Source organism: Pseudoalteromonas sp. ECSMB14103 (genome assembly GCF_000813065.1).
GTDB classification, from domain to species: domain Bacteria; phylum Pseudomonadota; class Gammaproteobacteria; order Enterobacterales; family Alteromonadaceae; genus Pseudoalteromonas; species Pseudoalteromonas marina.
In genome coordinates, this window is record NZ_JWGY01000008.1 from 1 (window position 1) to 201,396 (window position 201,396).

The 201,396-nt window shown below is 39.7% G+C and carries 183 protein-coding genes, 2 tRNA genes and 1 pseudogene; 108 read left to right on the plus strand and 78 right to left on the minus strand.

All coding sequences use genetic code 11. The features are described 5' to 3' along the window. Positions 1-475: 475 nt before the first annotated feature. Positions 476-1,942, plus strand: coding sequence for a bifunctional ADP-dependent NAD(P)H-hydrate dehydratase/NAD(P)H-hydrate epimerase (locus RF53_RS13080; RefSeq protein WP_039037942.1), 1,467 nt, complete (start codon positions 476-478; stop codon positions 1,940-1,942). 11 nt (positions 1,943-1,953) lie between these two features. Here the strand turns inward: RF53_RS13080 and RF53_RS13085 are convergent, their stop codons facing one another. Both RF53_RS13085 and RF53_RS19530 read right to left on the minus strand, forming a co-directional pair. Beyond that, complete coding sequence (locus RF53_RS13085; protein ID WP_039037943.1) at positions 1,954-2,460, minus strand: hypothetical protein; 507 nt, start codon at positions 2,458-2,460, stop codon at positions 1,954-1,956. Positions 2,461-2,547: 87 nt separating this feature from the next. Further along, positions 2,548-2,703 carry a hypothetical protein gene (locus RF53_RS19530; protein WP_200888053.1) on the minus strand — a complete coding sequence of 52 codons (156 nt, stop codon included), beginning with the start codon at positions 2,701-2,703 and terminating at the stop codon, positions 2,548-2,550. An 843-nt stretch (positions 2,704-3,546) separates the two neighbouring features. Between RF53_RS19530 and RF53_RS13095 the strand changes: the two genes are divergently transcribed. From RF53_RS13095 to RF53_RS13120, 6 genes are all read left to right on the plus strand, one after another. After that, positions 3,547-4,452, plus strand: a complete 906-nt coding sequence (locus RF53_RS13095) for an ABC transporter ATP-binding protein (RefSeq protein ID WP_039037945.1) — start codon at positions 3,547-3,549, stop codon at positions 4,450-4,452. Next, on the plus strand, positions 4,452-5,984 hold the full coding sequence (locus RF53_RS13100) for an ABC-2 transporter permease (RefSeq protein ID WP_039037946.1): 1,533 nt from the start codon (positions 4,452-4,454) through the stop codon (positions 5,982-5,984). The genes RF53_RS13095 and RF53_RS13100 overlap by 1 nt, the downstream gene beginning before the upstream one ends. Before the next feature lie 389 nt (positions 5,985-6,373). Then, positions 6,374-7,666, plus strand: coding sequence for a site-specific integrase (locus RF53_RS13105; protein WP_039037947.1), 1,293 nt, complete (start codon positions 6,374-6,376; stop codon positions 7,664-7,666). Between the two features lie 141 nt (positions 7,667-7,807). Further along, positions 7,808-8,806 carry a bacteriophage abortive infection AbiH family protein gene (locus RF53_RS13110; protein ID WP_039037948.1) on the plus strand — a complete coding sequence of 333 codons (999 nt, stop codon included), beginning with the start codon at positions 7,808-7,810 and terminating at the stop codon, positions 8,804-8,806. 131 nt (positions 8,807-8,937) lie between these two features. Next, on the plus strand, positions 8,938-9,501 hold the full coding sequence (locus RF53_RS13115; protein WP_039037949.1) for a recombinase family protein: 564 nt from the start codon (positions 8,938-8,940) through the stop codon (positions 9,499-9,501). 11 nt (positions 9,502-9,512) lie between these two features. After that, a complete protein-coding gene (locus tag RF53_RS13120; RefSeq protein ID WP_235420630.1) occupies positions 9,513-10,463 on the plus strand; it encodes a hypothetical protein in 951 nt (316 codons plus the stop codon). Between the two features lie 451 nt (positions 10,464-10,914). Here the strand turns inward: RF53_RS13120 and groL are convergent, their stop codons facing one another. The 3 genes from groL to RF53_RS13135 all read right to left on the minus strand — a co-directional run bounded on the left by groL (position 10,915) and on the right by RF53_RS13135 (position 13,488). Next, on the minus strand, positions 10,915-12,564 hold the full coding sequence (gene groL, locus RF53_RS13125; protein WP_006791253.1) for a chaperonin GroEL: 1,650 nt from the start codon (positions 12,562-12,564) through the stop codon (positions 10,915-10,917). A gap of 49 nt (positions 12,565-12,613) precedes the next feature. Further along, a complete protein-coding gene (locus tag RF53_RS13130; RefSeq protein WP_006791252.1) occupies positions 12,614-12,901 on the minus strand; it encodes a co-chaperone GroES in 288 nt (95 codons plus the stop codon). 110 nt (positions 12,902-13,011) lie between these two features. Continuing rightward, positions 13,012-13,488 (minus strand): FxsA family protein, encoded by a 477-nt coding sequence (locus RF53_RS13135; protein ID WP_039037951.1) that lies wholly within the window; start codon positions 13,486-13,488, stop codon positions 13,012-13,014. 170 nt (positions 13,489-13,658) lie between these two features. Here RF53_RS13135 and cutA point away from each other — a divergent pair, with 170 nt between their 5' ends. From cutA to RF53_RS13210, 15 genes are all read left to right on the plus strand, one after another. Beyond that, positions 13,659-13,979 (plus strand): divalent-cation tolerance protein CutA, encoded by a 321-nt coding sequence (gene cutA, locus RF53_RS13140; RefSeq protein ID WP_006791250.1) that lies wholly within the window; start codon positions 13,659-13,661, stop codon positions 13,977-13,979. Next, entirely contained in the window at positions 13,979-15,769 is a 1,791-nt protein-coding gene (locus RF53_RS13145; protein WP_039037952.1) for a protein-disulfide reductase DsbD, read from the plus strand. Before cutA ends, RF53_RS13145 begins: the two co-directional genes overlap by 1 nt. Before the next feature lie 229 nt (positions 15,770-15,998). Next, complete coding sequence (gene aroQ / locus RF53_RS13150) at positions 15,999-16,451, plus strand: type II 3-dehydroquinate dehydratase (RefSeq protein ID WP_006791248.1); 453 nt, start codon at positions 15,999-16,001, stop codon at positions 16,449-16,451. A 43-nt stretch (positions 16,452-16,494) separates the two neighbouring features. Beyond that, positions 16,495-16,962 (plus strand): acetyl-CoA carboxylase biotin carboxyl carrier protein, encoded by a 468-nt coding sequence (gene accB / locus RF53_RS13155; protein WP_006791247.1) that lies wholly within the window; start codon positions 16,495-16,497, stop codon positions 16,960-16,962. Positions 16,963-16,988: 26 nt separating this feature from the next. Further along, entirely contained in the window at positions 16,989-18,329 is a 1,341-nt protein-coding gene (gene accC, locus RF53_RS13160; RefSeq protein ID WP_006791246.1) for an acetyl-CoA carboxylase biotin carboxylase subunit, read from the plus strand. Positions 18,330-18,454: 125 nt separating this feature from the next. Further along, positions 18,455-18,922 (plus strand): tRNA (adenosine(37)-N6)-threonylcarbamoyltransferase complex ATPase subunit type 1 TsaE, encoded by a 468-nt coding sequence (tsaE, locus tag RF53_RS13165; RefSeq protein WP_006791245.1) that lies wholly within the window; start codon positions 18,455-18,457, stop codon positions 18,920-18,922. Positions 18,923-18,997: 75 nt separating this feature from the next. Then, complete coding sequence (locus tag RF53_RS13170) at positions 18,998-20,293, plus strand: N-acetylmuramoyl-L-alanine amidase (RefSeq protein ID WP_008128378.1); 1,296 nt, start codon at positions 18,998-19,000, stop codon at positions 20,291-20,293. A gap of 36 nt (positions 20,294-20,329) precedes the next feature. Then, the gene (mutL, locus tag RF53_RS13175; protein WP_039037953.1) at positions 20,330-22,162 is read left to right on the plus strand and encodes a DNA mismatch repair endonuclease MutL; all 1,833 of its coding nucleotides are present in this window, start codon (positions 20,330-20,332) and stop codon (positions 22,160-22,162) included. 10 nt (positions 22,163-22,172) lie between these two features. Beyond that, positions 22,173-23,090 (plus strand): tRNA (adenosine(37)-N6)-dimethylallyltransferase MiaA, encoded by a 918-nt coding sequence (gene miaA / locus RF53_RS13180; protein ID WP_039038038.1) that lies wholly within the window; start codon positions 22,173-22,175, stop codon positions 23,088-23,090. 81 nt (positions 23,091-23,171) lie between these two features. Beyond that, on the plus strand, positions 23,172-23,435 hold the full coding sequence (gene hfq, locus RF53_RS13185; RefSeq protein WP_006791241.1) for an RNA chaperone Hfq: 264 nt from the start codon (positions 23,172-23,174) through the stop codon (positions 23,433-23,435). A 15-nt stretch (positions 23,436-23,450) separates the two neighbouring features. Beyond that, a complete protein-coding gene (gene hflX / locus RF53_RS13190) occupies positions 23,451-24,740 on the plus strand; it encodes a ribosome rescue GTPase HflX (RefSeq protein ID WP_039037954.1) in 1,290 nt (429 codons plus the stop codon). Positions 24,741-24,840: 100 nt separating this feature from the next. Next, positions 24,841-26,001, plus strand: a complete 1,161-nt coding sequence (hflK, locus tag RF53_RS13195; RefSeq protein WP_039037955.1) for an FtsH protease activity modulator HflK — start codon at positions 24,841-24,843, stop codon at positions 25,999-26,001. 14 nt (positions 26,002-26,015) lie between these two features. After that, on the plus strand, positions 26,016-26,894 hold the full coding sequence (hflC, locus tag RF53_RS13200) for a protease modulator HflC (RefSeq protein WP_006791238.1): 879 nt from the start codon (positions 26,016-26,018) through the stop codon (positions 26,892-26,894). 210 nt (positions 26,895-27,104) lie between these two features. Then, positions 27,105-28,418: an adenylosuccinate synthase gene (locus RF53_RS13205; RefSeq protein WP_008128387.1), complete on the plus strand. Its 1,314-nt coding sequence runs from the start codon at positions 27,105-27,107 to the stop codon at positions 28,416-28,418. Between the two features lie 111 nt (positions 28,419-28,529). Continuing rightward, positions 28,530-29,168 carry a tetratricopeptide repeat protein gene (locus RF53_RS13210; protein ID WP_039037956.1) on the plus strand — a complete coding sequence of 213 codons (639 nt, stop codon included), beginning with the start codon at positions 28,530-28,532 and terminating at the stop codon, positions 29,166-29,168. Between the two features lie 100 nt (positions 29,169-29,268). On the opposite strand, the gene RF53_RS13215 is transcribed toward RF53_RS13210, so the two are convergent. Next, complete coding sequence (locus RF53_RS13215) at positions 29,269-31,110, minus strand: cation:proton antiporter (protein WP_006791234.1); 1,842 nt, start codon at positions 31,108-31,110, stop codon at positions 29,269-29,271. An 832-nt stretch (positions 31,111-31,942) separates the two neighbouring features. Here RF53_RS13215 and proB point away from each other — a divergent pair. Next, entirely contained in the window at positions 31,943-33,049 is a 1,107-nt protein-coding gene (gene proB, locus RF53_RS13220; protein WP_006791232.1) for a glutamate 5-kinase, read from the plus strand. Beyond that, positions 33,046-34,293, plus strand: a complete 1,248-nt coding sequence (locus RF53_RS13225; protein WP_039037957.1) for a glutamate-5-semialdehyde dehydrogenase — start codon at positions 33,046-33,048, stop codon at positions 34,291-34,293. Before proB ends, RF53_RS13225 begins: the two co-directional genes overlap by 4 nt. Before the next feature lie 58 nt (positions 34,294-34,351). Here RF53_RS13225 and RF53_RS13230 read toward each other — a convergent pair whose 3' ends face one another. The 4 genes from RF53_RS13230 to RF53_RS13245 form a co-directional block, all read right to left on the minus strand. Continuing rightward, complete coding sequence (locus RF53_RS13230; RefSeq protein WP_039037958.1) at positions 34,352-36,559, minus strand: two-component system response regulator; 2,208 nt, start codon at positions 36,557-36,559, stop codon at positions 34,352-34,354. A 46-nt stretch (positions 36,560-36,605) separates the two neighbouring features. Then, on the minus strand, positions 36,606-39,470 hold the full coding sequence (locus tag RF53_RS13235; protein ID WP_039037959.1) for an ATP-binding protein: 2,865 nt from the start codon (positions 39,468-39,470) through the stop codon (positions 36,606-36,608). Next, a complete protein-coding gene (locus tag RF53_RS13240) occupies positions 39,470-40,732 on the minus strand; it encodes an ABC transporter substrate-binding protein (RefSeq protein WP_039037960.1) in 1,263 nt (420 codons plus the stop codon). The genes RF53_RS13235 and RF53_RS13240 overlap by 1 nt, the downstream gene beginning before the upstream one ends. Before the next feature lie 151 nt (positions 40,733-40,883). Further along, positions 40,884-40,959: transfer RNA gene (locus RF53_RS13245), tRNA-Ala, on the minus strand. Positions 40,960-41,125: 166 nt separating this feature from the next. Here RF53_RS13245 and RF53_RS13250 point away from each other — a divergent pair. Beyond that, the gene (locus RF53_RS13250) at positions 41,126-41,521 is read left to right on the plus strand and encodes a hypothetical protein (RefSeq protein WP_039037961.1); all 396 of its coding nucleotides are present in this window, start codon (positions 41,126-41,128) and stop codon (positions 41,519-41,521) included. 2 nt (positions 41,522-41,523) lie between these two features. Then, complete coding sequence (locus RF53_RS13255; RefSeq protein ID WP_008128252.1) at positions 41,524-42,024, plus strand: prolyl-tRNA synthetase associated domain-containing protein; 501 nt, start codon at positions 41,524-41,526, stop codon at positions 42,022-42,024. Here RF53_RS13255 and RF53_RS13260 read toward each other — a convergent pair. Next, entirely contained in the window at positions 41,991-43,139 is a 1,149-nt protein-coding gene (locus RF53_RS13260; protein WP_039037962.1) for an MFS transporter, read from the minus strand. The two genes, RF53_RS13255 and RF53_RS13260, sit on opposite strands and share 34 nt — an antisense overlap. A 196-nt stretch (positions 43,140-43,335) precedes the next feature. Here RF53_RS13260 and RF53_RS13265 point away from each other — a divergent pair, with 196 nt between their 5' ends. From RF53_RS13265 to RF53_RS13280, 4 genes are all read left to right on the plus strand, one after another. Next, positions 43,336-43,875 carry a DUF2058 domain-containing protein gene (locus RF53_RS13265; protein ID WP_006791224.1) on the plus strand — a complete coding sequence of 180 codons (540 nt, stop codon included), beginning with the start codon at positions 43,336-43,338 and terminating at the stop codon, positions 43,873-43,875. 180 nt (positions 43,876-44,055) lie between these two features. Further along, positions 44,056-44,379, plus strand: coding sequence for a c-type cytochrome (locus tag RF53_RS13270; protein ID WP_008128263.1), 324 nt, complete (start codon positions 44,056-44,058; stop codon positions 44,377-44,379). Between the two features lie 141 nt (positions 44,380-44,520). Continuing rightward, complete coding sequence (locus RF53_RS13275; RefSeq protein WP_039037963.1) at positions 44,521-45,288, plus strand: class II aldolase/adducin family protein; 768 nt, start codon at positions 44,521-44,523, stop codon at positions 45,286-45,288. A gap of 26 nt (positions 45,289-45,314) precedes the next feature. Next, on the plus strand, positions 45,315-46,490 hold the full coding sequence (locus tag RF53_RS13280; RefSeq protein ID WP_010556678.1) for a mandelate racemase/muconate lactonizing enzyme family protein: 1,176 nt from the start codon (positions 45,315-45,317) through the stop codon (positions 46,488-46,490). Positions 46,491-46,562: 72 nt separating this feature from the next. Here the strand turns inward: RF53_RS13280 and RF53_RS13285 are convergent, their stop codons facing one another. The 8 genes from RF53_RS13285 to zapB all read right to left on the minus strand — a co-directional run bounded on the left by RF53_RS13285 (position 46,563) and on the right by zapB (position 52,286). After that, a complete protein-coding gene (locus RF53_RS13285; RefSeq protein WP_039037964.1) occupies positions 46,563-46,931 on the minus strand; it encodes a hypothetical protein in 369 nt (122 codons plus the stop codon). Positions 46,932-46,982: 51 nt separating this feature from the next. Beyond that, positions 46,983-47,822: an amidohydrolase family protein gene (locus RF53_RS13290; RefSeq protein ID WP_039037965.1), complete on the minus strand. Its 840-nt coding sequence runs from the start codon at positions 47,820-47,822 to the stop codon at positions 46,983-46,985. Continuing rightward, positions 47,819-48,547 carry an SDR family NAD(P)-dependent oxidoreductase gene (locus tag RF53_RS13295; RefSeq protein WP_039037966.1) on the minus strand — a complete coding sequence of 243 codons (729 nt, stop codon included), beginning with the start codon at positions 48,545-48,547 and terminating at the stop codon, positions 47,819-47,821. Before RF53_RS13295 ends, RF53_RS13290 begins: the two co-directional genes overlap by 4 nt. A 20-nt stretch (positions 48,548-48,567) precedes the next feature. After that, entirely contained in the window at positions 48,568-49,056 is a 489-nt protein-coding gene (locus RF53_RS13300) for an FKBP-type peptidyl-prolyl cis-trans isomerase (protein WP_039037967.1), read from the minus strand. 66 nt (positions 49,057-49,122) lie between these two features. Then, positions 49,123-50,610, minus strand: a complete 1,488-nt coding sequence (locus tag RF53_RS13305) for a LysM peptidoglycan-binding domain-containing protein (RefSeq protein ID WP_039037968.1) — start codon at positions 50,608-50,610, stop codon at positions 49,123-49,125. A gap of 55 nt (positions 50,611-50,665) precedes the next feature. Further along, positions 50,666-51,688, minus strand: a complete 1,023-nt coding sequence (locus RF53_RS13310; RefSeq protein ID WP_039037969.1) for an MBL fold metallo-hydrolase — start codon at positions 51,686-51,688, stop codon at positions 50,666-50,668. A gap of 62 nt (positions 51,689-51,750) precedes the next feature. After that, on the minus strand, positions 51,751-52,056 hold the full coding sequence (locus RF53_RS13315; RefSeq protein WP_006791214.1) for a cell division protein ZapA: 306 nt from the start codon (positions 52,054-52,056) through the stop codon (positions 51,751-51,753). Continuing rightward, positions 52,056-52,286 carry a cell division protein ZapB gene (gene zapB / locus RF53_RS13320; RefSeq protein WP_006791213.1) on the minus strand — a complete coding sequence of 77 codons (231 nt, stop codon included), beginning with the start codon at positions 52,284-52,286 and terminating at the stop codon, positions 52,056-52,058. The genes RF53_RS13315 and zapB overlap by 1 nt, the downstream gene beginning before the upstream one ends. 448 nt (positions 52,287-52,734) lie before the next feature. Here zapB and RF53_RS13325 point away from each other — a divergent pair, with 448 nt between their 5' ends. Next, positions 52,735-53,574: a 23S rRNA (adenine(2030)-N(6))-methyltransferase RlmJ gene (locus RF53_RS13325; RefSeq protein WP_039037970.1), complete on the plus strand. Its 840-nt coding sequence runs from the start codon at positions 52,735-52,737 to the stop codon at positions 53,572-53,574. Between the two features lie 94 nt (positions 53,575-53,668). Here RF53_RS13325 and RF53_RS13330 read toward each other — a convergent pair whose 3' ends face one another. Beyond that, positions 53,669-54,235 carry a PhnA domain-containing protein gene (locus RF53_RS13330; RefSeq protein WP_006791211.1) on the minus strand — a complete coding sequence of 189 codons (567 nt, stop codon included), beginning with the start codon at positions 54,233-54,235 and terminating at the stop codon, positions 53,669-53,671. A gap of 74 nt (positions 54,236-54,309) precedes the next feature. Continuing rightward, entirely contained in the window at positions 54,310-55,059 is a 750-nt protein-coding gene (locus RF53_RS13335; protein WP_006791210.1) for a substrate-binding periplasmic protein, read from the minus strand. A gap of 153 nt (positions 55,060-55,212) precedes the next feature. On the opposite strand from RF53_RS13335, the gene RF53_RS13340 reads away from it, so the two are divergent. From RF53_RS13340 to RF53_RS13370, 7 genes are all read left to right on the plus strand, one after another. Continuing rightward, a complete protein-coding gene (locus RF53_RS13340; RefSeq protein WP_006791209.1) occupies positions 55,213-56,478 on the plus strand; it encodes an EAL and HDOD domain-containing protein in 1,266 nt (421 codons plus the stop codon). A 2-nt stretch (positions 56,479-56,480) separates the two neighbouring features. Continuing rightward, complete coding sequence (locus tag RF53_RS13345; RefSeq protein ID WP_006791208.1) at positions 56,481-57,098, plus strand: paraquat-inducible protein A; 618 nt, start codon at positions 56,481-56,483, stop codon at positions 57,096-57,098. 59 nt (positions 57,099-57,157) lie between these two features. Next, a complete protein-coding gene (locus RF53_RS13350; RefSeq protein WP_039037971.1) occupies positions 57,158-57,532 on the plus strand; it encodes a hypothetical protein in 375 nt (124 codons plus the stop codon). Between the two features lie 149 nt (positions 57,533-57,681). Further along, positions 57,682-59,049 (plus strand): TolC family protein, encoded by a 1,368-nt coding sequence (locus RF53_RS13355; RefSeq protein WP_039037972.1) that lies wholly within the window; start codon positions 57,682-57,684, stop codon positions 59,047-59,049. Beyond that, complete coding sequence (locus tag RF53_RS13360) at positions 59,039-60,538, plus strand: efflux RND transporter periplasmic adaptor subunit (RefSeq protein WP_039037973.1); 1,500 nt, start codon at positions 59,039-59,041, stop codon at positions 60,536-60,538. Before RF53_RS13355 ends, RF53_RS13360 begins: the two co-directional genes overlap by 11 nt. Next, positions 60,535-63,654, plus strand: a complete 3,120-nt coding sequence (locus RF53_RS13365; RefSeq protein ID WP_039037974.1) for an efflux RND transporter permease subunit — start codon at positions 60,535-60,537, stop codon at positions 63,652-63,654. Before RF53_RS13360 ends, RF53_RS13365 begins: the two co-directional genes overlap by 4 nt. A 178-nt stretch (positions 63,655-63,832) precedes the next feature. Continuing rightward, positions 63,833-64,288 (plus strand): hypothetical protein, encoded by a 456-nt coding sequence (locus tag RF53_RS13370; protein WP_039037975.1) that lies wholly within the window; start codon positions 63,833-63,835, stop codon positions 64,286-64,288. Between the two features lie 70 nt (positions 64,289-64,358). On the opposite strand, the gene RF53_RS13375 is transcribed toward RF53_RS13370, so the two are convergent. From RF53_RS13375 to RF53_RS13385, 3 genes are all read right to left on the minus strand, one after another. Then, a complete protein-coding gene (locus RF53_RS13375; protein WP_039037976.1) occupies positions 64,359-65,846 on the minus strand; it encodes a Ppx/GppA phosphatase family protein in 1,488 nt (495 codons plus the stop codon). Further along, positions 65,839-67,926 carry a polyphosphate kinase 1 gene (gene ppk1, locus RF53_RS13380; protein WP_039037977.1) on the minus strand — a complete coding sequence of 696 codons (2,088 nt, stop codon included), beginning with the start codon at positions 67,924-67,926 and terminating at the stop codon, positions 65,839-65,841. The genes RF53_RS13375 and ppk1 overlap by 8 nt, the downstream gene beginning before the upstream one ends. 95 nt (positions 67,927-68,021) lie before the next feature. Beyond that, positions 68,022-68,528: a glycine cleavage system protein R gene (locus RF53_RS13385; RefSeq protein WP_006791200.1), complete on the minus strand. Its 507-nt coding sequence runs from the start codon at positions 68,526-68,528 to the stop codon at positions 68,022-68,024. A 365-nt stretch (positions 68,529-68,893) separates the two neighbouring features. On the opposite strand from RF53_RS13385, the gene RF53_RS13390 reads away from it, so the two are divergent. The 7 genes from RF53_RS13390 (at position 68,894) to RF53_RS13420 (ending at position 77,537) form a co-directional block, all read left to right on the plus strand. Continuing rightward, positions 68,894-71,128, plus strand: coding sequence for an ABC transporter permease subunit (locus RF53_RS13390; RefSeq protein ID WP_039037978.1), 2,235 nt, complete (start codon positions 68,894-68,896; stop codon positions 71,126-71,128). Positions 71,129-71,143: 15 nt separating this feature from the next. Next, positions 71,144-72,793, plus strand: a complete 1,650-nt coding sequence (pstA, locus tag RF53_RS13395) for a phosphate ABC transporter permease PstA (protein WP_039037979.1) — start codon at positions 71,144-71,146, stop codon at positions 72,791-72,793. Between the two features lie 27 nt (positions 72,794-72,820). Further along, a complete protein-coding gene (pstB, locus tag RF53_RS13400; protein WP_006791197.1) occupies positions 72,821-73,648 on the plus strand; it encodes a phosphate ABC transporter ATP-binding protein PstB in 828 nt (275 codons plus the stop codon). 46 nt (positions 73,649-73,694) lie between these two features. Continuing rightward, positions 73,695-74,396: a phosphate signaling complex protein PhoU gene (phoU, locus tag RF53_RS13405; protein ID WP_006791196.1), complete on the plus strand. Its 702-nt coding sequence runs from the start codon at positions 73,695-73,697 to the stop codon at positions 74,394-74,396. Positions 74,397-74,539: 143 nt separating this feature from the next. Beyond that, on the plus strand, positions 74,540-75,217 hold the full coding sequence (locus tag RF53_RS13410; RefSeq protein WP_006791195.1) for a TIGR00153 family protein: 678 nt from the start codon (positions 74,540-74,542) through the stop codon (positions 75,215-75,217). Between the two features lie 39 nt (positions 75,218-75,256). Then, entirely contained in the window at positions 75,257-76,525 is a 1,269-nt protein-coding gene (locus RF53_RS13415) for an inorganic phosphate transporter (protein WP_008130472.1), read from the plus strand. Positions 76,526-76,607: 82 nt separating this feature from the next. Next, positions 76,608-77,537, plus strand: a complete 930-nt coding sequence (locus RF53_RS13420; RefSeq protein WP_006791193.1) for a hydrogen peroxide-inducible genes activator — start codon at positions 76,608-76,610, stop codon at positions 77,535-77,537. A gap of 30 nt (positions 77,538-77,567) precedes the next feature. Here the strand turns inward: RF53_RS13420 and RF53_RS13425 are convergent, their stop codons facing one another. Both RF53_RS13425 and RF53_RS13430 read right to left on the minus strand, forming a co-directional pair. Continuing rightward, a complete protein-coding gene (locus RF53_RS13425) occupies positions 77,568-77,780 on the minus strand; it encodes a hypothetical protein (protein ID WP_008130474.1) in 213 nt (70 codons plus the stop codon). Between the two features lie 194 nt (positions 77,781-77,974). After that, complete coding sequence (locus RF53_RS13430) at positions 77,975-80,491, minus strand: EAL domain-containing protein (protein ID WP_039037980.1); 2,517 nt, start codon at positions 80,489-80,491, stop codon at positions 77,975-77,977. Between the two features lie 193 nt (positions 80,492-80,684). On the opposite strand from RF53_RS13430, the gene queA reads away from it, so the two are divergent. The 7 genes from queA (at position 80,685) to RF53_RS13465 (ending at position 88,970) form a co-directional block, all read left to right on the plus strand. Further along, complete coding sequence (gene queA / locus RF53_RS13435) at positions 80,685-81,716, plus strand: tRNA preQ1(34) S-adenosylmethionine ribosyltransferase-isomerase QueA (RefSeq protein WP_039037981.1); 1,032 nt, start codon at positions 80,685-80,687, stop codon at positions 81,714-81,716. A gap of 184 nt (positions 81,717-81,900) precedes the next feature. Beyond that, the gene (gene tgt / locus RF53_RS13440) at positions 81,901-83,028 is read left to right on the plus strand and encodes a tRNA guanosine(34) transglycosylase Tgt (protein WP_006791189.1); all 1,128 of its coding nucleotides are present in this window, start codon (positions 81,901-81,903) and stop codon (positions 83,026-83,028) included. Between the two features lie 25 nt (positions 83,029-83,053). After that, positions 83,054-83,389, plus strand: a complete 336-nt coding sequence (yajC, locus tag RF53_RS13445) for a preprotein translocase subunit YajC (protein ID WP_006791188.1) — start codon at positions 83,054-83,056, stop codon at positions 83,387-83,389. Positions 83,390-83,408: 19 nt separating this feature from the next. Next, positions 83,409-85,268 (plus strand): protein translocase subunit SecD, encoded by a 1,860-nt coding sequence (gene secD, locus RF53_RS13450; protein WP_006791187.1) that lies wholly within the window; start codon positions 83,409-83,411, stop codon positions 85,266-85,268. Positions 85,269-85,277: 9 nt separating this feature from the next. Further along, positions 85,278-86,231, plus strand: coding sequence for a protein translocase subunit SecF (secF, locus tag RF53_RS13455; protein WP_006791186.1), 954 nt, complete (start codon positions 85,278-85,280; stop codon positions 86,229-86,231). Positions 86,232-86,359: 128 nt separating this feature from the next. Next, positions 86,360-88,129 (plus strand): bifunctional diguanylate cyclase/phosphodiesterase, encoded by a 1,770-nt coding sequence (locus tag RF53_RS13460; protein ID WP_082014443.1) that lies wholly within the window; start codon positions 86,360-86,362, stop codon positions 88,127-88,129. A gap of 31 nt (positions 88,130-88,160) precedes the next feature. Then, positions 88,161-88,970 carry a substrate-binding periplasmic protein gene (locus RF53_RS13465; RefSeq protein ID WP_039037983.1) on the plus strand — a complete coding sequence of 270 codons (810 nt, stop codon included), beginning with the start codon at positions 88,161-88,163 and terminating at the stop codon, positions 88,968-88,970. A 62-nt stretch (positions 88,971-89,032) separates the two neighbouring features. Here the strand turns inward: RF53_RS13465 and suhB are convergent, their stop codons facing one another. Continuing rightward, positions 89,033-89,836, minus strand: a complete 804-nt coding sequence (gene suhB, locus RF53_RS13470; RefSeq protein WP_006791183.1) for an inositol-1-monophosphatase — start codon at positions 89,834-89,836, stop codon at positions 89,033-89,035. Positions 89,837-90,084: 248 nt separating this feature from the next. Here suhB and RF53_RS13475 point away from each other — a divergent pair, with 248 nt between their 5' ends. After that, on the plus strand, positions 90,085-90,501 hold the full coding sequence (locus RF53_RS13475; RefSeq protein WP_039037984.1) for a VOC family protein: 417 nt from the start codon (positions 90,085-90,087) through the stop codon (positions 90,499-90,501). 55 nt (positions 90,502-90,556) lie between these two features. On the opposite strand, the gene RF53_RS13480 is transcribed toward RF53_RS13475, so the two are convergent. Then, a complete protein-coding gene (locus RF53_RS13480; protein ID WP_006791181.1) occupies positions 90,557-91,213 on the minus strand; it encodes a LiaF domain-containing protein in 657 nt (218 codons plus the stop codon). 320 nt (positions 91,214-91,533) lie between these two features. Between RF53_RS13480 and RF53_RS13485 the strand changes: the two genes are divergently transcribed. From RF53_RS13485 to RF53_RS13500, 4 genes are all read left to right on the plus strand, one after another. Next, on the plus strand, positions 91,534-92,097 hold the full coding sequence (locus tag RF53_RS13485) for a BON domain-containing protein (protein ID WP_039037985.1): 564 nt from the start codon (positions 91,534-91,536) through the stop codon (positions 92,095-92,097). 63 nt (positions 92,098-92,160) lie between these two features. Beyond that, positions 92,161-92,319 carry a YqaE/Pmp3 family membrane protein gene (locus RF53_RS19270; RefSeq protein ID WP_006791179.1) on the plus strand — a complete coding sequence of 53 codons (159 nt, stop codon included), beginning with the start codon at positions 92,161-92,163 and terminating at the stop codon, positions 92,317-92,319. 285 nt (positions 92,320-92,604) lie between these two features. Next, positions 92,605-92,681: transfer RNA gene (locus tag RF53_RS13495), tRNA-Ile, on the plus strand. A gap of 273 nt (positions 92,682-92,954) precedes the next feature. Further along, complete coding sequence (locus RF53_RS13500; RefSeq protein ID WP_235420631.1) at positions 92,955-93,449, plus strand: outer membrane beta-barrel protein; 495 nt, start codon at positions 92,955-92,957, stop codon at positions 93,447-93,449. Between the two features lie 64 nt (positions 93,450-93,513). On the opposite strand, the gene RF53_RS13505 is transcribed toward RF53_RS13500, so the two are convergent. Then, positions 93,514-94,329 carry a DUF4437 domain-containing protein gene (locus RF53_RS13505; RefSeq protein WP_039037987.1) on the minus strand — a complete coding sequence of 272 codons (816 nt, stop codon included), beginning with the start codon at positions 94,327-94,329 and terminating at the stop codon, positions 93,514-93,516. A 137-nt stretch (positions 94,330-94,466) separates the two neighbouring features. On the opposite strand from RF53_RS13505, the gene RF53_RS13510 reads away from it, so the two are divergent. Next, a complete protein-coding gene (locus RF53_RS13510) occupies positions 94,467-95,432 on the plus strand; it encodes a LysR family transcriptional regulator (RefSeq protein ID WP_039037988.1) in 966 nt (321 codons plus the stop codon). 6 nt (positions 95,433-95,438) lie between these two features. Here the strand turns inward: RF53_RS13510 and RF53_RS13515 are convergent, their stop codons facing one another. Next, positions 95,439-95,768 carry a 5-carboxymethyl-2-hydroxymuconate Delta-isomerase gene (locus tag RF53_RS13515; protein WP_006791175.1) on the minus strand — a complete coding sequence of 110 codons (330 nt, stop codon included), beginning with the start codon at positions 95,766-95,768 and terminating at the stop codon, positions 95,439-95,441. A 206-nt stretch (positions 95,769-95,974) separates the two neighbouring features. Between RF53_RS13515 and RF53_RS13520 the strand changes: the two genes are divergently transcribed. The 6 genes from RF53_RS13520 (at position 95,975) to RF53_RS13545 (ending at position 100,986) form a co-directional block, all read left to right on the plus strand. Further along, positions 95,975-96,457, plus strand: a complete 483-nt coding sequence (locus RF53_RS13520) for a CreA family protein (RefSeq protein ID WP_006791174.1) — start codon at positions 95,975-95,977, stop codon at positions 96,455-96,457. Between the two features lie 18 nt (positions 96,458-96,475). After that, positions 96,476-97,249: a hypothetical protein gene (locus tag RF53_RS13525; protein WP_039037989.1), complete on the plus strand. Its 774-nt coding sequence runs from the start codon at positions 96,476-96,478 to the stop codon at positions 97,247-97,249. 11 nt (positions 97,250-97,260) lie between these two features. After that, positions 97,261-97,887 (plus strand): LysE family translocator, encoded by a 627-nt coding sequence (locus RF53_RS13530; protein ID WP_008128734.1) that lies wholly within the window; start codon positions 97,261-97,263, stop codon positions 97,885-97,887. A 35-nt stretch (positions 97,888-97,922) separates the two neighbouring features. Beyond that, a complete protein-coding gene (locus RF53_RS13535; RefSeq protein ID WP_008128736.1) occupies positions 97,923-98,414 on the plus strand; it encodes a gamma-glutamylcyclotransferase family protein in 492 nt (163 codons plus the stop codon). Between the two features lie 13 nt (positions 98,415-98,427). Continuing rightward, the gene (locus RF53_RS13540) at positions 98,428-99,969 is read left to right on the plus strand and encodes a serine hydrolase (protein WP_039037990.1); all 1,542 of its coding nucleotides are present in this window, start codon (positions 98,428-98,430) and stop codon (positions 99,967-99,969) included. A 99-nt stretch (positions 99,970-100,068) separates the two neighbouring features. After that, positions 100,069-100,986 (plus strand): histone deacetylase family protein, encoded by a 918-nt coding sequence (locus RF53_RS13545; protein WP_039037991.1) that lies wholly within the window; start codon positions 100,069-100,071, stop codon positions 100,984-100,986. A 15-nt stretch (positions 100,987-101,001) separates the two neighbouring features. Here RF53_RS13545 and RF53_RS13550 read toward each other — a convergent pair whose 3' ends face one another. The 14 genes from RF53_RS13550 to rsmD all read right to left on the minus strand — a co-directional run bounded on the left by RF53_RS13550 (position 101,002) and on the right by rsmD (position 116,712). Continuing rightward, on the minus strand, positions 101,002-101,295 hold the full coding sequence (locus RF53_RS13550) for a DUF4144 family protein (RefSeq protein WP_039037992.1): 294 nt from the start codon (positions 101,293-101,295) through the stop codon (positions 101,002-101,004). Between the two features lie 2 nt (positions 101,296-101,297). Beyond that, positions 101,298-102,107 (minus strand): DUF2797 domain-containing protein, encoded by an 810-nt coding sequence (locus RF53_RS13555; RefSeq protein ID WP_006791167.1) that lies wholly within the window; start codon positions 102,105-102,107, stop codon positions 101,298-101,300. A 23-nt stretch (positions 102,108-102,130) separates the two neighbouring features. Next, positions 102,131-104,671: an EAL domain-containing protein gene (locus RF53_RS13560; RefSeq protein ID WP_006791166.1), complete on the minus strand. Its 2,541-nt coding sequence runs from the start codon at positions 104,669-104,671 to the stop codon at positions 102,131-102,133. Between the two features lie 109 nt (positions 104,672-104,780). After that, complete coding sequence (purD, locus tag RF53_RS13565; protein WP_039037993.1) at positions 104,781-106,064, minus strand: phosphoribosylamine--glycine ligase; 1,284 nt, start codon at positions 106,062-106,064, stop codon at positions 104,781-104,783. A gap of 16 nt (positions 106,065-106,080) precedes the next feature. Then, entirely contained in the window at positions 106,081-106,902 is an 822-nt protein-coding gene (locus RF53_RS13570; RefSeq protein WP_039037994.1) for a class I SAM-dependent methyltransferase, read from the minus strand. Positions 106,903-107,003: 101 nt separating this feature from the next. Beyond that, positions 107,004-108,590, minus strand: a complete 1,587-nt coding sequence (gene purH / locus RF53_RS13575; protein ID WP_039037995.1) for a bifunctional phosphoribosylaminoimidazolecarboxamide formyltransferase/IMP cyclohydrolase — start codon at positions 108,588-108,590, stop codon at positions 107,004-107,006. Between the two features lie 191 nt (positions 108,591-108,781). Further along, positions 108,782-109,072, minus strand: coding sequence for a DNA-binding transcriptional regulator Fis (gene fis, locus RF53_RS13580; protein WP_002957804.1), 291 nt, complete (start codon positions 109,070-109,072; stop codon positions 108,782-108,784). A gap of 19 nt (positions 109,073-109,091) precedes the next feature. Then, positions 109,092-110,063 (minus strand): tRNA dihydrouridine synthase DusB, encoded by a 972-nt coding sequence (gene dusB / locus RF53_RS13585; protein WP_010556644.1) that lies wholly within the window; start codon positions 110,061-110,063, stop codon positions 109,092-109,094. A gap of 266 nt (positions 110,064-110,329) precedes the next feature. After that, positions 110,330-111,226, minus strand: coding sequence for a 50S ribosomal protein L11 methyltransferase (prmA, locus tag RF53_RS13590; protein WP_039037996.1), 897 nt, complete (start codon positions 111,224-111,226; stop codon positions 110,330-110,332). 66 nt (positions 111,227-111,292) lie between these two features. Continuing rightward, the gene (rpoD, locus tag RF53_RS13595; protein WP_006794813.1) at positions 111,293-113,137 is read right to left on the minus strand and encodes an RNA polymerase sigma factor RpoD; all 1,845 of its coding nucleotides are present in this window, start codon (positions 113,135-113,137) and stop codon (positions 111,293-111,295) included. A gap of 124 nt (positions 113,138-113,261) precedes the next feature. Then, complete coding sequence (gene dnaG, locus RF53_RS13600) at positions 113,262-115,013, minus strand: DNA primase (RefSeq protein ID WP_008128763.1); 1,752 nt, start codon at positions 115,011-115,013, stop codon at positions 113,262-113,264. Positions 115,014-115,279: 266 nt separating this feature from the next. Continuing rightward, a complete protein-coding gene (locus RF53_RS13605; RefSeq protein WP_008128764.1) occupies positions 115,280-115,726 on the minus strand; it encodes a GatB/YqeY domain-containing protein in 447 nt (148 codons plus the stop codon). A 19-nt stretch (positions 115,727-115,745) separates the two neighbouring features. Beyond that, positions 115,746-115,961 carry a 30S ribosomal protein S21 gene (gene rpsU, locus RF53_RS13610; protein ID WP_002957797.1) on the minus strand — a complete coding sequence of 72 codons (216 nt, stop codon included), beginning with the start codon at positions 115,959-115,961 and terminating at the stop codon, positions 115,746-115,748. Positions 115,962-116,106: 145 nt separating this feature from the next. Further along, complete coding sequence (gene rsmD / locus RF53_RS13615; RefSeq protein ID WP_039037997.1) at positions 116,107-116,712, minus strand: 16S rRNA (guanine(966)-N(2))-methyltransferase RsmD; 606 nt, start codon at positions 116,710-116,712, stop codon at positions 116,107-116,109. A gap of 116 nt (positions 116,713-116,828) precedes the next feature. Between rsmD and ftsY the strand changes: the two genes are divergently transcribed. The 5 genes from ftsY (at position 116,829) to RF53_RS13655 (ending at position 122,837) form a co-directional block, all read left to right on the plus strand. Next, the gene (gene ftsY / locus RF53_RS19275; RefSeq protein ID WP_442960101.1) at positions 116,829-118,970 is read left to right on the plus strand and encodes a signal recognition particle-docking protein FtsY; all 2,142 of its coding nucleotides are present in this window, start codon (positions 116,829-116,831) and stop codon (positions 118,968-118,970) included. Between the two features lie 85 nt (positions 118,971-119,055). Next, the gene (ftsE, locus tag RF53_RS13635) at positions 119,056-119,733 is read left to right on the plus strand and encodes a cell division ATP-binding protein FtsE (RefSeq protein WP_006794808.1); all 678 of its coding nucleotides are present in this window, start codon (positions 119,056-119,058) and stop codon (positions 119,731-119,733) included. Then, positions 119,730-120,716: a permease-like cell division protein FtsX gene (gene ftsX / locus RF53_RS13640; RefSeq protein WP_039037998.1), complete on the plus strand. Its 987-nt coding sequence runs from the start codon at positions 119,730-119,732 to the stop codon at positions 120,714-120,716. Before ftsE ends, ftsX begins: the two co-directional genes overlap by 4 nt. Before the next feature lie 441 nt (positions 120,717-121,157). Continuing rightward, positions 121,158-122,021 (plus strand): RNA polymerase sigma factor RpoH, encoded by an 864-nt coding sequence (rpoH, locus tag RF53_RS13645; RefSeq protein WP_008128777.1) that lies wholly within the window; start codon positions 121,158-121,160, stop codon positions 122,019-122,021. 399 nt (positions 122,022-122,420) lie between these two features. After that, positions 122,421-122,837, plus strand: a complete 417-nt coding sequence (locus RF53_RS13655; RefSeq protein WP_039038000.1) for a hypothetical protein — start codon at positions 122,421-122,423, stop codon at positions 122,835-122,837. 5 nt (positions 122,838-122,842) lie between these two features. Here RF53_RS13655 and RF53_RS13660 read toward each other — a convergent pair whose 3' ends face one another. From RF53_RS13660 to gpmM, 4 genes are all read right to left on the minus strand, one after another. Next, the gene (locus tag RF53_RS13660) at positions 122,843-123,592 is read right to left on the minus strand and encodes a divergent polysaccharide deacetylase family protein (RefSeq protein ID WP_052242901.1); all 750 of its coding nucleotides are present in this window, start codon (positions 123,590-123,592) and stop codon (positions 122,843-122,845) included. Positions 123,593-123,672: 80 nt separating this feature from the next. Next, positions 123,673-124,920: a S41 family peptidase gene (locus tag RF53_RS13665; protein ID WP_039038001.1), complete on the minus strand. Its 1,248-nt coding sequence runs from the start codon at positions 124,918-124,920 to the stop codon at positions 123,673-123,675. A gap of 34 nt (positions 124,921-124,954) precedes the next feature. Next, entirely contained in the window at positions 124,955-126,094 is a 1,140-nt protein-coding gene (locus RF53_RS13670) for a murein hydrolase activator EnvC family protein (protein WP_039038002.1), read from the minus strand. 3 nt (positions 126,095-126,097) lie between these two features. Next, positions 126,098-127,642: a 2,3-bisphosphoglycerate-independent phosphoglycerate mutase gene (gene gpmM / locus RF53_RS13675; RefSeq protein WP_006794824.1), complete on the minus strand. Its 1,545-nt coding sequence runs from the start codon at positions 127,640-127,642 to the stop codon at positions 126,098-126,100. A gap of 271 nt (positions 127,643-127,913) precedes the next feature. Here gpmM and RF53_RS13680 point away from each other — a divergent pair, with 271 nt between their 5' ends. The 4 genes from RF53_RS13680 to gpsA are packed head-to-tail and all read left to right on the plus strand — an operon-like array spanning position 127,914 to position 130,169. Then, the gene (locus tag RF53_RS13680) at positions 127,914-128,345 is read left to right on the plus strand and encodes a rhodanese-like domain-containing protein (RefSeq protein WP_006794823.1); all 432 of its coding nucleotides are present in this window, start codon (positions 127,914-127,916) and stop codon (positions 128,343-128,345) included. 32 nt (positions 128,346-128,377) lie between these two features. Continuing rightward, the gene (gene grxC / locus RF53_RS13685) at positions 128,378-128,635 is read left to right on the plus strand and encodes a glutaredoxin 3 (RefSeq protein ID WP_006794822.1); all 258 of its coding nucleotides are present in this window, start codon (positions 128,378-128,380) and stop codon (positions 128,633-128,635) included. A gap of 34 nt (positions 128,636-128,669) precedes the next feature. Continuing rightward, entirely contained in the window at positions 128,670-129,158 is a 489-nt protein-coding gene (gene secB / locus RF53_RS13690; protein ID WP_006794821.1) for a protein-export chaperone SecB, read from the plus strand. 3 nt (positions 129,159-129,161) lie between these two features. Continuing rightward, positions 129,162-130,169: an NAD(P)H-dependent glycerol-3-phosphate dehydrogenase gene (gene gpsA / locus RF53_RS13695; protein WP_039038003.1), complete on the plus strand. Its 1,008-nt coding sequence runs from the start codon at positions 129,162-129,164 to the stop codon at positions 130,167-130,169. Between the two features lie 74 nt (positions 130,170-130,243). Here the strand turns inward: gpsA and trmL are convergent, their stop codons facing one another. Then, the gene (trmL, locus tag RF53_RS13700; protein ID WP_008128796.1) at positions 130,244-130,708 is read right to left on the minus strand and encodes a tRNA (uridine(34)/cytosine(34)/5-carboxymethylaminomethyluridine(34)-2'-O)-methyltransferase TrmL; all 465 of its coding nucleotides are present in this window, start codon (positions 130,706-130,708) and stop codon (positions 130,244-130,246) included. Between the two features lie 156 nt (positions 130,709-130,864). Between trmL and RF53_RS13705 the strand changes: the two genes are divergently transcribed. Then, positions 130,865-131,731, plus strand: coding sequence for a cation diffusion facilitator family transporter (locus RF53_RS13705; protein WP_082014446.1), 867 nt, complete (start codon positions 130,865-130,867; stop codon positions 131,729-131,731). Here RF53_RS13705 and RF53_RS13710 read toward each other — a convergent pair. From RF53_RS13710 to RF53_RS13720, 3 genes are read right to left on the minus strand one after another with little or no spacing between them, the layout of a single operon-like run. Next, complete coding sequence (locus tag RF53_RS13710; protein WP_039038004.1) at positions 131,691-132,638, minus strand: alpha/beta fold hydrolase; 948 nt, start codon at positions 132,636-132,638, stop codon at positions 131,691-131,693. The genes RF53_RS13705 and RF53_RS13710 overlap by 41 nt on opposite strands. 3 nt (positions 132,639-132,641) lie before the next feature. After that, the gene (locus RF53_RS13715) at positions 132,642-134,057 is read right to left on the minus strand and encodes an ATP-binding protein (RefSeq protein ID WP_039038005.1); all 1,416 of its coding nucleotides are present in this window, start codon (positions 134,055-134,057) and stop codon (positions 132,642-132,644) included. Then, positions 134,035-134,724, minus strand: coding sequence for a response regulator (locus RF53_RS13720; protein ID WP_039038006.1), 690 nt, complete (start codon positions 134,722-134,724; stop codon positions 134,035-134,037). The genes RF53_RS13715 and RF53_RS13720 overlap by 23 nt, the downstream gene beginning before the upstream one ends. Before the next feature lie 183 nt (positions 134,725-134,907). Between RF53_RS13720 and RF53_RS13725 the strand changes: the two genes are divergently transcribed. After that, positions 134,908-135,399, plus strand: coding sequence for a Spy/CpxP family protein refolding chaperone (locus RF53_RS13725; RefSeq protein WP_039038007.1), 492 nt, complete (start codon positions 134,908-134,910; stop codon positions 135,397-135,399). 81 nt (positions 135,400-135,480) lie between these two features. Here RF53_RS13725 and yacG read toward each other — a convergent pair whose 3' ends face one another. The 8 genes from yacG to nadC form a co-directional block, all read right to left on the minus strand. Then, positions 135,481-135,711 (minus strand): DNA gyrase inhibitor YacG, encoded by a 231-nt coding sequence (gene yacG / locus RF53_RS13730; RefSeq protein ID WP_006794561.1) that lies wholly within the window; start codon positions 135,709-135,711, stop codon positions 135,481-135,483. Positions 135,712-135,778: 67 nt separating this feature from the next. Beyond that, on the minus strand, positions 135,779-137,455 hold the full coding sequence (gene pilB / locus RF53_RS13735; RefSeq protein WP_008131082.1) for a type IV-A pilus assembly ATPase PilB: 1,677 nt from the start codon (positions 137,453-137,455) through the stop codon (positions 135,779-135,781). 132 nt (positions 137,456-137,587) lie between these two features. Continuing rightward, a complete protein-coding gene (gene coaE, locus RF53_RS13740) occupies positions 137,588-138,220 on the minus strand; it encodes a dephospho-CoA kinase (protein ID WP_039038008.1) in 633 nt (210 codons plus the stop codon). 17 nt (positions 138,221-138,237) lie between these two features. Then, positions 138,238-139,131 carry a prepilin peptidase gene (locus RF53_RS13745; protein ID WP_039038009.1) on the minus strand — a complete coding sequence of 298 codons (894 nt, stop codon included), beginning with the start codon at positions 139,129-139,131 and terminating at the stop codon, positions 138,238-138,240. A gap of 144 nt (positions 139,132-139,275) precedes the next feature. Next, the gene (locus tag RF53_RS13750; RefSeq protein WP_039038010.1) at positions 139,276-140,505 is read right to left on the minus strand and encodes a type II secretion system F family protein; all 1,230 of its coding nucleotides are present in this window, start codon (positions 140,503-140,505) and stop codon (positions 139,276-139,278) included. Positions 140,506-140,593: 88 nt separating this feature from the next. Beyond that, positions 140,594-141,937 (minus strand): O-antigen ligase family protein, encoded by a 1,344-nt coding sequence (locus tag RF53_RS13755; protein ID WP_039038011.1) that lies wholly within the window; start codon positions 141,935-141,937, stop codon positions 140,594-140,596. Between the two features lie 60 nt (positions 141,938-141,997). Beyond that, positions 141,998-142,420, minus strand: a complete 423-nt coding sequence (locus RF53_RS13760) for a pilin (RefSeq protein WP_039038012.1) — start codon at positions 142,418-142,420, stop codon at positions 141,998-142,000. A gap of 526 nt (positions 142,421-142,946) precedes the next feature. Continuing rightward, positions 142,947-143,792, minus strand: a complete 846-nt coding sequence (gene nadC / locus RF53_RS13765) for a carboxylating nicotinate-nucleotide diphosphorylase (protein WP_039038013.1) — start codon at positions 143,790-143,792, stop codon at positions 142,947-142,949. Positions 143,793-144,008: 216 nt separating this feature from the next. Here nadC and ampD point away from each other — a divergent pair, with 216 nt between their 5' ends. The 11 genes from ampD to RF53_RS13820 all read left to right on the plus strand — a co-directional run bounded on the left by ampD (position 144,009) and on the right by RF53_RS13820 (position 159,375). After that, positions 144,009-144,563 (plus strand): 1,6-anhydro-N-acetylmuramyl-L-alanine amidase AmpD, encoded by a 555-nt coding sequence (ampD, locus tag RF53_RS13770; RefSeq protein WP_039038014.1) that lies wholly within the window; start codon positions 144,009-144,011, stop codon positions 144,561-144,563. A 13-nt stretch (positions 144,564-144,576) separates the two neighbouring features. After that, the gene (gene ampE / locus RF53_RS13775) at positions 144,577-145,428 is read left to right on the plus strand and encodes a beta-lactamase regulator AmpE (protein WP_008131099.1); all 852 of its coding nucleotides are present in this window, start codon (positions 144,577-144,579) and stop codon (positions 145,426-145,428) included. A 392-nt stretch (positions 145,429-145,820) separates the two neighbouring features. After that, complete coding sequence (gene pdhR / locus RF53_RS13780) at positions 145,821-146,570, plus strand: pyruvate dehydrogenase complex transcriptional repressor PdhR (RefSeq protein ID WP_006794551.1); 750 nt, start codon at positions 145,821-145,823, stop codon at positions 146,568-146,570. A 90-nt stretch (positions 146,571-146,660) separates the two neighbouring features. Continuing rightward, complete coding sequence (gene aceE / locus RF53_RS13785) at positions 146,661-149,327, plus strand: pyruvate dehydrogenase (acetyl-transferring), homodimeric type (RefSeq protein WP_039038015.1); 2,667 nt, start codon at positions 146,661-146,663, stop codon at positions 149,325-149,327. Positions 149,328-149,337: 10 nt separating this feature from the next. Continuing rightward, positions 149,338-151,242, plus strand: coding sequence for a pyruvate dehydrogenase complex dihydrolipoyllysine-residue acetyltransferase (gene aceF, locus RF53_RS13790; RefSeq protein ID WP_039038016.1), 1,905 nt, complete (start codon positions 149,338-149,340; stop codon positions 151,240-151,242). A 334-nt stretch (positions 151,243-151,576) separates the two neighbouring features. Beyond that, on the plus strand, positions 151,577-153,004 hold the full coding sequence (lpdA, locus tag RF53_RS13795) for a dihydrolipoyl dehydrogenase (protein ID WP_039038017.1): 1,428 nt from the start codon (positions 151,577-151,579) through the stop codon (positions 153,002-153,004). Positions 153,005-153,252: 248 nt separating this feature from the next. Further along, positions 153,253-153,945 (plus strand): tRNA-uridine aminocarboxypropyltransferase, encoded by a 693-nt coding sequence (locus RF53_RS13800; protein WP_008131110.1) that lies wholly within the window; start codon positions 153,253-153,255, stop codon positions 153,943-153,945. 798 nt (positions 153,946-154,743) lie between these two features. Next, on the plus strand, positions 154,744-155,748 hold the full coding sequence (locus RF53_RS13805) for a Fe(3+) ABC transporter substrate-binding protein (RefSeq protein ID WP_039038018.1): 1,005 nt from the start codon (positions 154,744-154,746) through the stop codon (positions 155,746-155,748). Continuing rightward, the gene (locus RF53_RS13810) at positions 155,748-157,379 is read left to right on the plus strand and encodes an ABC transporter permease (protein WP_039038019.1); all 1,632 of its coding nucleotides are present in this window, start codon (positions 155,748-155,750) and stop codon (positions 157,377-157,379) included. Before RF53_RS13805 ends, RF53_RS13810 begins: the two co-directional genes overlap by 1 nt. Further along, on the plus strand, positions 157,380-158,429 hold the full coding sequence (locus tag RF53_RS13815; protein ID WP_039038020.1) for an ABC transporter ATP-binding protein: 1,050 nt from the start codon (positions 157,380-157,382) through the stop codon (positions 158,427-158,429). A gap of 46 nt (positions 158,430-158,475) precedes the next feature. Beyond that, positions 158,476-159,375 (plus strand): Dyp-type peroxidase, encoded by a 900-nt coding sequence (locus RF53_RS13820; protein ID WP_039038021.1) that lies wholly within the window; start codon positions 158,476-158,478, stop codon positions 159,373-159,375. Here RF53_RS13820 and argR read toward each other — a convergent pair. Then, positions 159,372-159,839 carry a transcriptional regulator ArgR gene (gene argR, locus RF53_RS13825; protein ID WP_006794541.1) on the minus strand — a complete coding sequence of 156 codons (468 nt, stop codon included), beginning with the start codon at positions 159,837-159,839 and terminating at the stop codon, positions 159,372-159,374. The genes RF53_RS13820 and argR overlap by 4 nt on opposite strands. Before the next feature lie 224 nt (positions 159,840-160,063). Between argR and mdh the strand changes: the two genes are divergently transcribed. Then, on the plus strand, positions 160,064-160,996 hold the full coding sequence (gene mdh, locus RF53_RS13830; protein ID WP_006794540.1) for a malate dehydrogenase: 933 nt from the start codon (positions 160,064-160,066) through the stop codon (positions 160,994-160,996). A 95-nt stretch (positions 160,997-161,091) separates the two neighbouring features. On the opposite strand, the gene ispB is transcribed toward mdh, so the two are convergent. Next, a complete protein-coding gene (gene ispB, locus RF53_RS13835; RefSeq protein ID WP_039038022.1) occupies positions 161,092-162,063 on the minus strand; it encodes an octaprenyl diphosphate synthase in 972 nt (323 codons plus the stop codon). A 422-nt stretch (positions 162,064-162,485) separates the two neighbouring features. Between ispB and rplU the strand changes: the two genes are divergently transcribed. The 5 genes from rplU to RF53_RS13860 all read left to right on the plus strand — a co-directional run bounded on the left by rplU (position 162,486) and on the right by RF53_RS13860 (position 165,381). Then, on the plus strand, positions 162,486-162,797 hold the full coding sequence (rplU, locus tag RF53_RS13840) for a 50S ribosomal protein L21 (RefSeq protein ID WP_006794538.1): 312 nt from the start codon (positions 162,486-162,488) through the stop codon (positions 162,795-162,797). A 16-nt stretch (positions 162,798-162,813) separates the two neighbouring features. After that, positions 162,814-163,071, plus strand: a complete 258-nt coding sequence (gene rpmA, locus RF53_RS13845) for a 50S ribosomal protein L27 (RefSeq protein ID WP_002957747.1) — start codon at positions 162,814-162,816, stop codon at positions 163,069-163,071. A 141-nt stretch (positions 163,072-163,212) separates the two neighbouring features. Further along, positions 163,213-164,364: an Obg family GTPase CgtA gene (gene cgtA / locus RF53_RS13850; RefSeq protein WP_006794537.1), complete on the plus strand. Its 1,152-nt coding sequence runs from the start codon at positions 163,213-163,215 to the stop codon at positions 164,362-164,364. 71 nt (positions 164,365-164,435) lie between these two features. After that, positions 164,436-164,927: a type 3 dihydrofolate reductase gene (gene folA, locus RF53_RS13855; protein ID WP_006794536.1), complete on the plus strand. Its 492-nt coding sequence runs from the start codon at positions 164,436-164,438 to the stop codon at positions 164,925-164,927. Between the two features lie 79 nt (positions 164,928-165,006). After that, positions 165,007-165,381 carry a DUF3718 domain-containing protein gene (locus RF53_RS13860; RefSeq protein WP_006794535.1) on the plus strand — a complete coding sequence of 125 codons (375 nt, stop codon included), beginning with the start codon at positions 165,007-165,009 and terminating at the stop codon, positions 165,379-165,381. A gap of 157 nt (positions 165,382-165,538) precedes the next feature. On the opposite strand, the gene RF53_RS13865 is transcribed toward RF53_RS13860, so the two are convergent. From RF53_RS13865 to coaBC, 3 genes are all read right to left on the minus strand, one after another. Then, the gene (locus RF53_RS13865; RefSeq protein WP_039038023.1) at positions 165,539-168,313 is read right to left on the minus strand and encodes a S9 family peptidase; all 2,775 of its coding nucleotides are present in this window, start codon (positions 168,311-168,313) and stop codon (positions 165,539-165,541) included. A gap of 162 nt (positions 168,314-168,475) precedes the next feature. After that, entirely contained in the window at positions 168,476-169,063 is a 588-nt protein-coding gene (slmA, locus tag RF53_RS13870; protein ID WP_006794533.1) for a nucleoid occlusion factor SlmA, read from the minus strand. 100 nt (positions 169,064-169,163) lie between these two features. Next, the gene (coaBC, locus tag RF53_RS13875) at positions 169,164-170,357 is read right to left on the minus strand and encodes a bifunctional phosphopantothenoylcysteine decarboxylase/phosphopantothenate--cysteine ligase CoaBC (RefSeq protein WP_010556610.1); all 1,194 of its coding nucleotides are present in this window, start codon (positions 170,355-170,357) and stop codon (positions 169,164-169,166) included. A gap of 143 nt (positions 170,358-170,500) precedes the next feature. Here coaBC and radC point away from each other — a divergent pair, with 143 nt between their 5' ends. The 3 genes from radC (at position 170,501) to rpmG (ending at position 171,849) form a co-directional block, all read left to right on the plus strand. Next, positions 170,501-171,175, plus strand: a complete 675-nt coding sequence (gene radC, locus RF53_RS13880) for a RadC family protein (RefSeq protein ID WP_039038024.1) — start codon at positions 170,501-170,503, stop codon at positions 171,173-171,175. 270 nt (positions 171,176-171,445) lie between these two features. Continuing rightward, on the plus strand, positions 171,446-171,682 hold the full coding sequence (rpmB, locus tag RF53_RS13885) for a 50S ribosomal protein L28 (RefSeq protein WP_006793236.1): 237 nt from the start codon (positions 171,446-171,448) through the stop codon (positions 171,680-171,682). Positions 171,683-171,693: 11 nt separating this feature from the next. Continuing rightward, complete coding sequence (rpmG, locus tag RF53_RS13890) at positions 171,694-171,849, plus strand: 50S ribosomal protein L33 (RefSeq protein WP_004587947.1); 156 nt, start codon at positions 171,694-171,696, stop codon at positions 171,847-171,849. 321 nt (positions 171,850-172,170) lie between these two features. Here rpmG and RF53_RS13895 read toward each other — a convergent pair whose 3' ends face one another. Beyond that, positions 172,171-174,306 (minus strand): S8 family peptidase, encoded by a 2,136-nt coding sequence (locus RF53_RS13895; RefSeq protein ID WP_039038025.1) that lies wholly within the window; start codon positions 174,304-174,306, stop codon positions 172,171-172,173. Between the two features lie 331 nt (positions 174,307-174,637). Here RF53_RS13895 and RF53_RS13900 point away from each other — a divergent pair, with 331 nt between their 5' ends. Together RF53_RS13900 and RF53_RS13905 are read left to right on the plus strand one after the other, a co-directional pair. Beyond that, positions 174,638-175,822: an NAD(P)/FAD-dependent oxidoreductase gene (locus RF53_RS13900; RefSeq protein ID WP_006793234.1), complete on the plus strand. Its 1,185-nt coding sequence runs from the start codon at positions 174,638-174,640 to the stop codon at positions 175,820-175,822. A gap of 73 nt (positions 175,823-175,895) precedes the next feature. Continuing rightward, on the plus strand, positions 175,896-176,801 hold the full coding sequence (locus RF53_RS13905) for a tetratricopeptide repeat protein (RefSeq protein WP_039038026.1): 906 nt from the start codon (positions 175,896-175,898) through the stop codon (positions 176,799-176,801). 85 nt (positions 176,802-176,886) lie between these two features. On the opposite strand, the gene RF53_RS13910 is transcribed toward RF53_RS13905, so the two are convergent. Then, entirely contained in the window at positions 176,887-177,813 is a 927-nt protein-coding gene (locus RF53_RS13910; protein ID WP_039038027.1) for a manganese-dependent inorganic pyrophosphatase, read from the minus strand. Between the two features lie 118 nt (positions 177,814-177,931). On the opposite strand from RF53_RS13910, the gene RF53_RS13915 reads away from it, so the two are divergent. Together RF53_RS13915 and mutM are read left to right on the plus strand one after the other, a co-directional pair. Beyond that, positions 177,932-178,447 (plus strand): hypothetical protein, encoded by a 516-nt coding sequence (locus RF53_RS13915; RefSeq protein ID WP_033019392.1) that lies wholly within the window; start codon positions 177,932-177,934, stop codon positions 178,445-178,447. Continuing rightward, complete coding sequence (gene mutM, locus RF53_RS13920; protein ID WP_006793230.1) at positions 178,447-179,256, plus strand: bifunctional DNA-formamidopyrimidine glycosylase/DNA-(apurinic or apyrimidinic site) lyase; 810 nt, start codon at positions 178,447-178,449, stop codon at positions 179,254-179,256. The genes RF53_RS13915 and mutM overlap by 1 nt, the downstream gene beginning before the upstream one ends. Positions 179,257-179,336: 80 nt before the next feature. Here the strand turns inward: mutM and RF53_RS13925 are convergent, their stop codons facing one another. The 7 genes from RF53_RS13925 to lptD form a co-directional block, all read right to left on the minus strand. Further along, positions 179,337-181,352: a methyl-accepting chemotaxis protein gene (locus RF53_RS13925; protein ID WP_010556604.1), complete on the minus strand. Its 2,016-nt coding sequence runs from the start codon at positions 181,350-181,352 to the stop codon at positions 179,337-179,339. Between the two features lie 155 nt (positions 181,353-181,507). Continuing rightward, positions 181,508-182,308 (minus strand): symmetrical bis(5'-nucleosyl)-tetraphosphatase, encoded by an 801-nt coding sequence (locus tag RF53_RS13930; RefSeq protein ID WP_039038028.1) that lies wholly within the window; start codon positions 182,306-182,308, stop codon positions 181,508-181,510. A 12-nt stretch (positions 182,309-182,320) separates the two neighbouring features. Next, entirely contained in the window at positions 182,321-182,710 is a 390-nt protein-coding gene (gene apaG, locus RF53_RS13935; RefSeq protein WP_006793227.1) for a Co2+/Mg2+ efflux protein ApaG, read from the minus strand. Next, entirely contained in the window at positions 182,694-183,500 is an 807-nt protein-coding gene (gene rsmA / locus RF53_RS13940; protein WP_006793226.1) for a 16S rRNA (adenine(1518)-N(6)/adenine(1519)-N(6))-dimethyltransferase RsmA, read from the minus strand. The genes apaG and rsmA overlap by 17 nt, the downstream gene beginning before the upstream one ends. Further along, complete coding sequence (pdxA, locus tag RF53_RS13945; protein ID WP_008131824.1) at positions 183,497-184,489, minus strand: 4-hydroxythreonine-4-phosphate dehydrogenase PdxA; 993 nt, start codon at positions 184,487-184,489, stop codon at positions 183,497-183,499. The genes rsmA and pdxA overlap by 4 nt, the downstream gene beginning before the upstream one ends. Before the next feature lie 2 nt (positions 184,490-184,491). Next, the gene (gene surA, locus RF53_RS13950; RefSeq protein WP_008131826.1) at positions 184,492-185,787 is read right to left on the minus strand and encodes a peptidylprolyl isomerase SurA; all 1,296 of its coding nucleotides are present in this window, start codon (positions 185,785-185,787) and stop codon (positions 184,492-184,494) included. 39 nt (positions 185,788-185,826) lie between these two features. Next, positions 185,827-188,073, minus strand: a complete 2,247-nt coding sequence (gene lptD, locus RF53_RS13955; protein WP_039038029.1) for an LPS assembly protein LptD — start codon at positions 188,071-188,073, stop codon at positions 185,827-185,829. A gap of 112 nt (positions 188,074-188,185) precedes the next feature. On the opposite strand from lptD, the gene RF53_RS13960 reads away from it, so the two are divergent. Genes RF53_RS13960 through djlA form a run of 3 tightly spaced genes read left to right on the plus strand, consistent with a single transcriptional unit; the run spans position 188,186 to position 190,728 of the window. After that, entirely contained in the window at positions 188,186-189,187 is a 1,002-nt protein-coding gene (locus RF53_RS13960) for an aminoglycoside phosphotransferase family protein (RefSeq protein ID WP_039038030.1), read from the plus strand. Next, positions 189,184-189,837, plus strand: coding sequence for an N-acetylmuramate alpha-1-phosphate uridylyltransferase MurU (gene murU / locus RF53_RS13965; RefSeq protein ID WP_008131831.1), 654 nt, complete (start codon positions 189,184-189,186; stop codon positions 189,835-189,837). Before RF53_RS13960 ends, murU begins: the two co-directional genes overlap by 4 nt. A 33-nt stretch (positions 189,838-189,870) precedes the next feature. Then, positions 189,871-190,728, plus strand: a complete 858-nt coding sequence (gene djlA / locus RF53_RS13970) for a co-chaperone DjlA (RefSeq protein ID WP_008131833.1) — start codon at positions 189,871-189,873, stop codon at positions 190,726-190,728. Here the strand turns inward: djlA and RF53_RS13975 are convergent. Both RF53_RS13975 and rluA read right to left on the minus strand, forming a co-directional pair. Next, positions 190,711-191,616 (minus strand): DUF3530 family protein, encoded by a 906-nt coding sequence (locus RF53_RS13975; protein ID WP_235420632.1) that lies wholly within the window; start codon positions 191,614-191,616, stop codon positions 190,711-190,713. The genes djlA and RF53_RS13975 overlap by 18 nt on opposite strands. Positions 191,617-191,735: 119 nt before the next feature. Next, complete coding sequence (rluA, locus tag RF53_RS13980) at positions 191,736-192,389, minus strand: bifunctional tRNA pseudouridine(32) synthase/23S rRNA pseudouridine(746) synthase RluA (protein WP_039038032.1); 654 nt, start codon at positions 192,387-192,389, stop codon at positions 191,736-191,738. Positions 192,390-192,536: 147 nt separating this feature from the next. On the opposite strand from rluA, the gene RF53_RS19135 reads away from it, so the two are divergent. Beyond that, positions 192,537-193,352 (plus strand): DUF2971 domain-containing protein, encoded by an 816-nt coding sequence (locus RF53_RS19135; RefSeq protein WP_052242902.1) that lies wholly within the window; start codon positions 192,537-192,539, stop codon positions 193,350-193,352. Between the two features lie 98 nt (positions 193,353-193,450). On the opposite strand, the gene rapA is transcribed toward RF53_RS19135, so the two are convergent. Further along, entirely contained in the window at positions 193,451-196,345 is a 2,895-nt protein-coding gene (gene rapA, locus RF53_RS13990; RefSeq protein ID WP_039038033.1) for an RNA polymerase-associated protein RapA, read from the minus strand. A 307-nt stretch (positions 196,346-196,652) separates the two neighbouring features. Between rapA and RF53_RS13995 the strand changes: the two genes are divergently transcribed. The 5 genes from RF53_RS13995 to RF53_RS14010 all read left to right on the plus strand — a co-directional run bounded on the left by RF53_RS13995 (position 196,653) and on the right by RF53_RS14010 (position 200,857). Next, positions 196,653-198,017 carry a PhoH family protein gene (locus RF53_RS13995; protein WP_039038034.1) on the plus strand — a complete coding sequence of 455 codons (1,365 nt, stop codon included), beginning with the start codon at positions 196,653-196,655 and terminating at the stop codon, positions 198,015-198,017. After that, on the plus strand, positions 198,017-199,399 hold the full coding sequence (locus tag RF53_RS14000; RefSeq protein WP_039038035.1) for a PhoH family protein: 1,383 nt from the start codon (positions 198,017-198,019) through the stop codon (positions 199,397-199,399). The genes RF53_RS13995 and RF53_RS14000 overlap by 1 nt, the downstream gene beginning before the upstream one ends. Positions 199,400-199,593: 194 nt before the next feature. Then, positions 199,594-199,881 (plus strand): hypothetical protein, encoded by a 288-nt coding sequence (locus RF53_RS14005; RefSeq protein WP_235420633.1) that lies wholly within the window; start codon positions 199,594-199,596, stop codon positions 199,879-199,881. A gap of 277 nt (positions 199,882-200,158) precedes the next feature. Continuing rightward, positions 200,159-200,299 carry a hypothetical protein gene (locus RF53_RS19475; protein ID WP_158649126.1) on the plus strand — a complete coding sequence of 47 codons (141 nt, stop codon included), beginning with the start codon at positions 200,159-200,161 and terminating at the stop codon, positions 200,297-200,299. A gap of 147 nt (positions 200,300-200,446) precedes the next feature. Further along, positions 200,447-200,857, plus strand: coding sequence for a hypothetical protein (locus tag RF53_RS14010; RefSeq protein ID WP_039038036.1), 411 nt, complete (start codon positions 200,447-200,449; stop codon positions 200,855-200,857). 412 nt (positions 200,858-201,269) lie between these two features. Here the strand turns inward: RF53_RS14010 and RF53_RS19395 are convergent. Then, a pseudogene (locus tag RF53_RS19395) lies at positions 201,270-201,396 on the minus strand (IS3 family transposase); the annotation flags it as partial.

Consider the following 201,396-nt stretch of genomic DNA (forward strand, 5'->3'; position numbering starts at 1 on the left):
CAACTATCGTAGAGTAATAATTAACGTTTAAGTTAATTAATACTAAAAAAACCCGAGCTTAGTTTCGGGTTTTTTAATGCCTGCAATTTACGTCACGTGAAGGTGGCGCTCTTACCTTAGGCGTAGGTGCTTTGTAGCAACGCTCAACGAGTAATAGTTAGCGTTTAAGTTAATTAATACTAAAAAAACCCGAGCTTAGTCTCGGGTTTTTTAATGCCTGCAATTTGCCTCACGTGAAGGTGGCGCATTTACCTCAGGCGTAGGTGCTTTGTAGCAACGTTCAATGAGTAATATTTAGCGTTTAAGTTTTTAATACCTGAACAAAAGTGATTAGTTTTCAGTTATCTGACCCGGATAAAAATGTGATCTTTAGTACGTTTGAATAAACGAACTTACCTCGATTAAAAGCTCACAAAACTAGCCGCTCGATATGTGTATTTGATAAGGTAGGGTGTCACTTATTAGAGGGGTCTTCATGCTAAATAAACTAATATTTACTGCAAAAGAAGTTAGGGATAACGAGGCACTAGCTGCTAAAAATAGCCATTGTGAGTTATTTACCCTCATGCAGCGCGCTGGGCACGCTGCATTCAACGCTTGGCAAGACTTTAATGCTGAGCATACGTTAGTTGTTGTAGGACATGGTAATAACGCTGGGGACGCTTATATTACCGCGACCCTAATTAAGCAAGCGGGTAAGCGAGTAACTTTGTGTGCCGTTAATCCTAAAAAAGCATTAACAGGAGATGCTGCAAAAGCGTTTAAGTTATGGCGTGATGAAGGCGGTGAAGTTAATGCTTATACGAGTGAGTTATTAAACCGAAGTGATTTAATTATAGATGCAATGCTAGGTACAGGGATCACAAGCTCGGTTCGCGATAATTTTGCTAAAATTATTAATGAAATTAACGCCAGTAATAAACCTGTATTGAGTATAGATGTACCCTCAGGTATCAGCGCTGATACTGGCCAACCTTTAGGTATTGCTATACAAGCAAGTAAAACAATAACCTTTGTTGGTATTAAGCAGGGGCTAACAACGGCTATAGGTAAACAACATTGCGGGGAGTTAATATTTGACGATCTAAATATTGGACCTGCATTTTTTGAGCTCGCTACTTCAAGCGGCACACTTATAAATATTAAGAGCTTTAAAAAGCTTGGTGCGCGTAACCTAAATAGCCATAAAGGAACTCATGGTAAACTCCTCTGTGTAGGTGGTAATGAGGGGACGGCTGGCGCAATTAGATTATCCAGCGAGGCCGCACTTAGAGCAGGTGCGGGTATGGTAAAAGTGTATACACATTCAAGTTCTGTAGTGCCTGTAAGTATTGGTAGGCCAGAATTAATGGTAACCAGTACTAATCTAAAAGAAGCGCTTGAGTGGGCTAGCTGCGTAGTAATAGGGCCAGGGCTTGGGCAGGACGAATGGGCACAACAAACGTTTGATGAAGTAATGCAATTTTGCCAAAATAATAAAATGCCATTAGTCATAGATGCCGATGCGCTAAATTTATTAGCCAAGCAAGCCTCATCGTACACAGTAAAGCAATGTGTACTTACACCGCACCCAGGAGAAGCATCCAGGCTATTAAGTGTAACGACTCAGGAAATTGAATCTAATAGATTTGAAAATGCCCGACTGTGTGCAAAGCGCTATAATGCGACTTGCGTATTAAAAGGTGCAGGCTCCTTAATTGATAATGCAGAGAACACGTGGGTGTGTGAAGACGGCAATCCGGCACTGGCCGTGGGTGGTAGTGGCGATGTACTCACTGGTATTATTGGTGCCTTACTGGCTCAAGGTTTAAATATTGATGAAGCAGCGCGATATGGCGTAACACTGCACGCTAAAGCCGGTGATATCGCCAGTGAGGGAGAGGGGCAGCGAGGTATGCTACCCTCCGATTTATTTAGCATAGTGAGACAGCTGTTAAACTGACTTTTATTAGATTAGTGTTTAGTCACTTTGCTTAAAAGCTTGGTCAGAATGAGCTCTTTTTCCGCCTGAAGGAGTTTATCTTCAGTCGCTGCTTTTTCAATATTGGCAATCATTTCCAAGCGTGTAATTTTTTCATAGGCGAGCTCATTTTCATTCAGCTCACTAACCAATACAGGTTTTACTACCCCAAAGTTAGGGTCATCAACTTTGTTAAAATCAAACTCTGCATCTAAATACTCACCGTAAGGTACGTTGTAAATAACAGCAATCCAGAGTTTTTTTTGATTTACATCGTGAGAGCCTAACCAGTGTGTTTTCGGAACTAATATATCAGCCGAATAGTAAATATCATCATAGAAAAAATCGCCATCGATTCTAAAGTAAGCGAGTGACTCACCTTTACTGTCGGCCAGTTCAATTTCGGCCGTAAGTAATTCTTTTTCACTACCAACTAACTCAACAAAATCCTCTTTTCTTAGCCCTATGTAAGGGTTCTTAAATTTTTTACGTTGCTGCATTTAGTAATTAACTTCATAAATTATTTAATAATAAATGTACAGCGTTTCGCAAGCACTTGTCTATTGTTAGCTAATAAACGTAATCATTTATTCCATTTCTTCATCCGGCGGGTCGCCTGAGTCTTCCTTAAGTTTACGCTGCTCTTGCTTCGCCTTTTGAACATTTTCGTAGGTAGGTGGCGGAATAGGCATCAGGGAAATAAGCGGAAAAAAAGCTAAAAATAAATATGCCCCTGTCGACATACTTTTACCCCAAGTAATCATTTTTAACAAAAGGCAAACTATTAAAAGCAGCAATGCAGATATTAGGGTTACAAGCACTGCGATGAAAGTAATTCCATTACTGTTAAGTATGTCCATGGTGTGGTTTTTTAATTTATACGTTATTACTATTTGAGGGTAAATTGAACAATAACAATAAAAAAAGTACTAAAAAGTAAAAACCCAGCTGAGGCTGGGTTTTATATAAGCGAGGTGCTTAAACGGTGATGATTACATCATGCCGCCCATATAGAGTTTATCCACATGTTTTTATTAAATTCGTTACATGGGAAAATAAGTGATACCCCACTTTATACCCTACCACCTCGAAACCATGGTTAACCGTCTGAATTGTAGAAATTTTACTAGTTTATTTAGTGTGAATAACGTTTTATTCGGTTCCTAAGCAGTTCTAGCTAAGAAGTATATTCTTCTAAATAAATAGTCCGCTAATCTCATATTGCTGCCGGTCAAAAAGTTGTCTTGTGATGACCATTCAGTGCGCTTTAGTTTGTTTCACCGTATTCATTATTCCTAAAAAATGGACATTTAAAACGGCAACAACATGGCTTACTACATCGCCTTTACTCTTTTTCTTAAGATAATCAGTTTGGGCGGTTTAGTTAACTTCGGACTTAATTGATTGCTATGAGAAATGAATTTTATTTTGTTCATAACTTATTCTTATTTCACCAATAGTTAGTTAAATTCACCATTTATTTTTATTACTTAAGTTGTTGAATTTTTAATTCATTGAATTTAAAGGAGTTATTGATGGCGTTATTTTTGCTCAGTAATTGAATCTTGATTTATAAGGGAAGTACAATGTTATTGGATATTCAATCACTTAACCATCAATATCAGAGTGGCAAAAAAACTAAGTTTGCAATCAAATCACTGTCGCTGCAAGTTGAGCCGGGAATTTTGGGCTTGTTAGGTCCAAATGGTGCAGGAAAATCTAGCCTGATGCGAATTCTTGCAACGATTACCAAACCAACCCAAGGAAACATCTTCTGGCAAGGGCAAGACATTATTAAGTCACCTCAAGTATTGAGGAACGAATTGGGCTACTTGCCACAGTATTTTGGCGTCTATGATCAGTTATCTGGTATCGAGTTTTTGCAGTACATTGCTAGCTTAAAAGGATTAGATAAATCAACCGCAGATCACATAATTGAAGATTTACTTCATAAACTCAACCTAACGCATGCTGCGCATATGTCACTAAAGGGATATTCTGGCGGTATGAAACAGCGTATTGGTATTGCGCAGGCTCTACTTAATGATCCCAAGTTACTGATTATTGATGAACCAACCGTTGGCCTAGATCCACACGAACGTGCTAATTTTCGTCAGTTATTAACCGAGTTGGCAGGTGAACGTTGTATTTTATTCTCTACGCATATAGTGGCAGATGTTGAATCAATTGCCGATCGCATTGTGATTATGCACTCAGGCCATTTAATTCAATCAGAATCACCAAGTAAACTTCAAGATAAAGTCGCCAATAAATGCTGGCAACTAACGGTCAATTTCAGTGAACTTAAACATATCCAGCATGAATTCATTGTAAGCCATAGCGTGCGGAAAGAATCTAAGGTTGAACTAAATATTGTTGCTGACTTCTGCCCTGATGCAAGAGCCATTTCAAGACCACCGACTCTAGAAGATGCTTACCTTTATTTTACCAGCAACCGACAAGTTCAAACTGCCTATGCGAGGGCAAGTTAATGACTCAAGTATGGCAATGCATCACTGCTGATTTTAAACAACGAACCCGCCAGCAAAGCTTTGTAGTAACACTGCTGGCGATGTCGGTATTAACATTACTTTTTTTCCCTTCCCCTGATGCCCATTATCAAACGCTAGTGATTAATGGTTATCGTGGCATCTACAATAGCGCTTGGCTTGGTGTATGCCTAGCGATGTTGAACGTTTTATTTTTACCGATTATCTGTTTTTATCTGGTCAAAAATGCGCTTGAATTAGACCGACAATCAATGACGGGAGAGCTCATCGCAGCCACTCCTATTAGTAAACTGACTTTTTTATTAGCCAAATGGTGCGCGAGTGTACTTATTTTGGTTTCTATTGTGCTGGTTATGCTACTGAGTAGTATTTTGATTCAGATTTATTATGGTGAAAGTTATCAAATAAATCTTTGGGCGTTGATATGGCCTCAGGTAGTTTTTGTCTTGCCAATACTATTAACAATTGCCGCTATCGCGATAATGTTTGAGTCAATTGAATGGCTTAAAGGCGGGTTAGGCAACGTCGTTTATTTTTTCTTATGGATTGGCTCCATTGTTCAAACCATTGAAAGCGTGTCTGGGATTGGAGCATTACTCGATCATTTAGATGCAGAAGTTGCCGAACGTTTTCCATTACAGCAAGGTGATACAAATATAGGGGTAAGTATCACTAATGCAGCAGATGAGATAAACACTTTCGTTTGGCAAGGAATAGAGCCGACAATAGCCAGCCTATGGGGTGCCCTGCCTTTACTTTTTATTTGTCTTAGTTGTTTAGCATTAGCGTTTATATTTTTTGACCGTTTTAGCAAAAATTCAACACCTGAAAATAAGCAATCTTCATGGTTGAATTTCACCTTAAAAGCTAGAGTGACTGACCTACTTGATATTTTCTTTGTTGCTTTAACCAAGCATTTTTCTTTTACTCGCTTATTACGATTAGAGTTAAAATTAATACTCAAAGGTCATTCAGTGTATTGGTTTATCGGTTTGCTGGTGTTAAATATTTTTCAATTGTTTATCAGTCAAGATTTGCTTGTTAGCCTTGTTTTACCTATTTCGTGGTTATGGTGTGTTTTGGTGATCTCTCAACTAGGGCAATTAGAAAAACAAGCGAATACTGTAGAGTTAGTTACTTACAGTAAACAATCATCTATTTTACAAAGCTTGGCCTGCTATTGTGCCGCTTCGATATTATTAGTCTTAGCAAGCATGGGCAGCGTTATCCGCTTTACTGGAAGTGCTGAGTGGTTGTTACTCGTCCAATTGATTATCGCCATTTCATTTACCGTATCGCTAGCCTATTTCTGTGGCGCGTTTACTGGAACAAAACGGATGTTTGAAGTGCTTTATCCTGCACTTTGGTACATAGGACCAATTCAAACAGCATTATATGTCGATTTTTTTGGTGTTAATAGCCAAGCAAGTTGGCAGGCCGGAGTTCCTTATTATTTTGTAGCTATTTCAATAAGCTTACTCATGTTAACGGTTAGTGCCAAAAGCACACGTTAATCTATGTATATAGTAGGGTTCGTTGTAGATCTCTTGCTTGTATTTGATACGTTGAATTGTTTGATAAGCCAATAACAGTCCTTTATAGGAAAGTTGCTAACGGCAGTGATGAGTTGTGAAGCAGGTAATAGGTTTGACTGGAAGATAGCTTTCGCTTTGTTCACTATTAATACATATCAAAACTGTTATTAGATATTCATAAATAGCTAATAAAAAAGCCCAAATATTGCTATTCGGGCTTTCAAAAATTTTAGTAGATTAAGCGGTAATAGAAAAATCTGTTACATCATGCCTTCCAAATCTGCCTTAAGCCTCTGTATGTACTGTAAATAAAGGGCTGTGGTATTATTTGTCTCTACATTGGTCTCCACTATTGGGTATATTCAACAATGGCAGAAGCTAGTAATAACACATACCTTAAAAAACGTAAGAATCGTGATGTCTGGATGTTTCAAATAAGAATACCTAAGGAAGTTAGGCACTTATATGACGGTAAAGAGATTTACGTAAAGTCACTTCAAACGAGCTGTATTAAGACTGCTAGGTTACGTAGAGACAGTTTGTTAGGGCAGTTAGCTGTTCAAAAGGAACAAGCTATTGATGGTGGGCGTAGTACCTTTATGAGCTTCTATAATAACTTGGAGCAAGCAAAGCGCGATGCTAGGGGTGATAGGTATGAACCATATTATCAGCTTGAAGACTCTATTTTGGTTGGAACAGAAGAACACCCAGAGATACGACAAGAAGCAGCTAAAGCAGTTAAGACTGGGACAATACCTGTAAAGTATACCTATTCCATGAGAGAAGCTCTTAATGATTGGTTGCGTAAAAACAAACATAGAAACCAAGATACTATAGTCAAAATGAAGTCTACCGCTAGTCGTTTCTTGAGGCACCTAAACGTACACGATATGCCGCTAATGGGTATTGAAAGAAAGCAGGTGATTAGTTTTATAGACGAACTCATTCAGGAGGTAGCAGTAAGTACAGTTAAGGGTCATTTGAGTAGATTGAAAAGTATCTACGAGCATGCGTGGAGAATTGCAGAAATTGATAAACGCGAGAACCCTTTCGACTCTCACATACTTACTCATTATGAAGCAGACAAGACTATTGAAAAGAAGCAGCTATTCAGTCGTGAGGAAATTTGCGAAATAATTAGCTGGGCTGACTCTGAAAATGAAGGTATCAAAGCTCTCGTTTATTTAGGTTTATTCACTGGGTGTCGTATATCTGAAATTTGTGCTGTAACTAAAGATGATGTGTATATCGAGGGTGAGCTAATGGCGTTATATATAAGAAAGGGTAAGACAGCATCAGCGACTAGAACTGTTCCACTTCCTAAGAGGGTTCATGGCATCGTAAAGAGGCGTTTGGAGGCTTCTGAAGTAGGTCAAAGCATCATTGGAATGGATGGTAAACAAGCCTCAAGAGTCTTTAGTAACTATAAATCAGCTAATGTGACGAAGGATAAAAGTCGAACATTTCATTCATTTAGGGTGCACATGAGTACGGCTTATCAAAGAGCTGGTATAGACGAAAGTAGTGCGGCTTTTGCTGTAGGTCATAAAGGTGGTAAGACAATGACTTATGGCTATTACTCTAAAGGTGAAGAATTGAGAAAGCTTTGTGAAAACGCTGAAAGAGCGGCTGTAGTTATAGAAAGGGACTGGCTGTATTAATGCTCACATACAAGTAAATAATGAAATGTTTTGTTTGTGCATGAGTTAAGTTTAACAAAGTAGTGAACAATAGCTGAACAATTTATTAATTTTCTTTAATATAAGATAAAACAGCAAATTATATGGGACTAATAGAAGATTATGAATACTGTTTATCTAACAGGGAACGGTTTTGACATTAATTTAGGGTTGCATACGCGGTACTCAGATTTTTACGACTATTACCTAACAAAGCCCACAGAAAATAAAGTACTGGTAAAATTTAAAAACCATTTAACAGATGAGATGAATAGCACTGACAAGTGGTCGGACTTAGAACTCTCGCTGGGAGAATACTTACAGCAAGTATCTTCCGTTGATGAGTTTGACGTACTTATAGATAATATCTTAGATGACCTTGCTGAGTATTTGAAAAGCGTACAACAAAATTTTAAAAGTACCCAAGAGAAAAACTTAAACAACCTTAGAGGCAACCTCCTCAAACATTTGTTTATGCCAGAGAGATTTATGGGCTCTAGAGATAGAGCTAAACTCCAGAATTTTTATGAAACCCTCTCATCAAGTACTAATGCTTTTAATCTAATTAACTTTAATTATACAAATAGTTTTGAAACGATTCTAGGGTTGGAAGATGAATCAAACGAGCACTGGAACATACAGCAAAAGATGATCATTAGAAATAAAGATTACGTGTTAAATTCTATGTTCCATGTCCACGGGTCAGTAAACACTGATATGGTATTGGGAGTTAATGACAGCTCTCAGATCCATAATGAAATCTTCCAAGATGATGCAGATATTACAAACCAATTTATAAAACCTGATTGCAACCTAGTTTTAAGGCATGGGGTCGAGCTAGCTTGCGAAAAATTAATAGAAGAAGCTGACGTGATTTGTATATTTGGATCATCTCTAGGTGTAACAGATGAAGTTTGGTGGGAACTTATTGCGAATCAGGTACGAGAAAAAGATATTAGGCTAGTAATATTTGAGTATAACCCAGCTATTAGAAAGCTTAATGCGGCTCGCGGAGAAAGAAGAAGAAACGAACTCATTGAGAGGATATTTGGTCGCAACGCCCCTGAGAGCATCAAAGATAAAGTCTATGTGACGTTCAATTCAAATATATTTAGCTTTTAAGACTTTGTACTCTTTTAAGTATACCTAAACAGGTATGGTCATAACGTGATCAAACAGTACCTGTTAGGGTTTACTTTAAATTAAGACCACATTATTATTTTCTGCCTCTTAGAATTAAACGAGTACAGGATTTGGCACACATAGCTTATATGAGAGTCTCTTCTACAGACCAAAACACGGAACGACAACTTGCTGACGTAGAGATCAGTTTTACAAAAAAGTTTGTTGATAAATGTAGTGGCGGCTCTGCTCAACGACCAGCCTTAAATGAGCTAAAGGAATATATCAGGGAAGGTGACACTGTACATATCCATAGCATTGATAGACTTGCACGTAACCTCTTAGACTTGAAGCAAATTGTTACTGATTGGAATGGTAGAGGGGTCAAAGTGAAGTTTCATAAGGAAGGCCTCTGCTTTAAAGCTGGTGGCTCTGACCCAATGTCTGAGTTAATGCTGAGTATGTTGGGGGCAGTTGCTCAATTCGAGTTATCTATGATTCAAGAGAGAAGGCAGGAAGGCATCGAAAAAGCCAAGGCTGCTGGAAAATACCGTGGCCGTCCTACCAATAAGACTAACCACCAGCAAATCAGGCTATTACGCTCTCAGGGTATATCTTTGCGTAAAATAGCTAAAGAGGTTGGTGTTTCCCTTTCCACAGTGCAAAGAGCTCTAGAAGCGATAGAGAAGCCTTAATGAACCAATACATGTCTGATAGTAGTTTTATAGACATTAACCCAAGAGAAGTGATTTTAGACCCTGCAATGCAAGGGCGAGACACTAATTTAATTAGAGATAAGAATACAAGACGCGCTCAAGAGCTTAAGCAAGAGAGCCAATCAAAAGAAATCTTAGACGACCTTCACAATGGAGTAGGAATAAAGCAAGCAATAACTGTGTTTGAGGTTTCTGGAAAGAAGCTTGTTATAGATGGTTTTCATCGTATTAGTGCACCCTTAGAGTACATGGACAAAGCTAAATGTGATGATTTTAGGGTAAAAGCTAGGCTAGTTAGAAACAGAACATACACAGATGCTTTCCTTGCGGCTCAAGAAGTTAACCAAGGGCATGGTGTAGGGGTTACTAAGGACGAAGTCAATCAGTCTAAGTTTAGATCATTAGTAATAGCTGGAAAATATGATTACAGTGTTAGTGAGCTTACAAAGCTTATTGGCTGCAGTCGAGGACAAGCAAACCATGTAATGAGAGCCCTTAGAGCTTGTGCAGAAACTATTCAAGGTAAGCTGGAAGATTATAGCTCTCTTGATAGTTTTACCCGCCAGCTACAAAAAAACCTCGAGAATAGATATACAGAGGCAGCTAAAAGCTCCACTTGGGATGCAAGAGGGTTTCCAAAGATTAGAAGGCTCTCTGATATTGTCTCAGGAAAAAGCTACACCCCTAAGGATATGGATAATGAAGAATACAGACATTATCTAATAGAAGAGGCATATACCAAGATAGATAGCCTAATAGAATCTGTAGGTGAAGATAACTTTAGGGAAGCCCTACGTAAAACTGCTAGAGGCTCTACCCTTGGAATTTCCATTACCAGAAGGGATAAATGGCTTGAGCAAGCAGGAACGTTAGAGAGTGAAGAAGCGCCAGATAATTGGGATGGCGTATCAATACCTGAAAGCTCATATGACGCCTTTTAGATGTCGTTGAATAGCCATCAAAGGAAGACCGCACATAGTCTTTATAAGGAAATAGAGCCTAGTGTACACATGTGTACAGTGTGGTTTCCTTGGTGTACACAACAGGTTTAAAGAATATTTGAAGAGGTGACCATTATCCTATTTCTAGAGTATTAAAAAGCCAAAAAATAGATAAGCATCAACACGCTTTTTTTTAGCGTAGTGAGTCGATGCAATCGCAAAGGTGCTTTAGCATCCCCAGCACTCCCCCCTATGGCTTAATATATGTAGTGAGCTAACCTAAATAATTTAAAAGAGGGTCTGAAGAAGTAGTTTTATTTGCTAATTAGAAAAGGAAAGCAGGGCAAGTGTATACCTTAATATACAAAAGGGTTTATCCATGTCTCTACATATGTCTCTACGTAGAGTGGATAAACCCTTATAAATCAATGGTTAATATGGGTTGTGATGATTACATCATGCCGCCCATGCCACCCATTCCGCCCATGCCACCCATATCAGGGGCACCAGCAGCTTCTTCTTTAGGGATTTCAGCAACCATTGCTTCAGTTGTGATCATTAGACCCGCAATCGAACCTGCAAATTGTAGTGCAGAGCGCGTTACCTTAGTTGGATCTAGGATACCCATTTCAATCATGTCATTGTATTCGCCAGTTGCTGCGTTGTAACCGTAGTTACCTTCGCCGCCTTTAACTGCGTTAATAACAACAGATGCTTCGTCACCCGCGTTAGTTACGATTTGACGAAGAGGTGCTTCCATCGCACGAAGGGCAACTTTAACACCGTGGTTTTGATCTTCGTTATCGCCAAGTAGTTCAACTAGCTTGCTAGCTGCACGTACTAGAGCAACACCGCCACCCGGTACTACGCCTTCTTCAACCGCTGCACGAGTTGCATGTAATGCATCTTCAACACGGTCTTTTTTCTCTTTCATTTCAATTTCAGTTGCTGCGCCTACTTTAATTACTGCAACACCGCCGGCAAGTTTAGCCATACGCTCTTGTAGTTTTTCTTTATCGTAGTCTGATGTTGCTTCTTCAATTTGTGCTTTAATTTGAGAAACACGACCGGTAATGCCTTCTTCTTCGCCAGCACCATCGATGATAGTTGTATCGTCTTTAGTGATAACAACGCGCTTAGCTGTACCTAGGTCTTCAACTGTTGCTTTTTCAAGCTCAAGGCCAATTTCTTCAGAAATAACAGTACCGCCAGTTAATACGGCGATATCTTGTAACATCGCTTTACGACGGTCGCCAAAACCAGGAGCTTTAACCGCTGATACCTTAACAATGCCGCGCATGTTGTTAACTACAAGCGTTGCAAGTGCTTCGCCTTCAAGATCTTCAGCAATGATTAATAGTGGCTTGCTTGCTTTAGCAACGGCTTCTAATGTAGGTAGTAGCTCACGAATGTTAGATACTTTTTTATCTACAAGTAGAATAAATGGGTTATCTAATTCAACTGCGCCTTTTTCAGCGTTGTTAATGAAGTAAGGAGATAGGTAACCACGGTCAAACTGCATGCCTTCTACAACATCTAGTTCGTTCTCTAGTGATTGACCTTCTTCAACAGTAATAACACCTGTATTACGGCCTACTTTTTCCATTGCTTCTGCAATGATGTCGCCAATTTCTTTATCAGAGTTAGCTGAAATAGTACCTACTTGAGCAATAGCTTTAGTATCAGCACAAGGAACAGAAAGCGCCTTAAGCTCTGCAACAGCAGCAATGATTGCTTTGTCAATACCGCGCTTAAGGTCCATTGGGTTCATGCCTGCAGCAACTGCTTTAAGGCCTTCATTAACAATAGATTGTGCAAGTACTGTAGCGGTAGTTGTACCATCGCCTGCTGCATCATTTGCTTTAGATGCAACTTCTTTAACCATTTGCGCGCCCATATTTTCAAACTTGTCTTCAAGTTCGATTTCTTTTGCTACAGATACACCATCTTTAGTGATCACTGGAGAGCCAAACGATTTGTCTAGTACAACGTTACGGCCTTTAGGGCCTAATGTAACTTTAACTGCGTTTGCTAGGATGTTTACGCCAGTTAGCATTTTAGCGCGTGCGTCACCTGCAAAAAGTACTTCTTTAGCTGCCATGTTTTAAATTCCTCTAAATTCTTAAATGTTTGTTAAACGAAAAGTAGGCTTAGCCTACAATGCCTAAAATGTTGTCTTCACGCATGATCAGGTACTCTTGACCTTCGATCTTTTCAGTTTTCTCAACATATGAGCCAAATAACACAGTGTCACCGGCTTTTACTTCTAAAGCTCTAACGTCACCGTTATCTAAAATACGACCATTACCTACGGCTACTACTTCTCCGCGAGTTGATTTTTCAGCTGCAGAGCCAGTTAATACAATACCGCCAGCAGATTTTGTTTCTTCTTCTAGACGTTTAACGATTACGCGATCTTGTAAAGGACGAATGTTCATGTTTTTTAGTTCTCCTAACAGTTTCTGAACAGTACAGAAAAAAGCTTTTCTAATTAGCATTTATTAATGGGGGTAGAGTAAAAAATTCCAAGAGAAAAAATGATAAATTTTTAATCTTTTCGTTCAAACTCACCATCAATGGTTGTTGGTTGTTCGGTTTGTTGCTGGTCACGCATTGAGTGCGGTTGTTGCGCGCATGGGGAAGGACCTTGTTGCATGCCCGCACTCATTCTCACGGTTGCCTGACTTGCAAGGCCTGCAGCTAATTTATTACGAATTGCAGGGGTTAATAAAAGTAAACCAAAAACGTCAGTCATGATGCCTGGCGTTAACAATAGTACACCGGCAATAATTACGCATATTCCCGTGAATAATTCTTTAGCAGGCATCTGGCCTTGCGCCATTTGCGTTTGCGCATTTTGAAGTGCGCCCATACCTTGTTGTTTCACCATCTTAGCGCCTAAAATTGCGGTAATAACCACTAGTGCAATAGTCGCTACACCCCCTATTACATCGCTTACTTGAATTAACAAGGCGATTTCGATAATAGGAATGATAATAAACAACACAAATAAAAATCTAAACATAATGCTCTCTAAATAAGGTACTCGTAAGAGTTGATGAAATATAAGTGAGGGTTAATAGGTCTCTTTTCAAGGTTAATGCGTAGGTGGTGTCATTTAACTGGATTTCTACACATTGGCTTACCTATCAGATACTATGAAGCTAGACATCGTTCAACAAGTAAAGGTTCATAATGAATACACAATTTAAATTAATTTTTACTACCTGTAAAAACGAGGCTGAAGCACGCATGCTTGGTAAAGCTTTGGTAGAAAAAAAGCTGGCCGCGTGTGTCAATATTTTACCAGCAATGTCTTCTATTTATATGTGGGAGGGTGAGGTAAAAGAAATGACAGAAGTTAAAATGCTAGTTAAAACCAAAACAGAGAAAATGAACGATGTGTTTTTAACGATAAAAGCGATGCATAGCTACGAAGTACCTGAGATACAAGTTATTGACATAACAACCGGGAACTTGGCTTATTTTAACTGGATGGATGAGGTATTACATTAATGCGCTTTTTGTTTTTGCTATTAGTGACATTATTAATAGCCCCTGCAAAGGCTACATCAAATAATGTGCTTAATGATTTATTAGCGCCCACGCAGCAAACCTTTTTACCCGTAACACAAGCGTTTGAGTTTGACTTTGATCAGCAAGGTCGCACCTTGTTTATAGGGTGGGATATTGCGCCAGGTTACTATTTGTATAAGCAAAAAATAGAGATACTCGCTAAAGATGCCAGCATTGATGTAGGAAGCTTAGGTGATGGCGAGATTATCGAAGATGAATTTTTTGGTAAAACAGAGGTGTTTTTTCAAAACGTTAGTATCATCAGTAAGCTGAGTGACGTAAATGAAGGCGCCGTAGTCAAAGTGCGTTATCAAGGCTGTGCAGAGGCTGGGCTCTGTTACCCGCCTGAAGTTATCACAATTCCATTGAGTGTGATTGCAGGCGAGCAATCGCAAAATGCAACACCGTCTAATGCTGCAAGCGCATTAACCGAATCAACATCGCAATCGGATGCTGCTATCACTAAAAAAGATCTTTCTTTTACTGAGCAACTGGCAAGTCAAAGTTTAGCTATTAACTTATTAGTATTTTTTGCAGTGGGTGTGGGGCTTGCTTTTACACCATGTGTGTTCCCGATGTTTCCTATTTTGTCGAGCTTAATTGCTGGGCAACAAAATTTATCAACTAAAAAAGCCTTTGCACTTTCGTTCGTATACATACAAGGCATGGCGATAACTTATGCGGCATTAGGGCTAGTTGTTGCAGCATTAGGTGGACAAGTACAAGGGTATTTACAGCACCCCTATGTACTTATTAGCTTTAGCTTATTATTTGTATTACTGGCTATGTCGATGTTTGGTTGGTACGAAATAAAACTCCCTAGCAGTGTGATGAATAAACTCACGCAGGTAAGTAATAATCAAAAAGGTGGCAACTATGTTGGTGTATTTTTGATGGGGGTATTATCCGGTTTAATTGCATCACCTTGTACTACGGCGCCGCTATCAGCCGCTTTATTATACGTTGCGCAAAGTGGTGATTACTTAGTGGGCGGGCTAACGTTGTATGTATTAAGTTTAGGCATGGGGTTGCCTTTATTATTGCTTGGTACATCGGGTGGTAAATTGCTACCTAAAGCAGGCGGTTGGATGGAGCAAGTTAAAACCTTATTTGGCTTTGTAATGTTGGTCGTTCCACTAATATTGTTAGAACGTTTGATCAGCGCCAACATTATATTACTTATGGCAGGTATATTGGCGTTAGCTGCTGCTTTGTACTTACACCATTGGCAAAGTAATCAGCAGCAAAGTAAATTAAAAACAGCTTTATGGTTTGCAGCCATGTTATTGGTATTTACTGGATTTAGTTTAGCTAAAGACTATTTTTGGCCTGTACAAGTCCAAGTAAATGCACAAAAAAACGAGTTTAAACACGTTGCCAATTTAGCCGAACTAAAAGTCGCGGTCGATGATGCCAATAAACAAGGTCGACTCGTTATGGTCGATTTATACGCCGATTGGTGTGTTGCGTGTAAAGAGTTTGAACATTACACCTTTCCTGATGAAAATGTGCAAAAGGAGTTTAGCCATTATCAGTTAATTCAAATCGATTTAACTGAAAGTGATAGTAAAACTATTGAGCTAATGGAAGAGTATGACGTGTTCGGGTTACCGAGTATTTTGTTTTTTAATACTCAAGGGCAAGAGCTAAGCACGTTGCGAGTGACAGGCTTTTTAAATGCTGAGGATTTTGCTAAACACCTTGCTACAGTGCGTGCCAGCGCACAATAATAGTGCAATAAAGCCACTTAAGTTTACTAAGTGGCTTTGTTATTTATACCTTTCAAAATGTACCTTAAATAGTGATTGGACCAGTATTTTGCTGTTATTTACGTCGAAATCACTATAATACCCAGCTAACGTGAGAAAATGTTGCAATTTAGCTTTTTTATGCTTAGTTTAAAGTTAAAAAATAGCTAGCAATGGCTTAACTCATTACTTAGAGGGTATATCGCGTATTATGGCTGCAAAATTAAAGATTTTAGTTGTTAATGGTCCAAATTTAAACATGCTAGGAAAGCGCGAGCCAGAAAAATACGGTACGCAAACACTTAGCGAGATTATGAGCGAACTAACAAATACCGCTAATAGTCTGAATGTTGAACTTACGCACTTTCAAAGTAATGGTGAGCAAGCGCTCATAGAACGAATTCATAATGCTTGGCAAGCGGTTGATTGTATCATTATTAACCCCGCAGCATTTACGCATACAAGCGTTGCATTACGTGATGCATTGTTAAGTGTTGATATTCCGTTTTATGAGGTGCACTTGAGCAATGTGCACGCACGTGAAGCTTTTCGCCATCATTCTTATTTTTCAGATGTGGCACAAGGCGTTATATGTGGATTAGGTGCAATGGGTTACCACGCAGCATTAAATGCAGCGGTTAACCGGTCGCAAAACGCAATTTAATTTAAAAATTAACACACTAACAAACTAACAGGCGGGTCGTGTAATGGATATTCGCAAGATAAAAAAACTTATCGAATTAGTAGAAGAATCGGGCATTGCGGAACTAGAAATCACTGAAGGTGAAGAGTCGGTACGCATAAACCGTAACAACATGAGTGCGGGTCCAGCTTACCCACAATTTGCACCACAACAATATGCACCAGCTCCTGCACAGCAAGCGTCAGCCCCTGCTGCCCCTGTAGCAGTTGAAGCAGAAGCTGCGCCTGCTGCACCAACGGGTCATCAAGTTAAATCACCTATGGTTGGTTCATTTTACTCAGCATCTTCTCCAGAGGCACCTGCTTACGTAGAAGTAGGCTCTAAAGTTAATGTAGGCGATACACTGTGTATCATTGAAGCCATGAAAATGATGAACCAAATTGAAGCTGATAAAGCGGGTACTGTACGCGCAATTTTAGCTGAAAATGGCGAGCCAATTGAATTTGACCAACCTCTATTCATCATTGACTAATAGCATAACGTAAAAGGCCAACTCTAATGTTAGATAAAGTAGTCATAGCAAACCGAGGTGAAATAGCACTTCGTATATTGCGCGCCTGCAAAGAGCTTGGGATCAAAACGGTTGCTGTTCATTCAACGGCGGATCGCGATCTTAAGCATGTATTGCTTGCAGATGAAACCATCTGTATTGGTAAGCCATCAGCAACAGATAGTTATTTAGATATACCGCGCATTATTGCTGCGGCTGAAATAACTGATGCGGTAGCGATTCACCCAGGTTATGGTTTTCTTGCAGAAAACGCAGATTTTGCAGACCAAGTTGAGCAAAGTGGTTTTGTATTTATTGGACCAAAAGGCGACACAATTCGTCTAATGGGCGATAAAGTTTCTGCTATTGCCGCAATGCGTAAAGCTGGCGTTCCATGTGTACCGGGTTCTGATGGTCCTGTAACAGACGATAACGAACGCAACATGCAAATTGCTAAGCGCATTGGTTATCCGGTTATTATTAAAGCCGCTGGCGGCGGCGGTGGTCGTGGTATGCGTGTAGTACGCAATGAATCTGAATTAGTAAATTCAATTTCACTAACGCAGCAAGAAGCTAAACAGTTTTTTGGTAATGGTATGGTTTACATGGAGAAATACCTTGAAAACCCACGTCATATCGAAGTACAAGTATTAGCCGACGGACAAGGTAATGCAGTTCACTTAGGTGAACGCGATTGTTCAATGCAGCGCCGTCATCAAAAGGTAGTTGAAGAGGCTCCTGCTCCAGGCATAACAGCTGAAACACGTAAGTTTATTGGTGAGCGTTGTACACGTGCGTGTATTGAAATTGGTTACCGTGGCGCGGGTACGTTTGAGTTTTTATACGAAAACGGCGAGTTTTACTTCATTGAAATGAATACCCGTATTCAGGTTGAGCATCCAGTAACAGAAATGGTTACGGGTATTGACTTAATCAAAGAACAGCTAAAAATAGCAGCGGGTCAGCCATTATCGTTCACGCAAGACGACGTCGTTATTCGTGGCCATGCGATTGAGTGTAGAATTAATGCTGAAGACCCTGAAACGTTTATCCCGTCACCGGGTAAAATTACACGTTTTCACCCCGCTGGTGGGTTAGGTATTCGTTGGGACAGCCATATTTATGCTGACTACACTGTACCACCTCACTACGATTCAATGGTTGGCAAGCTAATTACTTACGGTGAAAACCGTGATGTGGCTATTGCCCGTGCACGTAATGCACTAAACGAATTAGTAATTGATGGAATTAAAACTAATACTCCTTTGCATAAGCGTATTCTTGCAGATGAGAATTTCCAAAATGGTGGAACTAATATCCACTACCTTGAGAAAAAGTTAGGGTTGTAATCTTCCTAAATTAAAAAACCGGCTTAGGCCGGTTTTTTTATGCCTGAAACTTCAATTTATCGCCATAAATAAATAATCTGGTATGATTAGCTAATATGCGCTTTTAAGTTAATTTTGAGGTAATAATGACCCGTAGTTTTGAATCTCACTTAAATGATGAACTTGCAACTGTTGCAATGGGTAAGCAAGTAGCAGCAGTTATTGAGCAAGGTGCTGTGATTTATTTACATGGTGATTTAGGCGCTGGTAAAACAACGTTTACACGTGGTGTAGTGCAAGGCTTTGGTCATACAGGTAAAGTTAAGAGTCCAACGTATACGCTGGTCGAACCCTATGAGCTTGACCGTGCAAACGTGTATCACTTTGACTTGTATCGCTTAGGTGATCCAGAAGAACTTGAATTTATGGGTATACGCGATTATTTTTCACCGCAGGCTATTTGTGTTGTTGAGTGGCCAGAAAAGGGCGGAGAGTTTATCCCTGTACCCGATTTAGATATAACGCTAAGCTATGTAGGTGACGAGCGTAAAATTGTGTTCAAAAGTACCAGTGAACGTGGTGCAGCAATTGTCGATAAACTAAAAAACAAATAATAAAATAGTGAAGGCAGTAATTATCAAATGAATCGAGGCGCAATTAAACTCTCAGTTTCTCTTATGATTTTCATCATGAGCTTTTCTTTGTGGGCACAAAACACGATAAATAGTGTGCGTGTGTGGCCATCTCCAGATAGTACACGCGTTGTATTTGATTTAGACGATAAACCCGATTTTAGTTATTTTATGCTAAAAAACCCAAGCCGCTTAGTAGTTGACCTAGAAAACACCAAAGAGCTTAAAGTACTACCCGGTGTGCCACCTAAGCATCAAATTGTTAGCAAATTACGTTACTCAAAGCCCAAAAATAAGCAAAGCGTTCGTTTAGTATTTGAGCTAAGCGCACCCGTAAAACCAGTGCTATTTGCGCTTGCGCCTACTGGGCCATACAAAAACAGGCTTGTGGTCGATTTATATAATAAAAGCGAACCAGAACCAGTGGCTTCACCTGCACAAAAAGCGGCAAAAAAACGTCAACTTAGCCAAGAACGCGATATTGTAATTGCTATCGATGCGGGGCATGGCGGAGAGGACCCTGGCTCAATAGGGCCATCAGGCACGTATGAAAAAACGGTCACGTTGCAAATAGCTAAGCGCCTTGAGCGAATGATAGACGCTGAGCGAGGCATGATTTCGCGTATGGTACGAAGTGGTGATTACTTTGTAAAACTTAATACGAGAACAAACAGAGCACGAGAAAAAAAAGCCGACTTTTTTGTGTCTATTCACGCTGATGCATTTACAAGCCCTGGTCCCAATGGTGCATCGGTATGGGTATTGTCATTGCGAAGAGCTAATTCTGAAATAGGTAAATGGATAGAAGATAAAGAAAAGCATTCCGAGTTGCTCGGTGGTGCAGCCGATGTAATGAAAGATGCGGCTAACGAAAAATACTTAGCGCAGGCATTACTTGATATGTCGATGGATCATTCAATGAAAACCGGCTTAAACGTTGCTGAAGAAGTGGTTAAAGAGCTACGAAAAGTTGCAAAGCTTCATAAAAAAGACCCGCAACATGCTAGCCTTGCGGTTCTTAAGTCGCCAGATATTCCCTCTATTTTGGTCGAAACGGGGTTTATATCTAACCCGCGAGAAGAAAAATTATTGAAAAGTGCAAATCATCAAGAGCGTTTAGCCAAGGCTATGTTCACCTCAATTAAAAATTACTATTTGAAAAACCCACCAGATGATTCGTTGTTTGCAAAATTAAAGTCGCAATACCCTACAAAACATAAAGTACGTCCGGGTGAATCTTTAAGTATGTTGGCAAGCCGTTATGGGGTCAGCATAAGTAAAATAAAAAAAGTAAATAAACTAAATTCAAACACGCTTTTTATTGGTCAAGAGCTCGACATACCACAAAGTTAATTACATAAATCTGCACGCAGTTTGCTAGGAAATATCATGAATATTGAAATACTACCTGCCCGTTTAGCCAACCAGATTGCCGCAGGTGAAGTGGTTGAGCGTCCAGCATCGGTAGTAAAAGAGCTTGTTGAAAATAGCCTTGATGCTGGCGCTACTCGTATTCAAATAGAGATAGAGCGTGGTGGCCATAAGCTTATTCGTATTCGTGATAATGGCTCGGGTATAGGTAAAGAAGAGCTCACACTTGCGCTTTCTCGCCATGCGACAAGTAAGTTAAAGTCGCTTGATGATTTAGAAAATATTTGTTCACTAGGTTTTAGGGGCGAGGCATTAGCTTCAATTAGCTCAGTATCGCGATTAACCCTCAGCTCCAAACCAAAGACTCAAGACGCTGCTTGGCAAGCATTTGCAGAAGGCCGTGATATGGCTGTGCAAGTTAAGCCGGTTGCTCACCCTGATGGCACCACCATTGAGGTTAAAGATCTATTTTTTAATACCCCTGCACGGCGCAAATTTTTACGTACCGAAAAAACAGAGTTTACCCATATTGATGAGCTCATTAAGCGTATAGCGCTTAGCCGGTTTGATGTATCGATTACGCTGACTCATAACGAAAAAGTAGTTAGGCAATACCGCGCCAAAACAGATCCCGCTCACGCCATAACTCGCGTTGCACAAGTTGCAGGTAAGGCGTTTGCAGAGCAAGGACTTCATATTCAATCAGGGGAAGCAGGGCTTCAACTACATGGCTGGGTTTTACCGGTAGGCTCTGTAAATACAACGCAGTACACGTATGTAAATAATCGTATGATGCGCGATAAGCTCATTTTACACGCTATTCGTCAGGCATTTGAAGAAGTTAGTGGGGTACAAGAGCTACCAGGGTTTGTAATTTATATTGATATTGACCCACGCCAAGTTGATGTAAATGTACACCCAGCAAAGCATGAAGTACGTTTTCATCAAGGTCGCTTAGTACATGACTTTATTTTACAAGCGATCAAGCAAGTTGTTGTGCCATTGCAAGGTGAGTTTAACAATGAAGCGGTAACGACAGCTGATGATCATTTACCTGCATTTACTCATGCCATGCATCCGTCGACATCTAAAAATGAGACTAGCGGTGGTTACGATTATCCTAAATCTCAGTTACAACCAAATTACTCAGGTAGTTCAAGTTCAACTGGTGCAAAAAGTAGTGGTGGTGAATACAGAGCATCATCAAGTGCAAACCATCAAGACGTGAATGCGTTTTATCAGGGAGTGAGTGAACAACATGCTGCTCACTTTGATGTCGTGGCGCAAACCACTCAGCAAGATTCATCAGTACCGGAACAAAGTGCTGTGAGTATGGTGTCTATTATTAGTTTGCATGATGGAAACTGTGTCTTTAGTTCGCAGCAGCAGCTATTTTGCTCACATTTTAAATACGCCATAGTTGATGATTGGCATGAGCAAATTAAAGAGCAAGGTAGCCTTGAAGGTAAAGCATTGTTATTACCTGTCAGGGTTAATTTATCAAAAGAAGACTGTTTGCTAATCGAAGGGCAGCAATCGTGGTTCACGCTGCTTGGCTTTGAATTGGTGATAGAGAAGCAGTTTGTTATGGTTAAAAAGCTGCCTTCATGTTTGTATTTACTTGATGTAAGTAATGCTGTTAATGAGTTACTAAGCGCGTGTAAAAAGCAGTTTGAGAACATAGAGGATTGGTTAAAATGGCAGGCCGAATGTATACCGCCGCGCTTTTATGCTAGCAACGTATTTATAACTCAACAAATGCGCTTACAAAATAATCCGCAAACTATTGAACGCTTGCGTGAAAAAGCAGTTAAAATAGAGCTAAGTCAGTATTTAGCGCAATTAAATTAGGGTGTTCGTGTTGAGTCAATTACCAGTTATATTTTTAATGGGTCCCACTGCTGCAGGTAAAACAGCATTGGCTATTTCTTTGTGCGAGCATTTAAATACAGAGATAATCAGCGTCGATTCAGCATTAGTGTATAAAGGTATGGACATTGGCACTGCAAAACCTGATTCAGAAGAATTGGCTCGCGCTCCACATCATCTTATTGATCTGCTTGACCCGAGTGAAACGTATTCTGTTGCAGATTTTAGACGTGATGCAATAAAAAAAATTGATGAATTTCATCAACAAGGTAAAGTACCTGTATTAGTTGGAGGTACAATGCTGTACTTCAAGGCACTTATTGACGGTTTATCGCCTCTGCCTGAGGCAGACCCAGCTATAAGGGCTCAACTTGAAGCAGAGGCTAGTGAGTTTGGCTGGCCACACTTGTACCAAGAACTCGTAAAAATAGATCCACAAGCGGCACAAAAAATGAGTGAAAACGACTCGCAAAGAATTAACCGTGCGCTGGAGGTATATCGATTAACCGGTAAAACAATGACTGAACTGCAAAAGCAAAAGCAGCCACCTTTACCGTATACTTTTCATCAATTTGCCATCGCGCCGCAAGAGCGAAGTGAATTACATCAACGAATTGAAGAAAGGTTTAAAATAATGATAGAACAGGGGTTTGAAAATGAAGTTTCGGCCTTATATCTACGTAAAGATTTACATCACAATATGCCTTCTATTCGTTGTGTGGGCTATAGACAGATGTGGGATTACCTTGCGGGTGAAGTAAGTCATGATGAAATGGTATTTCGAGGTATCGCAGCAACCCGGCAATTGGCTAAACGTCAATTAACTTGGTTGAGAAGTTGGCCTGATGTTACTTGGTTAACAACCGGCGATGAAGAAAACTTGCATCATGTAGTAAGTTCGCTAAGCTAGTAGTAGTTGGATATGATTTAGCTTTATTAAATGAGTTCAGCCACTTAATTATAATAACACCTAGAACGAAGGAAGAATAACATGGCAAAAGGCCAATCGTTACAAGACCCATTTTTGAATGCACTACGTCGTGAGCGCATTCCAGTATCAATCTTTTTGGTTAATGGCATAAAATTACAAGGTAAAATCCAGTCATTTGATCAATTTGTTATTTTACTTGAAAACACGGTAAACCAAATGGTTTACAAACACGCAATTTCAACAGTTGTACCTGCTCGCGCAGTCAACTTCCAAGGTGTTCAAGGGAGCGATGACACTGAAGAACCAGAAGCTGGAAACTTTTAATTAGGAGCGTAATGCTTGTTTGACCGCTATGAATCCGGCGAACAGGCAATTTTAGTTCATATCGACTTACCTAAAGAAGGGGATCGTGAAGATCTTCATGAATTAGAGATGTTGGTATCTTCTGCTGGTGTTAGTAGTTTGGCGGTTGTGCAAGGCAGCCGTCAAGCACCACATCCGAAACTATTCGTCGGTACCGGTAAAGCAGAAGAAATAGCTGAGATTGTCAAAATCCACAATGCAGATGTCGTTATTTTTAATCATCAACTAAGACCGTCACAAGAACGCAACTTAGAGCGCGTTTGTCAGTGCCGTGTGCTTGATAGAACGACCCTTATTCTTGATATTTTTGCCCAACGTGCACGTACCCATGAGGGTAAATTGCAGGTTGAATTGGCACAACTACGTCATATGTCTACTCGGCTTATCCGAGGTTGGACTCACCTTGAGCGTCAAAAGGGTGGTATTGGTCTACGTGGACCTGGTGAAACTCAATTAGAGACCGATAGGCGTTTACTGCGCGTACGTATTCAAAGTATTCGTGCACGACTACAAAAAGTGGCTGTCCAGCGTGAGCAGGGTAGACGCGCGCGTAACCGTAATGAAATTCCAACGGTGTCGTTAGTTGGTTACACTAATGCGGGTAAATCTACATTATTTAATCGTATTACAGATTCTGAGGTTTATGCTGCCGATCAGCTTTTTGCGACGCTTGACCCAACACTGCGTAAACTGGAGTTGGGTGATGTTGGTCAAGTAATTTTAGCCGATACCGTGGGTTTTATCCGTCATTTGCCTCACGATTTAGTGGCTGCATTTAAAGCAACATTGACCGAAACACGTGAAGCCGATTTGCAGTTACACGTAATAGATGCTGCTGATTCGCGGATTAAAGAAAATATTGAACAAGTGCAATCTGTGCTTAAAGAAATTGAAGCCGATGACGTTCCACAGCTATTAATTTATAATAAAATTGATGCGCTTGATACTGTTGCTCCGCGTATTGATCGAGATAGTGAAGGTCAACCTATAAGAGTATGGTTGTCTGCACAAACGGGTGAAGGGTGTGAATTACTAAGCGAAGCCATTAGCGAGTTACTTGCTAAAAAAATGTTTAGTGAAACGCTTTTATTAACCCCTTTATACGGGCGTTTAAGAGCTTCACTTTTTAGCTTAAATGCGGTGCATGAAGAGCGATTTGATGAACAAGGCAATTGGCTACTAGATGTAAGAATGCCAATGGTTGAATGGAATCGCTTAATTAAAGAATTTGGTCCTGAAATTGTTGGTTTTATCAACCAAGATTAAAAATTGACGTTTAAATGTCGGTTTTTGTATGAGAAACGCAGTAGATTTGATAGATTTAACACAATTTCCTAATTTATTTAGATAACAATGGAGTATAGCTATGGCCTGGAATGAACCGGGTAATAATGGCAATGACAAAGATCCGTGGAACAATAAAGGCGGACGTGATCAAGGCCCACCTGATTTAGACGAGGTGTTCCGTAAGTTTAGTAACAAGTTCGGCGGCTTATTTGGCGGTAAAAAATCCGGCAATGGAAGCGGTGGCGGACTTGGCGGAGCCGGTATTTCATTTATCCTCATTATCGCTGCCATTGTGTGGGCGTTAAGTGGTATTTATACGGTTAAAGAAGCCGAACGTGGTGTTGTTTTGCAGTTTGGTAAATATGACCGAATTGCTGAACCAGGCCTGCGTTGGAAAATGACGTTTATTGAAACGGTTATCCCAGTTGATATCGAAGCAGTTCGTTCACTGTCGGCGTCTGGTTTTATGCTTACTGAAGATGAAAACGTGGTAAGTGTTGAGTTTCAGGTGCAATACCGTGTTATTGACCCATATCTTTACAAGTTTAGCGTAACGAATGCTGACAGCAGTTTAGAAGAAGCGCTAGACAGTGCACTGCGTTATGTTGTGGGTCACGCAAAAATGGACCAGGTTCTAACGAACGGTCGTGAAGAAGTGCGTCAAAACACATGGGATGAGCTTAACAAAGTAATTGAACCATACAATCTTGGTTTAATCGTTACTGACGTTAACTTTAAAGACTCTCGCCCACCTACTGAAGTTAAAGATGCGTTTGATGATGCGATTGCAGCACAAGAAGATGAAGAGCGTTTCATTCGTGAAGCAGAAGCGTATGCGCGTGAAATTGAACCGCGTGCACGTGGTCAAGTAACACGTATGACGCAAGAAGCTGAAGGTTACCAAGAGCGTATTACACTGGAAGCGCAAGGTGAGGTTGCTCGTTTTGAAAAGCTATTACCTGAGTATTTAGCGGCTAAAGAAGTAACGCGTGAACGCTTATACATTGATGCAATGGAAGAAGTGTTAGGCAGCAGTTCTAAGGTGTTGGTTGATGTGAAGGGTGGTAATAACATGATGTACTTACCTCTTGATAAAATCATGGAAAAGCAAGGCAGTGCAACACGTGTTGCGTTACCAAGCTCAAGTGACATTCAAGACTTAAGAAACAAAGTAAGTACATCACGTAACAGCACCGTTAATAGCAGCAACGACCGCTTTAACAACGATCGCTTTAACTAGGGGAGATAAGCATAATGAAAAATTTTAGTTTAGTAATACTACTAGTTGCCATTGTGATGTCTTTCTCATCGGTATTTGTTGTACCTGAAGGGCAAAAAGCAATTGTGCTATTGTTCAGTAAAGTACAAAAAGATGACGATGATCAAGCGGTTGTTTATGGCCCAGGTTTGCATTTGAAAGTCCCATTTTTTAGCCAAGTACGTCGTATTGATGCACGTATTCAAACGCTAGATGGAACGCCAGATCGTTTTGTGACAAGTGAGAAGAAAGACTTAATTGTTGATTCGTTTGTTAAATGGCGTGTTAACGACTTTAGTGCTTTTTACTTACGTGCACGTGGCGACAAGCAGTATGCTGAAACGTTACTTGAGCAAAAGGTTAATAACGGACTTCGTACTAACTTTGGTACACGCACAATTCGTGAAATTGTATCGGGTGAGCGTAGTGAGCTTATGGAAGAAGCATTAGTTCAAGCATCTGAAAGTGCCCGCGAGTTAGGTATTGAAGTGCTAGACGTACGTGTTAAGCAAATTAATTTGCCTCAAGAAGTAAGTAGTTCGATTTATCAACGTATGCGTGCTGAGCGTACTGCCGTTGCTAAAGAGCACCGCTCTGAAGGTCAGGAGAAAGCGGAGACTATTCGTGCTAGCGTTGACCGTCGAGTGACAGTTATGCTTGCAGACGCTGAACGTAACTCACGCTCAGTGCGTGGTCAAGGTGATGCAGATGCTGCCGCTATTTATGCAAATGCATATAATAAAGATCCAGAGTTTTTCAGCTTTGTACGTTCTTTAGAAGCGTATAAGAAAACATTTAAAGGTAAGCAAGACGTGATGGTGCTTTCACCAGACAGTGACTTCTTCCAATATATGAAAGGCGCTAAAGCGCAGTAGACTATATTTATACTTTTAAATTTAAAGCCCCGCACTTGCGGGGCTTTTTGTTGAATACAATCTACAACTTTAAACCACTGTTATATATGTGGTTATTTACTCATATTTTAATTTAATAATTCTTCGCAGAAAAAATAAGCTGAACAGGGGTGATCTTTACTTGGGTTTTCTGGTAAAATCTCGTCCTAATTTTCTCTAAGTGAATTTACAATGGGTAAAAACGTTGTTGTATTAGGCACCCAATGGGGTGACGAAGGTAAGGGTAAGGTAGTTGACCTCCTTACGGACAAAGCATCTTTAGTAGTTCGTTATCAAGGTGGCCACAATGCAGGTCATACTTTAGTTATCGAAGGTAAAAAGACGGTTCTACACCTTATTCCATCGGGTGTATTACGTGACAATGTTAAATGTGTGATTGGTAATGGTGTTGTTTTATCACCAGAAGCGCTAATGAAAGAAATTGGCATGCTTGAAGAGCGTGGCGTACCAGTTCGCGAACGTCTTTTAATAAGTGAAGCATGTCCGCTAATTTTGCCTTTCCATGTTGCATTAGATGTAGCCCGCGAAACAGCTCGTGGCGACAAGCCAATTGGCACAACTGGCCGTGGCATTGGTCCTGCGTACGAAGATAAAGTAGCACGTCGCGGTTTACGCGTAGGTGACTTATTTAATCCTGAATTATTTGCAGCTAAACTAAAAGAAGTTCTTGAGTACCATAACTTCACATTAGTTAATTACTACAAAGTAGACGCTGTAGATTTCCAAAAAACGTTTGATGATGCAATGGCTGTTGCAGATATCTTAAAAGCAATGGTTGTAGATGTAACTGAGCTTTTAGACCAAACACGTTTAGCAGGTGAGCACATTTTATTTGAAGGTGCGCAAGGTACATTACTTGATATCGATCACGGTACTTATCCTTATGTAACTTCGTCAAACACGACCGCTGGTGGCGTTGCAACTGGTGCTGGTTTTGGTCCACTAAACCTTGACTACGTGTTAGGTATTATCAAAGCGTACACAACACGTGTTGGTTCAGGCCCTTTCCCTACAGAGCTTTACGATGGCCTTGATAAGCAAGACCCAGTTGGTAAGCACTTAGGTGACAAAGGTCATGAGTTTGGTGCTACTACAGGTCGTCTTCGTCGTACTGGTTGGTTAGATGCAGTGGCAATGCGCCGTGCAGTTCAAATCAACAGTATTTCAGGTTTTTGTTTAACTAAGCTTGATGTTTTAGATGGCTTAGAAACATTGAAAATCTGTACTGGCTACCAGCTTGAAGATGGCACTGTTACAAACGTAACACCATTAGCTGCTGAAGGTTACGAGAAAGTAACACCGGTATATGAAGAGATGCCGGGTTGGTCTGAAAATACTGTGGGTGTAACTTCACTTGAAGGCTTACCAAAAGCTGCAATTGATTACATCAAGCGTATTGAAGAAATCACTGGTGTTCCAATTGATATTATTTCTACAGGTCCAGACCGTGTAGAAACAATGGTACTTCGCAATCCATTTGCTTAATTACCATAAATATAAAAAAAGCTGCTAAATGCAGCTTTTTTTGTGTCTAAAATTCACCTTGGAACGATCTTTGTATATTATTTAGTAAGATAATTTTTGTACGTGGTGAACATGCGCCTATTTTTAAAAAGTTCGTTATTAGCTGTGCCCTTAGTGTCAGTGTCTTTATTTATATCTTCCAATACGTTAGCAGATGAATCACCTGCTGCAGTACCGCTATACACTGAATCAGAGCTTATCGCGTTAATAAATAAAAATGTGCATTTGCAGCGTGTAAAGGCAGATGATTGCCAGCTAGTTCAAGATATTGAAGCGCGAGCCAATAAAATGGCATTGCCATCCTATCAATTTTTATATGGCGATATGCTTGCTTATAATGTGTGTGTTGAACGAAATGTAGAGCTAGGCGTGTATTACATGAGAAAGTCTGCTGAGCAAGGCTTAGCGGCAGCGCTTGAGCAGTTAGGTCGCTATTACGATACCGGAAGGCTAGTTCAGCAAGATAAAGCTATGGCTATTAAGTATTTACGTGAAGCATCTGCACAAGGTAACTTAAAAGCGCAGTTACGTTTAGTGAAGTTGTTTAATGATGGGTACGGTAGCCCACGGGATTTTGAAGATGCATATCGTTGGTTGTTTAATGCAATGGTAGCAGATAAAGCAACGCATAAAAAAATTGAAAGCGCCCTAACTAAGCTTGCGCAAAAAATGCCTGCTAGTGTAGTAGAGCGCGCTCGGTTACCTATGTAATGCTAATCAAGAATAAACTTTAATTAAGCGAGTTGCTGTAAATTTAGCGAAAAGCCCTAATAAAATTAGGGCTTTTTTGTGAGCATTATTTTAGTTAACTTTATTCTTTGTCTTTAGGTTGAGGGTCTTTTAATAACGACATTTTTGGGGGGTGCAGTGCAACAATACGCTCACCTTCTTGAGGCGGTTTGTCCATATTAAGTGTGAATGGTGTTACTTTAGCTGGTGTATCGTCATCGTTGTCTTTATCTCCTTTAAGAATAAATAAAGGGATAGCCTCAGGGTTCATTTCTAAGTATTGCTCCCAGCTAAACTCATCTGAAATACGTGTAGCACTTACTTTTCCGCCTTTAGCAATGACACTGCTTAAGCGAGCGTACGAACCTTCATCCCCAAATAATATTTGACGCGATAAAAATGTCGCACTGTCTTTGTTGGCTTTAGCGTGTGTTGTTGATGAGCGTAGCGAAAACACGTTTTTTTCATTGAGTAAATGTGAAAAATACTGCACACCTAATGCATTGTGATGCCTGTTTGGTGAAAGCGCTAAAACACTTCGGATAGTTGTAAGCGGTAAGTATCGTTCAGCATGCTCTGATTGCGGATTACCATAATAGCAAGGTAAGCCATCCATACGTGCCATTTTACAGTTTTCCCATGCCGGATCTGACAGGTGAACAGGTATATTTTGCTCTTTTAAGCCCCGACCAATAGCACGTGACACATGGTTAGCCCCAATAATTAAAATAGTATTAGGTGACGGTTGGCGCACACCTAACAACTTAGCCACAGGGATTGCTGTTAAGCTTTGTAGTACAACAGTTATAATAATAACTGTAAAAATAAGTGGAACCATTTTTTCTGCATCAGCCACACCCGCTTCCATCATACTAAGTGCAAACACCGAACCAACAGCGGCTGCTACAATTCCCCTTGGCGCAATCCAAGCGAGTACTAAGCGAGATTTAATTGGTAAGTCGGTACCAAAGGTAGAGATAGCAATACATAAAGGGCGTGCTACGAATAACACAATCGCTAAAAATATAAATACATCACTGTCTAACATCATTAAGTCGGAAAGCTGCAAACGGGCTGCGAGTAAGATGAAAAGCGTTGATATAAGAATCATCGACAAGTCTTCTTTAAATTCTAAAACAGAGTCTATTTCTAGGTCATCTTGATTCGCAAGCCAAATACCAAATACCGTTACTGCCAGTAAGCCTGACTCATGGCTTAAGTAGTTTGATACAGAAAAACTAATTAATACCAGCGCTAAAATACCAAACTTATGTAATTCAAATGGCAACCATTCTCGGCGCATTAATTGAGTTGTAACCCAGCCTGCTGCTACCCCTATTGTTAGACCAACTCCAACAGTTTTAACTAAAGCAACAATAGTATGGCTTAGTACCTCGCCTTGGCCTACTAACATTACTGCTTCAAATACCAGTACAGCAAACAATGCCCCGATAGGGTCAATAACAATCCCTTCCCAGCGTAGAATGCGGTCTATGTCTTGTGTGGGGCGCATGGAGTTTAGTAAAGGTGCTATTACTGTTGGGCCTGTTACCACAAGCACTGCGCCGAGCACAGCAGCAACGCGCCAATTGAGTTCAAGTAACCAATAGGCACTTAAACTAATTACAACACAGGTTGCAATCATACCAATGGAGCAGAGGTTTCTGACTACTTTACCAATCCCCTTTAACTCCCTAAAGTGAAGGGTAAGGGCGCCTTCAAATAAAATAACAGCCACACTTAATGATACGACAGGAAAGAGTAAGTCGCCTAATAGTGCATCAGGGTCTAAAACACCACTAAATGGCCCAAGTAACAGGCCAGTGAGCAATAAAAAAAGAATAGCGGGTACTCTAAATGCCCACGCTACCCATTGGGCAAGCACTGAACAGAGTGCGATACCGGCTATGTAAATTGCTGACATAGATTAAGAATTCCTTATTATGATTTTATTTAAAGTATAACGATATTAGTTGTTATTAAAGGGGTATACACGGGAAAATCAACTATTACTATTTAATTTTAGCCGCTAACAAAATATTAGTACGTATTAATTATGCTTAGCGTTGCTAAATATTTTATAAATTACCAATAACACCTTCTATCTTGATGATTTGAAAGTAAAAAAGTTTGTTATTAAACGCTTTTTAATGTGGTCGTTTGAATTTTAGCCTTGATCTTACGACCTTATTTAGCGTATTATACTTCGAGTTCGAATAATTAGGTATCTAATTAAATTATCTAGGAAATAAATTCATCGTTAATGTTACGGTCATATTTGCTAGGTATAATCGTTATTTAGAAGCTGGTTCAGTATTTGAACGCCTAAAATATAATTTATTTGATTACTTGATACGGTTTATCTCAAGCATTTAAAGTTTGAGTTGAATTGATATCTTTCAATGTTTAACCCCCATCGTGGCGGTTAAATCTCGGTCCTTTAGTCTTCACCCTATCTGTTGGTGTACCAGACTTTAGAGGCTCTATGTATGTTGTTAATAAAAAAGTCACCAAGGCTTTTTACAGCGATGCATAAACAACACTTTTTAAACTTTCTTATAGGCATTACTTTCACTGCAAGGTATCTGCTTCTTTATATCTGAGCTTAAATTTAAAGCCTTGTTTTTAGATTTTGGCTTTCTTGTGTGCGTTTAAAAGTGTTGCTAAAAAACACAAATTCGAAGCTACATATATTGGTAGCTATTTAGTTTAGCTCATTAAAACTGAGCACAGATAAAATGGAAAGTAGAAGACTTATGCAAAAGTTAAATTGGCGACGCATTGTATTAAAAGTGGGTAGTGCACTCATTGCACCGGATCAAGACGGTTGTCGTTCTCGTTATATTCTTACTATCGCACAGTTTATTGTTCGTTGTCGTGCTCGCGGCATTGAGGTTATTTTAGTTTCATCAGGTTCTGTTGCAGCAGGTTCGCATCTATTTCCATCAGATCAGCCTCGTTCAGTTGTATTAAAAAAAGCAATGGCCGCTGCTGGTCAAACTGAAATGATTGCTATGTGGGACCGCTTTTTTGACTTTCCATCTGCTCAGCTTTTGCTCACTCATGGTGACTTGCGCGACCGAGAGCGTTATCAAAGTATTCGTGAAACCGTATTCACATTATTAGAGCATGGCGTTTTACCTATTATTAACGAAAATGATGCGGTGACTACCGATGACCTTAAAGTAGGTGACAACGATAATTTATCAGCAATGGTTGCAGCAGCCGCTGATGCGGACGCTTTACTCATTTTTTCAGACGTAGATGGTTTATACGATAAAAACCCAAATCTTCATGACGATGCTGTTTTATTACCTGAAATAAAATCAATTGATGATTCTATTTACGCCATGGCAGGATGTGCTACCAGTGCGGTGGGTACCGGCGGTATGAAAACTAAAATAGAAGCGGCAGAAAAAGCAACATCACACGGAATTGCAACATATATAATTAATGGTTTTAAAGAAGAGACATTTAATCGTTTATTAGAGGGTGACAACCCTGGAACAATATTTTTACCATACGAAAAACCAATGCAAGATTCTGTGCATTGGATGACACACACTGCGAATGAGCAAGGTGAAGTTGTGGTAGATGGAACATTTGATGAATCAATCGAAGGTGAAACAGGCATAATTCGCGGCGATGAAATTGTTGAAGTACATGGTGAGTTTGCAATTGGCGACACCATACTCGTTAGAAGTGAAGATGGTACGCGTTTAGCTAAAGCGACCGCAAATTACAGTAGTTGTTTGCTGAATTTCATTGCAGACAACGAACAAAGTGAATTTAGTGAAAAAATGCAGGATTCTATTGGACCTGTTATTTCAGAAAAAGATATCGCATTATTGGAGAAGTCATGAGTTTAATTACGGATATTTCGCGTCAGGCAGCTAAAGCTGCAAATACACTTGCTTTACTCGACACCGAGACAAAAAACCAAGTGTTAATAGAAATGGCTGCGGCATTAAGAGAGCAAAAAGCATTTATAATTCAAGAAAACGAAAGTGATTTAAGCGCTGCGCGCGACAACAATTTGCCTGCGGCAATGGTTGATCGTCTAACTCTGAACGATGAGCGCATAGAATCGATGGCTGAAGGGATAGAAGTTATAGTAAGCCTGGATGATCCAGTGGGTCAGCTTCGTGAAATCACCGAACGACCTAATGGTATTAAAATTCGTAAAATGCGCGTACCACTTGGTGTTGTTTGTATGATTTATGAAGCACGCCCTAATGTGACCGCAGACGCTGGTGCTTTGTGTTTTAAATCGGGTAATGGCGTTATTTTACGCGGTGGTAAAGAGGCGCTCAAAAGCTCACAAGCGATTGCCAGTGTAATGCACAGTGTACTTGAAAAGCACAACTTACCCGTTTCATTAATCTCGGTTATTCCAGATCCCGATCGTGCACTTCTTATGGAGTTGATGCAGCAACGTGATAGCATCGATTTAATCATTCCTCGCGGCGGTGAAGGGTTGATTAACTTTGTTACCGAGAACAGTACCATTCCTGTTATTCAGCATTACAAAGGCGTATGTCATTTGTATGTCGATAAAGACGCAGACCTAGAGGTTGCGATTAATTTATTACTTAATGGTAAAACACAACGAACGGGTGTATGTAATGCACTTGAAGGTTTGGTTGTACATGAAGATATCGCAGATGAGTTCCTAAATTTATGTGCGGTAGTACTTCGTCAAGAAGGTGTAAAGATCAATGCTGATAGCTTTGCTGCCAAATACTTTGATAATGCAACTGTTTTAGCTGATGATGAGTTTGGTGAAGAATACCTAGACTTAGAAATCGCGATACGCGTAGTACCTACATTTTCAGCCGCTGTTGAGCATATTGCTCAATTTGGCTCAAATCACACAGAAGTGATTTGTACTAAAAACCAAGCCGCAGCTGAGTTATTTCAACGTAGTGTAGATGCGTCAGTTGTGATGGTGAATGCATCGTCTCGTTTTTCTGATGGTTCACAGTTAGGATTGGGTGCAGAGATTGGCATTGCTACATCTAAGCTTCATGCGTATGGCCCTATGGGGCTTGAATCACTCACAACAGAAAAATATTTAGTGAATGGCGAAGGCCAAGTTCGCGAATAAATTTTATATTAATTTTACAAAAGCCGAGCATAGCTCGGCTTTTTATTTTTGATAAAAATCACTTTAATTTAGCTAGCCAATCGTTTACTGGCTCAGGTTTATGCAAGTGATAACCCTGTAGTATCACCTCCGGGTATTCCTGTAGTAAATCGAAGTGTGATTGGTTTTCGACACCCTCTGCAACAACGTCTAATTCAAATAAACGTCCCAAACTCACAATCATATCAATTATTAACTTATCATTTTTATTTGTTGGCGCTTCAAGCACAAAAGAACGGTCTATTTTAAGCTCTTGAATTGGTAATTGCTTTAAATATGTGAGGCTTGAATAGCCAGTGCCAAAATCATCAATTGATACTTTTACACCCAACTTTTTGAGGTTATGCACAGCTTCAATAGCAGAGTCCATATTATTTAGTAGCGTACCTTCAATAATCTCTATAGTGAGTTGCGACGCAATAACATTATTAATTGTTAGCTGTTCAACTAAAAAGGCTAAAAAGCGTGGCTCATGGAAATGTCGACCACTTATGTTTATTGATAAACTTAAGTGAGGGTGTGTTTGATTAATCTTAGCTAATGTTTTTAAGGCATTTTCACATACCCAGCAATCTAAGTCATAAATAACGTCAGACTCTTCAGCAATAGAAATAAACTCACTGGGGCTAATAAAGCCTTTTGTCGTGTGTTGCCAACGAAGTAAAACCTCAGCTCCTTTTAAAATTTGATCACTATCATATTGAGACTGTAAATGAAGCGATAACTCGTTATAAGCGATTGCTTTGCGTAGGTCTTGCTCAATTTCGAAACGTCTTTTTGCTTGTTCACCAAATGAGGTGTCAAAAAATGTAACTCGGTTACCCCCTTTCTCTTTTGCTTTATAGCAGGCAGCTTCACAGTTTCTGATAGTCTCAATAGCGCTTTCCCATTGCCCATGTTGCGGGAATATATACATACCAATACTTACTGTTAGGCTAACCTCTTGCAAATCAACAAAAAAAGGTAGTCTTACGGATGTAAGAATTTCTTGTGCTTTTTTCTCTGCAATAATTTGAGCTCTTGCTCTGCCAATGCCTTTATCTAGGACAGACAACGTTGCAAAGGCATCGCTTCCCAAGCGAGCAATAATATCATTATTATCAGTATTTGTATGGATACGCTTAGTTAGTTCTTTTAGGACATGGTCACCGGCTAGCAGGCCCATTCCATCATTAAACGAGTGAAACCCATCTACATCGATAATAAAAATATAGGAAAAATTTTTGTCAGTGGAACAGCTTTGTAATTGCTGCTCTAACTGCTTTAAGAAGCTGTTACGGTTAGGTAGGGCGGTTAATTCGTCATGCCAAGTTAAGTAATCTATTCGCTCCTGGGTCACTTTTAGGCTTGATATATCGCTAAATACACCGATGTAGTGATCGTTAGTATCGTGTTCATTTTTTACAAGGCTCAACGTTAGCAATTCAGGGTATAACTCACCACTTTTGCGTCGGGTAACTAACTCACCACTCCAGTAGCCGGCTTCACTTGCGTGTTGCCATACTTGTTCAAAGTTTATATTTGGCTGGTTATTTTGTTTGATATCGTGAATATGCATATTTAACGAATTAGCTTCATCGTAACCCGTGATGCGGCAAAATGAAGGATTAACCGCGATTATTTTGCCTGTACTGTTAGTTATCACAACTCCGTCAGCTGTACTCGTTAGTGCGTGAAAAAAGAGTTGATGTTTAGATGATAACTGCTTTAATTCTTTTTCTCTAACATCCAACTCCATTGCTAAAGATTCTATTTCAAGCAGCTTGTCATGTAGGTCAAAGTTTTTCTCTATTAATCGGTCTAGCATACCTTGTGCTGTTATATGTGTACGAATGCGAGCTCTGACCAAGGCTAATTTATAAGGCTTGTGAATATAATCTATGGCGCCCATAGCAAAGCCTTTTTCTTCAGACTCTTCTTCTGTAAGCGCCGTAACAAAGATGATGGGAATGCCTTTTGTTTTGGGTTTCCCTTTTAGTATAGTGCACACTTCATAACCATTCATTCCTGGCATCATTATGTCGAGTAAAATTAAATCTGGACGGGTAGACTCAATAAACGTTAGAGCTTGCTCTCCACTTGTCGATATTCGAACATCGTAGTCGGTTGAAAGCCCTTCTACCAAAATATGTAAGTTACTTGGTTCGTCATCAACAATTAGAATTAAAGGCTTTTGTCGCTGCGCTTTTTGTTCACTTTTATTTATGGTGTAATGAGTTAAATGCACTGTTAATCCTTTTTACATAGTATTTAAATTCTGAATCACTCAATCATTAATGCTTTGTGTCTGCTTTATATGTTTCAATAATCGAAATTACAGACGGATAGTCGAAACTATTAATCGCCTCTATTAATTTAGATAAGCCGTGTTCAGTATCATAGCTATTCGCTTCTAAATGCCTTTTTAGGTCGTTTGGGATAGGACGAGACGCTAATGCTAGTGAGTGAATCTCATTTATCACTACCAGCTCATCTTCGAGATTGTGTCGTTTCGGCTCTATATTTTCCAAATTGAGTGTCGCTAATAATTCTTTGATAGAAAAAAGCGTTGCTGCCAAATTTTCTTTTAATAAATCTATATTAAGCGAACTTTCCTCAAGTAGTGCTTTTTCAGTCTCTAATGCACACTTTTGCAGCTTCTCTAGCCCTAATGTACCCGCTAACCCCTTCAGTGTATGCACCGTTCGCTTTAAAGTAGCAACATCATTATTGTTTATTAATAAATCAGCCTTCGCTGAAAAGTTATTATTATCATTTATGAATCGAGTAAGCAATGTCATGAGTAAGGTTTCATTGTTATCAACGTTTTGCTTTGCTTTTACTAAATTTATTGTTTGCAAATTATCTCTACTTTTTAGGTGTTTATCTAAGCTTTCGTAAAGCGCGTCAAATACAATGGGTTTAACCAAAAAGTCATCCATACCTGCATCAGCGGCTGCTTTTTTATCTCTGGACTCTACAGCAGCACTTAAAGCAATAATAGGCATATTGTTACCTTTAGCTCTTAGTTGTTTTGTTGCTTCAAGGCCGTCCATATGGGGCATTTGTATATCCATAAATACAATATCAAAATGTTGAGCTGATACTTTATCTATAGCGTCTCGTCCATCGTTTGCAATTGTTGTATTAAGGTCAAATTTACCTAGCATTGCAGAGGTTATTTCTTGGTTAAGTTTGTTATCGTCCACAACAAGTGCTTTAAAATCAGTTAGTTTTGGCAGGTCTACCTTTGCAGGTAAAGGGTTATTTTTGCTAGCAGTGTTATTAATTAATTGCTGTTCTGCAATGGTGAATGGAAGAGTAAATAAAAACTCACTTCCTTTGCCAAGTTCGCTTTTTACTTGTATGTCACCACCTAATAATTTGGTTAGCTGTTTGCTAATAGTTAGGCCAAGCCCTGTGCCTCCGTACTTTCTTGTTGTACTTGAGTCGCCTTGAGCAAATGATTCAAACACCCTATCAGATTGGGCTTGCGTCATACCAATTCCGGTATCACTAATGCTAAAGCGCAACTGTACTTTGTTTTCTTTTTGAAAAATGACTTCTATGGTTAATGACACCTCACCCTTATCGGTAAACTTAATGGCATTACCAATGCAATTATTAATTATTTGATTTAGCTGTATAGGATCGCCCAACAGAGTCAGGTGTCTGTCGGCATGCACAACACAATTTAGAGCTAGTCCTTTTTGTTGTGCATTAATCGAAAATAAATCTTCAACGTTAGATACGATCGTATCGAGTGTAAAAGGAATTTTCTCAAGTTTGAGGTTATCAGAATCGAGTTTTGAAAAGTCTAAAATATTGTTTAAAACTTGCAGCAGGCTCTGCGCACTAGAAAATGCTTTTTTAGCATATTGTTCCTGCTTTACTGGCATATTGCTTGTTTGTAGCAGCTGAAGCATACCCAATATGCCGTTCATTGGTGTGCGAAGTTCATGGCTCATATTTGCCACAAAGTCGATTTTTGTTTTATTAGCCTTGTTTGTTTCCTCTATTGCTTGAGTAAGCTCTGTATTCATAGCTTCCATTTTTACATTTAAAGCGCGTGTTTCATCAAGTAATTGCTTCGTTTCCTCACTTTTTAAATAAAGTGTATTAGCCGCTTTTAACACAGATGCAATTTCGCTCAGCTTTGCATGCTTATTTTTTAGTGTAATTGGCTTACCTTCATTCATACTATTAAGTAACAAGGTAAGCTGTGATAGGGGTTTAATAACAAAAGCAACAATAAAATAACAAAGCAGCGAAATAATAATCAGAATTAGAAAGGTAAATAGGCTGCTTTGCTTGGTTTTTTTCGTTAATTCACTATTAAATTGCGACTTAACCAAATTTAATTTTTTTTCTTCAGCGCTTTTAATTTTATTAGTTAGGTATAAAAGTTCGTTTTCGATCCCTGTCAGCACTACATTTACAGAGTAGGTGTAACTACGTGTTAGCAGTATTAGTTGGTTATGTGTTTTTTTAAGATTAATTGTTTTATCAAGCAAGGAGTCATTAATAGCTGACATACGGTTAATTTTTGTGTGCAAAAACGCTAGGTTTTGCTTCACATTTTGGGCTTCATCAAAATTAGGTTTGTAAAGGTAGCTGACAGCTGCATGCTTAAGGTTACTAATGGTTAGTAAAATATCATTGTATAGAATTTTTTTATCATTGTTTGATACTGACTCAAGTGCCATTACCTTTTTTTGCAGCTCTTCAATGGGCAGCTTAAATCCAGATGAGTATATTTGCTCGCGCTTTTGTCTGTTAATAACTACTTTTTCAAATGTTGTTTCATAGTTTTTTAGGTGCTCGCTGAGGCGAGTAAGCATATTTTTATATTCAGGGGTTTTGTCTAGCGTGTTTAATGTTAATTGCCCTAAATGAATATTTGCTTGGTCTAAATATGTTTTAAACTTTGCAATATTATTTTTATTAGCGTCATCAATAAATGCAACGGCATGGCTTTGTAAGGCCATTACATCTCTTTCTAGTTTTACTACAGCCTCACTTTGGCTAATTGCATTGTTTTGAATGTTTTGTAAGCTGGTTAACGATTTTTGTAAGTGATTAAATAAATAGCTTTGTATAAAAAGCAGTCCAGCTAGTACCGCTAAGGTCGCAATTATTTTTGATTTAATAGAACGCATTATCGACTTATTAACTCATACCACTTTTGTAAACTGTAGTCGTAGGTTGGCATGACGGTATTCCATACTGCAACATTACTGAAGCGTTTAGTGTAACTTCCACCATTTCTTTGTTCGCCTTTTCTAACCGCAATATTACCATTTGTTTCTAATAAATCAGTGTTTGCGATTTTGCCGTCATACCAATAGTCCCATTCATTCTGTGAAAGTAATGGTTTAGAACGCTGCGGATTGCTTATGTAATAACCTTGGCGAGCAATAAACGCACCTGGCCAGCCAGATAACCACCAATTCATATAATCGTAAGAAGCATCTTTTACACTATCATGCGTTTGTGACGACAAACACATTACACCATGCCAGCCTCTGTAACCTTCTTTAGGAGCAGCAAAACGCACATTTATGCCTTGGCCATTTAGCGCAGATACCGCAGGTGAAAACATGCTTTCAATATGAACACGCTCATCTTTCATATACTGAACAGATTCAGGTACTGAGTTCCAATAACCGCTAAAGTGGCCTTGGCGCTTATAGTCGAGCAATACTTTAAATAAGTTATCTAACTCAATACGAGTCATTGCCCCTATATTGTTAATTTTCACAAGCCCTTTAGCTTTAGCAGCAAGCGCTAAGTCAAATAAACCAATAGTAGGCGCATTTACAATACCTACTTTTCCTCTGTGTTGCTCATCCAGTAACCATCCCCAACTTTCAGTTTCATAGGCAATTCCGGGTTTAATAAATTTAGTGTTATAACCAAAGGAGTCTACATTGTGCACGTAGGGTAAAAAGCTTATTAAGTCGCTTTCTTGCTCACTGAGTGTGCCATCGGGTTGTACGTTTAATATTTTAAAGGGAGCGTCACCTGCACCAATATTGGCATCTTCTGATAACTTTCCTGTTTTTGTAAGGCTATTTATTTCGTTAAAATAAGTAAGGCGTTTTTTTTCTATGGGTTGTATTGAGCCTGCATTCCACAACACATTAATACTGTTTGACCACTGCTCGTATAAATCAAATGAGCTGGGGTCCATTGAGGCTCTTTGCAAAACAGCGGCACTACCAGCGGGCGTAAATTCAATATTAATGCCTAAATCACTCATGGCTTGCTTACGAATTGCGTCCTGTAAGGTTACATGTGTGCCAAGCACTCTTATTGTGACCTTGTTACGAGCAAAAACATAAGGAACATGCGTTATAGCGCCTGCAGTTAAGCCTATAGCTGCAAGCTTTTTAAGTGTTGAGCGTTTTGGAGAGTCCATGATTTACCTAAGGCATTAATAGATATACAAGTATGTATAGCTAATAATTGATAAAGACTCAAGATAATAGAGATAAATGAAAAACAAAATAAAATGAATGAATTAGGGTGTTTTTGAAGTAAAAAATATATTTGAGAAAGGAGTAGGAAAGTGGTGGAGCTAAGCAGGATCGAACTGCTGACCTCCTGCGTGCAAGGCAGGCGCTCTCCCAGCTGAGCTATAGCCCCACATTCCTAGTTTATGCATAACATAAACGCTTGGCTGCTGAGTTCCAAGCGGGACGAACTTTAAGTTTTTTTATAAATTTGGTCAAGTATTTTTTCGCTAATTTTCACAGTTTAGATGAATTTTTGATAGACTCGGCTTAATTACTCATTAAAACGACAGAAAATAATGAAAAAAAGCGTTTTGGTACTGATGGTTTTACTTTCGGGTTGTGCATCAAATGAAGAGCCGCCTTTTGAAATAAACAACAAACAGTTTTTTGAAAAACAAGATGAGCAAGGAAATAATGTATTTGCTTATGTTGTATCAGTTAAAGCTAAGCACCGTGAGAACTTTAATCTCGATCGTGGACGTAATAACAGACCTTCTCGTAGTGAAGTTAAGGAATATATTGAGCAAGAACACTTTGAAGAGTCGAGTGTGTTAAAACTAAAACTAGAAGACCGGGCCGTTGAATTATTAAAGCAAGAGCTTACAACGCGTGAATACTGCGCTAATAATCATGAAATAACAGACGTTCTGTGGCGAGATCTAAGCGTGCAATTAAGAGGGCGTTGTTTGTAACTATGTTAGCGGACAAAACAAAATTAGAGGCGTGTTTAGCGCATTTAAATATTAATTACGATGTTATCGAACACCCACCTTTACATACTAGCTTAGCAGCGGATGAATTACTGCTTGAACGCCCAGGTACCCGTTTAAAAAATTTATTTTTGCGTGATAACGAAGGTAAACGTCACTTTTTAGTGATTACAGCTCACAATAAGCAGTTGGACCTAAAAGCGCTCTCTAAACAGCAAGGTTTGTCGCGTTTAGGGTTCGCTTCAAGCGAACGTTTAGCAACCTATTTAAAAGTTGCACCAGGGTGTGTATCAATGCTTGCGCTACTAAACGATAAACAAAATGCGGTAACAGTATGGTTAGATCAAGATATTTGGTTTGGTGAGTTATTTCACTGCCACCCCTTTGAAAATACGCTGACATGGATTTTGAGTAAATCAGACCTAGAAACCTTTTTTAAGCATACGGGTCATCAACCGCGCGTCATGTTTTTACCGTCAAGGTAAGCCCAGGTAATAAGAAAAAAGCCGCACAAACAAACAACAAGTAAGGTAAACATAAATGCTGTTTGTCCGTACTGTTGATAAACTAAACCCGGTAATAGCGAGCCACTCGCCCCACCACTGTAATAAAACGAGACATACCCTCCGTTTGTCACGCTTGGTGGTGCTTTACTTATTTGATTGACCAGTGGAGCTGCGGTTGAATGAATAATAAACATAGCCGCACAAAATAGCGTGAATGCAGTTAAAAATACGCTTAGCTGGTGGCTTATTAGCGCAACAATACTAAGGCTATAAAAAATGAAAGTCGCCGCTAATACGTGCCAAGCTGAAGGTGCTTTTTTTAGTAACCAAGGCGTCGCAATAGATGCCAAAGCACCAATTAAATAGCCGCTATAAACTAATCCGATATCACGAGTGTTGGTAATTAAAAATGTTTTTTGCAGTATAAAAGGCAAATAATTAAGTAAAGCAGCAAAACAAAAAAACATACAAAACACAGCGCTGTAAACTTTTAAAACAGGACCTTTCTTAAGTTGTTTGATGTAATCTAGAGGTGATTTTTGAGCGTGAGTAGCAATGTTGTTGAATTTATGGGGCTTAATTAGCATAGCTAAAAAAACAAGCATAAAAGCAATTAAGTAATAAAAGCTTTGCCAATGCCATAAGTCACTAAACAGTGCAGCAAGTACTCTTCCAAAGTAACCACCTGCAATACTGCTGCCTATATAAAGTGTCATATTTTTTTGAAGTGTATCAGCGCTAAAGCTTATCCCTATGAAACTGGTCATGGCGGTTAATGCTGCGGGAAGAGTAAGGCCTTGTAAAAACCTTACTAACAGTAAGAGCTCAAAACTAGGCACCCATATAAATAGCAAGCAGCTAAAGCTCAGTACTATCATTGCAATACGAAGTATTTTTAAAGGATTCTGTTTAGCTAAAAACAAGCCGTATACTAATGGTGCAATAGCGAGTGGCAGCATGGTTGCCGTCATAAGGCTACCAGCAACGGCAGGCGATACATTAAATTCACTCGCAAATAAGTTCAGTAACGGTTGAGGTGCATAAAGCACAAAAAATATAACAATGGAGCAAGCAAGTAGATGAATTAAGCGCATTATTTGGCTTATGAGTTAGCTAGTTGGCTACTTTATTGTATTGAAAGTTACCTCTAATTGATAATTAAAAGTACGATTATTGTTTTATATCATGCTTAGTATGAAGGAGTTTGTTAGATTAATACCAATAGCACTGTTATTTAAACGCGTTGATGATTAAAATGAGCGTAATATTAGTTTTTACTGGAACAATGCCATGGGTTCATTACAAGACCAATTGCTTCAAGCAGGGTTAACAACATCGCATAAAGCTAAAGTTGCTAAATCAGAAAAACGTAAGCAACAAAAAAAACAAAAAAAGGGGGCGACAAGTAACCCTAGTGATCTGCAAAAGCATATCCAACAAACTAAACTTGAGCAGCAGAAAAAAGCAGAAGAGCTTAACCAAGTTCGCCAAGTTAGCCTTAAACAGCGTGAGCAAGAAGCGCGCGTTAAACAAATTTTAGAGCACAACAACCAAGATGCTATTCGTGGTGAGCGAACCTTTAATTTTACTTACGACAAAAAAGTTAAAAGTATTGAAGTGAATGAAAACACTCAAAAAGCATTGTCGGGTGGTCGTTTAGCAATCTGTGTCCTAGAAGGGCAGTTTTATGTATTAGAAGACGAACCCGCTCGCAAGGTGGCTGAAGTTGACGAAAAATACATTGTTTTTCATGTTGAAGCTGAAAATAAACCAAAAGATGAAGACGATCCGTACGCAGATTTTGAAGTGCCAGACGATTTAGTATGGTAACAATCAGTTAAGCGTCTGCTCATATTTATTTGCTAAACTAATTATGAGCATAAAACGAGCTAGCAGTGTAGGATTAAGTTGATCGTCTAGCATCGTTTCTAACGTATGCTTTTTATTTGATTGTTGACTACAATCAATTGAACAGTTTTTTCTAACCGTCAAAAAAGAAGAGTAAATACAATGAGCAAGATGAAAACACTAATACTAGGCGCGGGCATTAGTTTAGCCGCAAGTTTCTCGTTTAATGCAGCTGCTGCCGATGGCGCCGCTCTTTACACTGCAAAAAATTGTCAAACCTGCCATGGTGCAGATGGTAAAGCACCAATTATGGGTATGTACCCTAAACTTAATGGCCAAAACAAAGATTATTTAGTTGCGCAAATGAAAGACATTAAGTCGGGTGCGCGTAATAATGGTATGTCTATGGCGATGAAAGCAATGGTTGCTACAGTAACAGACGAAGAGTTTGAAGCTATTGCAGACTACTTATCTAAAGTAAAATAACTCAAAGCAGTTATTCACCCTTTAAAAAACAGCCGCACACGTGTGGCTGTTTTTGTTTGTTGATTGCTATAAAAGACAGAGTGTTTTAGACTTCTAAACATCTATTCGCACTTGTTATGTGTGTATTTTAAAAGGCTTACTATGTTTGATTTACCCCAACTCGATTTAAAAAATAAAGTATCTGCTCAAGAGTGGCAACTTCGTGTCGACCTTGCTGCCTGTTACCGGCTAGTGGATCATTTTCGCTGGGGAGATTTAATTTATACGCATTTATCAGCGCGTTTACCGGGCACTGACTATTATCTTGTTAATGCTTTTGGATTAACATTTGACGAAGTAACCGCGTCAAACTTGGTTAAGGTAGACTTAAACGGGAATATAATCGACGACACTCCCTTTAGCATTAATCCTGCTGGTTTTACTATTCATAGTGCAATACACGAAGTAAGAGAAGATGCGCATTGTGTTATTCACCTGCACACCAAAGAAACCATTGCTGTGGCTACGCAAAAACAGGGCTTATTACCACTGAGCCAGTATTCTATGTTTTCATTGCCATCGCTTTCATATCACGGTTACGAAGGCCTTGCAGTTAATGATGATGAGCGCAAAGTCCTTCAGGATGATCTAGGCTCAACTAATCACATGTTATTAGTTAACCATGGTGGGTTAACTGTAGGCCCTACTGTAGGCGATGCGTTTATGCGTTTTTACGACTTACAGCGCGCCTGCGAAATACAATTAGCGCTGCAAGCTAGTTCGCAAGAAGTAATTCCCGTGCCTCAACCAATTATCGACAATATTTATAATCAAGCCAATGTGGTTCATAGCGGTAGCACCGGAGGCCAGCTTGCTTGGCCTGCTATGCTACGTAAAGCGTATCGGCTTGATCCCAGTTTTGCAAAATAACCTTAACAGGTTAATAAGGAATTTTTATGAAGGTAAATCGCGTAGAAGTATTTGATATTCATTGTCCAGAGCGCCCAGCATGGACACCTGTATTCGTTCGCATTCATACTGATGAAGGCATTAGTGGTGTTGGTGAGGCGGGTCTTGCTTATGATTTAGGTCATAGCGCAGCTGCCGCCATGATCAAAGAAATGGCAGATGCTTTTTTAATTGGGCACGACCCCTTTCAGACCGAAAAGCTATGGTCTCGCATGTTACGAGAAAGCTTTTGGGGTTTAGGTGGTGGACCCGTTGTGTACGCTGCAATGAGTGCTATTGATACTGCGCTTTGGGATATTAAAGGTAAGGCGCTTGGGTTACCGGTATATCAATTACTTGGTGGTAAGGTTAACGACAAGCTTCGTACTTATGCATCGCAACTGCAGTTTGACTGGGATAGCGAATTTAAAGCGCTAGTTCAGCCACAAGAATACGCAGAGGCAGCATTAAAAGCCATAGCTGAGGGTTACGATGCGGTTAAGGTAGATCCAATTCAATATGATAAAGACGGTAATACCTATTACGACCGAACTAATATTATTTCACGCCCAGAAATGAAGTTATACCGCGCGCGTATGCAAGCTATTCGTGAAGCCGTGGGTGATGAAGTGGATATTATTTTTGAATGCCATAGTTTACCGGGTGCTACATCTGCAATTCAAATTGGTGAAATAGCCGAAGAGTTTGATTGTATGTACTTTGAAGAGCCTGTGAACTACTTAAATCACTCATTGCATGCCAAAGTAGCAGATAAAGTTAATGTGCCAATTGCAGGTGGTGAGCGCTTGTATAACCGCTGGGGGGTTCGTCCTTATTTAGAAGATCAGAGTATTGACGTACTTCAGCCCGATATCGGTTTATGTGGTGGTTTTACTGAAACTAAAAAGGTATGCGATTACGCTGATATTTTTGATGTACGCATTCAGGCGCACGTATGTGGTGGGCCAGTTGCAACGGCTGCATCACTGCATTTAGAAACAGCTATTCCTAACTTTTTAATTCATGAGCACCACACGTACGCAATTAAAAAGTGGAACCGCGAGTTGTGTTTACAAGACCCACAACCTAAAAATGGTTTCTTTGAAGTATCTGAAGAGCCAGGTTTGGGTATTGAGCTAAACGATGAGATTGTAATGCGGTCGCAACGTGTAGAAATAAAATAATAACTAAGCTTGTTATTATAACAGCCGGTAAGTGACTATTCACTTACCGGCTTTTTATTAGCAGAATTAAGGTCATTCGTTAATTACGCACTCAACACCTTTGAGCTCTTGAGTTGCTTTGCTATCTACGTGACGTATAAAGCATTGTTTGTTTTTTATCATCAGCTCAAATTGGTCGGGTGGATTAAGCTGATGACTTTTTATTATGTTATTTTCGTTTAAATTACTCAGCGTAACCACACTGTTTATTGTAAATACATCGTCATCTAACGTTATATTTTGCATATTCATAAGGGTATTGATTACTTTGTTAACCGCGCTTTGATTAGGCGCTAAAAGTAATGCATGTTGTAATTTTGGAGTGGGTTCAGCGTGTTGCGATATACAGCCACTTAATAAAGCGCACAAAGCTAAGCTCGAAATGAATAATGTGTTTTTCATAAAACCTACGCCATTTTAAGCATAATAGAAATTAAATATAACGACTTTTACTTACACTTGGTAGTAATGCTTTGCATTTGCGTAGCTGAGCTTAAGCCAAAGGCTATGGCTATTACATAGCGCATAATGCTGATGCCATAGGGCATTGTAATGCGTGTTTATTTGGCATACCGGAAAGTTACTAGCAAACATAATACGCTGCTCGCCAAAATGTTGTAAAAGCCACTTAAAGCAGGCTTTTTGTTGTGCTTGTGTCAGGTCTAATAACTCAAAGCCAGAAAACTTGATGGCAATATTGCTATATTGGGCAAGTAGTTCAACGCCTTTTTGCCAAGAGATCAAATCATCAGGCAACCCTGTATGGTTAAGAATAATTTGTAGGTGAGGTAATTGTTTTGCACAGTGAGCAATATGATTGGCCACACTAATATTGTGTAACTCAAATTGTGCTTCAAAATGCAATTTGTTTGCTGCTAATAAATCAAGATTATGAATACAGCTAGGGCTTTTTAGCCTTACTGCGTCATCTCCTTCGGTTATATCTCTAATGCCACATAAGCTTGAATGAGCAAGCGCATTTAGTGCATTACTAAATTGCTCAGCAGGCGCATCTATTTGGTTAAAGCTAATAGCTTTAAATGGCATTTCACTTAAATGCTTGCTTAGCCAATTTAGCTCCTTAATTGGGGTTGAGTTATCAAAGCCTGCTTCTATGTGAACAAGGCCTTTTAATTTAAAGTCGGTACTGTTGGCAAGTTGTTGTGCGCTAATAGGCCGTTTTATTTTTTCTAAATTGGGCCACGCAGGAGGATTGCTTCCTTGTAGCCAAGTGTATTGACCATCAAGTAAATTAAAAAAATGAACATGCGGGTCAATTATATTTGTACTCATTGGGCTGTATAGCCGCCATCAATACTTTGTAAGCTGCCAGTAATAAAGCTTGCATCGTCACTTGCTAAAAAACCCACAAGAGCGGCTACTTCATCGGCTTGACCTAATCGGTTTAGAGGTTGAAGACTGGCTTCTTCTGCCACTATATCGGCTTTGTTTGCACCGCTTTTATCGCAGTAAGCGTCTATTGCGTTATGAAATAAAGGGGTTTCAATTGTGCCTGGACACACTGCATTAGCACGAATATTAAAGCGTGCATAATCAAGTGCCGTAGTTTTTGCCATTGAGGCGAGGGCATGTTTAGTGAGGTTGTAGGCAAATGAATTTTGCTTGGCAATTAATGCTTGGTCGGATGCTATTAATATAATAGAACCCGCATTATTTGCCTTCATCGTTGGGAGTACGCTTTGTACTGCCGCATAGGCGCCTTTTACATTAAGCGCAAATAGCGCATCGAGCGTTTGCTCATCAGTGCTTTCTATATTTGCGCTTAAGTGTTTTCCTGCATTAGAAACCAGTACGTCAATACGTTGAGATTGTTCATGTATCGCGCTTATCGAGCGGCGGACAGCCTCTACATCACTTACATCGCAATGATGAAAAACACCTACATTGCTTGGTGTGATATCAAGGTTATGTACCTCATAGCCACTGGTTAGTAAGCGTTTTACTACCGCTAGGCCAATCCCTTTTGTACCACCTGTTACAATTGCAACTTTTGACATACTTGTTCCTTTTTCGCTAATTAGTGAGCGTGGCCACAACCGCCTTCAGCGTGAACATGGCCATGCGAAATCTCTTCGCTGGTTGCTTCGCGTACCGATACAACTTCAACATCAAATGTCAGAGTTTTACCTGCAAATGGGTGGTTCAGGTCGCAATCGGCATTAAAACGACCAACTTTAACAATAGTCACTTGATGACGGCCTTGGTTAGATTGAACCATTGCGGTCATACCTGGTTTCCATACTTTAACATCGCCTTGTAAATGCTTTAGTGGAATGCGTTGAATTAAGTCATCAACTCGCTCACCATAAGATTCACTTGGTTCAAGTGTTACACTAAATTTATCGCCGGCACTTTTATCTTCAAGGGCTTTTTCTAAACCTGGAAGCATGCCTTCGCTACCATGGATGTAGCTAAGTGGTGCATCATTTACACTACTTTCAATTTGCTCACCTGCTTCACTGAGTGTGTAGTGAAACTCTACTGCCGAATTTTTACTAATTTGCATGCTGATCTCTTTCAATAATAACTATGTTAGGGCGTGATTTTACGCGAAATAGATTGGTTTATAAACTTAACGTGGTTGATTTAGTGTTTTTTGCAGATCAAGCAGTAGGTCTTTTTTGATTGGCTTGGCTTTAGGTTTTTCAGCTTGAGGAATAAAAAGTACTAGCTGACTGCCGGGCTTTAAAATACTTGAGGCTGATAATTTATTCCACTTAGCTAAATCGCTATGTGGTACGTCGTAAAGTTGGCTAATGCTCCACAGGCTATCACCGGTTTTTACGGTGTAGTCTATTTCTATTGTTGGGATGGCAATATCTTCTTGAGGTTCTAGATAAGGGCTTATTTTGTAATCTATGGTTAAAGAGCTTGGTAAGGTTTTGGGTTGCCCAACCAATAACTTTTCGCCTATACCAATAAAGTTATTGGCTTTGTTATTAAGCTGTTTAAGCGCTTTGACCGACATACTATAACGCTTTGCAATGCCATAAAGTGTATCGTTTTGCTTTACTATGTATTCACCAGCAAAGTTAGATTTAAAAAACTGACTTTTTAAAAGTGCCTCTTGGCCTATTGGCAGTAGTAAGGTATGTGGTCCGTTTGGCGAACTTTGATTTTTTAAATACCCTTGGTTAATTGCATGTAACTGCTTTGACCCAATTCCAGACAGCTTAGCAATAACTGAAAAATCGAATTGCTGACCTATATTCATTTGTGTGGTGAGTGGCTTATAGGCAAGTTTGGGTTGCTTCATGCCTTTTTGTGGATGCTTAACTAAATAACTTAAAGCGAGTAATTTTGGTACGTAATCAGCAGTTTCTTTTGGCAAGCTGAGCGACCAAAAGTCAGTGCTTTTTCCTCGTTTAGTATTTTTCTCTATGGCCCGTTTTACGCGTCCTTCACCGCTATTGTAGGCGGCTAATGCATGTAGCCAGTTACCATTAAAACGTTTATGTAAATAACTCAGATAATCCAGCGCAGCATCGGTTGAAGCAAGTACATCTTGGCGTCCGTCGTACCATTGATCTGACTTTATACCAAAGTGATACGCGGTTGCACCGACAAGTTGCCATACGCCAACAGCTTGCTGCGATGAGGCAGCGGTAGGTCTAAAGTCACTTTCCACAAAAGGCAGTAACGCTATTTCCATAGGGAGGTTTCTTTGCTCGATCTTTTTTACAATGTGGTATAAATAGGGTGCTGCACGCTTACTTACCGTTGTTAGGTATTTAGGCTGTTTTAGATACCACTTAATGCGTTTTTTTAAAGCCCGATTTTGATAAACCGTAAAGTGTAAGTTGTTAGCAATGTGCACCCATAAATCAGTCGTTTTTGGTGGGCGCTTTTTTACGACTCTATTTTTAACCTTTAGTGGCGTGCTTTGTTCTTCAATAAGAAGTGCTTGTTGCTTTTGGGGTATCGGTTCATCTACGTTTTGGTGATTAGCGTAATCAGGCTCAAAATGAGTAAATATTTGAGGTGCCTCTGCCTGCTTTTGCTCAGTTGATTCACAACCAAACAAAAAAAGTACTAAAAAGCATAATATCAAACTGCGCATAGTGATCACTTGAATAAATTCCTTTTATTATTTTAACACAATCCGTTGTGTTGGGTTATTGTGAGCTTTTAGCGCGATTGAGTCCTGCTTGTAAAAAAAACTGGCTCGACTTTTGGTTTAGCGTGTCTTGTTGATAAGGAGCGAGCACATTTTGTGGAAAAGATTCTATGAGTGCTTCAGTTGTTAGGTTTTTATTACTTTTGACGTGTTCAGTCAGGGCATTTAAAAATGCCAGTGGTTGCTTTAGTTGTTGTTTATTTAGAGTATCACCATGGCCTGGTATAATGAGTGATAGCTTTTCATTACTTATGTATTGTTTAAGCAACGTTTGCCAGCTTTTAAGTTCACCGTGGCCTGGGTAAGGCAGCCAATCAACAATATCACCACCAATTAACGTGCTCCCATTGTTTGTAGTAATGGTTAAATCACCCGTAGTATGCGCTTTGTGTGGTGTGATATTTATCTCAAAGTTCCCTAAATTAAGCGTTTTACTTACTGCTAATTCTATTTTTGGTGGATTAAGCTTATATTCGCGCCAGCGAAAAAGTCGTGCTTTAGCCAGTTCTAGCTTTTCTCGCCATGCTGTTTGTTCTTCTTTGGGAATTGAAGCTAAACGCTGATAACTCAGTTCAATGCTTTTTTCATAGCTGTCGAGTTTATTGATGTAGGCTTTTTGATAGGTTTTAAAATCAGCGCTCACTTGCTGGTGGGTAATGAGTTTAGCGTTTGGATAGTAGTGTTGAACCACCGCCATTCCTAGTAAGTGATCGTCGTGATAATGAGTTGCAACTAAATAACAAAGAGGCGTTTTAAGACGTTTTTTTAGTTCAACGACAAGTTGTTCAACACCGGCAAAATTCCCGCTGGTATCAACAAGTAGGGCGCATTCAGCGCCTTCAATTAAAACTTGGTTTGAGTCGTAAAAGCGTAAATCGTCCTGTTGTTTTAAAAATTGGATATTGTTATTAATAGTTTGCCAGCTAATAGCTGCATTTGAATTGGCTGTGGCAAAAAGTAAACCCATCATCAGGAGTGTATATTTTAACGATGAGTGAATAGTGAGTAAGGAGTACTTCATTTGCGATCTCTTGCAGGCCATTTATTACCCTAATGATAAACAAAAAGCGCAGGTTGCGCTTTTTATTTTTTTTGTTCGGGGTCACTTGCCAAATGTTGGCTGAGTTTATCAACAAGTTGGTCTTGGTGTTGCTGCTCAACAGTTGCTTGTGTTTTTGCTTCAAGCAAATCGTGGCTTAAATTAAGTGCTGCCATAAGCAATGCTTTTTGATCGTTTCGAACGGTTGAACGCTGTTTCATTTGTTCAACTAAGTCGTTTAGATTTTTAGCTGCTGCTATCAATGCCTCTTCTTGTCCTTGCGGACAAGCAAATTGCTGCTCTTTACCTAGCAACTCAACAGTGACCCGCTGGTTTTGCAGCTCAGACATTAGCTAGCCTGTTGTGCGCTTTGTAATTTATCAAGCAAGCCAGTTAATGTTGTGCTGGCATCTTTTTGCTTTTCTTCGTTTTCAAGCGCTTCTAGTTGTAAAAGCTCATTATCATCAGCAAGTTTGCTGTTTTGTTCTTTTAAGCTAGCAACGTCAGTTTGTAATTGATTATTGCGTTCAATAAGTGAATCGATCAGTTGTTCGAGTTGTTGAAGAGTATTGTTGTCCATAAGGCGCTCATATAACTGTAATTAATGTCTTGCAAATGTAAAGCAAAGTACATTAATTTACTAGCATTTACGCGAGTTTTAGCTGATTTTTCTTCTTTGTTAAGGGATAATTCATACAACGTGCTTTTTTGTTCATATATGGTTCATTTAAACACCCTTTATCCAAGAGGTTGTTGAATTTTGCGGATTAAAGTTTGTTCAAACTAGGGGGTATTTAATCGTGGCGCGAGGTTTGTAACTCAGTGGACTCGGTAACTGCTCCCGCGTTATTCTACCGGCTTAAATTCATGTAAGTATAACCGCACTATGTAGGCTCTACTTTGCCTAAATATCAAACAGGCCGCTTAAACTTTAACCTCGAACGGTTAACAGACCCTAGTGCAAGTTGCTAAAGCCCAGTGCTTATGGTTCACTTGCGATATTAAATTGCGTATGGCGAAAATAAATAATGCTTAGTTACAGACACTCATTTCATGCGGGTAATCCGGCCGATGTTCTAAAACATCTTGTATTGGCTGAGGTGCTTAAATATCAAACAGTTAAGGATAAGCCGCTAGATTACATTGATACGCACTCTGGCGCAGGCTTTTTTGAACTCGCAGCAGCTGATGCTCAAAAAACGCAAGAATACCAAGACGGTATTGAAAAGTTGTGGGCGCACACAAGTGAGCATGAGGCACTTAACGAATACATTGACCTAATTAAATCGTTCAATAATACGAGTGACCTCGATTTTTATCCGGGTTCACCAAAAATTGCTGAACATTATTTACGTCGTCAAGATAAAGGTTGGTTTTTTGAATTGCACCCAAGAGACTTAGTCTTGCTAGAAAGTAATATGCAGGGTAAGCGCTCTATTCGAGTGCGCGGTGAAGACGGGTTCACTGGTTTGGTAGGGCTACTGCCACCTGCGTCTCGAAGAGCGTGCGTATTAATCGACCCACCATACGAAATTAAAGATGATTATGAACGCGTTGTAAAAACATTAATTAAAGCACATCAACGATTTGCAACGGGTACTTATATGATTTGGTATCCGGTTGTTGATCGGGAGCGCATTAACAATATGGAGCAGGGTTTAATTGATTCCGGTATGCGAAATATTCAGTTATTTGAGCTGGGAACCGAGGCCGATACTGACGTTCATGGCATGACTGCATCAGGTATGATAGTGATTAATCCGCCATGGAAGCTTAAACAAACTATGGATAATGTATTGCCTGAGCTAGTGTCATTGTTAAGTGAACCTACTGGCTTTTATAGGTGTGAGCAACTGGTTGATGAATAACCACTACTTACAAAAATGCCCAGCACTGCTGGGCATTTTTGTTCTAACTTATTACTCACAGTTAAAAGCGAAGATAGTGTGAGTTATTGACTGCCTACTTTTTAACAAACTTAGTTAAAATGACAATGCGCTGGCCATCAACACGCCCTTCAATGTGCTCAGGGTTACTGGTTAAACCAATGTTGCGCACCGCAGTACCACGTTTTGCTGTAAGGCTACTGCCTTTTACATCTAAATCTTTTATGAGTGTCACGGTATCGCCAGCTTGAAGAACCACGCCATTACTATCGACATGCTTAACATCGTCATCTTCAGCAAGTGCTTTATTAGCCCAAGCCAGAGTCTCTTCTTCTAGATATACCATGTCTAGCGCATCTTGTGCCCAACCGTTATCTGGCGCTAAGCGCGATAGCATTCTATAGGCAACAACTTGAACCGCAGGTGTTTGGCTCCACATGCTGTCATTTAAACAATGCCAATGCGTCGGCGTTACATCTAGGGTGTTTTCAATTTGTTCTTTGCATGTTTTGCAAGTGTAAATGCATTTGTCTGAATGTGTTTCGGTTACAGGTGGAACTTCATAAACAGATAAGTCATTGGTAGCTGTACACAATTCACACTGGTTGCTGCTGCGTTCAATTAAGGCTTTTTCAATACTCATAGGACTACTTTTTTGGTCGGGTTAATATTTTTGCATAGTATAACTCAGCGCACTGGGTGTGTGTTATAAATCCCTTAGTTTTGTATGGGTATTTCTTTCATGTATTTTTCAGCTATGTTGTTTATATAACCAATGCTGTGGAGGTTTTTTATTACTTTATTAATGATAGGCATTAAGTGCTTATGTTTGCTAAGCAGGCGAATTCTCAAAAAACCATGAGAATATTGAGCACCAAAACCAATGTTGATATTAAGTTTTTGTGACCAATATAAGGTTGGCAACTCACCTATTATGGCAACATCTACTCTTTTTCGTACTAGCGCCTCTATGAGTTCTTTTTCCGAAGGAAAATCAACGCGTTTAAATGTATCTGCATTGTGATAATAATAACCCAATACTGTGCCTACATTTTTACCCTTCATATTGGACACATGTTGCCATTTTTTTGTGTTTTCGGGCAGCGTTACAAGCATTTCCGTTACTGTAATTAATGGGTCAGAAAATACATATTGGGTGTTGGTTCTTTCACTTTGAGGTAGCCAATCAAGCGAGATCACATCAAAGTCAATAATCCCTTCATTAAGGTATTTAGTGATTCGCTTTGCTGGTAGCGATTCATGAGAAGCAGAGATATTAGCGTCAATCAATACTTTTTCAATGATTTCTGGTAACACTCCCGGGCGTTGAGGATTGTTGGTGTAGAAAGGGTAATGACTTCCAGATGAGCTAATGTTGTACTTTAGGGTATTGTTGCTTTGTGCTGCAATATTAGGAAGCGAGCTCAATGCTAAACATAATATCAATAACCACTTTAAAATAAGCAAACCCGCTCCTGTACTACGAACTTTTTTATTAGTTTTATTTACTTTGCAAAATTTTGCAACGATTAAGATGCATTTACTATACTTTTAATCTTTAACATAGATTAGACTCAAAAGATTAGCTTTAATTTTGCACAAACTTATAGGTGAATTCTATTGAACGTGTCTGACACTCCGTCGTTAACGCCTACGTTGACACAATATGTTGCTAGGCAACCAATATTTGATGCAGACAAAGCAGTGTTTGCTTATGAGTTGCTTTACCGAAACTCAGCAAATAATGCGTTTCCTGCAGGTACTAGCGATGAGCATGCGACCAGCCGTTTGTTTTTTAATACCTTAATGCTAGTCGGTGCAGAAAAGCTTACAGCTCACCAACTTGCTTTTGTAAATCTTTCTACAGACGCCTTGCTGGATGAATTCCCTAAACTATTAAACCCTGAACATACTGTAATAGAAATTGTGGAGCGTACGGTAAATATTGCAGCGGTTGCTAGTCGTATTAAAGCGCTGAAAGGTCAGGGTTATGTATTTGCACTGGACGATTATGACGGCGATGAAAAATGGGAGCCGTTACTCGCCCTTGTTAGTTATATAAAAATTGAGGCTGAAGAGCCTATTATTAAAACTAATATGCGGGTTAAAAAGCTGAAACGAAGTTACCCTCATTGCAAAATAATAGTAGAGCGAATAGAAACTTACGATCAGTTTATAAACTTACGTGATGCAGGTTGTGATTGTTTTCAGGGATTCTTTTTTGCCCGCCCAGAAATGCTAACTTACAGTGGGGTCGATCCTTCAAAAGTTACCGTTTTCGAACTCCTTAAAGCAATAGCAAAAGAATCGTTATGCTTTGAAGAAATTCATCAGCGTGTAGCTAAAGATGTAGGAATAACGGCGCGAATTTTACGTTTGGCAAATGCACGTTCTAATAATAGTAATTTAGTTATTACGTCCATATCGCAAGCTGTTGTTTATTTAGGTGAGGACGTAATTCGCCAATTTGTGCGTGTATTAGCTGTTAGCGATTTAGGAATAGATAAACCAACAGAGTTGACTAAATTTGCTCTTGTACGCGCTCGGTTAATAGAGCTTATATTAGCTGAAACAAACAAAAATTTATCTCAGCAAGGTTACTTAGTGGGTTTGTTTTCGATGCTTGATGCGATATTAGATATTGAGCTAGCAACTATTGTAAAAGAGTTTACGCTAGATAAAAGCATAACAGATGCTTTGCTACTGCAAACCGGTTTGCTGGGTGATTGCTTATTACTGGCAAAAGCGATTGAAACTAAAAACTGGGCAGTGGTTGAAACACAACTTAAGTTGGTTAACCCAGAGATGGAAATAGAAAAAATATACAGCTTTATATTAGAGTCAATGCTTTATAGTGATGATGTAATAGAAGTTATGAGCGAATAAGTATGCGTAATTTTTTATCTGTTGTAAGTGTAGTTATTGCTTTATGTTTGTTATTTCCGGGTATTACAAAACCCGTGCTAACAATTGAAGGGAATATTGATAAATCAAAACTTGCTCAAGCGGGGATTGAAATGTTAGCTGAAGAGGGCGATGGCCGAACGCGCAGCATGCTAATGATGTTTTCAAACATGTTGGGCCTGGATAAGTTAGACGGTGAGATTAGCGCTTATAGCAAAACGCAAAGTATTTACGGCACTATCACAGACCTAGCAAATAATAATAATTTACTTGTGGCTGCCTTGGTTGGTCTTTTTTCAGTTGTGGTGCCAAGCTTAAAGCTATTATTACAGCTACTATATTGCTGCTTACCAGTGAATAGACTTAAGCAAGTATGTGGCAATATTGTTTGTGCACTCAGCAAATGGAGTATGGTTGATGTATTTGTAATAGCATTAATTGTTACGTATTTAGCGGGCAATGCACACGGTAAAAGTGGTGAATTGCTTGTTATGAATGCACAATTTGGTGAAGGGTTTTGGTATTTTAGTGGCTATTGTATATTTACAGTAATTGCCAGTTATTTAATTAAACCCCAAACCAAACTACAAAACACGCCCTAAATTATTTGTAGTCGTTTATAAGTTACTTTAAAATCCCCTTTTTTGATTGAGGTACTATTTTGCAACGCTTGTACACTATTTTACTTACGCTTACTTTACTGCTCACGTTTGTGGGTCAGTCGTTTGCGTCTGTATCAAGTGAATGTGAAATGCCTCATCAGTCTAACGTTCACGTTAACATGCATTTAGACAAAAGTAGTGCAGAGAATAACAGCGCTCACCATTCCATGATGCAAATGGATTGCTGCGATGAGGAAGCGACTGCTCAAAATGAATGCAGTTGTCCCGTTAATGGCTGTACGGCTAACTCAATGCTCAATGTTGATATTCTAATGATTATTGCAGTTATGAGTACTGAAAAAGTTAATACATGCGAATCGCGTGCTCAAACAACCTCTCCCAAATCACTTTACCGACCTCCAATGTTTGCTTAAATAGCAGGATAGGTGTGTCTAAATTTTATGGAACCTCAAGCTGATTTTTATCTTTTGAAAACGTGATTAGTTTTCGTATTAGGTGCGGCTGATATAAACACCTTTCTTGCCAATTTAAATTTTTTATTAATTTTTAAATGGAGCAAGTGATGAATTACGCTTTGAAAATAAATGCAGTGCTATGTTGTTTGACTTTGTTCAGCAGTGCGGCGAATACCCAAGAAGAAAAAACGACTGGCGCAATAGATAAGTATAGCTCTGTACGTACGCTAAACTTATCTCACGCCCTTACCTATGCACTTGCAAATGATCCGTGGTTATCGGCAAGCCGCCACCAAGAGCAAGCCATTATGGCGCAAAGTATTATGGCGGGTACTTTACCCGATCCAACACTAACGCTTGGTCTTATGAACTTACCAACAAATGGTTATGCGTTTGACCAAGAAGGGATGACTCAATTTAAAGTGAGTCTAAGCCAAAAATTTAGCCGCGGTGATAGTCTATCACTGAAACAAAAGTCGCTTTTTCAGTTATCTAAGCAATATCCATGGCAGCGAGCTGATAGGTTGGCTCAAGTAAAAGCGATGGTTACCGAGTTTTGGTTAAATGCTTATAGGGCTCAACATAGTATTAATTTGATTGAGAAAGACAAAGAGTTATTTACTCAGCTTATTCAAATAACTGAAGCCAGCTACGCAAGTACGCAGGGTAAAACACGCCAGCAAGATATTATTCGTGCTCAGTTAGAGCTTACCCGCTTAGAAGATAAGCTACTCATACTTGAACAGCAACTTCACAGTGCTAAAAATCGGCTAGCGCAATGGTTACCCATAACAATGTTAGTAAAATCTTTAGACGATAAATTTATACCTCCTGTGGCGCTTACTGATTTTAATACCCTTGAATTTAGTCAACTTATGCAATTACTTATGGCTCATCCAGCTATTGTTGCTATAGAGCAAAGTGTGTTGGCAAAGCAAACACAAGTGAGCTTAGCGAAACAAAGTTATAAGCCACAGATAGGGGTTAATGTGGGGTATGGCTATCGAGCAGACACCCCAATGGGCCAATCAAGAGCCGATTTACTTTCTGTGGGAGTTAGCATTGATCTCCCTTTATTTACGGATAACAGGCAAGACCAACACGTTAAATCGGCTATATCTATTACGGAAGCGACTAAAACACAAAAAAGGGTCGCTTTGCAAAAGCTCAAAGGTATGTATTTTAAAGAATATAGTCAGCTATCCCAGTTACAAAAACGAAATACGCTATATCAAAATATTTTATTAGTACAAATGGCTGAGCAATCACAAGCAACCTTGAATGCTTATACGCGTGATGACGGTGACTTTTCTGATGTTATGCAAGCACGTATTAGTGAGTTAAATGCCAAAATTGACGCGCTTAACATCCAAGTTGATCAACACATTATTATTGCACGCTTAAATTATTATATGAGTAGCTTAGACTCCCAAGTTATGGACGAACTACGCGAGGAGCAGCCTGATGAACACTAATTTGAAACTATTCATTGCCGCTATTGTAGGGGCTGGTTTATGGGCTGGTTTTACGCAAATTATAGTTGATGAAAAACCGGCAACTACCGATAAACAACCCTTATATTGGGTGGCGCCCATGGACAGCAATTATAGACGTGACGCTCCAGGCCTCTCTCCTATGGGAATGGATTTAGTGCCCGTTTACGACGAAGTTGGTAATAGTGAAAGTGAAAAAGGAGCGATTACTATTTCGCCAGTGGTGATTAATAATTTAGGAGTTAAAACCACTAAGGTGCAGTTAAAAACACTGCAAAGTAACATCAATACAGTGGGTTATGTGCAATATAACCAAGATAAAATTACTCATATTCACCCTCGTGTAGAAGGGTGGCTTGAGGATTTATATGTAAAAGCGCAAGGCGATAAGGTAAACGCCGGCGAACCTTTGTATACCTTATATTCACCGCAGCTAGTTAATGCACAAGAAGAGTTTTTATTGGCAGTAAATAGAAATAACAATGTACTAATTCGTGCTGCAAAGGCACGTTTAGAGTCGTTAAATGTATCTGCTGAATTTATTGAGCGCTTACAAAAAAATAAGCAAATAATGCAAAATATTACCTTTTATGCGCGTCAAAGTGGGATTGTTGATGAGCTGAATGTGCGAGAAGGTTTTTATGTAAAGCCGGGTACATCTATGATGAGTATTGCTCAACTTGATGAAGTATGGGTGGAGGCGGAAATATTTGAACGTCAATCGTCGCTTATTAGTGTTGGCCTAGCGGTAACCATGACCCTTGATTATTTTAAGGGAAAAATATGGCAAGGACAGGTCGATTATATTTATCCGGCGCTGGATGCTCAAAATAGAACACTCCGGGTTAGGCTCCGATTTACAAATAAAGACCTTAAGCTAAAAGCGAATATGTTTGCTCAGGTGACTATTCATACAAAAGCGAGTGAACCTCAGCTTGTAGTACCAAAAGAAGCTGTAATTCGTACGCAACATCAAAACCGCGTAGTTATAGCATTAGGCGAAGGGCGCTTTAAATCTGTTGAAGTGCAAGTAGGACAAACAAGCGTTGATGAAACGATTATTTTATCAGGTGTGGTGGTAAACGATAGCGTGGTTACCTCTGCACAATTTTTAATAGATTCTGAGTCGAGTAAGCTTTCAGACTTTAAGCGAATGGAGATGCCAGCTGCTGATAGTAGTAACGATGACAACTCTCAAAGTGCAACCGTAAATGGCGTTATAAATACAATTGATGCAGCAAATCGAGTTGTAAATATTAGTCGTGAAGCTATTCCAAAGTGGAACCGAGGTCCAGCAACAATGAATTTTGTTCTGGCACCGCATATAGAGGTTAACTCTCTTATTAAAGGTCAAACCATTGATTTCACGTTTAGTATTATTAATGATGATTTTGTGATCACCGCTTTAAATAATATAGACGCAATAGATCACTCCTCAATGCAACATACGATGGGCGAGGAAGTAAAATGATTACTGCTGTTATTCGCTGGTCCGTTCATAACCGGTTATTGGTATTGTTGCTTACATTAATTTTAGTGGGCGGTGGTGTGTTTGCCGTTAAAAATACGCCAGTAGATGCTTTGCCCGATTTATCTGATGTGCAAGTTATAGTAAAAACATCGTATCCAGGGCAAGCACCACAAGTGGTTCAAGACCAAGTTACTTATGTGCTTACTACTGCTATGTTATCGGTGCCAGGGGCAAAAACCGTAAGAGGCTTTTCATTTTTTGGCGACTCGTATGTTTATATTATTTTTGATGACAGCACTGATTTGTACTGGGCGCGTAGCCGAGTGCAAGAATACCTAACCCAAGCTGCAAACCGTCTGCCTGAAGGTGCAACGCCAGAGCTTGGACCTGATGCAACGGGTGTTGGTTGGGTTTACCTATATGCCCTTATTGATAAAACAAATACGCTTGATATTAGCCAATTGCGAGACTTACAAGATTGGTTTTTAAAGTTTGAATTACAAACTGTGCCGGGTGTTTCTGAAGTAGCCTCTGTAGGGGGGATGGTTAAGCAGTATCAAGTAAATGTAGATCCTAATAAGCTGCGTGCTTACGGCATTCCGTTGAGTCTTATTCAAACTGCAATACAGCAAGGAAACCAAGAAACAGGCGCCTCTGTTATTGAAATGGCCGAAGCGGAATACATGGTTACCAGCACAGGGTACATAAAAAGTGTTGCCGATTTAGAGGCTATTCCATTAGGTACTAATGCAAATGGCACGGCTTTGCAGTTACGTGATGTCGCAAATATTCGCCTAGGCCCACAAATGCGCCGTGGCGTGAGTGATCTTAACGGTGAAGGCGAAGCTACCGGTGGTATTGTTGTTATGCGCTACGGCGAAAATGCACAAAAAACCATTGAACTGGTTAAGGCTAAACTCGAATCGCTTAAAAAAGGATTACCAGAGGGCGTTGAGATTATTCCTGTTTACGATCGCTCAAACTTAATTAACAACGCAATAAGTAATCTGACAAGCAAACTTGTTGAAGAGCTGATTGTTGTAGCGCTTGTGTGTGTTGTGTTTTTGTTTCATGTGCGCTCATCTTTGGTGGCTATTATTACCTTACCGCTGGGTATTTTAACGGCGTTTATTGTGATGTATTGGCAAGGAATTAACGCTAATATTATGTCTTTAGGCGGGATTGCGATTGCCATAGGGGCAATGACCGATGGCGCTATCGTAATGATTGAAAATATGCATAAGCATATGGAAAAAACGCCTCTGACTGATCAAAACCGTTGGGAAGTCGTTATTAAAGCGACAAGCGAAGTAGGTCCTGCGCTGTTTTTTAGTTTATTAATTATTACCGTGAGTTTTTTGCCTGTATTTATTTTAGAGGCGCAAGAAGGGCGAATGTTCTCACCTCTTGCTTACACTAAAACATATGCAATGGCGGCCTCAGCAGGGTTAGCGATCACTCTAGTGCCTGTATTGATGGGTTATTTTATAAGAGGTAAGGTAATACCTGAAAATAAAAATCCCGTAAATAGATTGCTTGTAGCGGCTTATCGGCCTTTGCTCAGATGGGTGCTTAATTTTCCAAAAACGACCTTAATATTTGCCTTAGTTATGACCTTGGTAGGTTTTTACCCACTTAACAAAATAGGTAGCGAGTTTATTCCGCCACTTGATGAGGGTGATTTAATGTATATGCCCACTACATACCCAAGTATATCAATAGCTAAAGCACGAGAGATTTTGCAGCAAACAGATAAATTAATCGCAACCGTGCCGGAGGTTAAAACAGTTTTTGGTAAAGTCGGGCGAGCTGAAACAGCCACCGATCCCGCTCCATTGACAATGATTGAAACGTTTATTCAATTAAAACCCAAAGACGAGTGGCGAGAGGGAATGACTCTTGAAAAACTCAAAGCCGAACTTGATGCATTAGTCACGTTTCCTGGTTTAACTAATGCGTGGGTTATGCCAATTAAAACACGCATAGACATGTTGGCAACCGGTATTAAAACCCCAATAGGTATTAAGGTGGCAGGTCCACAGTTAAGTGAAATTCAAAAAATTGGTGAGCAAATAGAAACGCTACTTGCTGATATTCAAGGCACTGTATCTGTTTACTCCGAACGAGTGGCTGGTGGGCGCTACGTAAAAATTGATATAAACCGTGAAAATGCAGCGCGTTATAATTTGAACATAAGCGATATACAGCAAGTTATAGCAACGGCTGTTGGCGGTAAAAATGTAACACAAACAATAGAAGGGCAGGCTCGTTATTCGGTTAACGTGCGTTATCCGCAAGTTTTTAGGGACTCACCTGACGCCCTTATGTTAATGCCCATTGTGACGCCACAAGGACAGCATATTGCACTTGGAGATGTCGCTGATGTATTTATTGAAAATGGCCCATCTGGCATTAAAAGTGAAAATGCACGTTTAAATGGTTGGGTTTATATTGATTTAGATGGCGTAGACATTGGTAGCTATGTTGAAAGCGCGAGAGCCGTGCTCGATGAGCGTTTGATACTGCCATCGGGGTATTCTATTTCATGGGCTGGGCAGTATGAATATATGCAACGTGCAAAAGAGAAGCTCACCTACGTAGTGCCTCTCACCTTGGCCATTATTGTTGTGTTGCTCTATCTTAATTTTAAAAGCTTTGCTGAAGTAACTATTATTATGTGCACACTGCCATTGGCTATGATAGGTGGTGTATGGCTAATGTACCTTCAAGGTTTTAACTTTTCAGTCGCCGTAGGGGTTGGTTTTATTGCACTGGCCGGTGTTGCCGTGGAGATTGGGGTGATTATGCTGGTTTACTTAAATCAGGCATATAAAAACATGTGCTTAACTGCTAAGCGAGCTGATAAACCACTTTCGTTAGCTCAGTTACAGCAAGCAATTATTGAAGGTGCCGGGTTACGTGTGCGTCCTGTAATGATGACGGTGGCTACTATTGTTATTGGTTTATTACCTGTGCTTTATGGAACGGGTACCGGTAGTGAAGTAATGAGCCGAATTGCAGCGCCTATGGTGGGTGGTATGGTAAGCGCAATAATGTTGACCTTATTAGTTATTCCTGCGGTTTACCTATTATGGAGAAAAAAGGCTGTTAAGTAACAGTGATAGGGTAGTGGCTTATCATTGCCCTATAAAAATTACCTATTGTCTGTAAGTTATTCTATTAATTTGTATTTTAATTTATTTTTAAAGTGTAACCCATTGTTTTTAATTGTGGTTTTTATTGGCATGATTCAAGCAACTAGTAACTCATAAGTTAACTAAGTAAGGAATGCACATGCAAGTTAAAACAATTAAAGAGGTATACGATTGGACGGTATTATTTCATACGCAAATGGCGGCTAACTTTCATAGCGTTAAACCAATACTTGATGAGCGTAATGCCATGCTGGTGGATTATTACCTTAATTACGAAAAAAAACTCGCTGAAGATTTAGTGGGTTTTAAAGCGATTACCGAAATTAACACGCTCGACACGTTTTGCTATGAGTACTTTGCCAGCAACCCCGAACTTATTACGTTTAACGATATCAGCAAAGATAAGCAGTTAGATGAAAAAGCAATTCAAAATTACTTATCGAGCCAGCATCAAAAAGTGATTGCGCTTTACGGTTACCTACTTGAACGTGCAGAAACGGAACATGCTCAAGAGAAGCTAGCGCAGCTACTAGAGCTTGAGAAGCAAGGGCTTAAACAAATGATGCAAAGTACAAATCGCCATATGGATATGTAATTAGCTAAAGTATACTTAGCTAAAAGTAGGGTGTAATAGCACCCTGCTTAATTATTTACTCTTCAAAATATTATGAGCAGTTAAGACTTATTCCTACCTTTTTCAAATAACGCTGTTCTAGTTCTAAATCTGCATTAAGTAACGTGTGTGTTTGTAAATAATTATCGTAAAATTTAATAAAAAGCCCTGTGGCATTAGCGCTAATATTCATATTAGGTTGCTGGCTAATTTGGCGTTTTTGATTAAATAAAACAGCTAAGCGTAAAATAGTAACAAGCTTAATTACATGTTGTTGCGCGATTGTTGTGAACTCTGGTAATTCATCACGTTTAATTTTTTTTCGGTAAAAGCGAATTAGCGAGCTTAAAATGAGTTGTTCTTGCTGAGTAAAGCCAGGAAGCTGGCTATTTGCCACAATGTAAGCGCTGTGTTTATTAATACCTGAAGAGTTAATAGACAAGCCAATTTCGTGTAGCTTAGCAGCCCAATTAAGAAGCGCTATGTCGTTATTATCATTTAGTTGCCACGCTTTGCTAAGGCGTTCGTATATCCAAGTAGCTGTATTAGCAACGCGTGAGGCATGGGCTTTATCTACGGTGTATCGTTCACTCAGGTTATTGATTGTATTGCTGCGAATGTCTTTATCGGCGAGTTTTTGCTGCATTTCATGAAGTAGCCCCTCTCTTAAAGAGAAGTCACTATAAGAGAGCTGATTGATTGAGAACTCTTTAAAAACAGCAATAAGAATGGCAAGTCCTCCACATAGACTCTGCTGACGCTCAGGCGTTAATCCTTCTATACTTATATTATTGATGTGTTCAGCGGCAATGCATTGCTGCTTAAGAGCCAGTAAATCGTCAATACTTACACATGTTTGTTGCGGGTTTTGTGCGCACACCATGGTTAAAATTGATTTTATGGTGCCAGATGTACCAATTACATCTTGCCAACCTTCGTTAATGTAGTTGGCAAAAATAACTTCGATTTCTTGTTCCGCTTTTATTTCAGCTCGATTAAAACGCTTAGCCGTAATAGCTCCACCACTAAAAAACTGTTTTGTGTAGCTAACACAGCCCATATTACGGCTGGTAAGAAGCTTATGTTTGAAGTGCTTACCAATAATTAGTTCGGTACTGCCTCCGCCAATATCGATAATAAGGCGGTTCTCTTCGTTATGTACATAATGAGCCACACCTTGATAAATAAGCCGAGCTTCTTCTTGCCCTGGGATCACATCAATATGAAATGGAAATACCTTACTCGCCTGAGTTAAAAAGGCATGAATATTTTTGGCGCGCCTAAAAGTGTATGTAGCAGCTACTTTTACATTACCAGGAGGGAAGTCTTCAAGGGTGTTTGCAAACTGCTTAAGTACAAGTAGTGCACGGTCTATGGCTGCTTGGTTTAGTCTTAATTTATCGTCTAAGCCATCGGCTAAATAAACACGCTGTTTCTCTTTATGCAGAATTTGTAATGTGCCATCCACTTCGCGCGCAACGACCAAGTGAAAGCTATTCGAACCTAGATCGACGGCCGCTATTGATGGGTGATCATTCATTATTATAATTACCCTCCCATTTTTTTAAGTGATCGTATATTGCTATTTGTGAGCGAATTTTTTTTCTGTTACCGCGCCTAACATAGGTATTTTTTTGCTCGCTATCGATTAGCCGAGCTTTTGTGCGGTCTTTAAATTGTAGCTCTAAAATATCCATAATGAGCTGTTTTAATTTATTATTTAAAATAGGCACTCCCACTTCAACGCGTTGATCAAGATTGCGAGTCATCCAATCAGCGGAAGAAATATACACCTTATCATTGCCATTATTGCCAAATACCATTACGCGAGGATGCTCTAAAAAGCGATCAACAATACTGATCACTTTTATGTTTTCGCTAAAGTGAGCCACCCCCGGTATTAATGAGCACATACCACGTACAATAATTCGGATTTTTACTCCACGACGACCGGCATAATAAAGTTTATCTACAAGTTGTTTATCAACTAAATTATTTACTTTAATTGTAATTTTTCCCGTGAAACCATCTTCAACATGCTGAATCTCTTTATCAATTAAATCCAATAAAGTGTCGCGAGCATTAATAGGGGAGAGCATTAAATATTCAAAATTAAAGGGCTTGTAGCTGCTTTCTATAAACTTAAATACGCTATCGCATTCTTCACAAATACCGTTATGTTTTGTGAAAAGGCTAAAGTCAGTGTAGATTTTAGCTGTTTTTTCGTGAAAGTTTCCGGTACCGATATGGGCGTATTTAACTATTTTGTTTTTTTCTTTACGGTGAATAACACATAGTTTGCTGTGCACTTTTAAGGCTGGAATACCAAAAATAACTTTTATTCCAGCACTGCTAAGAACTTTAGCCCATTCAATATTGTTCTGCTCATCAAAGCGTGCTTTAAGCTCAACCATTACCGTGACACTTTTGCCATTTTTAGCGGCATTGATGAGTAAAGAAATAAGCCGAGACTTACTCGCCACTCGATAAATATTTACTTTAATCTGCGTCACCATAGGATCAAATGCGGCTTGGCGAACATACTCCAGTAAATGATTAAATGTGTGATATGGGTAGTAAAGCAGTATGTCTTGCTCGCTTATTGCGTCAAATACGCTGCTGTGTTTGTTAAAAGCTGTGCTTTGTATGGCTGGAAGTGGTTTGTTTTCAAGGTACTGGCGACCGACATTAGGAAAAGCAATAAAATCTCTAAAGTTACGGTATCGACCCGCGGGTATCAGCGCATCATGATGACTCACGTTTAAACGTTTTTTCATCACTTTTAACATACTTTCTGGCATGCTCTCGTCGTAAACAAGGCGCACAGGCTCTGCATAAATACGTTGTTTAAGGCCCTTAGACATTTTATCGAGCAGACCTTCTTCTAGCTCATCGTCTAAATTGTATTCTGCATCTCGTGTGAGTTTTATTGCATGACCTTGAATTTTATCAAAGTGAAAAAAGTTACTAAAAACATCATTTAAGAAGTAAGAAATAACGTCATCAAGCATAACAATGGTTTTACGACGACGTGTCTTTTCAGGCGGTAATATAATAAAACGGGGTACTCGGTCTGTGGGGACTTCAAGCATAGCGTAGTGGCTTTTTTCGTCACTCATTTCAATAAACAAGTAAGTCATTGTGTCGTTTATATAGTCTGAGTAATCTTTATTTTCATTAAGTAAAATGGGTGATATATGCTGTAAAACCTTGTCATGAAAATACGCTTTAAGCCAATTAAGATGAAAATCTGTTAATTTTTCGGGGCGGTCAACATGGATATTATGAGTGGTTAAATCGTTTAAAATTTGTTGGTGTATTAGGTTAAATTTTTTGCCTAGCTGCAAAACTTTTTGTTGAATTTGACTTAATAAAGCTTCGTCTTCTTCAAAATTAGCATCGGGAAGTTTGTTTAATAAAATACGGCGTTTAACGTCGGCAACACGCACCCTAAAAAACTCATCAAGGTTATTAGAAAAAATCCCCAAAAACCGCATGCGTTCAATTATTGGATTATTTTTGTCTTTAGCCTCTTGTAGAACGCGCTCGTTGAATGACAGCCAACTAAGCTCTTTAGCAAAGTATTCAACGGTTTGAGTATGTTCTATGTGGGCATTCATATTATATTCCATTATCTAACGCTGAGTTAAATATAGAACAATTTAATGACATTAAAATGACATGCGTGTCACTTGTATGACACGCAATATAAAAGTTATGCTTCTTCTGTGTCTACTATTAAGTCGCTGGTTATTGACTCGAGCGCATCAATTACTTCGTCTTTATCCATTCCGTTAGGTAAGGTAACGGTTGCAACAGCGCTAAAAATAGGGACTCCCCAATTAGGTGCGCTTTGTTGTCTAGAATTTAAATGAGTAATACTTGCTCCTTTGTGTCGTATTACGCTCGCGAGCTCTTGGACAATACCAGGGCGATCGTTTCCTGTGATCACTAAATTGATTTGTTCACGTGGTGAAGGTTCAATTTCAGTATTGCCAGCTTCAATACGCACTTCAAGTTTTGGTAAAGCGGTAAGCGCGTTTTGCAGTTCCTGAAAATGCTCTTCAGCAACTTCTAACTGAATAATCCCTGCAAAATGACCTAATAAATGGCTAAGGTTACTACATAACCAGTTGCCGTGATTTTTTAAAACTACCGATGAAATATCTTCTACTAAGCCTGGACGATCCTTTCCTAAAATAGTTATTACCAACTGTTTCATAAATTGTGCCTCTTTTTAAGCCCGAAGAATGTAAATGCGTAGGCATTAAATAAAATATGTTTTGATGCTGACGCGCTTTTATAGGTTAATGATTTTATTATGTTAATAATTAATTTAACGTGAATGAAAGAAAGGTAAGCGCATCCCTTAATTTACCATTTGAGTATTAACCTCGTTAAATGCTTTGTCCAATTATTTTTGTTATTTAGTTCCCTTCTAAATGACTAATCTAACGCTTAATTAATACAATAACTTATGCCACCTTAGATATACCTTTAATTAGAGTGCTTATTATGACCGTTGTAACATTACTGTCATCTTGATGAAATATAATTTATAGAACGTTAAGATTTAAAGGTGTTTTGATGACTTCCAATCCGAATAAACCGTCTTTTAATACGGATCGAAGCCGTCTATTTAAAGACAGGTTTGCCAAATTTGGCATAACCGCCGGTGGAGTAATGGTATTAATAGCGCTGTTGTTAATATTTTTCTACCTTCTTTATGTAGTACAGCCAATTTTTGAGTCGGCTAAAGTTGAAAAGCGTGACAGCTTCACAGTAAGTAACGCAGATCAAATAGTTGGCTTAGGTGTTGAAGAGCAAACCGAAGTTGCTTATTTACTAAGCCAACAAGGCCAAGTTGATTTTTACAATGTAGAAAAAGCAAGTTTTGGTAAAAAACTCAAGACGCTTAATGTTGCTCTTCCAAGCGAAGTAACAAGCTTTGCAACGAGTGCACCGTTTCAGGGCCAATACGCATATGGTTTAGAAAACGGCACTGTAATGGTGGTTGTACCTAAATTTTTAGTTACCTTTCCAAATAACGAACGCAAATTAACGCCACGTGTTGATTACCCGCTTGGTGAAATGGCGTTAGAAGTTGACGCTCAAGGCGCTGCTATCAAGCGTTTTGCGTTTACTCACTATGAAGATAAAACGGCGGTTGTTGCATTAACCGCAGATAAGCGCGTTTTGTTTAGCAGCTTTGTTGCTGAAGAAAATATGTTTACAGGTGAAGTAGAGTGGGTTGTTGAGCGAACAGAGCTTGATGTTGAAGGTCGTGTAGATGAGCTTTTAATTTCGCCAGATACAACACGTACGTTTATTCGTTCAGCTAATCAAATTTACGTTTATGATACGCGTTACCCGAGTGAAGTAGAGCAAATCCAGTTATTATCGGCCAATGAAGAAAACGCTAATATAGTGTCTGCTCAGTTACTTGCGGGTGCAAACTCATTAATGCTTGCTAACGATAACGGTGAAGTGTCGCAGTGGTTTGAAGTAAACACAGACGCTGGTCGTCAGTTCCAAAAAATTCGTGCGTTTGAAACAACCAAACAAAGCAAATTAAATATTTTTACAGAATTTTATCGTCGTACTTTCTTTACTACCAGCAGCAACGGTGAGCTTGGTGTTTACTACACAACAAGCGAAGCTAAGTTGTGGCAGGGTAAAGTAAGTGAAGGCGAAATTAAATACTTTGCAATTGCTCCACGTTCAAATGCTGCGTTAATTTTAGCGGATGGCAAATTAACAGTATTAGAGGTTCACAACGAACATCCTGAAGTAACATGGTCTGCGTTATGGCAAGAAGTGTGGTACGAAGGTTACCCAGAGCCTGCATACATTTGGCAGTCAACATCTGCAAGTGATGACTTTGAATCTAAATTTTCGCTAGTGCCTATTTCGTTCGGTACAATTAAAGCGGCTTTTTACGCTATGTTATTTGCAGTACCCATTGCGATTTCGTCGGCAATTTACACTGCGTACTTTATGTCGAGTGGATTACGTAAGGTTGTAAAGCCAACCGTTGAAATAATGGAAGCACTTCCTACGGTTATTTTAGGCTTTTTAGCGGGCCTTTGGTTAGCGCCTTTAATTGAGGAGCACTTACCTGCGATTGTTGGCTTACTCATTTTATTACCTATTGGTATTTTAGGTTCAGCACTTGCGTGGACGAAATTACCAGCAAGTATTCGCCATAAAATACCTGAAGGGTCTCATTCAATTATTTTGATTCCTGTTGTGTTAGTTGTTGGTTGGTTCTCGTTCGCAATGAGCGAAACAGTAGAGCTGTGGATGTTTGACGGTAATGTTCGCCAGTATCTAACAAACGAGTTGGGCATGACATTCGACCAACGTAATTCATTGGTAGTGGGTATAGCAATGGGTTTTGCAGTGGTTCCAACTATTTTCTCTATTGCGGAAGACGCCGTATTTAGTGTACCTAAACACTTATCAAATGGTTCATTAGCACTAGGGGCTACTCAATGGCAAACACTCGTACGTGTTGTGCTATTAACTGCAAGCCCAGGTATATTCTCTGCGGTAATGATGGGCTTAGGACGTGCCGTAGGCGAAACCATGATTGTACTCATGGCAACAGGTAACACACCGATTATGGACTGGAGTATTTTCCAAGGCATGAGAACGCTGGCAGCTAATATTGCGGTAGAAATGCCTGAATCAGAAGTAGGTAGCTCGCATTACAGAATATTGTTTTTAGCCGCCTTTGTACTATTCATATTCACCTTTGTATTTAACACGTTAGCTGAGTTTGTTCGCCAGCAGTTACGTGAAAAATACAGCTCAATGTAAGTGGAGAGACACGACATGGTAAAGCAGTGGTTTAAGTCTGGTTCTCCTTGGATTTGGATGACCGGCGGTGCAGTGAGCATCAGCTTAATTTCGGTTTTAGGTATATTAGCGATGATAGCCTGGAAGGGATTGAGTTTTTTCTGGCCTTCTCAAGTTGTACAGTTTGAGCTTGAAGGCTCGATTGCCAAGCAAACCGTTATTGGTGAAGTTTACGACCGTGAACTCGTACCAAAAGAACGTTTGGCAGCGACAGGTGTTGATGTTTCAGCATTTGATAAAGAAGAATTTGAACGTTTACTTATAAAAACAGGTAACCGTGAATACGTAGCTCTAGATTTTCGTTGGATACTTGAAACCGACATAAAAGCAAAGTCTACACCCGCTACGCTTGCAGTATTTGAACGTAGTAAAAATGGTAATTTTTACGGGTATGTAGAAGGTGTATTTAAAGACGGCAAGCCAGTAGAGGGCGATAAAGTAGAGGCTTTATATGACCTTGTTGAGCGTGCTGTAGATTTAAATGATGAAGCACTGGATTTACAAAATGGCGATATAGGTCATATCAACTATGAACTTGAGCGCTTACGCTTAAAAGAGAAAAGCTACTTACTTGATAACCAGTTAACAGATGAACGTGTTGCAGAGCTTGCAAAAATGCGTGCTGAATTACGTGCCGAGTACGGCGAGCTTGAAAAAGAGTTATTTGCACTGCGTAAACAGGCAAAACGTGACCATGTTACGGTAAAAGATATGCGCGGCGAAATAGTCACGATCCCTATGTATCAAGTACTTGATGTGTGGTTTCCGAACGACATGGGCTTTTTTGCAAAGCTAGGCCATTACTTTGGTCAACTAGGCAAGTTTGTGTCTGACGATCCACGCGAAGCAAATACAGAAGGCGGTGTATTCCCTGCTATATTTGGTACTGTATTTATGGTTATGTTGATGGCTGTGATAGTAACGCCGTTTGGTGTTGTTGCTGCTATTTACTTGCATGAATACGCGGCTAAAAATGCGGTCACTAAAATGATTCGTATCGCGGTAATTAACTTAGCGGGTGTACCTTCTATTGTTTATGGTGTATTTGGCTTAGGCTTTTTTGTATATATGCTTGGTGGCAGTATTGACCAATTATTTTACCCAGAGTCTTCACCAACACCAGTATTTGGTACGCCAGGTGTAATGTGGTCTGCACTAACATTGGCAATACTAACGTTACCCGTGGTTATTGTATCTACGGAAGAGGGTTTATCACGTATTCCAAGCACTGTACGTGACGGTTCATTAGCATTGGGTGCAACTAAAGTTGAAACCCTATGGCGTATTGTAATTCCAATGGCAAGCCCTGCAATTATGACGGGGTTAATACTGGCTGTTGCACGTGCTGCAGGCGAAGTTGCGCCCCTGATGTTGGTAGGTGTTGTTAAAATGGCACCGACGTTACCATTAGACGGCAACTTTCCATATTTTCACTTAGACAGAAAGTTCATGCACTTAGGCTTTCATATTTACGATGTTGGCTTCCAAAGCCCGAATGTTGAAGCGGCACGCCCGCTGGTATATGCAACGGCATTTTTACTTGTGTCGGTTATTATCACACTCAACATAACGGCCATTGGTATACGTAACCATTTACGTGAAAAATTCAGATCGCTTGAACACTAATTAGTAAAGATTTAATAGGTAACAAACATGATTACAGTCGCTCCAAAAGTAAACCAAGCCAATTTGGGCATGAAGTTAGATTTAGACAATTTAACAGACGAGCAAAAAGCGTTAGAGATTAAAGATCTCGATCTTTACTACGGTGATAAACAAGCGCTTAGTAAAGTGAATATGAATATTCCAAAAGGCCAAGTAACGGCGTTTATCGGCCCATCAGGTTGTGGTAAATCAACGCTATTACGCTGTATTAACCGCATGAATGATTTGGTTGATATTTGTCGAATTGAAGGTGAAATACTCCTTCATGGACAAAATATTTACGATAAAAATGTAGATGTTGCGGCGCTTCGCCGTAACGTTGGGATGGTGTTTCAGCGTCCTAATCCATTTCCAAAATCGATTTATGAAAATGTAGTCTATGGTCTACGCTTACAAGGCATTAAAGAAAAGCGTAAGTTAGACGAAGTAGTAGAGCAGTCATTACGTGGCGCTGCTTTATGGGATGAAGTAAAAGATAGACTGCATGATAGTGCATTTGGTTTATCAGGCGGTCAGCAACAGCGTTTAGTTATTGCTCGTTCTATTGCGATAGAGCCTGAGGTTTTATTACTAGATGAACCAACGTCTGCACTTGATCCAATTTCGACTTTAGTTATTGAAGAACTAATTAACGATTTAAAGAATAAATTTACCGTGGTTATTGTTACGCATAACATGCAACAAGCAGCGCGAGTGTCTGACCAAACAGCCTTTATGTACATGGGTGAACTGATTGAGTACTCAGATACAAATACCTTATTTACAACACCAACAAAGAAAAAGACTGAAGATTATATTACAGGTCGTTACGGCTAAATAATTAACAGTATCGTGTTGTACAAGATTTAGAGAGAAGGTAATTATGGAACATAATATTAATAAGCATATTTCTGGTCGCTTTAATCAAGAGCTTGAAAATGTTCGTAACCATGTACTAAGCATGGGTGGGTTAGTTGAGCAACAACTAAGTAGTGCGCTTGATGCGGTAAGCACAAACGATGCAGAACTTGCAGAAAAAGTGCGTAAAAACGACTACAAAGTTAATGCTATGGAAGTGAGCATTGATGAAGAATGTACTCGAATTATTGCGCGTCGTCAGCCCGCTGCCAGCGATTTACGTTTGGTGATTGCGATTGCAAAAACTATTGCTGATTTAGAGCGTATTGGCGATGAAGCTGAGCGTATTGCAAAAGTGGCTCTCGATTCTTTCACTAAAGATCAACAAGATTTGTTAGTGAATATTGAAAATATGGGTCGTCAGGTTTTAAAAATGTTACACGATGTACTTGATGCGTTTGCACGTATGGATGTGCAACGCGCATTTGAAGTACACAAAGAAGATGCTAAAGTTGATCGTGAATATGAAGCCATAACACGTCAAATTATGACGTACATGATGGAAGATCCACGTTCTATTCCAAAAATCATGGATTTAGTTTGGTCAGTGCGTTCATTAGAGCGGATTGGCGACCGTTGTCAGAATATTGCTGAGTACATTATCTACTTTGTAAATGGTAAAGATATTCGCCATATATCACAGGAAGATATTGAAAAATCGCTTTAAAGTTCATTAGCGCATTTTAACAAAGCGGCTATAAGCCGCTTTGTTTATTTAGCTATAAGTTAAATAATAAAAACCGTTCACAATTGTTGTGAATACTGTAAAATCGCATGCTGCACGCATGTAATTTGATTAAAGGGTCAGTTATGCCTACAAACGCGTTTTTAGGAGTTTTTGCAAAATCTCCTTTCAAACCAATGGAAGATCACATCAAAAAAGTTCATCAAGCTAGTAAAGCTTTGATACCTTTTTTTAATCACGTTTTTAAAGAAGAGTGGACACAAGCAGAAGAGCTTCGTATCACTATTCGTAATTTAGAGCGTGAAGCCGATGACATGAAAAGAGACATACGTTTACAGTTACCACGCGGTTTATTTATGCCGGTAGAACGTACGGATCTGCTCGAGTTAGTAACCCAACAAGACAAAATTGCTAATAAAGCAAAAGACATTGCTGGGCGCGTAATCGGTCGTGAAATGACCATACCAGCAGTAATGCAAGCTGATTTCTTGGCTTACTTAACTCGTTGTGTGGATGCGACAAAACAAGCATCTAAAGCAATAAACGAGTTAGAAGAGCTATTAGAAACAGGCTTTAAAGGTCGCGAAGTGACCTTAGTAGAAAAAATGCTCGTTGAATTGGATGCAATAGAACAAGACACGGATGACATGCAAATTAAAGTACGCCGCCAACTACGTGAAGTAGAAAGTGAACTTAACCCTGTAGATGTAATGTTTTTATACAGCATTATTGAATGGGTTGGTGAGCTTGCAGATATTGCAGAGCGCGTAGGATCACGTCTTGAGCTGATGTTAGCTCGTTAATTTAAAATCAGTTCAAACACGAAAGATTAAGGTTATACAATGGATATCATTGCATCTTACGGCACGGTATTAGTTTTAATTGCCGCAGCTGTTGGTTTTTTCATGGCTTATGGTATTGGCGCGAACGACGTTGCGAACGCCATGGGTACATCTGTAGGTTCAAAAGCATTAACAATCAAACAAGCTATTTTAATAGCTATGATTTTTGAGTTTGCAGGTGCTTATTTGGCAGGTGGTGAAGTTACATCAACTATTCGTAAAGGAATAATTGATGCTGCACCGTTTGCGAATATTCCTGAACTGATGGTTTTAGGTATGATTGCCGCGCTATTTGCCGCGGGTTCATGGCTACTAATCGCTTCATTTTTAGGTTGGCCAGTATCAACAACTCACTCTATTATTGGTGCAATCATTGGTTTTGCGCTAGTAGCTGTGGGTACAGAAGCAATCCAGTGGAATAAAGTAGGCGGCATTGTAGGAAGCTGGATCATTACACCAGCTATATCCGGCTTTATTGCGTATCTAATATTCATGAGCGCGCAAAAGCTTATATTTGATACAGATGCACCATTAAAGAACGCTAAACGCTACGTACCAATCTACATGGGTTTAGCGGGTTTTATCATGGCTTTAGTTACAATCAAAAAAGGTTTAAAGCACGTTGGTATTAACCTAGGTTCTGTTGAAGGCTATGCGCTTTCAATTGGTGTTGCAGTGGTTGTTGCCATCATTGGTAAAATTGCTATTTCTCGCTTAAACATCGATCCTAAAGCTGATAAGCAAATGCAATTTAATAACGTAGAAAAAGTGTTTGCGGTATTAATGGTGTTAACCGCTTGTTGTATGGCATTTGCTCACGGTTCTAACGATGTTGCTAATGCAATTGGTCCACTAGCTGCTGTTGTAAATATTGTTGAAAACAACGGTGAAATTGCTAAGAAGGCAGCAATTGCATGGTGGATTCTTCCACTAGGTGGCTTTGGTATTGTTGCAGGTCTTGCCATTTTAGGTAAAAAAGTAATTAAAACAATTGGTGAAGGCATTACACATTTAACGCCTAGCCGTGGTTTTGCTGCAGAACTTGCCGCTGCTTCTACTGTTGTTATTGCATCAGGAACTGGTATGCCAATCTCTACTACTCAAACCTTAGTGGGTGCGGTACTAGGTGTAGGTATGGCACGTGGTATTGGTGCACTTAACATGAGCGTTATCAGAAACATTGTAGTTTCTTGGGTAATAACGTTGCCAGTTGGTGCTGCCCTTGCTATTGTTATCTTCTACGTACTGAGAACCGCATTTGGGGTTTAACAAAAAAGTACTAAAAGACTTTTAGCTTGAAAAGATCTCAATGCCCTAGGTATTGGGGTCTTTTTATTTGTGGAAAGAAAAAATGACCAATCTTCCAAGTATTAAACAGCTTCAGTATCTACTCGCTGTTCATCAGCATCAGCATTTTGGCCGTGCAGCCAGTGCCTGCTTTATTGGCCAGTCGACACTAAGCAGTGCCATTCAAAACCTTGAAGAAACGCTAGGTTGCCAACTTATTGAGCGTGAAAACCGAAGTCTTATGTTTACAAGCATAGGTGAAGAGGTTGTTGAGCGTTCACGAAAAATAATCAACGACACTATTAGTTTAAAAGAGCTTACAAAAAGCTTTTTAACGCCCCTTAGCGGTAAGTTAACCGTAGGCGTTATTCCTACTATTGCAAGCTTTATTGCAGCGCCTTTGTATCACTTTTGTCAGCAAACTTTTTGTGAATTAGAGTTGGTACTAATTGAGGATACAAGCGACAAATTACTGGATAAGCTAGAGCATGGGCACATTGACTTAGCGTTACTGGCATTACCGTATGCAACCGACAAGTTCCATACCCAAATTTTAGCAAAAGATCATTTTAGCTTAGTGCACCATAAAGATTATATGCCTGCAAAGGGCGTAGAAGACTTTAACCTATTACCTGATGCCAGTGTGTTTTTGCTAGAGCGAGAGCACTGTATGACGGGTCACGCGCTGAGTGCGTGCCATTTAAACCGCTCAAGCTGTATTAACCCATTTGAAGCGGCCAGCTTACATACATTACTCAGTATGGTTGAACACCAGCTCGGGGTGACCTTTTTACCACAAATGGCCATTAATGCCGGTATTTTAGAAAATAAACAGATGGTCGCCACACCGTCGCAAAGCGATGCTTACAGAGATATTGGTATTCTTTGGCGAAAAACTACAGGACGTATTCGCGATTTTAAATTGTTTAGCCAGCAGCTTGAGGTGTTTTTACAACGCCAATGTAGTTTAAACTTTAATGAGCCAAGCAATTAAAGTTAACCGCTATTAAAAAATTAAAGCAGCCTACAATGGCTGCTTTTGACGTTGAACATGGCTTTCAAATGGCTCCAGTTCAGGTAAAAAAAGTAAGTAAATCCATACCACTACATTAAAGTAGGGCACGCATCCTAATACGGTAAATACTTTGACGGGGTAACCTTTTAAACTTGAATACCTGTAACATTGGTACGCAATAATAAGGTGAATTATCAGTAATAATATAACTAGTTGCGCCATACCTTCCTCCCTAAAACCCTTGTAACTTGTAATCAACCATGTATTGACTGGGGGTTGATGTCATGTTTATACAGCGTAATCCTTTAAATTACATGACATCCTCTTTATCTGATAAAGAAAGTATAGGCAAGAAAGAAAATAATGGAAGAAAAAAGTGACGTTAAATTGTTCGAATTTGTTAGTTTTAACCTAGGCTACTGTTGGTAAATACTTTTATTTTGATAAATTTTTTCAAGCTCATCATTTATTTTTTCAACAGGAACGGGGCGAGCAATAAAGTAGCCTTGTCCGTAGTCGACACCAATGTCTCTTAAAGTAGTAAATAATTCTTTATTTTCAACGTATTCCGCAACAGAATATTTATCGAGTGAGCGACTAATGTCGTTAATTGCTTTTACCAAAGCAAGGTCAATGGGGTCATTAAGCATGTCGCGAACAAACGAGCCATCTATTTTTACATGTTGAGCAGGCAGCTGTTTTAGGTAACTAAAGGTACTAAAGCCAGTCCCAAAATCGTCTATTGAAAAGTGACACCCTAAAGAGTTAAGTTTATCAATCATCTTACGTGTAGCTTGTATGTTATTTATGCTTGCAGATTCGGTGATCTCAAAAATAATCCGAGTGGCGGGAACATTGTATTTTTCAAGGTTCGATTCAATGAGTGGTAGCAGCCGTTCATCTAAGAATGATTGTGCAGATAGATTAATAGCAACTTGGCTAAGTTGAGGGTATTTTGCAACACTGGCAATTGCATTTCTAATTACGCACTGATCCATTAAAAAGGTGTCGTTAAGCATTTCTAGAGACGGAATAAACTGATTAGGGTAAATAAGAGTGCCTTCATGCTTTAAGCGCAATAGTGCCTCAAAGTAAGCAACTTTTTCTGCTTTAAAATCCCATATAGGCTGGTAATGCAATTCAATATTATTCTGTTGAAGTGCTTGGCGGATTTCGTGTCCCCACTCAAGACCTGTTTGAAGTGTATTGTTGTGCGCATCTTCTTTTGAATAGCAATGTACTAAGTTACGGCCTAAGTTTTTTGCAATATACAAAGCAATGTCGGCTTGTTTTAAACACTCATTAGGGTCGTTATTGTTTACTGTAATTTGCGTTAAGCCGATAGAGCAGCTTATTGTGTAGCTTTGCTCGTTTGACTTAAAGGTATGCTGCTCTATGGCACTACAGACACCTTCTGCAATAAGGTGCGCATCGAGTAGGTTCATATTTTTTAGAATGACGGCAAATTCATCGCCACCAATGCGACATACTAAGTGTTCTTTTTCAATGTTGTCTTTAAACAGCTGAGCCACATCTTTTAACACCAAGTCGCCTTGATGATGACCTTGGCTATCATTAATAATTTTAAAATGATCAAGGTCAATGTAAATCAAGGCATGCTCAACATCGCTGTGAGTATGTTTGGGTTTACAAATACGACTTAGCTCTTGGTCAAAGTGGTATCGGTTGTGTAGGCCAGTTAATGGATCATGCAGCGCAAGGTGGCGTAATTGAAGTTCGGCTTGCTTACGCTCGTGAATGTTATCAATAGTGACAGTGATCGTTGCATTATTGCGTCTGTTTTTAATTAGCTGCAACCTACATTCAACCCAAATTTGGCCACCGTTTTTATGTTGGAGTTTTATTTCTATTTGCTGATGATCGTTCCCACCACCGAGTATATCGTCGATGGTTGCTTTGAGCTTTATCTGACATTCACCAGTATAAAATTGCGTTAGGCTTTTTTGCAGGCTTGTTTTAACGCCAAAACCACTTAAGGTTTCCCAGGCTGGATTTATAAAGCGAATTTTTCCTAACTGGTCGAGCTCAAGAACAACAGTATTAAGGTGCAATAATATGCGCTGATGAGCTGAGAATAGTTCTTTATACCTCACTTCGCTTACGCTTAACTGCTCTACTTTTTGAGCAAATTCAGCGTAGCTCACCATAAAGTCTTCTCGACGAGCGGCATGATCACATACCTTATTTAAAAATGAAGGTTCGTAAGGGGCGCGAATAAAATCGGTTACACCCGATAACAAAAGCTGTTCTGCATAATCTGCATCAGGGTTATCTATAATAGTAACAATGGCTTGCTTTGGGTTATGTTGTAAAATATTTTCGACAAGTAGGCTAGATTCATCAGCTTTTTCTTGTGTGGTATCAAGTAGTACGATTGAGAATTGTTGTTGGCTGTACTGGTTCAGTGCGGCTTTACACGTTGTGACATGTGTAATAGCAAAATTTAGTTTTAGTTCTTCAGTTATCGACTCCGCTTTATTTGCGTGGGGCTCTAACAAAAGTAGGTTTAGTCGACTGCTTTTTTCTAAATGTGTAGATAAAACATTAGCCAGAACTTGCGGTAGCATATCTTGGTTTTCAAACGGTAAAACAGCATCGATTCCGTAACTACGGGCGGTTGTTTCTGCAATTCGTTCGCAGTAAGTTGGGGGCATCAACAAAATAGGGGTGTTTTTAGGGGTTTTCAATAGCCCTGAGCGAATCATACGAGAAAAACGCCAACCGTCTATTTTACCCACATTTAATCCAGTGATAATAATATCAACCGGTTGTTGCTTAAGAGTTTTAAGAGCTTCCTGGCTATCATTTGCTTCAATAAAGCTAAATACGTTAAGCTTTTTTAAAGTATCTTTAATCACCCTGCGCTCAGCACGGCTTGCATTTAAAATCAGCAAATTTAATTGTTCTGCCACGCAGGAGATCCTAAAAATCGTAATTTACTACCATTACTAAGGGTAATAAGTTTTGTTAGTAAGAACAAGTAGATTTGAATAATGCCCCAGAATAGAAGGATGCTTAGGTTTACAGAAGTTGAGTTGGCTTCTTGAGCTTAATTGACGATAGATATACACTTGGCGCGATTTTTAATGATGTGGATTACCAACTATGCGCGTAGCTGACTTTAGTTTTGACTTACCCGATGAATTAATTGCTCGCTTTCCAAAAAAAGATCGTACGAGTAGCCGCTTATTAAGCCTCGATGGTCCAACAGGGGAGATAAGCCATAAAATATTTAGTGATATTCTTGAGCTAGTTAACGAAAACGACTTACTCATCTTTAATAATACGCGAGTAATACCAGCACGTATGTTTGGCCAAAAAGCATCGGGCGGTAAGGTTGAGGTACTTGTAGAACGAGTATTGGATGAACACCGTGTGCTTGCTCATGTTCGTGCAAGTAAATCATTAAAACCAGGCAATGAGGTTATTTTAGAAGGCAAAGCTAAAGCCACTATGATTGCCCGTCACGACACCTTATTTGAGCTGGAATTTGATCACAGCAAAAATGTACTCGATACACTTAACGATATTGGTCACATGCCGTTACCGCCTTATATTGACCGACCAGATGACGAAGCTGACCGCGAACGTTATCAAACAGTATATGGTGAAAAACCAGGGGCTGTGGCAGCACCTACAGCGGGCTTACATTTTGACGAGCCGCTTATGGCTGCACTTAAAAATAAAGGTGTAAAAATGGCCTTTGTCACGTTACACGTAGGCGCAGGTACATTTCAGCCAGTACGTGTAGAAACCATTGACGAACACGTAATGCATTCAGAATACATTGAAGTACCACAAGATGTTGTGGACGCTGTAGCACAGACTAAAGCGAGCGGTGGGCGAGTGATTGCTGTTGGTACTACATCAATGCGTTCGCTCGAATCAGCTGCAAAAATACATGGCGGTAAATTAGATACTTACTTTGGCGATACCGATATTTTTATTTTTCCGGGTTACCAATTTAATGTCGTCGATGCCATGGTCACTAATTTTCATTTACCTGAGTCAACGTTAATTATGTTGGTGAGCGCGTTCAGCGGACAAGACAACATAATGGGTGCCTACAACACAGCAATAGAACAAAAATATCGCTTTTTTAGTTATGGCGATGCTATGTTTTTAACACGTAAATAGCGCTGTTTTATTTATTATCAAATATAACTAACACTCAACCCCAGCATACTTGCTGGGGTTTTTAGTTGCATATGATTATAACGAGCGAATTTACCGCAGCTAATAGTATTAGCAGTGCAAAAAGGGTAGAATCGAGCGGTTAAATTATAGCTTGTTGGACTGTTTTTCCGACATTGAGGATGATATGAAATTTGAATTAGACCGCACCGACGGTAAAGCGCGCCGTGGCCGCTTGATTTTTGACCGTGGTGTAATAGAAACACCTGCATTTATGCCAGTAGGTACTTACGGTACTGTTAAAGGCATGACACCTGATGAAGTTAAAGCAACAGGTGCGCAAATTTGTTTAGGTAATACCTTTCACTTAATGCTTCGCCCTGGTACTGAAATTATTAAACAGCACGGTGATTTGCACGACTTTATGAATTGGGACTTCCCAATTTTAACTGACTCAGGCGGCTTCCAAGTATTTAGTCTTGGCGCAATGCGTAAAATTACCGAAGAAGGTGTTTTGTTTCAGTCACCTGTAAACGGTGACCAAATAATGATGTCGCCAGAAAAATCAATGGAAGTGCAACGTGATTTAGGGTCAGATATTGTAATGATATTTGACGAATGTACGCCATACCCTGCTACTGAAAAAGAAGCTAAAGACTCTATGGAGTTGTCTCTTCGTTGGGCTAAACGCTCAAAAGAAGGTCACGGCGATAACCCTTCTGCGTTATTTGGTATTATTCAAGGTGGTATGTACCCAGAATTACGTGCACAATCACAAGCCGGTTTAGAAGAAATTGGCTTTGACGGCTATGCACTTGGTGGTTTATCAGTTGGTGAACCTAAAAACGAAATGATGAATATTCTTGATCATTGTGCGTACAAAATGCCTGAAAATAAGCCGCGTTACTTAATGGGTGTTGGCAAGCCAGAAGATTTGGTTGAATCGGTACGCCGTGGCATAGATATGTTTGACTGTGTTATGCCAACGCGTAATGCACGTAATGGTCACTTATTTATTACCACCGGTATTATTAAAATACGTAACGCAGTGCATAAAACAGATACCGGTCCACTTGACCCTGATTGTGATTGCCATACGTGTAAAAATTACTCGCGTGCTTATTTACATCACCTTGATAAATGTAACGAAATTTTAGGTGCACGACTAAACACAATACATAACTTACGTTACTATCAGCGTGTTATGGAAGGCCTGCGCAATGCAATTAGCGAAGGTAAACTAGAAGAATTTGTAAAAGATTTTTACGCTCGCCGCGGCCAAGAAGTGCCAGAGCTTGCAGATATAAAAAATTAAACTTTAAATTTAAAGAGGAAGTATTATGAGTTTATTTATTTCAAACGCACACGCATCAGCTGGCGCACCTGCAGCCGGTGGCGGCATGGAAATGCTAATCATGTTAGCTATTTTCGGTTTAGTTTTTTACTTTTTAATTTACCGCCCACAAGCTAAGCGTGTTAAAGAGCATAAAGGCTTAATGAATGCGATGGCTAAAGGCGATGAAGTACTAACCCAAGGTGGTTTAGTAGGTAAAATTGTTAAAATTGCAGAAGATAAAGATTTCATCGTTATCTCTTTAAATGAGCAAGCAGAAGTTACAGTTCAAAAAGCGTCTGTATCTGCTGTATTGCCAAAAGGCACAATGAAGTCGCTATAAAAATAATAAGGACGACCCCGTGTTAAACAAGTTTCCAGTGTGGAAGTATTTACTTGTTTTAGCTGTGGTTGCCATTGGCCTTTTATATGCCTCTCCAAACTTGTATGGCCGTGACCCGGCTATACAAGTTTCGGGCGCTAAAGGTGCTGATGTTGATCTCAGTGTAGTAGACAAAGTAAACGCAACCCTTAAAAAACATAACGTAGCAGTTAAATCAACTAAGCTTGAAGGCGGGCAAATACTTGTTCGTTTTAAAAATGTTGAAGAGCAATTAAAAGCACAAGATTTACTGCGTGACTCGCTAAGTGACGATTACATTTCAGCCATTAATATGGCGCCGGCTCAACCTCTTTGGTTAAAATCCCTTGGCGGAAATCCAATGAAGTTAGGTCTAGATTTAAGTGGTGGCGTACATTTCACCATGGAAATCGACATGGCAACAGCGGTTGATAACCAGCTTGAGCAAATGGAGCAAGATTTTCGTAGCGATCTACGCGAAGAAAAACTTCGTTATCGCAGCGTTCGTCGCGTGGCTGGCTCTGACCGTATGCGTGTTGAAATGCGTAATGAAGAAGATAAAAATGCTGCAGAGCGCTTTTTAGAATCTCGTTACCCACTTAACGTATACATTGATGACAGCAGTAACGATAATGCATTTTTTGCCACTATGAGTGAGCAAAAGCTGAAAGAGATTCGTGACTACGCCATCAAGCAAAACGAAACAATCATTCGTAATCGTATCAACCAAATTGGTGTTGCAGAGCCAAACGTACAGCGCCAGGGTGCTGAACGTATTATTGTGCAATTACCCGGTGTGCAAGATACCGCTCGTGCTAAAGAAATTTTAGGTGCGACAGCAACGCTTGAATTTCGTGAAGTAGACGAAAACGCCGATCCAAGCGCTGCCGCTCAAGGCCGTATCCCTGCGGGCACTGAAATGATCATGAGCCGCGACGGTTACCCTGTGGTACTTAAAAAACGCATTATTCTTGAAGGTAGCCATATCACTGGTGCGCAATCTGGCGCAGATGAATACCAACGCCCACAAGTAAGCATTTCACTCGACAGTAAAGGCGGTTCAAAAATGAATGCCTTTACTAAGCGTGCAATTGGTAAACGCATGGCAACGGTATTTATTGAATACAAACCATCAGGTAAAAAAGACGAAAACGGTAAAGCACTTCCACCTATTAAGGTAGAAGAGGTTATTAACGTGGCAACAATTCAAGCTCGTTTAGACCGCTCTTTTCGTATTACAGGTATTGATAACCCAGCTGAAGCACATAACTTAAGTTTACTGCTTCGCGCAGGTGCACTTGTTGCGCCAATTCAAATTGTTGAAGAGCGTACAGTGGGGCCAAGCTTAGGCCAAGAAAACATTGAAGCAGGTATGACTGCGGTTGCACTTGGTTTTGCGTTTGTACTTGCCTTTATGCTTATTTATTACAAAGGGTTTGGCTTAGTGGCTAACTTAGCGCTTGCTGCTAACTTGGTGCTTATTGTTGGCATAATGTCACTTATTCCAGGCGCTACGTTAACCTTGCCGGGTATTGCAGGTATTGTACTGACAGTTGGTATGGCGGTTGATGCTAACGTACTTATTTTTGAACGTATTCGTGAAGAGCTGGCCGATGGTCGTAGCCCACAACAAGCCGTTCATTTTGGTTACGATAGCGCATTCAGCACTATATTTGATGCCAATATCACTACGTTAATTGCGGCAGTTATATTGTTTGCTGTGGGCACGGGCCCAATTGCAGGCTTTGCCGTTACATTAGCTATTGGTATTTTAACTTCAATGTTTACAGCCATTGTTGGTACCCGAGCGGTGATCAACTTATTTATTGGTGGTAAACGCATTGATAAACTTTCTATTTAAGGAGCAGACATGCAAATTTTAAGTTTGGGTAGCAGAACCCTTCGTTTCATGTCTCTTCGAAAAGTGGCAATGGGCTTTTCTACGCTATTAATTGTAGCGTCGATAGTATCAATGTTTACGAAGGGCTTAAATTTTGGTCTTGATTTTACCGGCGGCACCGCGGTAGAAGTGGGTTTTTCTCAACCGGCTGATCTTAAAAAAGTGCGTAATGTACTTGGTGAAAATGGCTTTGCTGATGCATCAGTGCAGTTATTTGGTTCGAGCCAAGATATATTAGTGCGCTTAGCTCCACGTGGAAGCGATGTTAAAGCTGAAGTGATTGGTAACCAAGTAATTGATGCACTGAAAAAAGCGGACGACAGCGTAGTTATGCGTCGTATTGAGTTTGTTGGCCCAAGTGTCGGTGAAGACTTGAAAGAGCAGGGTGGCCTAGCCATGTTAACTGCACTTATTTGTATCTTAATTTACGTTGCATTTCGTTTTGAATGGCGTTTTGCTGTGGGTGCTGTAGGCGCACTATTACACGATGTAATTATCACTTTAGGTTTGTTTTCAGTACTGGGTTTAGAGTTTGATTTAACTATATTAGCGGCAATATTGGCGGTAATCGGTTACTCACTCAACGATACTATTGTTGTATCTGACCGTATTCGTGAAAACTTTCGTAAAGTACGTATCGACGATACCGTTGAAATTATTGATATTTCACTTACGCAAACACTTAACCGTACACTTGTTACATCAATCACCACAATTTTGGTATTGATTGCATTGTTTGTATGGGGTGGACAAACCATTCATGGTTTTGCTACTGCATTATTGTTTGGTGTATTTATTGGTACATATTCTTCTGTATATGTTGCAAGCTCGGTTGCACTTGCAATGGGAGTAAGTAAAGAAGATTTAATACCAGAAGTGATAGAAAAAGAAGGTGCAGATCAAGATCCGATGGCAATGCCATAATCTTAAATGCATTAAAAAAGCCGCTCTATGAGCGGTTTTTTATTGCCTGTAATATAGGGGCTTGAAATAAAAATGTCATACAGAATTGATATTTTGTTGCTCTATTTAAAATAATAATTGAGCCAGTAGTGACCCTTCAACGACAAGCCTTAGAGGCTATTTTAGATAGTGGGGAAGTAACCACGTTATTTCAGCCTATTTTAGATATATCTGGTCAGCTCATTCTTGGTTACGAGGCGCTTAGCCGTGGTCCACAAAATAGCCCATTAGAAATGCCCAATAAGCTCTTTAAAGCTGCGCATCAAGAGGGCCTTATTTCTGAGCTAGAGCTACTATGCCGCTCAAAGGCAATAGAAAACTTTGTTAAGCTAAATTTGCAAGGTAAGCTTTTTTTAAATGTGAGTCCAAAAACGCTACTAGACCCTTGCCACCCAAAAGGCGAAACACGCCACCTAACCGAGCAGTTTGGTTTAGCGACTAATCGTGTTGTTATAGAAGTAACAGAGCAAGACAAAGTAGATAACGACGACTTATTACTTAAAACCATTGCGCATTACCGAGAGCTCGGTTTTACCATTGCAATTGATGATTTAGGTGCCGGGTACTCTGGCTTAAAGCAGTGGTCTGCACTGCGTCCTGACTATGTAAAAATAGATCGTTATTTTATCGATCATTGCGATCAGAGTGAGGTTAAAAAGGAGTTTTTAAAATCAATTATTGTTTTAGCTAAAGCAACAAACACATTAGTAATTGCCGAAGGCATAGAGCGCTCTGAGGAACTCGCACTGGTTGAAAGTTTAGGCATTAATAATGTACAAGGTTTTTTATTTGAACGACCGAACTTGCAACCAAGTCGTGATTTTAGCTCTGCTCAAATACAAGCACTTACATTTAAATTATGTGATCAGCTTGATCAGTCAATGGCCATTGGCGCGCTAAGCCAACCACAAAAGGCCATAGCAAGTGATACCCGATGCAAAGACGCTCATTTACTTTTTGAGCAAGACAAAGCCATTATTAGCATACCTGTAATCAATCAACAGAGTCAGCCAGTGGGCCTACTACATAAAGACCAACTTACCGAGGTATTTGCAGCACCCTATGGTCATGCTCTTTATGATAAACGCCCTGTTATAGAGTTAATGGACAAACAACCCTTGATTGTTGATGTAGACCAAAAGCTCGATACGGTGAGTAAGCAAATAACTGAGCAAGACTTCGATATTAGGCGCCATATTGTTATTACTAGAGGCGGTAATTATTTAGGGCTTGCGCCACTAAGAGACATTCTAAAACATATAACAGAAGAAAAAATTCGCCACGCACAACATGCAAATCCGCTAACAATGTTACCAGGCAATGTTGCAATTAACGAAGCTATAGAGCATAGGTTACGTAATAAAAATAAATTTCATCTTGCCTATATTGACCTGAATCACTTTAAACAGTTTAACGATCTTTATGGCTACGCGAGTGGCGACAGTGTTATTAAATTATTGGCTGATGTAACAGTGCAAGCCTGTACAAATAGTGCTAACTTTGTAGGACACATTGGTGGTGACGACTTTATGGTTGTTTTTGACCAAAGCGATGCGGTAAGTATTTGTAACCGTATTATTGAACAGTTTGAACATCGTTCTCGTGCTTTTTTTACGCCCGATCACATAGCTTGCAAAGGGTATTGGGCTACAAATCGTGAAGGTGAAAAGCAGTTTGTACCGTTACTCACCTTATCTATCGGATTAGTTGAACCCGATTTACAGCAGTGCAAAAATAGCCATCAGGTTGCAGCATTAGCAACGGATGCAAAGAAAGAAGCCAAACGATTTCGTCATAGCTATCTTTTTACATGTAAACGAAGGCGCCCAGCGCCTCCAGTAGTAGCGATTAGTAAATAGTAAAAAGGTAATTTACTTATAGGTGATCATGATGTTGCCATTAAAGTGTATCGTATGTGTAGTGAGCTTGTTTATTGGAAGTGTTGTAGCAAGCGAAGTTAATATTGTAAAAATTCCGAAAGATCAACATGCGCATTTTGCCCGTGATGATTACCTCAATGACATGCTAACCAAGGCATTGATAAGAGCCCAGTATCCTGTCGAAATAGAACGTGTTGCTGTACACCCGCATCAGCAACGCAATTTAATGTCACTTGGTGATAGCTCGCTTGATTTATTTTGGAGTATGAGCAGCCCTGAACGAGAGTCACTGGCAACAGCTATTAAAATTCCATTGTTCAAAGGGTATATAGGCAAAAGAGCGTTAGTTACAAATAAACAGAATTTAGATAAATTTAAAGATATAAAAACGCTTGAGCAATTATCAAAACTGAGCTCGGTACAGGGGCATGATTGGCCTGATACGCGCATATTGGTTAATAACGGTTTAAACGTGAGACCATTATCAAACTTGAAAGCCATGTTTGCGCTTACTAGCCAAGGCCGCATAGATTACTTTCCGCGATCATTTATTGAAGTCAATTCTGAGCTTTTAGAGCGAGATCACAAAAATTTACGTATTGTGCCTAATTTATATATTAGCTACCCAACAGCGCTATATTATTTTGTGTCTAAGGATAAGCCTGAGTTGGCTAAAGCGCTTGAGCAGGGAATTAAAATAATGCAGCAAAACGGCGAGTTTGATGCGTTATTTTATGAATACTTTGCTACAGATTTAAATTCCCTTCCTTATACAAAAGGGGAAACTATAGAGATTAAGCTAATAAACCCATATTTTTAACAACAAAAAAGGAGCCTAGGCTCCTTTTTTGTTGCACCAATTATATTGGTAAAAGCAATTTATTAGCGAAGTAACGACTCAGTTAACACTGGACGAATTTCACGAATAATAGCTTGAGTCAGTTTTGGCGCACCACAGATGATATTGCCACTGTGGTTGTAGTTATTACCACCAGCAAAATCGACAACCATACCACCCGCTTCTTTAACCATAAGCTCGCCTGCAGCAGAGTGCCAAGGTTTTAAGCCAATTTCAAAAAAGCCATCAACACGGCCAGCAGCAACATACGCCATGTCTAATGCAGAACAACCTGCGCGACGAATATCTGCAGTGTGAACAAATAACGCTTTAAACGCTTCAGTGTATGCATCTGTATGTTGTTTATGCTTAAAAGGAAAGCCCGTTGCTAATACTGTACCAGCAAGAACGGTTGTTTTACTCACGCGTAAACGCTTGCTGTTAAGTTGTGCGCCTTGACCTTTAGATGCAGTGAAAAGCTCACCACGAATCGGATCATAGATAACGGCTTGGTCTAAACGACCTTTAACTTTAAGTGCAATAGAGATTGCGTAATGTGGAATACCTTTGATGAAGTTTGTTGTTCCATCGATAGGATCTACAATCCATTGGTAATCATCATCCTTGCCTTTGTGTTCACCTAGTTCTTCGCCCACAACAGAGTGAGTAGGGTAAGACTGTAAAATAGTGTCACGGATTACGGCTTCGGCTTCTTTATCAATATTAGTTACTAAGTCGTTAGCGCCTTTTTGTTGCACTTCAACTTTTGATAAATCTTCGCCAGCGCGAAGTAAAATTTTGCCTGCGTTACGCGCAGCGCGAACCGCAATGTTTAACATTGGATGCATGGAGTTACCTTTGGGTTGTAAAAGAACGTTTGTATTTTCAGCCGGCGTATTTTAGCGACTTTTGACATAAAGTAAACAATAAACCCTAAATACTTGTGGGTGTTTTTTGTACAGCCTTGAAAGTGTTGCACATTTAATTAAAACAAAAGTGTATTTTTAATGACCCACTAAAAATTTAAAAAAAGCGCTTTACCTAAAGTTAACTTGAGGTTTTATTGTGTGTTTAAATTAACTCACAAGGAAACAGTATGTATTTAGAACACGTAAATTTAGTTGTTAAAAACATTGATACCATGATTCGCTTTTACCAAGCCATTTTTCCCCACTGGGTAATACGAAGTGAAGGGCGGGGTGAATGGTATGGAAAACCAAGGCGTTGGGTCCACTTTGGTGACGACACGCAATACATAGCAATGAGCGATCATGGTGAGGGTGAAAATAGATCGCTTTCAGGGCATCAAGTTGGGTTTGCTCACTTTGCTTACGTGACGGCTAATTTAGATAATACGGTGTCTCGTTTAAATAAAGCGGGTTTTTCAGTTCATAAGCAAGGCAATGAAAACCCATTTAGAAAAAATATCTACTTCAGAGACCCTTCGGGCTTTGAAGTTGAGTTTGTAGAGTACTTGTCGGATATACCTGCAGAACGAAATAATGATCTTTAAGCCCACCACTATATGGCTGCCAAAAGCAGCCATATTAAAGCAAATACAGTTGCACTTATTTACTGCTGACCCCTAGCTGTGACCTTAAATCGTTTGCAAAGCTCATGAACTTTTCTTTTATGGTACGTTTTATCTTTACTTCAACCGACCCTAGTATCGCTTTGCCTTCAATATGAATGGTAGGACCTTGACGCTTATTTAACGTTACTGATTTGTTTTCTAGCGTGCTTAAAATACAAAACATTTTGGACACAACATTAACATGCTCGGGTACGTAAATTTCGTCGCTACCAAAAATACAATTAACATGAATTGTCACGTTTTGATGCGTAAAGATAGCGTCGGTGAAATCAAGCACCACAGAGCCCATATAATTATTTAGGTAAATATTTTTAGGAACCACCCATTGTCCGCTTCGCTCGTTTGAACCCAAAATACTGCGCAGTGTAATGTCGTCATCGCTATTTTGTTGAGCACTGTAATTAGGCGTAAACTGCGATTGCTTTTCAGCTTTGTATTGCTTGTCGGTATTAAGTGTTAAGTCTTCTACTAACGTAAGCAGCACAGAATTGTCTTTTGCATCCATTGCTTTGTCTAATCGTCTTTCAAATGCCTCAACCGATATAACGCCATGGCTATAGTTATAAATTAACTGATCAATCACTTGTTCGCGTACTTGCTCTATTGGGCGGTCTTCAACTTTTACAGACATGGGGTATTCCTTAATTGTATTTGCAATTAGTTAACTAGTTAGCAAACCGTATACCAAAATTAATTTTGTTTATTATCAATAGTTTAATTTTTAAAGGTTTTTTGTTTAGTTGTTATATTAACGATACATTAACCAAAATAGCAATAATCTAGTAATTTTCACACTTTGAGAAAGTTTTACTCACTTGCCTGTAAATAGGGGGAATGCGTTAAACCTATAAGAGTCTATGTTTTTCGTTAAGTCCATGATTTTTAATAGTAAATAAAGTTGGCTTGATGTTCGCATTAGTTAAAGTGTCTTTAATCAAAAGGAGAAAGATTATGAAAACATTTAACAAATCTATTATCGCCGCGTTAGTTCTTGGTACAACAGCAATGGGTGCACAAGCAAACAGCTGGGAAAACGAAAGTAAAGATGCTTGGATTGATGGCAAGGCAGAAACTGTGCTTCTAATGAACACAGACCTAAACAACTTTGACATAAACACTGATGTAACAAATGGCAAGGTAGTACTTACAGGTAAAGTTGATAGCGAAGTAGAGAAAGAGCTAGCAGAAGAGCTTGTACTTAGTCTAGATGGCGTCATGGAAGTTGAAAACAGCCTAACCGTTGTTAAAAACATGAGCGCTAAACACACAGATTCTAAAATGATGGATGATGATAACGACCTAACGGACGCTAAAATCACCACCGTTATTACAACACGTTTCCTATTTGATTCTGAAGTAGGTGGAACCGATATTGATGTAGATACCGATAATGGTGTTGTTACATTAAACGGCTCAGTTGAATCATCAGCGGAAAAGCAATTAGCAATCGAAATTGCAAAAAATGCTGAAGACGTACGTGATGTGGTAGATAACTTATCTATCGTAGCTGAATAACGTTATACTCAAAGCCCAGCATTGCTGGGCTTTTTGTTTTTAACTGTTTGAAGGAGCTAAATAATGGATATCATTCGCATAATACTGTCTGTTTTGCTACCACCACTAGGTGTTTTTTTACAAGTGGGCTTAGGTATGCATTTTTGGATTAATATTTTATTAACGCTATTGGGTTACTTCCCTGGGTTAATACATGCAATTTATATTATTGCTAAAAAATAATGCGCAGCTGAGTTATGTTTACGCCAGTTGTAAGTAAATATCGCTCAGCGCATTCTATTAATAAATATTACTTTTAATCATTTTTACTTTATTTTCCTAAAACTCCCCAAATTTACCCATTCACACTCTTTAAAAGATTACAATTTAAGCAGTTAGCTTATTGATTGTTAAAATAAAGGTTTTTGGTAGTGACAAGCCCTAAAAAAGTTTTTATACTGCAACCCGCTTTAGTCGCTCTGTGGCTGAACGCTTCAAAAATTAACTGCCTTGCAGTTATATAAAGTTGGCCCCTTAGCTCAGTTGGTTAGAGCACACGACTCATAATCGTTAGGTCCCCAGTTCGAGTCTGGGAGGGGCCACCACTTTCCAAGTAGATCCCTATTAAATTTTTACGCACTTAAAATCCAAAGCTCTACATTATTATCCTTTATTGGTTGATATATTGATTTTTAATTAATCTATAAAATTTCTAATTGCAATCAAATATATAGCTGTGTATTTTATTGGGTACAACAATATGTTGTTAAAATATATCTAAAAGGAAGTACCATGAAAATGAATAAAGTCGCACTCTTATTATTAAGCTCAGTTTTTGTCACCCTGCTGCATTTGCAGAAACACCTAACTTTAATTATGTGTCTGGCGGTTATTTAAATGCAGATCTTGATGGCGATGATTTAAACGGTTGGACGCTTGATGGTAGTAAATTACTAGGCGATAACTTTTTTGTGTCTGGTCAATATAAGACTGTAGGCGACTCAGAAGATGGTTTAGATGTAGATCTAAATTGGTTGAGCGCAGGCGTGGGTTACCGTACTGCAATTAGTGAAAGCACTGACTTTTATGGTTTAGTAACGTACGAAAACATTGAAACTGAAGTATCGTTCAGTGGTACTGATTTGTCGGATGATGAAAATGGCTATGGATTATCTGTTGGTGTTAGATCAATGCTAACTGATAGCATCGAAATTGATGGCCGCTTAAGTTACATTGATATTGCAGACGACAGTGAAACAGCTATCACTTTAGGTGCTCGTTACTATGTGAATACAAATTTCTCTGTAGGTACTAGCTACACCACAATAGATGATTTAGATTATATTAGCTTAACTGCACGTTACAGCTTTTGATCACAAGTAGTTAAATGAGCGCACTTATTAGTGCGCTTTTTAGTTTTTACGTAGCTATAACACGCTAATTTACGTGGTATAAGCCATTGCTGCGAATGTAAATAGTTGCTGGTATATCGCTTGTGTTCTCAAGCGAGTGAATGAATTTACCCCCAGATTCTACAAAGCTACCTGCACTTAAGTTTTGTGAGTTACTTTTTGAGCTGTATTGCACGTTGCCTGCAATTATCACTGCACGAAACTCATCCGCATTTGTGCTAATTTCCCCCTTAAACCCGGCTGGTAGTTTTATCATTGAGCCGTACATTGTCTCGGTGTCTCCCCAAAGGTAGGTTGTTTTTACACCTTTAGCATTAATATTGCTTACGTCGCTTTTGTCTAGCCAAACTAAGTTGTCTTTATGTACGTTTAATGGGCGTTCACCATTATCAAACTGTTTGTTTGTTGGTTTTACTAAATAAGGGCCTGAGTCTATTTCTAGGTAAATTAGATTTGTAGTGCCATTGGCTGCAGTAGTATGGTTTTCACCGGCAGGTTGTGTCCAAAATGATCCCGCAGGCATCCACATTTTTTCAGCTGTGGGGTCGTCATTGTGCATTTGGCCTTCAATTACAATACCTCGGTAAGTAATGTTATGAATATGCGGCGGGGACTCGAACCCTTTTTTAAAGCGTACTAGCATACCTGTTGCAGTATCTGCGGTACGATCGCCCCATAAATCGGCTGCACCGGGACTTTGCTCGCCTCTTAATGGGTTTAAATAGCCCCATTTGACTTTGTTTGCAGGTATTACTTTTGATTCGTGCTCGTCTGCAAAAGTAGGTACAGATATAAGCGAAGTTGTGAGTATTAAAGCTGATAGGACAATTCTACATTTCATAAATATTTTCCTTTGCGTTGGGATAGAGACACAATAGCGAGTATTTTTCATTCCATAAACAGGCTAATGTTTAATACAGTTTCGTTAAAACGTGGATAATTGGCAGCATCAACGAATAGCTTTATAAAGGGGCGGATATGAAAATTGCAGATTTACGCGTATTACTAAAAGTTGCGCAGCTTCAATCAATAACAGCGGCTGCGCATCAGTTGGATATGAGCTCGTCGGCAGCGAGTGTCTCTATTAAACGAATAGAGCAAGCTCTTGGTACACAACTATTTGTTCGCACTACTAGAAAGATAAGATTGACCGCTGAAGGTGAGCGTTACTTACCATTATGCGAACAGGCGCTTGGGCTACTAATGCAAGGGCAAGCGGTTATTAATGAAAAGCAGGAGTGTATTACAGGCGAAGTGCGAATGGCTGTTTCGTCTGAAATGGGACGTAATTTAATGCGTGTTTTGCTTAATGAGCTTATGGATAATCATAGTTCTATAACTTTGAGGTTGCATGCAAGTGATAGCCGTGCTGATTTTTATCGTGATGGAATTGATGTTGCATTAAGAGCGATGAAAAAAGGTGTAGCTGAGGAGCTTAATTTATATGGATTTAAAATTTGTAATATTCCACACGTGGTGTGCGCTTCACCTAGTTACTTAAAACTGAATGGCGAGCCGTTAGTGCCGAACGATTTGAGCGAGCACAACGCATTACTCTACAAACTTTACGAAGTAGTGCACGCTGATTGGGAGTTTTATGATAATACACAGCAATACAAAGTTAAAATGAACAGCGATAGAGCTGTAAACGATGGTGATATTGTTAGACGCTGGTGTGTTGATGGTGCTGGGATTGCAAAAAAGTCAGCCATTGATGTAGCAGATGATTTGCTTAGCGGTAAGCTCAAACGAATAATACCCGATTATAAAATACCCTTAACAGAAATGTGGTTAGTGCTTCCGAGCCGGCAGTTTATTTCGCCTGCAATAAGGCTGATACGTGATGAGTTAAAAAGTAAAATAATGGCTCTTAGGGCATCGCTATTGGCAAAGCATATTTTGACTGAAGACGAGTGGCCTTGTGATGATGAGTACAAGGCCTGATTTGTGTTAATTTTTACGATATATCTCGTGGTCCATGTCGTAAATATTAACGCTTAAACTGTCAGACTCCCTACAATAGGTTTTTAAACACGCAAGTAGGTGCTCACTCAGAGTTTGCTTTTGCTCTACTGTTCGCCCTGCCATAATGTGTGCTTGCACATGTATAAACCCTTCTTTACCCACACCCAATTGATACTGCTGATATGCAACTGCGCGAGTTTTTATAGTTTCTAAATCAAATAAACCACTTTCGAATGTGCATTTATGGATTTTTTCTACCAGTACTTGAGGTAATACAGGGAGGTCTTCTGAGTGCTCAATAATAATGTGCGGCATGCGGGTGGTTCCTGTTGGTTACGGCATTAAGCGTGTCGTTAATTGTAACAAATACACGACGGCTCGCTAAACCCCATACGGCTAAAATGTTTGTTTTAAACTAATTTAGTTGTGCTAATTTTTGATGTTAGTATAAAAACACACAGGTGAACCCAAGCTTATTAAAATAAGCGTGTAAAAAAACCTAGCTTAAATTAAGGATGAGTATGAAATTTCAGCAAAAAATAAAACATTTAGCCGTGCTAATGGGAGCAGTAATTACGTTAAGTGCCTGCTCTGATGATGTGGCGTCGGTGAGTTTAGGTTTGTTTACTACAAAAGATGTGGTGGTGAACTCACAGCAAGATCCGATCATTAAAGGAGTGACGTGTCATATTAGTCATGTTGAGGCCGATTTAGACTTTTCTGACCCGTCAGACATGTCGATTGCGTGTCGTCAAACAGGGCCAATCACTGCGGAGCAATTACAAGAAATTGATCGTAGTAAGTCTGGTGAGGTGGTGTTTAAGTCATCAAAGAGCATTTTATTTAAATCGTTAAAGGTGCGCCGAATATACGACGCTAAAACTCGCACATTATTATATTTGTCGTATTCAACAAAAGAGTCGAGCGGCAGTCATCATCATGCATTATCTACTGTGCCTTTATATAACACGAAAGCATGGCAGTGGGCACAAGAGCAAGAATAATTAAATTAAGAGTACACTATGTTAGCGTTATTTAAATCAGCGCCTTTGTTAGAGCAACAAGAGCAGCAATGGCTTATTGATACTTTTATTTGGGCTGTAGAAAATTTTGATGCTGAGTTTTTTACTAAACATACGCAAATAATATTGCCTACAGGGCAATATTTTCCTGATTCGGTATCAAGTATTGAGCAAATGGCCACCAGCGTATTTAAGCGAGTAACTACGTATGCGGGAATGAGTGCATGGCCAATTCAATTAGTTGCGCCTCAGCAATTACAGCCACAAGTGTTTCCTCGTTTTGAGTTTAGTAGTGTAATACGTGGTGAGCGCTGTGAGTTAATTGTGCCGCCGAGCCATGCTATTAATATTTCATTTAACCCTAATCAAATAAATCAACCCCAAGATTTAGTTGCCAGTTTTGCCGGAACACTGGCTACTATTATGATTCATCATGTGGGTGTATTGCCTCCAGGGGGGAAGGACTTTTTACCCCAAGCTGCTGATGCGCTTGCCTGTTTCTTAGGTTTTGGTGTCATGATGAGCAATACGGTGTATCAGTTTAAAGGCGGGTGCGGCTCATGTTACAACCCGTACGCTAACCGTGAAGCACAATTGAGCGAAACACATACGGTATTTATGCATGCTTTGGTTTGCTACTTCAAAAAAGACAACGTATCTAAAAAACATTTAAAGCCCCATTTACGAAGCCAATTCAAAAAAGCGCAAAAAGAAATTAAAGCGCTGGTGAGTGAGTCGGCAAACCCGTTATTACTGGCGTATGCACCTAACTAGCAGGGATAAGTTTGGACTATTTAGATGAATTTTTATTAATTGTTATTGCTCACTTCTTTGCAGTAGCGAGCCCAGGCCCTGACTTTGCTGTTGTGCTAAAGCAAAGTGTGCAACAAGGTAGGCGAAACGCATTGTGGACAAGTGCAGGTGTTGGCGGTGCTATTTTGTTGCACATAGCTTATTGTGTAATGGGTGTGGCGCTTATTTTGTCTCAATCGCCTAGTTTGTTTATGGCACTTAAATATGTAGCAGGCGCTTATTTGGCTTATCTTGGAATACAAGCACTAAGAGCGGCTAAGCCGGGCGCATCATCAACCAATGATATTGATAACCAAACAGCTCCAGAGGAGTCTATTTGGGTTGCTTTTAGACGCGGTTTTTTCACTAACGCACTGAACCCAAAAGCCACGCTCTTTTTTATGTCGTTATTTACCTTAGTAATAAGTCAAACAACGCCAGTGAGTGTACAAATTGGTTATGGTATTTATATGGCGCTTGCAACATGGGCGTGGTTTTCTGCGCTTTCGTTGGTACTTTCTAAAGCCTGCGTGCGTGATTTTTTTCAGCAACGCGGCTACTGGTTTGACCGAGGTATTGGCGTTATTTTAATTGCGTTGGCTGTACGTGTTGTTATTTAACTTGTTCAATTTATGTAATACAAGCAGGAGTAAACATGCCTTTATATAATTTTTCGTTTGGATCTAACATGTCGTCTAATCGTTTGTTGGCACGTTTGCCAAACGCAAAGCGTGTGGGCACAGCAATCCTTAAAGGGTATGAGCTAACCTTTGATATGCTTTTTTCTGATGGTTCGGGTAAATGCAGTATTCAAAAAACTGATAAAGCAGATGCCTTAGTATACGGTGTGGTCTATGAGGTTAACACTGACGAAAAACTCACTTTAGATGCGATAGAAGGCCCAGGTTACGATTGTGTAGATATAACGGTTGAGCTGTTAAATGGGCAAACAATTGATACCCATTGTTATATTGCAAATACACACGACGAGGACGTTTTACCCTACGATTGGTACGTTAAACATGTTCATCGCGGAGCACTTGAAGCGGGCGTACCAAAGGCTTACAGTGATGCAATACTTAATCGCCCACAAAAGAGCGATCCTAATAAAGAACGCGCAGCAATTGAATTTGCAGTGCATCAATAATAAAAGGACTAACATGAAACTGACTAATTTAGCGGCTTTTACACTACTGGCCAGTGCTACTTTTAATACTTGGGCACAGGTTGATACCAACAAAATAGAAGAGGTCATTAAAACCTCTATGGCGCGCTTTGATGTGCCAGGTATGGCCGTTGCTATTGTTGAAAATGATGAGGTTGTACTCGCTAAAGGGTTTGGCATCGCAAACCTAAATACAAAGGCTGAAGTAAATAAAGATACGTTATTTGGTATTGCATCAAATACAAAGGCATTTACCAGCGCCGCGTTAGCTAAATTAGTCGATGAGGGGAAATTACGCTGGGATGACCGCGTAATCGACCATTTACCTGAATTTAGATTATACGACTCATATGTAACCCGGGAAATGCGAGTGCGCGATTTACTAAGCCACCGTAGTGGTTTAGGCCTTGGGCAAGGCGACTTAATGATTTGGCCAAGCACAGATAAATCAGTTTCTGATATTTTATCAGGCTTAAAATACTTAAAACCAGCCAGCAGTTTTCGTAGTAAATACGCTTATAACAACCTGATGTTTGTAACAGCAGGTGAAGTTGTAGCGCGTGTATCTGGCATAAGCTGGAACGATTACGTTGAAAAACATATTTTACAGCCGCTAAAAATGACTAACTCACGCGCAGGTTTTTCGCGTATCCCAAAAAGTAATAAAAACTGGGCAATAGGGCATATTCCAATGGAGGGAAGCTTACACCCATTTTTTGTTAATTACCTTGAAGACTTTAGAGGTGCAGGTGCTATTGCATCGAGTGTAGAGGATATGAGCCAATGGCTACGCACTCAATTGACTGGCGGCAAAATGCCTAATGGCGATCAATTGTTTAGTGAAAAACAACAAGCGCAAATGTGGCATCCGCACATTACCTCTATGGCATCTAAAAGTGCCTTTGAGGCATACCATCAACAATTTAGAGGTTATGGTTTAGGTTGGAGCATAGAGGATTACCAAGGCTTTAAAAAGCTAGGTCATGGTGGCGGTATTTTAGGGATGGTGTCGCAAGTTACGTTACTACCAGAAAAAAAAATCGGTATTGTTATTTTGTCTAATCAGCAAGCATTTAGTGCTTTAAGTGCAGTTACCCACGAAGTACTTGAAGATGTGCTCAACCTAGAGGATAAAGATTGGGTTGAAGATTTAGCCAAAAAGCATTTTGAAGGTAAGCAAAAAGCATACGCAAATGCGACACCACCAACCCCTGCGGATTATCAGCCACAGCTACCTAGTATAAATTATACTGGTACACTAAACGATGATTGGTATGGCGACGTTATTATTGAAGAGCTTGATGGTAAATTACGAATTGATTTTACGCACACAAAACGCTTAAAAGGCACACTTGAGCACTATACAGGCAACACGTTTATTGTTAAGTGGGACGAAAAGCTGCTCGAAGCCGATGCGTTTATTAGTTTTGAAATGAGTACAGCTAACCGTGTTAATAGCGCCAACATGCGTGCAGTTTCAACAGCCGTGACCGACTTTAGTTTTGACTTTAGAAATTTAAATTTAAAAACTAAATGATTAACGCTCAAGTTATATAGCTATACACCAAAGTCGCAAAGCCACCATCGGGTGGCTTTGTTATATTAAGTTTTCACTTATTTGGTTTTTGGAGTTTTTATGCGTACTGCAGTTATCTCACATCCACATTGCCGTAAGCATAAAATGATAGACGACCACCCTGAGTGCCCAGAACGTTTAGATGCGATAACTGACCGCTTGCTTGCCAGTGGCGTAGACGTGGGGTTAAAGCATTTACAAGCGCCTAAAGCTCATCGAGAACATTATTTACTAGCGCATGATGAGGCGCTTGTTAATATGGTTGAGCGATTAATCCCTCAAGAGGGCTTAAATAATCTCGATGGCGATACATGGCTTTGCCCTGACTCATTTAAAGCAATTGAGCGCGCGGTGGGGGCCGGGGTTTTAGCGGTAGATGAAATACTTGATGATAAACTCGACGCGGCATTTTGCTCTGTGCGTCCGCCAGGACATCATGCCAATAAGCACTCGTCATCAGGGTTTTGCGTATTTAATAACATAGCGATTGCTGTTAAGTATGCACAAAGCAAAGGCATCAAACGTATTGCGATTGCCGATTTTGATGTACACCATGGTAACGGCACCCAAGACATTTTTATTGATGATCAAAGGGTGCTGCTTTGCTCGTTATTTCAATACCCGTTTTACCCAAACACAGCGGTTAAAAATAATAACCATATTGTTAATTCGCCTTTACCTATTGCAAGCAATGGGGACGATTTAAAAGAGGTATTCAATAGCCAATGGTTACCAAAATTAAAGGATTTTAAGCCTGAACTGTTATTTATAAGTGCAGGTTTTGACGCACATGTAGAAGATGACATGGCAAGCCTGAATTTTGTGGAAGACGATTACATTTGGCTCACTGAGCAGCTATGCAAAGTAACAAAAGAAAGTGGCTGTAAGGGAATTATATCGTATTTGGAAGGGGGCTATGCGCTATCAGCATTGGGTAGAAGTGCAGTAGCGCATATTAAAGTGCTTAGCGAGCAATAGTTATTAAAAGTATGTTTAAAGCCCGAGTAAATCAAATGCCTGTGAAGTACTTAGCGTTTTAATTTTACCTAGGCAACAATGCCCTTCATTTAATAGGTAAGCAGTAACAAGGTGTGCTAGCTGCTCTTCGGTTAAGGCTAAGCAAGGTTGAGCTTGTAGGTTAAGGTATTGACCTTGTTTATTAAGCACTCTCACATTACTTAGTTCACTTAAGGCAACACCGTGTAAGCACTCATTTTGCTCTTGCTGGTTTCGCGCTACTTCAAGCTCATTATAAATAACCATTAACTGTGGAAAGCTGTTTAACATGGTTAGCCTACAGTTACTTCGTATGAAGTAAATTTACGTATATTAATAACGCCGTTATCAAATATTAAATATTGGCCTTTAATACCTTGTAAAATACCGCTTACAACGGGGTTTTTATCAAAGTTAAATGAGCTGATTTTGGTTGGGTATTCGGTGACTGGAAAGTTTAAATCAACCACGTCTTCATCAAGTTGTTCTATGGCTGTTGCGCCAAATAGCTCACTAAGCTCGTTTAGTTTATCGCTAATTTGTGGAATAAGCTCAGCGGCGGCAGCTTTTAAGTCTATAGCTTCGTTTTGACCTTTTAACATGTTGCGCCAATTAGTTTTATCGGCAATAAACTCTGCTAATGCAACCTCTACCAATCCCGACTGCAAACGTGTTTGTACTTTAAAAATAGGTAAAGCTTGAGTGGCGCCTTGGTCAATCCAACGTGTAGGTATTTGTGTATGGCGGGTAATACCTACTTTTAATCCCGAGGTGTTAGCTAAGTAAACGTAATGTGGGATCATACAATTAGCTTCGCCCCACTGTGGCTCTCGACATGTACCTTGATCGTAGTGGCAGGTTTCTGGTTTCATAATACACATGTCGCAGCTAGCGAGCTTACGCATACAAACAAAACAATGGCCTTGAGAATAACTTTTTTTGGTTTTTTTACCGCAGTTAGAACACAAAATAGTGCCGCTAAATGTAAGCGTTAGTTCTTTACCTATAAAAGCATTTAAATTAACTAGCTCATCGCCAACGGGAAGGTGATATTGAACGGGTTCTGTTAAGCTCGATTTTAATTTACGCAGTGTGCCTTGCATCTTCACATAGCCCCTAAAGATGTTTAAAAAGGAGAGTCTAACATTTTTAAACTGTATTGGCTTTTTAAGAAATTAACATACTCAGGATAAGGCAACGCTTTAGCATATAAATAACCTTGTGCGCGGTCTGCATTCATTTGTTTTAATAGCTGGTGGATTTCTTGAGTTTCAACACCTTCTACAGTAATTGACAAGTTAAGCTGGTGCGCCATATCTATTGATGTTTGAACTATGACTTGGTGAGCGGGGTTATTAACGAGGTCAAAAATAAATGATTTATCTATTTTAAGCTCGCTAAAGTGGTAGTTAACAAGGTAGCTCAATGATGCGTAACCTGTGCCAAAGTCATCGAGTACAACTTTTATTCCTAATGCTGATAATTCATCAACTAATTTAATGAGCACGTCTTGGCTTTCTACAAAGGCAGATTCAGTTAATTCAAACTTAAGTAAGTGAGCGGGTGCTTGATGTTTGATTAGTATATTTTCTATTTTTTCAGCTAAGTTATTAATGGCTAAGTTTTTAGCGCTTAAGTTAACGCTAATTGTGTGCTCTTTATGGCCGCTGTTAATTAGCTCTACAAGATCTTTACAAGCTTGTTCAATAACCCACAAGGTCAGCTCATTAATTATTCCGGTATGCTCTGCCAAAATTACAAGCTCTTCAATCGAAATGTTTTTATAGGTGGGATCAGGCCAGCGTAGTAGCGCTTCAGCGCCTATTACTTGATTATTAACTAAACTTATTTGCGGTTGATAATACAGCGCAAGCTGGTTTGTTTTAATTGCTTTTTGCAAATGAGCCGCCAAACCAACATCCATTATTAAACTGTTATTAATTGCAGACGACGCAACGCGATCTGCACGTCCTTTTGCATCTTTTAAGGCTAAGTAACCGCGCTTTAACCAATATTCAAAATCATTACTTTGGTTTGCACTACTAATGCCAATTGTGTAGTTGAGTTGCAGACTCAAACCTTTAATTTCATATTGCTTGGGGAGGTTACTAATGACTTTTGTGAGTAGTGTTTTGAGTGTGTCTTGGTTTTGGTTTTTGGTTGAGATACAAGCAAATACACCACTGTTTAAATCAGCCAGACGAGGACTGTTATTTAAATCGGTTTCAAGGTTTGCAAACTCTCTTTCGTGCATTAATTCATTCTCTAGTCGCTCAGCAATGTGCTTTATGAGGGTGTAACCTTGAGTCGATGTAATGATGGTATTAAGCGAATTAAAATGACATATTTTTATTAGGCACAAGGTGGTAGAACGGTTTTGGCTTTGCAGGGACATAAATGCTTGTTTGAGCTTAGAGCTATTAAGCAACTTAGTTTGTTGAGTGTGAGTTGCATGGTAAAGCGCGCGCTCTCGTTGATAGCGTACACGATCAGCCAACGCCATGGCCATTAAAACAATTTCACATAAAATCGCCACCAAAAAGGCGTGACGCGAAGTGAAACTGTAATCAATCACGCCGGTGAGCTCCAGTGGTTGTATTACAGCACCTAAAATAAGGGGAACCCACGAAAAAACGTAAAATTTGGCCCATCTAAAACCACTAAGCAGTTTTTTATAAATTAATATAGTGCATGCAACATATAGCAGCGCTAATACGCAGAAAAAAAGTGGCGCAGCGATGTTTTCAGGAATAAAAAAGCTAGCTATACCCATAACAAACATAAGAGAAAGCAGCGCTTTGCTCATTGTGTATCGCCAGCACTTATCTTTATGGTAGCGCAAAAACATAGTACAAAAGGCGAGAGTAAAAAACGAAACCGCGTAATTACTCACAATGACTTTGTGATGAAAAAATAGTTGCCATTCTAAAGGCCAAAGGTAAAACCCAAACCCAAGCACTATACCCATTAGTATCAGTGCGCTAATTATGTAACCAATATAAACAAGGTAAACCCGGTCTTTTATACCAAAATAGAGTACTAGGTTGTAAAGTGCAGCCATGAGTAATACGCCAGCAAATATTCCCCAAATACCAGTTTGAGAACGCATTAAATCTACAAATTCTTTATCGCGGTATAAATTGATAGGTGTTTTGCTAATGCCCACGGTGTCTATTTTAATAACAAGGCGCTGGGTTGATTTTTGCTCCATCAAAAAGTTGATGTGTGGCACGCTGTACTGAAACAAAGTCAGTTTTTTTTCTCTATCACCCAACTTATAAGTTTTTAATATATGGTTGTTTTTATCTAAACGATAAACTGTGAGGTGATCGGCCATTGGGTTATCAAAGTGAGCAACTACTTTTTGACTTTCTTGGCTTTTGTTTTCTAAATCAAGAAACAACCAATAATTTTGCTGAGTAAAACTCCAAGGAATTTCAGAAAAAGGAGCATGGGTAAGTAAATTAGGTTGCTTGATAATTGCATCGAATGTTTGGTTTTTGGTTTCATCAATGTAGTAGGCGTGATTGAGATACATTGGTGATGTTTTATCAATTGTGTAACGAGTAGGCACTACTAGGTTTGAAGCCAATGTATTGATAATAAAAAATATAAATATCAAAATGGCAACAGCAAGTGAATGATAACGTAAAGTTCTAAGTTCCAATGTATGCTTACTTTTTAAAAACTTTTAATTAGTGTAGCACTAAAAAAGCGCAGGCGAACTGCGCTTTTTTAGTTAAATTAATTGGTCATACCAATCAATTTTTATTAGCTTACTGCTCGCGAGCAATAGCACGATAAGCAATATCAGTTCGATACTCCATACCATCCCAGCTAATTTGTTTAACCAGCTCATAGGCTCGTTGTTGTGCTTCTGTTACGCTATTACCCAATGCCGTTGCGCACAAAACACGGCCGCCGGCAGTAACAACATCATCTCCGCTTTGTTTAGTGCCCGCATGAAATACTTTTTCATCAGCAGGGTAGTTAACCTTAAGGCCTGAAATAGCATCGCCTTTAGGGTAGTCACCCGGGTAGCCTTTAGCTGCAAGTACAACGCCTACCGCTGCGCGTGGGTCAAACTCGATGGTGGTTTTATCTAGTTCTTCACGGTTAGCCGCTTCAATCAGTTCAACTAAATCTGATTGTAAACGTAGCATCATAGGTTGTGTTTCAGGGTCGCCAAAACGACAGTTATACTCGATAACTTTAGGTGTACCTGAGCTATCTATCATTAAACCTGCATACAAGAAGCCAGTGTACGGGTGGCCTTCGCTTGCCATGCCTTCTACTGTCGGTGTGATCACTTCATCCATGATGCGTTGATGGATTTCGTTTGTCACCACTGGCGCAGGAGAGTATGCACCCATACCTCCAGTATTTGGGCCGGCATCGCCATTATAAGCACGTTTATGATCTTGGCTTGTTGCAAACGGAAGGACGTTTTTACCATCTACCATTACAATGAAAGAAGCTTCTTCGCCATCTAAAAACTCTTCAATAACAACACGGCTACCAGCATCACCAAAGGCATTACCGGCAAGCATATCGCGAATAGCGTCTTCAGCTTCCTGATGTGTCATTGCAACAATAACGCCTTTACCTGCGGCTAAACCATCGGCTTTAATTACAATTGGCGCACCTTTTTCTTTTAAATAAGCAAGGGCCGGGTCAATTTGCTCAAATGTTTGGTAATCGGCGGTTGGTATATCATGGCGAGCTAAAAAGTCTTTCGTAAACGACTTAGAGCCTTCAAGCTGGGCTGCACCCGCTGTTGGGCCAAATATAGCCATATCATGTTCACGAAATTTATCCACAACACCTAATACGAGCGGTACTTCAGGGCCTACAATGGTGAGCTCTACATTATTTTGCTGAGCAAATTTTAATAGGCCATCTAAATCTTCAACGTTAATTGCAACATTTTCGAGTTTAGGCTCAAGTGCAGTACCTGCGTTACCTGGAGCAACAAACACGGTATTTACTTTACTGTTTTGAGCGGCCTTAAACGCAAGTGCGTGTTCGCGGCCGCCACTGCCAATGACTAATACATTCATGGCGTACTATTCCTATTTAAAGCGGTTTTTTAAATTTAAGCGTCATACGGTCGCTTTCACCAATAGCTTTATATTTTTCAGCGTCTTGTTCGCCAAGTCTTAAGCTAGGTGGTAGCGTCCACACCCCTTTAGGGTGATCGGCTGTATCTTTTGGATTAGCATTAATTTCACTAGTTGCTGCTAGCTCAAATCCTGCTTGCTTTGCAAGGTCAACCACGTAGCTCTGTTTCATATAACCTGATGTTTTTTGATCCTCATCAGCACGGTTTTCAGCTAAACGATGCTCAACCACACCCAATGTACCACCTGGTTTTAGTGCTTTATAAAACGCTTTAAATGCGCTCAATGCACCGTCTGTATCTTTACCCATATACCAGTTATGCACATTGCGGAAGGTAAGTACCATATCGGCAGATTCTGCAGGCGCAATATCTAGGTGGGTTAAAGGGGCAAACTCTGTAATTTTAACATTACTAAAGCGTTCGTCTTCAGCTACTTTTTGTTTAAACGCAGCTAATGAACGTTGATAGTAATCAACCGATGAGTCGCTAGGGAAATGAGCTGCATAGTATAAGCCTTGCTCTTTCAATGCTGGCGCTAAAATTTCACTGTACCAACCACCACCTGGCGCAATTTCTACAACGGTCATTGACGGTTTAAAGCCAAAAAATGCCAATGTTTGCTCAGGGTGGCGATATTCATCACGAGCACTATTTTTAGCGCTTCGCTCGCTTGCTTTTATTGCGTGGCTTAGGCTTGATTCATGGTTATGGCTCAATGCCATTGTTGAAGTAAGTGCTAGGCTAGCAACAAGTAGAGACTTTAGTGCAAATTTCATCGTTTGTTCCTTCACATTAAAATTAGGAGTTAGAATAATCAGAATACGTGAATTGCTTGCAAACAAAAAGGGTTAAACGTTGAGCTTAACCCTTTTTGTGATTAGTGGCGGAAGTGACGCATGCCAGTAAACACCATAGCCATGCCCGCTTCATCCGCGGCCGCGATAACTTCTTCATCGCGCATTGAACCACCCGGTTGAATAACCGCTGTTATACCAGCCTCTGCAGCAGCATCTATGCCATCGCGGAATGGGAAAAACGCATCCGATGCCATAACAGAACCCGGTACTTCTAGGTTTTCATCAGCAGCTTTAATACCCGCTATTTTAGCAGAGTAAACGCGGCTCATTTGGCCTGCGCCTACACCTATAGTCATACCGTCGCGGGCATACACAATCGCGTTTGATTTAACAAACTTAGCGACTTTCCAGCAAAACAGTAAATCTTTAAGTTCCTGCTCAGAAGGCTGACGCTTAGAGACGACTTTTAAGTCGCCTTGAGTAACCATACCTAGGTCGCGATCTTGTACTAAAACGCCGCCGTTTACACGTTTAATATCATGGCCCGTTGCTTTGCCACTCCATTGTCCGCACGCTAATAAACGTACGTTCTTTTTAGCTTCAACAATTTTTGCAGCTTCACTTGAAATGCTCGGGGCAATAATCACTTCAACAAATTGACGGTCAACAATGGCTTGTGCTGTTGCAGCGTCAAGCTCGCGGTTAAAGGCAATAATGCCGCCAAATGCTGATGTTGGGTCTGTTTTAAATGCACGCTCGTAAGCACTAAGAATATCTTCACCAATTGAAACACCACACGGGTTTGCGTGTTTAACAATAACACACGCAGGTACATCAAATTCTTTAACGCACTCAAGGGCTGCATCGGTATCTGCAATGTTATTAAACGACAGTGCTTTACCTTGTAACTGAGTAGCAGTTGCAACTGATGCTTCACTTACATCGTTTTCAACGTAAAAAGCAGCATCTTGATGTGAGTTTTCACCGTAACGCATATCTTGCTTTTTAGTGAATTGCATGTTGATAGTACGTGGGAACTTAGTGTCTTCAACGGCTTCTTCAGTGTAATCAGGAACCATTTTGCCAAAGTAATTAGCAATCATGCCATCGTATTGAGCTGTGTGCTCATACGCGGCAATAGCTAAATCAAAACGTGTTTTATACGTAGTTGAACCATTGTTATTTTGCATTTCGCTAATAACGCGATCGTAATCGCTTGCGTTTACAACAATCGTTACGTCTTTGTGATTTTTAGCAGCTGCGCGAACCATTGTCGGGCCGCCAATATCAATATTTTCAATGGCATCTTCAAGGCTGCAGTTTTCTTGAGCGACAGTATTCGCAAAGGGGTATAAGTTAACTACAACAATATCGATAGCAGAGATGTTGTTATCTGCCATTACATCTTCATCTTGTCCGCGACGGGCTAAAATACCGCCGTGAATTTTAGGGTGAAGGGTTTTTACGCGGCCATCCATGATTTCAGGGTGACCGGTGTGATCTGAAACTTCAGTCACTTTTATGCCGTTATCAGCAAGGAGTTTACATGTACCGCCAGTTGATAAAATATCTACACCTTGCGCTTCTAGTGCGCGGGCAAATTCAACAATACCGGTTTTATCAGACACACTTAATAGTGCGCGACGAATGGGACGATGAGTATCCATTGTAGTTTGATTTCCTCAGTTAATGAGCTAGCTTAGAAGCGGGCATTTTAACTGATTACAACTTAAAAAACGACTTATAAAGCGCCAATAAGCGTGAGCATTTTGCAACATCTCTACTAAATTGTACGCATAAAAAAAGCACCCTAAGGTGCTTTTTTAATAATTAACTGTGATTTATCACAGCCTGAATCTTAGTTCATGCCGTATTTTTTTAGCTTTTTACGTAAAGTACCACGGTTGATACCTAGTAAAATAGCTGCACGAGTTTGGTTACCACGTGTGTATGTCATTACTTCTTCAAGTAATGGCGCTTCTAGCTCTGAAAGAACAAGGTCGTAAACGTCTTGCACATCTTGACCGTTAAGCTGTTTTAAGTAGTGGTGAACAGCTTTTTTTACTGCATCACGCAATGGCTGCGGTTTCTCGTGTGACTGAACATGAGGGTTTGTGATAAATGGAGAAGTCACGTTTTGTTCGAACATTATAAAGTCTCTTTCTTTCTTAGTTAGCTGCTAGTGTTTTAAAGTATTGCTCTAATGCGACGACCTGTGCTTCTGAGTTGTCGAGCGCATTAAATACTCGCCTAAACTGACCATCACTGTCATGGGTTTGCAAATACCAAGATACATGTTTGCGAGCAATTCTCGCGCCCATTGGCTCACCGTAAAACGCATGGAGGTTTGTTAAATGCTCCATTAAAATACTGCGCACCTCTGCAATAGCAGGTGGCTGCATGTGTTCACCAGTTCGCAAATAGTGGTCTATTTCCCTAAATATCCAAGGGCGACCTTGGGCGGCTCGACCAATCATAATGGCATCTGCACCCGTATAGTCTAAAACCTGTTTTGCTTTTTCTGGCGAGGTAATATCACCATTTGCAACAACAGGAATTGACACTGAACGTTTTATATCCCTAATAGTGGCGTACTCTGCTTCACCTTTATACATACATGCGCGTGTACGCCCATGTACAGCCAGTGATGCAATGCCATAACGTTCAGCTATTCTCGCAATCTCTACACCATTACGGTTATCCGGATCCCATCCTGTACGGATTTTAAGTGTTACAGGTATATCAACAGCATTAACCACTGCATCAATAATCTCTTCCACGAGTTCAGGAAACTGTAATAAAGCAGAGCCTGCGAGTTTCTTGTTCACTTTTTTTGCTGGGCACCCCATATTGATATCTATGATTTGTGCACCGTTAGCAACATTGAATTGTGCGGCCTGCGCCATAAGCTCAGGATCAGCTCCTGCAATCTGCACCGCGCGTATACCCGACTCACCGCTGTGATCCATACGATTCATCGACTTTTCAGTTTTCCAAACCTTTGGGTTTGACGATAACATTTCAGACACAGCAAGCCCGGCGCCTAAGCGACGGCAGAGTTGTCTAAATGGTCTGTCTGTAATGCCGGCCATAGGCGCAACAATTACATTATTCTCAAGTTGGTATTTACCGATACGCACTGTATTCAATAGGCCTCTTTTCAAGGGGCGCTAAGTTTACGGCTTTTTTGACAAAAATCAAAGGCTATAAATTGAACAAAAGTGACTTTTTTTTGCACTTTTCGTATTGACATTTGATAACCGTATGACGAAAGGGTTTATTTGTGTGAAATTTGAACGAATGGTGTTTTTATAATAAATAATGTTTATTTTTTATTTTGTAAAAAAATAGTAAAGCCTGTTAAATACAGGCTTTACATGCGACTTTTGAGTTAATACTCTAAAATTTATAATGTATATGGTTGGCTGTTTTTTGTACCGCTAACACGAGTCCAATCACCTTCAATGGCAATATTATCTAGCTCAATAAAAGGGGCGTAAATATCAGCTACTGACTGGGCTTGCTCTTCTAATATGCCCGACATGGCAATTTTGCCACCTGGCTTTAACAATCCTAAAATCACACTGTGAAGCTCTCGTAGTGGTTGCGCTAAAATATTTGCCACAACAATATCGGCTGTAAACTCAGGTTGATTTTCTGGCAGGTACACTTCAAGTTTGTCAGCAACGCCATTACGGTTAGCGTTATCTAAGCTTGCTTCGAGTGCTTGCGGGTCAATATCTATCCCTATCATGCGCTCAGCACCCAATTTAATAGCAGCGATACCTAAAATGCCCGAGCCACAGCCAAAATCCACGACGGTTTTACCGGTAAGGTCTTGGCTTTCTAGCCATTTTAAACACAGAGCTGTTGTTGCGTGTGTGCCTGTGCCAAACGCAAGGCCAGGGTCAAGTAAAACGTTAACAGCATCAGGATCAGGAATATCTCGCCAGCTAGGGCAAATCCATAGCTTTTCACCAAACTGAATAGGGTGGAAGTTATCCATCCATTCACGTTCCCAGTCTTTATCTTCAAGCTGTTCAATTTTGTAAACGAGTGATTCATTGATTTCGTCGTGGCGCTTTAATAGTGCGATCACTTCGTTCATATCGTGATTAGCTTCAAATAAACCAATTACAGTGGTGTCAGCCCAAAATTCAACAGTGCCAATTTTTGGCTCGTAAATAGGGGTGTCTTTAGCATCTATAAAGGTAACAGACGCACTGCCTGCTTCCATTAATAGGTCACTTACTGCATCTGCGGTTGCAGCATTGGCATTGATACGGATTTGGATCCAAGCCATCTTTATTTCCTTGAAATAGAAAAAAGGCCGCTACAGCGGCCTTTTTAGTTTATACAAAGCGCTAAATTACTTAGCGTCTAAAAAGCTTTTTAGTAAATCTGAGCGAGAAGGGTGGCGTAATTTACGCAGTGCTTTCGCTTCTATTTGACGAATACGCTCACGTGTTACATCAAATTGCTTACCTACTTCTTCTAAGGTGTGGTCGGTATTCATATCGATACCAAAGCGCATACGAAGTACTTTTGCTTCACGCGCTGTTAAGCCGGCTAGTACATCGTTAGTTGCACCACGAAGCGACTCCATTGTTGCCGAATCGATTGGCGAATCAATGGTGGTATCTTCAATAAAGTCACCTAAGTGCGAATCTTCATCATCACCGATTGGTGTTTCCATCGAAATTGGCTCTTTAGCAATTTTAAGTACCTTACGGATTTTATCCTCAGGCATCATCATGCGTTCTGCTAATTCTTCAGGATTTGGCTCACGACCCATTTCTTGTAACATTTGACGAGAGATACGGTTAAGTTTATTAATCGTTTCGATCATATGTACCGGGATACGGATAGTTCTTGCTTGGTCGGCAATAGAGCGAGTGATAGCTTGACGTATCCACCACGTAGCATAAGTAGAGAACTTATAACCACGACGGTATTCAAACTTATCTACCGCTTTCATCAAGCCAATATTACCTTCTTGGATTAAATCCAAGAACTGTAAACCACGGTTTGTGTATTTTTTAGCAATTGAGATTACAAGACGTAAATTAGCTTCAACCATTTCTTTTTTCGCACGGCGCGCTTTTGCTTCACCAATACTCATACGACGGTTAATGTCTTTAATACGCTCTATGCTTAAACCAGTTGTTTGCTCAATAATAGATAGCTTATTGATACAACGAATTATTTCAGGTTTAACTTCTTCAAGTTTAGCTGAGTATTTTTCGTTGTTTGAAATTTCTAAATCAACCCACGAAGGATCTGTTTCGTTATTAGCAAAGTGCTTAACGAATGCTTTTTTAGGTAGCTTAGCAATTTGTACAGCTTGTTTCATGATTAGACGTTCTTGAACACGAACACGATCCATCATTTCGCGCATGTTGTTAACCATGCGATCAAACTGTTTAGGAATTAGCTTGAAAGTTCTGAAAAGCTCACCAATTTCAAAAATGGCGGCTTGTGAATCAGGATGCGAACGACCTTTAGCTTCAAACGTATCACGTGCTTTATTGTATAAATCACGTAAGTTTTCAAAATGAATGCGAGCTTCTTCAGGATCTGGGCCTGTATCTACTTCTTCTTCATCTTCATCATCGTCACTTTTGTCATCGTCTTCATCATCGTCATCAAGTTGTTTTTCACTTAATTCTGAACCGATATTAGTTGCTGAAATTGGCGCTTCGTCTTCGTTTGGATCAATGAAACCTACGATGATATCGCTTAAACGCATTTCTTCTGCTTCAAACTTATCCCACTGCTCTAGTAGGTAAGTGATTGCTTCAGGGTATTCAGCAACTGAAATTTGTACTTGGTTGATCCCTTCTTCAATACGCTTAGCGATAACAATTTCGCCTTCACGTGTAAGAAGTTCAACAGTGCCCATTTCGCGCATGTACATGCGAACTGGATCGGTAGTGCGGCCAATTTCTTTTTCTACCGTAGCAAGTGCAGCAGCGGCAGCTTCAGCTGCGTCTTCGTCTGTCGTTGTTTCTTGCATCATTAGTTCATCGGCATCAGGCGCGTTTTCGCTAACCTTAATACCCATGTCATTAATCATGCTTATGATATCTTCTACTTGATCTGAGTCAATTATGTCTTGTGGAAGGTGATCATTTACTTCTGCAAAAGTTAAGTAGCCTTGCTCTTTACCTTTTTGAATCAGAAGTTTTAATTGTGACTGAGGAGTTGGATCCATAGAGATTGTTTCTTCCACTCTGATAAGTTGATACAACAGGCGCCATCACTTGGTTTACATTAATGCCAACCAGAACAATGTGACGCAGTGAATAGCACAGTATAACATCCAAAACTAGATCTGACTAGCTGTTAGTCGCTTTTAACGCTGTCATTAGTAAATGACATTCTAGTCTTTCGTCGCTATTTAAACCTTGTGTCTTGTCTTTTATTAATAAGGTCTCTAGTCGATAATTTAAACACTGATCTTCAATAAATTTAAAAGTATTTTTAAAAACAGTCTCTAAACGCTCTTCATTTATTTCATGTTGCCAAGTAGCGAGCTTAATAAGAGGCTCATAATCGTCAGTATCTCTAAAAAATTCGAGTATCTGAGCCGTAGTGATAGTCTCTTTTTCAAGTGCTTGTTGCTGCAAGCGAAGCAATAAACCAATACCTGCAATGTTCATTTGTGCAAGTTCTGGCAAATAAGGAACACTTTTAGCTAGGTTTGGATGCTGAATTAAAATACCAATAGCCTGTCGCATTGGGGTTATTTTAAATTTTCGCTCAATAGAATGCTGTTGCTTTGGTGTTTTTAATCGATTATTAAGTTGTTCACGCGTGCGCCCAATTAGTCTACCTAATTGCTCTAAAATATTTTCTTGGTAAAATTCACTCGGAATTTTTTCAATGAGCGGTAGGGCTGCACTGAGTAATTTTGCTTTACCCGAATCGAGTGTTAAATCAATTTCTTGGCTTAATTTGTTAAACATGACTTTAGTAAAGTCATCGGCTTCACTTAAACGCTGTTCGAATGCTTCTTTACCTTCTTTTTGCACTAATGAATCGGGATCTTCTCCATCAGGCAAAAATACAAAGTTCAATGCTTTACCGTCATTTAAGTAGGGGAGCGCATTTTCAAGTGCCCGCCAAGCTGCATCGCGTCCAGCTCGGTCGCCATCGTAACAACAAATGACCTTATCGGTCGTTCTAAATAACGTATGCATGTGTTCGCTTGTTGTGGCGGTTCCCAGTGCTGCAACAGCGTATTCAATCTCTTTTTCTGCAAGTGCAACAACATCCATGTAGCCTTCAACAATAAGAATGTGCTCTAACTTTTTGTGTGCTTGTTTAGCTTCATAAAGGCCATAAAGCTCAAACCCTTTATGAAAAATTCGAGTCTCTGGAGAGTTTAAATATTTAGGCCCTTGATCAGCTTGCATAACGCGACCGCCAAAGGCGACAACTCTGCCGCGTTTATCACGAATAGGAAACATTAAGCGGTCGCGAAAAAAGTCGAACTGCCTGCCTGGTGTTTTTTCTGAGGCGAGCTTTAATTCGACGAGTTGCTCTTTTTGTTCTTTATTACGGCCAAGTTGTAAACATAAGCCATCCCATTCACTAGGGGCGTAGCCAACCATAAACTTTTTAACGGTTTCTCCGCTCAGTCCTCGACCTTTAACATAGTCAATGACTGCGGCCGAGTTAGCGTGGTGCTTTAGTTGGTGCTGATAAAAGCGAGCTGTATGAAGCATCAAATCGTAATCTGAACGCTTTTGCGCAGCGGTACGTTCTGGCGCAGAGCTACCGCCTTGTTCGCGGGGCACGTCCAAGTTGAGCATGCTGGCAAGCTCTTCAATGGCATCAACAAACTCTAGTTTGTCGTATTCCATAACAAATGATATTGCGTTGCCATTCGCCCCACAGCCAAAGCAATGATAAAACTGTTTATCTTGCGATACCGTAAACGAGGGAGACTTTTCGTTATGAAAAGGGCAACATGCTTGATAGTCTTTACCGGCTTTTTTAAGCCCAACTTTAGAGTCTATCAGGTCGACAATATCGGTTCTGGCAAGTAAATCATCTATAAAACTTCGTGGGATCTTTCCAGCCATTAGTAAAATACAGTCCTGAAATATTAAGAAGAATAACGAAAGTGAAACTTAAAATTTATACTAGTTAGGTGAAACTTAAAATTTATACTAGTTAGGTATAAATAATTGGACCTTAACTTATCAAAATGACGGCTAAATAAATAGAGTCAGTATGAATAATTTCATTTTTGAATATAGGCATAACGTTTACTTTTTAGTGACGTAAAAACAAAGAAACCGAGCACTAGGCTCGGTTTACTTCAATTATACTTTACGTATAGGGAGTGTTAGGCGGTTAATCTTTGCTTTATTAAACCAGAGATCTTACCCATATCGGCGCGACCTTCAGCTTTGCTTTTGATTATACCCATCACTTTACCCATGTCTTGCATACCTGCTGCGTTAGTATCAGCAATAGCCGCGTCAATGAGAGCAATTATTTCTTCGTCACTCAATTGTTGAGGTAAGAAGGTTTCAAGTGCTGCTATTTCATTGGCTTCAATTTCAGCTAAATCATCACGCCCAGCATCTTTGTACTGAGTGTAAGAGTCGCGACGTTGTTTAACAAGCTTCACTATAACGGAGGTAATACCTGCGTCGTCTAGTGTTATTTGCTCGTCAATCTCACGTTGCTTGATTGCAGCAAGTACCATGCGAATAGGGTTAAGACGTTGTTTGTCTTTAGCTCTCATCGCATCTTTTTGCGCATCTTTTAGCGTTATTAAAAGGCTCATTTATACAAGACCTAATGTATTAGTATAATTTAACGCGACGAGCGTTATCACGAGAAAGTTTTTTCATGTGACGCTTAACTGCTGCAGCTTTCTTACGCTTACGCTCAGCTGTTGGCTTTTCATAGTGCTCGCGACGACGAACTTCTGAAAGGATACCTGCTTTTTCACATGAACGCTTGAAGCGACGAAGTGCTACGTCAAACGGTTCGTTCTCTCTTACTTTAATTACTGGCATTAAAAATTCACCTACCTAAATTATGAGCGTTGCTCAAGTTGATCAAACATTGATCAAGTGGTTCAAAAATGGTGCGGTATTGTAATCCGAAGCAACACCACATGTAAAGGATAATATTAACAGAAACGCATAGTGTAAAACAGTATTAATTTAGCTGGCGTTGGTAGAGTCTACAAAATACTTGGCCTGCTTTTTTTTCTTTAATTAACAGCCAGTTACTAGGTGGTTTGAACGTATTTAGATCGCTCTCTACTTCGAGGTAAATTAGTGCTTCTTCGCTAAGCCAATTATTTATTTCTAATAAGTTACAGCTAGTTTGAGCTAAATTTTTGCGAAAAGGCGGGTCAACAAAAACAAGATCAAAAGGCGTATTACTATTTTTTTGTTCTAAAAATGAAAGAGAGTTAGTGTGCCTTACGTGTGCATTTTGTAATTTTAGTGTTGCTATGTTTTGCGCTAGTTGCTTTGCTGCACTTGGGTCAAGCTCTATAAAAAGAGCAGTACTTGCAAAACGCGAAAGAGCTTCGAACCCCAACCCACCAGAACCTGCAAAACAATCTAGAACGTTAGCATCACGCGTGTCTTGCATTAACCAGTTAAATACTGTCTCTTTAATTCGGTCTGTAGTAGGACGTAAACCTTGTACGTCTTTTACTGGAAGCTTTCGGCCGCGAAATTGCCCACTTATCACTCTAATAAAGCCATCAGTAGATTTGGTAATTGCTTTATTTTTAGTTGTTTTATTTCTCATTTAGCTCACTAAAAAATGGTATCTGGGATCTAGCTCAGATAATATTGTAGTAGATTACGTATAGCTTCATTTTTCAACCGCATTAAAAGTGTTACTATTGAACACTTATGTTTTGAATGGTTGTTTGGCTGGCAAAGTGTGTTGGCTCTTCCAAGCTATTTTCAAATTTTAGTTTATCAGATTTTTATAAGTGGTTATTAGCAAGTATGGCAAAAAAAAGTAAATTAATGTCTTGGCTCGGCTTTGGTAAGTCAGATAAAAAACAAGCCGAACAAAAAGCAGAGGCTGATAAACAACAAGCTTTAGCAGAGCAAGAAGCTAAACGCTTAGAAGAAGAACGCGTTGCCGCTGAAAAAGCTGAGCAAGAAAGCGCTGCTGCAGAGCAAGCGGAAAAGTTAGCAATAGAACGAGCAAATGCTGAGCTGTTAGCAAAAGAACATGCGGAAGCCGAGCAGCAGAGAGTGGAGCTGCAAAATCGCCTTGCAGAGCAAGCAGAAGCGCAGCGTTTAGAACAAGAACGTATTGCAGCACAGCAAGCAGAGGCGCAGCGTTTAGAACAAGAACATATTGCAGCACAGCAAGCAGAATCGCAGCGCATAGAGCAAGAACGTATTGCAGCACAGCAAGCAGAAGCGCAGCGCATAGAACAAGAACGTGCTGCAGCAGAGCAAGCAGAAGCACAGCGTTTAGAGCAAGAACGCATTGCAGCAGAGCAAGCAGAAGCACAGCGCATAGAGCAAGAACGCATTGCAGCAGAGCAAGCAGAAGCACAGCGCATAGAGCAAGAACGCATTGCAGCAGAGCAAGCAGAAGCACAGCGCATAGAGCAAGAACGCATTGCAGCAGAGCAAGCAGAAGCACAGCGCATAGAGCAAGAACGCATTGCAGCAGAGCAAGCAGAAGCACAGCGCATAGAGCAAGAACGCATTGCAGCAGAGCAAGCAGAAGCACAGCGCATAGAGCAAGAACGCATTGCAGCAGAGCAAGCAGAAGCACAGCGCATAGAGCAAGAACGCATTGCAGCAGAGCAAGCAGAAGCACAGCGCATAGAGCAAGAACGCATTGCAGCAGAGCAAGCAGAAGCACAGCGCATAGAGCAAGAACGCATTGCAGCAGAGCAAGCAGAAGCACAGCGCATAGAGCAAGAACGCATTGCAGCAGAGCAAGCAGAAGCACAGCGCATAGAGCAAGAACGCATTGCAGCAGAGCAAGCAGAAGCACAGCGCATAGAGCAAGAACGCATTGCAACAGAGCAAGCCGAAGTGCAGCGCTTAGAACAAGAACGTGTTGCAGCAGAGCAAGCTAAGAAAGAAGAAAAGCCTAAGAAAGAAGGTTTTTTTTCACGTCTTAAAAAAGGATTACTAAAAACCCGCGTTAATATTGGCGCAGGATTTTCGTCTATTTTTAGTGGTAAAAAAATAGATGATGACCTTTTTGAAGAGCTTGAAACTCAATTATTGACGGCTGATTTAGGCGTAGATACCACCATGAAGTTAATCGATAGACTAACGGACGGTGCAAATAGAAAGCAGCTTAAGGATGGTGATGCTTTATATGAGCTAATGAAGCAAGAAATGGCAGCGATGCTAAAGACTGCTGAACAGCCATTAACAATACCAGCAGAAAAAAAACCGTTTGTGATTTTAATGGTAGGCGTAAATGGGGTTGGTAAAACAACTACGATTGGTAAGCTCGCTAAGCAATTTCAAAATGAAGGTAAGTCGGTCATGCTTGCTGCGGGTGACACTTTTAGAGCTGCTGCGGTTGAACAACTTCAAGTATGGGGTGAGCGCAATAGTATTCCAGTTATAGCACAGCATACCGGAGCCGATAGTGCATCGGTGGTATTTGATGCTTTTCAGGCCGCAAAAGCGCGTAATGTCGATGTGTTAATTGCTGATACAGCGGGTCGTCTGCAAAATAAAGATAATTTGATGCAAGAGCTTGAGAAAATAGCTCGTGTAATGAAAAAAATAGATCCTGATGCACCGCACGAGGTGATGCTAACAATAGATGCAGGTACAGGGCAAAATGCGATTAGCCAAGTAAACTTGTTTAACCAATGTGTAGGTTTAACGGGTATTACTTTGTCAAAACTTGATGGTACAGCAAAAGGTGGGGTTATTTTTGCTGTAGCTGATAAGTTTAACATTCCAATTCGTTATATTGGTGTTGGTGAAGGTATTGATGATTTGCGTTCGTTTAAAAGCGATGACTTTATTGATGCATTATTTAGCCAAGATGAGGACGACGCTTAATTTACCAAGAAGGGAGCTTGCTCCCTTTTTAATTGCGAGGAATACCAATTGCATTAACACTTTAATGAGGTTGGCATAATAAAAAATGATAAATTTTCAGCAAGTAAGTAAAACCTATCCAGGGGGGCATCGTGCCCTCGAAAAAGTTAATTTTCATATAAAACCTGGCGAATTAGCCTTTTTGACCGGTCATAGTGGTGCGGGTAAAAGTACACTTTTAAAGCTTATCAGCTTAATGGAACGTCCATCTGCTGGTAACGTATTTATTAATGGTGTTGATTTAAATAAAGTTAATTCGCGACAAATCCCTTATGCTCGCCGAGATATTGGTATTATTTTTCAAAACCATCGATTATTAGAACGATACACTGTATTTGATAATGTCGCGCTACCGCTGATCATCGAAGGAACTCATCGTAATCAAATCGCAAAGCGTGTTCATGGTGCGCTCGATAAAGTGGGTTTAATCGATAAAGTTAAATGCCATCCATCTATGTTGTCGGGTGGTGAGCAACAGCGAGTCGGTATTGCACGCGCTATTGTAAATTCTCCGCCAATTTTACTTGCCGATGAGCCAACGGGTAACTTAGATCCTGAACTCTCAATGGAAATACTTAAATTATTTGAAGACTTTAATAAGCATGGTACAACCGTACTTATTGCTACCCATGACTTAGGCCTTGTTGCACGCATGAAGTATAGGAGCTTAACGTTAAAGGATGGCAGAATGCTTGAAGATCCACTAGCGCAGGGGGCATTATGAGTTTACTGTTTAAAAGCCGCCAAAACAAAAATGAAAAACAAAAAAAATCAGTTATTTCAAATGGCTACTTTTTTATCGTTAACATTTTTCGCCAAGGGATTCATAGTCTGGGTGAAATGTGGCGTACACCACTGGCATCAATGATGACAATTGCGGTACTTGGATTAAGCTTAACGCTTCCTGCCACACTTTACTTAGTGGTTAAAAATGTGCAGCAAGTAAGTAGTGGCTTTGAAGAGGCTAGTGAAATATCGTTATTTGTAAAACAAACAATGACGAAACAAGAAACAGCGACGCTAGTTAAGCGCCTAGCCTTATATCCTGAAGTAGAGAGTGTAACGTTTATTTCAAAACAGCAAGCATTAAAAGAATTTCAGGAAGTGTCAGGTTTTGGGCAAGCGCTAGAATATTTAGATAGCAACCCATTACCCGATGTTGTGCTAGTTACGCCTACTAAGCGGCACCGCCAGCCTAATGCCGCCAAGGTACTTATGACTAAGTTAGAAGCGGAACGTGAGGTTGATTTTGGCAAACTTGATATAGCCTGGTTAGAGCGCTTAAATGCATTGCTTAGCTTGCTAAAAGAAAGTGTAATAACCATTACCTTATTATTATTAACGTCTGTAACTCTCATAATAGGTAATACTATTCGCCTATCGATTATGGATAAAAAAGAAGAAATACAAGTAATGAAACTTGTAGGTGCTACAAATACGTTTATACACGCACCATTTTTATGGACTGGTATTTGGTATGGCGTTATTGGTGGATTATTTGCTTTTATATCAGTTGCATTGATGATGTGGTGGCTTTCTTCAGCCGTAAACAGTGTGGCTGGTGTGTATCAAACTAACTTTTTACTCATTGGTTTAACGCTTAGCGAATTTGGCTTTTTAGTTTTACTTGCTACAAGCTTGGGGTTTGTTGGCTCTTACTTATCTGTAAATCGATACATTAAAGAAATAGAGCCAGACAAAGTGTAATACGCACCTATATAGCTCGCTGTTAATCAAGCGAGCTATATAGGTTATGCTATTAGTGCTTTATTCGCTTTAAAGTAAACTTTTTGAATATACATTTAACTTTATAAGCGTGTTTATCTCTTCCTCATTCGCGCAAGCTAATACAAGTGAACTAACTCAATGCTTAGCGCGTATGTTATTGAGTTGGGTTGTGCGGCCTCTATAAAAACTGTCACATTTATCTACTACCCTCCTTATCAAGCATGAATTGTAAATAGAGTGAAAAACTGACGTTAATCACCCGCAATCCCTTAATTCATCGCTTATTCAGTCGCTTATAGTAGACTTCAATAACGCTAAAAAACCGCTTGATTTATACTTTAAAAAAGTTTTAAATTGGGGTTAGCACTCTTCAGGAAAGAGTGCTAAGATGGTTTCAAATGTTTATCACCGAGGTGAAAAATGAGTAAAGATTTATACGCAATGGCACTTACAGTTGGACAACAAAGCGCAAGCATGGATGGCTACCTTCAAGCGGTCAGCACAATCCCTATGCTTAAAGTTGAAGAAGAGCAAGAACTTGCTAAAAAACTTCAGGAAGAAGGCGATCTTAGTGCTGCAAAGCAACTCATTATGTCGCATTTGCGCTTTGTAGCGCATATAGCTAAAAGCTACTCGGGATACGGCTTGCCACAAGCTGACCTTATTCAAGAAGGCAATATAGGCCTGATGAAAGCGGTTAAACGTTTCGACCCAAGCGTGGGTGTTCGTTTAGTATCGTTTGCAGTGCATTGGATTAAAGCCGAAATACACGAATTTGTTCTTAAGAACTGGCGTATAGTTAAAGTAGCTACTACAAAAGCACAGCGTAAATTGTTTTTTAATCTTCGTAAAAATAAAAAGCGTTTAGGCTGGTTTAACCAAGCAGAGGTTAGCACTGTTGCTAGTGAGCTGGGTGTAAGCGAAAAAGAAGTGCGTGAAATGGAATCTCGTATGAGCGGTCAAGATATGGGCTTTGACTTAACGGGTGATGATAACGATGACGCACCAACAAGCACTTATTCACCGGTACAATATTTAACGGATGGTTCTGCTGATTTAGCTGATGACATTGAACAGCAACAATGGCAAGAACAGTCTCATACTCGTTTGTTTAGTGCACTTAAAACACTAGATGAACGTTCACAAGACATTGTAAGTGCGCGCTGGTTGTCTGATGACAAAGCAACACTGCAAGAGCTTGCTGAAAAATACAGTGTATCTGCTGAGCGTGTTCGCCAGCTTGAAAAAACAGCAATGAAAAAGTTACAAAGCGCTATGAGCTGATATGTTCTAAAAGCGTAATATTTTTAAAAGCCCTGCATTAAAATGCAGGGCTTTTTTGTTGAAAATTTATACGTATTCATGTAGGTTCTAGTGATTATAAAAAAGCTTTAAAAGGATATTTGGCTTTGAATTACTACTTAATGTCGTTAATTATCGCCCTAGGCGTGATTATTAGTATTGGGCATGACCCACACTATTACGAAGTAAACTACATCTTAATCCCCGCTTTTTTGCTCACTATATTTGGTTTTATTTATAGATTAACTGGTAAGAAGATATTTGGCTTTGTAGCAATGCTCGGCTTTATTTTTTTTGTGCCTATTGGTCTGATAGGTATCTACGCAATCAGAAACATGATGGATGATCATGCTAAATTACTATTCAAAAGGACACTGAAAAATGACAACAGAAACCATCGATAAACCTACAGGTATTATTAAAGTTGATAAAGGTAAACTGCAAATACAATTATATGTAGGTATATTAATTTTACCTTTAGCCTTCTTTATACCAATGGCTGCATTTTATGGTGTATTACTCATTACTATGTATTTTGTTAATAGCAATATTGAAGTGGTTAGGTTTTATTCTAAATATTCAGAGGTTAAACAAGGTTTAATCCGTTCACGTTGGTTAATAGCTAATAGCGCGGTTGTAAGTGCAAAAAAGTTAGATGAGCACATAGTTCTTACATTGATAGAAGATGAAAAGCTAAGAACACGAAAAATAACACTGAAACCACTTAGTGAAGACGGCCAACAGAGTATTTTGAAATACTATCAGGCACAAGCAAGAAAGAATAAGTACCCTATTTAATTTAATTATCGCGCGCTAATCGTTTTCCCTTGAGCTTGCGCTAACTGAATATATTTACGTTGTACTAACTGAGAAACAGGAACTAACTCATAGCCTTGTTGAGTAAGCTCAGGCAGGGCTTTACGTAAAAAAGCAATGGTCTCAGGATAAGGGTGGGCAATGGCAATGGCAAAATTGTGATCTGTTGCTTTTTGTTTAAGTTCATCGAGCCTAAACTGAAGCTGATCTGCTGTTGTTATGTTGTCCAAAAAAACATGGCGACCAATATTTTCAACCCCAAAAAAGTTTGCAGCATTTTGTGCCTGGCTTAAGCCAGTTGTTCGGCTATCTAAAAAGTACAACTCGCGCTTTTTAAGGACTTCCATTGTCCATTTCATAGCTTGGCTTTGCTGAGTTAATGCAGAGCCCATATGGTTATTAACACCTCTAACTTGCGGTAAACTTGCTAGTGCTGTTCCTAGCGTTTGTTGAAGTTGAGCTTTGTCCATATCAAGAGTAAGCGCACCAGGCCCTAGTGCTTTGCCGTTAAGTGCCTGCATAGGCACATGTAAAAGCAGTTCTTTATTTGCTTTGCTAGCACGTGTTGCAAAAACTTGTGAATAGGGTGTGTGGGGCAAAATTGAATAGGTCAATTGCCCAGGTAAGGTTAAAAAATCTAAGTCTCTTTGGTGATAGCCTATATCATCAATAACTATCGCTATTTGTTTAGCATTAGCGCTAAAGCAAGCGATACATACACTGAAAAAAAGCCACATCCGTATTTTTCTGTTAATAGTATTCACGTTTATAATTTTTATTATCTTTTTTATGCCCAGTAACGCTCAAACAAAATAGATTACTGCATACTGAGTAATTGTTTTGCTTTAACTAACTGTAAATCAGCTAAGGTGTTAATAAGCTGGTGTTGATTATTTTTTACTTGCTCATTTTTTATTATAACGGCTTTATTGTTTTGTGGAAGTGTTGTTTGATTAATCGTCACATCGGGCTTTATTCCAACGCCATCTATTGATTCACCAGAAGGTGTAAAATACTTTGCGGTAGTGAGTTTTAAAGCGGTATTGCCATCACCTAATGGTATAAGTGATTGCACAGACCCTTTTCCAAAAGATTGGCTTCCAACCACTTTTGCTCTGTTGTTGTCTTTTAAGGCACCGGCTAAAATTTCAGCCGCAGAGGCTGAATTTTCATTAATAAGAACAACAATCGGAGCGCCTTTGAGTATGTCGCCCCGTTTAGCATAAAAGGCTTGGTTAGCGTCAAAGTATCTGCCTTTCGTTGTTACTATAGTTCCGCTTTCTAAGAATAAATCAGAGATCGCAATCGCACTTTTTAGGGTGCCTCCGGGGTTGTCACGTAAATCAATTACAAGCCCTAATAATGGGTAATCATAATTATTTTGCATCGCTGCAATTTGCAGTGCAACTTCGTGTAGTGTGTGATTAGAAAAACTATTAATAGCTAAATAGCCAATGCCGGACTCTAAAACTTTACTGGTTACACTCTCTAATTGTATTTGCGTACGAGCTACGTTAAATGACAAAACTTCTGGGCTTTCATTTCGCTTAACCGTGAGATTAATTGTTGTAAATTTATTTTCTTTTATTAAAGTTGCGACTTCGCTAACGCTGAGCAAATTGACCGTTTTTTGATTAACACTAACAATAATATCACCAGCTAAAATACCTGCTTCTTTCGCTGGTGAGTTATTTACCACGTTAACTATTTTTATGTCAGTATCGACCTTTTTTACTTCAATACCTAAGCCCGTATATTGGCCATTGGTATTATCAAATAAGGCATCGAGCTCGTGTTCGTTAAGGTATTTAGAGTAGGGGTCTAGCTTTGAGTATAAGCGCTCAAACTGTTTGTTGTTGTATTGCACATAATGGCTGTTTTGAAGATCTAAATCGTCAACATAATAGGCGTGTATGTTAAATAAAATTTCATCTATTTGTTGGCTTTTAAGGTTTTTTACTGAGCTGGCAAATGCATTGTTAAGTACTAAAGTAAAGGTGAATAAAAGCAGGCTGAAAACATAGCCTGCTTTTTTAAATGCGGGTATTACATTGTTGTTTTTCATCAGCTACTCCTCAGCGGAGCAGCGGTTTATTCAATTAAATACGTCTGCACCATTTTACGGGATTTACTGCGCGTCCTTTGTGTCGTATTTCAAAGTATAGACCAGAACTTGCCTGTCCGCCGCTTTGGCCAACCAACGCTAAAGTGTCGCCTTGGCGTACCATGTCACCTACGTCTCTCAGTAGTGTTTGTGCATGGCCGTATAGGCTCATAAATCCTTCACCATGATCGACTACAATTACCCAGCCATAACCTTTTAACCAATCTGCAAATACAACTTGGCCATTGTGCACGCTATTAACATTTTCGCCTTCTTTAGCGCCAATTAGCACGCCTTTCCAATCAATGCCGCCATGTTTGCGCTGGCCAAACTTGTGCTTTAATTTACCTTTACTAGGCCAGTTTAATTTGCCTTTATTTTTATTGAGGCCAAGTAATTCTATTTTTTTTGTTTTTTCTTTTTCTAACTCTTCAATTGTATTAACAAGGGTTTGTTGGTTTTCTTTTAAGTAATCGATAGAGCTTTTAGTACTCGTAAGCTGAGCTTGAAGATTCCTAAGGTTTGCTTGGCGTTCACTTTGTGCATTTACTAAGGCTGTTTGACGCCTTTTTTGCTCGTTGTATAAACCTAAAAGTTTTTCTTTTGTTTTATTTAGTGCAACTTGGTTTAACGCGATTTGTTGTTTAAGTGCTTTTAATTCTTCTATCTGTTCAATTCGTGCTTTGTTTAGGTAATTATAATAGCTCAGTGTTCGCTCAAATTGCGCTGTGTTTTCTTGATTCAGCAACATTTTAGAGTAGTCATCACCACCTGCCATGTAAGCGCTTTTAAGTTGCGCTCCTAAAATACGTTGAAATTCGATGTGTTTTTTATCGAGTTCATCAGCTTTTTTTTGTTGTTGATTTTGCTGTTGTTGGGTTTCTTTAACAGATTGCTCAGCCATATTAAGTGCTTTAGCGTTTTTAGCTATTTCAAGCTCATGGCTTTTAAGATTTTTTTGAAGTTGAGATATTTTTTTTCGTTGTTGATTATACTCAGATTGGCTTTGTTCAAGTGCTTGTTTCACCTGTGAGAGATCTTTTTTAGTGCGATCTTCATTGGCAACTGCTGATGCAGTCACCAATGAGGCGAGTATTAAGCCGCACTTAAAGTATCGGTTAACACGTTTAATCATGGGCTATTTCAACGTCATGATGGGTGTGCCAGTCATTTCACTTGGCTGCTCCATGCCCATTAAGTGCAGCATAGTAGGGGCAACATCACTTAATGCTTTACCTTCTGATGGTGTCGCATCGCGACCAACATAAATAAAGGGCACCGGTTCACTTGTATGCGCGGTATGTGCTTGGCCCGTTTTAAGGTTAGCCATTTGTTCTGCATTGCCATGATCGGCTGTGATCAACGCTTCACCGCCAAATTCGTTCAATGCATCAACTACACGGCCAATACAGGTGTCAACGGCTTCACAAGCTTTTACAGCGGCATCAAAAACACCTGAGTGGCCAACCATATCGCCATTAGGGTAATTACATATAATAGCGTCGTATTTCCCGCTTTTAATTGCTTCTACGAGCTTATCGGTTAGCATTTCTGAGTTCATTTCAGGTTGCAAGTCGTAGGTAGCCACTTGCGGTGAAGGGATTAGTTCACGCGTTTCACCTTCAAATTCGTCCTCACGTCCGCCGCTAAAAAAGAAGGTAACGTGTGCGTATTTTTCTGTTTCAGAAATACGCAGTTGTGTTTTCCCTTGTTTTTCAAGCCACTCCCCTAATACATTAGTAAGAGGAGTTGGGCCAAATGCAACGGGTGCGTCTATATCGGCTGCATATTCTGTCATCATAACAAATGCGCTGAGAGCGGGGGATTTTTTCTTGGTAAAGCCATCAAACTCAGGCTCTACAAAGGCGCGTGTAATTTCTCGTGCTCGGTCTGCCCTAAAGTTTGCAAAAATAACGGTGTCGCCGTCATTAATTTGCGCAGCTTCTCTACCTGCTGGTGTAATGGTTGTAGGAGCAACAAACTCGTCGTTTTCGTCGCGCTCATAAGCTGCATTTAATGCGGTTACGCCATCGCTGTAGTTAAACTCTCCAATACCAGAAGTCATTACGTCATAGGCTTTTTCTACACGATTCCAGCGGTTATCTCTATCCATTGCATAATAACGACCAACCAGTGTTGCTAGCCGACCACATTCAAGTTTTGCAAACAACGCTTCTATACGTTCAATCGATTCTTTGGCACTACGCGGTGGTGTATCACGACCATCCAAAAATGCATGAAAATAGACTTCCTTAGCACCGCGTTTTGCAGCCAGCTCTATGCTTGCAACAATGTGATCTTCATGACTATGAACGCCACCCGGGCTCAATAACCCCATAACATGAACGGCTTTGCCGGCATTAACTGCTTTATCAATGTTTTCAACAAGTGCAGGGGTTGAGTCAAATTCACCGTCATTTATTGCTTTTGTGATTCGAGTAAAGTCTTGGTATACAACACGTCCTGCACCTAAATTAACATGCCCAACTTCAGAATTACCCATTTGTCCATCAGGAAGACCTACATCAAAACCAGATGCTGAAATTAATGTGCGAGGGCGAGATGCCCATAAGTTATCTAACACGGGGGTATTCGCTGCTAGTATTGCATTGCTTTGCTCGTCTTCACGATATCCCCAACCGTCTAAAATCATTAATACCAGTGGTTTTTTATGTTCAGTCATAGTCACTCCTAAAAGTTAGCACCTGTTTTGCTTTAGCATACCGTGTTTTGTTACTTGAATCAGCATACAAAACAGCATATTAATTTTTTTCACTTAATTGAATATCGTATTGATGCTGATGTGCGGTTAATAACCTTTATATGGGGTGTTTTTCCTCCTTTTAAACTCTGTGTAAACTCGCATTTTAAGTTGGTTTGGGTATACTTGCGTGGCTAAAGTCTAAAATGTCTAAAACATTGCGTTTTAGGATGTAATTTATAGTGGAAGTCGAATGGATCAATATATTGAATTTATAAGCAATCACCCTATTTTAAGCCTTGCTTGGGTTGGTATTGTTTTTCTTATTGTCAGTGGTTGGATAAAAAGTAAATTTTCAGCTATTCGTCAAATAAACCCTCAGCAACTAACGCTACTTATTAACCGTGAAGATGGTCAAGTAGTGGATATGCGCGCACAAAAAGAGTTTACGTCTGGCCGTATTTCGGGTGCTGAACACTTAAGCCCTGAAAATGCCAAAAAATCTGACTTTTCAGGCCTTGAAAAGTACAAGACTAAACCCATTATATTGGTATGTACTACAGGTATGACAGCCCAAGGCACGGCCACAGCAATGCATAAAGCTGGTTTTGAACAGGTTTATGTATTAGCGGGCGGAATGGGTGCATGGCAATCTGCCAGCTTACCAACGATAACAGGTCGCTAATCTCGTTTAGCTAAACCGATAGAGGATTTATTATGAGTAACGTTGTTTTATACACCAAGGCATATTGTCCATTTTGTCAGCGCGCTATGGCGCTTTTAAAAAGCAAAGGCGTTGAATTCACTAATTTTGATATTGGTGTACAACCTGAACTTCGCGATGAAATGATTACTAAAGCCGGTGGCGCAAGCACTGTACCGCAAATTTTTATTAATGATGAACATATCGGTGGCTGTGACGACATGATGGCTATTGAGGCTCAAGGTAAACTTGACGCTAAGCTTAACGCTTAATTTAATTATAATAACGAACAAGTTAGGAATAACAATGAACGAAGAAACTCAAAACGCAGCAGCGGCACAAGACGCAGGCGCACAATTTACTATTCAACGCATTTACACTAAAGACGTGTCGTTTGAAACGCCAAACTCTCCGGCAATTTTTCAAAAAGAATGGACGCCAGAAGTTAAGCTAGACCTAGATACTCGCTCTAACAAGTTAGACGAAGGTGTATTTGAAGTTGTTTTAGCATTAACTGTGACAGCATCAATTGGCGAAGAAACTGCGTTTTTATGTGAAATTCAACAAGCGGGTATTTTTACTATTGCTGAGGTTGAAGAAGTACAACTTGCTCATATGCTAGGTGCATTTTGTCCAAACGTATTGTTCCCATATGCACGTGAAGCGGTATCTAACCTAGTTAACCGTGGCACTTTCCCACAGTTAAACCTTGCGCCAGTAAACTTTGACGCATTGTTTGCACAGTATATGCAACAACGTACTGCGCAAGCTGACCAGGTTACAGCAGACGCATAACTTATGAGTACAGCAACTTCAGCTGTTACTGTATTGGGGGCGGGGTCTTATGGCACCGCCCTTGCTATTTGTTTAGCCCGAAATGGTCATAAAGTGACGCTTTGGGGACGCAATAGCGACGACGTTGCTACGCTTGCAGCTGAGCGGAAAAATCAACGTTACTTACCAGATGCACCCTTCCCAGACACTCTAGTACTAGAAGCCGATTTACAACGTGCCGTTGCATGTAGCGCTATTGTGCTTGTTGTTGTGCCAAGCCATGCATTTGGCGACACACTTGCGCAAATAAAACCTGCATTGCAAATCGATGCTAAAGTCGCGTGGGCGACTAAAGGCCTTGAGCCAAATACAGGGCGTTTATTACAAGAAGTTGCACAGCAAGAGCTGGGTGATGAAATCGCACTTGCGGTACTTTCGGGTCCTACATTTGCGAAAGAAATGGCAATGGGTTCACCAACAGCTATTTCTGTTTCGTCTACCTCACCTGAGTTTGCACAACAATTGGCTGATTTACTGCATTGTGGTCGTTCATTTCGAGTGTATAACAATGACGATTTTATTGGCATACAGCTTGGTGGTGCGGTTAAAAACGTAATTGCTATTGGCGCGGGTATTTCTGATGGTGTAGGTTTTGGAGCCAATGCTCGCACAGCCTTGATCACACGAGGTCTTGCTGAACTGACTCGGTTAGGTTGCGCTCTAGGCGCAAAGCCAGAAACCTTTATGGGAATGGCAGGCCTTGGCGATTTAATTTTAACCTGTACCGATAACCAATCACGCAATCGTCGTTTTGGTTTAGCACTGGGTAAAGGTGAAAGTGTTGAAGCTGCAATTGAGTCGATAGGCCAAGTAGTCGAGGGCTTTAGAAACACCAAAGAGGTGTATTTACTTGCCCAGCGTGCAGGCGTTGAAATGCCTATCACTGAACAGATTTACAAAGTACTTTATGAAAATAAAGATATGAAAGCTGCTGCCATGGCATTGTTAGGCAGAGAGCAACGATCAGAATAGCATTCACTACTGTGATAAAAACTAAAAAAACCGACATCATGTCGGTTTTTTTGTCAGCTTTAATAATACGCGTATTACTGCGCGTTAGGAAAGCCCAGCTGTCGCCATGATTCGTAAACAAATACAGCGACTGCGTTTGATAGGTTCATGCTTCGGCTATTTGGTTGCATTGGGATACGCACACGCTGCTCGTTTGGTAGAGCTTGAATCATCTCATCGGGTAGCCCGCGTGTTTCTGGACCAAATACTAGACAGTCGCCGGGTTCGTAACATGCTTCATGATGAAATTGGCTGCCTTTGGTTGTACATGCATACACTTTTTTCGGTTTACATTTTTCAAGATACGCTTCAAATGACGCATGACGCTGAACATGGCTGAATTCATGGTAATCAAGGCCTGCACGCTTTACACGTTTGTCGTCCCACTCAAACCCTAAAGGCTCAATTAAGTGCAGCGAAAAGCCGGTATTTGCACAAAGGCGGATAATATTCCCTGTGTTTGGTGGAATTTCAGGTTGGTATAAAACAATATCCAGCATAATTAGCCTTTTAATAAATGGTATTTGACGAGAGCAGTATACACGAAACCCTTAAAAAAAATGATATACTCAAAGTATTGAATACTCTTATTAGCGGATGAAATTGTGCATAACCGCAGTTACGAATTTTGGGTTAAAGCCTCTAGCATTATTACTATGGTAATGGTGAGTTTAATGATTGCGGCAAAGGCATGGGCCTGGCTTGCTTCAGGCTCTGCTTCAATGCTTGGCTCCTTAACAGACTCATTAATGGACATTACCGCTACATTTATGAGTTTTTTAGTTTTAGGCTACGCACTGCGTCCAGCCGATGATGATCATCGGTTTGGCCACGGTAAAGCCGAGGCATTAGCAGGGCTTGGGCAAGCTGCGTTTATTGCAGGCTCGGGCTGTTTACTGGCCTTTCATGGTATAGAGCGCTTATTTAACCCTATAGAGCTTACACATTCATTATTAGGTGTATGGGTAAGTGCTTTTGCAATTGCATGTACTCTGGTCATTGTTTTTGTACAAACTAAGGTTATTAAGCATACCGAGTCGATTGCTATAAAAGCAGATTCGGTGCATTACAAAGGTGATTTGATTTTAAACGCTGCTGTTTTAATTGCGATTGCTCTATCTTATTACGGAATGATGTATGCCGATCCTATTTTTGCAATAGGGGTAGCAGGTTACTTACTTTATAACAGTTGGGATATTGCAAGAGATAGTGCCGATCATTTAATGGATAGAGAACTCCCAGACGATGAAAAGCAAAGCATTTTTGATATTGCTAAAGAGCACAGCGATGTGCATGGCGTACACGGGATCCGTACTCGCCAGGGGGGGAAAATTAAGTTTATTCAAATGCATTTAGAGCTTGATGACCATTTAAGTCTAATACGAGCCCATACTGTGGCTGATGAGGTTGAAGCGATGATTGGTGCTCGTTTTGAATCTGAGGTTGATATACTAATCCACCTCGACCCGCTTTCTGTTTTAACTAAGCCGTCACCGACTCACAAAACTTATACAGACTCTTAAGCACTGGCTGGCGTACTTCATCACATTCAAAGAATAGTTCGTGCTTGGCGTCAGTAAAGCTTTCTAGGGTAATATTCGCGTACTTATTAGCTAGTCTATAGTGCGCTTCATTATCGACAACTACATCGTTTTTTGCACTTGCAATGTAAAGTGGAATATCAACAGTAAGCTCATCTATTGATGATAAAAAAGTAAAGGTTGAATTTAGCCACCCATAAGTAACCCCGCCAAGTTGTAATAAAGGCTCCTCATTATATGTTTGCCTAAATAGGTTGTAGCGTAATTCGCAACTTGTTAATACGTTTAAAGGGAACTCTTCTGGGGTGTAGTCGGTTTGTCCAAGGGCATAGCTAAATTGAAAACCAAGACGTACGGCATTACTTGCAATTATTCGGGCTAAAGGCTTTGGAATACCTTTGGTGTGTATATCGAACATTGGGGCTGATAAAAACGCACCGCTAAAACTATGCTGATAGTTTGCCAAATAATCAAATGCAATAGCACCTCCCATTGAGTGGCTCACTAATAGCTTTTCACCTTGCCAAACGGTGTCGACTATTTGGGTGTTAAATAAATTAAGATCGGCACTGTAGTCACCAAAATTATTTACGTAACCTTTATGTTTATTTTTTAAATAGCGGTAAGAGCGGCCCTGTCCTTGGTGGTCAACAATAAAAACAGCAAAATTATTAGTATAAAGCTCCCATAACAACTCTTTGTATTTATCGAGCCCTTCGATTCTGCCTGAGCTAATAACTATGGCAACATGAGCTTTATCTGGCAGGGCATGCGCGTAAAATAACTGCCCATTAGGCGTATTTAAATACGCTTTAACTAATGTGTTTTGAAAAAAATCATTAATGGCTGATTGGTTACCTTTAAGCTCGCGCTCACTACTATAAAACATGGTTTACTCTTTGATTATTGGCAGTGTGATATTAGCACACAAGCCGCCCTGATCTTTGTTCGATAAAACTAAGGTGCCATTATGAGCTGTAATTGCATTTTTTGCGATAGCTAAGCCTAAACCGGTTCCACCACTGACTCTATCTCTTGCATCAGACTGCCTAAAAAACGGCTCACATAGCTTATCAAGCTGGTTATTTGGCACGCCTGGGCCATCATCACATATTTCGATATGCACGGCATCACCATGCGATAGTTTTATACTTATTGTGTTATTTGCATATTTAATGGCATTACGAAGTAGGTTTTCAAGTGCGCTGGCAATCAGGGCTTCATCGCAGCTAATGGTTACGCTTGCATCGCCTGTTATTGTTAACTGCTTATCATATTGTTTTGCTTCAAATTTTGCATCGTTTAAAACATGTTCAACAATAACGTTTAGTGATTGCTTTTGCATTGCAAGGGTTTGGCTTTTTGCTTCTAAACGAGACACTTGAAGTACATCAGCAATCATTTGATCGAGTTGATTAGCCTCTTTTTCTATTCGTAATAAATAAGACTGACTTGCTTCATTTGCTTGCATTTGTGCAAGGCCTGTTGCCATTTTTAAGCGAGTAAGTGGCGAACGTAACTCATGGGATATGTCAGCAAGCAAGCGTTTTTGTGAGCTTATTAATAGTTCTAGCTGGTTAGCCATACTGTTAAAGTCTCGACCAAGTACCCCTAGCTCATCTTTTCTGTTAGTTGAAATAGCAGCACGTGCGCTTAAATCGCCAGAAGATAGTTTTATAGCTGCTTTTTTAAGGCTGTTAATTGGTGCAATTAAGTTACGACTAAACAAAAAGCTCAAAATTAAAGAGGCAATAATTGCAATAGATACCTTAATCCAGCCGGGCATTAGCTTTAAGCGAATAAAAAGAGGTGGCTGATTGTTTATGTCTATTTCATATAAATAAAATACTCCTTCGGGGACGGTTAATTGAACTGGCCCAAATGCTTGATATTGCTCAGTGAAAACAATTTGCGGTGACATGTTTTTGGTAAAATTAAGAAGGCTTAGGTCTATGTTTATAGGTGTTTCTTTATTAGTAAAAGAAATATCAGATTGCTCAGCGCTTAAATATAAAAGCTTACGTTTAGATAAGCGTGGATGCGAAAGAATACTCTCAAGCGAACGCTTATGCTTATATGCAGAGCGCTCAATACTTCTTGCGGTATAAGCTAGGTTTTTTTCCATCGGGCCATGTAAGGGTTCATTACTTACTAAGTTCAGTACACTGATATTGCTTAAAAAAACAAGCGCAGTAACGGTGCCAATAATGGTTAGCCAAAACCAAACAAATATTTTAAAAAATAAATAATGCCTAGGGTGCTTAAGCCAAGATAAAGCGCCTGATTTACTCGCCTTGGATAAAAACATAACCGCTGCCTCGCATTGTTTTAATTCGTTCTGTTTTAATGTGCTCTGCTATTTTTTTTCGGATATTACTTACATGCATATCAATAGAGCGGTCGAACGATGCTAAACGCCTGCCTAGCACTTCTTCACTAATTTGCTCTTTACTAACAACTTGGCTGGCGTTTTTACACAAAAGTGCCAGTATTTCGTACTCTGTGCCAGTAAGCGTGAGAGTATTTTCATCAATAGAGGCTTCTCGTGATGCAAGGTTAATAGTTACACCATTTACAAGCAGCTTATTAGTTGTGTTGATATTTAAGCTGTTTATATGCTCTATACGACGTGTAATCGCTTTTACGCGGGCAAGTAACTCTCTGTGATTAAATGGTTTTGGTATGTAATCATCCGCACCGAGCTCTAATCCAAAAATACGATCAAAGTCTTCACCTTTAGCTGTAAGCATAATAACTGGGGTGAGTTTGGTTTGCCTAAGTTGTTTTAGAACTTCAAAGCCATCTAGCGTAGGTAGCATGACATCAAGCAATATTAATGCGTAGTCGTTGGCCTGTGCTAACTTTAGGCCTTGTTCGCCGTCGTGTACGCTTTGTATTTCAAACCCTTGGCTTGAAAGGTATTCGCTGAGTAACTCACAAAGACCCGTATCGTCGTCAATCATTAATAGTTTCATTTACAAACCCTTAGGCAATATTTCATTTCTTTATTTTACGCCCTTAATTGCTTAAAAGTGAATCTTTACACAACCTTTACACTGCTTTGCGTTACTTTGCGTTGAGTTAGTTATAGTTAACTCACTGGCTAGGCAATTACACGACAGCCAACCACAACCAACCCAACAGTTAAGGTGATGATTATGACTAAAGTAAATACACTTTCAAAATTAGTACTTATTTGTGGCTTAGCAACAGCCACACTTGGTGCAGGTAGCGTACTAGCTAAAGGCGGTATGCATGATCGACAAGGGCATTCTTCAGCGCGTTTTTTACTTTCTGAACGCGGCGCCGAAAAACTTGATTTAACGCAAGATCAGCAAACTAAGCTAAAAGCTATTTTTGAAGCACAAAAAACACAAATGAAAGCCTTACGAGGCGACGATAAAGAAGCACGTAAAGCAATGCGTGAAGCGCACAAAGCAAAAATGGACGTACTACTATCAGCAGCAACATTTGACGAAAATGCAGCAAAAGAGCTTTTAAGTGAGCGCCAAAGTAAAGGTGAAGAGTTTGCCTTAATTAAGCTAAAAACGCAGCATCAAGTAATGCAGTTGCTTAACGCAGAGCAAAAAGAAAAGTTTGCTAAAATTCAAAAGCGTAAAAGTAAAAAGCAGCGTAAGCAAAAAAGCTAACTGACCCTGGGGTTAACTTTTAAGTGAGTACTAAAAAGCCAGCATTTAGCTGGCTTTTGTTTATATAAAAACTAGATGACATTACTTAAAAAAGTCATCTTCATTTTTAGCCATCATGGCTTCTATGTCTTCAATCATGTCTTGGTTTATTTGATCAGCCGATGTGATTGGCGCTGAAATTTTATTATTTTCAAACGACCACTCACCCAGATCAATGAGTTGGCAACGCTTAGAACAAAATGGGCGGTGAGGACTTTGCTCAGACCACTCAACATTTGTTTTACAGGTTGGACAATTTACAACAGTAGGCATGTTTTACTCTCAACAGGTTACTCATTAGCGCTTGCTGTACTTGACGAAAGCAAAGCGCTAAATAGTCTTACATATTAGTTACGCGGTTTATTTCAGCAAGTGACGTTAAACCATCAGCGGCTTTACGTAAACCCGATAGGCGTAAATTATTAAAACCGGCTTTTAATGATACCTCAGCGATTTCTAGTGAGTTACCGCCGCGCATGATTATTTGTGCAATTTCTGGTGTGATTTGCATAACTTCGTAAATACCTACACGGCCTTTGTAACCATCGGTACAGCCATCACAGCCTTTAGGTGCATATAAAGTCATATCTTCAATTTGCGCTGTGCTAAATCCTTGACGAGAGAGCTCTTCGCTTGGCAATTGTTCTGGCGTTTTACATTTAGGACATAAACGACGTGCTAATCGCTGTGCAATAATTAAACTAATTGAGCTGGCTACGTTATAGGCGGGTACGCCCATATTTAATAGTCGGGTGATGGTTTCTGGCGCTGAATTGGTATGTAACGTAGATAAAACCAAGTGACCTGTTTGCGCCGCTTTTATTGAAATTTCTGCGGTTTCAAGGTCACGTATTTCACCTACCATGACCACATCGGGATCTTGACGTAAAAACGCACGCAATGCATTAGCAAAGGTCATATCGGCTTTAGGGTTAATTTGTACTTGGTTTATCCCTTCAAGGTTTATCTCAACCGGATCCTCAGCGGTACTAATGTTTCGCTCAGGTTGGTTTAATATGTTTAAACCCGTATAAAGCGATACCGTTTTACCTGACCCGGTAGGACCTGTAACGAGTATCATGCCTTGTGGTTGACCAAGCGCATCCATGTATAGCTTTTTCTGTTCTTCTTCGTAACCAAGTACATCAATACCTAGCATAGCGCTTGATGAATCAAGAATACGCATTACTATTTTTTCGCCCCACAGCGTGGGCATAGTACTGACACGAAAGTCGATACTTTTTCGCTCAGTAATTTTTAATTTAATTCGGCCATCTTGTGGTTTACGCTTTTCGGCAATATCAAGTCGCGACATTACTTTAATACGAGCAGAAAGCTTTGTTGCTAATGTATTAGGCGGGCTTGCCACTTCGTGCAAGATACCATCAATACGAAAACGAATTCGGTACTTGTGTTCGTAAGGTTCAAAATGTAGATCCGATGCGCCTTTTTTTATCGCGTCCATTAAAATTTTATTAATGTATACAATAATTGGGGCATCGTCTTTGTCGTCATCTTGCGGTGCTGATTCTTTTTGGCTTTCAGTGTCTAGGTCCGCAAATTCTTTAAACTCATCATCGCTCAAATCTAGGCTGCCGGTTGCATCTAGCAATTGCTCAATTTTATTATCGAGCTGAATGTAATCTACTACGACTATTTCGCATGAAAGGCCGGTACTAAATTCAAAGTTTTCGAAGGCGCCGTAATCGGTTGGATCAGAGGCTGCCACATACACTTTTCGGCCTTTTTGTACCAACGGTAAAATATGGTGTTTGCGGATCAGTTTTTCTTTTACAAGATCGGCAGGAATAGACGCAGGGTCAAAGTCTTTTAAATCAAAATAGGGAACACGAAACAAATCAATACATTGCTCTGCTAACTCTTTACTGTCTATTTTTCCGCATTTAGAAATCAGTTCAGCGGTTGAGGCAAACTCTTGCTGCTTTGCTTTTACCGTATCGGCATCAATACGCCCAAGCGTAAGAAACTTTCTTAATAACGGTGAGTTAATATTCATTGCGCACCTTTTTAATCCTTCAGAGAGAGTAATTTATCAGAAAAAAGAAGGGGATTACATTACTCTTCACAATCTAGGCTAAATTTATTAATTAATATAGGAGATTAGTTTGTTTTGACTCGGTTTTACAATTTAAGTTGCTTGCATTTGTGCCTTGTGCAGATAACGTTTATGTAGCGTTAATAAGTCGTGGTTAACGTCGTTAAGTGCACGGTCGTTATTTAAAATATCATCGGCTTTTTTTTGTTTATCTTCGCGTGACATTTGCGCTGCAATAATCGCTTTTACTTGCTCAAGACTTACATTATCACGCGAAGCCGTGCGCTCTATTTGTACACTTTGAGGTATATCAATCAGTAGCGTTCGATTACACAATTCATCTAGGCCGTTTTCAAACAAAAGTGGTGCTACAAGTACTACATATGGGCTTTTTGCGACAGTAAGGTCGTTATGTATTTTGTTTCTAATGAGTGGATGCAATAAATTATTTAGCCACTCTTTGTCGGCAGTATTAGTAAAAATACGCTCACGTAAAGCGCTTCTGTTTAGTGTGCCATCGCGTAATAAAATGCTTTGACCAAATTTTCTTACAATGGCATTTAAACCATCGCTTTTAGGCTTTACGACTTGGCGCGCAATAATGTCGGCGTCAACTATTGTAATGCCAAGCTGCTCAAACATATTACTTACAGCCGTTTTGCCACAGCCAATACCGCCTGTTAAGCCAAGAACCCAAGGTGATGTTTTAATATCAGATTTGCTCATTTTAGTGCGTACTCAAATTAGTAACCAATTAAGTTAAAATACGCGCTTTGCAATTGGTTACCCCACAGTAACGTGATCCAACCAGCAATTGCTAGGTAGGGCCCAAATGGAATAGGGGTTGCTTTATCTTTACCCTGAATAGTTAACAAGGCGATACCAATAATGGCGCCAACAACACTTGAAAGCAGTATTATAGTGAGTAACGATTGCCAGCCTAGCAGAGCACCAAATAACGCTAACAGTTTAAAGTCGCCATAGCCCATGCCTTCTTTGCCTGTTAGCAATTTAAATAACCAAAAAACACTCCATAAGCTTAAATAACCAAAAGCGGCACCCATAATTGCATCACTTGGCGTAATTGTAATTCCGGCAACAGCGGCAATCAGTGCCAGCCAAACAAGCGGTAAAGTGAGCTGGTCAGGCAGTAACATGTGGTCTATATCAATAAAGGTAAGTGCCACAAGTGCCCACGTGATCACTATGTATAATAATGCTTGTTCTGTTGCGCCAAAGGTATAAGCAACCACTAAACTTAATAGAGCGGTAATGGCCTCAATAGCAGGGTATCGAATAGAGATAGGGTTACTACAACTTGCGCATTTACCTTTAAGTATTAACCAGCTAATGATAGGAATATTTTGCCAAGGCTTAATGGCCGTTTTACATTTAGGGCAGGTAGAGTTGGGTTTTACAAGATTAAAATGCTCGCTGGTGTTTTTTGGTTTAGCTTGATTGGTATTGAGCTCGTCTTCAAGTAATAGCCTACACTCGCTTTGCCACTCTCGCTGCATCATAAGCGGCAAACGGTAGATAACTACGTTTAAAAAACTACCCACACATAAACTAACTAAGCCAACGGTGGTTAAATAAAACCACAGTTGGCTTTGCATTACTTCAATAATACTTTGCATATATACCTGAAACTATTCTAAAAAAAGTCTAAAAATTAAATGAAATAATAATCACAAAGAGAAGTTAAAGAAAGCAAATGAGAAGACTAAATCGCCAACCATAAAAATAAGACGCTCTTTAATTTCTGTAAAATTTTTTATTAATTAAATGACAGAACCTAATTGGAAAATAGGTAAGTACATGGCAACAATTAAGCCGCCTACGAGCACACCAAGTACCGCCATAATAAGTGGTTCTAACAGGCTTGAAAGGCCATCGACGGCATCATCAACCTCTTGCTCGTAAATAGTCGCTACTTTTGCCAGCATGCCATCTAACGAGCCAGACTCTTCACCAATGGCAACCATTTGAATTACCATATCAGGGAATATTTTAGAGTTACGCATGGCCCAGTTCATTTGATTACCCGAGCTAACCTCAGCTTTAATATCTAAAATAGCATAACGGTACACTGCGTTACCCGAAGCACCTGCAGCAGAGTCAAGCGCATCAACAAGTGGTACACCGGCTGCAAAAGTGGTGGAAAGTGTTCGGGCATAGCGTGCAACAGCTGCTTTATTTAAAATCATTCCAATCACAGGGAGCTTTAAAATGGCTCTATCGGTTGCATCTCTGAGTTTTAAGCTTCTGAGTTTGGCTTCTTTAAACGCATAACCAAAGCCAACAATTGCAATTAAAATCATCCACCAATACGCTTGCATAAACTCAGATATCCCGATTACAAATAAAGTAAATGCTGGGAGTTCAGCGCCAAAGCCAGAGAATATATCCTGAAATTGTGGCACTACGAAGATTAGCAAAATAGAAGTTACAATACCTGCTATCACTAATACAGATATTGGGTAAAACATTGCTTTTTTTATTTTTGATTTAAGCGCTTCAGATTTTTCTTTGTACAATGCAACACGATCAAATATTTTATCAAGCGCACCTGATTGCTCGCCCGATGCGACTAAGTCGCAATATAAGTCATCAAAATAACGAGGGTGTTTTCTTAGCGCTTGCGATAAAGGCTGACCTGCCTTTACTTCATCGCCAATGGTTTCCATTAGTTTACCCACGCTTTTATTAGTTGAGCCCGTGCCTATCATTTCAATGGCTTGTATAAGAGGTACACCCGCCATAAGCATGGTGGCGATTTGGCGTGTAACAAGCGCTATATCTTTAGGGGTGATTTTTTGAACACTTTGAATGCCAAATAAAGGTTTTGGCTTACGCTTTACTTTTGAAGGTGTAATGCCTTGCTTTCTTAGCTGAGCTTTAACAAGTGCAATGCTATTCCCTGTAAGCTCTCCTTCAAGTTTTTTCCCTCGGGCACTTACGCCGACCCACTGAAATGTATCGAGGCCTTTATCTTGTTGTTTTTTTGCCATGAGATGATCCAGCTGAATTAATATTATTAAAGAATTCTTTGTCTAGCATAACTTAATCGAATGATTCTTGGTAGAAATATACTGTTTATCAGGCACGTTGACCAATGGACCAAAACCTTGGCCCGTAAATATAGCCATTATCAGGATCGATATTATTATAAATTTCTATTGCTTTTTGTAAGTATAAAAACCAAGCGAGGATGAATACACACGCCAAAAATAACTTAGCGTATACATTTATAGGAATATGTTTGTACTTGTTTTTATTAAGCCTGCCAATAAGTAAGCCCCACATTATAAACAACAAGGTTTGAGAAACTGGCATCACATGTACACCAGAGAATAGTGAATACGTAATACCTATAGCAAAAGAGTAAAAAATACTTTCCGTAATTATATCTTTTTTATGATTTTTTAGATGTATTATAGATTTTCTCAATGTATTAAAAATTACGATTAAAATACAAATTAGTGCTACTCCTCCCCACTCATTTAAAACTTCTATCAATGAGTTGTGGGGATGACTAAACGGTGCTGAACTCCCGAGAGACATTTCAAATACACCAGGGCCACTTCCAATCAAAAAATGTTTCCATGATAGGTTAGAAAGTGTATTTAACCATAAATCAATACGGCCTGAAGAGGATGTACGAAGTATATCGGCTCCTCCTTTATTCAACGAATCTAAAATATAAAAAGCGATACAGCTAAGAGCAAGGCAAACTAGCCCGGTTAAAATTTGCTTTTTTAAGGTTGTTTTCAATATGAGAGCAAATACTGAAAAAATAAAAAAAGAGAGCAAGGCCCCTCGAGCTTGACCAATAAAAATTAGCAATAGGTTTAAAAATAAAACAATGAATACGATGCGTTGAATACTTTTAAATTTTAGCAGTAATATTAAAAAGGGAAGAATAAAAACCTGTACCTGATTAAAAAAGCGAATGTTAATAAAGCCAGAGTAGATTATATAGGGATTTAAATGTTGCTGTTCTACTAGTGTAAAAATTATGTTGAGTAGGCAAACCAAAACCAAACTTGTGTGTGCTATTAATAAGGTATAAATAATGAGCAGCACAGATTTTTTATCATTTATAGTACTTATATAGAACATTGCCCCAAAAAGTAGGCTGATGTGAAATGTGTAAAGTAAACTGAAGTTTTTTTCCTGATTAGCTAAAGATGACAAGAAACCGCTGAAAATAAAAGCTAGGAAAAGCATTGCGCTTTTTTTATCAAATAAGACTGCGAAAGTAGGTTTTTTTTTATGTAATAAAACTATAAGCATTAGAACGCAAAAGCTGAGTAGAAAAGCTATTTGGAATATACGTTGGTGATTATGGTAATCGTAAGAAGTAGTTGGAATCAATGGTGTTAAAGTGCTTAAGAAGAATAAACTAACTATAAGTAACTTTATTGAATTAGATCTAGTCATAGGTTTATTCTGTTTATTAAAAAAGCGCCACTCAGGCGCTTTTATCTAGTCATAAATCAATTAAGAATGAGGACAACTTTTTGGAGCTAGCTCTGTAGCGTCACCAGTTAAGCCTGAAGTTGCACATGACCAAGTACCAGCAGCGCTTCTAGTCCATGTTAAAACTGCCGCTGAAACTTGTGTTGGAGCATTATCGATATTGCATATAATGCTCGTAGCGGTTGTTGATATTGTACAATTTTCTGTTGCCGCAGACAGACCAATGTCAGCAACATCTGGAGCGCCAGCTTCACCATTATTCTTTTCTATTTCAAAGCCCGTACGTCCAGCTGAAATCTCTGCTAAGCCAGCTGTCAGTTTTGAAGTAGCCTGATAGCTAGAGTATGCAGGCAATGCTACTGCAGCAAGAATACCGATGATTGCTACTACAATCATTAATTCAATTAGGGTGAAACCCTGTTGTTTTTGAGTCATTGTTTTCATGTTTCCTCTCCTAAAGGATAGATTGTGTAAGTTAAATCACTTAATTGGCATTATGCCTAACTTAATTTAACTGATTTACTTTACAGTTTTGCTTAAAATAAACTTTTTGCGCTATCTCACGGTTTGAATGAGATTATCAGCGCTATATGCACTTTAGCTTTAGGGTATGAAACACAAAAGCTAGGTGTGAATTCATTATACTTTATATGTAACTTGCTATTTATAAATTGGATGTAATTAAAGTCTATCAGCAACCAATAAAAGTGTAGGAATAAATAACTTAAGCTGCTTATTAACTTTAATTTAAAAGCTAATAACTCATTATTTATGACGAACTTTTATAATAAAACAATACAAGTGTATCATTTTATTTTAGTTAATAGCACGTTACTTTTCCTAAAACAGCCAATTAATTTAACAAATTGTTACAATTAGTTATTTTTAACTATTAAATTACTTTTGTTTTAACTTGTCAACGCTTTAGCATTTATTAAATGTAGAACTAAATTATTACTTTGGCTATGCATCATTCAAAACGCATCGATAAATCGATTGATTGTAAGTTTTTTGTTAATGCGCCGCTAGATATAAAGTCTACGCCCGCTTGTGAATACGTTTTAAGTGTTTCTAACGTCATATTGCCAGACACTTCTAATTTAGCGCGTTTGTTAGTTAATACTACGGCCTGCTTAATTTGTTCAACGCTAAAGTTATCAAGCATGATTATATCGGCGCCTGCGTCTATGGCTTGCTTTAGCTCTTGAAGCGACTCAACCTCAACTTCAACCGGTTTGCTTGGGTGATTTAGTTTTGCCTGAGCAACGGCTTTTTCAATACCTCCGCAGGCTGCTATGTGGTTTTCTTTTATTAAAAACGCATCAAACAACCCAATACGGTGGTTTGCGCCACCGCCGCATTTTACTGCATATTTTTGTAAGGCTCTGAGTCCTGGAATAGTTTTACGGGTATCGAGTAGCTGTGTGCTAGTGCCGCTAAGCTCTTTTACATAATGCGCTGTGGTTGTTGCTGTGCCAGAAAGCGTTTGTACAAAGTTAAGCGCGGTGCGCTCTGCGGTTAAAATTGCGCGGGCGGACCCTTTTGCTGTAAATAGGGTGCTATTGGCAGTGACAACGTCACCATCGTTTACCAGTACTGATACCTGCACTGTTGGGTCTACTTGCTTGAACACTTCAATAATGATGCCTTTTCCACAAAAAATGCAGTCTTCACGGGTTATAACTTTGGCACTTGCTTGCTCGTTTTGTGGGATAAGCTGAGCGGTAATATCCCCATCGGCTGCGGTTTGATAGTTTAAGTCTTCGTCGAGCGCAAGGGTAACAAGTTGACTAAGTAAAGTGTGCGAAATAGACATGGCTAAAAGCTCATAAGCATTAATAAATTAAAGAAAATTTTACTATGTTTAAATAATGAATAGAAGCGCTTTTAATCATTAGAGCATAGCTGACAGCTTTAATATTAAAATATAAGCAGCTTATAATTCCCTACCTACCTAGGTGAGGCTTGGTTACTATCATTATTTTTATAAATCCTTTAGCATCAAGGTTATGAATAGTTTGGTATAAATGTAATGGCAATTGATTTAAATGGAGTGTTATTAGCGGCGCAACAGCGCGCATGCACGCACTATGATGAGCGCCCAGAACACACAGATATTACCTTGTTGGTCATTCATAATATTTCACTCCCCGCAGGGCAGTTTGGTACCCCTTTTGTGGATGATTTATTTATGGGGTGTATTGATTGCAATGCCCATACAAGCTTTAGTGATTTAAAAGGGCTGCGTGTATCAGCTCATTGTTTTATTAAACGCACTGGTGAGGTAATTCAATACGTGCCATTTAACAAGCGTGCTTGGCATGCCGGCGTATCTGAATATGAAGGACAAACTGCGTGCAATAATTTCAGTATTGGTATTGAGCTTGAAGGCACCGATACAGCTGCTTATACTCACGCTCAGTACGCCTCGTTATGTAATTTAAGTAAATCTATAATGCAGCGCTATCCCAAAATTACCTCTTCGCGTATTGTGGGGCACTGCGATATTGCACCCGGTCGCAAAACAGACCCCGGCAGTAGTTTTAACTGGCCATTATTTTTAAATATGCTTGAGCAACCAAGTTGAGAGAGTCACTATCATGATTTTAGTTTCTATTATTTTAGCGTTAATTTTAGAGCGTTTAGGGGCGCGAGCTAACTATTGGCAAATAAGCTATTACGCTAATGGCTATTTAAAACGCTCCAACCGCTTACTTGCCAGTAACGGTTTATTTAGTTCGGCAATGGGTTTTTTAATTTGGCTATTTTTACCTGTAGTAGCTATGGCGTGTATTTACAACTTGTCGGAATTTGTTTTGTGGGAGTTGGCCATTAATATTGCTGTTTTACTTGTTTGCTTTGGTTGTGCAAAGCAACGTGCTTTATATAAAGCGTATTTAAACGCACTTACACGAGATGATGGTACCGCGGCGTCTTTATATGCACTGCAAATGGGGCAAAAACGTACTGAAGATCAAAAAGGCGGTGAGACCTTTGGGCAAACACTTGCTTGGGTAAATTTTAGGTTTTACTGTGCAGTTATTTTTTGGTTTGTTGTTTTAGGTGCGCCGGGTGCTGTTTTATATGCTCTTGTACGTACCTTTGCCGATTTAGTGCGAGATAACCACAAAGTGATATTTGCTAAACATTTTAAGCTAATACATAAATTACTGTTTTGGTTAGATTGGTTACCAGCACGTATAGCGAGTTTTGGTTACTTAGTAATTGGTAACTTTAATAAAGGAACGAGCTGCTGGTTACATTACGCGCTTGATTTTTCAAGCCCTAACCGAAAGGTCGTCACTTATACTGCGCTTGCAGCAGAGCAAGTAGAAAAGCGTTATTATGGTTGCACTTACGAGGCAACGTGTATGATTAAGTTAGTTAAGCGTAATGTACTATTTTATTTAGTTTTAATTGCATTACTTACTTTGTTTGGCGGTTTGTCTTAACACCTTATTTTTTGAAGCCAATTTAAAGGCAAAGCACTTATTTACGCTAAAGTGCTTTGGTTTTGGCTTCCTTGCCTATTTAAAACGCTTTAAACATAGCGATTAGATCCTTCCTTAAAATAGAGTTAAAACTCTAAATCTATCTGGTCATACCATTTGAATGGCAATCTTACTAGCTTCTCAAAACTAAGCTATATTGTGTATTGTTTGATCTTCGTTAAAAATGCGTTACGCTAATATCCCCGTACAATTAACCTGTAAATTGACAGCCATATGGGTTTTTGATAACGTATTGCAAATTCTTGGTATGACCAATTTACCTTTTGGGTAAATCTTATAACTTTAAGCTCCAGTTTTAGGGCTTGGTATTTATACAACGCGGACGTTGATTCATGTCTTTAAAGATTAAAGCAGCAAAACTATCTGATGTTATTTTACAGCAACTTGAGAATATGATTCTTGAGGGATCGTTAGCACCAGGAGAAAAGCTGCCTCCAGAGCGTGAACTAGCAAAACAGTTTGAAGTGTCTCGTCCTTCGCTGCGCGAGGCCATTCAAAAGTTAGAAGCAAAAGGGCTAGTTACGCGTCGTCAAGGCGGTGGTACGTTTGTAAAAAATCAGCTGGAAGAAGGGTTAACTGATCCGTTATTTGAACTGATAAGTAAACACCCTGAGTCACAATTTGATTTGCTCGAATTTCGTCATGCTTTAGAAGGTATTGCTGCTTACTACGCAGCACTGCGAGGTACAAGTAACGATTTTACTAAAGTAAAACAAAGCTTTGATAAAATTGCGCTTTCGCATGATGACCTACAGCAAAAAGCAAAAGCAATTAATGCCTTTCATTTTAGTGTGGCTGAGGCCTCACATAATGTTGTGTTATTGCACTTGGTGAGAGGTATGCAGGCGCTGCTTGAGCAAAACGTATTGCAAAATTTAACGGTTTTATTAGAAAAACCTGATATTAGCAGTCAGTTAGCCGAGCACAGGCGTTTGTTAATGGATGCGGTTATTGACGGCAATCCAGAACAAGCTCGTTTAGCAAGTAATGCGCATTTAGCGTTTATTGAAGAAGCATTACTTGAAGCGGGCAAAGAATATTCGCGAATTGAACGTAGTTTAAGACGCACAAAACAAAATTAAGCTAATACTCTATTACTTGAACACACTAACTTAAGTATCAGTTGTATTAAATTAACAACATTCGTATTTTAAACATAAGGAAACCTCCATATGTCTGAAGTCAATAAAATTGACGTAGACGCGCTAGAAACACAAGAGTGGTTACAAGCTCTTGAATCAGTTGTGCGTGAAGAAGGTGTTGAACGAGCTCAGTACTTACTTGAGCAAGTATTAGAGCAAGCCCGCTTAGACGGCGTTGATATGCCAACGGGTATTACCACGAACTACGTTAATACTATTCCTGTAGATCAAGAACCTGCTTACCCAGGTGATGTGAACCTTGAACGCCGTATTCGTTCAATTATTCGTTGGAACGCGATTATGATCGTTCTGCGTGCATCTAAAAAAGATCTCGACTTAGGCGGCCATATGGCGTCTTACCAATCGTCAGCAGCATTTTATGAAGTGTGTTTTAACCACTTTTTTAAAGCGCCAAACGAGGTAGACGGTGGTGACTTAGTTTATTACCAAGGGCATATTTCTCCGGGTATTTACGCGCGTGCATTTGTTGAAGGGCGTTTAAGTGCAGCTCAACTAGACAACTTCCGCCAAGAAGTAGATGGTAAAGGTTTACCGTCGTACCCACACCCTAAATTAATGCCTGAATTTTGGCAGTTCCCTACAGTATCAATGGGCTTAGGTCCAATTGCATCTATTTACCAAGCGCGTTTCTTAAAATACCTAGATGGCCGCGGTTTGAAAGACACTAAAAACCAACGTGTATATGCGTTTTTAGGTGATGGTGAAATGGATGAGCCAGAATCACGCGGCGCAATCTCTTTTGCTGCACGTGAAAAGCTAGACAACCTATGTTACTTAATTAACTGTAACTTACAGCGTCTAGATGGCCCAGTAATGGGTAATGGCAAAATTATTCAAGAACTAGAAGGCCTATTTAAAGGCGCTGGTTGGAACGTAATTAAAGTTGTATGGGGAAGCGGTTGGGATATTCTGCTAGCTAAGGATACAACAGGTAAATTACTACAATTGATGAACGAAACAATTGACGGTGATTACCAAACATATAAAGCAAAAGATGGCGCGTACGTTCGTGAGCATTTCTTTGGTCGTTACCCAGAAACAGCAGCCCTTGTTGCAGATATGACGGATGACGAAATTTTTGCACTTAAGCGTGGTGGTCATGAACCATCAAAACTTTATGCTGCATTTAAAAAGGCCGAGCAAACTAACGACCGTCCTACTGTGATACTTGCTAAAACTGTAAAAGGTTACGGCATGGGTGAAGCAGCTGAAGGTAAAAACATTGCGCACCAAGTGAAAAAAATGGACATGAGTCATGTTGAACACTTACGTGACCGTTTAGGCCTACAAGATTTAGTCTCTGAAGAAGCAATAAAAGAGTTACCATACTTAGAGCTTGATGAAAGCTCTGAAGAGTACAAGTACTTGCATGCTCGTCGTAAAGACTTAAAAGGTTATACACCAACGCGTATTGCAGAATTTTCTGAGAGGTTACAGTTGCCAGAAGTAGAAGCGTTTAAGCCATTACTTGAAGAGCAAAAACGTGATATTTCAACCACAATGGGCTTTGTTCGCGCACTTAATATTCTATTAAAAGATAAAGGCATTGGTAAAAATATTGTTCCTATTATCGCCGATGAAGCGCGTACCTTTGGTATGGAAGGTTTATTCCGCCAGATTGGTATTTACAACCCGCATGGTCAAAACTACACCCCTCAAGACCGTGATATTGTTTCTTACTACAAAGAAGCAACATCAGGGCAGGTACTTCAAGAAGGTATTAACGAGCTAGGTGCAATGTCGTCATGGGTGGCTGCTGCAACATCATACAGCACGAACGATTTACCAATGATCCCATTCTACATTTATTACTCTATGTTCGGTTTCCAACGTGTTGGCGACATGGCATGGATGGCGGGTGACCAACAAGCACGTGGTTTCTTATTAGGTGCTACTGCCGGTCGTACAACGCTAAATGGTGAAGGCTTGCAGCATGAAGATGGCCACAGCCATATTCTTGCGAATACGGTTCCTAACTGTATTTCTTACGACCCAACGTACGCATTTGAAGTAGCAGTCATTGTTCAAGACGGTATTCGTCGTATGTACGGTGAAAACCAAGAAAATATTTACTACTACCTAACGCTTATGAACGAAAACTACCATCAGCCAGCAATGCCAGAAGGCGCTGAAGAAGGTATTCGTAAAGGTATTTACAAGCTTGAAAGCTACGAAGGTAAAAAAGCCAACGTACAGCTATTAAGCTCAGGTACTATCATGACGGAAGTGCGCAAAGCAGCGGCCATTTTAAGTGACGATTACGGCATCGCATCAGACGTTTACTCTGTAACGTCATTCAATGAGCTTACACGTGATGGCCAAGATGTTGAGCGTTTCAACATGCTTAACCCAGAAAGCGAGCAAAAAACAGCTTACATTACGAGCGTATTAAACGACTCAGTAACTGTTGCCGCTACCGATTACATGAAAAACTACGCAGAGCAAGCCCGTTCATTTATTCCTAGCAATAACTATAAAGTGTTGGGTACAGATGGTTACGGACGTTCTGATAGTCGTGAAAACTTACGTCGTCACTTTGAAGTTAACGCAAGCTACGTTGTTGTTGCAACGTTATCTGAACTTGCTAAACGCGGTGAAGTTGAAAAGTCTGTAGTTGTTGACGCGCTTAAGAAGTTCGACATCGACACTAATAAACTAAACCCACTGTACGCATAAGAGGTTTGCAATGAGTATTGAAATTAATGTTCCAGATATCGGTGGCGATGACGTAGAAGTAACCGAAATCTTAGTAAGCGTTGGTGACAAAGTAGATGTTGACCAATCTTTACTGACTGTTGAAGGCGATAAAGCCTCAATGGAAGTACCTGCTGCGCAAGCGGGTACTGTAAAAGAAATTAAAGTAAATGTTGGCGACACGGTAACAACGGGCTCTTTAGTGTTTATATTTGAAGGCGAAAGCGCTGGTGCTGATGCAGCACCAGAAGCACCTACTGAATCAACAGCCCCGGCTCAAGCTTCAGGTTCTTCAACTAAAGAAGTAACCGTACCAGATATTGGTGATGATGAAGTTGAAGTAACCGAAATCATGGTTGCTGTTGGCGACACTGTTGAAGAAGAGCAATCTATCTTAAACGTTGAAGGCGACAAAGCGGCTATGGAAGTGCCTGCACCGTTTGCAGGTACTGTAAAAGAAATTAAAGTCGCTACTGGCGATACAGTTAAAACGGGTTCTTTGGTATTTATTTTTGAAGTTGCCGGTTCAAGTGCCCCTGTATCAGATGAACCTAAGCAAGAGTCTGCACCAGCAGCGCAAGCTGAAAGTTCTGCAACAAGTACAAAAGATGTAAACGTACCAGATATTGGCGACGACGAAGTTGAAGTAACCGAAATCATGGTTGCTGTTGGCGATAGCGTAGAAGAAGAGCAATCTATCTTAAACGTTGAAGGCGACAAAGCGGCTATGGAAGTACCTGCACCATTTGCAGGTACTGTAAAAGAAATTAAAGTAGCTACTGGCGATAAAGTTAAAACAGGCTCACTTATTTTTGTTTTTGAAGTGGCCGGCAGTGCACCAGCAAAAGCATCTGCGCCTGCTGAGCAAAAGCCAGCGGCTGCACCTGCAAAAACCGAGTCGGCACCAGCACAAGCTGCACCTGCGGCTAAAGCTAGTAATGAAAGTTTTGAAAACAACAGTGCGTATGCGCATGCATCGCCAGTTGTTCGTCGTTTAGCCCGTGAGTTTGGTATTAACTTAGCTAATGTAAAAGGCACGGGTCGTAAAAACCGTGTGGTTAAAGAAGACGTGCAAAACTATGTTAAAAACTTAGTTAAGCAAGTTGAGTCTGGTCAGGTTTCAGCATCAGCAGGTAACGCCGGTGGTAGTGAGCTGGGCTTAATTCCTTGGCCTAAAGTAGATTTTGCTAAGTTTGGCGAAATTGAAGAGAAAAAACTATCGCGCATCCAAAAGTTATCGGGTAAAAACTTACACCGTAACTGGGTACAAATCCCACATGTAACACAGTTTGACGAAGCGGATATCACAAGTCTTGAAGCGTTCCGTAAAGAACAGAACGTGTTAAGCGAGAAGAAGAAGCTGGGCGTTAAAATTACACCACTTGTGTTTGTGATGAAAGCTGCAGCTAAAGTACTTGCAGAGTTCCCAACGTTTAACTCGTCGCTATCTGAAGATGGCGAAAGCTTGATACTTAAAAAATATATTAATATAGGTGTGGCAGTAGATACGCCTAATGGCTTAGTTGTTCCTGTGTTTAAAGACGTGGACAAAAAAGGCATTATTGAGTTATCTCGCGAGCTAATGGACGTGTCTAAAAAAGCGCGTGAAGGCAAGCTAACTGCATCAGACATGCAAGGCGGCTGTTTTACTATTTCAAGCCTTGGTGGAATTGGCGGTACGGCATTTACGCCGATTGTTAACGCACCAGAGGTAGCTATTTTAGGTGTATCTAAATCTGAGATTAAGCCTAAGTGGAACGGTAAAGAGTTTGAGCCTAAGTTAATGGTTCCGTTATCTATGTCGTACGATCACCGAGTGATTGATGGCGCACTAGCAGCACGTTGTACAGCAACACTTGCAAGCTACATGAGCGATATACGTCAATTAGTGATGTAACACCAATTTTATTAAAAAGGCGATCATTCTAGCGAATTAAATAGCACGTTAACGGCGTCAGAAATTACTCATATAGGAAAAACTATACAGCGTAATTTCTACCTTGTTATAGCGCTATTTTCCTGTCGCGATAATTGCTCGCTAATTTAATTCAATTGATGTTTGTAAGAAAAACAAAATCAAATCCCAGCCAGTTGTTTTTAGCTGGGATTTTTACTATATGCAATGATACAATCTTTGCACTATTTGTGAATTGCTCTGATTTTCTGCCCATGCAGAAACATGGCAGTTAAATTTTAGGGCAGTGTCCCGTTCAAACAATTAAGGTAATAGCATGAGCAACGAATTAAAAACTCAAGTTGTTGTACTAGGCGGTGGCCCGGGTGGTTACTCTGCAGCTTTCCGTGCTGCTGACTTGGGCTTAGAAGTTACACTAGTAGAATCACGTGAAACATTAGGCGGTGTTTGTCTTAATGTTGGTTGTATTCCTTCAAAAGCACTTTTACACGTAGCTAAAGTAATTGATGACGCAGCTGAAATGTCATCTCATGGTGTTACTTTTGGCGCACCACAAATTGACTTAGACAAAATCCGCTCTTGGAAAGAGTCTGTTGTTGGTCAGCTTACGGGCGGCTTAGACGGCATGGCTAAAATGCGTAAAGTTAAAGTTGTACCAGGTTATGGTAAATTTACGGGTAGCAACACGTTAGCTGTTGAAGGTGCTGACGGCACAACAACTATTACATTCGACAATGCGATTATTGCCGCAGGTTCAAAACCAGTTAACTTACCATTTATCCCAGAAGATGATCGTGTAATTGACTCAACGGGCGCATTAGAGCTTAAAGATATACCTGAAAAACTACTTGTTTTAGGTGGTGGTATTATCGGTCTTGAAATGGGTACTGTTTACCGCGCGTTAGGTTCTGCTATTGATGTTGTAGAATTTGCTGATCAATTAGTTCCTGCAGCTGATAAAGACATCATCAAAATTTACCAAAAATACGTAAGCGATAAATTTAACGTTATGCTTTCAACTAAGGTTGTGGGTGTTGAAGCGAAAGATGATGGTTTATACGTTACATTTGAAGGCAAAAACGCACCAGCTGAGCCAGTACGTTACGACAAAGTACTTGTTGCAGTAGGTCGTACGCCTAACGGTAATTTACTTGATGCTGAAAAAGCAGGCGTAAATGTAGATGAGCGTGGTTTTATTAACGTTGATAAACAGTTACGTACTAATGTAAGCAATATTTTTGCAATTGGTGACTTAGTTGGCCAGCCTATGCTTGCGCATAAAGCGGTTCATGAAGGTCATGTTGCTGCAGAAGTTATCTCTGGTCAGAAGCACTTCTTCGACCCTAAATGTATTCCTTCAATTGCCTACACTGACCCAGAAATTGCATGGGTAGGTGTTACTGAGAAAGAAGCTAAAGAGCAAGGTTTAAGCATTGAAACTGCGGTATTTCCGTGGGCTGCTTCAGGTCGTGCAATTGCATCTTCTCGTACTGAAGGTTCTACTAAGCTTATCTTTGATAAAGAAAGCGGCCGTATAATCGGTGGTGCTATGATTGGTATTAATGCGGGCGAAATGCTTGGCGAAATCGGTTTAGGTATTGAAATGGGTGCAGATGGTGAAGACTTAGCACTTACTATTCATGCTCACCCAACATTGAACGAATCAATTGGCCTTGCAGCTGAAATTTTTGAAGGTTCAATCACTGATTTACCAAACAAAAAAGCAGTTAAAAAGAAGAAGTAAGTTCTTTTAACTAACAACGCTTTTTTAAAACCCAAGCTTCGGCTTGGGTTTTTTGTTTTATAGCTGTTAATCCAAACATAAACAAAATTTGCTTTAATAAAATGCCATTTTATTTTGAGCTGATAGCTGATAGCTGATAGCTGATAGCTGATAGCTGATAGCTGATAGCTGATAGCTGATAGCTGATAGCTATTCATCACGTTTTTAGCTACAATATGCGCCGATCAAATTTAAGGTAATTAATCACTGTGACTCACTCTTCCCATAATTCAGTACTGGTATTACGCGCTCAGCAAATTAGTGAATCTCGTCGCGAATTTAATGCCCGTGGCGCTAAGTTAGCACGTTGTGAGCAATGCTTAATTGCAAAGCACTACTGTATTTGTGAAGGCGTAGAGAAAGCGCAGTGCGATGCTGCAGTGTGTTTATTGATGTACCATAACGAAAGTTTTAAACCTTCAAATACGGGGCGTTTAATTGCCGAAATTATACCCGATAACCATGCTTTTAAATGGGATAGAACTAATCCAGATGATGCGCTAATAGCGCTTATTAATGATGAGCAATATCAGCCAATGGTTATTTTTCCTGCTGAGGATGTAGAAGAGGGGCGAGCTATTACGCAAGTGAATATTGAGCCTAATAAAAAGCCGCTATTCATATTTTTAGATGGTACATGGCGTGAAGCGAAAAAAATGATTCGTAAAAGCCCATATTTAGATAACTTGCCCGTATTGTCTATAACAGCTGATAAGTTATCAGATTATCGCTTACGAGTTGCGCCTCATGCGCATCAGTTAGGCACAGCTGAAGTGGGTATTTTAGTGCTGGCACTCGCGGGTGAAATGGATGCAGCTAAAAAGCTTGAGGACCACTTTATAAAGTTTAGAGATGCGTATCTTATGGGAAAACGAAATAAAGGTAGACCAGAGTCTCTTTAATACCGATTGTATTGAGTGGTAGTATTAAATTTAGGTCAAAGAAAAGCGCGCTCTATCTCTAGGCGCGCTTGCGGAATCTTCTAATTTTCTGCATCCTGCAATTGAACTTAATCAACTCCAATTTTTACTGTTCCATGTTTATTGCTATATTACTTTTTAGTTCTATGCAATATAAGCCAATCCGGGCTTATCTCCTTTATTCCTAAACGTCCTGTTGCGGTAAAACCTATTACCAAATCCTTCATTTGCACGTCCTAGTGCTTCCGTGTTGTTATCAGTCCATTGTGTTGCCTGTTAAGGCCTGTCCTTTATATTCCTTCAACTTCCTGTTAAGCAACACTCCAATGTTGCACTCCTTTATGCATCTTCCTGATGCTGTCCGTTTATTAACACTCCGTTGCGATGCTCATCCTGAGCCTGTCCTAACTCCGTGTTATCCTTAATAACCAGTCACTGGTTTGCGAGTAATCAATCCCTGTCCTTTTACTCGTTAAGCGTCATTGCTTAGTTGATGTGTTAATTATAAGTGGATGGTCCAACTAAAGTAGGACAAAAACGCTAAATAGTTTATGTATTATTATTGTTAAATATTATATAGTTATTTAATATCAATGGTTTATGTTTTTTTTGGTAGGTTTTTAATCGGTGTTTTACTTATAAGCTGCCACTTCCGTGAGATATCTCTTACAGGGTATTTCTGTTTTGGACGCTTTTTTAGTATTTATGGGTATTTAGGGTGTGCACTTTTTAACTGTTCACGGTAGAATTATTGATAATAATTACTATTTAGGTGGAATAATGAAGAAAACACTCGCTATCGCTTTAGGGTTTATCGTATCGGCGCCAGCCTTTGCAAATGATGTTGTTAATATTTACTCTTTTCGCCAACCTTTTTTAATACAACCTATTTTAGACGACTTTACTAAACAAACCGGTATTAAAACAAATGTTGTGTTTGCTAAAAAAGGCTTAATCGAGCGTGTAAAACGCGAAGGTAAACATAGTAAAGCTGATTTAGTTCTTACTTCTAATTTTAGTGCACTCATTCAATTAGAAGATTTAAACTTAACTCAAACAATTAATAGCAATAATGTAAATGCTAACGTACCTTCTGCTTTTCGAGATGGAGATGGCCAATGGGTCGCGCTAACAAAACGCGTGCGAAATGTATATTCGTCAAAAGATCGTTTGGGTGCATTACCAAAGCTCACTTACGAAGAACTAGCCGATCCAAAGTATAAAGGGCAAATTTGTACTCGTTCAGGTAAACATCCGTATAACTTAGGGTTAGTTGCTTCAATGATTGCTCATCACGGTGAAGCGCAAACTAAAACATGGCTTGAAGGCGTGAAGGCTAATTTAGCACGTAAACCACAAGGCAATGACCGTGCTCAAGTTAAAGCCGTTAAAGAGGGGCTATGTAATCTTGCGTTAGGCAATAGTTACTACTTAGGTAAAATGTTGCAAGACAAAGAACAAAAAACATGGGCTGAGGCGGTACACATTAATTTCCCTAATCAAACTGATCGTGGTTCACATATTAATGTTTCGGGGGCTGTTATCACTAAATATGCTAAAAACCCTGAAAATGCCTTGAAACTCATAGAGTATATGACCGACAATAAAGCGCAAAACATGTATGCATCGCTTAATATGGAATACCCAGTTAAGCCTGGTGTGCAATTATCCAGTATGGTTGCATCATGGGGCAGCTTTAAAGAAGATAGCTTGCCACTTGATGAGATCAGTAAATATCGTCCGTTAGCGCTTAAGTTAATTGATGAGGTGAAGTTCGATCTTTAATGACTTATAAATTTAAGCTGTCTAAATGGCAGCTATTCGCGTGGTCGACAGGTTTAGTTTTGTCGGCCCCGTTGTTCTTCCTTCTTTTTGAATCGCTACAAGGCAACTCAGAGGTTTTTACACACCTTTGGGGCACTGTGCTTTGGGATTACATTTCTAATACTGTACTACTTATATTGGGTGTGTGTGCACTCAGTAGTGTTATAGCGTTGCCACTTGGTTGGTTAACTGCTTATTGTAACTTTCCCGGTAAAAAACATTTTGAATGGGCGCTCATGCTGCCCCTTGCTATGCCTACTTACATTATTGCCTACGTGTATACTGATTTACTTGATTACGCAGGGCCAGTGCAAATTACTCTAAGGGAGTGGTTTGGCTGGCAGTCACCCAGTGATTACTGGTTTTTTGATATTCGTACTTTGCCTGGTGCAATAGTCATGATTGCTTTGGTACTTTACCCCTATTTATTTTTAATTTTTAAAACAGCTTTGAGAGAGCAGTCTTTTAAATTGGTACAGGCAAGCCAATTAATGGGACTTTCTCCTACCAAAAGCTTTTTTAAAGTGAGTCTTATATTATCTCGTGGTTCTATTGTTGCCGCCCTTGCGCTTATTAGTATGGAAACAATGGCCGATTTTGCAACAGTAAGTTATTTTGCTGTTAGCACGCTCACAACCGCGGTATACGATACATGGTTTGGTTATTACTCCTTGACTGCTGCTGCAAAAATATCAGGTGTCATGCTGTTACTACTATTTTTAGCGCTTATGGCAGAGCGCTTTAGTCGTCGTAATCAAGCTGTATTTGAACGCCAATCGGGCGTAAATAGCGAAGCACTTTATATTTTAAAGGGAAAGTCCGCTTGGTTAGCAACGGCATTTTGTGGCACGGTTTTACTTGTATCTTTTGTGATCCCGATTGCAGTATTACTTAATTACGCCATTACCTACTTCGAAAAAGCATGGAGTGCTGATTTTTTTAATTATGCGTGGCAAAGCCTAAAAGTGGCAGGCGTTGTGAGCGTAATAACAATTGCATTAGGTGTTTTTGTTGTTTTTTATCAGCGTATAACAACACAGTCTTACCCTCTCGTTCCTGGGCGACTAGCGAGTACGGGCTATGCACTGCCTGGCACCGTATTAGCAATTGCCGTTTTATTACCTCTAACACTGTTAGAAAGTAGTATTAATAATGTATTAGAGCCTTATAATTTAGACATAGGTTTGTTACTAACAGGCAGTGTGTTTACTATTGTGATTGCTTATGTCGTTCGGTTTTATGCCATTGCTCACGGAGCGATAGAGTCGAGCTTTGTGCGTATTAGTCCATCACTTGATATGGCAAGCCAGTCTATGGGTAAAAGCCAAGGCCAAACATTGCGTTTAGTGCACCTACCTTTATTAAGAAGAGGCTTACTGACTGCTGCCTTACTCGTTTTTATTGAATGCATGAAAGAACTTCCTGCTGCGTTACTACTCAGACCATTTAACTTTGAAAGCCTGGCAACGCATGTTTTTCAGTACGTGAGTGATGAGCAGTTAGAGCTGGCTTCTATATCTGCTTTATCTATTGTTATTGTTGGATTTATCCCCTTGTATTTTATTAATCGTTCTATGGAGCAACACACTTAAATGAGTAGTTTAATTTTGCAAGGTGTCAGCTATCACTATAACGGTACAAAGGTGATCGAAAACTTAGACTTAACCGTGGGTAAAGATGAGATTGTATGCTTGCTTGGTGCCAGTGGCTGCGGTAAAACCACCACATTAAAAGCCATTGCAGGCTTAGTTGAGGCCAAGCATGGAAGTGTATTTATAGATGGCAAGCTGGTAAGTGATGAGTCAACATTTATTGCACCAGAGCACCGAAATATAGGTATGATGTTTCAAGATTACGCGTTGTTTCCTCATCTAAGCGTAGCAAATAACATTGCGTTTGGGTTATGTAAAATGAGCCAATCCGAAAAACAACAGCGTGTGGATGAAATGCTTCAGTTAGTGCATTTGTCAGGTTGCGCAGATAGATTTCCTCACCAGCTTTCTGGTGGGCAGCAGCAACGCGTTGCGATTGCCCGTGCGTTGGCATATAAACCAAGTTTACTACTTCTTGATGAGCCGTTTTCAAATATAGATACCCAAGTTCGTTTTGAATTAATTGCAGATATTCGCCGTATTATTAAGGCGCAACAAGTATCAGCGGTATTTGTTACCCATTCAAAAGAAGAGGCTTTTGCTTTTTCTGATACGCTTGCCATTATGGATCGCGGTAGTATTGCCCAACAAGGCACGCCAGAGCAGCTTTTTGCTGCTCCTAGGTCAAAGGTGGTTGCAGAGTTTCTAGGTCAAGGCATATACTTATCCGCAGAAGCATTAACGGCTACTGAATATAAAACACCTTTTGGCACCGTTGAGTCAGATATGCAAACGAGCTGCTATCCATGTAGTGGTGAGTTATATGTGCGACCTCACCAAATTGAACTTGTGCAAGAGTGTCAAAGTGACAAACTCAGTAAACGGGCTACAATATTAAGTCGTCGCTTTATTGGCTCTGCGTATGTTTATAAAGTTGTTATAGCCGAACAAACGCTTGAAGTTGAAGCGCAATATGGCCAATCATTTGAAATCAATGAGCAGGTTATAATAAAAATAAAACCCCACACAGTGAATTTTTTTGAATCATAGTTAATGTGATTCACTGTGTACATATCTGTAAAACTGAGGAATAACAATGGCGCAAGCGCAATCTGGGATTTGTGCTGAAGCAAACCTGCATGGTTTGCATTTATTTTTTAATGTGTTTGATGGTCAAGACGAATCATTGCGCGCTAAATTAAAACAAGTAAGCGCAATTGAAGAAGAGTTTAATGATCAGTTTTCAGAGTCGATGTTGTCGTGCGTTGTTGCCATTGGCGCCCAATATTGGCCTCATATTCTTCCTGAGTATATTCCTAGTGAGCTGCAAAGCTTTCCAAATATAAATCATCCAGATCACCAAATGAGTGTTCAGCCGTGTGACTTGTTTGTGCAGGTGCGTTCAGACAGAGAAGACGTAAACCACTTATTTGCATTGCAAGTTTTAAAGCTTTTTGCACCTGATGTCGAGCTGGTGGAGCAAATACGTAACTTTCGTTTTTTAGATGGCCGAGATTTTAATGGTTTTATTTATGGTGGTGATACGCCACACGGAAGAAAAAAGCGTTCAACTGCTTTAATTAATAAACCTGGTTGTTTTGAAGATCAGGGAAGTTATATTCATGTTCAGCGCTATAAACACGACTTAACTGTTTGGCAGCACTTATCGCTCAGTGAGCAAGAGCAAATTATGGGCCGTACACGACTTGATAATACGCTTATAACCCCAGCACTAAATACCAGTCATGCCACGCGTAGTGAGTTAAAAGATGAAGAGGGGCAACCCCTTTTGTTGAATCAAAGCATGCCTTATGGCGATGTTTATGAGCAAGGTATGTTATGCATAAGCTGCGCAAGTACTGGTACTGCATTTGAGGCTGTATTAAATAGCCGTTTAGGGGAGGGGGAGTGTTACGACCATTGGCTTGATTTTACTCAAGCCGATATGGGGTCTGCTTTTTTTGCCCCCTCAGTTGGGTTTTTAAAGCAAATTTAAACCGTATCAAATAAAATACGTACTCGTTCAAGCGTAACGTCTATTTCAGAAATTTTAGCTGGGGCAATAAATATAGTATCGTCTCCGGCAATAGTACCTAATACACCATCGGCCTTTCCTAACGAGTCAAGTAAGCGGGCAATAAGCTGCGCAGCGCCTGGACTGGTGCGAATAATGATCATCATTTCATTATGCATAATATCAATGACTAACTGGCGTAATGGGCTTTTAGCTGTCGGCACTCCCATTTCAGCGGGTAGGCAGTAAACCATTTCTTGTTTAGCGTTGCGGGTTCGCACAGCACCAAACTTACTTAACATGCGTGACACTTTACTCTGGCTTATATTGTCAAAGCCTTGCTCTTTAAGCGCATCAACTATTTCGCCCTGAGAGCCAAAGTTTTCTTCTTTTAAAAGTGATTTAAACGCTTTTACCAATGCTTCTTGTTTATCTTGAGGTTGCATAGTCTTTATTCATTATTGTTATTTATGCTGTAAATACTACACAAAAATGAATAATTATGCAGCAGTTGTTTAGTCAACTTGACAGTTTGATGCGATAAACCACCAAAGTTTACAACTATGGTCGAAAATATCGCAAAATAGGCCCGATAAATTTGTTTTTAGGCGCTAATTTCATTATCTTAAGGGCCACAAGTATTTCCTACCTCAAATGACGGAGAATTCCAATGAAAGTTGCTGTATTAGGTGCTGCAGGCGGTATCGGTCAAGCATTGTCTTTACTATTAAAAACAGGCTTACCAGCTGGTTCTGAATTATCACTTTACGATGTTGCACCAGTTGTACCAGGTGTTGCTGTTGACCTATCACACATCCCAACTGATGTTAAAGTAGCAGGTTTTGGCGCAGACGATTTAAACAAAGCGCTTGACGGTGCTGATATTGTTTTAATCCCAGCGGGTATGCCACGTAAACCAGGTATGGATCGTGCAGATTTATTTAACGTAAATGCCGGTATCATTAAAACACTAGCTGAAGGCATTGTAGCTAGTTGCCCTAAAGCACTTGTGGGTATCATTACTAACCCAGTAAACGGCACAGTACCGATTGTGGCTGAAGTGTTCAAAAAAGCAGGCACATACGATGCAAGCCGTGTATTTGGTATTACTACGCTTGACGTGATTCGTTCAGAAGCATTTGTTGCTGAACTTAAAGGCGTAGACGTTGCTACAGTTAAAGTACCAGTAATTGGTGGTCACTCTGGCACAACTATTCTTCCTCTACTTTCTCAAGTTGAAGGCGTAACTTTCACTGAAGACGAAGTTGCTGCACTTACTCCACGTATCCAAAATGCAGGTACTGAAGTAGTAAATGCTAAAGCAGGTGGTGGTTCAGCTACATTATCAATGGGTGCTGCTGCAGCACGTTTTTGTATGTCTTTAGTTAAAGGCCTACAAGGTGAAGATGTTGTAGATTACGCATACGTTGCTGTTGAAGATGGTGATGCAGAGTATTTTGCACACCCAGTACGTTTAGGTAAAAACGGCGTTGAAGAAATTCTTTCTTACGGCGAGCTAAGCGCATTTGAAGAAAAAGCGAAGAACGATATGCTTGAGACACTGAAAAAAGACATCAAAGAAGGTGTTGATTTCATGGCGTAATAGCCAGAATGAGCATTAAAAAAGCCTGCATTTGCAGGCTTTTTTGTTGCTCGAATGTTATTTACTATTAGTGTTAAATAACAGGCTCGTTAAGGCTAGTGATCACGGTCAACGGCTATACGGGCTAAGCTTACCAATGCGTGCTTGTATTCAGATTCAGGTAAAAAATCTAAGCAAGCAATTGCTTTATCGGCTTCAAGCTCTGCTTTTTGCATTGTAAACTCAAGCGCATTGGTTTGTTTTAACGTAGATAAAATCTCTTCTAAATGTTCCATACCATTACTGTGCTCAATTGCATCACGAATTAACTGTGTTTGATACGCATTACCGTGTTGCATTGCATATATAAGTGGTAGGGTAGGCTTACCTTCGGCTAGATCATCGCCTATATTTTTACCTAGCTGGTCTGCATCGGCGTTATAATCAAGCACGTCGTCAACAAGCTGAAATGCCGTACCTAAGTGCATACCGTATAAGTTTAATGCATTGAGCGTGGCTTCATCATTATTGGTAATAATAGCAGCAAGCCCGGTAGCAGCCTCAAACAGCTTAGCCGTTTTAGAGTAAATAACTTGCATGTAGCTGGCTTCGGTTGTGTCTGGATCGTTGCAATTCATAAGTTGCAGCACTTCACCTTCAGCAATTATATTGGTTGCATCGGCGAGTATTTGCATAATTTGCATTTTGCCTAAACCAACCATTAACTGGAATGAGCGCGTGTATATAAAGTCGCCAACTAATACGCTAGCAGCATTACCAAATTCAGCGTTAGCCGTCGGGGTGCCTCGGCGTAAGTTTGACTCATCAACAACGTCGTCGTGTAATAAGGTCGCGGTGTGAATAAACTCAACAATGGTCGCAAGTGTAATGTGGTCTTTACCAGTATATCCTAGCGCTTTGGCAGCTAAAATAGCTAACATAGGACGAACGCGTTTACCGCCGCTATTAACTATGTATAAACCAAGTTGGTTTACTAACGCCACATCTGAGCGCATTTGCGCATGTATAAGTTGATTGACGTCATTCATATCGCTTTCTATTAACGCCTGGATAGCTTTTATATCCATTGATCTCCGAGCCAATTTTTATGTGTGAACGGCGCAGATTGTACAACAAAAAACGCACTAGCTCGATATTTTGTGACGATTGATTTAAAAAACCTACCTAAAGTGCTTAATAAGTGCTTAATTCAATCACAAATGTGTTTAATTACTAGACGATGAAAGATGGTTTTTGAGTTTGAATAATGGTCGACGCAGGTTGCAATTTTATTAGTAGGGTTATTTTTGCAAAGAGTTAAAAAGCGCTTGGCAAAAGGCTTAATTAATATAAAATAGAGAAAATATTGAATTGCTCTCAAAGCAGCTACTTTTTATTCATTTTAATTACAAAATAGGCTTGCTAGTTATTTCGCGTTAGCGTAAACTTCGCGCCCTATCGAAGAATATTTTAGTTGCGCCGATTTGAGGGTGCACAGACGGAGTTAATTATGTACGCGGTTTTCCAAAGTGGTGGTAAACAGCATCGTGTGACTGAAGGTCAAACGATTCGTCTTGAAAAATTAGACGTTGAAACTGGTGCGGCAGTTGAATTTGATTCAGTGCTTTTAGTTGCTGATGGTGAGAAGATCGAGATCGGTGTACCGTTCGTAAACGGTGGTAAGATAACAGCTGAGGTTGTTTCACATGGTCGCGGTGAGAAAATTAAGGTTGTTAAATTTAGACGCCGTAAGCATTCTCGTAAGCAAATGGGCCACCGTCAATGGTTCACTGAAGTTAAAATCACTGGCATTAGCGCTTAATTAGAGGTACTTAGAAATGGCACATAAAAAAGCAGCTGGTAGTACTCGTAACGGTCGCGATTCAGAAAGCAAACGCCTAGGTGTTAAGCGTTTTGGTGGCGAATCAGTTCTAGCGGGTAGCATCATTGTTCGTCAGCGTGGAACACGTTTCCACCCTGGTACAAACGTAGGTATCGGTAAAGACCATACTATCTTTGCAAAAGCAGATGGTAAAGTTCAATTTGAACAAAAAGGTCCTTTAAACCGTAAATACGTAACTATCGTAACTGAGTAATCAGTAAGGTAGTTAAAAAACCCCGCCTTTGCGGGGTTTTTTGTTTTGAGACAAAAATATATACCAAAGCCAAGCCTGCAATCGGCTTGGCTTCGGTATATAATGTATAAATTAGCAAGCCAATCCCTAAAGTGAGTAATCATGAAGTTTGTAGATGAAGTAGAAATTCGCGCAGAGGCCGGAGACGGCGGAAGCGGTATCGTGTCTTTCCGACGTGAAAAATATGTCCCAGATGGTGGGCCTGACGGCGGTGACGGTGGAGACGGTGGTAGTGTTTATCTACAAGCTGATGAAAACTTAAATACCCTTATTGACTATCAGTTTGAGCGTTTTCACAGAGCTGAGCGCGGCACAAACGGACGTAGCCGAAACTGTACAGGTAAAAAAGCAGACGATTTGTTTGTAATGGTCCCTGTAGGTACACGTATAACCGATGTTGATACGCAAGAAGGGCTTGGTGATTTGACCCAACATGGTCAACGAATTTTGGTTGCAAAAGGTGGTTTCCACGGCTTGGGGAATGCACGTTTTAAATCAAGTACTAACCGAGCGCCTCGTCAAAAAACACTAGGTACACCCGGTGAAGTACGTAACTTAAAATTAGAGTTACTATTGCTAGCTGACGTAGGTTTACTAGGTTTGCCAAATGCTGGTAAATCGACCTTTATTCGCAGCGTGTCTGCTGCAAGACCTAAAGTGGCTGACTACCCATTTACAACGCTTATTCCTAATTTAGGTGTAGTGCGTCCGGAAGCTAACAAGTCATTTGTAATAGCTGATATACCTGGGTTGATTGAAGGTGCGTCTGATGGTGCCGGTTTAGGTATCCGCTTCTTAAAGCATTTAGAACGTTGCCGTGTGTTATTGCACATTATTGACGTAATGCCTGTAGATGGATCAAACCCAGTCGATAATGCGTTTGCAATTATAAATGAGCTGCATCAATACAGTCCTAAGCTTGCAGAAAAGCCTCGTTGGTTAGTGTTTAATAAAATAGATTTGTTACCTGAAGATGAAGCACAAGCACTATGCGATGCTATTGCACAAGAGCTAGGTGAGTCTGAAAATATTTATCAAATCTCAGCTATTAACAAGCTGCATACTCAACCGCTTATACATGACATTATGACATTGCTTGATAGCATGCCTAAAGAGAAGTTTGAGCAAGTTGAAGATGAAGAAATAGAATTTAAGTGGGATACCTACCATCAAAAAGCCACCAAAGGCGATGATGATGATTGGGATGACTGGGATGAAGATGATTACGATGTAGAAGTAGTCTACGAACGTTAATTTTCATTAAATATAAAAAGGAGCATAGGCTCCTTTTTTGTTTTTTAATAATAAAGTACTAGGTATTTAGTGTGATTATTTCAATGATTGCCGCTATGGCAAATAACCGTGTTATTGGTCTTGATAATAAAATGCCGTGGCATTTACCTGCAGATCTTCAACATTTTAAAGCCGTTACTACAGGTAAGCCTGTGATCATGGGTCGTAAAACTTTTGAGTCTATTGGTCGTCCTTTACCTGGTAGACGCAATATTATTATTACGCGCAACACTGAATATAAGGCCGAGGGTATTGAAACTGTAACAAGTCCAGAGGCCGCGCTGAGCTTGGTTTGTGGTGTTGAAGAGGTCATGATTATAGGCGGTGGAAATGTTTATCAGCAGTTTTTAACACAAGCTGAGCGCTTATATTTAACCTTTATTGATCTTGATGTAGAGGGTGATACACAGTTCCCTGATTATCAAGCTGTTGCAAATTGGGAAGTGAAAGAAGAGCAAGTTAAACTGCCAGACGAAAAAAATAAACATAGTTATAAATTCGTAACTTTGTATAAATACTGCTAACATTATTGCGTAAGGTTAACTAGGTTGGTACAATATTAACCAGTTAACGTAGGAATAAAGTACCAAACAAGGGTCAACAATGTTTAAATTATCAAAGTTAGTTGTTATTTCTGCTATTGCTGCAGGTTCACTTTCGTACACAGCTCCAGCAAAGGCTAATGATCAACTAGCGCTATCTATTTGCGAGTATATCGCAGCAGATGATAAAAACCGTTTACGTAGCAAGTTAAAAAGCTCTCGTGTAAAAATTCGTAACATATATGATTCTATTCAATGTAACGGTAATAACTTATTGCGTCATGCTGTTGCCAGCAATGCAGTAAATGCAGGTGAGTATATTGTTAAAAACTTATCTAAAAGTTCATTGTCAGACGGTGCCGACATAGCCTGGGCTGAAGGCAATCACGCAGGTTCTGCGCTTATTCCTGTAATTAAAGACCGTGCTGGTTTGTAATTATTAGTAATTTAAAAAAAGCCGCGATTATCGCGGCTTTTTTGTTGCTGGAAAAATAATTGACTATTTAGAGGCCGATATTACTGAGTAATATCGGCCTCTATCTGTCTGAGTACTCTGATCAGCTTTTATCATGTTTATTTATGAATGTCTCAGTTCACTCACTTATAAATGCTTCACCTTCAATCATCCATTTAGCTGCAGGCTGACCTTTTAGGTAATGATCGAAGTACTGCATCATACGGACTGAAAAATCGACCTGATTTGGGAATTTTTTAAGGTGATGCGGTTCACCTTTATACTGTAAAAAAGTGGCATCTTTGCCTGCACGACGAAGTGCTAAATAATACTGTACGCCTTCGTGCCAAGGCACCGCATCATCTTTGTCTCCAAACATGATTAAAATTGGCGTATTGACCTTGTCAGCAAAAAATACGGGTGAGTTTTCAATATATAACTCTGGTGCCTCAAATAAGTTTTTACCTATGCGGCTTTGTCCTGTTTCGTATTGAAACTGGCGAGCAAGGCCTGACTTTAAGCGTATGCCACTGTATGCGCTGGTCATGTTAGATACCGGCGCGCCTGATACAACCGCTTTAAACATATCTGTTTGGGTGATCATAAATGCACTTTGGTACCCGGCCCATGAGTGACCTTGCAAGCCAATTTTGTTTGGATCGGCAATACCAAGATCTATTAACTTTTGGGTGGCGTTGATCATGGTTTGCGTTGACGATTTGCCCGGGTGACCTATTTCAAAACGAATATCAGGTAAAAAGATGGCGTAGCCATTTGATGTAAACATTGGGAAATTAGGGCGATGATTTAACTCCATTTTAGGAAAATCAAACATACGCTGGCTCATGTAACGATAAAAATAAACGACAACAGGTACTTTATCGCCTTTCTTGTAACCGTCAGGTTTTATTAAAACACCTTGCAAGTCTTCACCATCAAAGCCTTTGTAGCTAATCAGTTCAGGTTTTTCACCCCAAGCAAAATTTGCGGTTTGAGGGTTCAAATCAGTTACTTTATGTGTGGTTAAAAAGCTTAAGTCGGTTTGATAGAAATCTGGGAACTGATGATAAGTCTGTTCAGTAAATAGGTATTTATCTGCTTTCTTGGCTTTTTTAACAATATCAAAACGTTTATCACCACTGAGTACTTCAGTAATGGTCGTGTTTTCTAAATCAAGCTTTGCAATCCCTCTTTGCTTTGTTTGAAGGTTAACAGCAGTAACTAGCAGTGTTTCATCTTGTTTAAAGCCTACCTGGTTTCTATCAAGCTTAATGACGCGATACTGTGTATTGGTCTGCTTTCCATTTGTTAAGCGTTTAGCTTGATTGGTGTTTACATTAAACGCCCAAATATCATATTTGCTATAAGCAAGTACTTGGCTGCTATCGCTCATCCAGCCTGCAAAACCATAGCCTGGTTGTGTAGAAGGGTAGTCGTGTTTGTCGTCGGCAAAGGTTGCTTTTATAGCTTGTGTAACCGGAGTAACCTTATTGTTAGCTAATTCTTTTAGTTGTATTTGGCTGTCAGCAAAGTAAGCCGCAAATAAGCCATTAGGAGAAAGAGAAGGCCTAAAAGGGCTGTTAGTCACAATAGGAGTTTGCTTGCCTGTATTAATGTTTACAGCGTAGTAATCTGCAAAAAAGCCGCCATACATTATTTTTTCTAAATAGGGAGTATTTGACGAGCCCAGTAAGGAAGTATCGCGCTCTGTATTAAGAGCAACACTAGGCATTGCAGGGGTACTTAGTTGAACCACTTTTTGTGAATTTACATGATATACGGCTTCGTAGTGACGGTGCTTATTAACCGCGTTCCATTGCTGTTTTTCTCGTGGTTTTATCTCTGGGTCTTTATTATGCCAAACATCCAAGCCTTTTTGCTCGCGAATGGTATCAATGTCATAGAGTGAGGTTTCATCTACGAATTCTTTGGCTTTTACTTTCGCTGCAAGTTTTGGTCGGTTTTCAAAGTATAAGCGTTCGCCGTTTTCTGACCAGCTTAGTTTTGCGGTTTTGCCTATAGTCCACTCTTTGTTTGTAGATTCAATAGTTGAAAGTGTTTCGTTTTTCCATAATTGTAGTGAGTGGTTTCGACGGCGGGTATCTTCGTTTACATAATTACCCAATGTAAATGCTACGGTTGCTTCGATTGGGTGCCATGCTATTTTATTAGCAATAACACCGGGTTCATCAATTAGCACTTCACTTTTAAAAGATGTTAGTGTGATTAGCTTTATTTGGTTGTCGTTACCATCAGGGTAACTTTGACTTAGCAAAAGCTGATCATTGGTAGCACTTATACTGTAATTAAAAACATTATCAATAGTTTCACTTTGTTGGTTTTTTAAATTAACAATAACGAGCGAGTAAACCTTGTCTTTTTTGTCAGGTGAAATGGCGCTATTGTCTTCATCTTCACTCTCATCCTTGGTATTTTTTTCTACATTATCAGTTTTATCTGCTTTTTTATCTAAACGATACGCAAGCCATACCCCGTCGTTTGATAATGCGTAGTCTTTTACATTCTCAAAACGTTTTTGCTCACCTGTTTCTGTATTTACTAGTACTAAGTTATTTTTAAGCGTGTTTTTTTTCTTGGTGGTTTCTTTTTCGAGTAATGTGGGTACTTGTATAAATGCAGTCCAGTTGGCTGCTTTGTTTATAAACGGCTTGGTGCCGCGGTCCACTTCGCTGATTAAACTATTTGAGGTTAAAGAGTAAACCTGACCTGCAGCATTGCCGCGGTATGGCGTGGCACTTAAAGATAAAATACGTCCATCTTCAGATAGTTGTGTGCCTTTGGCTGATTTAAAGTTAAATACATCTGTAAATTCTAATGCCTCTTTTGCATTAGGCGCGGTGCTGACTAAGCCAGTAATAAGTGCGCTACTTAGGAGGGTGAGCTTTGTTTTCATTATTGAATCTCGTTTTTTAACATTATTTTATTGTAACGAGTTTGACCAATATTTCGACCAGATAGGATAGAAGGCAGGTAGTGGCGATAAGTAACAGGTATAAACGATAAAACGACCATTTGGTCGTTTTATTAAAAAAATAATTCAGTGGGTATGATTATGTTAGAGCCAAATTTTTTGCAATTCAGGCCATTGTTTTTCAAATTGCACGCTTGGCTTAGTTTTAAAGTCACTGCGCACAAATTGATTCATTTTTCCTTCAACATAGGCAAGTAAAAAGTTAGCCAGTGTAAGCTCATCGCTTTGGAAGTTTTTTCCTTCACGAAGCTTACGTTCTCTGAGTACTTGTTTAAGTTGGGTCTCTAATTTCTCAAAAAAGCTTTGAACGCGTTCACGTAAGCGCTCTTGTTCACCTTGCAGCGCATCACCGGTTAAAATACGAGTAATACCAGGGTTTTTTTCGGCAAATGTTAAAAGTAAAAGTAAAATATTATAAACACGGGTTTGGCTTTCTTTTTCGTTTTCTAAAATAAGGTTAATGCGCGATAAAAGAGTGTCTTCAATAAACTCGATTAAGCCTTCAAACATGCGCGCTTTGCTAGGGAAATGACGATACAGAGCCGCTTCAGATACACCAACCTCAGCAGCTAGTTTAGCTGTGGTGATTCGTTGACCAGGGCTTGTTTCTAACATTTGTGCGAGTGCTTGCAGTATTTGCTCTTTGCGATTACTTCTTTTTGTCGCAGGCATGAACATTCCTTTTTTATTAGTTATTCTTGGCTGGGGTTAATCATTTTTTGTTCAAATGAAAAGCATATGTTAATGTTTTATTCAGTTTGTTTCCAGCCTTTTATAGATGTTTAGCCAGCTGTTCGATCACTTTTAAAGCAATTGTACTTTTACTGCTAACGGGCAATTCTAACTGTTTATTTTGCCAATACAGAGTCAACGCGTTTTGATCAGAATTAAACCCTAAACCACTTTGCGATACATCGTTTGCGCATATCATATCTAGGTTTTTATTAACTAATTTACCTTTAGCATAACTCTCAACGTTTTGCGTTTCAGCGGCAAAACCCACAGTGTAAGGGCGGTTTTTTTCTATATTAGCAACCGCTGCAATTACATCTGGGTTTTTAACTAACGTTAGTGTTAGCTCGTCGCCTTGCTTTTTCATTTTTTGAGTTGCTACTTCGCCAGCTCTGTAATCGGCAACAGCTGCGCAGCCAATAAACGCATCCGACTGCGGTGCATATACTAGTGCTTCATTTAATAGTTGCTCTGCGCTTTCTATATTTATTAGGTTTGCACCAATAGGTGCTTTAATAGTTACAGGGCCAGAAATTAAATTAACGTTAGCACCGAGTAACAACGCGGCTTCTGCAAGTGCGTAACCCATTTTTCCAGAGCTATGGTTTGATATAAACCTAACAGGGTCAAGCGGCTCACGGGTTGGGCCTGCGGTGATCGTAATTGTTTTACCAGCTAAAATTTGAGGAGGTTGGTTTTCAACACATAACGCTACAAGCTCATGTGGTTCAAGCATACGTCCTGAGCCAACATCACCACACGCTTGCTCTCCTTTACCCGGGCCCCAAATAAGTACGTTACGCGCTTTCAAGGTGGCTAGGTTTGCTTGCGTTGCAGCATGTGCATACATTTGCTGGTTCATAGCTGGGGCTACTGCAACTTTTGCTGGGGTCGCAAGCAGTAAAGTCGTCAGTAAGTCGTCTGCAATGCCGGTCGCCATTTTGGCAATAATATTACATGTAGCAGGAGCGACTAAAATAAGATCAGCCCACTTGGCAAACTCAATGTGTCCCATCGCGGCTTCAGCGGCAGGGTCGAGCAATGAATCCGATACTATCTCGCCGCTAACGGCTTGCATTGTGAGTGGCGTAATAAAATGCTTAGCTGACTCAGTCATGACAACTTTTACTTCACAACCATGCTCTTTTAATCGTCTTACGAGCTCAGCGCATTTATAGGCTGCAATTCCACCGCTAATACCCAGTACAATTTTTTTGTTTGTTAACGTCATCATGGTTGTCTGTCAATCTTATTAAATATGGCGCCTAAAATAACAAATCTTTACTCGTTCAGCTAAGTTTTTAATTTAAAATTACAAGCTAAATTTTTATTTTGCATTACATTTATAAGACACATGAGTTATTCAAGGATGAAAAAATGCAACTAACTTCACTGCCCAATGCTCAACGCCCACGTGAAAAGCTTATCGAAAAAGGCGCTAAAGCGCTAAGTGATGCAGAGCTCCTCGCCATATTTTTACGTACCGGGTTGCCGGGGATGAACGTAATAGAGTTGGCTCAGCACTTACTGAACGAAAATAAAACATTACATAACTTGTTTAATGCCAGCATGGACGAATTTTGTTCGCAAAAAGGATTGGGAACGGCGAAGTATGTTCAATTACAAGCGGTACTTGAATTAAGTCAGCGTTATATGCAGGAGCGCTGCCAACGAGATGCCGTGTTTAACTCCCCTAATTCAGTATACGATTACCTAACCATTAAAATGCGGGGTCTACAGCAAGAGGTATTTATGGTGCTTTATCTTGATAGTCAAAACCGCTTAGTAAAAGATGAGATTCTTTTTTACGGCACAATAAATGCCGCAAGTGTGTATCCGCGGGAGGTTGTTAAAGCGGCACTTAAAAATAATGCAGCGGCTGTTATCTTTGCTCATAACCATCCAAGTGGGATTGCTGAACCAAGCCAAGCAGATAAGCTTATTACCAATAAATTGCAGCAAGCACTGCAATTAGTAGACATAAATGTGCTTGACCATATCATTGTGGGAGGTGAAACGTGTGTTTCGTTTGCCGAGCGTGGCCTTATTTGACTCTCTTTAATATAGAAATGTGCTAAAAATGAGCGGTTTAATACATTTTAGTAAATTAGTTTAATTTAAATGCAGTTTTTACTTTCCCTAAGGGCATTCGATCTTTATAATTGGCCGCTATCAAATTTACATATGAGCTGGTTGGATAGATCAGTATTTGATCTTTGCCTGTAAAAGCTGTATAAAGAGCGCCCTTCGATTTATCTAGGGCAGAAATACACGGCCTTAGATTAAATTAAGCTCGAGCGAAGTTATTGGAGATATATAGACATGTCTAAAGTATGTCAAGTTACAGGTAAGCGTCCAGCGGTTGGTAATCACCGTTCACACGCGAGAAACGCGACTAGACGTCGTTTCCTACCTAACCTACAAACACACCGTTTTTGGGTTGAAAGTGAAAAACGTTTTGTAACATTACGCACTACTACTAAAGGTATGCGTATTATCGATAAAAAAGGCATCGACGCGGTTCTTACAGAAATCCGTGCTCGCGGCGAAAAAGTTTAAGGAACTGAATCATGCGCGATAAAATCCGTTTAGTTTCAACTGCCGGTACTGGTTTTTTCTACACTACTGACAAAAACAAACGTAACATGCCTGAAAAGATGGAAATCAAAAAGTTCGATCCTAAGGCTCGTAAACACGTGATTTTCAAAGAAGCTAAAATCAAGTAATTTTAGTTTTTTAGAATTTAAAAACCCAGCTTAGGCTGGGTTTTTTGTTTTCTGGTGATAAGTTAGTAATATATTTGAACTAATACGTATGTTCATTAGCAACGATACCTAACCAGTTTTAGAGAATAAAACTGATATTGTTCGTTTAATCTTTATATAAAACAAATATATAACAAAGCTTCCTCTAGTGATTGACGAGGCTTAGTTGTCTAAAATAGCTCGTTAGCATTAAGCCTCATTAAACTAAAAATTATCTTATTCACAAAAAAAGGCCAAACAGTCAGTTTGGCCTTTGCTATCCCAAAGATTATGAAATTACTATTATGGTTGGTATTGTCCGCTAATAGTTAAACCAGAGAAGGTTCTGTAAGCATTTACACTTAAATGCCATGTACCGGCTTGTGGGTTATTAAAGGTACATGTTTCAGCATTACCATTTTTATATGGACGACAGTCATAGCTAGACGATGTTGGCTGACTACCAAACTTCACAAATAAATCAGCATCACCTGTGCCACCAGAAGTAGTCACAGTAAATGAAGACATACCTGCAGGCACATCTAGTGTGTAGTGTTTCCACTGACCAGCACTGGCACTTACGTCACTAACAGTACCACCACCTGCTTCAGGTGTACCTGAACCGCCACCAGAAGATGCACCTGTGATATTACCTACCAAACTCACACCAGAGTAAGCAGAGTAACCACGAAGCATTACATGGTATGTACCTGCCGTTGGATTATCGATAGAACATTCTTCGCTGTTGCCGCCTTTGTACGGACGACAGTCGTAGCTTGATGTAGTTGGTTGGCTGCCAGCACGAACGTATAAATCGGCATCACCTGTACCACCGCTCATTGTAAACGTCACATTGGTTGCTCCGCTTGGCACGGTCATGGTGTAAAAATCTTGTGCGTTAGCACCACCGCTTAAGCCTGTTTTAGCTTCGCCATCAACAAGTTCACTATCACCTGTTGTAGGTGGTGTTGTACCGCCACTTGCTGCGGCAACAGCAGCTGCAGCATCAACAATACCTGTACCACAGTTGTTACATGTTGCAGGGAATGAGCGAGTAGACGATTTTAAAATACTCTCAATTTCATCAGGCGTAGCATTTGGTTTTGCTTGCTTGATAAGTGCAGCAACACCCGCTACGTGCGGAGCGGCCATAGATGTACCTTGAGAGAATGAATAGCTATCGGTTGATGGAGAAGAAGATCCCGAGTTATATGTAGACAGAACACCTTCAGAATCGTTAGCAAAGCTTTGCGCACCACCGGGTGCAGCAACATCAATGTTACTACCGTAGTTTGAGTAATAAGCACGGCCACCATTTCGACCAACTGATGCTACATTAACAACACCGTTACAGTTACCTGGGTTGTAGTTTGCTGAGTTATCGTTATCGTTACCTGCTGCAATAACTACAACAGCGCCATTGTTGCGAGCTGTATTGATTGCATTTTGTGTTGTAGAACTACAAGAGCCACTTCCGCCTAAGCTCATGTTAATAACATCTGCTGGGTTAGGGTTTCCAGGGATGCCCGATACGTTACCGCCAGATGCCCAAATAATGCCGTCGGCAATATCAGACGTTAAACCACCACATTTACCAAGTACACGCACTGGAACTACTTTTGCGTCATAAGCAACACCGGCAACGCCTTCACCATTATTTGTAACGGCTGCAACAGTACCCGCAACGTGCGTACCATGCCAGCTAGACCCTTGCGCACCATTATTACCACATTCGCCGGCTGCTACTGCATCGCCCGGATCACGTGCATCGCTATCACGGCCGCCGCCATCGTTAGCAACCGATAGGTTAGAAATCATATCGTAACCTGGCAAAATATTAGCGTTTAAGTCGGCATGAGGGCGGTAACCTGTATCAAGAACAGCTACTACTACACCACTACCTGTTGCGGTGTCCCAAGCCGTTGGTAAGTTTAGACCGCCAGCTTGCTCATAGTAGTGCCACTGGTCGCCATAGCGCGGATCGTTAGGTGTAGCAAAAGGTTTTAACATTTGGTCAACTTCAATGTACTCAACGTTGCCTGAATCAACCATTTCTTGCATAAACTCTTGTGCTTCTGCTGCGCTAAGTTTTTTATCTGCTCGCATAACATGGTGGTTATTTAGTGCCATTGCGCGAATGTACTTTGCTTTAACTTTTCCTTTTTTAGAGGCAAAGTTTTTAACAAAGTTTTTTGCACGTGCTTTCATGTTTACAGGGCTTTCATCTGCAGTAGAGTAACTCAGTGCATCAACGTTGTTATTTTTATATTTAATGATGAATTGCGTTTCAAAGCCACTTTGATTTTGAAGTTTAGCTGTTGTATCTGCCACTGAAGGGCCGATTGCTTGTGCTGGGTTAGCCATGCTTGATGCAGTAGCAAGAAGCGTACTAATGGTAAGTGCTATTGCACACTTATTAAATGTTTTACTTGTTGTCATAATTTTCCCTAGATTTTTTTATTAGTTATATCGTGATGAATTGTCACAATGCAGGTACAAAGGTAAATTATGTGTTAATAAAGTTAAAATACTAAATCATTATGTCCCTATTTCATTTAGTTATAACGAGTGTTTTAAAGGGGTTTGTCATTGTTTTGTATTTGTCATATAAAATAAAAATGATATAAAGGTACTGCTTTTTAATTTGTATTTTTAATACTTTTAAAAAGTAGAAAATATATTTGTTGTGTTATTTGTAATAATGAATTCTGTACATTGCTGGCGATTAAATTTTGCTATAATCGAGCAAATTGTTAAGTGAGATAAATAGATGACCCAGGTAGATGTAATTGTAATTGGCGCGGGAGCGGCTGGATTAATGTGTGCAGCACAAGCTGGATACCGAGGCCGACGTGTTACAGTGCTAGACATGGGTAAAAAGCCGGGTCGTAAAATTTTAATTAGTGGTGGCGGGCGCTGTAATTTTACAAATGAGAATGCAGCACCGGAAAATTACTTATGCAGCAATCCACATTTTGTCAAATCATGTTTGAGCCGTTATACGCAACATGACTTTATTGAGCTGGTGGACCGCCACGGTTTGGCATACCATCATAAAACGTTAGGCCAGCTGTTTTGTGATAATAGTGCGCAAGATATTGTTAATATACTTCTTACTGAATGCGAGTGGGCAGGTGTAAATATAGCCTTGCGCAGTGAAGTGATTAATGTACAAAAAACAGAGTCGGGTTATAGCGTTACCACAGAGCAAGAGACCTTACATTGCGAGTCGTTAGTGGTTGCGTCGGGCGGGCTTACTATGCCCAAGCTTGGTGCTACACCTATTGGTTATAAAATTGCTGAGCAGTTTGGTTTAAACGTACTACCTACTATGGCCGCGCTTGTACCATTTACCCTTCACCAACACGACAAAGAGCGCTTTGAAGGGTTATCAGGCGTTAGCATACCGTGCGAAGTAACAAGTGAAGACGGCACCACATTTAAAGAAAATATATTATTTACGCACCGTGGTTTATCTGGCCCCGCTATATTACAAATAAGTTCATTTTGGCGTGCAGGGCAGGCTGTTACTATTAATCTACTTCCAGAGCTTGATTTAAAACAGCGGCTTGCAGACTGGCGAGAAACGCAACCTCAAAAATCACTAAAAAATAGCCTAACGACAATATTGCCAAAACGGTTCATTGAAATATTACATGAAAGCAATGCAATACCTGATTGCAATATTAATCAGCTTACCCATAGTCAAATTGAAGACCTTGCTAACTACATTCATGCGTGGCAAATAAAACCCAACGGAACCGAAGGTTATAGAACTGCAGAAGTAACCCTGGGTGGTGTAAATACTGACGAACTAAGCTCTAAAACGTTTGAAGCCAAAAAATCACAAGGCTTGTACTTTATAGGGGAAGTAACGGATGTAACCGGTTGGCTTGGAGGGTATAACTTTCAGTACGCTTGGAGCTGTGGATTTGCAGCCGGGCAATACGCGTAGTTATTTTATCCATTGTTAAATAGAGTGCACTCATATTACACTTAAAGCTTATGTGGCTAATATGAGTGTTCTAATGCTGAAGCATGTTTTAATTGTTTTTTTGCTTTTTTATGTAAGCATGGGTGCAAAAGCCTCTGAAAACTTAAGTGATCATGAAGTGTTTTGTATGAAAACAGACCAAGATTGCTTAACCTACATTCAATCTCGCCTTTTAAATGCACAAAAGAACTCCTCTAATTGGTATAAATTGAAAACTTACGAGTTTGACTATTATTTTGATTATCAAAAATTCGATAACCTTCATAGCGCATTAAGCCCCTTTGTTGACCAAGAAGAATTACCAGGGGCATTTAAAATACAAGTTTATTTTTATTATGCTAAATCGCTTAATTACTTAGGTGATAAGCAACAAGCGAAAGCCTATGCGGCAAAAGCATTTGCTCAACTTGATGAAATTTATAATGTATTTGGTGATCCTTTAAGGCTTGTTGAGCTGGCTAATTTACAGCACATATTTGGTGATAAAAAAAAGGCACTAAGGGTGTTGCTTGATGCTGAAAAGCGTTATGCAAAAAGTAGTGATGCTATTTTTCACTTTGAGCTGCACATCAATAAAGGGCACATTTATTACAATTGGCAGCAGTACCCTCAAGCGATAGAAAGTAATTTAAAAGCCTACAACGCTATAAAAAGAACAAAACATCATGCTAAAACTGTAATTGCGCTAGGTAACTTAGCTTTTTCATATTTTAAGCATAATGATTTTAATAACGCAGTAAAATATTATAAAACTGCGTTCGACTACATCGAACCGGATAGCATTTACCAAGCAACCTATAGTTTACGTTTAGCGCAATCGTATTGGGAGTTGGGTAACAAAACACAAGCGGCTTTGTGGTTAAATAAAATAGATAGAACTAAAGTGGAATTCTCAAAAAGCCATGCAAAAGTTTATGATGAAATAAAAAGTAAAATCTAATGCTAGTTTGCTCTTTAAATTTAAAAACAAAAAAGCCGATAATGCATATTCAATATCGGCTTTTTAGTGTTATTTATTAAAGCTATTAGGCTTTAGCAAAGGCATCTTGTAGTGGAGGTACTACTTGCTTTTTACGGCTTAATACACCATCTAACCATACTTTATCATTTTCTGGTTTTACGCCGTAAGCCTGCTCAACTAAGTTTGCATCGTCAGATACAATTAGCATTTGTGAGCCTTCTTTCATAATATCGGTAAGCAGCAAAAATACTGAGTGACGATTACCTTCGGCTTTAAGCTTTGCAATATCAGCTTCAAGGTCAGCTTTAATATCGTCAAACACAGCAAGGTCGATTACTTCTAGTTGGCCAATACCTACTAGGTTACCGTTCATGTTGAAATCTTTAAAGTCACGCATAACTAAGTCACGTGCAGGTGTATCTTCTACTGCAGACTTAACGCGGAACATATCCATGCCTAGTTCTTTAAAGTCTTCAACACCCGCAATTTCAGCAAGTGCTTCAACACATTTAATATCGGCAGTGGTACATGTAGGTGATTTAAATATTACGGTGTCGCTTAAAATTGCACACATCATAATACCTGCGATGTTTTTAGGGATTTCTACGCTGTAAAAATCGTACATCATTTTAATAATGGTATTTGAGCAGCCAACAGGACGGATCCAACATTCAAGCGGAGTAGATGATGTTAAGTCACCTAATTTATGGTGATCTACCACGCCAACAACGCGGGCTTGGTCGATATCATCAGGTGCTTGTGTTTTTTCTGTGTGATCGACAATATACACATCTTCGCCCGCGTAGCTTAATTTAAGCTCAGGTGCTTCGAAGCCAAATTTATCAAGGATAAATTGAGTTTCTGGTGAAACTTCACCAAGACGAGTTGGTATTGCCGGCTCATCAATTTGGTTTTTTAAATAAGCCAGTGCAATTGCACCACAAATAGAATCTGAATCTGGGATTTTATGGCCCACTACATACATAGACATTGACGGAACTCCTTTAAATTTGCCGATATTCTAACAAAGTCTGCGCCCTTTAACATATAGACAGTGCAATTAAGTTTTAGTTACACTTTAAAATATTGAATTTACTAGGTGTATAAATATGCGACTGGGCCGTAAGGGGTGGAATAACGTTATAATCTTCTCGATGCTGATTATGATTTTCTTTTTAAATGGTTGGCATAAGCAGTTTTTAAGTGGTGAACAAGAGCCCACATTGCAAGCGGTGTTACCTACACAAAGCTTTGTTTTAACCCTTAGTTTTGTTGATCAAAAAATTGAGCGTATTGGTACTAGTTGGCGTACAACTGCAATAAAGAAAGATGTGCCTGTTTTTTGGCAACCATCAGAGCAACAACTACAAGAACTTGTTAATATTTGGCAAGGAATACAGTTGCCAGTGGTTAATGAGTCTGTGGTTTTTAACCCAAATGCGCCTTTGTTTGTTGCCACATTTGAATTAGCTGGAGAAAGTTTGCCTTGGGTATATTTACTTTACAAAGGAAATAATCAGTATTATTTACTCGAAAAAAGTACTCAGCGCGTATTTGCACTTGATCTAACTATAGCTACACAGTTGTTTCCTAGTTTTGATTTTTCACAAAGTGGGTCTAATTAATGCCTGAATTACCAGAGGTAGAAGTGAGCCGAATGGGCATTACTCCTCATATAAAAAACCAAGTTGTAACCAAGGTTAATATTTATAATGCGAGTATGCGCTGGCCAGTACCTGACGATGTTTACCAGCTAGAGGGGTTAACTGTTACCAATATTGAGCGCCGTGCAAAATATTTATTGCTGCATTGTGAGCTTGGTAGCACTATTTTACATTTAGGTATGTCAGGTAACCTAAGGGTTGTAGATAAGAGTGAGCCTTTAAAAAAGCACGACCATGTTGAATTTGTATTTGCTAATGATAAAGCGCTGCGCTTAAACGATCCTCGCCGCTTTGGGTGTTGCTTATGGCAAGAGCCAGGTGAGGTGCATAAGTTACTCTCAAAGCTTGGCCCAGAGCCCTTAACGGATAACTTTTTCGCAAAGCGCGTGTACGAGCAGTCACGCAATAAAAAAGTACCTGTAAAACAGTTTATTATGGATAACGCTGTGGTAGTAGGGGTTGGGAATATTTACGCTAACGAGTCATTGTTTAAAGCTGGGATTCATCCAAAGCGTGAAGCGGGGAAGGTGTCACTTAAGCGCTATCAAGCACTTATCCCTATAATAAAAGACACGCTTGCTGCCGCTATAACTCAAGGTGGTACCACGCTTAAAGATTTTGCACAAAGTGATGGTAAGCCAGGTTATTTTGCTCAAGAGCTATTGGTATATGGGCGAAAAGGAAAGCCCTGTTTAACGTGTGATAATGAGCTGGAAGAAATAAGGCTGGGTCAGCGTAGTACTGTTTTTTGTTCACATTGCCAAAAGTAACTACCTTTACTTTCTAATGCTATAAAGAAAACCCCGTTAACACATGGTGCTAACGGGGTTTTTAGTATATGCAAAGCGTTTTAAACTTTAAACTCGTCTACCGATAAACGCAGCTCTTCGGCTAGTTTTGCTACTTCAGAGCTTGAGATATTAGTTTGGCTTGCGCCTTCAGCTGTTTGTTCTGCAATAGCAACAATAGACTCTAAACGTTCACTAATTTCTTCAGCCACTTGTTGTTGTTCAAGTGCTGCTGTAGATATTTCTTCACTCACGTCATGGGCCTGTGATACCGCAAAGGTGATTGAGTCAAGCGCTGTACTTGCTAAGTCAGTTTGCTCTACACACGATACTGCGCGTTGCTTACCTTTGGTCATTGCTGTTACAGCCGCTTCTGCGCCCGTTTGTAGCGATTCAATCATTGATTGGATCTCTTGGGTTGACTCTTGAGTTTTACTTGCCAATGAGCGTACTTCGTCTGCTACAACGGCAAAGCCACGGCCGTATTCACCTGCACGGGCGGCTTCGATTGCGGCGTTAAGCGCGAGTAAGTTAGTTTGATCTGCAATGCCACGAATAACATCAAGTATGCTGCCAATCGATGCGCTATCTTGGTGAAGCTTATTAATAACTTGAGAGGCATCATCAACCTCGCGAGCTAATTGCTCAATAGTTGATTTGTTATTGTTGGAAATACCTTTAACGCGTTCCGCTTCTTTATCTGCGTTTTTAATTTCGCTTAATGCTTGCTGTGCACTATTGCTTACTGTTTGCGATGTGCTGCTCATTTCAGTCGTTGCTGTTGCTGCCTGCTGCACTTGTGCTTGCTGGTTACTAATAGCTTGGCTTGATTCTGCAGTAATGGCTGAGGTTTCTTCTGATGCAGCTGCTAATTGAGTCGAGCGAGAAATAATACCTTTAATTAAGCTGCGTAAACTGTCTATTAAGGTATTACAGCTTTTAGATAGCTCGCCAAATTCGTCTTTAGCGCTGTCATCTAAGCGTTGAGTCATATCGCCACTGGCTACAATGTCTAAAATTCGGTTTACTTCGGCAAGTGGTTTTGTAATACGGCTTACGGTTATATATGCAATGGCGATGGCAAGTAAAGTTGCGATAACCATACCAACCCATGTCCATAAATTTGCTGAGTCTACGTCATTACGAACGCCTTTTTGAAGCTCAAAGGCAACATTACTTGCTTGCGAAACTAACTCGTCAATTTGATTAAGTGCTATTTTTGTTGCGGCTTCTGAGTCGGCTAGCTCTTTTTCAGTGAGCGCAATTGAATCAATTAAACGTTTTTTATTCGCGGCTAAACTGTTATTACCTTTTACGTTACTCTCAAGTGCTTCAACATGCTCTTTGAGGTCATTAAACAAGTCGCTATGGCTTTGCTCAATAGCCGGTTTAATTAGAGCAACAGTGCGTGTTACTTCTTCAAGATAGTAGGTTTGCTCGCTTTTAACGATATCTAATGTGGTTAACGTTTTTACTGTTAACATGTCGGTACTGTTGGTAACCACCGACATAAAGTTATTTTCCAAGTTATTCGCAGCTTGGAAAGCACGAGGGTGGTCTTGTTCAAAACCATCTATATCAATTATGTCTAAAACTACTGAGTTAGCATCTTCTGCGCTAAGCTCAATGGCTTCAATTTGTGCAGTGAGTGTTTTATTTAATGCCAGTTGTTTATTTTTATCTTCGAGTAAGTTTTCAACAATACTTAAAAAGTTTTCATAGGTTTGCTCAACACTTTGACTACTTTTACTTAGTTCAGGGTCGTTTTTAACAACGCTCTGAAGCTGTGCATGGAGTTCGTTGAATGATTTTTTTTGTTCGAATACTCTTTTTTTAATGGGTTCAAGCTCACTTGCCGATGAAGTATAAAAACTTGCTTGTGCTGCCTTACTCATTAATATGAATTCAGCTTGTAGCTCTGAACTTTTGTTTAATGCCGGTAATGATAGCTGGTTCACCTGTTGAGTAGAACGGTCTATATTCGCTATTTTAATTAACGAATTGCCGCCAATAATTAAAAGTAATAGCGTGATAAATATAAAACCACCCCAAATACGTTGGCTCACTGTTAGATTCATATGGATTTCCACTCAAAGATACTTTAATTAAAACTTATCGGCTTTTATTCGGATAAGTTAAGTAATTAAAATCAATTACTTTAATTAATTTTAACTATTAGTTTATAAATCTAACAGATGTATTGGAATTTTTCAGGTTATTTAGGTAAAAAGAGTCATTTTTCTATAAATAGATTTTTTGTTTTAAGTTCCATTAACGTCATCCCGTTACCCCATACACAGCCTGTGTCTAAAGCATGAACATGGTTAACCCCTGTTTTACCCTCAAGTGATGCCCAGTGACCAAAAACAAGCTCATCCTTAAGTGTGAGAATGTTCTTGTGCATAAACCAAGGTGTTAACATTTTGCTATCTGCTATTGCACCTTTTGCATTAAGGTCTAGCTTATGGTCATGGGTTAAAAAGCGCATGCGGGTAAAGTAGTTAACTATATATCTAAACTTTTCGTAGTCATTGAGTGTTGTTGACCACTTTTTAGGATGGGGAGAGTACATATGCTTAAAAAAGTTTTTTGCATTCTTTGATTGATAGCAATCTTGAGCAAATTTTGCGTGTTGCAATGCATCTTCAATTGACCAATCAGGGTTTAAGCCTGCATGAGAGATAAAGCAATTATGTGTTTTTAAATATAAAGCGAGTGGTTGGGTTTGTAAAAAAGAGATATAACGCTTGAGTAAGCTGCTTTTAAAAATAGGGGCTAATTTATCTTTTGGGTTAGTCGGCTTATTTAAAAAATAACAAGCAATCATGTGCAAATCATGATTACCCAGTGTGATGGTCATGCTGTCTTGATGTTGATAGATGAAATCAAGGCAGGCAAGTGAGTCAGGGCCACGGGCAACAATATCACCCACTAAATATAGGTGATCTTTACTTGGGTTAAAATCAACCCTTTGTAACAAGGTGCTGAACTCTTTGAAGCACCCTTGTAAATCACCTATTGCATAATCGGCCATGTAGCGTTTTTACTAATGCAAAATATTAGGGCAAGCTAAACGAAACACATTGATAGGCGCTTCAAACTCTGCACCAAACTCGTTGCGTAGCGTGTAGTGGCCTTGCATTGTACCAACAGGTGTATCTAGGATAGCACCACTGGTGTATTTGTAACTCTCACCTGGGCCAATTGTGGGGGTTTCGCCAACAACGCCTTCGCCTTCAACTTCAACTTCTTTGCCGTTTGCGTCTGTAATTAACCAATAACGATGCAATAACTTAGCACTACATAAACTATGATTTTTTATTGTTACAGAGTAGGCAAATACGTATTTTTCTATTTCCGGCTGTGATTGACCTTCAACATAAAATGTCTCTACAGACACCTTTACAGGTGATCCAATATTACTGCTCTTTGTCATAAATCCAGTTAGCTATATCAATAAATTGTTGTAAAGATAAACTTTCAGCACGTAATGTAGCGTCAACACCTATGCTTGCCATTTCTTCGGCTGTAAGTAAGTTGCCAAGGCTGTTTCGTAATGTTTTACGGCGTTGATTAAACGCTTCTAAACATACCGTGTTAAGTATTTTTACGCTTTTAGCTGTTCGTTGTTCTGGCTTTTTAGGAATTAAGCGAATAACTGCAGAGTCAACTTTAGGAGCGGGCTTAAAACATTCTGGCGGCACTTCAATTACAGGCATTGCATTACAGTAGTACTGCGTCATCACGCTTAAACGACCAAATGTTTTACTGCCAGGACCTGCAACCATGCGCTTTACAACTTCTTTTTGAAGCATAAAGTGCATGTGCTCAATGTTATCGGCAAACTCAAAAAGATGAAATAACAATGGCGTGGAGATGTTGTAAGGTAAATTACCAAACACTTTTAACTTTTTGTCGTCTTTAACTAAGCTTGCAAAGTCGTACTTCATTGCATCGCCTTGGTTTACCGTTAATTTTGGCCCTAAAAATGGGTGTTCAATTAAGCGTTTTGCAAGGTCTTTATCTAGCTCTACAACTGTTAGGTGTCCGCTAAGTTCAGCCACAGGTTCGGTGATCGCACCTAAGCCTGGGCCTATTTCTACTAAATTATCTTCTGGTTTAGGATCGATTGCTGAAACTATTTTATCGATGATCATTTCATCAAATAGAAAGTTTTGTCCAAAACGTTTTCGGGCGCGGTGTCCTAAGTGTACTTTATCGGTCATTGATTCTGTGCTTTTTCATGGGCGAGCTTGATTGCTTCGCGGATCGCTAATTCAAAACTTCCAACATCGGCGGTACCTGTACCAGCTAAATCTAGCGCTGTACCGTGGTCAACTGAAGTGCGAATAAAAGGTAAACCCAGCGTGATATTTACCGATTTACCAAATCCTTTGTATTTTAGCACAGGTAAACCCTGATCGTGATACATAGCAAGTACGGCATCGGCTTCTGAAAGGTATTTATCTTGAAATAATGTATCGGCAGGTAGTGGGCCAATTAAATTCATACCCTGGCTTCTTAAAATATCAAGGGTAGGGGTAATTGTGTCTATTTCTTCACGGCCTAAGTGACCATCTTCACCAGCGTGCGGATTTAACCCACAGACTAATATACGCGGCTTTTCAATACCAAACTTAGTCCGTAAGTCGTGATCTAAAATAGTGGCAACCTTGGTAAGGCGGTCTTCGGTGATTGCACGCGATACATAAGCCAGCGGGATATGTGTTGTCACAAGTGCAACACGAAGTCCTTCAGTGGCTAATAACATGACAACATCTGCGGTGTTTGATTGTTGTGCAAAATATTCTGTGTGGCCACTGAACGAAATACCGGCTTTATTAATAATGCCTTTGTGAACAGGACCTGTAACTACAGCGTCAAACGTGCCATCCATGTTTTTTTCGCTTGCGATACGCAAGGTGTCTAACACATATTGGCCATTAGCATCGTTAAGTACACCTAGCTCTACATCATCACCTAAATTGACTTGATAAATATACACGCTGCCTGCGGGTGTTGCTTTAGCGGGGGCGCTTTCATCAAACTCAATGAGGTTTATAGGTAAACCTAAAAGTTTTGCTCGTTCTTTTAATAGTTTGGCATCAGCAAGCACAACAAGTTGTGCGTCCCACGCTTGCTGAGCAAGCGTAATAAGCAAATCTGGACCAATACCGGCAGGTTCACCTGGTGTAATTGCTATTCTTAAGGTCATATTTATTCGTCTGTAGGGAAAATTTCAACATGGGCTTGTTCGCGCATTTCTTGCTGCCAGTTGAAGCTTTCTTCTTTAAATTTACGGTTAAATAGCATGCCATGTGCGCGGTTACGTTTTGCTAACTCAGTTTTATCAGCAACACGTTTGTCGAGTAGCTGTACTATATGCCAACCAAACTGGGTTCTAAAAGGCTCGCTAATCTCGTTTTGTTTGAGCGATAGTAATGTATCTCTAAACGCAGGAACATAGGTAGTTGGATCAGTCCAATCATATTCGCCGCCTTTAAGTGCAGAGCCTGGATCTTCAGAGTATTCTTTGGCGAGCTCGCCAAAATCAGCGTTGCCAGCACGTAAGTCTTTAGCAAAACCAGCAAGCATATTACGTGCTTTTTCTTCGCTTAGAATAATTGAAGGTTCAATAAGTATGTGGCGTGAGCGCACTTCTGTTGTTTCAACTACTTGTAGGCCACGCACATCTTGAACTTTAATAATATGAAAGCCAGCACCTGAGCGAAGTGGGCCTACGATAGCATCTTTCTTTTTACTCTTTACAGCTTCAGCGAAAAGAGAAGGCATCTCATTTATACCCATCCAACCTAATTGACCGCCTTCAAGTGCTTTTGAGCCGCTTGATGATGAAATTGCAATGCGTTTAAATTCTTGGCCGTCGTTAAGTAATTCAATAACTTTATCAGCACGGGTTTTAGCCGCTGATATTTCATCTGCTGTTGCTTCGTTAGGAATATCGATCAGGATGTGGCCAATATCATACTCTTCCGCACTTTGACCTTGGCTAGCCATTATTTTTAATAAATTATCGACTTCTTGCTCACTAATATAAATGCGGCGGTCAACGTTTGCGCGGGTAACTTGTTGTGTTGTGATCTCTTTACGTATTTCTTCACGGTATGCTTGAAAGCTATCGCCAGATGCTTCAACCGTACGTCGTAAATCGCTAATTGTACCACCTTGCTCTTTTGCTATGTTAGCAAGCGTTTGATCTAATTGGCTGTCAGAAATTTGTAAACCCATGCGCTCAGCCATTTGCATCATTAGTGCTTGGCTAACTAAACGCTCCATGGCTTGCACACGTAAAGTTTCGTCTTTAGGTAATTGTTGACCTTGTTCTTGGGCTTGCTTTTTTACACGATCAACAATGGAGTTTACTTCGCTTTGTAAAATAACACCTTGGTTTACAATGCCAACAACTTTGTCAATTTCTACTGGTTCAGCAAATGCATTTTGGCACAGGCTGATACTTAAAACGGTTGATACTAATAATTTTTTTAAAGTCATGTTCTATTTACTACTCTTGCTAATAGTACGTTTGTGATACTAGTTATTAAGAAAATACGGTCTACGATAGCCAAAAATACCTTGTTGTAATAGTTTTTGTGCATCATAGCGGCTTTTACTTCCCAGTCCTTTTAGTACAAAATTAAAACTAATACCTGAATCAAAGGTGGCTTGCTCTGTACCTATTGACTGATTTAAATTAGTTTCGATTTGGCGGTGACCAGTAATTTGAAACGCCCAACAGCACGATTCATACTGCAATCCACTTAATATTTCGACACTTCGGTTGTTTTCAAGGTCGCGATGATAGCTTGCAATAAACTGCCATTCGTCACTTATTGGAATACTTGTAAACACACCTGTTTGCTCGATTGTATTTCCTGAGACATCATTTGCATAGCGATGGTTCAATTGCACTAGCTGATTATTATCACCTTTGTAATCTAAAGTGGCATTTGATTGAATCATTTGTTTGCTATCAGTGTTGTACTGTATACCCGCAGAAAAATACCAACGACGATGCCAATGTACCATGGTTTGCGCTGCAAATAATGCATTGTAATTGGTATCTGAGTTTAAGCTTTGCTCGGTTGGCTTGGCATCATCAGATAAATAAAATATTTGTCCGGCACTAAAGTTAAAAATCTCTTCTTGTTTTTTATCAAATAAGCGCGTTGTTGCACCGAGCGTAAACTGGTTTGCAGCGGCTATTCTATCAACACCAGAAAAGCGTGTGTCTCTGAATAAGCCGTAATAATCGTCTTGTAATTTGGTTGTATCGTATAAACCAATATCAGACTGATCCTTATTAGGCGTATATAAATACTGTATTTGCGGCTCTAGTGTTTGAATACCGTCTTGGACAAGGTAGGACGTATCGCGCTCAAAATTAAGCTGTGAATATAAACGTACTTTTGGCAAAGTACGCGATACGCTCTGCTTAAACTGTGTGCCAGATAGGTCACCTTGTTGATCGTAATTTGTTTGTAATAAGCTTACTTCAGATAAAAATGACCATGCGTATTGGTCGTAATCAAACCGTGCTTTTGGCTCAATATGAACTCGAGTTGCTTGATCTATAATTGCGGAGCTGTTGGTAAAGTGGCTCAACTCACCAGACACGCTAAAATCAAAATGATCAAATTTCCATGGTGCTGTTTGTGTGAAATTAATTTGTGGTATAGCAGTGTACGACTCTAAGTGATCACCCAGTACCTCAAAGTTTTGAACTTTTATATCGGTCCGCCATGTGTCTCCTAAATGAGTCAGTACGCCGGTACGATAAAGTTGAGTGTCGGTTTTACTCGCATAACTAGATTCTAAATCAGTAATGTAGTTATCGTCGCTTACATTGGTAACGTCAACACTTGCTCGCCAATTTTCGTTTAAGTAACTTTTTTGCTGCCAATGAAACATGTAGCGCTCACCAAGCGCTGGCTCTGAGTCGTCTTTGTTTAGGTATTCTATACCCACTAGGCCTTCATGTTGCTTGGTTAAATATCTAAGCTCTGTTTTTAATTGCAAACCCTTGTTAGCCATATAACGCGGCGTGATGGTGGCATCTAGGTTAGGCGCAATATTCCAATAATAAGGAGTAATGGTTTCTAAGCCATACTTGTCTGAACTTGAAATACTCGGGGTGAGTAATCCCGATTTACGGCGCTCGTCTAATGGAAAAGTAAAATAAGGTAAATACAAAACAGGGGTATTTAAAATTCGAAGTATGGCGTTATGAGTTTCGCCCCAACCTTCTTCGCGAGATAAATTAATTTCGTCGGCTTCAATTTCCCAAGCTGGGGTTTCACCCGGACAAGCAGTAAAGCTTGCATTCATCAGTACTAAGCCAGAATCATTTATAGTGAGCTTTTCAGCACCGCCTTTACCTTGTTGTTCTGTTAGCTTGTAATCAGCACCTAACAGGCTAATTTCTGAATTATTTAAATCGGCATTTAACCCTGAGCTATTTACGTTACTAACAGCATCGCGATATACAATAGGACCTGTGGCATTAAGTAAACCACGTTGCTTGTCTATCAATGCAGTTTGTGCGGACAAACTCATATTAACGGTGTTAATATCAACATTGCCGGTAAATTCGGCGCTTTGAGTACCAAGGAGTTCTACATCATCAGCTTTAATGTCAACATTACCGAGTTTCACGCCAGGTAGCGGTTGCCAAGCTCTGGTTTGCATTGAAGTGCCACAAAGTTTGTGTGTCAGTTCAGTTTCGGCAAGCGATGGTGCGCTAACTACGCTTAGCATCAAAATGCCCCAGGTTTTGCTCATTTATTGACCCTAATACTGTGTGTATAAATATAATTTACACATAATAAAGGAAAATAATGGCAAATACAGTAATTGACCTAATTAACTTAGTTAAAAATAGATATCTTATAAAATGACACGCTTTGATAATTTACAACACTTCATAACGACCCACTTTGGCAAACAGCCAGATACCCTTGAGGCGATAACCGGAGATGCGAGTTTTAGGCGGTATTTTCGCTTAACAATTAATAATCAGCACTTTATTGTAATGGACTCCGATCCACAAAAGGTCAATAACGCACCGTACTTATCTTTGAATCAAGTTTTTACTGACCAGGGTTTTTTGTTACCGCATATTATTAAAAGTGATGAACAACAAGGCTTTTTTATTTTAACTGATTTAGGCAGCACACACTTAGCCGACATGCTTAATGATGCAAATAGAACCGACTACTACACACAGTTAATAAGTTTATCAGCCAAGTGGGCACAAACGCCTGAGGCTTCAGATATACAGGCCTATGGTAAAGACTTTATAGCGCTTGAATTGTCGATATTCAGCCAATGGTTAGTAAAAGAGTTTATTGCTGAAAGCGTTGATACAAACCAACTTAAAATGTGGGAGTCGAGCTGTGATCTACTCACTCAAACCATGCTTGAACAACCCACGGTAACAGTTCATCGCGACTACCACAGCCGTAATATTATGCACAGCGATTCTCAGTGGGCAATAATTGATTACCAAGACACCGTACGCGGGCCACTTTGTTACGATTTAGTTTCGTTGTTACGCGATTGCTATTTTAAGCTCCCTAATAATGAACTCGCTCAGCTATTAGCATTTGGATATAACGAGTTTAAACGCGAAGGCTTAGTCAGTAATACTTCGTTTGAAGAATTTAAGGTTTGGTTTGACTTAACCGGTTTACAGCGTCATTTAAAAGCCGCCGGTATATTCTGTCGCCTGTATTTGCGTGACGGTAAGACAGGTTATTTAGCTAATATTTTACCTACCCTTGAATATATTGTAGATGTTGCTGAACGCTATCCTGAACTCAATGCACTCAGTGACTGGGTTAAAAATACGATAGTGCCAAAAGTGACTAAAAGATTAGAGCAGGTAAATTTATGAAAGCCATGATTTTAGCCGCAGGGCGTGGGCAGCGCATGATGCCGCTCACTCAAGCTATGCCTAAACCTATGCTTAAAGTGCAAAATAAACCACTAATAGAGCACCATGTTAATAACTTAAAGGCCGCTGGCATTACCGACATAGTGATAAACCTTGCATGGCAGGGTGATAAAATTAAAGCGTACTTTAAAGATGGCAGTCAATTTGGTGTAAATATTGTTTATAGCCAAGAAGTTGAAGGCGGCCTTGAAACCGCGGGTGGTATTATTCAGGCACTTCCTTTATTGGGAGAGTCGTTTATTGTGATAAATGGCGACGTATTTACCGATTACGATGTAAGCTCGCTTATGCAATTACATTTGCAACCAGGTGAGGCACATTTGGTGCTTATTGAAAATCCCCCACATAATCTTGATGGGGATTTTACATTGAGCCATTTATCCCCAGATAGCCAAAAATATACGTTTTCGGGTATTAGTCGTTATCAGGCTGACTTTTTTAATGGTTTAGAGCCGGGCATTCGTCCGCTTGGGCCGTTATTACGAGAAAAATTAAGTAAGCATTTAGTGTCTACCGAGCTTTATATTGGTAATTGGGATGACATAGGCACACCAGCGCGTTTAACGGCATTAAATGAGCGCTTGGCGTAAGCCGACACATAATTAATAGGAGTAGTCGTTTACATGTGGGGAAAAATACTCGGATTTTGTTTTGGCTTTATGTTTGGCAAAATTTTTGGTGCTATTTTAGGGTTATACCTTGGTCATTTATTTGATAAAAGCTTAAAAAATAATTTTGATAAGGCGGGTGGTTTTTCAAGTTTATTTAATGGTGATGATGTCCACGAGCGCCAAGCGCTATTCTTTTCAAGCTGCTTTGCAGTGATGGGGCATATTGCAAAGTCTAATGGCAGGGTAAGCGAGGTACACATTAAAGCCGCTAGCTTATTTATGGACGAAATGGGTTTGAAAGGTGAAGAGCGCCGTGAAGCACAGCATGCTTTTCAAGCGGGTAAACAAAGCGACTTTTCATTAAAAGAAACCGTCTATGATTTTAAAGAACGCTTTGCTAAGCGTCATGACTTACTGCAATTATTTTTAGAAATACAAATTCAAATGGCGTTTTCTGATGGCGTTTTAGCTGAGCAAGAAAAGCAGTTATTGAGTGAAGTAAGCAAGCAGTTAGGTATTTCTAAAACTCATTTTGCGTTTGTACTTAAACGCTATCAAGCTGAATTTAACTTTAGAAAACAGCAACAGCGTTACCAACAGCAGCAAGGGCAAAGTAGTAGTTATAAAGAAGGCTCAGGGCACCATGTACCCCCCAACAATAATATGAATCGTGCGCAAGCGCTTGGGCTTTTAGGACTTAACGATGGGGCAACCGAGCGGGAAGTAAAAGTAGCGTACCGTAAGTTAATGGCGCAACATCACCCTGATAAATTAGTATCGCAAGGTTTACCAAAGCATATGATGGAATTGGCGGTTAAAAAAAGCCAAGACATTCAAGCAGCCTATGAGTATTTAAAAAAGGCGGCGTAAAAAGCCGTCTATTTCTTTTGTCAGCCGAGCATGTTGTTGAGGTTGATCACGAAGCCCAAATAACTGGCGCTGGCGGTAGTCAAACTTAGCGTTTCGGTTAACCCAGCGCTGGCGATTTTTTAAGTTAATTAAAATATCACGGTTGTCGCTGGCGTAATAAATATCTAAAAGTGCAGGCGTAACAAGAGACGTTGTTTGGCTTAAGCTTTTATTGCGCTTTGCATTGGGCAGATAGCTACTTACACTAATAAACGCATCAATACGCTCTTGTGGAAAGTCAGCATAGTACTCAGTTAAAACCCCTGCGCTGGTGCCTTGTGCAATTACAACGATATTAGTGGGTTCTTGCATCGCGGTTTGGTAAAGCGCTTTGTAGCGAGCAAGTAAATTTAGTTTGTAGTTATCGAGTATTTCGTCGCTGATGGCTTCAATGGCGTCCACATGATGAGGTGCTTCATTTTTACTTGAAGCATTAGGCTGCTCTGATTCACTGTTGGCTTGACTCTCTGTTTCAGTGGCGGCACTTGGTGCTGTTTCTGCAGCAGGCTCAGCTATTTTACTCGCTTGCCAATCAATATCAGGGGTGGTCATCGCATAGGTGGTGTAGCCTAAATTGTTAAGCTCTTTGCGTAAGTAACTCATTCCAGCATTGTTGGTAGGGGTTGATTGCCAATCGGGAATAAGTAATACAATCCCTCTAAAATCAGCGCTCATGTATTCACTACGTAAACTTAAAAATTCAGTTTCACCTGCTAGCATTGTTTTTACTTCGTCGGTAGGTAAAAGGCGTTTAATATCGCTATTTTCAATACTTGATAAAGAAGGCGGGGCAATATGTTCTGCAGCCGTTGTACAGAGTGCTAAAAGGGCTACACAGCTAAATGCCATGTAACACAGAACCTTTTTAAATAATTGCAAATACACCATAACACGCTCAACCAGTCGTCATTAGTTAGGTATCGGCATGCTTGTTTAAAAGTTTAATTTTTCCTAAGTAATTGAGCCCATTAAAACTCGGGTTCTGCTTCAAAGGTCATTACTTGTTCGGTTACTGGGTGTTTTAGTTGCAACATTTGTGCGTGGAGTTGTAAACGCGGTGCGGCTGCAAGCGCCTCTTTATGAGCATAGAGTCGGTCACCTAAAATGGGGTGGCCTAGGCTTAGCATATGTACGCGCAATTGATGTGAACGCCCCGTAATTGGAGTGAGCTCTACGCGTGTGGCGTTTTCTTCTCGTTCAAGTACTTTGAAATGAGTGAGTGATGGCTTGCCATTTTCATGATCTACCATTTGCTTTGGGCGATTAGGCCAGTCGCAAATAAGTGGCAAATCAACAGAGCCATTGTCTTGTTCAAGCTTACCAAAAACGCGAGCTATATAGCGCTTAGCGGTTTCGCGTTCTTGAAATTGCATACTTAAATGTCGGTGTGCAGCTTTATTCATAGCAAGGCAGAGTATGCCAGACGTTGCCATATCAAGACGATGAACAATTCGTGCGGTTGGAAATACACGATTAACGCGGTTAATTAAGCTATCGGCATGCTTAGGATCTTTACCCGGCACGGTCAATAATTCGCTGGGCTTATTAACAATGAGCAAGTCGTCGTCTTGAAAAAGTATGGTTAAATACGGGTTCATTGGGGGATTGTAATTAACTAACACGGCCGACCTTAATGATTTTGAAGGACGCTATTTTAGTGAATTAATTGTCTACATACAAGGCAAGGGTTTTCTTGAAATTGACTAAGAAAAGTATATTGTAACCTATTATTAAGTTTGCTATTAGTGAATAAATTACAAGGATGCATTTTGAAAGAAGAAGAGTTTTATGAAGTTCATCCATATGTTGATAACAAAAAATCTTTATTTAGGTTTATGTCATTCAATATAGAAAATACGGAATATATTGAATATCTATTTTTAAAGAGAAAGTTGTATCACGCTCTAGCTGAGGAGCTAAATGATCCCTTTGAGGGTAAACCACATTTTACAATGTGTAATCCTGCGAATAGCGCTCAAAAAATTAGAAAACACTTAATAAAGAGTTTGATTAAATCTGGTCAAAAGAGAAAAGATGCTGAAAAAATCGTTAGTACTTCAATGAAAACTCCCAATTTTATTGAGGAATCAATGAATACGTCGTTGGAAGAAGCATTTACGAAGTTGAGAGTTTGCTGTTATACAACATCAAACAAAAACCTATTATTTTGGTCTCATTATGCGGATTCACATAAGGGATTTTGTATAGAGTTTAGGACTGACCTTGCACCAATTTCTTTTGCTCAAAAAGTAGAGTATACGAAAACATACCCACAAGTCGTGTATCCTATAGATAATATCGGTGGGAGAAGAATGGCATTAGTTAAATCACCTGATTGGTCTTATGAAGATGAATTTAGGTCATTATTTATCGCTAACTCATGTACTAAAATGGGAATACCGCATGATGGTAAATCATACATAATTCCATCGAGTAGCATAAAAAATGTTTATTTGGGCTGCCAGATGAGCCAAGAGTCTCAAGATTCATTATTAAATATAATTGCCAAAAGTGATTTTACTCCAAAGTTATGGAAAGCAAGCATGGCAAAAGATGCTTTTAAGTTAGCTTTTGAGGCAATATGAGACTTTATTAGAAAAGCGCGATATAAATATCGCGCTTTTCTTCAATATACACGCTAGTTGATCTTTAACTAGCGACTGATAGCTAGCAGCTAGACTCTCTAATGCGAAACCACGATTAAGCGAATTGCATCTAGTTGTAACTGCGCCTTTTCAATGTGTGCAGTTAGCTCGGTGCGTTGCTTATCGTAAAAGGTAATTTCTTCTTGGCGAATATTAGGGTTAATTTGCTTAAGCGCGCTTAATCGCTCTTGTTCTTCGCTAAGAGACGTTTGCATTTTAGCTAGCGACGCTGCACGAATAACATCGAGTTTTTCTTGTGCCATGTCTTTTGCAGTCGTGATCATTGGGTGAATTGCGCTTTGCAATGCACCTGCCAGTTTACTCGCTGTTTGGCGACCGACGGCTGAAAGCTGTTGGTTAAACCCGTCAAATGCGACGTTTTCGCCTAAGTTATTGCTGGCTTTATCAAGTAATATACGAATAGGCGTTGGGGGTAAAAAGCGGCCCACTTGTAATGCTTTAGGCGCCATTGCTTCGGCTACAAAAATAAGCTCAACAAAAAAGGTGCCCGCAGGGAGTTTTTTGTTTTTGAGTAAGGCAACCGATGCGCTACCAAAGTCATCATCACAAATCATATCCATCGTGCCTTGCACCATTGGGTGATCCCAACTGATAAAGTGTACATCTTCTTGTGAAAGTGCGGTATCGCGGTCAAATGTCACTGTCATTCCATCATCTTTAAGCGATGGGAATGACGCGTTTAACATGTGTTCAGTAGGCTTTAAAATAATGGTGTTCTCGCCTTTGTCTTCTTGGCTTACACCAAAAGTGTCGAACACGTTGATCATGTAACTTGGCAGTTCAAACTGGTTATCGAGTTTTTCTATGTCAGTAACCAGAGAGTCTGCAGCACCTTGGCCCGATGAATGCAGCTCTAATAAACGATCTCGCCCGCTTTCCATTTTTTTACGTAGCACGGCATTTTGCTGAGCAACTTGTTCAAGCAGTGGATCTAGCTCGTCTTCATCACAGTTATGCGCTGAAATGTATTCAAGTAAATCTTCACGGAACTCTTTATACAATAATTGCCCTGTAGTTGATGTTGTTTCAAACGCATCAAGGCCTTCGTTGTACCAACGCAGTAATACTTCTTGCGCCGTGTTTTCAAAGTACGGTACATGAATATTCACGTCTTGTGTTTGGCCTATACGGTCTAATCGGCCAATTCGTTGCTCTAGTAAATCGGGATTTAATGGTAAATCAAATAACACTAGGTGATGAGAGAACTGGAAGTTACGACCCTCTGAACCAATTTCTGAACACAATAGTATTTGTGCGTTGTCGTATTCGTCGGCAAAAAATGCTGCTGCGCGGTCACGCTCTATAATTGACATACCTTCGTGGAAAACCGAGGCTTTAATTGCTTCGCGTTCACGCAGTATTTGCTCAAGGCTAATAGCGGTTTCGGCTTTTGCACAAATAAGTAAAACTTTTTCATGTTTTAGTGTTTTAAGCGTGTCGATTAACCAATCTACACGTGGGTCAAATAATCCCCAGCTTGCGCTTTCGCCTTCAAACTCTTGAAATATTTTTTCAGGGAAAAGAGCGCGATGAGCACTTAGTTCTGCATTTTGAATACCGCTCATGCTACCAAGTACCGACATGGCCGTTTTGTACTGTTTTGGCAATGCCATAGGGTAAGCATGTAATTTACGGCTTGGGTAGCCATCAATGCCACTGCGGCTGTTTCTGAATAATATACGGCCAGTACCGTGACGATCGAGCAACATATTAAGTATTTCTTTACGCGCTGGTAAATCGCCTTGCTGCGCTTTTTCAAGAATAACGGTAATGTCGGTTTCTTTTAATAGCTCAATAAGCGTTGCTTTTGCATTATCGTCAAGAGCTTGCTGTTGTAATAACTGGTTTGCCGCTTGCGCTACGTTTTTGTAATTTGCTTCTTCTTCTTTGAACACGTCATAGTCGTAAAAGCGGTCTGGGTCGAGTAATTGTAAGCGCGCAAAGTGACTGCTATGGCCTAGCTGATCTGGTGTTGCAGTAAGTAAAATAAGGCCAGGGATATCTTGGCTAAGCTCAGCCATGCGTTGATATTCAGTGCTTGGTTTACCGTTATTAATGCTTAAGTGGTGCGCTTCATCAACAACTAATAGATCCCAATCAGCCAATGTGGCTTGTTCAAACCAGCGCTTTTTCTTGGTTAAAAACTCAAGGCTTGTAAGGACAAGTTGCTCTGTATCAAATACGTTTGGTGAATCGGCAAAGGCTTCGTCGCAACGCTCTTCATCAAAAATAGAAAAACGTAAGTTAAAGCGGCGTAGCATTTCGACTAACCATTGGTGCTGCAGGTTTTCAGGTACAACAATAAGTACGCGGCTTGCGCGGCCACTAATAATTTGCTGATGCAGTATCATGCCTGCTTCAATCGTTTTACCAAGGCCTACTTCATCAGATAAAAGTACGCGTGGTGCGAAACGTTTACCTACTTCTTGGGCAATATAAAGCTGGTGGGGTATAAGATTAGCACGCTGACCAATTAAGCCTTTAATAGGCGATTGTTCACGTTCAAATTTATGTTGCCATGTTTGGTAACGCAGTGTGTAACGATCAAAACGATCTACTTGGCCGGCAAATAAACGGTCTTGTGGCTTATTAAACTTTATAAAATGATCTAAAAAAGTTTCTTTTAACTTTGCTTCTTCGCCATTATCAACACGGGTGCCCACGTAACAAAGTAGTTCATCCTGAACTTCAATAGACTCTACTTCTAATTCCCATTCTTCAACGCTTTTGATCACATCGCCTGGATTAAATGCCACACGGGTAACCGGTGCTTCTGCTGTAGAGTAAACACGGTTTTCGCCACTGGCTGGAAATAATATGCTGACCTGTCGGCCTTCAATGGCAACAACCGTGCCTAATCCTAAATCTGACTCTGTATCACTGATCCAACGCTGACCTAAGGAAAAATTCATGTATGTCTCGTCTATGATGAAAAAGGCGGCTATGTTACCTGTAAGCTAACACCACTGCAAGGCGCTATTTAGCTCACTTTTAATTAATTTTATAAGTGTTAATTATAAAGAATAAAACCGCCATTTTTTAACCTATTAAAAAGGTAAATAAAAACTAAATTCAGGTTGTAATAAAACGGACTTTTATGGCAAATAGACTAAACTTTCAATATGCCTTGGCAATTAAGTATTGCAGGTTTTGATTTTTGCCCGTTTTACTTAGTTATTTTGGTATAGCATAAAAATCATAAAACGTAAGGAAAGTGCTATGGAAAAAGCTTCGAACCTTGAAAGTAAAATGTATGTGCTAGACACCAACGTACTCCTCCACGAGCCCCTCGCTTATTTGTCTTTTCAAGAACATAACGTGGTTATTCCGATGACCGTACTTGAAGAGCTTGATCACATTAAGGACCGAAAACACGATGTAAGCCGCGATGCCCGCGTTGCAATTCGTGGTTTAGATGAGGTACTTAAAAACGCAACCCCTGAACAAATGCTACAAGGCGTTGCTTTGCCAAGTAATAAAAAGGCTAAATCGAGCTCTGCCGGCACGCTCATTATTGTTAATGACCATTTATTTGCAGACTCAATTTCGGGGTTGCCGGGCAATGAAAACGATCATCGGATTATTAATTGTGCGGTATATTTACAAAAGCAGCATAGCGATTCAAAGGTGATATTGGTTACCAAAGACATAAATATGCGCTTAAAAGCAAAAGGCGCAGGACTTAAATATGTAGAGGATTACCGAACTGATCAGCTTATTGATGATATTAGCTTGCTCACTAGCGGTTATAAAAAAATAGAAGGTGATTTTTGGGGACATGTAGGGCAGTGCAACACAGAGCAACATGGGCGAGATACGTTTCATCATGTGCCTAAAAATCTAATACCCGATGTATTTTGTAATGAGTATTTACTTGATGAGGGTAATCACTTTGCGGCTAGGGTAAAGTCGTTTGATGATGAACACATTACTATAAAAGATATTAGTGTTGAGCGGTTAATGCATCATCATGCATGGGGCGTTAAACCTAAGAATATTTATCAAGGTATGGCGCTGGATGCATTACTTGATACTAGTATTGAATTGGTCATATTAACTGGACCTGCAGGGTGTGGTAAAACATTACTAGCGCTTGCTTGTGCGCTTGAATTGGTTATTGAAAAAGGTATTTACGATAAAGTTATTGTAACTCGAAACACGCCTGAAATTGCAGAATCTATTGGTTTTTTACCTGGCACGGAAGAGGAAAAAATGGCGCCGTGGCTTGCCGCTATTACCGACACGCTTGAGGTACTGCATAAAGGCGACGAGAATCCACTATCTAGCCGAAATTACATTATGGAAAAGGCTAATGTACAGTTTAAATCGGTTAATTTTATGCGTGGCCGCAGTATTCAAAATGCGGTTGTTATTTTACAACCCCGAATTGAAAATAGTTTAAAGTTTTTACCTCTTTGTTTTTCGTGGCCTGTAGCAAAAGTAAAAAGAATTTCCAATATAATTGATTTCTTTAACTACTCTAAGCAATCCCATAATGGCAAATTTTTACTAAATATTCAAAATTTAAGAGAAGAGTACTACACAAAGTCTAGCAACAATTTAACTATTTTGGAGGCTGCGTAATGAAAAGCTCTATTGATAATCGCAATCCTCGTGTACTTGATACATCTGCATTGGTCCATGATCCTAAATCGCTTCTTTCCTATCGTGATGATGTATACATTTGTTTAACCGTGTTGGAAGAATTGGACAATCTTAAAGAGAGAACCAATAAATCTGTAAGTGCAGATGCACGAATGTGTATAAGAATGTTGGAAGACATTATAAATGGACAAACAGCCGAGGAAATGGAAATAGGTATTCCTTTACCATCTACCGAAACAGCCCAGAGAGGAAAGCTTTTCATTGGAATTGACACTCAATTGGATATGGCTAAGGAGTTAAAGCACGGGATAGGAAGTGACGCTGATAACAGAATAATTAATTATGCTTTATATCTTCAAAAAGAACTCAATAAAGACGTAACAATTGTTAGCCGTGATATTAATATGCGATTGAAAGCTCGAACAGTTGGGGTTAGGGCTGAGGACGTTGCCGTAGATAATCAAATATCAGATATTGATCTTTTATACACAGGGGTACAAGCCTTTGAAGGAGATCTTTTTGATCGAATTAAATCAGACAAAGACTTCAAGGTTTCAGGAGAAGTTTATACTTTCCCAATAAGTCTATTTAATGATGAAGTTCAGCCAAACATGTATTGGTACGATGAAGCGGGGCATATTGGGCGAGTTTCAGAAGTAACTGATATTGAAGTTTACACGAAGTTATTGCCACGTAAGCATGAAAAGGTATGGGGCATTTTGCCTAAAAATCAGAGACAGGCGGTAGCTTTAAACCAATTAACAGACCCTTACTATGATTTAAATATTATACTTGGCCCAGCAGGTTCTGGGAAAACTTTTTTAGCCGTTGCGGCAGCGTTACATCAAGTATTAGAGTTGAAGAAATATAAGAAAATAGTAGTTGTTAGGTCTCGGGACTTCATGGACGATGATCCGGGATTTTTACCCGGTGACCTGACAGAGAAATCAATGCCGTTATTAGCAGGTATCACAGATGCGCTTATATCAATGCATTCAGGTGATAACAATGAAGGTAATATTAGTGCAACTGTTGAGCATGTCATAGAGCGTGCCAATATAGAGTTTACTTCTATGGCTTATTTTCGAGGCAGGTCAATTGATGATGCTGTTTTAATAATTGATGAAGCACAAAATATGACCCGTGCTCAAATTAAAGGAATGCTTAGTCGCGGTGGCAAAAATTGCCGAACCATTGTACTTGGTAATCTCGCTCAAATAGATGATAAATTTGTAACAGCAGCTTCTTCTGGTGCAAGTGCAGCTGTAAATGTGTATAGAAACTATGAAAAAGGCTCGGTGCTGATATTCGATGAAGTAGAGCGCAGTAGCTTGGCTGAATTTACCGAAAAGAACATGTAGACATCAAACTACAATTCACATTTCTTTCTAATATTGCGACAATAGCCACTGCTTTTTGCGGTGGCTTTTCAGAGAAGCCTGTTCCCACACTTGCGGACGAAATGGATTTTACTCTGGATTTGAAATTTTAATCATACATAAAGATGTAATGACTTAGGTGCAGTGGACTTTAGTTGTTATGTTTTGGTGTGCGTATGAATTTTGAATCAGAAACGCTTTTAAGTAATGTAAAGCGTCAGGCAAAACGACTATCTCGAAAATTATCATGTCCTCTGGGACAAGCCCAAGAAGGTTTGGCTATTTGCCTATACAGTTGTGATAGTTACAGCGATTTACTTGTAAAATTACGAGCAGAATCATTTGAAAACCCTTTAATAGCTATAGCGGCTCTCTCTCCAAGCTCTGAAATATTTTTAATAAAATTATTGGCTAGCAATCTAGATAGCATTGTGAAAAATTTTGAAAAAAAATTTACCGGCTAAAATATTAATGAAGAAATGGTTATATCCCTTTTTGGGCTTGAGTTTGACGAGTTTAAAGGCAAATTATCTACCTGAGAATTGTACAAATACGTAAGTTGTCATTTTATTTATTTGAGATAATATGAAATGAAGGCTGACCGGACAGCCTATGCCTACACATGGTTTTTTTAATCATGAACAATGAAGCGGAGCATCCGAGAAAATTTGGTGATTCAAACTGAACAAACATCGTGTCTTGTAGGCAGTTGTTTATTCGAAATACTGTTTGGACGACTAAATGATTTCACTTGAGCAATTGCATACTAAACTTCAATATCAGGCTAAACTTTTTGCTTGGATACTTGAAATTCCCGAATTGATCGCTGAAGGGCTATTAGCTAGAGGTGTTTATCATTTCGCTAATTTTCAGGCTGCTTAAAACGCCTTACATCAGGAATATTCTAATAATAATCTTCATGCCATTTTTGAGCATGACACCTTAAGGTATCTTTTTATCAGTGAAGTTGATGATGATGAGTTAATTGATCAACTTCATGAAAAAATAGACGTGATGTCGGCAAGAATAGTGGCACTTGAACTTATAGAACGACCACAGTTGCAAATAATCTCAGCGATTTATAAATCGATGGGGTTACTTGATGAGTCTCGGCATATTGTAAATACGGGTGCTGTATTCCAGTTAAATTGGAAACCTTATTTTAATACGCTGACTGATCCTACAGAAGTGCTATTTGCTGATTTTTTGGTTAATAAACGAACATTTATATTAATAGCGTCAAAATACCCTCTGAGCAAATTATCTTACGACAATTTAAATACATATCTTTCAAGAAGGCTGAAACAAGACAGTAATCTCCATAAGGCTACTTTAGGCACAGAAAGAACTAAAATAGAGAAACATAAGAATTGGCTTCAGAGCAATTTGAAAAGTGCTTTTGGTGATGTAAACCCCTTCATTTTACAATATACAACGTAAGCGATACCTCATATTCGGTTTTATGTTGCTCTCAGAAAAAGCCAGAAAAGTAGATGAAGAGCTACCACAGTTAAATCTATTGGTCAAAAATACCAAGGAATTTCAGAAATACACTATTAAGATTGAACAACAGTCTTTGGTTTTTGAAACTCACCGCATCAGTACCTCATTGGCGAATCATGAAGTTCTCACAGACATGCAAATTGAGCAAAAAAAATATTAATGTCACACTCTGATGCAAGCCGTGATTGGTTTAGATTTAAAGGTGAACATTTTTCAGTCGGTTTTAGACCGACTAAAGTTAAGGAACGCTTCAAGTATTAATAAGCAAATAAATTGGTTTGTACTGTAAGTAGCTAATGACAAATTTGAGGATTCAGCTTGAATATTTTATTTTTATGTATTGTAGTGGTCAATAAAATTTGGCCACAGTTTTAGAATCTTGATATCTAACCTCAGATTCATTTGGCGCTAAACCGGCATTATAATGATGCGGCCTAACGTTGTTATAATATCCGTTGATATAATCACTAACGCTA

Bases quoted from the DNA above. Each gene is read 5' to 3' on its own strand.
- RF53_RS13080 (WP_039037942.1), top strand. From the start codon at position 476: ATGCTAAATAAACTAATATTTACTGCAAAAGAAGTTAGGGATAACGAG.
- RF53_RS13085 (WP_039037943.1), bottom strand. From the start codon at position 2,460: ATGCAGCAACGTAAAAAATTTAAGAACCCTTACATAGGGCTAAGAAAA.
- RF53_RS19530 (WP_200888053.1), bottom strand. From the start codon at position 2,703: ATGTCGACAGGGGCATATTTATTTTTAGCTTTTTTTCCGCTTATTTCC.
- RF53_RS13095 (WP_039037945.1), top strand. From the start codon at position 3,547: ATGTTATTGGATATTCAATCACTTAACCATCAATATCAGAGTGGCAAA.
- RF53_RS13100 (WP_039037946.1), top strand. From the start codon at position 4,452: ATGACTCAAGTATGGCAATGCATCACTGCTGATTTTAAACAACGAACC.
- RF53_RS13105 (WP_039037947.1), top strand. From the start codon at position 6,374: ATGGCAGAAGCTAGTAATAACACATACCTTAAAAAACGTAAGAATCGT.
- RF53_RS13110 (WP_039037948.1), top strand. From the start codon at position 7,808: ATGAATACTGTTTATCTAACAGGGAACGGTTTTGACATTAATTTAGGG.
- RF53_RS13120 (WP_235420630.1), top strand. From the start codon at position 9,513: ATGTCTGATAGTAGTTTTATAGACATTAACCCAAGAGAAGTGATTTTA.
- groL (WP_006791253.1), bottom strand. From the start codon at position 12,564: ATGGCAGCTAAAGAAGTACTTTTTGCAGGTGACGCACGCGCTAAAATG.
- RF53_RS13130 (WP_006791252.1), bottom strand. From the start codon at position 12,901: ATGAACATTCGTCCTTTACAAGATCGCGTAATCGTTAAACGTCTAGAA.
- RF53_RS13135 (WP_039037951.1), bottom strand. From the start codon at position 13,488: ATGTTTAGATTTTTATTTGTGTTGTTTATTATCATTCCTATTATCGAA.
- cutA (WP_006791250.1), top strand. From the start codon at position 13,659: ATGAATACACAATTTAAATTAATTTTTACTACCTGTAAAAACGAGGCT.
- RF53_RS13145 (WP_039037952.1), top strand. From the start codon at position 13,979: ATGCGCTTTTTGTTTTTGCTATTAGTGACATTATTAATAGCCCCTGCA.
- aroQ (WP_006791248.1), top strand. From the start codon at position 15,999: ATGGCTGCAAAATTAAAGATTTTAGTTGTTAATGGTCCAAATTTAAAC.
- accB (WP_006791247.1), top strand. From the start codon at position 16,495: ATGGATATTCGCAAGATAAAAAAACTTATCGAATTAGTAGAAGAATCG.
- accC (WP_006791246.1), top strand. From the start codon at position 16,989: ATGTTAGATAAAGTAGTCATAGCAAACCGAGGTGAAATAGCACTTCGT.
- tsaE (WP_006791245.1), top strand. From the start codon at position 18,455: ATGACCCGTAGTTTTGAATCTCACTTAAATGATGAACTTGCAACTGTT.
- RF53_RS13170 (WP_008128378.1), top strand. From the start codon at position 18,998: ATGAGCTTTTCTTTGTGGGCACAAAACACGATAAATAGTGTGCGTGTG.
- mutL (WP_039037953.1), top strand. From the start codon at position 20,330: ATGAATATTGAAATACTACCTGCCCGTTTAGCCAACCAGATTGCCGCA.
- hfq (WP_006791241.1), top strand. From the start codon at position 23,172: ATGGCAAAAGGCCAATCGTTACAAGACCCATTTTTGAATGCACTACGT.
- hflK (WP_039037955.1), top strand. From the start codon at position 24,841: ATGGCCTGGAATGAACCGGGTAATAATGGCAATGACAAAGATCCGTGG.
- hflC (WP_006791238.1), top strand. From the start codon at position 26,016: ATGAAAAATTTTAGTTTAGTAATACTACTAGTTGCCATTGTGATGTCT.
- RF53_RS13205 (WP_008128387.1), top strand. From the start codon at position 27,105: ATGGGTAAAAACGTTGTTGTATTAGGCACCCAATGGGGTGACGAAGGT.
- RF53_RS13210 (WP_039037956.1), top strand. From the start codon at position 28,530: ATGCGCCTATTTTTAAAAAGTTCGTTATTAGCTGTGCCCTTAGTGTCA.
- RF53_RS13215 (WP_006791234.1), bottom strand. From the start codon at position 31,110: ATGTCAGCAATTTACATAGCCGGTATCGCACTCTGTTCAGTGCTTGCC.
- proB (WP_006791232.1), top strand. From the start codon at position 31,943: ATGCAAAAGTTAAATTGGCGACGCATTGTATTAAAAGTGGGTAGTGCA.
- RF53_RS13225 (WP_039037957.1), top strand. From the start codon at position 33,046: ATGAGTTTAATTACGGATATTTCGCGTCAGGCAGCTAAAGCTGCAAAT.
- RF53_RS13235 (WP_039037959.1), bottom strand. From the start codon at position 39,470: ATGCGTTCTATTAAATCAAAAATAATTGCGACCTTAGCGGTACTAGCT.
- RF53_RS13240 (WP_039037960.1), bottom strand. From the start codon at position 40,732: ATGGACTCTCCAAAACGCTCAACACTTAAAAAGCTTGCAGCTATAGGC.
- RF53_RS13250 (WP_039037961.1), top strand. From the start codon at position 41,126: ATGAAAAAAAGCGTTTTGGTACTGATGGTTTTACTTTCGGGTTGTGCA.
- RF53_RS13255 (WP_008128252.1), top strand. From the start codon at position 41,524: ATGTTAGCGGACAAAACAAAATTAGAGGCGTGTTTAGCGCATTTAAAT.
- RF53_RS13260 (WP_039037962.1), bottom strand. From the start codon at position 43,139: ATGCGCTTAATTCATCTACTTGCTTGCTCCATTGTTATATTTTTTGTG.
- RF53_RS13265 (WP_006791224.1), top strand. From the start codon at position 43,336: ATGGGTTCATTACAAGACCAATTGCTTCAAGCAGGGTTAACAACATCG.
- RF53_RS13270 (WP_008128263.1), top strand. From the start codon at position 44,056: ATGAGCAAGATGAAAACACTAATACTAGGCGCGGGCATTAGTTTAGCC.
- RF53_RS13275 (WP_039037963.1), top strand. From the start codon at position 44,521: ATGTTTGATTTACCCCAACTCGATTTAAAAAATAAAGTATCTGCTCAA.
- RF53_RS13280 (WP_010556678.1), top strand. From the start codon at position 45,315: ATGAAGGTAAATCGCGTAGAAGTATTTGATATTCATTGTCCAGAGCGC.
- RF53_RS13285 (WP_039037964.1), bottom strand. From the start codon at position 46,931: ATGAAAAACACATTATTCATTTCGAGCTTAGCTTTGTGCGCTTTATTA.
- RF53_RS13290 (WP_039037965.1), bottom strand. From the start codon at position 47,822: ATGAGTACAAATATAATTGACCCGCATGTTCATTTTTTTAATTTACTT.
- RF53_RS13295 (WP_039037966.1), bottom strand. From the start codon at position 48,547: ATGTCAAAAGTTGCAATTGTAACAGGTGGTACAAAAGGGATTGGCCTA.
- RF53_RS13300 (WP_039037967.1), bottom strand. From the start codon at position 49,056: ATGCAAATTAGTAAAAATTCGGCAGTAGAGTTTCACTACACACTCAGT.
- RF53_RS13305 (WP_039037968.1), bottom strand. From the start codon at position 50,610: ATGCGCAGTTTGATATTATGCTTTTTAGTACTTTTTTTGTTTGGTTGT.
- RF53_RS13310 (WP_039037969.1), bottom strand. From the start codon at position 51,688: ATGAAGTACTCCTTACTCACTATTCACTCATCGTTAAAATATACACTC.
- RF53_RS13315 (WP_006791214.1), bottom strand. From the start codon at position 52,056: ATGTCTGAGCTGCAAAACCAGCGGGTCACTGTTGAGTTGCTAGGTAAA.
- zapB (WP_006791213.1), bottom strand. From the start codon at position 52,286: ATGGACAACAATACTCTTCAACAACTCGAACAACTGATCGATTCACTT.
- RF53_RS13325 (WP_039037970.1), top strand. From the start codon at position 52,735: ATGCTTAGTTACAGACACTCATTTCATGCGGGTAATCCGGCCGATGTT.
- RF53_RS13330 (WP_006791211.1), bottom strand. From the start codon at position 54,235: ATGAGTATTGAAAAAGCCTTAATTGAACGCAGCAGCAACCAGTGTGAA.
- RF53_RS13345 (WP_006791208.1), top strand. From the start codon at position 56,481: ATGCGTAATTTTTTATCTGTTGTAAGTGTAGTTATTGCTTTATGTTTG.
- RF53_RS13355 (WP_039037972.1), top strand. From the start codon at position 57,682: ATGAATTACGCTTTGAAAATAAATGCAGTGCTATGTTGTTTGACTTTG.
- RF53_RS13360 (WP_039037973.1), top strand. From the start codon at position 59,039: ATGAACACTAATTTGAAACTATTCATTGCCGCTATTGTAGGGGCTGGT.
- RF53_RS13365 (WP_039037974.1), top strand. From the start codon at position 60,535: ATGATTACTGCTGTTATTCGCTGGTCCGTTCATAACCGGTTATTGGTA.
- RF53_RS13370 (WP_039037975.1), top strand. From the start codon at position 63,833: ATGCAAGTTAAAACAATTAAAGAGGTATACGATTGGACGGTATTATTT.
- RF53_RS13375 (WP_039037976.1), bottom strand. From the start codon at position 65,846: ATGAATGATCACCCATCAATAGCGGCCGTCGATCTAGGTTCGAATAGC.
- ppk1 (WP_039037977.1), bottom strand. From the start codon at position 67,926: ATGAATGCCCACATAGAACATACTCAAACCGTTGAATACTTTGCTAAA.
- RF53_RS13385 (WP_006791200.1), bottom strand. From the start codon at position 68,528: ATGAAACAGTTGGTAATAACTATTTTAGGAAAGGATCGTCCAGGCTTA.
- RF53_RS13390 (WP_039037978.1), top strand. From the start codon at position 68,894: ATGACTTCCAATCCGAATAAACCGTCTTTTAATACGGATCGAAGCCGT.
- pstA (WP_039037979.1), top strand. From the start codon at position 71,144: ATGGTAAAGCAGTGGTTTAAGTCTGGTTCTCCTTGGATTTGGATGACC.
- pstB (WP_006791197.1), top strand. From the start codon at position 72,821: ATGATTACAGTCGCTCCAAAAGTAAACCAAGCCAATTTGGGCATGAAG.
- phoU (WP_006791196.1), top strand. From the start codon at position 73,695: ATGGAACATAATATTAATAAGCATATTTCTGGTCGCTTTAATCAAGAG.
- RF53_RS13410 (WP_006791195.1), top strand. From the start codon at position 74,540: ATGCCTACAAACGCGTTTTTAGGAGTTTTTGCAAAATCTCCTTTCAAA.
- RF53_RS13415 (WP_008130472.1), top strand. From the start codon at position 75,257: ATGGATATCATTGCATCTTACGGCACGGTATTAGTTTTAATTGCCGCA.
- RF53_RS13420 (WP_006791193.1), top strand. From the start codon at position 76,608: ATGACCAATCTTCCAAGTATTAAACAGCTTCAGTATCTACTCGCTGTT.
- RF53_RS13425 (WP_008130474.1), bottom strand. From the start codon at position 77,780: ATGGCGCAACTAGTTATATTATTACTGATAATTCACCTTATTATTGCG.
- queA (WP_039037981.1), top strand. From the start codon at position 80,685: ATGCGCGTAGCTGACTTTAGTTTTGACTTACCCGATGAATTAATTGCT.
- tgt (WP_006791189.1), top strand. From the start codon at position 81,901: ATGAAATTTGAATTAGACCGCACCGACGGTAAAGCGCGCCGTGGCCGC.
- yajC (WP_006791188.1), top strand. From the start codon at position 83,054: ATGAGTTTATTTATTTCAAACGCACACGCATCAGCTGGCGCACCTGCA.
- secF (WP_006791186.1), top strand. From the start codon at position 85,278: ATGCAAATTTTAAGTTTGGGTAGCAGAACCCTTCGTTTCATGTCTCTT.
- RF53_RS13465 (WP_039037983.1), top strand. From the start codon at position 88,161: ATGTTGCCATTAAAGTGTATCGTATGTGTAGTGAGCTTGTTTATTGGA.
- suhB (WP_006791183.1), bottom strand. From the start codon at position 89,836: ATGCATCCAATGTTAAACATTGCGGTTCGCGCTGCGCGTAACGCAGGC.
- RF53_RS13475 (WP_039037984.1), top strand. From the start codon at position 90,085: ATGTATTTAGAACACGTAAATTTAGTTGTTAAAAACATTGATACCATG.
- RF53_RS13480 (WP_006791181.1), bottom strand. From the start codon at position 91,213: ATGTCTGTAAAAGTTGAAGACCGCCCAATAGAGCAAGTACGCGAACAA.
- RF53_RS13485 (WP_039037985.1), top strand. From the start codon at position 91,534: ATGAAAACATTTAACAAATCTATTATCGCCGCGTTAGTTCTTGGTACA.
- RF53_RS19270 (WP_006791179.1), top strand. From the start codon at position 92,161: ATGGATATCATTCGCATAATACTGTCTGTTTTGCTACCACCACTAGGT.
- RF53_RS13505 (WP_039037987.1), bottom strand. From the start codon at position 94,329: ATGAAATGTAGAATTGTCCTATCAGCTTTAATACTCACAACTTCGCTT.
- RF53_RS13510 (WP_039037988.1), top strand. From the start codon at position 94,467: ATGAAAATTGCAGATTTACGCGTATTACTAAAAGTTGCGCAGCTTCAA.
- RF53_RS13515 (WP_006791175.1), bottom strand. From the start codon at position 95,768: ATGCCGCACATTATTATTGAGCACTCAGAAGACCTCCCTGTATTACCT.
- RF53_RS13520 (WP_006791174.1), top strand. From the start codon at position 95,975: ATGAAATTTCAGCAAAAAATAAAACATTTAGCCGTGCTAATGGGAGCA.
- RF53_RS13525 (WP_039037989.1), top strand. From the start codon at position 96,476: ATGTTAGCGTTATTTAAATCAGCGCCTTTGTTAGAGCAACAAGAGCAG.
- RF53_RS13535 (WP_008128736.1), top strand. From the start codon at position 97,923: ATGCCTTTATATAATTTTTCGTTTGGATCTAACATGTCGTCTAATCGT.
- RF53_RS13540 (WP_039037990.1), top strand. From the start codon at position 98,428: ATGAAACTGACTAATTTAGCGGCTTTTACACTACTGGCCAGTGCTACT.
- RF53_RS13545 (WP_039037991.1), top strand. From the start codon at position 100,069: ATGCGTACTGCAGTTATCTCACATCCACATTGCCGTAAGCATAAAATG.
- RF53_RS13550 (WP_039037992.1), bottom strand. From the start codon at position 101,295: ATGTTAAACAGCTTTCCACAGTTAATGGTTATTTATAATGAGCTTGAA.
- RF53_RS13555 (WP_006791167.1), bottom strand. From the start codon at position 102,107: ATGCAAGGCACACTGCGTAAATTAAAATCGAGCTTAACAGAACCCGTT.
- purD (WP_039037993.1), bottom strand. From the start codon at position 106,064: ATGAATGTATTAGTCATTGGCAGTGGCGGCCGCGAACACGCACTTGCG.
- RF53_RS13570 (WP_039037994.1), bottom strand. From the start codon at position 106,902: ATGAAATTTGCACTAAAGTCTCTACTTGTTGCTAGCCTAGCACTTACT.
- purH (WP_039037995.1), bottom strand. From the start codon at position 108,590: ATGGATACTCATCGTCCCATTCGTCGCGCACTATTAAGTGTGTCTGAT.
- fis (WP_002957804.1), bottom strand. From the start codon at position 109,072: ATGTTCGAACAAAACGTGACTTCTCCATTTATCACAAACCCTCATGTT.
- prmA (WP_039037996.1), bottom strand. From the start codon at position 111,226: ATGGCTTGGATCCAAATCCGTATCAATGCCAATGCTGCAACCGCAGAT.
- rpoD (WP_006794813.1), bottom strand. From the start codon at position 113,137: ATGGATCCAACTCCTCAGTCACAATTAAAACTTCTGATTCAAAAAGGT.
- dnaG (WP_008128763.1), bottom strand. From the start codon at position 115,013: ATGGCTGGAAAGATCCCACGAAGTTTTATAGATGATTTACTTGCCAGA.
- RF53_RS13605 (WP_008128764.1), bottom strand. From the start codon at position 115,726: ATGAGCCTTTTAATAACGCTAAAAGATGCGCAAAAAGATGCGATGAGA.
- rpsU (WP_002957797.1), bottom strand. From the start codon at position 115,961: ATGCCAGTAATTAAAGTAAGAGAGAACGAACCGTTTGACGTAGCACTT.
- rsmD (WP_039037997.1), bottom strand. From the start codon at position 116,712: ATGAGAAATAAAACAACTAAAAATAAAGCAATTACCAAATCTACTGAT.
- ftsY (WP_442960101.1), top strand. From the start codon at position 116,829: ATGGTTGTTTGGCTGGCAAAGTGTGTTGGCTCTTCCAAGCTATTTTCA.
- ftsE (WP_006794808.1), top strand. From the start codon at position 119,056: ATGATAAATTTTCAGCAAGTAAGTAAAACCTATCCAGGGGGGCATCGT.
- ftsX (WP_039037998.1), top strand. From the start codon at position 119,730: ATGAGTTTACTGTTTAAAAGCCGCCAAAACAAAAATGAAAAACAAAAA.
- rpoH (WP_008128777.1), top strand. From the start codon at position 121,158: ATGAGTAAAGATTTATACGCAATGGCACTTACAGTTGGACAACAAAGC.
- RF53_RS13655 (WP_039038000.1), top strand. From the start codon at position 122,421: ATGACAACAGAAACCATCGATAAACCTACAGGTATTATTAAAGTTGAT.
- RF53_RS13660 (WP_052242901.1), bottom strand. From the start codon at position 123,592: ATGTGGCTTTTTTTCAGTGTATGTATCGCTTGCTTTAGCGCTAATGCT.
- RF53_RS13665 (WP_039038001.1), bottom strand. From the start codon at position 124,920: ATGAAAAACAACAATGTAATACCCGCATTTAAAAAAGCAGGCTATGTT.
- RF53_RS13670 (WP_039038002.1), bottom strand. From the start codon at position 126,094: ATGATTAAACGTGTTAACCGATACTTTAAGTGCGGCTTAATACTCGCC.
- gpmM (WP_006794824.1), bottom strand. From the start codon at position 127,642: ATGACTGAACATAAAAAACCACTGGTATTAATGATTTTAGACGGTTGG.
- RF53_RS13680 (WP_006794823.1), top strand. From the start codon at position 127,914: ATGGATCAATATATTGAATTTATAAGCAATCACCCTATTTTAAGCCTT.
- grxC (WP_006794822.1), top strand. From the start codon at position 128,378: ATGAGTAACGTTGTTTTATACACCAAGGCATATTGTCCATTTTGTCAG.
- secB (WP_006794821.1), top strand. From the start codon at position 128,670: ATGAACGAAGAAACTCAAAACGCAGCAGCGGCACAAGACGCAGGCGCA.
- gpsA (WP_039038003.1), top strand. From the start codon at position 129,162: ATGAGTACAGCAACTTCAGCTGTTACTGTATTGGGGGCGGGGTCTTAT.
- trmL (WP_008128796.1), bottom strand. From the start codon at position 130,708: ATGCTGGATATTGTTTTATACCAACCTGAAATTCCACCAAACACAGGG.
- RF53_RS13705 (WP_082014446.1), top strand. From the start codon at position 130,865: ATGGTAATGGTGAGTTTAATGATTGCGGCAAAGGCATGGGCCTGGCTT.
- RF53_RS13710 (WP_039038004.1), bottom strand. From the start codon at position 132,638: ATGTTTTATAGTAGTGAGCGCGAGCTTAAAGGTAACCAATCAGCCATT.
- RF53_RS13715 (WP_039038005.1), bottom strand. From the start codon at position 134,057: ATGTTTTTATCCAAGGCGAGTAAATCAGGCGCTTTATCTTGGCTTAAG.
- RF53_RS13720 (WP_039038006.1), bottom strand. From the start codon at position 134,724: ATGAAACTATTAATGATTGACGACGATACGGGTCTTTGTGAGTTACTC.
- RF53_RS13725 (WP_039038007.1), top strand. From the start codon at position 134,908: ATGACTAAAGTAAATACACTTTCAAAATTAGTACTTATTTGTGGCTTA.
- yacG (WP_006794561.1), bottom strand. From the start codon at position 135,711: ATGCCTACTGTTGTAAATTGTCCAACCTGTAAAACAAATGTTGAGTGG.
- pilB (WP_008131082.1), bottom strand. From the start codon at position 137,455: ATGAATATTAACTCACCGTTATTAAGAAAGTTTCTTACGCTTGGGCGT.
- coaE (WP_039038008.1), bottom strand. From the start codon at position 138,220: ATGAGCAAATCTGATATTAAAACATCACCTTGGGTTCTTGGCTTAACA.
- RF53_RS13745 (WP_039038009.1), bottom strand. From the start codon at position 139,131: ATGCAAAGTATTATTGAAGTAATGCAAAGCCAACTGTGGTTTTATTTA.
- RF53_RS13750 (WP_039038010.1), bottom strand. From the start codon at position 140,505: ATGGCAAAAAAACAACAAGATAAAGGCCTCGATACATTTCAGTGGGTC.
- RF53_RS13755 (WP_039038011.1), bottom strand. From the start codon at position 141,937: ATGACTAGATCTAATTCAATAAAGTTACTTATAGTTAGTTTATTCTTC.
- RF53_RS13760 (WP_039038012.1), bottom strand. From the start codon at position 142,420: ATGAAAACAATGACTCAAAAACAACAGGGTTTCACCCTAATTGAATTA.
- nadC (WP_039038013.1), bottom strand. From the start codon at position 143,792: ATGTCTATTTCGCACACTTTACTTAGTCAACTTGTTACCCTTGCGCTC.
- ampD (WP_039038014.1), top strand. From the start codon at position 144,009: ATGGCAATTGATTTAAATGGAGTGTTATTAGCGGCGCAACAGCGCGCA.
- ampE (WP_008131099.1), top strand. From the start codon at position 144,577: ATGATTTTAGTTTCTATTATTTTAGCGTTAATTTTAGAGCGTTTAGGG.
- pdhR (WP_006794551.1), top strand. From the start codon at position 145,821: ATGTCTTTAAAGATTAAAGCAGCAAAACTATCTGATGTTATTTTACAG.
- aceE (WP_039038015.1), top strand. From the start codon at position 146,661: ATGTCTGAAGTCAATAAAATTGACGTAGACGCGCTAGAAACACAAGAG.
- aceF (WP_039038016.1), top strand. From the start codon at position 149,338: ATGAGTATTGAAATTAATGTTCCAGATATCGGTGGCGATGACGTAGAA.
- lpdA (WP_039038017.1), top strand. From the start codon at position 151,577: ATGAGCAACGAATTAAAAACTCAAGTTGTTGTACTAGGCGGTGGCCCG.
- RF53_RS13805 (WP_039038018.1), top strand. From the start codon at position 154,744: ATGAAGAAAACACTCGCTATCGCTTTAGGGTTTATCGTATCGGCGCCA.
- RF53_RS13810 (WP_039038019.1), top strand. From the start codon at position 155,748: ATGACTTATAAATTTAAGCTGTCTAAATGGCAGCTATTCGCGTGGTCG.
- RF53_RS13815 (WP_039038020.1), top strand. From the start codon at position 157,380: ATGAGTAGTTTAATTTTGCAAGGTGTCAGCTATCACTATAACGGTACA.
- RF53_RS13820 (WP_039038021.1), top strand. From the start codon at position 158,476: ATGGCGCAAGCGCAATCTGGGATTTGTGCTGAAGCAAACCTGCATGGT.
- argR (WP_006794541.1), bottom strand. From the start codon at position 159,839: ATGCAACCTCAAGATAAACAAGAAGCATTGGTAAAAGCGTTTAAATCA.
- mdh (WP_006794540.1), top strand. From the start codon at position 160,064: ATGAAAGTTGCTGTATTAGGTGCTGCAGGCGGTATCGGTCAAGCATTG.
- ispB (WP_039038022.1), bottom strand. From the start codon at position 162,063: ATGGATATAAAAGCTATCCAGGCGTTAATAGAAAGCGATATGAATGAC.
- rplU (WP_006794538.1), top strand. From the start codon at position 162,486: ATGTACGCGGTTTTCCAAAGTGGTGGTAAACAGCATCGTGTGACTGAA.
- rpmA (WP_002957747.1), top strand. From the start codon at position 162,814: ATGGCACATAAAAAAGCAGCTGGTAGTACTCGTAACGGTCGCGATTCA.
- cgtA (WP_006794537.1), top strand. From the start codon at position 163,213: ATGAAGTTTGTAGATGAAGTAGAAATTCGCGCAGAGGCCGGAGACGGC.
- RF53_RS13860 (WP_006794535.1), top strand. From the start codon at position 165,007: ATGTTTAAATTATCAAAGTTAGTTGTTATTTCTGCTATTGCTGCAGGT.
- RF53_RS13865 (WP_039038023.1), bottom strand. From the start codon at position 168,313: ATGAAAACAAAGCTCACCCTCCTAAGTAGCGCACTTATTACTGGCTTA.
- slmA (WP_006794533.1), bottom strand. From the start codon at position 169,063: ATGCCTGCGACAAAAAGAAGTAATCGCAAAGAGCAAATACTGCAAGCA.
- coaBC (WP_010556610.1), bottom strand. From the start codon at position 170,357: ATGATGACGTTAACAAACAAAAAAATTGTACTGGGTATTAGCGGTGGA.
- radC (WP_039038024.1), top strand. From the start codon at position 170,501: ATGCAACTAACTTCACTGCCCAATGCTCAACGCCCACGTGAAAAGCTT.
- rpmB (WP_006793236.1), top strand. From the start codon at position 171,446: ATGTCTAAAGTATGTCAAGTTACAGGTAAGCGTCCAGCGGTTGGTAAT.
- rpmG (WP_004587947.1), top strand. From the start codon at position 171,694: ATGCGCGATAAAATCCGTTTAGTTTCAACTGCCGGTACTGGTTTTTTC.
- RF53_RS13895 (WP_039038025.1), bottom strand. From the start codon at position 174,306: ATGACAACAAGTAAAACATTTAATAAGTGTGCAATAGCACTTACCATT.
- RF53_RS13900 (WP_006793234.1), top strand. From the start codon at position 174,638: ATGACCCAGGTAGATGTAATTGTAATTGGCGCGGGAGCGGCTGGATTA.
- RF53_RS13905 (WP_039038026.1), top strand. From the start codon at position 175,896: ATGCTGAAGCATGTTTTAATTGTTTTTTTGCTTTTTTATGTAAGCATG.
- RF53_RS13910 (WP_039038027.1), bottom strand. From the start codon at position 177,813: ATGTCTATGTATGTAGTGGGCCATAAAATCCCAGATTCAGATTCTATT.
- RF53_RS13915 (WP_033019392.1), top strand. From the start codon at position 177,932: ATGCGACTGGGCCGTAAGGGGTGGAATAACGTTATAATCTTCTCGATG.
- mutM (WP_006793230.1), top strand. From the start codon at position 178,447: ATGCCTGAATTACCAGAGGTAGAAGTGAGCCGAATGGGCATTACTCCT.
- RF53_RS13925 (WP_010556604.1), bottom strand. From the start codon at position 181,352: ATGAATCTAACAGTGAGCCAACGTATTTGGGGTGGTTTTATATTTATC.
- RF53_RS13930 (WP_039038028.1), bottom strand. From the start codon at position 182,308: ATGGCCGATTATGCAATAGGTGATTTACAAGGGTGCTTCAAAGAGTTC.
- apaG (WP_006793227.1), bottom strand. From the start codon at position 182,710: ATGACAAAGAGCAGTAATATTGGATCACCTGTAAAGGTGTCTGTAGAG.
- rsmA (WP_006793226.1), bottom strand. From the start codon at position 183,500: ATGACCGATAAAGTACACTTAGGACACCGCGCCCGAAAACGTTTTGGA.
- pdxA (WP_008131824.1), bottom strand. From the start codon at position 184,489: ATGACCTTAAGAATAGCAATTACACCAGGTGAACCTGCCGGTATTGGT.
- surA (WP_008131826.1), bottom strand. From the start codon at position 185,787: ATGACTTTAAAAAAATTATTAGTATCAACCGTTTTAAGTATCAGCCTG.
- lptD (WP_039038029.1), bottom strand. From the start codon at position 188,073: ATGAGCAAAACCTGGGGCATTTTGATGCTAAGCGTAGTTAGCGCACCA.
- RF53_RS13960 (WP_039038030.1), top strand. From the start codon at position 188,186: ATGACACGCTTTGATAATTTACAACACTTCATAACGACCCACTTTGGC.
- murU (WP_008131831.1), top strand. From the start codon at position 189,184: ATGAAAGCCATGATTTTAGCCGCAGGGCGTGGGCAGCGCATGATGCCG.
- djlA (WP_008131833.1), top strand. From the start codon at position 189,871: ATGTGGGGAAAAATACTCGGATTTTGTTTTGGCTTTATGTTTGGCAAA.
- RF53_RS13975 (WP_235420632.1), bottom strand. From the start codon at position 191,616: ATGGCATTTAGCTGTGTAGCCCTTTTAGCACTCTGTACAACGGCTGCA.
- rapA (WP_039038033.1), bottom strand. From the start codon at position 196,345: ATGAATTTTTCCTTAGGTCAGCGTTGGATCAGTGATACAGAGTCAGAT.
- RF53_RS13995 (WP_039038034.1), top strand. From the start codon at position 196,653: ATGGAAAAAGCTTCGAACCTTGAAAGTAAAATGTATGTGCTAGACACC.
- RF53_RS14000 (WP_039038035.1), top strand. From the start codon at position 198,017: ATGAAAAGCTCTATTGATAATCGCAATCCTCGTGTACTTGATACATCT.
- RF53_RS14005 (WP_235420633.1), top strand. From the start codon at position 199,594: ATGAATTTTGAATCAGAAACGCTTTTAAGTAATGTAAAGCGTCAGGCA.
- RF53_RS19475 (WP_158649126.1), top strand. From the start codon at position 200,159: ATGATTTCACTTGAGCAATTGCATACTAAACTTCAATATCAGGCTAAA.